211 protein-coding genes and 5 pseudogenes (2 of these 216 cut by a window edge) are annotated in these 228,066 nt (G+C 64.3%); 113 read left to right on the plus strand and 103 right to left on the minus strand.

The genetic code is table 11. The annotated features are described in order from the left end of the window. The 8 genes from FAZ69_RS00715 to FAZ69_RS00750 all read left to right on the plus strand — a co-directional run. Positions 1-7: the 3' portion of a carbohydrate ABC transporter permease gene (locus tag FAZ69_RS00715; RefSeq protein ID WP_240702049.1), read on the plus strand. 956 nt of this gene lie to the left of the window's left edge; the window shows 7 of its 963 coding nt (coding positions 957-963); its start codon lies beyond the left edge, outside the window; it ends in the stop codon at positions 5-7. Between the two features lies 1 nt (position 8). Further along, positions 9-854 (plus strand): carbohydrate ABC transporter permease, encoded by an 846-nt coding sequence (locus FAZ69_RS00720; RefSeq protein ID WP_136892035.1) that lies wholly within the window; start codon positions 9-11, stop codon positions 852-854. Positions 855-912: 58 nt separating this feature from the next. Beyond that, positions 913-2,091 (plus strand): ABC transporter ATP-binding protein, encoded by a 1,179-nt coding sequence (locus tag FAZ69_RS00725; RefSeq protein WP_136892036.1) that lies wholly within the window; start codon positions 913-915, stop codon positions 2,089-2,091. 56 nt (positions 2,092-2,147) lie between these two features. Further along, entirely contained in the window at positions 2,148-2,915 is a 768-nt protein-coding gene (locus FAZ69_RS00730; RefSeq protein ID WP_136892037.1) for an SDR family NAD(P)-dependent oxidoreductase, read from the plus strand. Continuing rightward, positions 2,912-3,796, plus strand: coding sequence for an SMP-30/gluconolactonase/LRE family protein (locus tag FAZ69_RS00735; RefSeq protein WP_136892038.1), 885 nt, complete (start codon positions 2,912-2,914; stop codon positions 3,794-3,796). Before FAZ69_RS00730 ends, FAZ69_RS00735 begins: the two co-directional genes overlap by 4 nt. Then, a complete protein-coding gene (locus tag FAZ69_RS00740; protein ID WP_136892039.1) occupies positions 3,793-5,577 on the plus strand; it encodes an IlvD/Edd family dehydratase in 1,785 nt (594 codons plus the stop codon). Before FAZ69_RS00735 ends, FAZ69_RS00740 begins: the two co-directional genes overlap by 4 nt. A gap of 49 nt (positions 5,578-5,626) precedes the next feature. Continuing rightward, the gene (locus FAZ69_RS00745) at positions 5,627-6,859 is read left to right on the plus strand and encodes a fumarylacetoacetate hydrolase family protein (protein ID WP_136892040.1); all 1,233 of its coding nucleotides are present in this window, start codon (positions 5,627-5,629) and stop codon (positions 6,857-6,859) included. 90 nt (positions 6,860-6,949) lie between these two features. Continuing rightward, a complete protein-coding gene (locus FAZ69_RS00750) occupies positions 6,950-9,400 on the plus strand; it encodes a glycoside hydrolase family 3 N-terminal domain-containing protein (RefSeq protein ID WP_206171161.1) in 2,451 nt (816 codons plus the stop codon). A 46-nt stretch (positions 9,401-9,446) separates the two neighbouring features. Here the strand turns inward: FAZ69_RS00750 and FAZ69_RS00755 are convergent, their stop codons facing one another. Further along, complete coding sequence (locus FAZ69_RS00755; RefSeq protein ID WP_136892041.1) at positions 9,447-10,190, minus strand: fused MFS/spermidine synthase; 744 nt, start codon at positions 10,188-10,190, stop codon at positions 9,447-9,449. A gap of 178 nt (positions 10,191-10,368) precedes the next feature. Between FAZ69_RS00755 and FAZ69_RS00760 the strand changes: the two genes are divergently transcribed. Next, positions 10,369-10,839, plus strand: a complete 471-nt coding sequence (locus tag FAZ69_RS00760; RefSeq protein ID WP_206171162.1) for an SDR family oxidoreductase — start codon at positions 10,369-10,371, stop codon at positions 10,837-10,839. 155 nt (positions 10,840-10,994) lie between these two features. Here FAZ69_RS00760 and FAZ69_RS00765 read toward each other — a convergent pair whose 3' ends face one another. Beyond that, the gene (locus FAZ69_RS00765; RefSeq protein WP_240702050.1) at positions 10,995-11,699 is read right to left on the minus strand and encodes a TetR/AcrR family transcriptional regulator; all 705 of its coding nucleotides are present in this window, start codon (positions 11,697-11,699) and stop codon (positions 10,995-10,997) included. Positions 11,700-11,909: 210 nt separating this feature from the next. Between FAZ69_RS00765 and FAZ69_RS00770 the strand changes: the two genes are divergently transcribed. From FAZ69_RS00770 to FAZ69_RS00840, 15 genes are all read left to right on the plus strand, one after another. Further along, a complete protein-coding gene (locus FAZ69_RS00770) occupies positions 11,910-12,947 on the plus strand; it encodes a homogentisate 1,2-dioxygenase (RefSeq protein ID WP_169708517.1) in 1,038 nt (345 codons plus the stop codon). Positions 12,948-13,027: 80 nt separating this feature from the next. Further along, complete coding sequence (locus tag FAZ69_RS00775) at positions 13,028-13,993, plus strand: 3-keto-5-aminohexanoate cleavage protein (RefSeq protein WP_136892042.1); 966 nt, start codon at positions 13,028-13,030, stop codon at positions 13,991-13,993. Positions 13,994-14,199: 206 nt separating this feature from the next. Then, positions 14,200-15,471 carry an acyl-CoA dehydrogenase family protein gene (locus tag FAZ69_RS00780; RefSeq protein WP_136892043.1) on the plus strand — a complete coding sequence of 424 codons (1,272 nt, stop codon included), beginning with the start codon at positions 14,200-14,202 and terminating at the stop codon, positions 15,469-15,471. An 18-nt stretch (positions 15,472-15,489) separates the two neighbouring features. Then, complete coding sequence (locus tag FAZ69_RS00785) at positions 15,490-16,029, plus strand: flavin reductase family protein (RefSeq protein ID WP_136892044.1); 540 nt, start codon at positions 15,490-15,492, stop codon at positions 16,027-16,029. Between the two features lie 27 nt (positions 16,030-16,056). After that, a complete protein-coding gene (locus tag FAZ69_RS00790) occupies positions 16,057-16,428 on the plus strand; it encodes a nuclear transport factor 2 family protein (protein ID WP_136892045.1) in 372 nt (123 codons plus the stop codon). Between the two features lie 157 nt (positions 16,429-16,585). Then, complete coding sequence (locus FAZ69_RS00795; protein WP_240702051.1) at positions 16,586-17,176, plus strand: hypothetical protein; 591 nt, start codon at positions 16,586-16,588, stop codon at positions 17,174-17,176. A 14-nt stretch (positions 17,177-17,190) separates the two neighbouring features. Then, a complete protein-coding gene (locus tag FAZ69_RS00800; protein WP_136892046.1) occupies positions 17,191-18,210 on the plus strand; it encodes an ornithine cyclodeaminase family protein in 1,020 nt (339 codons plus the stop codon). Positions 18,211-18,243: 33 nt separating this feature from the next. Further along, on the plus strand, positions 18,244-19,359 hold the full coding sequence (locus FAZ69_RS00805; protein ID WP_136892047.1) for a cupin domain-containing protein: 1,116 nt from the start codon (positions 18,244-18,246) through the stop codon (positions 19,357-19,359). A gap of 14 nt (positions 19,360-19,373) precedes the next feature. Continuing rightward, positions 19,374-20,177, plus strand: a complete 804-nt coding sequence (gene hpaH, locus FAZ69_RS00810) for a 2-oxo-hept-4-ene-1,7-dioate hydratase (RefSeq protein WP_136892048.1) — start codon at positions 19,374-19,376, stop codon at positions 20,175-20,177. Positions 20,178-20,184: 7 nt separating this feature from the next. After that, positions 20,185-20,997, plus strand: a complete 813-nt coding sequence (gene hpaI, locus FAZ69_RS00815; RefSeq protein WP_136892049.1) for a 4-hydroxy-2-oxoheptanedioate aldolase — start codon at positions 20,185-20,187, stop codon at positions 20,995-20,997. Between the two features lie 53 nt (positions 20,998-21,050). Next, positions 21,051-22,526 (plus strand): NAD-dependent succinate-semialdehyde dehydrogenase, encoded by a 1,476-nt coding sequence (locus tag FAZ69_RS00820; RefSeq protein WP_136892050.1) that lies wholly within the window; start codon positions 21,051-21,053, stop codon positions 22,524-22,526. A gap of 117 nt (positions 22,527-22,643) precedes the next feature. Next, on the plus strand, positions 22,644-24,122 hold the full coding sequence (locus FAZ69_RS00825) for an aldehyde dehydrogenase family protein (RefSeq protein WP_136892051.1): 1,479 nt from the start codon (positions 22,644-22,646) through the stop codon (positions 24,120-24,122). 125 nt (positions 24,123-24,247) lie between these two features. Continuing rightward, complete coding sequence (locus tag FAZ69_RS00830) at positions 24,248-25,015, plus strand: coniferyl-alcohol dehydrogenase (protein WP_136892481.1); 768 nt, start codon at positions 24,248-24,250, stop codon at positions 25,013-25,015. 163 nt (positions 25,016-25,178) lie between these two features. Continuing rightward, on the plus strand, positions 25,179-26,075 hold the full coding sequence (locus tag FAZ69_RS00835) for a SphA family protein (protein WP_136892052.1): 897 nt from the start codon (positions 25,179-25,181) through the stop codon (positions 26,073-26,075). 133 nt (positions 26,076-26,208) lie between these two features. After that, positions 26,209-27,117, plus strand: coding sequence for a LysR family transcriptional regulator (locus FAZ69_RS00840; RefSeq protein ID WP_136892053.1), 909 nt, complete (start codon positions 26,209-26,211; stop codon positions 27,115-27,117). Positions 27,118-27,173: 56 nt separating this feature from the next. Here the strand turns inward: FAZ69_RS00840 and FAZ69_RS00845 are convergent, their stop codons facing one another. From FAZ69_RS00845 to FAZ69_RS00865, 5 genes are all read right to left on the minus strand, one after another. Beyond that, complete coding sequence (locus FAZ69_RS00845; protein WP_136892054.1) at positions 27,174-28,022, minus strand: fumarylacetoacetate hydrolase family protein; 849 nt, start codon at positions 28,020-28,022, stop codon at positions 27,174-27,176. A gap of 5 nt (positions 28,023-28,027) precedes the next feature. Further along, on the minus strand, positions 28,028-29,305 hold the full coding sequence (locus FAZ69_RS00850) for a flavin-dependent oxidoreductase (RefSeq protein ID WP_136892055.1): 1,278 nt from the start codon (positions 29,303-29,305) through the stop codon (positions 28,028-28,030). Between the two features lie 103 nt (positions 29,306-29,408). Next, the gene (locus FAZ69_RS00855) at positions 29,409-30,452 is read right to left on the minus strand and encodes a cupin domain-containing protein (protein ID WP_136892056.1); all 1,044 of its coding nucleotides are present in this window, start codon (positions 30,450-30,452) and stop codon (positions 29,409-29,411) included. A gap of 144 nt (positions 30,453-30,596) precedes the next feature. After that, positions 30,597-31,874, minus strand: a complete 1,278-nt coding sequence (locus tag FAZ69_RS00860; protein WP_240702052.1) for a citrate/2-methylcitrate synthase — start codon at positions 31,872-31,874, stop codon at positions 30,597-30,599. A 22-nt stretch (positions 31,875-31,896) separates the two neighbouring features. Next, positions 31,897-32,775 carry a LysR family transcriptional regulator gene (locus FAZ69_RS00865; protein WP_206171163.1) on the minus strand — a complete coding sequence of 293 codons (879 nt, stop codon included), beginning with the start codon at positions 32,773-32,775 and terminating at the stop codon, positions 31,897-31,899. Positions 32,776-33,032: 257 nt separating this feature from the next. On the opposite strand from FAZ69_RS00865, the gene FAZ69_RS00870 reads away from it, so the two are divergent. From FAZ69_RS00870 to FAZ69_RS00895, 6 genes are all read left to right on the plus strand, one after another. Continuing rightward, entirely contained in the window at positions 33,033-34,097 is a 1,065-nt protein-coding gene (locus FAZ69_RS00870) for an alkene reductase (protein WP_136892057.1), read from the plus strand. 31 nt (positions 34,098-34,128) lie between these two features. Beyond that, positions 34,129-34,731, plus strand: a complete 603-nt coding sequence (gene gstA, locus FAZ69_RS00875; protein ID WP_136892058.1) for a glutathione transferase GstA — start codon at positions 34,129-34,131, stop codon at positions 34,729-34,731. Between the two features lie 10 nt (positions 34,732-34,741). After that, on the plus strand, positions 34,742-35,488 hold the full coding sequence (locus FAZ69_RS00880; protein ID WP_136892059.1) for a pirin family protein: 747 nt from the start codon (positions 34,742-34,744) through the stop codon (positions 35,486-35,488). 17 nt (positions 35,489-35,505) lie between these two features. Then, positions 35,506-36,093 (plus strand): isochorismatase family protein, encoded by a 588-nt coding sequence (locus FAZ69_RS00885; protein ID WP_136892060.1) that lies wholly within the window; start codon positions 35,506-35,508, stop codon positions 36,091-36,093. 54 nt (positions 36,094-36,147) lie between these two features. Next, positions 36,148-37,041 carry an SDR family NAD(P)-dependent oxidoreductase gene (locus tag FAZ69_RS00890; protein ID WP_136892061.1) on the plus strand — a complete coding sequence of 298 codons (894 nt, stop codon included), beginning with the start codon at positions 36,148-36,150 and terminating at the stop codon, positions 37,039-37,041. Between the two features lie 224 nt (positions 37,042-37,265). Continuing rightward, positions 37,266-38,813, plus strand: coding sequence for a methyl-accepting chemotaxis protein (locus FAZ69_RS00895; protein ID WP_136892062.1), 1,548 nt, complete (start codon positions 37,266-37,268; stop codon positions 38,811-38,813). Between the two features lie 102 nt (positions 38,814-38,915). Here FAZ69_RS00895 and FAZ69_RS00900 read toward each other — a convergent pair whose 3' ends face one another. Together FAZ69_RS00900 and FAZ69_RS00905 are read right to left on the minus strand one after the other, a co-directional pair. Beyond that, complete coding sequence (locus FAZ69_RS00900; RefSeq protein WP_136892063.1) at positions 38,916-39,638, minus strand: hypothetical protein; 723 nt, start codon at positions 39,636-39,638, stop codon at positions 38,916-38,918. Between the two features lie 77 nt (positions 39,639-39,715). Then, positions 39,716-40,912: a cytochrome P450 gene (locus FAZ69_RS00905; RefSeq protein WP_136892484.1), complete on the minus strand. Its 1,197-nt coding sequence runs from the start codon at positions 40,910-40,912 to the stop codon at positions 39,716-39,718. A 438-nt stretch (positions 40,913-41,350) separates the two neighbouring features. Here FAZ69_RS00905 and FAZ69_RS00910 point away from each other — a divergent pair, with 438 nt between their 5' ends. From FAZ69_RS00910 to FAZ69_RS00925, 4 genes and pseudogenes are all read left to right on the plus strand, one after another. Beyond that, positions 41,351-43,024 (plus strand): methyl-accepting chemotaxis protein, encoded by a 1,674-nt coding sequence (locus FAZ69_RS00910; RefSeq protein ID WP_136892064.1) that lies wholly within the window; start codon positions 41,351-41,353, stop codon positions 43,022-43,024. Then, entirely contained in the window at positions 43,021-43,980 is a 960-nt protein-coding gene (locus FAZ69_RS00915; RefSeq protein ID WP_136892065.1) for a substrate-binding domain-containing protein, read from the plus strand. Before FAZ69_RS00910 ends, FAZ69_RS00915 begins: the two co-directional genes overlap by 4 nt. A 207-nt stretch (positions 43,981-44,187) precedes the next feature. Continuing rightward, positions 44,188-45,579, plus strand: a complete 1,392-nt coding sequence (locus tag FAZ69_RS00920) for a S8 family peptidase (protein WP_136892066.1) — start codon at positions 44,188-44,190, stop codon at positions 45,577-45,579. A 4-nt stretch (positions 45,580-45,583) separates the two neighbouring features. Next, positions 45,584-45,877 (plus strand): annotated as a pseudogene (locus FAZ69_RS00925) (integrase core domain-containing protein); the annotation flags it as partial. Between the two features lie 107 nt (positions 45,878-45,984). Here the strand turns inward: FAZ69_RS00925 and FAZ69_RS00930 are convergent. The 4 genes from FAZ69_RS00930 to FAZ69_RS00945 form a co-directional block, all read right to left on the minus strand. Beyond that, positions 45,985-46,326 carry an H-NS family nucleoid-associated regulatory protein gene (locus FAZ69_RS00930; protein WP_136892067.1) on the minus strand — a complete coding sequence of 114 codons (342 nt, stop codon included), beginning with the start codon at positions 46,324-46,326 and terminating at the stop codon, positions 45,985-45,987. A gap of 143 nt (positions 46,327-46,469) precedes the next feature. Continuing rightward, a complete protein-coding gene (locus FAZ69_RS00935; RefSeq protein WP_136892068.1) occupies positions 46,470-46,670 on the minus strand; it encodes a DUF6566 family protein in 201 nt (66 codons plus the stop codon). Beyond that, entirely contained in the window at positions 46,670-47,020 is a 351-nt protein-coding gene (locus FAZ69_RS00940; protein ID WP_136892069.1) for a hypothetical protein, read from the minus strand. The genes FAZ69_RS00935 and FAZ69_RS00940 overlap by 1 nt, the downstream gene beginning before the upstream one ends. Before the next feature lie 182 nt (positions 47,021-47,202). Further along, on the minus strand, positions 47,203-47,625 hold the full coding sequence (locus FAZ69_RS00945) for an ACT domain-containing protein (protein WP_136892070.1): 423 nt from the start codon (positions 47,623-47,625) through the stop codon (positions 47,203-47,205). 197 nt (positions 47,626-47,822) lie between these two features. On the opposite strand from FAZ69_RS00945, the gene FAZ69_RS00950 reads away from it, so the two are divergent. Continuing rightward, the gene (locus FAZ69_RS00950; RefSeq protein ID WP_136892071.1) at positions 47,823-49,283 is read left to right on the plus strand and encodes a trypsin-like peptidase domain-containing protein; all 1,461 of its coding nucleotides are present in this window, start codon (positions 47,823-47,825) and stop codon (positions 49,281-49,283) included. A gap of 34 nt (positions 49,284-49,317) precedes the next feature. Here the strand turns inward: FAZ69_RS00950 and tolA are convergent, their stop codons facing one another. The 8 genes from tolA to FAZ69_RS00990 form a co-directional block, all read right to left on the minus strand. Further along, positions 49,318-50,079: a cell envelope integrity protein TolA gene (tolA, locus tag FAZ69_RS00955; RefSeq protein WP_136892072.1), complete on the minus strand. Its 762-nt coding sequence runs from the start codon at positions 50,077-50,079 to the stop codon at positions 49,318-49,320. Between the two features lie 207 nt (positions 50,080-50,286). Further along, the gene (locus tag FAZ69_RS00960; protein ID WP_136892073.1) at positions 50,287-51,333 is read right to left on the minus strand and encodes an ABC transporter substrate-binding protein; all 1,047 of its coding nucleotides are present in this window, start codon (positions 51,331-51,333) and stop codon (positions 50,287-50,289) included. Continuing rightward, complete coding sequence (locus FAZ69_RS00965; RefSeq protein ID WP_136892074.1) at positions 51,330-52,478, minus strand: NAD(P)/FAD-dependent oxidoreductase; 1,149 nt, start codon at positions 52,476-52,478, stop codon at positions 51,330-51,332. The genes FAZ69_RS00960 and FAZ69_RS00965 overlap by 4 nt, the downstream gene beginning before the upstream one ends. Continuing rightward, on the minus strand, positions 52,471-53,904 hold the full coding sequence (locus FAZ69_RS00970; RefSeq protein WP_136892075.1) for an FAD/NAD(P)-dependent oxidoreductase: 1,434 nt from the start codon (positions 53,902-53,904) through the stop codon (positions 52,471-52,473). The genes FAZ69_RS00965 and FAZ69_RS00970 overlap by 8 nt, the downstream gene beginning before the upstream one ends. Next, a complete protein-coding gene (locus FAZ69_RS00975) occupies positions 53,901-54,287 on the minus strand; it encodes a (2Fe-2S)-binding protein (protein WP_136892076.1) in 387 nt (128 codons plus the stop codon). The genes FAZ69_RS00970 and FAZ69_RS00975 overlap by 4 nt, the downstream gene beginning before the upstream one ends. A 5-nt stretch (positions 54,288-54,292) precedes the next feature. After that, positions 54,293-55,087 (minus strand): ABC transporter permease, encoded by a 795-nt coding sequence (locus FAZ69_RS00980; protein WP_136892077.1) that lies wholly within the window; start codon positions 55,085-55,087, stop codon positions 54,293-54,295. After that, complete coding sequence (locus tag FAZ69_RS00985; RefSeq protein WP_136892078.1) at positions 55,084-56,073, minus strand: ABC transporter permease; 990 nt, start codon at positions 56,071-56,073, stop codon at positions 55,084-55,086. Before FAZ69_RS00985 ends, FAZ69_RS00980 begins: the two co-directional genes overlap by 4 nt. Further along, complete coding sequence (locus tag FAZ69_RS00990) at positions 56,074-57,156, minus strand: ABC transporter ATP-binding protein (RefSeq protein ID WP_136892079.1); 1,083 nt, start codon at positions 57,154-57,156, stop codon at positions 56,074-56,076. 294 nt (positions 57,157-57,450) lie between these two features. Here FAZ69_RS00990 and FAZ69_RS01000 point away from each other — a divergent pair, with 294 nt between their 5' ends. After that, positions 57,451-58,344 carry an IclR family transcriptional regulator gene (locus tag FAZ69_RS01000; RefSeq protein ID WP_136892081.1) on the plus strand — a complete coding sequence of 298 codons (894 nt, stop codon included), beginning with the start codon at positions 57,451-57,453 and terminating at the stop codon, positions 58,342-58,344. 17 nt (positions 58,345-58,361) lie between these two features. On the opposite strand, the gene FAZ69_RS01005 is transcribed toward FAZ69_RS01000, so the two are convergent. The 6 genes from FAZ69_RS01005 to benA all read right to left on the minus strand — a co-directional run bounded on the left by FAZ69_RS01005 (position 58,362) and on the right by benA (position 64,931). Continuing rightward, positions 58,362-59,303 (minus strand): substrate-binding domain-containing protein, encoded by a 942-nt coding sequence (locus FAZ69_RS01005; RefSeq protein WP_255451489.1) that lies wholly within the window; start codon positions 59,301-59,303, stop codon positions 58,362-58,364. 211 nt (positions 59,304-59,514) lie between these two features. After that, positions 59,515-60,876, minus strand: coding sequence for an MFS transporter (locus FAZ69_RS01010; protein ID WP_136892082.1), 1,362 nt, complete (start codon positions 60,874-60,876; stop codon positions 59,515-59,517). Between the two features lie 258 nt (positions 60,877-61,134). Then, positions 61,135-61,920: a 1,6-dihydroxycyclohexa-2,4-diene-1-carboxylate dehydrogenase gene (locus FAZ69_RS01015; RefSeq protein WP_136892486.1), complete on the minus strand. Its 786-nt coding sequence runs from the start codon at positions 61,918-61,920 to the stop codon at positions 61,135-61,137. Positions 61,921-61,925: 5 nt separating this feature from the next. Beyond that, on the minus strand, positions 61,926-62,957 hold the full coding sequence (benC, locus tag FAZ69_RS01020) for a benzoate 1,2-dioxygenase electron transfer component BenC (protein WP_136892083.1): 1,032 nt from the start codon (positions 62,955-62,957) through the stop codon (positions 61,926-61,928). Positions 62,958-62,978: 21 nt separating this feature from the next. Then, positions 62,979-63,470, minus strand: coding sequence for a benzoate 1,2-dioxygenase small subunit (benB, locus tag FAZ69_RS01025; RefSeq protein ID WP_136892084.1), 492 nt, complete (start codon positions 63,468-63,470; stop codon positions 62,979-62,981). 30 nt (positions 63,471-63,500) lie between these two features. Continuing rightward, complete coding sequence (gene benA / locus FAZ69_RS01030; RefSeq protein ID WP_136892085.1) at positions 63,501-64,931, minus strand: benzoate 1,2-dioxygenase large subunit; 1,431 nt, start codon at positions 64,929-64,931, stop codon at positions 63,501-63,503. A 176-nt stretch (positions 64,932-65,107) separates the two neighbouring features. Here benA and FAZ69_RS01035 point away from each other — a divergent pair, with 176 nt between their 5' ends. Together FAZ69_RS01035 and ampC are read left to right on the plus strand one after the other, a co-directional pair. After that, the gene (locus tag FAZ69_RS01035) at positions 65,108-66,019 is read left to right on the plus strand and encodes a LysR family transcriptional regulator (protein WP_136892086.1); all 912 of its coding nucleotides are present in this window, start codon (positions 65,108-65,110) and stop codon (positions 66,017-66,019) included. 113 nt (positions 66,020-66,132) lie between these two features. Further along, positions 66,133-67,308 (plus strand): class C beta-lactamase, encoded by a 1,176-nt coding sequence (gene ampC, locus FAZ69_RS01040; protein ID WP_136892087.1) that lies wholly within the window; start codon positions 66,133-66,135, stop codon positions 67,306-67,308. A 23-nt stretch (positions 67,309-67,331) separates the two neighbouring features. Here ampC and FAZ69_RS01045 read toward each other — a convergent pair whose 3' ends face one another. The 6 genes from FAZ69_RS01045 to FAZ69_RS01075 form a co-directional block, all read right to left on the minus strand. Next, complete coding sequence (locus FAZ69_RS01045) at positions 67,332-67,556, minus strand: hypothetical protein (protein WP_136892088.1); 225 nt, start codon at positions 67,554-67,556, stop codon at positions 67,332-67,334. A 432-nt stretch (positions 67,557-67,988) separates the two neighbouring features. Next, entirely contained in the window at positions 67,989-68,621 is a 633-nt protein-coding gene (locus tag FAZ69_RS01055; RefSeq protein WP_136892089.1) for a response regulator, read from the minus strand. Next, complete coding sequence (locus FAZ69_RS01060) at positions 68,618-70,642, minus strand: hybrid sensor histidine kinase/response regulator (RefSeq protein WP_240702054.1); 2,025 nt, start codon at positions 70,640-70,642, stop codon at positions 68,618-68,620. The genes FAZ69_RS01055 and FAZ69_RS01060 overlap by 4 nt, the downstream gene beginning before the upstream one ends. Then, positions 70,642-72,798 carry an ATP-binding protein gene (locus FAZ69_RS01065; protein ID WP_136892090.1) on the minus strand — a complete coding sequence of 719 codons (2,157 nt, stop codon included), beginning with the start codon at positions 72,796-72,798 and terminating at the stop codon, positions 70,642-70,644. The genes FAZ69_RS01060 and FAZ69_RS01065 overlap by 1 nt, the downstream gene beginning before the upstream one ends. Before the next feature lie 399 nt (positions 72,799-73,197). Beyond that, positions 73,198-73,509 (minus strand): hypothetical protein, encoded by a 312-nt coding sequence (locus FAZ69_RS01070; protein WP_136892091.1) that lies wholly within the window; start codon positions 73,507-73,509, stop codon positions 73,198-73,200. A 137-nt stretch (positions 73,510-73,646) separates the two neighbouring features. Beyond that, on the minus strand, positions 73,647-74,516 hold the full coding sequence (locus FAZ69_RS01075; RefSeq protein ID WP_136892092.1) for a transporter substrate-binding domain-containing protein: 870 nt from the start codon (positions 74,514-74,516) through the stop codon (positions 73,647-73,649). Between the two features lie 162 nt (positions 74,517-74,678). Here FAZ69_RS01075 and FAZ69_RS01080 point away from each other — a divergent pair, with 162 nt between their 5' ends. From FAZ69_RS01080 to FAZ69_RS01115, 8 genes and pseudogenes are all read left to right on the plus strand, one after another. After that, on the plus strand, positions 74,679-75,344 hold the full coding sequence (locus tag FAZ69_RS01080) for a FadR/GntR family transcriptional regulator (RefSeq protein WP_136892489.1): 666 nt from the start codon (positions 74,679-74,681) through the stop codon (positions 75,342-75,344). Between the two features lie 148 nt (positions 75,345-75,492). Continuing rightward, positions 75,493-76,011: pseudogene (locus tag FAZ69_RS01085) on the plus strand (beta/alpha barrel domain-containing protein); the annotation flags it as partial. A 289-nt stretch (positions 76,012-76,300) separates the two neighbouring features. Then, positions 76,301-77,470: an ABC transporter substrate-binding protein gene (locus FAZ69_RS01090; protein WP_136892490.1), complete on the plus strand. Its 1,170-nt coding sequence runs from the start codon at positions 76,301-76,303 to the stop codon at positions 77,468-77,470. A gap of 69 nt (positions 77,471-77,539) precedes the next feature. Beyond that, a complete protein-coding gene (locus tag FAZ69_RS01095) occupies positions 77,540-78,619 on the plus strand; it encodes an ABC transporter ATP-binding protein (protein ID WP_136892093.1) in 1,080 nt (359 codons plus the stop codon). Continuing rightward, the gene (locus FAZ69_RS01100; RefSeq protein WP_136892094.1) at positions 78,616-79,488 is read left to right on the plus strand and encodes an ABC transporter permease; all 873 of its coding nucleotides are present in this window, start codon (positions 78,616-78,618) and stop codon (positions 79,486-79,488) included. Before FAZ69_RS01095 ends, FAZ69_RS01100 begins: the two co-directional genes overlap by 4 nt. After that, entirely contained in the window at positions 79,488-80,393 is a 906-nt protein-coding gene (locus FAZ69_RS01105) for an ABC transporter permease (RefSeq protein WP_136892095.1), read from the plus strand. Before FAZ69_RS01100 ends, FAZ69_RS01105 begins: the two co-directional genes overlap by 1 nt. A 113-nt stretch (positions 80,394-80,506) precedes the next feature. Beyond that, positions 80,507-81,037 carry a helix-turn-helix domain-containing protein gene (locus tag FAZ69_RS01110; protein ID WP_169708519.1) on the plus strand — a complete coding sequence of 177 codons (531 nt, stop codon included), beginning with the start codon at positions 80,507-80,509 and terminating at the stop codon, positions 81,035-81,037. Between the two features lie 22 nt (positions 81,038-81,059). After that, complete coding sequence (locus FAZ69_RS01115) at positions 81,060-81,344, plus strand: hypothetical protein (protein WP_136892096.1); 285 nt, start codon at positions 81,060-81,062, stop codon at positions 81,342-81,344. Between the two features lie 21 nt (positions 81,345-81,365). On the opposite strand, the gene FAZ69_RS01120 is transcribed toward FAZ69_RS01115, so the two are convergent. Further along, positions 81,366-82,538 carry a nuclear transport factor 2-like protein gene (locus FAZ69_RS01120; protein WP_136892097.1) on the minus strand — a complete coding sequence of 391 codons (1,173 nt, stop codon included), beginning with the start codon at positions 82,536-82,538 and terminating at the stop codon, positions 81,366-81,368. A 56-nt stretch (positions 82,539-82,594) separates the two neighbouring features. Beyond that, entirely contained in the window at positions 82,595-82,852 is a 258-nt protein-coding gene (locus FAZ69_RS01125; RefSeq protein WP_136892098.1) for a hypothetical protein, read from the minus strand. Between the two features lie 480 nt (positions 82,853-83,332). Here FAZ69_RS01125 and FAZ69_RS33130 point away from each other — a divergent pair, with 480 nt between their 5' ends. The 5 genes from FAZ69_RS33130 to FAZ69_RS01150 all read left to right on the plus strand — a co-directional run bounded on the left by FAZ69_RS33130 (position 83,333) and on the right by FAZ69_RS01150 (position 89,079). After that, the gene (locus tag FAZ69_RS33130; RefSeq protein WP_169708520.1) at positions 83,333-83,587 is read left to right on the plus strand and encodes a dienelactone hydrolase family protein; all 255 of its coding nucleotides are present in this window, start codon (positions 83,333-83,335) and stop codon (positions 83,585-83,587) included. 253 nt (positions 83,588-83,840) lie between these two features. Then, positions 83,841-84,575 carry a ribonuclease activity regulator RraA gene (locus tag FAZ69_RS01135; RefSeq protein ID WP_136892100.1) on the plus strand — a complete coding sequence of 245 codons (735 nt, stop codon included), beginning with the start codon at positions 83,841-83,843 and terminating at the stop codon, positions 84,573-84,575. Positions 84,576-84,893: 318 nt separating this feature from the next. Further along, the gene (locus FAZ69_RS01140; protein WP_136892101.1) at positions 84,894-86,156 is read left to right on the plus strand and encodes an MFS transporter; all 1,263 of its coding nucleotides are present in this window, start codon (positions 84,894-84,896) and stop codon (positions 86,154-86,156) included. Positions 86,157-86,360: 204 nt separating this feature from the next. Next, positions 86,361-87,440 carry a porin gene (locus tag FAZ69_RS01145; protein WP_136892102.1) on the plus strand — a complete coding sequence of 360 codons (1,080 nt, stop codon included), beginning with the start codon at positions 86,361-86,363 and terminating at the stop codon, positions 87,438-87,440. Between the two features lie 76 nt (positions 87,441-87,516). After that, positions 87,517-89,079 (plus strand): methyl-accepting chemotaxis protein, encoded by a 1,563-nt coding sequence (locus FAZ69_RS01150; protein ID WP_136892103.1) that lies wholly within the window; start codon positions 87,517-87,519, stop codon positions 89,077-89,079. Here FAZ69_RS01150 and FAZ69_RS01155 read toward each other — a convergent pair. Then, positions 89,069-89,533, minus strand: coding sequence for a MarR family winged helix-turn-helix transcriptional regulator (locus FAZ69_RS01155; protein WP_136892104.1), 465 nt, complete (start codon positions 89,531-89,533; stop codon positions 89,069-89,071). The two genes, FAZ69_RS01150 and FAZ69_RS01155, sit on opposite strands and share 11 nt — an antisense overlap. 184 nt (positions 89,534-89,717) lie before the next feature. Here FAZ69_RS01155 and FAZ69_RS01160 point away from each other — a divergent pair, with 184 nt between their 5' ends. From FAZ69_RS01160 to FAZ69_RS01175, 4 genes are all read left to right on the plus strand, one after another. Beyond that, complete coding sequence (locus tag FAZ69_RS01160) at positions 89,718-90,500, plus strand: crotonase/enoyl-CoA hydratase family protein (protein WP_136892105.1); 783 nt, start codon at positions 89,718-89,720, stop codon at positions 90,498-90,500. A gap of 89 nt (positions 90,501-90,589) precedes the next feature. Next, entirely contained in the window at positions 90,590-92,446 is a 1,857-nt protein-coding gene (locus tag FAZ69_RS01165; RefSeq protein ID WP_136892106.1) for a feruloyl-CoA synthase, read from the plus strand. Positions 92,447-92,512: 66 nt separating this feature from the next. Further along, positions 92,513-93,412: an amidohydrolase family protein gene (locus tag FAZ69_RS01170; RefSeq protein WP_136892107.1), complete on the plus strand. Its 900-nt coding sequence runs from the start codon at positions 92,513-92,515 to the stop codon at positions 93,410-93,412. A gap of 39 nt (positions 93,413-93,451) precedes the next feature. Beyond that, positions 93,452-94,225, plus strand: coding sequence for an SDR family NAD(P)-dependent oxidoreductase (locus FAZ69_RS01175; RefSeq protein ID WP_136892108.1), 774 nt, complete (start codon positions 93,452-93,454; stop codon positions 94,223-94,225). Between the two features lie 3 nt (positions 94,226-94,228). Here FAZ69_RS01175 and FAZ69_RS01180 read toward each other — a convergent pair whose 3' ends face one another. After that, entirely contained in the window at positions 94,229-95,131 is a 903-nt protein-coding gene (locus FAZ69_RS01180; RefSeq protein ID WP_136892109.1) for a LysR family transcriptional regulator, read from the minus strand. Positions 95,132-95,230: 99 nt separating this feature from the next. Between FAZ69_RS01180 and FAZ69_RS01185 the strand changes: the two genes are divergently transcribed. The 4 genes from FAZ69_RS01185 to FAZ69_RS33135 are packed head-to-tail and all read left to right on the plus strand — an operon-like array spanning position 95,231 to position 98,447. Then, positions 95,231-96,535, plus strand: coding sequence for a CitMHS family transporter (locus FAZ69_RS01185; protein WP_136892110.1), 1,305 nt, complete (start codon positions 95,231-95,233; stop codon positions 96,533-96,535). A 24-nt stretch (positions 96,536-96,559) separates the two neighbouring features. Further along, complete coding sequence (locus FAZ69_RS01190; RefSeq protein WP_136892111.1) at positions 96,560-97,939, plus strand: acyclic terpene utilization AtuA family protein; 1,380 nt, start codon at positions 96,560-96,562, stop codon at positions 97,937-97,939. A gap of 1 nt (position 97,940) precedes the next feature. Continuing rightward, on the plus strand, positions 97,941-98,261 hold the full coding sequence (locus FAZ69_RS01195) for an AtuA-related protein (protein WP_136892112.1): 321 nt from the start codon (positions 97,941-97,943) through the stop codon (positions 98,259-98,261). 12 nt (positions 98,262-98,273) lie between these two features. Further along, positions 98,274-98,447: a hypothetical protein gene (locus tag FAZ69_RS33135; RefSeq protein WP_169708508.1), complete on the plus strand. Its 174-nt coding sequence runs from the start codon at positions 98,274-98,276 to the stop codon at positions 98,445-98,447. A gap of 186 nt (positions 98,448-98,633) precedes the next feature. Here the strand turns inward: FAZ69_RS33135 and FAZ69_RS01205 are convergent, their stop codons facing one another. Together FAZ69_RS01205 and FAZ69_RS01210 are read right to left on the minus strand one after the other, a co-directional pair. Next, on the minus strand, positions 98,634-99,731 hold the full coding sequence (locus FAZ69_RS01205) for an NAD(P)-dependent alcohol dehydrogenase (protein ID WP_136892113.1): 1,098 nt from the start codon (positions 99,729-99,731) through the stop codon (positions 98,634-98,636). 13 nt (positions 99,732-99,744) lie between these two features. After that, the gene (locus FAZ69_RS01210) at positions 99,745-101,226 is read right to left on the minus strand and encodes a benzaldehyde dehydrogenase (RefSeq protein ID WP_136892114.1); all 1,482 of its coding nucleotides are present in this window, start codon (positions 101,224-101,226) and stop codon (positions 99,745-99,747) included. Positions 101,227-101,636: 410 nt separating this feature from the next. Between FAZ69_RS01210 and FAZ69_RS01215 the strand changes: the two genes are divergently transcribed. The 4 genes from FAZ69_RS01215 to FAZ69_RS01230 all read left to right on the plus strand — a co-directional run bounded on the left by FAZ69_RS01215 (position 101,637) and on the right by FAZ69_RS01230 (position 106,570). Beyond that, positions 101,637-103,460, plus strand: a complete 1,824-nt coding sequence (locus FAZ69_RS01215; RefSeq protein WP_136892492.1) for a sigma-54-dependent Fis family transcriptional regulator — start codon at positions 101,637-101,639, stop codon at positions 103,458-103,460. 240 nt (positions 103,461-103,700) lie between these two features. After that, on the plus strand, positions 103,701-104,759 hold the full coding sequence (locus tag FAZ69_RS01220) for an aromatic ring-hydroxylating dioxygenase subunit alpha (protein WP_136892115.1): 1,059 nt from the start codon (positions 103,701-103,703) through the stop codon (positions 104,757-104,759). Between the two features lie 12 nt (positions 104,760-104,771). Continuing rightward, positions 104,772-105,722, plus strand: a complete 951-nt coding sequence (locus FAZ69_RS34300) for a PDR/VanB family oxidoreductase (protein ID WP_136892116.1) — start codon at positions 104,772-104,774, stop codon at positions 105,720-105,722. Positions 105,723-105,790: 68 nt separating this feature from the next. Beyond that, a complete protein-coding gene (locus tag FAZ69_RS01230; protein WP_206171164.1) occupies positions 105,791-106,570 on the plus strand; it encodes a GntR family transcriptional regulator in 780 nt (259 codons plus the stop codon). A 618-nt stretch (positions 106,571-107,188) separates the two neighbouring features. Here FAZ69_RS01230 and FAZ69_RS01235 read toward each other — a convergent pair. Then, positions 107,189-108,205 (minus strand): 1-aminocyclopropane-1-carboxylate deaminase, encoded by a 1,017-nt coding sequence (locus FAZ69_RS01235; protein ID WP_136892117.1) that lies wholly within the window; start codon positions 108,203-108,205, stop codon positions 107,189-107,191. A 139-nt stretch (positions 108,206-108,344) separates the two neighbouring features. Between FAZ69_RS01235 and FAZ69_RS01240 the strand changes: the two genes are divergently transcribed. From FAZ69_RS01240 to glnA, 4 genes are all read left to right on the plus strand, one after another. Next, positions 108,345-108,854, plus strand: coding sequence for an Lrp/AsnC family transcriptional regulator (locus FAZ69_RS01240; RefSeq protein ID WP_136892118.1), 510 nt, complete (start codon positions 108,345-108,347; stop codon positions 108,852-108,854). Between the two features lie 124 nt (positions 108,855-108,978). After that, positions 108,979-109,272, plus strand: a complete 294-nt coding sequence (locus FAZ69_RS01245) for a GYD domain-containing protein (RefSeq protein ID WP_136892119.1) — start codon at positions 108,979-108,981, stop codon at positions 109,270-109,272. 82 nt (positions 109,273-109,354) lie between these two features. Continuing rightward, positions 109,355-109,570 (plus strand): hypothetical protein, encoded by a 216-nt coding sequence (locus tag FAZ69_RS01250; protein WP_136892120.1) that lies wholly within the window; start codon positions 109,355-109,357, stop codon positions 109,568-109,570. Positions 109,571-109,638: 68 nt separating this feature from the next. Beyond that, a complete protein-coding gene (glnA, locus tag FAZ69_RS01255) occupies positions 109,639-111,144 on the plus strand; it encodes a type I glutamate--ammonia ligase (protein ID WP_136892121.1) in 1,506 nt (501 codons plus the stop codon). A gap of 78 nt (positions 111,145-111,222) precedes the next feature. Here glnA and FAZ69_RS01260 read toward each other — a convergent pair whose 3' ends face one another. Beyond that, positions 111,223-112,290, minus strand: a complete 1,068-nt coding sequence (locus FAZ69_RS01260; protein ID WP_136892122.1) for a hypothetical protein — start codon at positions 112,288-112,290, stop codon at positions 111,223-111,225. A 338-nt stretch (positions 112,291-112,628) separates the two neighbouring features. Between FAZ69_RS01260 and FAZ69_RS01265 the strand changes: the two genes are divergently transcribed. The 3 genes from FAZ69_RS01265 to FAZ69_RS01275 are packed head-to-tail and all read left to right on the plus strand — an operon-like array spanning position 112,629 to position 114,955. Beyond that, positions 112,629-112,946 (plus strand): cupin domain-containing protein, encoded by a 318-nt coding sequence (locus tag FAZ69_RS01265; RefSeq protein ID WP_136892123.1) that lies wholly within the window; start codon positions 112,629-112,631, stop codon positions 112,944-112,946. Positions 112,947-112,963: 17 nt separating this feature from the next. Further along, entirely contained in the window at positions 112,964-113,254 is a 291-nt protein-coding gene (locus tag FAZ69_RS01270) for a putative quinol monooxygenase (protein WP_136892124.1), read from the plus strand. Positions 113,255-113,272: 18 nt separating this feature from the next. Further along, positions 113,273-114,955: an MFS transporter gene (locus FAZ69_RS01275; protein WP_240702055.1), complete on the plus strand. Its 1,683-nt coding sequence runs from the start codon at positions 113,273-113,275 to the stop codon at positions 114,953-114,955. Positions 114,956-115,323: 368 nt separating this feature from the next. Here FAZ69_RS01275 and FAZ69_RS01285 read toward each other — a convergent pair whose 3' ends face one another. After that, entirely contained in the window at positions 115,324-116,220 is an 897-nt protein-coding gene (locus tag FAZ69_RS01285) for an alpha/beta fold hydrolase (RefSeq protein ID WP_136892126.1), read from the minus strand. A 114-nt stretch (positions 116,221-116,334) separates the two neighbouring features. Here FAZ69_RS01285 and FAZ69_RS01290 point away from each other — a divergent pair, with 114 nt between their 5' ends. Next, on the plus strand, positions 116,335-116,754 hold the full coding sequence (locus FAZ69_RS01290) for a secondary thiamine-phosphate synthase enzyme YjbQ (RefSeq protein WP_136892127.1): 420 nt from the start codon (positions 116,335-116,337) through the stop codon (positions 116,752-116,754). Between the two features lie 22 nt (positions 116,755-116,776). On the opposite strand, the gene FAZ69_RS01295 is transcribed toward FAZ69_RS01290, so the two are convergent. The 7 genes from FAZ69_RS01295 to FAZ69_RS01325 form a co-directional block, all read right to left on the minus strand. Further along, positions 116,777-117,799 carry an ABC transporter permease gene (locus FAZ69_RS01295; protein ID WP_136892128.1) on the minus strand — a complete coding sequence of 341 codons (1,023 nt, stop codon included), beginning with the start codon at positions 117,797-117,799 and terminating at the stop codon, positions 116,777-116,779. 50 nt (positions 117,800-117,849) lie between these two features. Then, positions 117,850-119,391 carry a sugar ABC transporter ATP-binding protein gene (locus tag FAZ69_RS01300; protein ID WP_136892129.1) on the minus strand — a complete coding sequence of 514 codons (1,542 nt, stop codon included), beginning with the start codon at positions 119,389-119,391 and terminating at the stop codon, positions 117,850-117,852. A gap of 67 nt (positions 119,392-119,458) precedes the next feature. Continuing rightward, positions 119,459-120,385: a sugar ABC transporter substrate-binding protein gene (locus FAZ69_RS01305; protein ID WP_136892130.1), complete on the minus strand. Its 927-nt coding sequence runs from the start codon at positions 120,383-120,385 to the stop codon at positions 119,459-119,461. A 110-nt stretch (positions 120,386-120,495) separates the two neighbouring features. Then, positions 120,496-121,305: a TIM barrel protein gene (locus FAZ69_RS01310; RefSeq protein ID WP_136892495.1), complete on the minus strand. Its 810-nt coding sequence runs from the start codon at positions 121,303-121,305 to the stop codon at positions 120,496-120,498. A gap of 108 nt (positions 121,306-121,413) precedes the next feature. Further along, positions 121,414-122,661: an NAD(P)/FAD-dependent oxidoreductase gene (locus FAZ69_RS01315; RefSeq protein ID WP_169708521.1), complete on the minus strand. Its 1,248-nt coding sequence runs from the start codon at positions 122,659-122,661 to the stop codon at positions 121,414-121,416. Next, entirely contained in the window at positions 122,661-122,996 is a 336-nt protein-coding gene (locus tag FAZ69_RS01320; RefSeq protein ID WP_136892132.1) for a non-heme iron oxygenase ferredoxin subunit, read from the minus strand. The genes FAZ69_RS01315 and FAZ69_RS01320 overlap by 1 nt, the downstream gene beginning before the upstream one ends. A 35-nt stretch (positions 122,997-123,031) precedes the next feature. Beyond that, entirely contained in the window at positions 123,032-124,093 is a 1,062-nt protein-coding gene (locus tag FAZ69_RS01325) for a fatty acid desaturase (RefSeq protein ID WP_136892133.1), read from the minus strand. Between the two features lie 209 nt (positions 124,094-124,302). Here FAZ69_RS01325 and FAZ69_RS01330 point away from each other — a divergent pair, with 209 nt between their 5' ends. Further along, the gene (locus tag FAZ69_RS01330) at positions 124,303-125,379 is read left to right on the plus strand and encodes a LacI family DNA-binding transcriptional regulator (RefSeq protein WP_240702056.1); all 1,077 of its coding nucleotides are present in this window, start codon (positions 124,303-124,305) and stop codon (positions 125,377-125,379) included. A gap of 25 nt (positions 125,380-125,404) precedes the next feature. Here the strand turns inward: FAZ69_RS01330 and FAZ69_RS01335 are convergent. Further along, positions 125,405-125,584: pseudogene (locus FAZ69_RS01335) on the minus strand (NAD(P)/FAD-dependent oxidoreductase); the annotation flags it as partial. A 5-nt stretch (positions 125,585-125,589) separates the two neighbouring features. On the opposite strand from FAZ69_RS01335, the pseudogene FAZ69_RS01340 reads away from it, so the two are divergent. The 13 genes and pseudogenes from FAZ69_RS01340 to ltaE all read left to right on the plus strand — a co-directional run. After that, positions 125,590-125,754, plus strand: a pseudogene (locus FAZ69_RS01340) (helix-turn-helix domain-containing protein); the annotation flags it as partial. Positions 125,755-125,900: 146 nt separating this feature from the next. Further along, on the plus strand, positions 125,901-126,689 hold the full coding sequence (locus FAZ69_RS01345; RefSeq protein ID WP_136892135.1) for a GntR family transcriptional regulator: 789 nt from the start codon (positions 125,901-125,903) through the stop codon (positions 126,687-126,689). Further along, positions 126,686-128,425, plus strand: a complete 1,740-nt coding sequence (locus FAZ69_RS01350) for a fumarate reductase/succinate dehydrogenase flavoprotein subunit (RefSeq protein ID WP_136892136.1) — start codon at positions 126,686-126,688, stop codon at positions 128,423-128,425. Before FAZ69_RS01345 ends, FAZ69_RS01350 begins: the two co-directional genes overlap by 4 nt. 16 nt (positions 128,426-128,441) lie before the next feature. Then, on the plus strand, positions 128,442-128,687 hold the full coding sequence (locus FAZ69_RS01355) for a 4Fe-4S dicluster domain-containing protein (RefSeq protein WP_136892137.1): 246 nt from the start codon (positions 128,442-128,444) through the stop codon (positions 128,685-128,687). A gap of 20 nt (positions 128,688-128,707) precedes the next feature. Then, positions 128,708-129,715 (plus strand): HEAT repeat domain-containing protein, encoded by a 1,008-nt coding sequence (locus tag FAZ69_RS01360; RefSeq protein ID WP_136892138.1) that lies wholly within the window; start codon positions 128,708-128,710, stop codon positions 129,713-129,715. Next, positions 129,699-130,013, plus strand: coding sequence for a gamma-butyrobetaine hydroxylase-like domain-containing protein (locus FAZ69_RS01365; RefSeq protein WP_240702057.1), 315 nt, complete (start codon positions 129,699-129,701; stop codon positions 130,011-130,013). Before FAZ69_RS01360 ends, FAZ69_RS01365 begins: the two co-directional genes overlap by 17 nt. Positions 130,014-130,064: 51 nt before the next feature. Further along, positions 130,065-130,925 carry an NAD-dependent protein deacetylase gene (locus tag FAZ69_RS01370; RefSeq protein ID WP_136892139.1) on the plus strand — a complete coding sequence of 287 codons (861 nt, stop codon included), beginning with the start codon at positions 130,065-130,067 and terminating at the stop codon, positions 130,923-130,925. A gap of 43 nt (positions 130,926-130,968) precedes the next feature. Continuing rightward, positions 130,969-131,601, plus strand: coding sequence for a DUF938 domain-containing protein (locus FAZ69_RS01375; RefSeq protein WP_136892140.1), 633 nt, complete (start codon positions 130,969-130,971; stop codon positions 131,599-131,601). 154 nt (positions 131,602-131,755) lie between these two features. Continuing rightward, positions 131,756-133,165 (plus strand): NADP-dependent phosphogluconate dehydrogenase, encoded by a 1,410-nt coding sequence (gene gnd, locus FAZ69_RS01380; protein WP_136892141.1) that lies wholly within the window; start codon positions 131,756-131,758, stop codon positions 133,163-133,165. Positions 133,166-133,447: 282 nt separating this feature from the next. After that, positions 133,448-133,783, plus strand: a complete 336-nt coding sequence (locus FAZ69_RS01385; protein ID WP_136892142.1) for a DUF4148 domain-containing protein — start codon at positions 133,448-133,450, stop codon at positions 133,781-133,783. Positions 133,784-134,101: 318 nt separating this feature from the next. Next, positions 134,102-134,314, plus strand: coding sequence for a hypothetical protein (locus FAZ69_RS01390; RefSeq protein ID WP_136892143.1), 213 nt, complete (start codon positions 134,102-134,104; stop codon positions 134,312-134,314). Positions 134,315-134,384: 70 nt separating this feature from the next. Beyond that, positions 134,385-135,113 carry a peptidoglycan DD-metalloendopeptidase family protein gene (locus FAZ69_RS01395; RefSeq protein ID WP_169708522.1) on the plus strand — a complete coding sequence of 243 codons (729 nt, stop codon included), beginning with the start codon at positions 134,385-134,387 and terminating at the stop codon, positions 135,111-135,113. Between the two features lie 142 nt (positions 135,114-135,255). Next, complete coding sequence (gene ltaE, locus FAZ69_RS01400; RefSeq protein ID WP_136892145.1) at positions 135,256-136,260, plus strand: low-specificity L-threonine aldolase; 1,005 nt, start codon at positions 135,256-135,258, stop codon at positions 136,258-136,260. 108 nt (positions 136,261-136,368) lie between these two features. Here the strand turns inward: ltaE and FAZ69_RS01405 are convergent, their stop codons facing one another. Then, positions 136,369-137,724, minus strand: coding sequence for an MFS transporter (locus FAZ69_RS01405; RefSeq protein ID WP_136892146.1), 1,356 nt, complete (start codon positions 137,722-137,724; stop codon positions 136,369-136,371). Positions 137,725-138,001: 277 nt separating this feature from the next. On the opposite strand from FAZ69_RS01405, the gene FAZ69_RS01410 reads away from it, so the two are divergent. Continuing rightward, complete coding sequence (locus FAZ69_RS01410) at positions 138,002-138,307, plus strand: NIPSNAP family protein (protein WP_136892497.1); 306 nt, start codon at positions 138,002-138,004, stop codon at positions 138,305-138,307. A 2-nt stretch (positions 138,308-138,309) separates the two neighbouring features. On the opposite strand, the gene FAZ69_RS01415 is transcribed toward FAZ69_RS01410, so the two are convergent. From FAZ69_RS01415 to FAZ69_RS01440, 6 genes are all read right to left on the minus strand, one after another. Next, positions 138,310-139,152: a heme ABC transporter ATP-binding protein gene (locus tag FAZ69_RS01415; protein WP_136892147.1), complete on the minus strand. Its 843-nt coding sequence runs from the start codon at positions 139,150-139,152 to the stop codon at positions 138,310-138,312. Positions 139,153-139,210: 58 nt separating this feature from the next. Then, on the minus strand, positions 139,211-140,287 hold the full coding sequence (locus FAZ69_RS01420) for a FecCD family ABC transporter permease (protein WP_240702058.1): 1,077 nt from the start codon (positions 140,285-140,287) through the stop codon (positions 139,211-139,213). Positions 140,288-140,318: 31 nt separating this feature from the next. Further along, positions 140,319-141,287, minus strand: coding sequence for a heme/hemin ABC transporter substrate-binding protein (locus FAZ69_RS01425; protein ID WP_136892149.1), 969 nt, complete (start codon positions 141,285-141,287; stop codon positions 140,319-140,321). After that, positions 141,284-142,381, minus strand: coding sequence for a hemin-degrading factor (locus FAZ69_RS01430; RefSeq protein WP_136892150.1), 1,098 nt, complete (start codon positions 142,379-142,381; stop codon positions 141,284-141,286). The genes FAZ69_RS01425 and FAZ69_RS01430 overlap by 4 nt, the downstream gene beginning before the upstream one ends. Before the next feature lie 75 nt (positions 142,382-142,456). Then, a complete protein-coding gene (locus tag FAZ69_RS01435) occupies positions 142,457-144,781 on the minus strand; it encodes a TonB-dependent hemoglobin/transferrin/lactoferrin family receptor (protein ID WP_136892151.1) in 2,325 nt (774 codons plus the stop codon). Between the two features lie 248 nt (positions 144,782-145,029). After that, on the minus strand, positions 145,030-145,257 hold the full coding sequence (locus FAZ69_RS01440; RefSeq protein WP_136892152.1) for a hypothetical protein: 228 nt from the start codon (positions 145,255-145,257) through the stop codon (positions 145,030-145,032). Between the two features lie 235 nt (positions 145,258-145,492). Between FAZ69_RS01440 and FAZ69_RS01445 the strand changes: the two genes are divergently transcribed. Then, a complete protein-coding gene (locus FAZ69_RS01445) occupies positions 145,493-147,958 on the plus strand; it encodes a glycogen/starch/alpha-glucan phosphorylase (protein WP_136892153.1) in 2,466 nt (821 codons plus the stop codon). A 61-nt stretch (positions 147,959-148,019) separates the two neighbouring features. On the opposite strand, the gene FAZ69_RS01450 is transcribed toward FAZ69_RS01445, so the two are convergent. The 9 genes from FAZ69_RS01450 to phnK all read right to left on the minus strand — a co-directional run bounded on the left by FAZ69_RS01450 (position 148,020) and on the right by phnK (position 156,152). Further along, a complete protein-coding gene (locus tag FAZ69_RS01450; RefSeq protein WP_240702059.1) occupies positions 148,020-148,247 on the minus strand; it encodes a hypothetical protein in 228 nt (75 codons plus the stop codon). A gap of 96 nt (positions 148,248-148,343) precedes the next feature. Beyond that, entirely contained in the window at positions 148,344-148,730 is a 387-nt protein-coding gene (locus FAZ69_RS01455; protein WP_136892155.1) for a DUF6232 family protein, read from the minus strand. Positions 148,731-148,891: 161 nt separating this feature from the next. Beyond that, positions 148,892-149,152 (minus strand): DUF2866 domain-containing protein, encoded by a 261-nt coding sequence (locus tag FAZ69_RS01460; protein WP_136892156.1) that lies wholly within the window; start codon positions 149,150-149,152, stop codon positions 148,892-148,894. 299 nt (positions 149,153-149,451) lie between these two features. Continuing rightward, positions 149,452-150,603: a porin gene (locus FAZ69_RS01465; RefSeq protein ID WP_136892157.1), complete on the minus strand. Its 1,152-nt coding sequence runs from the start codon at positions 150,601-150,603 to the stop codon at positions 149,452-149,454. A gap of 241 nt (positions 150,604-150,844) precedes the next feature. Next, positions 150,845-151,960: a succinylglutamate desuccinylase/aspartoacylase family protein gene (locus FAZ69_RS01470; protein ID WP_136892158.1), complete on the minus strand. Its 1,116-nt coding sequence runs from the start codon at positions 151,958-151,960 to the stop codon at positions 150,845-150,847. Between the two features lie 203 nt (positions 151,961-152,163). After that, positions 152,164-152,949 (minus strand): ABC transporter substrate-binding protein, encoded by a 786-nt coding sequence (locus FAZ69_RS01475; protein ID WP_136892159.1) that lies wholly within the window; start codon positions 152,947-152,949, stop codon positions 152,164-152,166. Between the two features lie 216 nt (positions 152,950-153,165). Beyond that, a complete protein-coding gene (locus tag FAZ69_RS01480) occupies positions 153,166-154,299 on the minus strand; it encodes an alpha-D-ribose 1-methylphosphonate 5-triphosphate diphosphatase (protein ID WP_136892160.1) in 1,134 nt (377 codons plus the stop codon). A 35-nt stretch (positions 154,300-154,334) separates the two neighbouring features. Then, the gene (phnL, locus tag FAZ69_RS01485; RefSeq protein ID WP_136892161.1) at positions 154,335-155,099 is read right to left on the minus strand and encodes a phosphonate C-P lyase system protein PhnL; all 765 of its coding nucleotides are present in this window, start codon (positions 155,097-155,099) and stop codon (positions 154,335-154,337) included. Positions 155,100-155,120: 21 nt separating this feature from the next. Continuing rightward, complete coding sequence (phnK, locus tag FAZ69_RS01490; protein ID WP_369407715.1) at positions 155,121-156,152, minus strand: phosphonate C-P lyase system protein PhnK; 1,032 nt, start codon at positions 156,150-156,152, stop codon at positions 155,121-155,123. Positions 156,153-156,301: 149 nt separating this feature from the next. Here phnK and phnF point away from each other — a divergent pair, with 149 nt between their 5' ends. The 3 genes from phnF to phnN are packed head-to-tail and all read left to right on the plus strand — an operon-like array spanning position 156,302 to position 158,447. Next, positions 156,302-157,078, plus strand: coding sequence for a phosphonate metabolism transcriptional regulator PhnF (phnF, locus tag FAZ69_RS01495; RefSeq protein ID WP_136892163.1), 777 nt, complete (start codon positions 156,302-156,304; stop codon positions 157,076-157,078). Beyond that, complete coding sequence (locus FAZ69_RS01500; protein WP_136892164.1) at positions 157,075-157,884, plus strand: DUF1045 domain-containing protein; 810 nt, start codon at positions 157,075-157,077, stop codon at positions 157,882-157,884. The genes phnF and FAZ69_RS01500 overlap by 4 nt, the downstream gene beginning before the upstream one ends. Further along, positions 157,881-158,447 carry a phosphonate metabolism protein/1,5-bisphosphokinase (PRPP-forming) PhnN gene (gene phnN, locus FAZ69_RS01505; protein ID WP_136892165.1) on the plus strand — a complete coding sequence of 189 codons (567 nt, stop codon included), beginning with the start codon at positions 157,881-157,883 and terminating at the stop codon, positions 158,445-158,447. Before FAZ69_RS01500 ends, phnN begins: the two co-directional genes overlap by 4 nt. Positions 158,448-158,511: 64 nt before the next feature. Here phnN and FAZ69_RS01510 read toward each other — a convergent pair whose 3' ends face one another. After that, positions 158,512-159,372 carry an IclR family transcriptional regulator gene (locus FAZ69_RS01510; protein ID WP_136892166.1) on the minus strand — a complete coding sequence of 287 codons (861 nt, stop codon included), beginning with the start codon at positions 159,370-159,372 and terminating at the stop codon, positions 158,512-158,514. Positions 159,373-159,655: 283 nt separating this feature from the next. Between FAZ69_RS01510 and pcaF the strand changes: the two genes are divergently transcribed. Beyond that, the gene (gene pcaF / locus FAZ69_RS01515) at positions 159,656-160,858 is read left to right on the plus strand and encodes a 3-oxoadipyl-CoA thiolase (protein ID WP_136892167.1); all 1,203 of its coding nucleotides are present in this window, start codon (positions 159,656-159,658) and stop codon (positions 160,856-160,858) included. A gap of 57 nt (positions 160,859-160,915) precedes the next feature. On the opposite strand, the gene FAZ69_RS01520 is transcribed toward pcaF, so the two are convergent. The 3 genes from FAZ69_RS01520 to FAZ69_RS01530 form a co-directional block, all read right to left on the minus strand. Next, a complete protein-coding gene (locus FAZ69_RS01520; RefSeq protein ID WP_439654732.1) occupies positions 160,916-161,521 on the minus strand; it encodes an outer membrane lipoprotein in 606 nt (201 codons plus the stop codon). A 237-nt stretch (positions 161,522-161,758) separates the two neighbouring features. After that, entirely contained in the window at positions 161,759-163,228 is a 1,470-nt protein-coding gene (gabD, locus tag FAZ69_RS01525) for an NADP-dependent succinate-semialdehyde dehydrogenase (RefSeq protein ID WP_136892169.1), read from the minus strand. Between the two features lie 22 nt (positions 163,229-163,250). Then, a complete protein-coding gene (locus tag FAZ69_RS01530) occupies positions 163,251-164,537 on the minus strand; it encodes a 4-aminobutyrate--2-oxoglutarate transaminase (RefSeq protein ID WP_136892170.1) in 1,287 nt (428 codons plus the stop codon). A 139-nt stretch (positions 164,538-164,676) separates the two neighbouring features. On the opposite strand from FAZ69_RS01530, the gene pdxR (FAZ69_RS01535) reads away from it, so the two are divergent. Then, positions 164,677-166,173, plus strand: a complete 1,497-nt coding sequence (gene pdxR, locus FAZ69_RS01535; RefSeq protein ID WP_136892171.1) for a MocR-like pyridoxine biosynthesis transcription factor PdxR — start codon at positions 164,677-164,679, stop codon at positions 166,171-166,173. A 40-nt stretch (positions 166,174-166,213) separates the two neighbouring features. On the opposite strand, the gene FAZ69_RS01540 is transcribed toward pdxR (FAZ69_RS01535), so the two are convergent. The 4 genes and pseudogenes from FAZ69_RS01540 to FAZ69_RS34305 all read right to left on the minus strand — a co-directional run bounded on the left by FAZ69_RS01540 (position 166,214) and on the right by FAZ69_RS34305 (position 167,891). Beyond that, complete coding sequence (locus FAZ69_RS01540) at positions 166,214-166,582, minus strand: HepT-like ribonuclease domain-containing protein (protein WP_136892172.1); 369 nt, start codon at positions 166,580-166,582, stop codon at positions 166,214-166,216. After that, on the minus strand, positions 166,579-166,872 hold the full coding sequence (locus FAZ69_RS01545; protein ID WP_136892173.1) for a nucleotidyltransferase family protein: 294 nt from the start codon (positions 166,870-166,872) through the stop codon (positions 166,579-166,581). The genes FAZ69_RS01540 and FAZ69_RS01545 overlap by 4 nt, the downstream gene beginning before the upstream one ends. A 97-nt stretch (positions 166,873-166,969) precedes the next feature. After that, positions 166,970-167,092: a hypothetical protein gene (locus FAZ69_RS34165; protein WP_255451490.1), complete on the minus strand. Its 123-nt coding sequence runs from the start codon at positions 167,090-167,092 to the stop codon at positions 166,970-166,972. Then, positions 167,089-167,891, minus strand: a pseudogene (locus FAZ69_RS34305) (phosphonate ABC transporter ATP-binding protein). Before FAZ69_RS34305 ends, FAZ69_RS34165 begins: the two are co-directional and overlap by 4 nt. A 288-nt stretch (positions 167,892-168,179) precedes the next feature. Here FAZ69_RS34305 and FAZ69_RS01560 point away from each other — a divergent pair. Beyond that, a complete protein-coding gene (locus tag FAZ69_RS01560) occupies positions 168,180-169,220 on the plus strand; it encodes a M14 family zinc carboxypeptidase (RefSeq protein ID WP_136892174.1) in 1,041 nt (346 codons plus the stop codon). Further along, on the plus strand, positions 169,217-169,996 hold the full coding sequence (locus FAZ69_RS01565; RefSeq protein WP_136892175.1) for an alpha/beta fold hydrolase: 780 nt from the start codon (positions 169,217-169,219) through the stop codon (positions 169,994-169,996). The genes FAZ69_RS01560 and FAZ69_RS01565 overlap by 4 nt, the downstream gene beginning before the upstream one ends. Before the next feature lie 95 nt (positions 169,997-170,091). On the opposite strand, the gene pqqE is transcribed toward FAZ69_RS01565, so the two are convergent. The 5 genes from pqqE to pqqA all read right to left on the minus strand — a co-directional run bounded on the left by pqqE (position 170,092) and on the right by pqqA (position 173,456). Then, complete coding sequence (gene pqqE / locus FAZ69_RS01570) at positions 170,092-171,258, minus strand: pyrroloquinoline quinone biosynthesis protein PqqE (protein WP_136892176.1); 1,167 nt, start codon at positions 171,256-171,258, stop codon at positions 170,092-170,094. Then, on the minus strand, positions 171,255-171,551 hold the full coding sequence (gene pqqD, locus FAZ69_RS01575) for a pyrroloquinoline quinone biosynthesis peptide chaperone PqqD (RefSeq protein ID WP_136892177.1): 297 nt from the start codon (positions 171,549-171,551) through the stop codon (positions 171,255-171,257). The genes pqqE and pqqD overlap by 4 nt, the downstream gene beginning before the upstream one ends. Then, positions 171,548-172,255, minus strand: coding sequence for a pyrroloquinoline-quinone synthase PqqC (pqqC, locus tag FAZ69_RS01580; RefSeq protein ID WP_136892178.1), 708 nt, complete (start codon positions 172,253-172,255; stop codon positions 171,548-171,550). Before pqqC ends, pqqD begins: the two co-directional genes overlap by 4 nt. Next, positions 172,252-173,172, minus strand: a complete 921-nt coding sequence (gene pqqB, locus FAZ69_RS01585) for a pyrroloquinoline quinone biosynthesis protein PqqB (protein ID WP_136892179.1) — start codon at positions 173,170-173,172, stop codon at positions 172,252-172,254. The genes pqqC and pqqB overlap by 4 nt, the downstream gene beginning before the upstream one ends. A 209-nt stretch (positions 173,173-173,381) precedes the next feature. Beyond that, positions 173,382-173,456, minus strand: a complete 75-nt coding sequence (gene pqqA / locus FAZ69_RS01590; RefSeq protein WP_091012800.1) for a pyrroloquinoline quinone precursor peptide PqqA — start codon at positions 173,454-173,456, stop codon at positions 173,382-173,384. 284 nt (positions 173,457-173,740) lie between these two features. Here pqqA and FAZ69_RS01595 point away from each other — a divergent pair, with 284 nt between their 5' ends. The 6 genes from FAZ69_RS01595 to FAZ69_RS01620 all read left to right on the plus strand — a co-directional run bounded on the left by FAZ69_RS01595 (position 173,741) and on the right by FAZ69_RS01620 (position 183,884). Further along, entirely contained in the window at positions 173,741-174,289 is a 549-nt protein-coding gene (locus FAZ69_RS01595) for a DUF3455 domain-containing protein (protein ID WP_240702060.1), read from the plus strand. A gap of 125 nt (positions 174,290-174,414) precedes the next feature. Next, positions 174,415-179,274, plus strand: a complete 4,860-nt coding sequence (locus FAZ69_RS01600; protein WP_136892180.1) for an NAD-glutamate dehydrogenase — start codon at positions 174,415-174,417, stop codon at positions 179,272-179,274. 159 nt (positions 179,275-179,433) lie between these two features. Beyond that, positions 179,434-181,902 (plus strand): mechanosensitive ion channel domain-containing protein, encoded by a 2,469-nt coding sequence (locus FAZ69_RS01605; protein WP_136892181.1) that lies wholly within the window; start codon positions 179,434-179,436, stop codon positions 181,900-181,902. A 72-nt stretch (positions 181,903-181,974) separates the two neighbouring features. Beyond that, positions 181,975-182,394 carry a hypothetical protein gene (locus tag FAZ69_RS01610; RefSeq protein ID WP_136892182.1) on the plus strand — a complete coding sequence of 140 codons (420 nt, stop codon included), beginning with the start codon at positions 181,975-181,977 and terminating at the stop codon, positions 182,392-182,394. A 114-nt stretch (positions 182,395-182,508) separates the two neighbouring features. Further along, a complete protein-coding gene (locus tag FAZ69_RS01615; protein ID WP_136892183.1) occupies positions 182,509-183,567 on the plus strand; it encodes a purine-nucleoside phosphorylase in 1,059 nt (352 codons plus the stop codon). A gap of 155 nt (positions 183,568-183,722) precedes the next feature. Further along, positions 183,723-183,884: a hypothetical protein gene (locus tag FAZ69_RS01620; RefSeq protein WP_169708509.1), complete on the plus strand. Its 162-nt coding sequence runs from the start codon at positions 183,723-183,725 to the stop codon at positions 183,882-183,884. A 137-nt stretch (positions 183,885-184,021) separates the two neighbouring features. Here the strand turns inward: FAZ69_RS01620 and FAZ69_RS01625 are convergent, their stop codons facing one another. Then, positions 184,022-184,321 (minus strand): DUF4148 domain-containing protein, encoded by a 300-nt coding sequence (locus tag FAZ69_RS01625; RefSeq protein ID WP_136892185.1) that lies wholly within the window; start codon positions 184,319-184,321, stop codon positions 184,022-184,024. Positions 184,322-184,566: 245 nt separating this feature from the next. Between FAZ69_RS01625 and FAZ69_RS01630 the strand changes: the two genes are divergently transcribed. After that, positions 184,567-185,466 carry a glycosyltransferase family 2 protein gene (locus tag FAZ69_RS01630; protein WP_136892186.1) on the plus strand — a complete coding sequence of 300 codons (900 nt, stop codon included), beginning with the start codon at positions 184,567-184,569 and terminating at the stop codon, positions 185,464-185,466. A gap of 20 nt (positions 185,467-185,486) precedes the next feature. On the opposite strand, the gene FAZ69_RS01635 is transcribed toward FAZ69_RS01630, so the two are convergent. Further along, on the minus strand, positions 185,487-186,491 hold the full coding sequence (locus FAZ69_RS01635; RefSeq protein WP_136892187.1) for a LysR family transcriptional regulator: 1,005 nt from the start codon (positions 186,489-186,491) through the stop codon (positions 185,487-185,489). A gap of 172 nt (positions 186,492-186,663) precedes the next feature. On the opposite strand from FAZ69_RS01635, the gene FAZ69_RS01640 reads away from it, so the two are divergent. The 4 genes from FAZ69_RS01640 (at position 186,664) to FAZ69_RS01655 (ending at position 193,624) form a co-directional block, all read left to right on the plus strand. Then, positions 186,664-187,506, plus strand: coding sequence for an alpha/beta hydrolase (locus tag FAZ69_RS01640; protein ID WP_136892188.1), 843 nt, complete (start codon positions 186,664-186,666; stop codon positions 187,504-187,506). Between the two features lie 55 nt (positions 187,507-187,561). Next, positions 187,562-188,818, plus strand: coding sequence for an efflux RND transporter periplasmic adaptor subunit (locus FAZ69_RS01645; protein WP_136892189.1), 1,257 nt, complete (start codon positions 187,562-187,564; stop codon positions 188,816-188,818). Positions 188,819-188,888: 70 nt separating this feature from the next. Next, a complete protein-coding gene (locus tag FAZ69_RS01650) occupies positions 188,889-192,071 on the plus strand; it encodes an efflux RND transporter permease subunit (protein WP_136892190.1) in 3,183 nt (1,060 codons plus the stop codon). Positions 192,072-192,079: 8 nt separating this feature from the next. Next, positions 192,080-193,624 carry an efflux transporter outer membrane subunit gene (locus tag FAZ69_RS01655; RefSeq protein WP_136892191.1) on the plus strand — a complete coding sequence of 515 codons (1,545 nt, stop codon included), beginning with the start codon at positions 192,080-192,082 and terminating at the stop codon, positions 193,622-193,624. A gap of 82 nt (positions 193,625-193,706) precedes the next feature. Here FAZ69_RS01655 and flhC read toward each other — a convergent pair whose 3' ends face one another. Together flhC and flhD are read right to left on the minus strand one after the other, a co-directional pair. Beyond that, the gene (flhC, locus tag FAZ69_RS01660; protein ID WP_439654733.1) at positions 193,707-194,384 is read right to left on the minus strand and encodes a flagellar transcriptional regulator FlhC; all 678 of its coding nucleotides are present in this window, start codon (positions 194,382-194,384) and stop codon (positions 193,707-193,709) included. 14 nt (positions 194,385-194,398) lie between these two features. Further along, positions 194,399-194,719, minus strand: coding sequence for a flagellar transcriptional regulator FlhD (gene flhD, locus FAZ69_RS01665; RefSeq protein ID WP_136892192.1), 321 nt, complete (start codon positions 194,717-194,719; stop codon positions 194,399-194,401). Positions 194,720-195,237: 518 nt separating this feature from the next. Here flhD and FAZ69_RS01670 point away from each other — a divergent pair. Further along, positions 195,238-196,209, plus strand: a complete 972-nt coding sequence (locus tag FAZ69_RS01670; RefSeq protein ID WP_136892193.1) for a tyrosine-protein phosphatase — start codon at positions 195,238-195,240, stop codon at positions 196,207-196,209. A gap of 24 nt (positions 196,210-196,233) precedes the next feature. Here the strand turns inward: FAZ69_RS01670 and FAZ69_RS01675 are convergent, their stop codons facing one another. Both FAZ69_RS01675 and FAZ69_RS01680 read right to left on the minus strand, forming a co-directional pair. Beyond that, complete coding sequence (locus FAZ69_RS01675) at positions 196,234-199,653, minus strand: alpha/beta fold hydrolase (protein ID WP_136892194.1); 3,420 nt, start codon at positions 199,651-199,653, stop codon at positions 196,234-196,236. 79 nt (positions 199,654-199,732) lie between these two features. After that, positions 199,733-200,521, minus strand: a complete 789-nt coding sequence (locus FAZ69_RS01680) for a hypothetical protein (RefSeq protein WP_136892195.1) — start codon at positions 200,519-200,521, stop codon at positions 199,733-199,735. 216 nt (positions 200,522-200,737) lie between these two features. Here FAZ69_RS01680 and FAZ69_RS01685 point away from each other — a divergent pair, with 216 nt between their 5' ends. Then, complete coding sequence (locus tag FAZ69_RS01685; protein WP_136892196.1) at positions 200,738-202,612, plus strand: ATP-binding response regulator; 1,875 nt, start codon at positions 200,738-200,740, stop codon at positions 202,610-202,612. On the opposite strand, the gene FAZ69_RS01690 is transcribed toward FAZ69_RS01685, so the two are convergent. Then, entirely contained in the window at positions 202,578-203,309 is a 732-nt protein-coding gene (locus FAZ69_RS01690) for a response regulator transcription factor (protein ID WP_136892197.1), read from the minus strand. The two genes, FAZ69_RS01685 and FAZ69_RS01690, sit on opposite strands and share 35 nt — an antisense overlap. A 203-nt stretch (positions 203,310-203,512) precedes the next feature. Further along, positions 203,513-204,421 carry a LysR family transcriptional regulator gene (locus tag FAZ69_RS01695; RefSeq protein ID WP_136892198.1) on the minus strand — a complete coding sequence of 303 codons (909 nt, stop codon included), beginning with the start codon at positions 204,419-204,421 and terminating at the stop codon, positions 203,513-203,515. Between the two features lie 148 nt (positions 204,422-204,569). On the opposite strand from FAZ69_RS01695, the gene speB reads away from it, so the two are divergent. The 4 genes from speB to FAZ69_RS01715 all read left to right on the plus strand — a co-directional run bounded on the left by speB (position 204,570) and on the right by FAZ69_RS01715 (position 207,477). Next, positions 204,570-205,523 (plus strand): agmatinase, encoded by a 954-nt coding sequence (gene speB / locus FAZ69_RS01700; protein ID WP_169708523.1) that lies wholly within the window; start codon positions 204,570-204,572, stop codon positions 205,521-205,523. 16 nt (positions 205,524-205,539) lie between these two features. Beyond that, complete coding sequence (locus tag FAZ69_RS34385; protein WP_136892200.1) at positions 205,540-205,788, plus strand: hypothetical protein; 249 nt, start codon at positions 205,540-205,542, stop codon at positions 205,786-205,788. A gap of 208 nt (positions 205,789-205,996) precedes the next feature. Continuing rightward, the gene (locus FAZ69_RS01710) at positions 205,997-206,233 is read left to right on the plus strand and encodes a hypothetical protein (protein WP_136892201.1); all 237 of its coding nucleotides are present in this window, start codon (positions 205,997-205,999) and stop codon (positions 206,231-206,233) included. An 83-nt stretch (positions 206,234-206,316) separates the two neighbouring features. Then, positions 206,317-207,477 (plus strand): DUF6895 family protein, encoded by a 1,161-nt coding sequence (locus FAZ69_RS01715; protein ID WP_136892202.1) that lies wholly within the window; start codon positions 206,317-206,319, stop codon positions 207,475-207,477. Between the two features lie 332 nt (positions 207,478-207,809). On the opposite strand, the gene FAZ69_RS33140 is transcribed toward FAZ69_RS01715, so the two are convergent. The 5 genes from FAZ69_RS33140 to FAZ69_RS01735 all read right to left on the minus strand — a co-directional run bounded on the left by FAZ69_RS33140 (position 207,810) and on the right by FAZ69_RS01735 (position 211,966). Continuing rightward, complete coding sequence (locus FAZ69_RS33140; protein WP_169708510.1) at positions 207,810-207,983, minus strand: hypothetical protein; 174 nt, start codon at positions 207,981-207,983, stop codon at positions 207,810-207,812. Next, on the minus strand, positions 207,961-208,962 hold the full coding sequence (cydB, locus tag FAZ69_RS01720) for a cytochrome d ubiquinol oxidase subunit II (RefSeq protein ID WP_136892203.1): 1,002 nt from the start codon (positions 208,960-208,962) through the stop codon (positions 207,961-207,963). Before cydB ends, FAZ69_RS33140 begins: the two co-directional genes overlap by 23 nt. A 60-nt stretch (positions 208,963-209,022) precedes the next feature. Then, on the minus strand, positions 209,023-210,441 hold the full coding sequence (locus FAZ69_RS01725; RefSeq protein WP_136892204.1) for a cytochrome ubiquinol oxidase subunit I: 1,419 nt from the start codon (positions 210,439-210,441) through the stop codon (positions 209,023-209,025). 492 nt (positions 210,442-210,933) lie between these two features. Next, the gene (locus FAZ69_RS34170) at positions 210,934-211,308 is read right to left on the minus strand and encodes a 4-oxalocrotonate tautomerase (protein ID WP_136892500.1); all 375 of its coding nucleotides are present in this window, start codon (positions 211,306-211,308) and stop codon (positions 210,934-210,936) included. Then, entirely contained in the window at positions 211,190-211,966 is a 777-nt protein-coding gene (locus FAZ69_RS01735; RefSeq protein ID WP_136892205.1) for a class II aldolase/adducin family protein, read from the minus strand. Before FAZ69_RS01735 ends, FAZ69_RS34170 begins: the two co-directional genes overlap by 119 nt. 186 nt (positions 211,967-212,152) lie before the next feature. Between FAZ69_RS01735 and FAZ69_RS01740 the strand changes: the two genes are divergently transcribed. Continuing rightward, entirely contained in the window at positions 212,153-212,722 is a 570-nt protein-coding gene (locus FAZ69_RS01740) for a putative glycolipid-binding domain-containing protein (RefSeq protein ID WP_136892206.1), read from the plus strand. 76 nt (positions 212,723-212,798) lie between these two features. On the opposite strand, the gene FAZ69_RS01745 is transcribed toward FAZ69_RS01740, so the two are convergent. After that, positions 212,799-214,016, minus strand: coding sequence for a multidrug effflux MFS transporter (locus FAZ69_RS01745; RefSeq protein WP_136892207.1), 1,218 nt, complete (start codon positions 214,014-214,016; stop codon positions 212,799-212,801). A gap of 14 nt (positions 214,017-214,030) precedes the next feature. After that, on the minus strand, positions 214,031-215,593 hold the full coding sequence (locus FAZ69_RS01750; protein WP_136892208.1) for an FAD/NAD(P)-binding protein: 1,563 nt from the start codon (positions 215,591-215,593) through the stop codon (positions 214,031-214,033). 100 nt (positions 215,594-215,693) lie between these two features. Here FAZ69_RS01750 and pdxR (FAZ69_RS01755) point away from each other — a divergent pair, with 100 nt between their 5' ends. Then, positions 215,694-217,193 carry a MocR-like pyridoxine biosynthesis transcription factor PdxR gene (pdxR, locus tag FAZ69_RS01755; protein ID WP_136892209.1) on the plus strand — a complete coding sequence of 500 codons (1,500 nt, stop codon included), beginning with the start codon at positions 215,694-215,696 and terminating at the stop codon, positions 217,191-217,193. Positions 217,194-217,237: 44 nt separating this feature from the next. On the opposite strand, the gene FAZ69_RS01760 is transcribed toward pdxR (FAZ69_RS01755), so the two are convergent. From FAZ69_RS01760 to FAZ69_RS01800, 9 genes are all read right to left on the minus strand, one after another. After that, on the minus strand, positions 217,238-218,539 hold the full coding sequence (locus FAZ69_RS01760) for an NAD(P)/FAD-dependent oxidoreductase (RefSeq protein ID WP_136892210.1): 1,302 nt from the start codon (positions 218,537-218,539) through the stop codon (positions 217,238-217,240). Then, on the minus strand, positions 218,539-219,831 hold the full coding sequence (locus FAZ69_RS01765; RefSeq protein WP_136892211.1) for an NAD(P)/FAD-dependent oxidoreductase: 1,293 nt from the start codon (positions 219,829-219,831) through the stop codon (positions 218,539-218,541). The genes FAZ69_RS01760 and FAZ69_RS01765 overlap by 1 nt, the downstream gene beginning before the upstream one ends. A 73-nt stretch (positions 219,832-219,904) precedes the next feature. Further along, entirely contained in the window at positions 219,905-221,470 is a 1,566-nt protein-coding gene (locus FAZ69_RS01770) for a DUF3138 family protein (protein WP_136892212.1), read from the minus strand. Positions 221,471-221,517: 47 nt separating this feature from the next. After that, on the minus strand, positions 221,518-222,432 hold the full coding sequence (locus FAZ69_RS01775) for an ABC transporter permease subunit (protein ID WP_136892213.1): 915 nt from the start codon (positions 222,430-222,432) through the stop codon (positions 221,518-221,520). Then, the gene (locus tag FAZ69_RS01780; RefSeq protein ID WP_136892214.1) at positions 222,429-223,400 is read right to left on the minus strand and encodes an ABC transporter permease subunit; all 972 of its coding nucleotides are present in this window, start codon (positions 223,398-223,400) and stop codon (positions 222,429-222,431) included. The genes FAZ69_RS01775 and FAZ69_RS01780 overlap by 4 nt, the downstream gene beginning before the upstream one ends. Further along, positions 223,397-224,572, minus strand: a complete 1,176-nt coding sequence (locus tag FAZ69_RS01785) for an ABC transporter ATP-binding protein (RefSeq protein WP_240702062.1) — start codon at positions 224,570-224,572, stop codon at positions 223,397-223,399. The genes FAZ69_RS01780 and FAZ69_RS01785 overlap by 4 nt, the downstream gene beginning before the upstream one ends. 197 nt (positions 224,573-224,769) lie before the next feature. Then, the gene (locus FAZ69_RS01790) at positions 224,770-225,903 is read right to left on the minus strand and encodes a polyamine ABC transporter substrate-binding protein (RefSeq protein ID WP_136892215.1); all 1,134 of its coding nucleotides are present in this window, start codon (positions 225,901-225,903) and stop codon (positions 224,770-224,772) included. Positions 225,904-225,986: 83 nt separating this feature from the next. Further along, entirely contained in the window at positions 225,987-227,420 is a 1,434-nt protein-coding gene (locus FAZ69_RS01795; protein WP_136892216.1) for an aspartate aminotransferase family protein, read from the minus strand. A gap of 37 nt (positions 227,421-227,457) precedes the next feature. Then, positions 227,458-228,066: the end of a glutamine synthetase family protein gene (locus tag FAZ69_RS01800; RefSeq protein WP_136892217.1), read on the minus strand. It continues 726 nt past the right edge of the window; the window shows 609 of its 1,335 coding nt (coding positions 727-1,335); its start codon lies off the right edge, out of view — the gene reads right to left on this strand; the stop codon is at positions 227,458-227,460.

A 228,066-nucleotide genomic window follows, 5' to 3' on the forward strand; every position in this document is an offset into this window, starting at 1 on the left:
GGTTTGACGTGACGCTCTTCGCAAACCGGCTCGGCGCAAAGCCGTTTCGTCCGGGCATCTTTCTGTTGGGGCTCGTGTGGCTTGCGGTGACGACGCTGCCGTTCGTCTTCGTGGTCGCCACGAGTTTCAAGTCGCAGGAAGAGACCTATTCGAACGCGGTATGGTCGCTGCCTTCTCATCTGGACTTCGGCAACTACCTCGAAGTGCTGCATGGCGGATTCTTCACGTACCTCGAAAACAGCGTATTCGTGGTCGGAATATCGGTCGTGCTCGTCGTTATCTTCAGTGCGATGGCCGCCTACGTTTTCGCGCGGCTGCATTTTCGCTTCGGCAAGACGCTGTTCGCGCTCGTGGTCGCGGGGATGATCGTGCCGCTGCACGCGGCGCTCGTGCCGATCTATCTGCTGATCCGCAACATCGGGCTCTACGACACGAAATTCGCGCTCATCGGCCCGTACGTCGCGTTGAGCCTGCCGATTTCGATCTTCATTCTCACCGAGTTCATGCGCCAGATTCCGCATGAACTCGACGAGGCCGCGCAGCTCGACGGCTGTGGCCCGTTCCGGATCTTCTGGAAGATCTATTTCCCGCTGTCCACGCCGGGACTCGCGACCGTCGCCATCTACAACAGCATTGCGTTGTGGAACGAGTTCATCTTTGCCTACGTCTTGACCTCGACGCCGGCGCATCGAACGCTGCCGCTTGCCCTATGGGACTTCCAGGGGCAGTACGCGTCGAACATTCCGGCCATGCTCTGTGTCGTGACGCTGACGTCGCTGCCCCTGATCCTCGTGTACGCCTTCGGTCAGGAGCGAATCATCAAGGGCATGATGGCCGGGTCGTTGAAAGGGTAGCGAAGCGCGCAGCGCAGGCTCGCGCTGCGGTCGAATACAGTTAGCAAACGAGTGAGATATGGCCACCATTACGCTGTCTTCCGTCCAGAAGGCCTACGAAGACAATCCGCCGGTGATCCGCAACGTGAATCTCGAGATCGGCGTGAACGAGTTTTGTGTATTCCTCGGACCGTCGGGATGCGGGAAGTCGACGCTTCTGCGCATGGTCGCGGGCCTCGAGAACATCACGGCCGGCGAGTTGCGGATCGACGGCAAGCGAATGAACGACGTGCATCCTTCGCAGCGCCGCGTGGCGATGGTTTTTCAGAACTACGCGCTGTATCCGCACATGAGCGTGTACGAGAACATGGCGTTCGGCTTGCGTCAGGCGAAGCTGGACAAGGCGGCGATCGATCGGAAAGTGCGATCCGCCGCCGAGGCGCTGCAGCTCGAGAAGTACCTCGACCGGCGGCCCGCGGCGCTCTCGGGTGGGCAGCGTCAGCGCGTGGCGATCGGGCGCGCCATCGTGCGCGAGCCGGGCGTATTCCTTTTCGACGAACCGTTGTCGAATCTGGACGCGTCGCTGCGCGTGCAGACGCGCACGGAGATCGCCCGGCTGCACCGGGAGTTCAACAGGGCGAGCGCGATTTACGTGACGCATGACCAGATCGAGGCCATGGCGCTCGCCGACAAGATCGTTTTGCTGCATGCGGGTGCCGACATGGAGCGGCATGGCAGCGTCGCGCAGGTCGGTGCGCCGCTCGATTTGTACCACCGGCCGAAGAACCGATTCGTAGCCGGCTTCATCGGGTCGCCAAAGATGAATTTCCTGCCGGGCACGATCACGTCGGTCGATGCCGCTGGTGTGGCGATCCGCCTGTTCACCGGTGACGTCGTGCATGCCGCGGTGGATGGCACCAGGGCGCGTCCGGACATGAAGGTGACGGTCGGCGTGCGGCCGGAGCACCTTGGGGTCGCGCACGCCGGCGAGCGGGCCGAGGTGCCGGGGCGTTCGGTGCAAGGCACGGTGCGGCTCGTCGAGCGCCTGGGCGAGCATAGCTACGTTCATGTCGCCGTCAGCGAGGCGATGCGCCACACGATCATCGCCAAGCTGCCTGGCGACAGCCCGGCGTCGATCGGCCAGCCGATCGCGCTTTTGGTGGCGCCGGAGGCGTGTCACGTCTTCGACGACCAGGACTTCGCGCTGGCGCGCCTCGAAACGGCGCTTGCCGGCCGTCATCCCGCTCGCCTCGCCTGAGGCGCACCCGATCGCCGAAGGCCAGGCAGATATCACAAGGTTTCAACGGATCATTCATGTCGTATGCAACTTATCCGAGCCTCAAAGATAGGACCGTGGCCGTCACGGGTGGTGGTACGGGCATTGGCGCTGCAATGGTGGCGGCGTTCGCGCATCAGGGTGCACGCGTGTACTTTGTCGACGTGGCGGAGGCGCAATCCGTGTCGCTTTGCGAATCGCTGCGCGACTCGCCTTACGCGCCGGAATTCTTGCGGTGCGACTTGCGCGACGTCGACGCCATCGGCGACGTTTTTTCAGGCATCACGGATCGGGCCGGCACGATCGACGTCCTCGTCAACAACGCCGCCAGCGACAACCGCCATGCGGTGGCGGACGTCAGCTGCGCCTATTGGGACGAACGCATCGCCGTGAACCTGCGTCACCAGTTCTTTTGCGCCCAGCATGTCGCGCAGGGCATGCGCCGGAACGGCCGGGGAGTCATTCTCAATGTCGGCTCGATTTCATGGCATCTCGCGTTGCCCGATCTGTCGATCTACCTGACCGCGAAAGCGGGCATCGAAGGCTTGACGCGCGGACTTGCGCGTGATTTCGGCGCCTTCGGCATCAGGGTCAACTGCATCGTGCCCGGCGCGGTACGCACCGAGCGGCAGATGGCGCTATGGCAGACGCCCGAGAGCGAATCGAGGCTGCTCGAGGCGCAATGCCTGCCTCGACGCATCGAGCCGGAGCACGTCGCGAGGATGGCGCTGTTTCTCGCTTCGGACGACGGCGAACGTTGTTCAGGGCGCGAATATTTCGTCGACGCCGGGTGGTACGGTGCATGAACGCGCAGCCTCCCGTATGTGTCTGGCAAGTGGGCGCCGAGCTGGGCGAAGGGCCAGTCTGGCTGGCTGACGAACGCGCGGTCTACTTCGTCGACATCAAACGCCGGTCCGTGCATCGCCTTTGCACCGAAACCGGGTGGAAGACCACTTGGCAGGCGCCCGCGGAGCCCGGCTTCCTTTTGCCCACCTCCGATGGTTCGTTCGTATGCGGTCTGCCCGATGGGCTGTATGCGTTCGACCCGCGCGACGGCAGGTTCGTGAAGCGGGTCGACGTGGAGCCGCAACTCGTACGGAATCGCCTCAACGACGGCTTCGTCGATACGAGCGGCTACTTGTGGTTCGGGACGATGGACGATGCGGAGCGCGAGGCGAGCGGGACGCTATATCGCTTGAGCGACGACGGTGAGATCCGTGTCCAGGATGCCGCGTACGTCATCACGAACGGGCCGGTGACGAGTCCGGACAACCGAACCCTGTACCACACCGATACGCTGGCGAAGACCATCTATCGATTCGACTGGGGCGAGCACGGCGAGCTGTCGCGCAAGCGCATTTTCGCAGTCGTCTCCGGAAGCGGCTATCCGGACGGCATGGCGGTCGATGCCGACGGGTTCGTCTGGGTGGCGCTCTTCGGCGGCGGGCGCATCGAGCGCTATTCGCCCGACGGGCAACTCGCAGGCCATGTTTCGTTTCCTTGTCCGAACGTCACGAAGCTCGCATTCGGCGGAGACGACCTTCGCACGGCATACGTCACGACCGCGCGCAAGGGCATGTCGGCGCAAGAGAGGGCGGGCCAGCCGCTCGCGGGCAGCCTGTTTTCGTTCCGTGTTCCCACGCCGGGACTGCCCCAGATGACATGCACACAAGGATGGTCGCGATGACTCAGAAAAGCCGTTCGAACCGCCGGTTCCGTTCCCAGGACTGGTTCGCCAATCAGGCGCATATCGACATGACCGCGTTGTATCTCGAACGCTTCATGAACTATGGGATAACGCCCGAAGAGCTGCGCTCCGGCAAGCCCATCATCGGCATCGCACAATCGGGCAGCGACCTCAGTCCGTGCAACCGCATTCATCTGGAGCTCGCGCGCCGCGTGCGCGACGGTATCCGGGATGCGGGCGGCATTCCGTTGGAGTTTCCCGTTCACCCTGTCTTCGAGAACTGCAGACGCCCCACTGCGGCGCTCGACCGCAATCTCGCCTATTTGGGGCTCGTCGAGATTCTCCATGGATATCCGCTCGACGGCGTCGTGCTGACGACAGGATGCGACAAGACCACGCCGTCGCAGATCATGGCGGCCTGCACGGTGGACATTCCATCCATCGTCTTGTCGGGTGGCCCGATGCTCGACGGCTGGTTCGAAGGCGAGCTGGCGGGCTCGGGGGCAAGCATCTGGAAAGGACGCAAACAGCTTGCCGCGGGAACGATCGACGAGGAAACGTTCCTCGAGATCGCGGCGGCATCGGCGCCGTCCGCCGGGCATTGCAACACCATGGGCACGGCGTTGACGATGAACTCGCTGGCCGAGGCGCTCGGTCTGTCGCTGACCGGCTGCGCTGCCATCCCCGCGCCGTACCGGGAGCGCGGGCAGATGGCTTATCGAACGGGGCGCCGGATCGTGGAAATGGCGTACCTGGATCAGCGGCCGTCGAGCATCCTGACGCGTGAGGCGTTTCTCGATGCGATCGTCGTCAACGCGGCTATCGGCGGGTCGACGAATGCGCAGCCGCACATCATGGCCATGGCGCGTCATGCAGGCGTCGAACTGAGCGCTGACGACTGGATGACGTATGGATACGACGTCCCCTTGCTCGTGAACCTCCAACCAGCCGGAAAGTATCTCGGCGAACGGTTTCACCGGGCTGGCGGGGTCCCGGCCGTCATGCACGAATTGATGAAGGCCGGGAAGCTGCGGACGGACCGCACGACCGTGACCGGAAAGACGGTCGCGGAGAACCTTAAGGGCAAGGAGACCGGGGATCGGGAAGTCATCTTCAGCTATGAGGCGCCGCTGAAACCGCGTGCCGGATTTCTCGTCCTGCGCGGTAACCTGTTCGATTTCGCGATCATGAAGACCAGCGTGATCTCCGAAGAATTTCGTGCGCGCTATCTTTCGACGCCCGGCAGCGAAAACGTATTCGAATGTCGCGCCGTCGTGTTCGAGAGTTCCGACGATTACCACGCGAGAATCAACGATCCTGCGCTCGGAATCGACGAGCGCTCGATCCTCGTGATCCGTGGCGCAGGGCCCGTCGGTTGGCCGGGCTCAGCCGAAGTGGTGAACATGCAGCCGCCGGACGCGCTGATTCGCCGCGGCATATCGAGCCTGCCGACGCTGGGAGACGGCAGGCAGTCGGGTACGTCCGACAGTCCTTCCATCTTGAACGCATCGCCGGAAAGCGCGGTGGGTGGCGGGCTCGCCCACTTGCGCACGGGCGATGTCGTCAGGATCGATTTGAACGCCGGCCGGTGCGACATGCTCGTCGGCGACGCCGAGATCGAACGGCGCAAGGCGGCCGGGCGTCCCGACGTTCCCGCGAGCCAGACGCCTTGGCAGGAAATCTATCGTGCGACGGTTGGGCAGCTGGAGTCGGGGGCCTGCATGGAGCTGGCGGTGAAATATCGCGGCGTCGCGCATACGCTTCCCCGTCATAACCACTAGGCGCATACCGAAAATCTTGGTCAATCAGTTTTACTAATGGATGGTGTCGATGCCAAATCAATCTGAAATTCATGGCCTCGCCAATTCGCCCTCGGCTTGTTTGCCGGCGGATTTGAAGGACGCGCTGTTGGTGGGGCGCGCGTGGCGGCCGGCGCCGGTGGACGGTCCAGCCGTCGTGGTCGTTCGCAACGGCCGTGTGATCGACGTCACCGCCGTGACGCCGACAGTGGCGGATCTGCTGTGCCGGGAGGACCGGATCGCAATCGCGCGGAATGCCGATGGCGAAGACCTGGGCGTCGTTGACGACATCGTCGCGTCGAGCTTGCGCGGTAACGTTTCACAGAGCGTCCGTCTGCTCGCGCCGTGCGATCTTCAGGCAATCAAGGCATGCGGGGTGACGTTCGCGGTCAGTCTGCTCGAGCGCGTGATCGAAGAGCAGGCGGGCGGCGATCCCGCAGCCGCCATGGCAATACGCCAGACGATCCAGCAGACCATCGGCACGGATCTTTCCATGGTGCGTCCAGGCTCGGATGCGGCTGCCCGATTGAAGTCCGAGTTGGTGAACAGAGGGGCGTGGTCGCAATACATGGAAGTCGGGATTGGGCCCGATGCCGAGGTCTTTTCGAAGTCACAGCCAATGTCGGCGGTTGGGCTCGGCGCGGACGTCGGCCTGCACCCGGCATCGCATTGGAACAACCCCGAGCCGGAGGTCGTGCTCGCCGTCGATCACAAAGGCGAAGCGGTAGGCGCGGCCCTGGGAAACGACGTCAATCTGCGTGACGTCGAAGGACGCAGTGCGTTGCTGCTGGGCAAGGCAAAGGACAACAACGGCTCATGTGCCATCGGTCCATTCATTCGTCTGTTCGACGAGCATTTCACGCTCGATACCGTGCGCGAGATGACCGTTTCGCTTCGCATCGACGGCGCGGACGATGACTTCGTGCTCGACGACGTCAGCCACATGCGGCAGATCAGCCGGGATCCAAGCGAGCTCATCGTGCAGACGTTTGGTTCGCACCATCAGTATCCGGATGGATTCATGCTTTTTCTCGGGACGATGTTTTCACCGGGCAAGGATCGCGACGCGCCGGAACGCGGATTTACCCATCACCTCGGAGACATCGTGACCGTGTCGACGCCCTCGCTTGGGGCGCTCGTCAACACGGTTCGTCTTTCGACGGAGATTGCGCCGTGGACGTTCGGCGTGCGCGCGTTGTACAGCAGTCTTGCTGCTCGCGGTCTGCTCCCCTGCGACGGTTCCTCTATCCGCGCGACGAATTAGCGGTCGACTGGGTTCGATTCCGGCATTGATGAAATTCACAACACCTGGCCCGCTATTGATCGCAAGGGCGTCAGATTAAAGGAGCTGTTTATGTCGACCAATAACGAAGCCGGAATGCCGCTTTATCGCGATGCCGGAGCCGACGTCGAGGATCGTGTTGCCGACCTGCTCGGTCGGATGACGCTGGATGAGAAGATCGCGCAGATGCATGCCGGCTGGCTCAAGCTGTCGCCGGATGGCAAGCACGAGTGGCGGATCGCGGACTTCGCGCAGCGCACGACGGGTGTATCCGTCGATTCATTGCTCGAGCACGGCTTGGGGCAAATCACTCGACCGCTCGGCACGCACACGGTCGATCCGAAAGAGGGCGTGCGTGCGCTGAACGAATTGCAGCGACGGATGGTCGAGGAAACCCGCCTGGGGATTCCGGTGATGTCACATGAGGAGTGTCTGGTGGGCCTCATGATCAAGGACGCTACGCTCTTTCCCGCTCCCCTCAACTATGCCGCGACATGGAATCCAGAACTGATCGAGCGGGTGGGTGCGGTAATCGGGCAGCAAGCGCGCTCGATCGGCTGTCACCAGGGGCTCGCTCCTGTTCTCGACGTATCTCGCGACCCTCGTTGGGGCCGCACGGAGGAGACACTGGGCGAGGATCCCTATCTCGTCGGGGTCATGGCCTGTCGATACGTCAAGGGCCTTCAGGGCGAGCAGCGCGATCTGCTGGCGACGCTCAAGCACTTCGCAGGGCATTCGGCGAGCGAGGGCGGACGCAACCACGCTCCCATTCACGTCGGCCCGCGCGAGTTCAACGACATTTTCCTGTTGCCGTTCGAGATGGCCGTCAAGCTGGCCGACGCGGGTTCCGTGATGCCTGCCTATCATGATGTCGACGGCGTGCCGTGTCATGAGGATCACTCTCTGCTGACGGAGATCTTGCGCGAGAAATGGGGGTTCGACGGATTGATCGTCGCGGACTATGCGGGCGTCAATCTTCTCTACACGCATCACGGCGTTGCACGAGATGCCGCCTCTGCGGCCGCGATGTCCTTCAACGCTGGCCTCGATATCGAACTGCCGGGCCACGAGTGCGCGTTGCACCTCAAGGACGCGCTCGCACGCGGGGAGATCAAGGAAGAGACCATCGATTCGATCGTCGCGCGGATACTGACGGCGAAATTTCGACTGGGCCTTTTCGAGCATCCGTACGCCGATCCGGAAAACGTGGCGCTGCGGGGCGAGGAGGCGTCGCGGGTGGCATATCAGGCTGCCGTCGAGTCGGCCATGCTGCTTTCGAACGATGGAACGCTGCCGCTCGACGTCGAGCGGACCGGGACGCTGGCCATCATCGGACCGACCGCCGACGACCCGCTCGCATTGCTTGCGGGATACAGCTTCCCCGTCCACCTGATCAACGCCGGTGAGCACGCAGGCGCACCGATGGCGACGCCGCTTCAGGCGCTGCGTGCCCGATTCGGCGCTTCACGTGTCGTCTATGCGAAGGGTTGCGACGTCATCAAAGAGCGGAGTCAGGGGGCGCCGGTCTATCCGGGCGACGTCGAAATGAACGAGGCGATCAACCAAAGCCGCCAGTCGCTGATCAGCACGGACACGGGACAGATCAATGAAGCGGTGGCTGCCGCGAAGCAAGCGGACGTGGCGGTCGTCTTTGTCGGCGACCTCGCGGGGCTGTTCCAGTCCGGCACCGTCGGCGAGGGTTCCGATACCGATAGCCTCGACCTGCCCGGCGTGCAGCAAGCCCTGCTCGAAGCCGTGGTCGCAACGGGCACGCCGACAGTGGCGGTGCTCACGGGCGGGCGTCCGTACAACCTCGGTGGTCTGGAAGACCGGATCGCGGCCGAAATCATGGCGTTCGCCCCGGGCGAAGGCGGCGCCGAGGCGTTGGCCGACCTCCTGACAGGGGCGGTGAATTTTTCGGGCCGCCTGCCGCTATCGGTGCCAAAAAGCGCCGGGGCGATTCCGTTCGTCTACAACCACAAGCTGAAGAGTGCTGGAACGCCGATTGCCTATCACTTCGGTTCACGCTTTCCGTTCGGCTTCGGATTGAGCTATACGAAATTCGAATACAGCGACCTCGAACTGGAACAGGCCGAGGTTCCGATCGAAGACGGAGCGGCCGTGTTGCGGTTCGTCGTCGAGAACGTGGGCATGCGAGCCGGCACTGAGGTCGTTCAGGTGTACGTGCGTGACTGCCTCGCGTCGGCGGTGCGGCCGGTGCGCGAACTGAAGGCATTCGCACGCGTGGCGCTCGGGCCGGGCCAGCGAGGGAAAGTCAGGATCGTCATTCCCGTGGACATGCTGAACTTTACCGGCCATCGTGGCGAACGGATCGTCGAACCAGGACAATTCGATTTGATGGTGGGGAGTTCGAGCCGCGATATTCATCTGAACGCGACGGTCAACGTCGTTGGCGAAGGGACGCGGGTCCTGCCGCGCAATTGGCGGATGTTGAGCGAGGCGAGTGTCGTCGTCGACGAGACCGCAGCAGAAAGCGTCGTGGCCGGTGCGGTCGCTGGCTAGTGAATGTGCCGGATTGTCAGGCCGACGCAATTGCAGGTCGCTGCAACTAGCGACTCAGCGTATCGACGAAGGCCTCGAAGCCCAGGCCCGTTCTGGCGTCGAGCGTGGCGGCGCGAGCGCGGATCGCGTCCCAGTTGAGATTCGGACGCCCCTTCCAAAGCACCATTACGCCTTGCTCGGCCGTGAGCGCAATGAATTTTCGACGAGGGAAGATGCCCGCCACTGTCGACATGAACGTTGCTGCCCAATTGGCCGTGGGGCGATAGACGTTCACGGTCATCACACCATCGGCGCGCAGAATACGATGGCAGGCTCGATAAAATTCGGCGGTATGGAGCGCATCGATCGGACGGTTGCACTCGTCGAAGGCGTCGGCAAGGATCAGGTCGCACCGTCCGCCGTGGTTCGGGATGAAGGTGGACGCATCCTCCACCACGACTCGCAAGCGCTCGTCATCAGCGGGCAGGCCGAAGCACGTCCGCGCGAGTCCTACCACTTCCGGATCGATTTCCACGGCGATCGTTTGCAGCTCCGGGAGGTGCCTGTGGATGAATTTCGCCTGCTGACCGCCGCCGAGACCGATGAGGATGATTTCGGTGGGTGCGGGAATGAAGGCGAGGGGATGCAGCATTGTCCGCGTGTACTGCACCGAGAGATCGTCGGGGCTGGACAAACTCATTTCGGTGAGACTGGTCGTTTCATCATCGGCCATCTTGAGCGAGAGCCTGTCACCGAAGTTCATGATTATGTATTTTTTCGTTTTCAGAACGACATCGGTATGGGTCGTCATTTTCCCCTCTTGATTCAAATGAACAGTCCTTGAATCATCATCTTTCCGCTTCACGTGTGGCCGTGACGTCGCGAATAAATCGACGCTGCGGCGAATGCAATTATTGCTGGCCGGAAATTGCGTCGATTGTAGGTCCGGCCCGTTTCAATTTCAGGCCGTTACACATAGGAGGCTGGAGATGACAGAAGCGCTGACCAATCGGCCCGTCGCAGTTGTCGCGGGCGCTGGACCGGGCAATGGCCAGGCACTCGCGAAGCGCTTTGCCGAGGCCGGGTACGCCGTCGCATTGCTTGCGCGCGACAGGACCAGCGTGACGGCGCTGGCGGGCGCCATTCCCAATGCACGAGGCTATGCCTGCGACCTCGGCGACGCCGTGCAGGTGGCGGCGGTATTGGCGAGTATCCGGTCGGAACTCGGCGAGGTGGATGCCTTGCTCTATAACGCCGGGTCGGGCGTGTTCGCCGATGTGGAGACGATTACGCCCGAGCAGTTCGAAGCTTCGTGGCGGGTCAACGCGTTCGGCGCACTCCTTTGCGCAAAGCAGGTCATTCCCGCTCTGGCCGAAGGGAGTCCATGTCGCGCTGGTCGTCGTCGACGGCATCGTCGACATTCCTGGCGCGCGCAAACGTATGCCCGGCAAGCCGGATGATGCCTTTGTCTCGCCTGCGGCGCTGGCTGAGACAGTGCATGCGCTGACGGTCCAGGACCGCCGCGGTTGGAGTTTCGAGGTAGAGGTGCGCCCGTTTCTGGAGCCTTGGTGATCGCTGTATCAGACTGGGAGCCGCTTCCAGGGCTCCGATGCTCCTATGCGATCGGCGCCCCGTAGGCCCGCACAAAAGTCGTGACGACCGTGGCGATCCATTGATCGACCTGTGCCGCTGAAGGGGTGGCAGTCGGATGCGTGAGGCATTGCATATGCGGTTCGCTGCGGACCAAATTGACGAAGTGGGCTGCTGCGGTGTCTCGTCCCAGCACGCTGAGATCCACTTCTCCTGCAGCCGCTGCGCTGGCCAGATACTCGGCCACCATGGATTGGATGAGATGAGGTCCCGCGAGATAGAAGGCTCGCGCCAGATTCGGAAACGTCGGGGCCTCCGCGATCACGACGCGAAAGAGGGCCAACGCCGACGGCGACAGAATGACGCTCAAGTAAGCCCGCGCCACGGCCGTCAGCGTTTCCTCGAGCTTTCCCGGGTGAAACGTGATGCCTCGAATGGCACCAGTGCTGGCGGAGCATTCCGCCTCTATGACGGCGACGAAGAGCGCTTCCTTGCTCGGGTAATGCGCGTAGACCGTGGACTTCGAGACGCCCGCCTCACGTTGAATCATGTCGGTCGTTGCCGCGCTGAAGCCGTGAGTCAAAAAAATCTTACGAGCAGCATTTAGAACGGTGAGCGACTTTGCGCTCGGGTCGGCATCACTTCGGCGAGGGCGTTGCTTCGCGGGTAGCGAAATGGATTGAGTTCGCGGCATCGGTTCGATAGTCGGATCAACGTGGGGCAGGTGCATAACCCAATACGATATCATGCCGAACCGATCGGTTTACAGAAAGCGACGCTAGCGTTTACGAGAACTCTGAAGGACGCAGGTTTTATTGACGGGTTCGATGCGTCGGTCATAAAATCGAACCGATCGGTACGGTACTAAGTTGAGCGTTTGAGAAAGCGCCGACCGCTCCTGCAAACACTAGACGGGCACAGCCCGAGGAGGAGACAGAAGATGAGTGCTGATACGAAAGCAGGCGTGCCACATCTGTGGACGCGTGAAGGATTTGCCGGTCCGGCTTCGGTGGTGACGCGGCGTGGATATGCGCCTGACTACCTGTCGGTGCAGGGAGTACACGCCCCGCGCCGGCTGATACTGGAGCGGCTGGTTCCGCAAGATGCGTCGGATGCCGATGCGCTGCCCACCGTCGTCGCGCGTTCCAGGATCGGTGTGCGGCTGCTCACGTCGGCTCGCCACGCACCGATGCCGTTCACCGTCAGGAACGTCGAGTCTGACGAAATTCACTTCATTCAGTCCGGCCAGGTGCGCTTCGATACCGAGGTCGGCAGCCTTCAGGCGGAGGAGGGTGACTTCGTCTGCATCCCGCGATCGGTCGCTTATCGTTATGCGCCGATCCAGGGCGCCATGCGCAGCATGATCGTCGAATGTCCATCCGCTGCGAGCCTCACGCCGCCAGCGCCGTTCGGGATGATCAACTTTGCTCGCGATGTCCGCTATCCGAAGATCGATCGCGAGCTCGACGCGGGCGGGCCAGGAAAACTGGTGCTGAAAACGGCGGATGAGGAGGTGACGACCTTCGTCGTGCCACACGATCCGCTCGCGCTCGGCGCACAGCTGTCCACTGCTGTTCCGGTCTGGAAGCTCAGCTTGGCGAGCATCCAACTGCACACCTACGAACCACACGGCGGACCACCGTCCATGTTCCTATCGACTCGCAACGGCGAGTCGCTCATGTTCAACCTGAGCGCCCGCTCGGGCGGCCGTCCGCCGGTGCACGTCAACGCCGATTTCGATGAAGTGATCCTCTACGTTCGCGGACCGGGTGCCTACGGCGCCTGTACCGAACCCGGGACGCTCACGTGGGTGCCGAAGGGCGTCATCCACCATGGACCGAGCGAAGCCGTGCCCGATGGATACCAGGCCTGGCTGCTCGAGACGCGCGCCACCTTGCGCTTCACGCCTGAAGCGCTTGCTGCCTCCGAATTGATGGAGACAGGCAACTACGGTCCTCATCCGACCGCCGCCGCCTAAATCCCCGTCACCCGTTCCCTTCGTGTTCGGCACGCCCGTGCCGAGGGGATCCTTTTGCCTAAAAAACAGGAAAGCAGAGCATGAACACGATCGAAAAGCTGCCGCTGTGGGAAGCGGCTCAGCGCGAAATGGAAACCTATCAATTCCATGCGCCGTCGGATGTGCAGCCCAAGTGGGATGTATCGCAGAAGATTGCCATCAACGTGGCCGTCTCCGGGCGGTTCGACGGCACCGGCACGTCGCAGCCGACCTCCCTGCAGACCTATGTCGACGCCGCCTCCGATGTGATCGAGGCCGGCGCATGTGGCGTGCATATCGACTTCACTTGGGTGACGGACAACCAGGGCCGGCGCCTCGATCGCGACCTGCCGCCTGTCGAGGCCTACGGCACCGTCCTCGAACCGCTGCGCAAGCGGTTCGGCAAGGACTTCGTTCCGAACCTCAACGTGCTCAACGGAACGACATTCGATATCTGCGTGAGCCCCGCACGCGAAGGGTTGGCCGAAGTCGCTCCGTGCGCGCCCGGCCATCCGGACGCGTTCATGGTCCCGGCGATCCAGGCGCTGGAGGATTGCGGCGTCAAGCCTGAACTCGCCGTGCACAGCTCCGGGGAGATCGAGCTGGCCAAGCGCAAGCTCATCGACACCGGCATCCTGAAGAAACCCTACAACTGGCTCATTCTCTACGGCCTTCCGTTCAACGGGGGGCGCAGCCTGATCTCGGGCACGTGGGTCAGCAACGCGCAGGACATGGCGCGGCATTTGTTCCTGATGGTCGACCAGATTCGCAGCATCGATCCGACGTCGGTGATGTCCGTTTGCGCAGCCGGTCGCGCGTCGCTGTACATGACCACGCTCGCAACGATGATGGGGTTGCACATCCGGGTCGGGACGGAGGATACGCCGTGGAAGTATCCGAATTCCGACGAGCGCCTCAAGGACAACCTCGAGATGTTCAAGATGGCGAAGGACATCGCGGAGCTGCATGGCCGCAAGCCGGCGTCGGCCAACGAGTATCGCGCGCTGATCGGAAAGCCGGCTCGCTGAAGACCGGCAGCACGCCACAGGTATTTCTTTCGTTGCTGCGGCGAACGCGTGTCAGGCGGACCGCTTGATGCCGGAGGCGCATGCGCTGTTCACCCGCTGCGCCTCCACCGAGAGCAGCTCCCGCCGCCGGTGATAGCCGGCGACCAGGGGTGCGCTGCAGTCACGCCCAGCAAGCAGAGCAACGCAATACACGTTTAGGAGTTTCCATGACTCACGCGACTGTCGACGAACGCTTTTTCTCCTTCTCCCCGGTCCCCTTCGACGGGGCAGGACGAAGCTCGCCGGTTGCCGGCGTTCCGCCGGTGCAATCGTTGGTCGAACGAGCCTGCGGGATGGTGCATGACCTGCAGGAGAACGCCCGCCAGACCGAGAACGATCGTCGTATTTCAGAAGAGACCATCACGCGGTTTCGCGATGCCGGGTTCTTCCGACTGATGCAACCGGCTCGGTATGGCGGCTACGAATACGGATTCACGGCATTCATCGATGTGATCAGCGAGGTCGCGCGTGGTTGCGCATCATCCGCTTGGGGATGCTCGATTGCGGCGATCCATCAATGGGTCGTCGCACTGTTTCCGGAACAGGCACAGGACGATGTGTGGGGCGCCAATCGGGATGCGATCGTGTGCGGTTCCTATGCGCCCGCGGCCATGGCGCAGCGCTGCGACGGCGGCTACCGCGTCAAGGGACGCTGGCAATGGGCGTCGAATGTCGACAACTCGCAATGGGCGCTGCTCGGCGTTCAGTTTCCTCCGGAGAAGGAAGGGGATGCGCCTACTGGAGGCTTCCTGCTCGTGCCGTCGTCGGATTGGCGGATCGAAGACGACTGGCATGTGGCCGGCCAGGCGGGAACGGGATCGAAGACAGTCGCACTCGACAGCGATACGTTCGTTCCCGCCCATCGATGCCTCACCTTTGCCGAAGCTGCATCGAGTCACGCGCCCGGGGCCGAGGTCAACCGCGGTCCGTTCTACCGTATTCCCGTGCTGTCGATGATCCCCGTCTGTCTTGCCGCACCCATGATTGGCAACGCGCAAAGCGCAATCGAGAACTTCACCCTCCTGTGCGGAAACCGCATCACACGCGGCGGTGTTGCCGGTGCAGGCAATCGCTTGAGCCAGTTCTTCCCGGTTCAATCGCGCATCGCCGAAGCGACCGCGGCCGTGGATGCCGCCCGGCTTCTGCTGTACCGCTGCGCGGCTGAAATAGAGCAAAACGCGCTGGAAAACAAAGGCGTGGATGTCGCGCGTCGTATCCGCAACCGCCGTGACATGGCCTTCGCGGCGCGCCTATGCCAGCAGGCGGTCGATGCGTTGTTCGCCGGCGTCGGCGCAGCAGGTCTGTCACTGGACCAACCGCTTCAACGCATATGGCGCGACTCGAACATGATCGTCAAGCACTTCAGCCTGAATTGGGACGCCATCTCGTCGATGACCGGCCAGTACCTGCTGGGACTCGACCCGAAAGGCCAATACTAGACGCGAGGGAGCGACATCATGGGTTCACCATCGGCAGAAACTTCGGCGCCGAGCACGGGCTCCGACGAGCTTCGCCTGCGCCGTTCATTGGGCGCATTTCCTACTGGAGTGTGCCTCGTCACCACCGTTGACCCGCAAGGCAAACGGGAGGGCATGACGATCAATTCGTTCGCATCGCTCTCGTTGGATCCGCCGCTGATCCTCTGGAGCGTGCGTACGGCGGCCCGAAGCGCAGCCAGCTTTCTTACCGCCTCGCACTTCATCGTCAACGTGCTGTCGATGGATCAAAAAGAGCTCGCGCTGCATTTTGCCCGGCCATCGCTCGATAAGTTCGAGGCTTTCGAGTCGATGTTCGACGCGGGGATGGGGGGATGCCCCCGGCTCAAGGCATGTGTGTCGACCTTCGAGTGCCGGCGACATGCGGCCCACGAGGAAGGGGACCACATCGTCCTGATCGGAAAAATCGAGCGCTTCGACTCGACCGATTTGCCGCCATTGTTCTTTCACGCAGGCCGAATGGGTTCCATTCACGAGCTTGCAGAAAGCAGCATCGCCTAACCATCGCGCTTTCCACGAGGACTCGCCATGAACGAAACCATCGACTTCGTCCGAAACGTCTATCGGGATGTCGACGCTATGGACCCGCGCAGGCTGACCGCGCATTTGACGCCGGACTGCACCTTCGTTTTCGCCAATGCCGATCCGGTGACGGGCAGCGCAGCGATCGAATCCCACCTGCGCGCCTTCATGGAGATGTTCGACGGCATGACGCACGAGATCGACGCCGCTTGGCGCGCAGGCGACGTGGTCATCTCGAGGCTTCGCGTCGCTTATCGACGAAAGGACGGAATCCGCAAGGTGTATCCGGCTGCCGTCATCTGGAGGATGCGCGGCGAGCTCATCGGCGAGTTCACCGTCTTCATCGATGCGTCGACGCTTTTCAGCGCGGAAGCTTGAGGCCGTGGGGCAACTGCAAACGTCGACGGGCAGGCCAAAACACCAAGACGCGTTGAGTACATTGATCGTTAATCAATATCAATCAACGTTGATTGTTGGTTATGCTGCGGACTACAGATTGCCACATCACCCACAACGAAAACCCGTCAGGAGCTGAATGGTGTCATCCCGGATTCCTCGTCTCGAATTGCAGCAGATGCGCGAAGACCTTCGCCAGTACCTGACGCCACGCGTCGAACGCCTCAAATACCTCGGTGAACTGTTCAAGTGCGCGGCACACGCGCCAGGCGTGCTGCTTTCGTTCATGCGTTTCACCGACGAACTGAAAGACGCGCTGCCGGATCGATTGACCGAGGTCGCGGTATTGACGACCGCTTCGTTGATGAGCAACCGATATGAACGCAATCAGCACGAGCGGTTGTGCATCCGGCTCGGGTACAGCGCCGACTGGATTGCGGAGGTCGAGCGGTTGCAGCCCGAGGCGTCGCAATCGATGGCTCCGGAAGAGAAGGCCGTGCAGCGCTACGTCATCGCGGCTGTCGAGACCCGCGGTCAAAAGGCACAGCAGGAATTCGCCGCCGTGGTCGAAGCGTTCGGCCCATCGCATTCGATGGCGATCGTGATGCTGGTCGGGCGCTATATCACCCACGCCTTGACGGTGAACACGCTTGAACTGGAGCCGCCGGTGCCGTCGATCTTCGAAGACGGTTTCCGCGGCGACGGCGCGCCCGCCCGCAATGCCCGCTAAAGGAGGAAATGCACATGACCTCCACCCCCATCTGGCTGACCGAACAGGACGTGGTCGAATTGATCCAGCTGCCGGACGCCATCACCGCCCTCGAGCATTCGCTCGCCGCCGAATCCGCGGGTCAGGCAGGCAACATGAGCAAGACCATGCTGCAGTATGGCAAGAGCAATCTTCACGCCCTGGGCGGGCAATTGGGTTCGCTGGTCGGAACCAAGAGCTGGACACACGCCGAAGCGGGAACCTGTCCGTTGCTGATGCTCTGGGACGCATACGACGGTCAACTGGCGGCAGTGATCGAAGCGTTCGCCCTGGGCAACATGCGGACGGGAGGCACCTCTGGGCTTGCCGCCAAGTGGATGTCGTCGCCTGACGCCTCGGTGATGGCGATCATCGGTTGCGGCAAGCAAGCTTTGTCGCAGGTGGCCAGCGTCGTTGCGGTGCGTCCCATCGCGGAACTGCGCGTCTTTTCGCGCTCGGCTGACACCCGCGAGGCTTTCGCAGCGAAGGTACAGCGCGAACTCGGCATCCGGGCCGTTCCCGCGGCGAGCGTCGAGGCGGCTGCCGACGGCGCGGACGTCGTCACGCTGGCCACGCGTGCCACCGAGCCCGTGATGTACGGCCGCTTCCTGAAACCCGGCGCCCACGTCAACGCCATCGGCGCGATCGGGCTGGACCGGGAGGAGTTCGCACAGGACCTTTTCGATCGCGCTGGTGCCGTCTGCGTCGACTACCTGGACGGGGTGAAAAAACAGTCGCGCGAGTTCACACGCCGGTTCGCGGACGATTCGTGGGATCGCGTGCAGACGCTGGGCAGCGTCATCGCTGCCGGACACTGCGTCTGGCAGCCGACGCGCATCTCGATCTTCAAGGCCATGGGCATGGGACTCTCGGACGTCGCCCTCGGCGCGGCGTTGGTCGATCGCGCGAGACGCGCCGGTGTAGGCCGTCCGATCGAGCCACCGAAAAAGGCGGCGATCCGGTTCCGGCAGGGGTCCGGGCAAACCGCTTACGGGGCGGCTTCGTCCGTGACCTGACTTCCAACAACGACATCCATAGGAGATAACGACATGAATGACCTTCGCAGAAACTTCGAGACAGTTGGCGCCCGTCTGCTCGACGTCAGCGGCCAAGCGCCCCAAACACATAACGAGCAATGGGCGCCGCTCATTATCTCGAAGGAAACGATCGAAGCCGAGGTCGAACGCTTGGCCTCGCTGCCGAGGCCCGAGAACGGCCGCCGTGAAACGTTGATCGTACATCCCATGGCGCGCCACGATACGCCGGGTCTCGCGCCGGGCATCCAGGTGAGATTGTCCGTTCTCAAGCCGGGCGAATCGACCGCGCCATTCCGCCACAACGCGACGGAGGTGAACTTCTGCATTCGCGGCGGCGGGCATACGGAAATCGCGGGCAAGCGCATCGACTTCGAGCAATACGATGTATGGAATCACCCGAGCTTTCTCGCCTATACGCATCACAACGAGACGAATGACTTGCAAGTGCGGCTTACCTATTCGAATGCACCGCTCTTGCAGTTCATGGACATCTATATCACCGAGGACAATGTGCGCGCCGGCGCGGTTGCTGCCGTGCACGAGGAAGCGAGCGACGATCCGCGACGCAAGAACCCGTTCGGCGTGTTCCCGATCAGCGATGACGGCGGCTTGCTGATGCCGTACGAGGTGCTGATCAATCCCCAGCGCGTCATCTCCAACCCGATGCTCTTCAAATGGAGCTGCGTCAAGCCCGAGCTCGACAAGCTGGAGGCGCTCGGCAAGGACTACATCGGTCGCCGCCTGTACATGTACTACAACCCCGCTACGGGCCGGACCAACGGCATTACGCCCAACTTCTTCGCGACCATGACGATTCGTCCGCCGAAGATCGTCGATCGCCCTCATCGTCATGTGTCGGCCGCCATCAATTACTACTTCCACGGCACTGGCCATAGCGTCGTCGCCGGCAACCGGTACGAATGGAAGGCGGGCGACCTGATGCTTTCCGCGCCGGGCTGGGCCGTGCATAACCATGCTTCATACGACGAACCGGTATACGAGCTGACAGTGCAGGATCAGCCGCTGAACATCCATATGGAATCGCTGCTCTGGCAGGAAGACCTCAAGCACGATTTGGCCGTGCTGGGCAGCCAGCTGGGCTTTGCCACCAACCGCAAGATCGCCTGAACGGGACCGGTTCGATGCTACCCAAGGAAACGATTCAGGCATTGGCGCGTAGCCTGTACGAGTCGCGCAAGTCGCGCGTGCAGGTGCGGCATTTCTCGCGCCAATACCCGCAGATGACCGTCGAGGACGGGTATTCCATCCAGCGCGAATGGGTCCGGCTTGAAGAGGCTGACGGCCGCAAGGTGCGCGGGCGCAAGATCGGGCTTACTTCGCGCGCCATGCAGATGGCGTCGCAGATCAGCGAGCCGGACTTCGCCCCGTTGATGGACGACATGTTCTTCGAGTGCGGATCGGATATCCCGTTCGACCGCTTCATCGCGCCGCGCGTCGAGGTCGAGCTGGCGTTCGTCCTTGGCGCGCCGCTGCAAGGGCCGGGTGTGACGCTGTTCGACGTGTTGCGCGCAACCGAATACGTCACGCCCGCGCTCGAAATCATCGATGCGCGCATCGAGCAATACGACCGGGACACAAAGGAGATGCGTCGAGTCACGGACACCATTTCCGATTTTGCCGCGAACGCGGGCATCGTGATGGGAGGGCGTCCCGTGCGCCCGCTCGACCTGGACCTGCGCTGGATCGGCGCGCTACTGCACAAGAACGGCGTCATCGAAGAGACCGGACTCGCGGCGGGCGTGCTGAATCACCCGGCTACCGGGGTGGCTTGGCTCGCCAACAAGATCGCTCCTTACGACGAGCGTCTCGAAGCGGGCCAGGTGGTGCTCGCGGGCTCGTTCACGCGTCCGACCTATGCGCAGCGCGGCGACACCCTGCACGCCGACTACGGAAGTCTCGGCAGCGTCACGTTCCGATTCGTGTGAGGCCGCGATGCAGATGCCACACAACGCATTCAAAACGGCGCTTCGCGAGGGGCGTCCACAGATCGGGCTATGGATGGGACTGGCGCATGCAAATGCGGCCGAGCTGGTTGCGGGCACGGGTTTCGACTGGCTGTTGATCGACGGCGAGCATGCGCCGAACGACTTGCAGTCCGTGCTGAGTCAACTGCGCGCTGTTGCGCCCTATGCGACGCACCCGATTGTCCGAGCGCCCGTCGGAGACGTGGCACTGATCAAGCAATTGCTCGATCTCGGCACACTAACGCTGCTCGTACCGATGGTAGAGAGCGCGCAACAGGCACTCAGCCTCGCGCAAGCGATGCGCTATCCGCCACATGGCATTCGGGGCGTCGGCAGTGCGCTCGCTCGGTCTTCGCGATGGAACCAGATACCTGGCTATCTGCAGCAGGCCGACGCGCAGATGTGCCTGCTGGTCCAGGTCGAGAGCGTTGGCGCACTCGACCAGCTCGACGCAATTGCGGCGCAGGACGGCGTGGATGGCGTTTTCTTCGGCCCCGCCGACCTCTCGGCATCGATGGGATTGTTGGGCCAGCCAGGGCATCCCGACGTGGTCGCGGCGATCTGCGACGGCATCAGGCGCGTGCGCGCGGCCGGCAAGGCGCCTGGCGTACTGGCTGTGGACGCCACGCTCGCCAGTACCTATCTCGAACACGGCGCATTGTTCGTCGCGGTCGGCGTGGATACCACGCTGCTCGTGCGGGCCGCTACCGAACTGGCGCAGCGGTATCGGCCGACACGTGCCGAAGCGCGTGCGGAGCCGGCTTCGGCGCAGGCCTATTGAAGCGGTCTATGCCGCCATGACTTCACCCACGAATTCTTAGAGGCAAGAGAGGCATGCAACTCTCCGATCCAACCCTGCTGAAAACCCAATGTCTGATCGACGGCCGATGGATAGACGCCGCCGGCGGCGAGACCATCGCCGTGCGCAATCCGGCCACGGGTCAGCTGATCGCCAACGTGCCGTCGGTCGGAAGCGAGGAAACCGAACAAGCGATCGCCGCTGCCGAAAAAGCTTGGCCCGCATGGCGGGCGCGTACGGCGGATGAGCGCTCGCGCCTGCTGCGTCGATGGTTCGATCTCGTCATGCAGCATCAGGAGGACCTTGCGCTTTTGATGACGAGCGAACAAGGCAAGCCCTTGGCCGAAGCGCGCGGCGAAATCGCCTACGCGGCTTCCTACATCGAGTGGTTCGCGGAAGAGGCAAAGCGCGTCTATGGCGACGTGCTGCCCTCGCCGTGGGCCGACAAGCGGCTCGTCGTCACGCAGGAGCCCGTGGGCGTGTGTGCGGCGATCACGCCGTGGAATTTTCCGGCGGCCATGATTACCCGCAAGGTGGCGCCGGCGCTGGCCGCCGGCTGCACGATGATCGTCAAGCCGGCTTCGCAGACCCCGCTGTCGGCGCTGGCGCTGGCGGAGCTGGCCTGCCGCGCGGGTATCCCTGCCGGCGTTCTCGGCGTGGTCACCGGCAGCGCACGAGCCATAGGCGGTGTGCTGACCGCCAGCCCCACGGTACGCAAGCTCAGCTTCACCGGCTCGACCGAGATTGGCCGCGTGCTGGCCGCGCAGTGCGCACCGACGCTCAAGAAGATGTCGTTGGAGCTGGGCGGTAATGCACCGTTCATCGTCTTCGACGATGCCGACCTCGACGAAGCCGTGCAAGGCGCAATCGTCTCCAAGTATCGCAACACCGGCCAGACCTGCGTGTGCGCCAATCGGCTGCTGGTACAGGATGGCGTGTACGACGCCTTTGCGGAGAAGCTGCAAGCCGCTGTCGCTGCGCTGCGCGTGGGTGACGGCATGCAGGAAGGCGTCGAGCAAGGCCCGCTCATCGATCATTCCGCGTTGGAGAAGGTCGAGCAACTCGTGGGCGATGCGCTGTCCCGAGGCGCGCGTCTTGTCGCCGGCGGCGCCCGCCATCCATTGGGCGGGACGTTCTATCAACCGACGGTGCTGGCCGACGTGACGCCCGACATGCACGTGGCTAAGGAGGAGATCTTCGGCCCCGTCGCTCCGCTTTTTCGCTTCAGCAGCGAAGCCGACGCAATCCGTATGGCCAACGATACCGAGTTCGGACTGGCTGCCTACTTTTACACGACTGACGTGCGCCGTGTCTGGCGGGTTGCCGGCGCCTTGGCGTACGGCATGGTGGGAATCAACTCGGGGCTCATCAGCACTGCCGTGGCGCCCTTCGGCGGCGTCAAACAGTCCGGTATGGGCCGTGAAGGCTCGAAGTACGGCATTCACGATTACATCGATACCAAATATCTGTGCATGGGGGGCATCAAGCCCGATTCGCCGCCGGTTGGTTGACCTGCTGGCCGCGCACCGTTTCACCAATGACATATCGCTGGCTATGTGACCAGCAGCTTTGCATGGGATGGGGCTAAGCGCTAAAGCGCTAAGTCCCATCGACAGGAGACAAGAAAGATGGACATCTCAGAAGGGCTCGCATTCATGGACGCCGAAGCGCAGGCAGGCCGTTTGTTCGACAACGGCGTGTGGCGGCCGGCGCGCGGTGGTGAACGGCCAGTGATCGAACCAGCCACTGGACAAGTACTGCGTCAGGCCGGCATCGCCACGGCCGAGGATATGCGTGAGGCCATCGCGCATGCGGCCGCGGCGCAGCCGACCTGGGCGGCGCTTGCCCCGCGTGAACGCTCGGGCGTGCTGCTGCGCGCGGCGCAGTGGCTGCAACTGCATGTCGGCGAACTGGCGCACGCCATTGCTCGCGAAACCGGCGGCGTGATTCGCAAGGGCGAACAGGAGGTGAGCGCAGCGATCCTCCTGTGCCAGCTCGCGGCCGGCCTGCCGGTGCGTGCGCAAGGCGACGTGCTGCCGAGCACGCCCGGCCGTTTGTCGATCGCGCGGCGTGTTCCGTACGGCGTGGTCGGCGTGATCTCGCCATTCAACATCCCGCTCATTCTCGGTCTCCGCTCGGTGGCGCCCGCGCTCGCGCTGGGCAACGCGGTGGTGCTCAAGCCCGATTCGCGTACGCCATTCACCGGCGGCGCGATCATGGCTGAAATGCTCCGGCATGCGGGGCTGCCGGCCGGGGTGCTGCAGGTGCTGTCGGGCGATGCCGAGGCCGGCGAGGCGCTCGTGACGGACCTGCGCGTGCCGATGATCGCCTTCACCGGCTCGCCGTTGGTCGGACGTCGCATCGGCGAACTGGCGGGGCGTCACCTGAAGAAGGTATCGCTCGAACTCGGCGGCTCGAACAATCTCATCATCCTCGACGATGCTGACCTCGATGCCGCCGCAAGCGCTGCGGCCTTTGGCGCCTGGTTCCACCAAGGCCAGGTCTGCATGGCGAGCAACCGTGTGCTCGTGCATGAGGCTGTGGCGGAAGAACTCAAACAGCGACTGGTGAGCAAGGCGAAGCGCCTGCCGGTAGGTGACGGCGCTGCCGAGCGCGTGGCGCTTGGCCCGCTGATCGATCAGCGGCAACTGGAGCGTTTCGACGCGGTCGTGAAGGACACCATCGCGGCCGGCGCGAAGCTCGAGGCCGGCGGCGCCCACGAAGGTCTGTTCTATCAACCCACGGTGCTCTCCGGCGTCAAGCCGGGCATGCGCAGCTTCGACGAGGAGCCGTTCGGCCCCGTGCTCAATCTCGTCACCTTCCGTACCGACGAGGAAGCCGTCGAGCTGGCCAACAACAGCCATGGCGGATTGGCCGCGGGCGTGATCAGCCGCGATGTCGCTCGGGCACTCGCGATCGGCGAGCGCATCAACGCCGGCATGGTGCATATCAACGACCAGACCGTGAACAACGACTACACGAATCCATTCGGCGGACCGGGTCTCGGCGGCAACGGTACTTCCGTCGGCGGACCGGCGGACATCGAACAGTACACGCGCTGGCAATGGGTGACGATCAAGTCCGCACCGCCTGCCTACCCGTTCTGACGTCTCGCTTTGGACAACGCGGACGCGCGTTCGGGCTATTGCCAAGTGGCGTCTCTGCCGTTGCCAACACAGTTTTTCTCAAGTCCAGTTTGCGGGCGGATTCGCCCGTTGAGGAGTTCGCTGTTATGACGTTTTACGGAAAAACCATCGTGGTCACCGGTGTCAGTTCCGGCATTGGAGCCGACACCGCCAAGCTTTTGCGTCTGCAGGGCGCGCGCGTAATCGGTGTGGACCGAAACGACCCGCCATTGTCACTGGACGGTTTCGTCAAGGCCGACCTGTCGCAGGAATCCGCTATCGATGAGGCGCTCGAGCAACTGCCCGAACGCGTCGATGGCCTCGCCAATATTGCGGGCGTGCCGGGCACGGCGCCGCTCGACCTGGTGGCGCGCGTCAACTATCTCGGGCTGCGCCATTTGACGCTGCGGCTCGTGCAACGGATGCCCGCTGGCGCGAGCATCGTCAACATCTCGTCGATGCTGGGCTCGAAATGGCCGGAACGGCTCGAGCAGCATCGAAAGTTGGCGGAGACGCCGAGCTTCGAGGCCGGGCTCGCGTGGCTGGCCGAAAACCCGATTCCCCAAGAGAGCTGTTACCAGTATTTCAAGGAAGCGCTGATCGTCTGGACTCTCACGCAGTCCCAGAGGATTTTTCTCGAGAGAGGTGTTCGCATGAACTGCGTGGCGCCGGGGCCGGTGTTCACGCCACTGCTTGGCGATTTCGTCGCGATGCTCGGCGAAGAGCACGTCAAGAAGGAGGCATGGCGTATCAAACGGCCATCGTTCAGCGACGAGATTGCGTCGGTGGTGGCGTTTCTTTGTAGCGATGCGGCGCGCGGCGTGACCGGCGTCAATCTTCCGGTCGATGGCGGGTTGGCCTCGACCTACGTCTGATCAATGCATTTGCGAATTGCCGCCATGGCTTTCTGAAGCGATGGCGGCCGATTCGTCGGAAGCAGCACGAAGCGAATAGGGGAGGATGATTGGTGAGATATTAATTAGTGATGCGTATGTTTTATTAAAAGAGAAACGACAACTGACAAGGAAGGAGACATCCATGTACGAAAAAACACCGTGTGCGTTGCTTATGACTGGTCTCGTCGCCATTTCAATGGCGATTTCAGCGCATGCTACTGAAGGAGGCGGCAGCATGTATCCGAACGGCATCGAAAGCTTCAACCTGGCTGCGGTGCCGCCCGTACCGGGCACGTACCTGCTGCTTTATGGCGTGCATGACGAGGCCGATCGTCTTATGGATAACAACGGCGACAGGGTGCCGGTCGACTTCAGCTTGCGTGCGACGGCCATCATTCCCCGATTCGTCGAGGTTACGCCATGGCACCTGTTGGGCGGTCAGCCAGTGTTCCACGTCATTGCTCCGCTGGTGGACCTCGACGTTCGACTGAACGGCAAATCGGATTCGCGCCAAGGGTTGGGCGACATGGTCCTCGGCGGAGGTCTGGCCTATCATCTTTCGCAGAACCTCCAATCCGTCATCGCGCTGGATGTCTTCGCTCCCACGGGGCAGTACGACAAGAACCGCCTGGCCAACATCGGCCGTCACTACTGGAGCGCGGAACCCGTGCTCGGTGTCAGCTATCTCCAGCGTTGGGGAATCAACGCCGACCTGAAAGTGATGTATGACTTCAACGGGCTCAACGATGCGACAGACTATCGCTCCGGCCAAGAGCTGCACGCCGACTTTGACCTCGGCTGGGGATTCAACAACGGCTGGAAGGTCGGCGTGGGTGGTTACGTGTATCAGCAGACCACCGCGGACCGGCAATACGGAAACACTGTGCCCGATAGCCGCGGCCGTGCTATGGCCTTGGGACCGACGGTGATATTCGACGCGGGCAAGTGGTTTGTCAGCGTCAAGTACCAGAAGGAGTTCGGGGTGCGCAACCGGCCCGAGGGTGACGGACTGATCGTTAAAGCGGCCTTCCCGCTTTGATCGGGTACCATCGCGCTGCACGGCAAGGACGGCTTCACGCGCCGACGGCGAGATGACCTCAGCGGACGCACCGCTGCGCAGCGGTGCGTCCGGAAAAGCCGTGTTTCATTCTTCTCGTACAAATGATCAACCCATGGACGATCTGGACCCGAAGCTTCTCGTACTTTTCGCGAAGGTCGTTCGGCTAAATGGCATCAGTCGCGCAGCTCGAACGCTCTCGATACCGAAGGCCACGATCAGCCGCGGTTTGTCGCGGCTCGAGGAGTCGCTGGGCGCGCGGCTGTTCGAGCGTTCGTCACGCGGGATGCGGCTGACCGAATCAGGCGAGCGGATATATCTTCATTGCCAGCGAGTCATCGAGGAAATCGAGGAAGCAAAGGCCGCTGTCAGCGTGACGAAGAAAGCCATGTCCGGCCAGCTCCGGATTGCTTCGCCGCTGACGTTCGGCCGTTCTCTGCTATCGCCGGTGCTGCCCCGGTTTCTGGCCCGCCATCCACAGTTGTGCGTCGAAGTAGAACTCACGAATCGCCTCGTGGATCCGATCGAAGAAAATTTCGATCTTGTGATTCGGCTCGGGCCGCTAGCGGACACTTCGCTGATTGCCAAGCCGTTAGGAGCCGTCGAGTTCGCGGCGTGCGCAAGCCCCGGCTACTTGAAGGACCGCGCCGTGATCCACCATCCCCGGGATTTGTCACGCCATGCCGTCATCGATTTCTTCGGCGGGGCCGAGCATCGCAACTGGGTTTTCACAAAAGGTAACGAGCGCGAGGAGATCGAAGTTGTCCGTCGCTTCGATGCCAATGACCCTGTCTTGCGGCTGGATGCGACCATCGCGGGGCTGGGCGTGTCGCTTATACCCTTGTGGCTGCTTCGCAAAGAGGTGGCACAAGGACAGCTTGAAATCGTGTTGCCGCAATGGCAGTCGACGCGCTGCAGTGAAATCTACGCGGTCTATCCGAATCGCCGGAGCCTTTCCGCCAAATCCCAAGCCTTTCTCGCTTTCCTGAGTGAAGAGATACCTGCTCTGCTATCTGGAGCGTAGGTTGGGGCGAGCGCAGCATGTTTCCGGGGAAGCATGCTGCGCAGACCATATACGTCTTACCTGACGTCAACGCTCATGCTGCCCAGCCCTTCGATGGTTGCGTGAATGACATCGCCGGTCTGTACCGGACCAACCCCTTCGCAGGTGCCGGTCATGATGACATCGCCGGGCAAAAGCGTGTAGAACGTCGACGCCCACGCAATCTGTTGCGCGATGCTCATGATCATGTGGCGAGTGTTCGATTGCTGCCGCAACTGCTCGTTGACGCTGAGGCTGAACGGCAGGCTCTGCGGGTCTGGAACTTCGTCTGCCGTGGTCAGACATGGTCCAAGGACCGAATAGGTATCGATGGATTTGCGGAACGATCGGTCCTCGTTACCACGCACCGTCATATCCAGTGCGATGGCGTAGCCGGCGACGTGCGACAGCGCCTGTGTCAGCGCGATGTTTTTGCCCGGCTTTCCGATAACCACAGCCAACTCGATCTCGTGATGGGTCGGTCGATGCGGGAAGTGGACCTGCACCCCTTCGCTGCAGCCGACCAGCGAGCTCGTCGCTTTCAAAAAAAGCCCTTGGTCTTCGATGCCACCGTCATATTGCTTGAATGTGGCGGTAGCGTTTTGGGCCTCTCGAACGTGGTCCGTGTAGTTCACCGGCACCCCGATGATCTTCGACGGTCGCGCCACCGGGCTCAGCAGACGCACCTCCGCGAGCGGATGGCGGCGCGCCAGGTTCTTCAGTCGCACGATGGCTTCCCGTACGGTGTCGAGATGAGCCACCAGCGCGTCGCCGAGCGGATGGGGATACCTTGGCTGCGGAAGCGCTTCCAATGCGGGGGTCACGTCGAGCACCTCATTGCCGATGACCCAACCCAGGCGGTCATCGTCGAACCAGCAGATTTTCATGTGTCTTACCTCGGTTCAGCTGCCGCAGCTTGGACATGCGTTTTGTCGAAGCCCGCCACCGCGCGGTAACGTGCTTGCCACAGCTCGAATTCTTGCTCCGAGAGCACATCCTCGATCTTGTCGAACGGTTTGTCGCCGGTCCGTTCTTCGACCACGCGCAGAATAGCGTCGGGCGATATCTCGCGGTTAGCGAGCACGACTTTGCCTGTGGCTTCCAGGCGTCTCGCTTCGTATACCTTCAACGTGCTCACCGGATCGTCACGCGTGACCAGCAGGTCCGCCAAGGTGAGTGCATCGATGATTGCTTGCGCCGCGCCATTGGAGCCGCGAGGCATCATCGGATGCGCAGCGTCGCCCAACAGGGTTACGCGTCCTTGTGACCAGAATGGCAGGGGATCCTGATCGACCATCGGATATTCGTAGATCGATTCGGCTGCGCGCATGACGGCGGGGATGTCGAGCCAATCGAAGCGGCAGTTTTTGAAGTTGTCGATGAAAGCCTCGACCGATGCGGGGCGATTCCAGTCGCGCAACAACATCTCGTCGGGCCGCTCGATCTCGACCACCCAGTTGAGCAGCTGACGGCCCTGCGGGTCTACGTTGTTGCGGACGGGATAAAGAACAAGCTTTCCGGTCTTCTGTGTGCCGAGGTACACCATGCTGGCGCCGCTCAGGAAGGGCTTCCAATACGTCGTACCTCGATACTGCGTGGTGCCTTCGTAGCGGGGGACTGCCTCGACCGGATGCATTTGCTTGCGCACGACCGAATGAACGCCGTCGCAGGCGACGGCGACACTGCCGCGAATCGCGGGAAGCGGGTTTTTGTCCGCATCTTGAACGTGTACCGACACAGACTGGGTGTCTTGCGAGACTCCGGTGCAGCGCCGACCGAGCTCGACGGCGTCGGCGCCGAGCCGTGCGCGCACCGCATCGAGCAGAACCTGATGCAGGTCGGCGCGGTGAATCGATAGCTGGGGCAGCGGATAGCCTGCAAAACGGCCGCGCAGCTCTTTGTTGACGAGCTGGCCATGGCGCGTATAGAAGCAGACTTCGCGTGTTGGAACGGCGCGACGTTCGAGATCCTGCACTACGCCTAGACGATCGAGTGCCGCTATTGCATGCGGCAGCAAGTTGATTCCGACGCCGAGCGGTTTGATCTCGGGTGCGGACTCGATGACGCGGCAGGGCACTCCAACCTTGTGGAGGGCCAGCGCGAGGGCAAGACCGCCGATGCCGGCGCCGATTACGATGATGTTTGAATCGATGTTGTTCGTAGTATTCATATATGTGTCTCTTGTCGATCGGAGTTGGCGCTTTAGCGCTTACTTCAGCGCCTACCCCGATCTCGGTGGAGGCCTGTGTGCTGAGCGCCGACGGCTGCGGGCCTTAAGCGCGTACTTCTTCGACGAGATAACCGAGGCGGGCAAGCACCTCGCGATCCGTCATCATGAAGAGCCGGGCATTTCCGCTTGAGGCGCGATGCGATACCCAGTTCCAGTGCGGAACGGTGAAGACGTCGTTTGGCCGCCAGCGGATTTCCGTCGATCCGATCTGGGATTCGCCTTCTCCTTCCAGCACGGCAACGATCGTGTTGTAGGTGGTTCTGCGTGCGACCGTCCGAGCGTTCGCGGACAGCTCGAGTGCATAGCAGTCGATGGTGGGCATCACTGAGCCGCCACTCGTGGGGTGGGTATATCGCACGGTCTTGGAGCCGTCGGCGGCAGCCGGCATGCTTTCGAAGGTGCGACACATGGATTCCCACGTATAGCGCAGCAGCGGGAACGCAGTGCCTTCAGGAATTAGCCCCTGAGGCGACATGCCGGCCTGCGCGAAAGCATTACCCGCGACAGACGGCGGTGGCGAAGCCGTGCGGCCGCCGGCCGGTCCCGGTTCGAACGATACGATGCCCAGATCGAACAGCGCGAGGGGCAGGTCGAGTCCGTCGAGCCAGACCATGCGATCGTCGCCGTTATTGACGTGACCATGCCAGCACATGGGAGGCGTCAGAATGAGGTCGCCCCTCTTCATCGGCACATGCTCGCCGTTGACGGTGGTGGTCGCCGAGCTGCCCTCGAGGATCATCCGGATGGCTGAAAGCCGATGGCGATGTTCGTGCGCGTGCTCGTGCGGTCCGAGGATCTGCAACGCGGCATTGAGGTTCGTCGTGGTTTTCACCTTGCCGCCGAACGCCGGGTTGACCAGCAGCAACACGCGCCGCTCGGCATCTTCCATCTGCACTTCGGTCGCCGCTCGTTCGATCATGGGCAGCATGGATTGCCAAGGCCAGATGAACGCCGTATCGGGCGCGGTCGGCTCGCGTGTCATCAGGGTCTTGAACCTGTCCCAAAGGGGCTGAACATGGACGCTTTCGAGCGCTGCAATCAGGTCGCGATAGTCAGGCTGGGCGGGAGCCGGAGTGGCTTTTTGCATGATCGAGCGATTGTCTCTAGTAGTTTTGATGGCTCCATACTAGGACGCAAATTTCGGAATGAACGCCGCGTTTTTCAACTCCGCGTTTCAAAATTGGAACGCTCTCGACGTTGTTCCCCCTTTTTGCCTCATTTCCTGTCGCTCCTATCGCGCGGCCGCGGCAGCAGGGCCGACATACTCCACGCGCGGCCGCACCAGGAATCCGGCAAGTCGCTGCTCGAATGCGTGGGCCAACCATCCCGCGGTGCGGCTGAGTGCCATCAGCGCTCCCGTGCTGCGGGGCGGCAACTGAAGCGCTATTGTCATGCCGGCAAGTCCGACGCTCAAACTCGGCATCGCGCCGAGCTTGGTGCGGGCGGCTCGAATCGAGGCAAGCACGACTTCCGCTTGCTTGTTCTTCTTGGCGTGCGCGTGAAGCATCCTCAGCAGGAAAGCGGCGCGGGGATCGCCGTCGGGATAGATAGCGTGGTTGTAGCCGGGCAGGGGGTGTTTGCGCAGCATGATCTCCCGCAAGCCATCCACGTATTTCGCCGGTGTGGTGAATTGACGAAACATGTCTTCGGCAAGATCGCAACCGAGACCGGTCATCATCCCCTCAAATGCACCGAGGGCCGAACTGACGCATGAGTAAATATCGGCGCCCGCCGACGCGGCAATGCGAGCGACAAAGGTGGACGGCGCCAGCTCATGATCGGCGCAGATGATCAGCACGGCGTTCAGCAACGCGACGTTGTCCGGGCTGGGTTCGAGGTCGAGGCTGTCGCACAGCCACTCGGCAAATGAAGCTTGCGCTCTCGCTGGCTCGAAGCGTGAATGCGTTCGCAGGAAGCCGAGCATGGACGCCATCACCTGCATGAGTTGGCGTGCCGCAAGTGCAGACGTTCCGGAACTGAGTTCGGCGTTGGCGCCGTTGCATATCGCCAGCGCTTCCACGCTCAACGAGAAGAGTCGCCGCGTATTGCCGCGGCCCGCTGCCGCGGCGATGGAATTCAAAAAACCATCGAATGCCGGCGGCAGTGGTTGAACTGGCCAAGAGGGGGACTGCACCGGCAGTACGCCACCCCAGAGCAGTTCTATGCAGTCTTCGAAAGTATGTCCACCGCGCGCCAAATCTATTGCCAGCATGCCGCGGTAGCGTGGCCCTTCATTCGTGATTGCGGTAATGCTGCTCTTCAATACGGGCTCGCCGCCGATTCGCAGCGCGCGCTGAGCCGTTTGCACGCGAGGACGATCCTTGCGTCCGCGCATCAACAGCACCTCGACATCCTGTCGATAGTACAGGCTGCCTTTGTGCCCCGGGGGGGCGCTGACGGCCCGAATCAACCCGCGGCTCACGTACGAGTAAAGCGTTTGCGGCTTGACCGCCAACACGGCCATGGCGGTTTTGGCGTCAATCAGTTCGTTTGGGATGTCTTCTTTCATCTAGTTGCCGTGCATTGGCGCGTTACCGTCCCAGACGTTCCCGGAGGAATTCGATGAATCGCTGCGTTTTGGCCGGCAACATGCGGGTTTCCGTGATGGCATAGACCGGCATCGGTACGCCGTGCCATGCGGGCATGATGAGACGCAGCCGGCCGCTCGCCAGTTCGTCAGCGACGATCTCCTCGGGCGTCAAGATGATGCCCATGTCGAGCGTTGCCAGACGACGGATTAGGCCCACGTTGTTGAGCGTGAATCTCCCTCCCGCCGAAACTCTGACGGTTTGTTTGCCGTCGTGCAATGTCCAGAAACCCAAACCCGTCTTCAACATGGACAGGCACTCGTGCTTTTCAAGGTCGGCGGGCTCTTTGGGCTCGCCCGAGCGTTCGAGGTAGCCGGACGAGGCATAAAGGCGTGGCTGGAGCAAGGCCAACTGGCGGGCAATCAGTTGAGAATTCTCGGACTCCCCCATGCGTATCGCGACGTCAAAGGGCTCGCCGACTAAATCGACGCGCCGAGGCGTCAGGTCGAAATCGAAAGCGATCCCCGGATAGAGGCTCGCGAATTCCGCGATCAAGGGCGCCAAGTAGGTCACGGCGAAGTCCACCGGCAACGAGGCCCGAAGTACGCCGCTCGGTTGCGCGAGCATCTCGCCGAGTTGTTCGTGCGCCAGTCGGGCTTCATCGACGATGCGCTTGCAGCGCTCGAAATAGAGCCTGCCTGCTTCGGTCAGCTCGACCTTGCGCGTCGTGCGATGCAGCAGGCGCAGCCCGATCGCCTTCTCCAGCACACTGATCCGCCGGGACAAGGTCGAGTTGGGAATCCCGATTGCGTCGGCAGCCCCTCGAAAGCCCTTAGCTTTCACGACCTCTACGAACAAGGCCATGTCGTTCAGATATTCCACCGTGATTGCTCCGTTCAGGGATCAATTTACTGCGGCCTCGGAGCAATTGCCGGCTCTACTTGGGAAGCATTGCGGCGGCCAGTGAATCGATTGATCCGGAATTGGATCAATGTTATCCAAATGGACGTATTTATTCCAACTGAAATGAAAGCGATGATGCCTCCCCAGAAGAGCCCGGGCGGGCATTTCAAGGGACGCTTTCGCAGGCACTGAAGCCGACCCGTCTTTCCATCTCACTCACTTTCACGATCACACCCATGAGTCAGCTGTTTACTTCCGTTCGTGTCGGGCGCTACACCCTGTCCAACCGCCTTGTCATGGCGCCGATGACGCGCTCGCGCGCCCAGTTCGACGGTACGCCTGGGGAACTCGCCGCCGAATACTATGCGCAGCGCGCCAGCGTCGGCCTCATTGTTACGGAAGGCACCCAGCCATCGGACGATGGTCAGGGCTATCTCGCCACGCCGGGCATCTACAGCGACGCGCATGTCGCTGGTTGGAGCAAGACCACCGCTGCCGTGCATGCGAAGGGTGCTCATCTGTTCATCCAGCTCATGCACGCCGGCCGCATGTCGCACCCCGACAACACGACGCATCATCGGCAGGGCGTCGCGCCTTCGGCCATCGCGCCGGGTACGCAGATGTTCACGCCGACCGGCATGCAGGACATCCCCGTGCCGCGCGCTTTATCCCAGGAGGACGTGCGCGATACCGTCCTGGACTTCCGCTATGCGGCTCGCCGCGCCATCGAAGCCGGTGCGGACGGCGTCGAAATCCACGGCGCGAACGCCTACCTCATCCAGCAGTTCTTTGCGCCGAGCGCCAATACGCGCACCGATGAGTACGGCGGTTCGATCGAGAACCGCGCGCGCTTTGCCATCGAGGTGGCCGCCGCGATCGCCGAGGAGATCGGCGAGGATCGTACCGCCATCCGCCTGTCGCCCGGCACGACGATGTGGGGCATCGACGAAGGCGCGGAAGGTCCGGACCTCTACCGCTATCTGGCCACCGAGCTCGACAAGCTCGGTCTTGCCTATCTGCACATCATGCACCAGGGCAACGAGCCGCTGCTGGCCGACATTCGCAAGCTCTGGAAGGGCACGCTGATCCTGAACAGGCCGGGGCGCCCGCGCGATGGAATCGGGGCCGATGTGGCCTCGGGGCTGGCCGATCTGGAAGCCTACGGCCAGATGGTGTTGGCGAACCCGGATTTCGTGGCTCGGCTGAAGAGCAACGCGCCGATGAACGAAGCGAACCGCAATGGTTTCTTCGGCGGTACGGAGCAGGGTTACATCGACTACCCGACGCTGGCGGCGCAGTGATCTCACCGCACCCTATCTCGAGGACATCGCCGTGAAGCTCTACTACGCTCCCTCTACCTGCTCGCTGGCCCCGCACATCGCGCTGCGCGAATTCAGGCAGGAATTTTCCCTGGTCAAGTTCGACATGCGTACCCGGCTGCTCGACAACGGCACCGACCTGTTCAGTGTGAACGGCAAGGGCATGGTGCCGGTGCTCGAACTGGACGACGGCCAGCGGCTGACCGAGGTCGCCGCCATCCTCCAGTGCATCGCCGACCTCACCCCCCAGGCGCATCCGCGCTCGGACGATCCGCTGTGGAAGTACCGGGTCATGGAGTGGCTGAACTTCATCGCCACGGAGATCCACAAGATCTTCTGGCCCATCTTCCACGGGGGGGCCGAGGACGAGAACGCCAAGGCTCGCCAGAAACTTGCGCAGAGCTTCGCCTGGGCGGCGGGCCAGTTGGGCGATCGACCTTACTTGATGGGTGAGCACTTTTCGGTCGTGGACGCCTACTTCTTCGTCGTTCTGAACTGGGCGAAACCGGGCGGCGTTGACCTCAGCGCGTGGCCCGCGCTGGGCGACCACATGCGGCGGATGCGCGAGCGGCCCGCTGTGGCCGACGCTATGCGCGCCGAAGGGCTGCTTCGCTGAGGCGCACATCATGACGACGACCTTCACCACCGCCCCCGTGCAACGTGCCAACCACGGCAGCCACTTCCGCGCCTACGGCCTGCGCGGCGTGGCCGGGCTGATCGACCCGTTCGTCGGCGTCGATCACGCTTGGATGAGCGCGCCGACTTTTCCACCGCATCCCCATGCTGGTTTCTCGGCGGTGTCCTATGTGTTTCTCGGCTCGGAAACGGGTATCGACAACCGCGACTCAATTGGTACCCGCAACCTGATTCAGCCTGGAGGCCTGCACTGGACGACGGCTGGAAGCGGCGTCGTCCACGAGGAAGTTCCGGCGGAGACCGGCAAGACCGTCCATTCGCTGCAGATCTTCGTCGGTCTCGCTCGCGAGCGGCAAGGCATGGCGCCGTTCGCATTGAGTGTGGAACCGCAGGACGTGCCACTGGTTCAACTGCCCGGGGTCAAGGTGCGCGTGCCGGCGGGCAGCTTTAACGGCACGCGGTCCCCGCTGAATCCGCCCACCGACGTGACGATGCTCGACATTTCGCTGGACGAGGGGGCCGAACTCGTGCTGCCCGTCGAGGCTGGACATTGTGCTTTCGTCATGCCGATCTTCGGCGCGGCGACGGTGGATGGCCAGAGCTTCGAACGCGACGATCTCAAGCTCCCGGTATTTCCGGCACAAGCCACGCCTCGTGCGATCACGCTCCGGGCATTCAATGGCAGCGCGAAGGTCATGTTTTTTTCCGGTGCGCCGTTGCGCATCGCTTCAATTTAGGTTCGGAGGATTCCGTCATGGCTTATGAACGATTCACCTGCGATAACGCCGCGGTACTGTTGATCGACCACCAGGTCGGCACCATGAGCTGGGTGCATTCCATCGCCTTCGAGGAAATGAAACGCAACGCGCTGATGCTGGCGAAGACCGCCCGCATCCTGAAGATGCCGGTCGTCCTGACCTCGAGCATGGAGGAGTACGCGCAGGGACCGCTGTTGAGCGAACTGGAAACCATCCTGCCGGCAGAATTCGCCGCCCGCATCAAACGCGCCGGCGTCGTCAACGCGATGGAGGACGAGCATTTCGCCGCGGCGGTCAAGGCGACTGGGCGAAAAAAGATCATCGTCGCCGGCGTCACCAACGACGTGTGCACGGTGTTTCCCGCTTTGAGCCTGTTGAGCGACGGTTACGAAGTGCAAGTCATCGCCGACGCCGGCGGTTCGCCGGCCAAGATCGCCGATGACATGGCCTTGCGTCGTATGGAAAGGGCGGGCGTCACCCTGTCCAGTACGAATCAGGTGATCGCCGAACTCGCCGGCAGTTGGGGCACGCCCGAAGGGATGGAGATAGCGCAAAACGTGCTGATGCCGGCATTGCAGGGATAAGGTCGGGGAGCCAAATAGGGATCTCCATTTACTGCATTTTTGGAGGATGTGACATTGAAGCGAAACAAGAGCGTGGTGTGGGATCGCATCGACGCCGCGAACCTCGACCTCCGAGGACTACAGGTCGCTGTCGTCGGGGGCACAGGCGGTATCGGCCGAGCGCTCAGCCGCTTCCTGGCATCGCGCGGTGCGAACGTGGTGGTCGTGGGACAAACGTTCCGCGACGCTGGAACACCCGGGATCGAATTCATCCAGGCCGACCTGAGCCTGATGCGCGAGGCGCAACGTGTTGCTGCGCTGTTGCCGGCCGAAACGCTGGATCTGCTCGTGTTTACCACCGGAATCTTCGCTGCGCCCGAACGGCAGGAGACTCTGGAAGGAATCGAGCGCGACATGGCCGTGAGCTATCTGAATCGGTTCGCGATTCTGCGCGCGATCGCGCCGAGGTTGGGAAGCGGGCAGCGCAAGTCGCCTATGAAGCCCCGCGTGTTCGTGATGGGCTACCCTGGCAGCGGCCAGATCGGCAACCCCGATGATCTCAATGCCGAAGGGTCGTACAAGGCGATGGCGGCTCACATGAACACCGTCGCGGGCAACGAGATGCTCGTGCTCCACGCGGCGAAGCAATATCCGCGCGCTGCGTTCTTCGGACTGAATCCCGGCCTGGTCAAGACGAATATCCGCGACAACTTCCTTGGTAAAGGTTCGCTCAAGTCGCGCGTTACGGAGGCGCTGATCGGGCTGTTCACGCCTTCGGCCGACACCTATGCCGAGCGCATCGCGCCGCTGCTGGTATCGCCGGATATCGAGTGCGATAGCGGCGCCATGTTCAACAACAAGGGTGCGGCGATCCTGCCGTCGCCGGGACTGACGGAGGCGCATATTCGTCAGTTTATGGCATCGTCAGAGGCGCTCTTGGTGCGAGTGGATTCGCGCGCGAGGTACTGAGCGGCCACGGCGTCGGCCTCGCATCGTTCCATTTTTTGAACGATGCGTTCCAGCAGCATTTGCCGTTGCTTTGACAGTTACGATCGGGTCAGGAGGCAATGTGATGCCTTGAGCCAACGCTTGGCAGCGTGCAGGCTCATGAGCGGCACACGCGAATACATCGTACCCGCCAAGCGACGGGATCCTGCTGAAACATCGAAAAACAAACGGCCCGCATCGCAGCAATGACGAACATCAGATCCCGACTCTCATTCATCTTTGCGACCCTTTGCGGGTTGTGCGTCGGGATTGCTTCGATCGCGCTGCACGGTCTAGCGCAGGCCAACGCACGCGCGGAGCAGACCTATCGCGAGCTGGCACTTCCCAGTCAATATCTTTCCGACGCGTATCGGGACATGCTCATTGTCGTAATTCAGGTCAATGAGGCGAATCGATTGAATGACCTGAACGCAAGCAGGCCGCAGTTTGAAACTGTGGATCACATCGTACCTGTCGTAAAGAACGACATACAGTTGTTCCTGGACATCAGGAAGTCGGACGCTGTAGAGCGCCTCGCCTCGACATTCGTAAGCGACTTCAACAATACGATGTCAGGTTTGCTCGAATCTGTGCGGCTCGCAAGAAATGGCGATGTGACCGGTTCCTCGCGTGAGATGTTGCGGACGCGACCTTATGGCATCGCCACAGGCATGGATATGGTTCGACTGACAGCATTGATCAACTCGGAAATGGTGGCCGCACACACGAAAGCCGCGGACGACTATGTGACGATACGGGCTTGGCTAGCCGGCGCGCTGGTGATGGGTGGCATCGCGTGTGGGCTGGCTGCATGGTGGCAGATGCGGTCGTTCAACCTCAGCGTGACCAACATTCAGGAAACGCTGCATCAGGCAAGCCGCTCGCTGGACCTGACCAAGCGCGCAGAATCCTCGCGCAACGACGAGATTGGACGGACCGCATCGGCGTTCAATGGATTGATTGCGCACGTCGCCGGTGCAATCAGTGATGTTCGAACAGTCGCTGGCGTGGTGCACATCGCCGCGGTGGAGATTGCGTCCGGCAACGAGGACCTGTCGGCTCGCACTGAGAAGCAAGCCATATCGCTGGAACAGACGGCGTCGAGCATCGCGCAGCTTACCGAGATCGTAAAGCAGAACACGGACAACGCACGACAAGCCAACGCGCTCGCGTCGCGAGCGACGGGTCTCGCCGATACCGGCGACGATGCAGTGCAGGGCATGGTGCACACGATTGGCCAGATCAGCGGCAGTTCGACAAAGATCTCGGAAATCACCGGGGTCATAGAAGGCATTGCATTTCAGACAAACATCCTTGCACTCAACGCAGCGGTCGAAGCAGCACGGGCCGGTGAGCAGGGGCGTGGCTTCGCCGTCGTTGCCAGCGAGGTGCGTAGCTTGGCACAGCGTTCAGCAGCGGCCGCTAAAGAGATCAAGGAGCTGATCGACTCGTCGGTCGCGATGATTCGGGGCGGAGCGCAACAGGTTTCCGAAGTCGGCGTGACAATGGGGGAAGTCAGGCAGGCGATCAAACAGGTGTCCGACATCGTCGGCGAAATCGCTTCGGCCTCGGAAGAACAAAGCCGAGGCATTGAGCAGGTCAACCGGGCCGTTATGCAGATGGACGGCGTCACGCAGCAGAATGCCGCACTGGTGGAACAGGCGGCCGCTGCTGCGCAATCGCTTGAACAGCAAGCGATCAAGCTTAAAGAGGCGGTGTCCGCGTTCAAGGTGGCCGACACGGTGTCGTTGTGATCGCGAGATGCGCTCATCGAGAAGCGTTTCCGACCACCTGCGCCGAACAATCGGGCGCCGCTGCCGAGCGGCGCCCGTCAGCCGCCGGATAAGCGTCGGCAACTAGAAACGCAAAACAGCGGCGGCTTCGAGGCGATTGACGGCGAGATCGGGCAAGCGTGCCTGTATGCCGTGGCTTGAACCGACATACGACAAATCGAATTGCGCTGAACGGTATTGATAGGACACGCCGACGTTCCCATAGCCATATCCGATTCCGAGTTGAGTACGTGCGTCGAAGTAACCGATGCCCGCGTGCAGCGTCCAAGCCGAGTAGCTGATCGGCAGCCTGCCGACAAGGTTGTATTCGAACGTGTAGCCCTTGGGACTCGGACCGAACTGAGTGTTCGGAGACACGCCTACGGACAAGGAAACCAAGTCGCGCCACGAGGCAACGGCTTGCGCCTCGTCGTAAGCGGGCTTCGCGTAGGCGACATGTGTGAACTGGTAGTGCTCCAGCATCAGATCAGCGCGCCACGCGCCCTGGCGCCAGTCATAACCGAATGTGCCGATCGTTAGCGTACCAACAGGTCCTCGGTGCTCGATTCGAGCCTCCGTAACCGAGACGGCGGCAAACGGGCCTCCAACGGGATACCATTCCGCGGCTGCGCTCAACGACGGCGCACCGAGATCAAGGCCGCGCAACGAACGCGCCGTCGCCCCGCTGAACGAGAACTGCCAGTCCGACGCCGCGTGTGCACTATCGTTGCCGAGTATCGCGAAAGCGATTGGCCCCGTCCGGAGGAGGACGTTCAGTATTTGCCTGAGGCCCTTGTGTCCGGTCATCGCCGAAGATCCGGAGCCGCATCGCGAGTCGGCTGGATACGAGGTAGCGTTGATTCGGACTTTGCTCCGACTCACCCCTACCATGCCGACATCAGTGCATTGACTCCCCGCAGGTTGCCGCGCTGATTCCAGCTCAACTGATCGAGAGTGGTCAGCCGGAGATGCGGCAGGCGTTCGAGCAGCGCGCCGAGCGCTGACTCGAGCTCGATCAGCGCGAGCCGGTATCCTAGGCAATGATGGATGCCTGCGCCGAAAGTGTGTAGACGTCCTTGCTTCCGGTCGATGTCGAGACGATCCGGTTCCGAGAACTGATCCGGATCGCGGTTGGCGGCGCCCAGCATCAGGAACACCATCGTCCCGCGCGGCACCACCTCGCCATCGATTTCGACATCCTCCATTGCCGCGCGTATGGTCATCTGCACCGATCCGTCATAGCGCAGGCATTCCAGCACGGCATTCGGCATCCGCAGCGGATCGCGCTTCAGCAAATCGAGCTGCTGCGGGTTGCGATGAAGCGCGATCAACGCATTGCCGATCATGTTCGACGTTGTCTCGTGACCGGCGATAAACAGCAAGATGACGTTGGAGACGATTTCGTCGTGCGTCAGTGTGTCGCCGGCGTCCTCGACGCGCAGCAGTATGGAAATCAAGTCGTTTCCGGGGTGCGCGCGGCGAGCCTCGATCACCTTGGAAAAATACAGCGCAAGCTCCTCATATGCGGAGCTCGTCTGGTCCAGCGCTTCGGCGCTCATTGGCGCGGGATCGAACACCTTCGCCAGCTTGCTTACTGCCGCGCCGAGGGTGATGGCTTCGTCGACAGGGATATCCAGCATTCGGCAGACGATCAGAACGGGAAGCGGAAAGGCGAATTCCGACACGAGATCGACTTGCTTGCGTGGCTCGAACCCATCGATCAGCTGATGGGCGGTGGCGATCGCGAGTTCGCGCATCGTCTCAATCTGCCGTGTGTTGAATGCTTTCATCATCAGGCCGCGCAGACGCGTATGCGCGGGGGGATTGAGCATCAGGAACATTCTGCCGACCCCCTGGAACAGCGGCATCTTCGGACCGTCATCGCCATACCGCACGCGGACGCTCTCCATATAGCTCTTGCCCATTTGCCGGCTTTGGAGCAGCGCGTCGACGATGCCGTAGCGCCCGGTCATCAGCGCGTTTGGCGCGATGCGCGCGAACGGGCCTTGCGAGCGGAGCGTCTCGTAGAGCGGGTAAGGATTTTCGAGGAACGCGGGAGTGGATAGATCGGCGAGTTTCATCGAGGGTGACAGACAGGCGGAAGTAGAAAGCGTAACGCAGGCGCACGTCGATGCTTCGGAGCGACGTGCATGATCATACAGGGCAATATGGACCGAGCGCGTGGTCCAAAAATGGAACACCGATTTCCATTTTTCGCTCTTAATTTGATTTCGAAGACGGGAGAATATACCAACTTGTGCGCCCATCGCGAATGCGGCCCATCGCGCTATCGAGGTTGGTGCCGATGACGTCTAAATTCACTGCGCGAACGCCTGCCTTATCCATCACCGGACCCGAGAAGCTCGGGCCCATCTATTTGCACATTGCCCAACTAAACAGCGAACCGCTCGTTGTGGTGTATCGAAGCGCCGACAACGACGAGCACACGCGGATCAGCGGTGCACTCGATTCTCGTGTGTCGGCGCGTGAGATCACGGCAGCGACGGACTGGAAATCGGGTGTTCGTCGGTCTCCAATCGATAAAATTTCTGCGATTCCCGTCGTTCACGTATAAGCAATACGAAATAAATAAAAAAGCTGGTTTCTTCTGTTGGTGGTTTCATTTCCCGGATTACTACGCGATGATTGTCCTGTCCAGACTGTCGGTCACCCGCAAGCTGCAAATCGTTCTCGCCGTGGCCCTATCGAGCCTTCTGCTGGTAGGTTTTTTTGGCGTTAGCCAGACCACCGGTGTTACATCACGTACCGATGCGATAACACAGAGATGGATGCCCATGGCCCTGCAGGCGCAGGGCATAAGCCAACTTGCCGCTACGGTCCGTAACAGAGAGTTCGCGTATATCCTCGTGCGATATGACCAGCGTGAGCAGGTTCTGCCCGCGCTGCAAAACAGCATTGCCGAGATGAATGAGCGGATCAAGAGCTTTGGCAAGCTGCCTCTCGAGAATGCTGAGCGCCAGACCTATGAGCGTGTCGTGGCGGCATGGCGTGACTACCTCGCACTGAGCGCGAGAATCCAGGACGAGGTGGACAACGCATCGCCGAATGCAGCTCGCGCCATCATCATGCAAGACAGTGCGAAGAGCTTTGAGTTGTTTACCGCCGCCTTGGATGAACTGTCAAAGTCGAGTCAGACGAGGGCGAGTCAGGCAGGCGACGATGCGGCGGGTGTCGCGAAGCGCGCACTTTGGCTGATTGGCATGGTGGTGACCGTTGCCATCGCGATGGCGGCTGGTTTGATGACGCTTGTATCGCGATCCATAACAGGGCCGCTCAGCCGCGCCGTTGATCTGGCTCAGACAGTTGCGCGCGGTGACCTGACGCGCCAGATTGTGGCGAACGGGGATGACGAAACAGCCCGGCTCGTTCGCTCGTTATCGCAGATGTCGGAGCATCTACGCCAGCTTATTGGCGAGGTACGAGATGGCGTGGAGTCGGTCAATACCGCCTCGAGAGAAATCGCCGCCGGCAATCTCGATCTGAGTTCGCGCACCGAAAATGTCGCTTTCAGCGTCCAGCAGACAGCAGCGCGCGTGGAGCACCTCGGTGAAGCGGCATCCCAGTCCACCCGTACGGCGCTGGAAGTCAACACACTCTCGCAGAATGCCTCCACTGCTGCGGAGCGTGGCGGAGAAATCGTGTCGCGCGTGGTCACGAACATGGCCGACATCGTTGCCGCGTCCCACAAGATTGGAGAAATCACGGCAGTCATCGACGGCATTGCCTTTCAAACAAACATTCTCGCATTGAATGCAGCGGTGGAAGCGGCGCGCGCAGGCGAACAAGGACGTGGCTTTGCGGTAGTTGCGAGCGAAGTGCGAAGCCTTGCCCAACGTTCTGCTGGGGCCGCGAAGGAGATCAAGGAATTGATCGAATCATCCGTTCAGCGGGTGGAAGCGGGCAGCGAACTCGTTACGCAGGCTGGGCGCGCGATGAATGACATCGTCGCATCGGTGCAACGTGTGGGGACCTTGATCGGCGAAATTGCGTCCTCAGCAGAAGAGCAGCAGCGCGAGCTCTTGCAAGTGCATGGCGCAGTCGAACAGATTGATCAAACTACTCAGCAAAACGCGGCGCTGGTCGAAGAATCGGCATCCGCTGCTGCGTCGTTGCGCGACCAGGCCGATAGGCTTGCGCAGTTGGTATCGGTCTTCCGCGTGAGTGCTGTATGAATATTCGTGAACTCTTCATTGCGCTCGGCTTCGCATGCATCATCGGTGTCGGACTGGCTCCCCGTATCGCCGATGCCGAGGACAGGGCGACTGATCGACCGAAGATCGGCGTCGCGATGGCATCGTTCGATGACAATTTTTTGATCTTGCTGCGCGAGGCTGCGTCGAGAGAGGCGCGCCAACGTGGATGGAAACCGGTGTTCGTCGATGCACGCGGTGACGCCAAGCTGCAAACGACCGAGATTGCGAAATTGGTGACGGAGGAGCACGTTGCAGCGCTTGTTGTACGGCCAGTCGACAGCAATGCAACGGCTGAGGCGACCGAGATCGCCCGCAGGGCAGGGGTGCCGGTTGTCTACTTCAACCTCAGGCCGGTCGAACCGATGGGGCGTGGCGCCGCGTACGTAGGCTCCGACAACCTGGAAGCGGGGCGTCTTCAGGGAGAGTACGTTGTGCAGCGGCTGAACGGGAAGGGCAATATTGCCATCATGGTGGGACCGGCGGGATCCGAGGATGCCGTGCAGCGGACGCTCGGCGTAAAGCGTGCCATCGCGCGCGTTACGGGAATGCATGTCGTGGCCGAGGAGGTGGGCAACTGGCGGCGCGACTTGGGGCTCGACATCATGAAGCGCTGGCTTGCCGAACAAAAGGACATCCAGGCCGTTGTTGCGAACAACGACGAAATGGCGATCGGCGCAGTCATCGCGCTGCGCAAGGCGGGCAAGGATCCGCGAAGTCTTCTGATCGTGGGTGTGGATGCAACGCCTGATGCGCTCGCGCAGATGGATAAAGGGGCGATTGGCGCAACCGTGTTGCAGGACGCGAAGGGGCAGGGAGGGGGAGCCGTGGATTTGGCTATCCGCATGAAATCGGGCGACGCTGGCGTGCCTGACAACGTAGATGTGCCATTCAAGCTCGTCACACCGGACAACTACAAGGCATTTTTGGATTACTGAGTGTCGATCCCGAGCGGCTGGGGTTGTCCATGGATTCCCGAAGGGCCGGGCCAAGCCGTGCCGTCAAAACCAGCGACTATGGCTTGTTTTCGGCATTGGGGAATTTCCGATATATGGGAATTATGCGAGGCACATCGCAACCTTCTACACGGAAATCGACACTCACGGTCAGCATCCCGCCATTTCCCCCCTTGAGAGAAGACCCGGTTGGATACCTTGGATAGAGCGTGCCTCGGAGCGGCGCTGAAACGACTGGGCAGGGCGCTCGGGACGAAACCTGGCAAGCGGCTCGCGTGCCTCCTGTTGCCGCTCGTGGCGGCCTGCGCGGGTAGCGGCCTGATTCCGCCGTCCAACATCGAGATCGATCCCGCCGCGCTCGAGCAGATGAAGGACCACGGCGACCGCATGATCGTCGTGACCGTGGCCAACCCGAGCGAATCGGTGCCGGTGCTCGCCGGCACGACGGTCGGCGGCTACGGCGGCGCGCCCGGCTATGCGGCCTACGGCGGCGCGCGCGCCACCGTGGCCGCGCTTGCGAGCGACTACCGGCTGCGCGAGGTGACGGCCTGGCCGATCGTCGAGTTGAAGGTGCACTGCGCCGTGTTCGAGGTGACGGGCCTGGAGACCCGTGACGCCGTGCTCCAGAAGCTCGCGCATGACAGCCGCGTGCAGATCGCGCAGCCGCTGCAGTCCTTTCACACGCTGAGCTCGCTCTCCGGGCCGCCGGCCGGCTCGCTAACGGCGCCCGGCTACGACGGCAACTATGTCAGCCTGCAGCACGGGCTGCGCGACATCGACGCGCTCGCCGCCCATCGCGTCTCGCAGGGCGACGGCGTGCGCGTCGCCGTGATCGATACCGGCGTCGACGTGGGACACCCGGATCTCGCGGGCCGCGTCGTGCTCGCGCGCGACTTCGTCGAAGAGGACAAGTCGCGGTTCAACCGCGACCGGCACGGCACCGCCGTGGCCGGCGTGATCGCCGCCAATCCGAGCAACGGACGCGGCATCGTCGGCGTCGCGCCGGGCGCGCAGATCCTCGCGCTCAAGGCGTGCTGGCAGGGGCCGGGCGGCAACGGGTCGTTCTGCAATTCGCTGACGCTCGCGCAGGCGCTCGTGGTGGCGATCGAGGCGCATGCGCAGGTGATCAACCTGAGCCTCGCCGGGCCGCCCGATCCGCTGCTGGCGCAGCTCGTCACGTTCTCGCTCGATCATGGCGCGACGGTGGTCGGCGCCGTGCCGCCGAACGGCGATTTGCGCGCGTTTCCGGTCGGCGTGCCGCGCGTGATCGCCGCCGACGTGGCCGGAACCGGCGCGCGCGCCGCCTCGGTGATCCAGGCGCCGGGCCGCGATGTGCTTACGCTCACGCCGGGCGGGCGCTACGATTTTCAGTCGGGCTCGTCGTTCTCGACGGCCTATGTCTCGGGGATCGTGGCGCTGTTGCTCGCGGTCGATCCGCAGCTCGACGCCGGGAAGGTCTACGCGGCGCTCAAGGCCGGCATCGGCGAGGGCGCAGCGTCGGGCACGCGCACGGTCAACGCCTGCGGCGCGCTGGACGCCATCTCCCAGCATGCCTGCCCGCCGGTGAGCGCCGCGCGCTAAGGAGCGCCTGCTGGACATGTGAGCGTACCGCTACAAGGTTCGCATCGACTTCAGCCGCCAGCGCAAGCCAACAGATAGCAGCTTCATCGAAACGTTCAACGGTTCGTTCAGAGACGAATCCCTGAACCTGCACTGGTTCGCCTCACTGGACGAAGCCAGACGCGAGATCGAAACGTGGTGCCGGGACTACGATGAGGGCTGACCTCACATGGCGCTCAAGGATTTGACGCCGGGCGAATTCGCCCGGCAATACAGCCTCCGGCCGGTGGCCGAAGGCATCAATAGTGTCGACGACTAACGCTCGACACTGTCCAGAAAACCCAAGCGGATCAGACTTTCTGCAAGGCATTGGCCACCCGCCTTCGTGGCAAGTCCTTGGAGCGCGATCGTCGGCTTGACAGATGTTCAACGCGCGGCGCTGTATGCCGGGCGAACGGATGCAAGTCGGGTGCCGGCAAACGGGTCTCTGCTCCAGTCGACAGCCGCTTGCCCGCGGTTAGCCGGCTTGGACTCGCTGGCGACGGCGAAGTGTTTCAAAGACTGCCCAGCGCTTTGCGCTTGCATGAGCCACTGCGGCATGGCTCCTTTGCCGTCCCACGTGTCGCCGAAAGCGTTTTCATAGCGCGCTGATTTCTGGCGTTTGCGGTCCGCGGCGAGCGCTGCCGCAAGGTCGGCTACCTTGATGCCAACCTGCGCCATGCGGCGCTGCAGATACGCAATCATGCTGTCGCGTTTTCGCTCGTCCATTTGCTTGCCCTTTGAAGTGCTTGCGATGGGCCTAAGTATCGGCAAGCAGAGGGGCTGCGTCGATCTCGGATTCTGAAAACACTGTTCGTGCTGGGACGCAGGTCACGCCTGATGTGCCGTGCCGACGGTTTGCTCCCTCGAAGTCAACCGTGGTTGTCTATCCAGGCGCGGCACCAGTTCAGGCCGACACGTTCTGCGTCTGTCTCCGTTTCGAAATTGCCCAGCACGCCGGACGTTTCCACGAGCTTGTTGTTGCGCATGATGGTGCCGCTGGCGGCATACCCGGTGCCCTGGCGGATGGCGTGCCCCCAAATCAAATATCCCTTGTGGAGCTCCGCCTCCATCAGCGGGTCACCTCGGGTTGCGCGCCTCGCGTACCGACGCGCAGCACATTGCCTCCCGGGGTCAGCAGCGGCGGGAGGTCCCGCAGTTGCGGCGGCGTATTGGCGGTGACGGCGCGAGCGGCCGGGGAGCGCTTTATCGGCTTCGGCGTGCTCGCCGCGACGTGGTTCGGCTTCGCCTTTGCGGCGTGGGATGCTGCCGATACACGATGTGGCCTGGGTTTTGCCGCGGCGTGGCTGCCTGCGTGCGGCGCTTGCCGGGCTTCAGGCGGGTTCCAGATTTCCACGTAGTGTTCGCCGGCGTTGGCGACGGAAGCGCTTGCCAGCAGCATTGCGCCCAGAACTCGCAACATTTCATCTCCCTACCTTCAAGCCAGATGCTTTTACGCATGCGGGTAACCCATGGGGACTCGCTCGCAGAAAGTGCCGGTTCACTCCCGGCGAGCTGCCTGCAGGATACTGTATAAATATACAGGTGTCACGCGTTACCCACGCCGGGACGAAGCCAGCCCTTTCACAGCGTGGCTCGGCCGCTTCAGGCCCGCTGCAGAATGTCCACCGCCTTTTCGGCGTCGTCCAGCGAGTCGAGCGCGAGATAGGCCACGAACTGTGAGCCAAGCACCGCAGCCGAAACGCCGCGAAGGTTGATCCCCCCGTCTGCGAGCATCTGGGTCAATTGCGAGACGATCCCCAACTGGTCCAGCCCCATGACGCGCACTGATTGAAGGCTCGGCGTGACGCTGAACCCCACCTGGGTGGCGGCACGGATCTCGCGTTCCCCCTGCAACGGGGCGACAAACACGACCCCCTTGCCCGGCGCTTCCGGCGTGCGCCGTGCGACGACAAACTGCAAGTCGATGCCCGCATCCCGCAAGGCGCTTAATACTTGGGCAAGCCCGCCCGCTTTGTCCTCGATGGTGGCCGCCCAGACATCGACGCGTTCCACGTTCAGTTCCATGGCAGTTCCTCCCGCCGCTCGAACCTTGATCAAAAAAATCTAGTTCACCAATGGCATGCCGGCAAGGCCGGCAGCGTAAGCGATTGCACCTGCCTCACAACCGCCGCGCACGATGTGCATAATGTGATTTAGCGTGCTAGTTGCCTGACTTTAACGACGCAAAGCCGCAGCTATCACGACCCTCCTGGAGGGGCGCCATGCTCCATCCGACTTTTGCCCGGACGTTCCGTCGCGCTGCCGCGCTAGCTGTCTTTCTTGGTTGCTGTTTGAGCCTGCAGCCCATCGCGATCGCTGCCGGCGCCGCGCCGGCGCCGGCGAAAGCGGTGGGGATTGCGCCAGCCAATGCGGCGGCGCTGCTCGACTTCCCCACCATCGTCGAGCGATACGGGCCCGCCGTCGTCAATATCAGCGCGACCGATAAAGAACCGCAAACATCGGTGCCGCCTCCCAAAGGTCTCGCCCCTAACGATCCCTTCTCCGGGTTTTTCAAGTGGGCGGTGCCGCAAGCGTCGGATGCGCAAGGCAACCCGCCACGCGCCATTTCCGGGACCGGCTCGGGTTTCATCGTCAGCCCCGACGGCATGATTCTGACCACGGCACATGTGGTCGATGGCGCGGATCAAGTCACCGTCCGTCTGACCGACCAACGCGAATTCAAGGCGAAGGTCCTGGCAGTCGATGCCCAGAGCGACGTTGCGGTCATCCAGATCGCCGCCACCAAGCTTCCGACTGTCAAACTTGGCGACTCGTCGCGGGTGCGGGTCGGCGAACCGGTCGTCACGATCGGCGCGCCTTACGGCTTTGAAAACACCGTGACCGCCGGCATCGTCAGCGCGACCGGCCGTACGCTGCCGGACGGCAGCACGTTTTCCTTTCTTCAAACCGATGTGTCCGTGAATCCCGACAACTCGGGCGGCCCCGTCTTCAATCGCGCGGGCGAAGTGGTCGGCATCGACGTGCAGATCTACGCGGACACGGAGCGGTACCAGAGCCTGACCTTCGCCATTCCGATCAACCTGGCGAACGAGGTGCGAGCGAGGTTCCAACCGCAGCCCAACGTGGCGCCTGGCGGGCTCGGCATCGACGTGCAGGATGTCGGCCCTGGGTTGTCGGCGGCACTGGGCCTGCCGCGCGCGGCGGGCGTACTGGTCAATTCCGTCGGACCCGGCACGCCCGCGGCGGCGAGCGGCCTCAGGCCGGGCGACGTCATCGTGCAGATCGGCGACAAGACGATCGATCGGTCCGCTGAGCTGGTCGCGTATGTTGCCCGTCTGGCGCCCGGAACGAACACCACGATCAAGCTGATCCGCAATCGAAAAGCGGTGACGATCAACGTCACGTTCAGCGGGGCCACCGAAAACGTGGAGGCTCGTCAAACCGAAGCGGGCGCAGGGGATCGCCTCGGCCTGACGATGCATCCTTTGAGTGAAGACGAGCGGCGCACGAGCGGGCTCCCCGTGGGATTGATGGTGGATCAGGTTGCGGGACCCGCGGCAAACGCCGGTATCCAGCCCGGCGATATCGTCGTGTCTCTCAACGACACGTTGGTCGAGTCCCAGGAGCAAGCGGCGTCGTTGGAAACGAAGGCTGGAAAAACGATCGCCGTGCTGATCCAGCGCAACAACGTGCGTCACTTTGTGTCCGTCAAGCTCAAATGAACGGCTATTTCTGGTTTGCGCCAGACGGCATCCCTCAACCCTTCGGTTGAAACGTCACGACAAAGCTTGCCGGCGTGGCGCCGTTGACATCGCTTGGCATCGGGTCCGACTTTTCGACCGCGGCCAGCACGGCACGGTCCCACCGCGGATTTCCGCTCGGACGCTGCAACTTTACGCTGAGCAGCGCCCCGCTGGGGGTGCACGTGACGGCGATTACCGCAGACGGATTGCCCTGAATGTTGAACGGTGCGACGACGTTGGCGCGCACCCAACGCGCCACCTTCACCGCATATTCCGGCGACGCGACAACGCCGCTCTCCGGCAGAGGTTTGCCGGCCAGGGCCTGCATCGCGGCGAGCCGCGCTTCGCGCTCCCGGTCTGCCGACTCGTCTGCTTGCGGTGCGATAGTCATCTCGTCTACCGGAGCCGTCTTGGGTGCCGCGACTGCGCGGGCGATCCGCAAGGCTGGCGAATGCAGATGCTGAGGCTTGACGGTGTTGCTGCGATGCCGCGCAACGGCTACAGATTCGTTCGCTGCGAGGGATTGGGCAGACGCTGTCGGAGCGCGTGGCGTCCACGGCTGGTTGGCGCCGCGCATGACCGAAGAGGTCAACGGCAAAGATACGACGTGTCCAGCGACCATCGTATTCGGGCCGGTGCAGGCGTTTCGCGGCCCCTGTAAGCCGGAAAGCAGCAACGCCACCAGCACGACGTGCACGCCCGCCGCCAGCACAAATGCAGGCCACAGGCCGCGCTCGCGCGGCGGCCTGAACTGCAGGCTGGATTTCGTGCTCATGGCTGTTGGCGCCGGCCCGCACGCCCAGTGAGAGCGCGGCGAACCGGTGCGGCGGACGCTACTGTTTTCAGTTTAGTCCGATTGCGGAACGCAATGTTCAGGAAGGGCGCACCCGTCGCATGATGTCGTGACGGCAACTTCTGCATGGAGTGCAGGTAATAGGAGGTTCAAATCCTCTCGCCCCGACCGGGAAAGTCGAGCAGCGCCTTACTTTTCGATCTCCCGGTTCCAGCGCGCATCCCACTGCGCTCGGTGAGCATTGATCGCGCTCCAGTCGAGCATCGTCGCCGTGCGCGTCATGCTGTCGACGTTCCCGAGACTCTGCTGCATCGCCGCCGGCATTTTGGCAAGCTTGTTGGTCGGGATCTGCTTGCCGGCTTCGGCGGCCTTCTCCTGCGCGGGCGCGGACAGCAGGTACTGCGCGAGCTTCTGCGCAAGCTGCGGATCTGGATTGTTCGTGACGACGCACAGGTCGACGAGCAGCAGCACCGCTCCTTCCTTCGGATTCGCCCATGCGACCGGGATGCCCTTGTCCTGCAGATCGGCGACAGCGGTCGGCGTCAGCGGGAACAGACCCGCTTCGCCGGTCTGGACCATCTCGGAGATCTTCGCCGAATTCGGAATGTATTCGACGACGTTCGGCCCGACCGTGCTCGCCCACTTGCCGAAGCCGGGCTCGACGTTCTGCTCGTTGCCGCCCAACAGGCGGTTGATCGCGAGGAACCCGTGCAGCCCGAACGTGCTGCTCGACGCGGACTGGAACACCACTTTGCCTTTGTACTTCGGATCGGCGAAGTCCATCCACGAGGCCGGCGGCGCCCAGCTCTTTTCGGCGAACAGCTTTTTGTTATATGCGATGCCGGTCATGCCGAGCTGCACGCCCGCGCCGACGTCATCCTTCATCCGAGCGAATGGATACAGCTCCTTCAGCACCGGCGAATCGTCGAGCTTCTGACAGATCCCCAGGCTCACCGCGCGCGCCATGACACCGTCGTCGAGAAACGCCACGTGGATCTGCGGCTTGTCGCGGTTCGCGATCAGCTTCGCGAGCACGTCCGATGACGTGCCTGGCACGACGACGACCTTCGCGCCGGTCTGCTTCTCGAAGTCAGGCAGCACCTGGCTCGTATAGGCCTTCTCCATCGGCCCGCCGTTCATGCCGATGTAGATCGTCTTCGTTTGCGCGCTCGCCGGTACGGATACGGTGGCGATGCAGAGTGCGGCCATGGCCGCGATCGTTCCGAGCAGTTTCATCGAAAGGTCTCCTCAGGGGGGTAAACGGATGGGACGCGATGCATCGCGAACCGGTCGATCGCGAACGCGTCGAGCGGCGTATCGGTCGCGCCGTTCGTGACGAGATCCGCGAGCGCGTCCCCGACGCCCGGCGCGATCATGAAGCCCGCGCCGGAAAAGCCGAATGCATGCAGCAAACGCGGCGTTGTGCGGCTCGCACCGATGACCGGATTGTGATCGGACGTACAGCCCTCGACGCCGCTCCACGTTCGGATCACGAGCGCATCGCGCAGCGCGGGCAGCAACGCGCAGGCGTCACGCATCACCGTACGCGTGGTATCGACCGACGGTTGACCGAACTCGCTGTCGCCGCGGCCGCGTCCGCCGCCGATCACGCAGTTGCCGCGCGCGACCTGCCGTGCGTAGATGCCGCCGCCATAGACGCCAAGGTTGTGCACGATGAGGGGCGGCATGGGCTCGGTCACCCACATGTTCGGGTAGATCGCTTCCATCGGCGCCGATTCGCCAAACTGCTTCGCGATGTGGTTCGCCCACGCACCCGCTGCGTTGATGAGCCACGTCGCGCGGATCCGCCGGCCGGCAGCGCGCAGCTCGAAGCCTGCGCCGTCATGCACGGCTTCGTCGACCGCGGTGTGCTCGAACACGTCGGCGCCCGCCGCGCGGGCCGCGCGTGCAAACGCCGGCGACACGAGACGCGGATTCGCGTGACCGTCGTTCGCACACAGCGAACCGCCGAGCGCCGCCGGGCCGAGCCACGGATAGCGGCGGCGGAATGCGTCGCCCGACATCACCTGCAACGGCAGCCCATGCTCGCCGGCGAGCTTCGCGTAGGCGTCGAGCGCGTCGAGATCAGCGTCGCTGCGCGCGAGCCGCAGATGGCCGGACGCGACGAATTCGCCGTCGATGCCGACCAGTTCCGGCAGACGGTCCCAGATGCGTCGGGCGCGCAACGCGAGCGGCAGTTGCTCGACCGGCCGCCCTTGGCAGCGCACGCCGCCGTAGTTCACGCCGCTGGCCTGCGCGCCGCAGTCGCGCCGCTCGAACAGACCGACCGAAAGCCCGCGCCGTGCGAGCGCAAGCGCAGCCGATGAGCCGACCAGTCCTCCGCCGACGATCGCGACGTCGTAGCAGAGAAGCTCACTCATCGCGCGCCTCCTCCGGAATCGCGCCGATGTCATCGCCTGCGAGCACGGCCGTGATCGGGATCGGCTTCACTGGCGGCTGCACGCGCAACCGGCCGACGTCCGCGAGCGGACGCCCGGTTTCCGCAGCGAGCATCAGCGCGGCCGCATCGCCGCACATACGGCCCTGACAGCGCCCCATGCCGATGCGCGTGTGCGCCTTCAGCCGGTTCAGCTCCGACGCCGCGCCGCCGCGGATGCAGCGTCGCAGCGTACCGGCATCGACTTCCTCACAGCGACACACGATCGTGTCGTCCGGGCATTGCGTCAGCAACTGTACGGGCGGTGCGAATGCCGTTTCGAGTCCGGCGCGGAAGCCATTGATGCGTGCGAGCTTGCGCTCGAGCGCGGCGGCGCCTGGCTTGTCCGCGTGCGCGGGCAACGCAATACCCGCATCGTCGAGCAGCGCGAGCGCGGCGAGCCGCCCGGACGCCTCGGCGGCGTCGGCGCCAGCAATGCCTGCACCATCGCCCGCGACGTAGATGCCGCGCACCGTCGTGCGTCCGGCCGCATCGCGTTCCGGCAGCCATCCCCGAGTCAGCGGATCGAAGCGGAACCCGCACCCGGCCAGCTCGGCGAGTTGCGTCTCGGGGCGCAGCCCGAAGCCCAGGCCGACCGCATCGCAATCGATTGCGCGCTGCGGGGAGCCTGCGCGTTCGCCGCGCCATGCGAGCCCGGTCACGTGACGCTCGCCGAGCACGCGTTCCATCATCACGCCGGTTTCGATCAGGACACCATGCGCACGCAGCCAGCCGAGATACCAGAGTCCTTTCGCGAACGTCGAGGGCACGCGCATCAGCGCGGGCGTGGCGGCCGCTTGTCGGCGCAGCGGACTGGTATCGAGCACCGCGGCAACGTGTGCGCCAGCCTTCGCGTACTGGTATGCGACGAGGTACAGCAGCGGTCCCGTGCCGGCGAACACGATGCGCCGGCCGATCGCGCAACCCTGCGCCTTCAGCGCGACCTGCGCGCCGCCAAGCGAATAGACGCCGGCGAGCTCCCAGCCTGGCACGGGCAGCATCCGGTCGGTTGCGCCGCTTGCGATGATCAGGTGCGAGAACGGCAGCGCCATTTCGCGGCCGCCCTGCAGCATGTCGAGCCGGCCGGCGCCGCACGCCCACGCGAGCGTATTCGGCCGGTAGTCGATCCGGTCCAGCAAACCGGCCATCGTCCCGTGCACCGCTTGCGCCTTGCGCGCCTCGAAACCGTACAGCGTCGACTTGCCGCGCGCGAAGCCGCGGTCCGCAGGAGGCTGCCGATAGATCTGGCCGCCCCACCGCGCGTTCTCGTCGATCACGACCGGGTGCAGCCCTGCGTCGACGAGCGCTTGCGCCGCGCGTACGCCGGCAGGGCCTGCACCCACGATGACCGGTTGCACGGCGTGGTTCATCGCGCCCCCCCGTCCTGTGCCGCCGGCGCGCCCGTGACGATCCGCATGCCCGGCTCGAGCGGCGTCGAACAGGCGCGTATCCGTGCCCCGGCTTCCGTGCGCAACCAGCAGTCCTGGCATGCGCCGATCAGGCAGAAGCCCGCGCGCGGAAGACCGCTGAATTCGCTCGTCCGCACGCGCCGCTGTACGAGAAGGATGGCGGTGAGCACCGTGTCGCCTGCCAGCGCACGCGCAGGACGGCCGTCGAGCACGAATTCGACCGCTTTGCGTTCGCATTCGGCGACGCGCACGAACTGGGGGCCATCATCTGCCGGATCGGCAGCGGTGGCGAAGCGGGTCGCCGGAATGCGTTCGGCCGGATCGTGAGGAAAGGTACTTGACATAGTCGTCATTGGGGACCGGTCAGAATGCGATTGAGACCGTACACGCGATCGAGCAGCAGCATCGCGGCGGCGGTGATGAAGATGACAAGCGCCGATACCGACGCCATCATCGGGTCGATCGATTCGGTCGCGTACATGTACATCCGTACGGGCAGCGTCACCGTCTGCGGCGACGTGATGAAGATCGACATCGTCAGCTCATCGAAGCTGTTGATGAACGCGAGCAGCCATCCGCCCGTGATGCCGGGCAGGATCATCGGCAGCGTGACGCGGCGAAACGTGGTCCAGGGATCGGCGCCGAGAGAGCACGCGGCCTGCTCGACGCTGCGGTCGAGCCCGGCGGCCGAGGCGAGCACGAGCCGCATCACGAATGGCGTGACGACGATCATGTGCGCCAGCAGGAGCCATGCGAACGAGCCCGTCGCACCGATCAGCGCGAAGAAGCGCAGCAGCGCGATGCCGAGCACGAGGCCGGGGATCACGAGCGGCGACAGCAGCAGGCCATTCAGGAACGCGCGCCCCGGGAACCGCGCGCGGCCGATCGCGAGACCAGCAGGCAGCGCGATCGCAAGCGACAGCGTCGCCGATGCCAACGCGAGCTTCACGCTGTTGATGAATGCGGTCACGAAGTCCGGGTAGTCGAGGATCGCGCGGAACCAGCGCAGCGACACGCCGTGCGTCGGCAGCGTCAGCGTTTCGCCGGGCGTGAACGCGACGAGCACGACGATGGCGAGCGGCGCGAGCACGAACGCCATGACGAGCGTATGGAAGGCGAGGGCGAAGGGACCGTTTTTTCTCATCGCGCGGCACCTCCGATGCTGCGCGCGTAGCGGCGTTCGAGCACCCGGTAGTAGGTGAGCATCACGACCAGGTTGGCGACGAGCAGCAGCACCGCGATCGTCGCGCCGAGCGGCCAGTTCAGCGAGCTGAGGAATTCGTCGTAGACGGCGGTCGCGGCAACTTTCAGGCGACGGCCGCCGAGCAGGCCCGGAATCGCGAACGCGCTCGCCGACAGCCCGAACACCATCAGGCTGCCCGACAGGATGCCGGGCACGAGCTGCGGTAGAACGATGCGACGCAGCATGGTCGCGGGCGATGCGCCGAGCGAGAGGGCCGCATGCTCGGTCTGCGGATCGAGCCGCTGCAATGCCGTCCAGACCGGGATCACCATGAACGGCAGCATCACGTGCACGAGCGCGATCACGATCGCAAAGGTCGTGTATTCGAGCTTGTAGGGACCCAGACCGGCAAGGCCGAGCAACCGGTTCACGAGGCCGTTCGTATTCAGCAACATGCTCCAGCCGAACGCGCGCACGACCACCGATACCAGCAGCGGCGCGAGGATCGCGAGCAGGAACAGCGAGCGCCACGGATCGCGCATCCGCGCGAGTACGTACGCCTCGGGCGTGCCGATCGCGACGCAGATTGCGGTCGTCAACGCCGCGATGCCGAACGTGCGCGCGAAGATCGTGTGGAAATACGACGAGCCGAGCACTTCCGCATAGTTGCCGAACTGGAACGCCGCGAGCGGCCCGACGCCCGGATCGAAGCGATAGAACGTCAGTGCGAGCGTCATCGCGAGCGGCACGAGCACGAGCGCCGCGAACAATGCGAAGGCAGGTGCGCACATCAGCCACAGCGGCGCATACGCGGACCACCCGGCGCGCACGGATGCACGCGGCGCGGCGCGGCGCGCGCCGGGGGCGTACCCGATGCCGGTCGCGCCGGGGTGGCCGAGGCTCGCCGACGCGCCTTCGGGCGGTAGCGGCTGCTGGGGACGTTCCATCTATGCCTCCCGGCGCATCATGCGCACCGCGTCGCTGTGCCAGTCGACGCCGACCGGCGCACCTTCCGCAAGCGGTTCCACACCCTCGTTCTGACAGCACACGAGCACTTCGCCCAGCACGCTGTCGACGCAGTACAGCCACTGGCTGCCGAGGAAGTAGCGGCTCGTGACGGTCGCGGCGAGGCGCCCCGCGCCCGGCGCGCAAAGGCGCAGCTTTTCCGGGCGGATGCACAGCGACACGCGATCGCCGATCCGCACCTGGCGCAGGTCCGGGCTCAGGTGCGCGGTGCGCCCGGTTTCGGAGAGATCGTGGCCGAGGTCGATGCGGATCGTGTCGCCATCGTGCGCGGCGACCGTTCCCGGCATCAGGTTCGCCTTGCCGATGAACTGCGACACGAAGTGGTTCTCGGGGCGCTCGTACGCGCGATACGGCGTGTCGATCTGCGTGATGCGGCCCGCTTCCATCACGACGACCCGATCGCTGATCGACAGCGCTTCCGACTGGTCGTGCGTGACCATGATCGTCGTGGTGCCGATCTTGCGCTGGATCGTGCGCAGTTCGAATTGCATGTCTTCGCGCAGCTTCGCGTCGAGGTTCGACATCGGCTCGTCGAGCAGCAGCACCGGCGGCTCGATCACGAGCGCACGGGCGAGCGCGACACGCTGCCGCTGCCCGCCAGACAGCTCGCGCGGAAAGCGGTGCGCGAGCGCATCGAGCCGGACGAGCGACAGCGCCGCGCGAATCCGCTCTGCGCGTTCGGCCTTGTCGACGCCGCGCATGTCGAGTCCGAAGCCGACGTTCTCCGCGACGCTCATGTGCGGGAACAGCGCGTAGCTCTGGAACACGATGCCGAGACCCCGATGGTTCGGTTTCATCCGCGTGAGGTCCTGGCCGTCGAGCGCAATGCGCCCGCGCGTGACCTCGACGAAGCCTGCGATCATCTGCAGCGTGGTGGTTTTGCCGCAGCCCGAAGGCCCGAGCAACGACACGAATTCGCCCTTTTCGACGGATAGGTTGACGTCCTCGACGGCGACGAGGTCGCCGAACGATTTCGTCAAATCCGTCAGCGTGAGAAACGGCATGGTTGCCCCCAGAGTCCGTGCGTAGCCGGGTCGGCTCGGCATTGATGCGGACTCTAGCCAGCCATATTTCGGGGCGTCAATTTCAAATTCTGGTGATCGAGATAGATTTCATTAAAATTCCGATCAACGGAACAAAACGATGGAGCCGCGATGAACCGTTCTACTGAGCGATGGGCGGCGAACCTGGAACAGCGCGCGTCAATCCCGTGAACACCCGGATGCACGAGGAATTTCGGCGGGCAGAGAATCGAGAATAAAGTATTCGGTTCAATGAAATCGCCAAGGAGATCCGGCATGCACCTCCCACGCTCACCTGGCGCGCCGGCCGCCGGGAGCCGACCTTCCGGAACAGCCGACGAACCGGCGGGTAACCCGGGCACCGGGATGCTCGAACGCGCGTTCGCGATCCTGCGCGTGCTCGCCGGCGAGCAGCAGCACGGCGTGCGCGTCACCCATCTTGCGAAGATGGTCGGGCTCACGCAGGGCACCGTGCACCGGATCCTGCAATCGCTCGTCGTGGAAGGGATGGTCGAACAGGACGAGCATTCGAAGCTGTACCGGCTGAGTGTCGACTTCTTCGCGCTCGCGGCGCAGGCCGGCAATCCGGGCAGCATGCGCACGTTGTGCCGTCCCGCGCTGCTGCGGCTCTGCGCGAGCCTCGGTGAAACGATCTTCCTGCTCGTCAAGAGCGGCTTTGACGCGGTCTGCCTCGATCTCTGCGAAGGGCCGTTTCCGATTCGCTCGTTCACCGGCGACATCGGCGGCCGGGTCGCACTCGGCATCGGGCAGGGCAGCCTCGCGATCCTCGCGTTCCTGCCGGAAGCCGAGCGCGAGGAGATCATCCGCTTCAACGTGCCGCGAATACGCGGTTTCGGCGTGCTCGACGAGGTGTATCTGCGGACCGAGATCACGCGCGTGCGCGAACTCGGCTATGCCTCCCGCAGCAACGGCGTCTCCGACGGGATGGCGGGCGTTGCGGTGCCCATCTTCGACCGCACCGGTTGCGCGGTCGGCGCGCTGAGCGTCGGCACGCTCGAGTCGCGGCTCGGCGACGACCGTCTGCCGATGATCGTCGAACTGCTGCGGCGACAGGCCGACGCGATCGGCCCGCGCACCAATCCGTTCGACGCCGCGCTGCGGCGGCCGCTGCGCGGACTCGCCGGTACACGGAACCAGGCGATCTCGTAGGAACGCTTGATGACGGATCAGGGATTGTAGTTGGCGATCACGGCCCGGATCGCAGGCTCGTTCATATTGCCTTGCGTCACCGTGACGACATCGACGTACTGATCCGGCGGCGCGGGGCGATGGCGCAGGGTCGAGACCAAGGTCTCGACTGCCAGATAGCCCATTCGGTACGGGTCCTGCACGACGTCGGCGTACAGCGAACCGCCCTTGAGCGCGTCCAGAAACTCCGGCCTCCAGTCGAACACCACCAGACGGGGCCGCCGCTCCGGCGGCATCGATTCGACGGCTTGCAACGCGCCGTACGCCGTCGTCTCGTTGGGCGCAAAGGCGGCATCGAGGTGTCCCTGGTAGCCGGCCAGCAGCTTGCGCGCGGTCTCTCCAGCCATCCGGAAATCGTAGCCGACGTAGGTATTGATCACGACATTCCAGCCGGCTTCCTGCGCGACGCTCAAGAAGCCGTTTTCGCGGGCCGTGGTCGAGGGGATGCTCGGCGCAAGCCTCAGGACAGCGACGGTCGAGCCTTTGTGCAAGATGTTCATGAGGCTGCGCGCCGCTGTCTTGCCCGCTTCGAAGTTATTCGTCTCGACGGTGGAGACCGACAGGTAGTCGTTGCTGCCGCGATCCACGAGGACCACCGGGACGGTGACGGAGACCGGTGTCTTCACGCCTTGCAGAGGCTCCGGCGCAAGCACGATGCCGGCCACGCCGCTCTTCACCAAGTAGTCGACCATCTGCAACTGCACGTTGGCTTGCGTGCCCAGCGATGCGCCGTCAGAGGGGCTGCGCATGATCAGGTCGACGTGCAGATCATCGGCGGCATGCCGGATGCCCTTCATCATCGATTGCCAGAAAACCAGAACCGACCCGGCCAACACGACGCCGACCGTCGTCGCGGATGCGGCGGGCGCCGCTCCGGTCAAAGCGGCAAAACACAAGACAGCTATGAAGATTCGACGCACGGATTACGACCTGCCACGGGATGAAAGTGGCCGATTATGCGCTTGCAGCGGCCCGACCCGGCGATCCGTCGAGACCGCGAGTCGGGCATGAGACCAAGCGCCCTTGTGGGCGAAAAGTCTTTGTCCCGGCCAGATGACAATGCATGAACCTTAGCAAGGACAAATGACCCGCGTAATCGGGTCTTCCCGCCCGCGCCTTTGCCCGTTCCCTTCAGCGTCTTACAGCATCTTCCCGGCGCACCCCCGCCATCAGCGCCAGCCCGCTGATCACGAGCAATCCGCCCAGCAGGTACACCGCAAGGTCCATGCTGCCGGTCGCCGTGCGAATCTGTCCGATCACCCAGGGGCTGACGATGCCGCTCGTGATGCCGATGCTGCTGATGAAGGCGATGCCGGCGGCGGCCGTGTTGCCCGGCAGGTAGCCGGGCGGCACCGACCAGAAGATCGGCAGGGCTGCGAAGATCAGCACCGAGGCGAGCGAGAGGATCGCGAGCATCGCCGGAAAGCTCGCAAGATGCAGCGTCAGCGCGGCAAGGGCCACGCCGCCGCCGATCGTGCAAAACGCGAAGTGCTTGCGGCGCTCGCCGGTGCGATCGGAATGGCGGGCGATCAGGATGAGCCCGATGGCCCCGACGGCATTGGGCACCACGGTGTAGAGGCTCACCGAGACGACATCCTTGATGCCGAAGTCGCGGATCATCAGCGGCATCCAGAAGTTCAGCGTCAGCGATGCGCACGTCAGCGAAAAATAGATGAACGAGAACAGGTAGACGCGCGGGTCGCGCAAGGCCACCAGCATGCCGTGTCCGTGATGGCCGGCGCCTGGCGTTTGACCCGGCGTTTGACCCTCTTCGCAGAGCGCCGCCACACGATCCTGCTGAGCCGGCGTCAGCCACGCCGCCTTGTGCGGCCGGTCGACGAGCGCGGTCAGCGCGACGATCGCCAGGATCACGGCCGGCGCGCCTTCGATCGCGAACATCCATTGCCAGCCGAAGAGACCGAGCACACCGCTCATGTCGCGCATGATCCAGCCCGAGAACAGGCCGCCGAGCACGCCGGCCAAAGCGACGCCCGCAAAGAATACCGACATCACCGCGGCGCGGCGATTGGCAGGGAACCAGTACGTCAGATAGAGCACGATGCCCGGAAAGAACCCGGCTTCGAATATGCCGAGCATGAAGCGAAGCGCGTAGAAGTGCGCGGGTTTCGTGACGAACATCATGCACATCGACGTGATGCCCCAGAGCAGCATGATCCGCGTGAAGGTGCGGCGCGCGCCGAATTTCGCCAGCAGGATATTGCTCGGCACTTCGCACAGCACGTAGCCGATGTAGAAGACGGCGGCGCCGAGGCCGTACATGGCGTCGCTGAATCCGAGGTCGTGCTTCATCTGCAGTTGCGCGAAGCCGATGTTGATCCGGTCGAGGAACGATACGACGTAGCAAAGAAAGAGGAACGGGATGATGCGCCAGGCGACTTTCTTGAAGAGGAAAAGGTCGTCGGCAACGTCGGTATGGCGGGCGATGTGTCCGGCGGCGGCCGGCTCTCCTCGGGCCGCGAGGGATTCTTGCATGTCTCACTCCTTGAAATAGCGCGCAGGGCATCTTTGCGCCCTTGGCGTGACTCGCCTGACGGATGCTGCGAACGGCGCGACTGCATATTCGAATCGGCGTCGTAATTTGTCAATGGCAAATCAATTTGCTAAACACTAACTCAGGGTAAACGACATTGCTGCCCCGCTTTTGCGGGTTCTCTTGCGCGTTATTCGACTGAGGAAAGGACGTTGGAAAAGGCCGCTTGACCGGACACATCGGGATGAGAACCGTCTGGCTTACCCCTGATCGCCGCCGCCGACCGGCAAGATGGTCCCGGTGATGTACGAGGCTTCGTCCGAAGCGAGGAACAGGATCGCGCCGACTTGCTCGTCGATCGTGCCGTACCGATGCATCAGGCTCGATGCGATCGTCTGGTCGACGATGCCTTGATACCAGGCCGCTTCCTGCTCGCTCTGCTTTTCCTGATTGCGCGGCACGCGGCGCGGCGGCGCTTCGGTGCCGCCCGTGGCGACCGCATTCACGCGGATGCCGTCCTCGGCATGCTCGAACGCGAGGCTCGCGGTCAGCGCGTTGACGCCGCCTTTGGAAGCCGCGTACGGCACGCGATAGATGCTGCGCGTGGCGATCGACGAGACGTTGACGATCGCGCCGCTGCGCCGCTCGATCATCGCGGGCAGCACGGCGCGGCAGCACCATAGCGCCGGAAAGAGCGAGCGCCTCACTTCGGCTTCGATCTGCGCTTCCTCGTATGCCTGGTACGGCTTGGCCCAGATGGTGCCGCCGACGTTGTTCACGAGCACGTCGATACGGCCGAACGCTTCGAGCGCGGCGCGCGTCATCTCGCATGCGCCGGCATAGGTTTCGAGGTCGGCGATCACGGCGAGGCTGCGCGCGCCCGTGCTCGAGATTTCGCCGGCGGCCTCGCGCACCCACTCGGAGCGGTCGCAGAGGACGACGGCCGCGCCCTCTGCCGCGGCGGCGCGCGCGACGCCGCGTCCGATGCCTTGGGCGGCGCCCGTCACGACGACGATTTTGTCTTGGAAGCGATGCGGGGTTCTCATGATCGTCACGCGGCGCTGCTGGCCGAGAATTTCTCGTAGTAGAAGTTCGCGGGCGTCACGCCTGTTTCGCGCAGCCAGCCTTGAACCGCTTCGACCATCGCGACGGGGCCGCACAGATAGATATCGACGTCGCCGCCATTGAGCCATGCGGGCTCGACGTGCCCGGTGACATAGCCCTTGCGCGGATGCGCGCTCGCCGCATCGGCGACACAGGTGCGGTACTCGAAATTCGCGAGCTTGCCTTGCGCCGCGTCGAGCTGGTCGACGGCGACGAGATCGTCATCGCGGGTCACGCCGTAGATCATCCTGACGGGCTGCCGTGGGCCGGCCTCATCGGCGTTATCGGCGAGCACGTCCAGCATGGAAAGGAACGGTGCGATGCCGGTGCCGCCGGCGAGAAACAGCATGGGGCGCACCGGCTCGCGCAAATAGAAGCTGCCGTAGGGACCGGCGAAGGCAATCCGCTCGCCGGCCTTGGCGTGCGCGCACAAGTATTGGCTCATGCGTCCGTTCGGCACGTTGCGCACGACGAACGACACGCGCGACGCGCCGGGCGGCGAGCTGAACGAATACGAGCGCGTGAGCTCGCTGCCCGGAATCTCGACGTTGACGTATTGGCCGGGCAGGAAGCCGAGCTTGGCGGGTTCGTCGACGTCGATCGAGAAGTGAATCGTCGAATCGGTCAATCGCTCGACCGCTGCGAGCGTGCCGCCGTGCCGCGATACGCCGGTCTTGCACGCCGCGGACGAAGCGGGCACGCGGATCACGCAGTCCGAGCGAGGACGCGTCTGGCACGCGAGAACGTGGCCCTGTGCGGCTTCGTCGGCGGTGAGGGCGTCCTCGATATAGCTCGATTCCGGCAAATCGTATTGACCCGATTCGCAGAAATTGCGGCACGTGCCGCACGCGCCGTCGCGGCAATCGAGCGGAATGTTGATCTGGTGACGATACGCGGCGTCCGCCAGCGTCTCGTTCTCGCGGCAGGAGATGAAGCGGGTGACCCCGTCTTCGAAGTGAAGGGCGATGCTGTGTTCCATGAGACTGCTCCTCGTCCCCGCTCAGATGTGGTAGACGTCGATGACCTGGTTGATGTAGTCGTTCTTCAGAACGACGTACTTGTTCAGGATCTGCGGCTTTTCGCCGGAAAAATCGATCACGTAGCGCGACATGCCGAAGTAGCTGTAGTTGGTCTTGTAGCGGTGGCTCAGCGTGTGCCAGTTGAAGCGGACGGTGCAGACGCCGTCCGCTTCGCTTTCGAGCTCGACGTTGGCGATGTTGTGGCTCGTGCGCGTGTCGGGCATGGTCGCGCTCGAGCGCTCGGTCTTGATGCGGAACACGCGGTCCTCGAGCCCCTGGCGGTTCGGGTAGTAGATCAGCGAGATCTCGCGCTGCGGGTCCGTGACGAGCTGGTCGCTATCGTCCCAGGATGGCATCCAGAACACCGCGTCGGGGTGGTAGCAGGCGAGCCATTCGTCCCATCGCTCGTCGTCGAGCAGCCGGCTTTCGCGGTAGAGGAACGCCTGGATATCGGCGAGCGTGATGGTTTTCATGTTTGACTCCTGTCGATCACAGTTGGCGCTTTAGCTGTCGGCTGGAGTTAGTGCTTCAGCACTTACTCCAGCCCCATGCAGAGCACTGACTCCGATCCCGTGCAAAGCCTCGGCCGCTACCGCCTTTTTCATCGTCTCCAGCCAGTAGCGGTGCTGGATCGTGTAGAGGCCCTCGTCCTCGGTCTTCACGCCGCTCAACACGGGGTTCAGGCCGATCTTTTGCGCGGCTTCGTCGGGGCCGTGGACCCAGTGCGTAGCGCCCCGGCACATGTCGTTCCATTCGAGCGCGCGACCCGCATAGCCTTGCTGACAGGCGCGGAATTCTTCGAGGTCGTCGGGCGTGGCCATGCCGCTCACGTTGAAGAAGTCTTCGTACTGGCGGATGCGCCGCGCACGCGCCTCGTCCGATTCGCCCTTCGGCGCGATGCAGTAGATCGTCACCTCGGTCTTGTTGACCGCCAGCGGGCGCAGCACGCGGATCTGCGAGCCGAACTGGTCCATCAGGTACACGTTCGGATAGAGGCACAGGTTGCGCGAGTTCTGGATCATCCAGTCGGCCTTCTCGGGACCGCAGCGCGCGGCGAACTCGTCGCGGCGGCTGAAGTTGGGACGGTCCTCGGGGTTGGCCCAGCGCGACCACAGCAGCATGTGGCCGTGCTCGAACGCGTAGAAGCCGCCGCCTTGACGGCCCCAGCTGCCGGCATCCATCGCGCGGATCTTGTCTTCGCGCGCGTTCTCCTGCTTGCGATGGTTGGTCGTCGCCGCGTAGTTCCAGTGCACCGCGGACACGTGATAGCCGTCCGCGCCGTTCTCCGCGGTCAGCTTCCAGTTGCCTTCGTAGGTGTAGGTCGACGAGCCGCGCAGCACTTCGAGCCCGTCTTCCGACTGGTCGACGATCATGTCGATGATGTGCGCCGCCTCGCCGAGAAACTCCTTGAGCGGCGGCACGTCCGGGTTCAGGCTGCCGAACAGGAAGCCGCGATAGCTCTCGAAGCGGGCCACTTTCTTGAGGTCGTGCGAGCCTTCCTTGTTGAAGCACTCGGGGTAGCCGGCGTCCTCGGGGTCCTTGACCTTGAGCAGCTTGCCGCTGTTGTTGAAGGTCCAGCCATGGAACGGGCACGTGTAGGTCGCCTTGTTGCCGCGCTTGTAGCGGCACAGCATCGCGCCGCGATGCGTGCACGCGTTGATGAACGCGTTGAGCTCGCCCTGACGGTTGCGTGCGATGAAGATCGGCTGGCGGCCGATGTGCGTCGTGTAGTAATCGTTGTTGCTGGGGATCTGGCTTTCGTGCGCGAGGTAGATCCAGTTGCCCTCGAAGATGTGCTGCATCTCCAGTTCGAACAGCGCTTCATCGGTGAATGCGCTGCGGTGCAGGCGGTAGTCGCCGCGCGCGGCGTCTTCGATCAGGAAGTCGTCGAGGGAGGTCAGCCGGGGCGAGCGGTCCGGGTAAATCGGGATCATGGGGCGGTGTCTCCAATCGTTTTACGGACGGCTCGGCGGCGCATATCCGTCAGTGTCGTGTAATGCCTGGAAGGTATGATTTCCAGCGGCATTCACCGTAATCGAAGGATAGGCGGCCCACATTCGGCCCGTCCAACACTGATTTAGTATTTTCTCGATATCCAGAAGGTATGGTCATGGAGCTGCGCCATCTTCGTTACTTCGTCGCCGTGGCGGAGGAGTGCAATTTCACGCGCGCCGCCAAGCGGCTGCATATTGCGCAGCCGCCGCTGAGCCGCCAGATCCAACAGCTCGAAGAGCTCCTCGGCGTGACGCTCTTCGAGCGCGATTCGCGTCCGCTCAAGCTCACCGATACGGGACGATTTTTCTACTCGCACGCCGTGCAGCTGCTCGCGCAGACCGCCGAGCTCGAATCGATGACGAAGCGGGTGGGGAAGATCGAGCGCAGCCTGTCGATCGGTTTTGTCGGCTCGACGCTCTACGGGATGCTGCCGAAGCTCATCCGGCGCTTCCGCGCGGAAAACGGCGCGGTCGAGCTGACTCTGCACGAGATGACGACGATGGAGCAGATCAAGGCCTTGAAGGAGGGCCGCATCGACGTCGGGTTCGGCCGGATCCGCCATGAGGACCCGAGCATCCGGCGCGTCGTGCTGCGCGAGGAGCGCATGATCGTGGCGCTGCCGCTGGGGCATCCGCTCGAGGCGGCGAAGCCCGTGCTGTCGCTGCACGATCTGGTGCCCGAGACGCTCATCATCTTTCCGAAGGCGCCGCGCCCGAGCTACGCCGACCAGGTGCTCGCGGCGTTTCACGATCGCGCGCTCAAGCCGCAGCGCATCTACGAAACGCGCGAGCTGCAGATCGCGCTGGGGCTGGTGGCGGCCGGCGAGGGCATTTCGATCGTGCCGAGCAGCGTGCATGGCTTGAAGCGCGACGACGTGAGCTACAAGGAGCTCGACGACCCGAACCTGGTGTCGCCGATCATCATGAGCGTGCGGATGCTCGACGAATCGGAGGACATCAAGGCGATGCTCGAGCTGATCTACTCGCTCTATGTGGAGGCGCGGATGGAGTTCCTGCCGCCGTCGTAGTCCGGCCGCATGATCGAGCCATTAGATTTTCCGGGGGCTCGGCCAACTTCTTATCGTTTGCGGCCTGTGCGCGAAAACGCGATAGTGGCGGCTCTTCAAGGAGCCGCCCGGAAATGAAACTCGAAACTCTGAAGTCCTTCGCGGCCGCGCTGCTTTGCGCCATGTGTGCGATGCCATGCGCAAGCCATGCGTCCGATGTTTCGCCTCAGCGCGTCAAGCGCGTCGTTGACGACGCAATTCAGCCGTTGATGGCGAAAGACAAGATTCCCGGCATGGCCGTCGGTGTGATCGTCGAAGGCAAGCCGATGGTGCTCGACTACGGCGTGGTATCCACCCGAACCCGCAAGCCGGTCACGAACGACACGCTGTTCGAACTCGGATCGGTGAGCAAGACGTTCACGGCGACGCTAACCTCCTGGGCGCAGGTGAACCAGCAGCTTGCCCTGTCCGACAGCGTCGGAAAGTATCTTCCGCTGCTGCGCGGCAGCCCGTTCGGCAACGTCAGTCTGCTCGATCTCGGCACGCATACGCCTGGCGGCCTGCCGCTGCAGGTGCCTGACGATATCCACGACGAAGCGCAGCTGATGCGCTATTTCAAGGCCTGGCGTCCCACGTATGCGGCGGGCACGTATCGAACCTACGCGAACCCTGGAATCGGGATGCTTGGCCTGATTGCGGCAAAGAGCATGGGGCAGGATTTCACGGCGCTAATCGAGCAACGCCTCTTTCCCGCCCTGGATTTGAAGAACAGTTTCATCGACGTTCCCGCCGACCGGGCGGACGACTACGCGCAGGGCTACACGAAGGACGGCAAGCCGATCCGCATGGCAGGCGGGGTGCTTGCGCCCGAGGCGTATGGCGTCAAATCGACCGCTGCCGACCTGCTCCGTTTCGTCGAAGCCAACATGAAGCTGGTCAAGGTCGACGAGCCACTGCAACGCGCGATCACGAACACGCACACCGGCTACTTCAAGGCCGGGCCGATGACGCAGGACTTGATCTGGGAGCAATATCCGTATCCCGTCGCGTTGAAGTCTCTGCTGGAAGGCAATGCGCCCGCGATGGCGCTCGATGCCACGCCGGTGACCGAGATCAAGCCCCCGCTGCCGCCGCGGGACAACGTCTGGATCAACAAGACGGGATCGACCAATGGCTTCGGGTCGTACGTTGCATTCGTTCCTGAGAAGCGGCTCGGCATCGTCATCCTCGCGAACAGGAATTTCCCCATCGAAGACCGGGTCGCGGCCGCGCACAGGATTCTCACGGCGCTCACAGAAAGAAGACAGTGAAAAAGCCGTGCCCTCCGAGGCGGTCAATGCAACGTGCCGAAAAACGCCGCCGCGCCTTCGCTAGGCGTAAGGCCGACGCTGAAATAGCCTTCGAGCTTCTGGGCCGCTTCGTCCTTCAGGACCCACGGTGGCTGGATGAAGCCCACGGCCACGGCGTAGTCGAACCACGCGCTCATCCAGTTGCGTAAATCGGCTTCTTGCTTGCTCACGGGTTCGTGCTTGCTCAAGGTGGTGAATGACTCGGACATCGACTCTCTCCTTCGCTGGGTGAGCGTCAGCAGGCACTCATTGCTGGTCTTGTCGTCTCGGGTGGTATGACATGCCACGATCCGTCGTCATGGCGAAAGAAAAATAGCGCAAACGTGCCGGCCGGCCGTTCGACGTGAATGCAGACGCAGCGCCTGCGCCGAGCTGTCCCGTGCGCCAGCAGAGACACCCCCACCGACGTCGCGCCCGTCCCGCCGATCCATTTCTCGATCAGCATCCGCAAGGACCGTTCCGCGACCGCCATTTCCATCTCCGACATGCGTGGTGGGTACGAAACCATCGTAGTCACCCGCCAGGGCTGCGCGAAGTCGGTGCAGCCGGAATGTCGGATCGGGAAAGCTTGTATACGTCGTCAGGAAATCCTTACGGGAATGCCGACAGCAATCATAGGAAGAACCGGCGGACGCGGAAGGTCATTCGGCGACCAGTCCGTGCTTGATGGCGTAGCGGATCAGCTCGGCGTTGTTGCCGAGATTGAGCTTCTGCATGAGGCGCATTTTGTGCGTGCTGATGGTCTTGGCGCTCAAGGCGAACGATTCGGCGATGTCGTTGATGCTCTTGCCGGCCGCGAGCATCTGCAGCACCTGGAACTCGCGGTCCGACAGCACTTCGTGCGGCGGAGCCTCGCCCGCATGGGTCTCGAAGACGATCGCATCGACGAGCTTCGGGTCGATGAAGCGCCCGCCGGTGGCGAGCTTGCGGATCGCCGCGAGCAGGATCTCGGGGTCGCTGTCCTTGGTGACGTAGCCCGTCGCGCCGGCGCGCAGCGCGCGCGACACGACCTGCGCCTCGTTATGGATGCTGAGCACGAGGATCGGCAGCACGGGCTGCTCGGTGCGTACGCGCCGGATCAGGCCGATGCCGCTGATGCCCGGCATCGTCATGTCGAGCAGCAGCAGGTCCACCTGCAGCACCCGCAGCTTGTCGATCACTTCGGCGCCGTGCGCCGCTTCGCCTGCCACCTCGATGTCAGTGGTCGTCGCGATGATTTGTTTTAGTCCGCCGCGTACGATCGCGTGGTCGTCGGCAATGAGTATCTGGATCATGTCGTAAGGCCGCCCGGTAGCGGCAGGTGGATGGAAACTACAGTGCCCGTGCCTGGCGCACTATCTATTTGCAGCGATGCCCCGATCAGCCGCGCGCGCTCCTCCATGCCTAGCAGGCCGTAGGAGTACCCCTTGCGCGCTTCGTCGGGATCGAAGCCGCAGCCGTCGTCGCCCACTTGCAGGGAGAGTCCGGCGCCGTCGGTGTCGAGCGTCACGTCGACGCGCGAAGCGCCGGCGTGGCGCGCCACGTTGGTGAGCGATGCCTGGACGATGCGGAACACGGCAGTGGCATGGGCGTCGTTCAGCGCCGGTTCGCTGCCGCGCGCCCGGAAGCGGCACGCGATGCCGGTGCGCCGTCCGAAATCCTCGGCAAGCCATTCGAGCGCCGACACGATGCCGAAATTCAGCGCCGCGGGACGCAAATGGCTCGAGACGTTGCGCACCATCCAGATCGTTTTCTCGACGAGCTCGCGCATGTCGTCGGCCTTGCGTTTCGCGTCGGCATCTTCGCCGAGGCGCATGCGCATGAGCGCGACGTCCATCTTCAGCGCGGTCAGCAACTGGCCGAGCTCGTCGTGGATTTCCATGGCGATGCGCCTGCGTTCCTCTTCGCGGATCGCTTCCATGTAGTTGGCGAGCTCGCGCAATTGCTCGCGCGATTCGAGCAGTTCCTGCTCGATGCGCTTGCGCTCGGTGATGTCCTGGATCGTGCCGACGAGCTTCAGCGGCGCTCCCGGCTCCCCGGGCGCCTGCGCCGCTTCGGCCTGCAGGCGCACGATGCGTTCGCAATCGCCGCCGGGACATGTGACGCGCAGGTCGACGCCTTGCTCGCGCGCGCCGCCGACCATCGCGCGCACGACCTGCCGTACCGCGCGCCGGTCGCCGGGATGGAGGGTGGCGAGAAAGGTCCGGTAGCTGGGCGGCTTGCGCGTGTCCGCGAGACCCAGAATGCCGTAGACCTCGTCGGACCAATGCGTCATGCCCAGGCGCGCGTCCCACGCCCAGTCGCCGAGATGCGCGAGCCGCTGCGCGTTCGCGAGGCTCGCCGCGCTCTGACGCAAGGCTTCGTCCTGAGCCTTGCGCGCGGTGACGTCGTTCAGGCCCGTGTAGATGGCCGGCGCGTCGTCGTAGGTCGCGACGCGCGACGAGATCACGGCCCAGAAGGTCGTGCCGTCGGGGCGCTTGAACTGCACCTCGACATTGTCCAGGATGCCTTCCTGGCGCAGATTGTCGACGAGCCCGCAGCGTTCCGCACGATCGGCATAGAAATCGCCGATGTGGACGCCGCGGCTTGCGCCCTCGTCGAAGCGGAACAGCTTGCGCATCGGCTCGTTCGTGTAGAGCAGCTTGCCGTCGGGCATCGAGGTGATGCAAAAGGGCACCGGGCTCGTCTCGACGATGGTGCGAAAACGCGCCTCGCTTGCGATGCGCTTGGCCTCGGCCCGCCGGCGTTCCTCGACCTCGAGCTTGAGGCTCGCGTTTGCGCGGGCGAGCTCTTCGGTGCGCTGTGCGACGCGCGCCTCGAGCTCGTCTCGCGCCCGGGACAGCTGGGCCTCGGCCTGCTCGCGATCGGCGATTTCGCTCTGCAGGCGGCGATTCTGCTCGACGAGCTGCTTGTGCATCGTGCGCACCGCGAGATGCGTGCCGACGCGCGCCATCATCTCTTCGATCTGCACCGGCTTCGTGATGTAGTCGACGCCGCCCGCGGAGAAACCTTCGATCATGTGCGCGGTGCTCGTGAGCGAGGTCATGAAGATCACCGCGATCTCGCTGGTGCGCGGGTCGGCCTTGAGCTTGCGGCAGGTCTCGAAGCCGTCGATGCCGGGCATCTTCACGTCGAGCAGGATCAGGTCGGGCTGCGAGAACTGCGCGCGCTCGAGCGCCTCCGCGCCGTCGAGCGCGACCAGCACGCGGAAGCCCTGGTCGGCGAGGCTGTCCATCACGACGCCGAGGTTGGCCGGCGTGTCGTCGACGATCAGGATCGACGGCGGCTCCATGGTCATCACAGCGGCGGTATTCATCACGCTTCCTTTTCGTCGAGATGCCGCTCGACGAGCTGAAGAATCGCCTTGGATTGATAGGCCTTCGCGAGCGCGCGCAACTGCGCCGCAAACGGCGCATGGCGTTCGTCGAGCGCCGCGGCGCGCTCGGCCCACTGCTGGATGTCTCGCATGTTGCCGAGCCGTGCGAGACGATGCAACGCCCGCATGTCGTCTTCAGGCACCGCATACAGCTCGTCCGCCGGCGCTACGGCGTCGCTTGCCTCGGCGCGCGGCGCGTGTTGCCAGTCGATCTGCAGCAGCACGCCCATTTGCGCGAGCAGCTTGTCGAAGTCGATCGGCTTGCTGATGAATGCGTTCGCGCCTGCTTCGAGGCTCTTCTGCTCGTCCGTGCCCGACGGGCTCGCCGAAACCGCGATGATCGGCAGCTCGGCGAACTGCGGCATGCGCCGCAAGCGGCGCATCGCCTCGATGCCGTCCATCACGGGCATCACGATGTCGGTCAGCACCAGCGCCGGCTGCTCGGCCTGCGCGCGCTCGATCGCGGCGAGCCCGTTCTCCGCTTCGATGGTGGCGAAGCCGAGGCGGCTCAGCAGGTCCGCCGCGACCTGGCGATTGGTTTCGTCGTCGTCGACGATCATGAGCTTGCGGCGCGGGCCCTCGTAGCCGGTCACGAGCTGCTCGGACGGCGGTGCGGGCGTGGTGAGGCCCGCCTGCGGCGCGAGCGCGGGCATGAGCTGGAAGCGGAACGCGCTCCCTTGGCCGATTTCGCTTTCGACGCGGATCTCGCTGCCCATCGTGCGCACGAGCTGGCGGCTGATCGCGAGGCCGAGCCCGGTGCCGTCGCGGCGGCATTCGCCGCCGCTCGCCTGCACGAACGGCTCGAAGATGGTCTCGAGCTGGTCTTCGCAGATGCCGATGCCGGTATCGCGGACCTCGAAGACGGCGGCGCCGAAGGCCGAGCGCGTGACGCGCAGGCTCACGCTGCCGCGCTCGGTGAACTTGACGGCGTTGGCGAGCAGGTTGAGCAGCACCTGGCGCAGGCGCCGCTCGTCGGCGCGCACGCCGGACGGCGCGTCCTGCGCGAGCTCGCAGACGAATGCGAGCCCCTTCTGCTCGGCCTTGACGCGGATGATGTTCTGAATCATCGGCAGCAGGCCGGACAGCGAGACGTCGCTCATTTCGAGCCGCATCTTGCCGGCTTCGATCTTGGCGAAGTCAAGGATGTCCTCGATCAGCACCAGCAGATGCTCGCCGCTTTTCTGGATCACCGTGATGCCGTCGCGCTGCCGCTCGTCGAGCGTGCCGTCGCGGCGCAGGATCTGCGCGTAGCCGAGGATGCCGTTCAGCGGCGTGCGCAGCTCGTGGCTCATGTTGGCGAGGAACTCGGCCTTCGCGCGATTGGCGGCCTCCGCCAGGCGCCGCGCTTCGCGTTCGTCGGCGGCTTCGCGCTCGTCGTGGTAGGCACGGCAGAGGCGCGCGCCCATGGCGTTGAAGGCGGTCACGACGTGGTCGAGCTCGTCCGGGTGACGGTGCCTCGCGCGATTGAGCGTCAGCGCTTGCGGGGGCTGGCGAAAATCGTAGCGGCCGACGAAGCGCGCGATGGTGCCGAGGTGCCGCGTGACGAGCAGGTAGAGGATGTAGATCGTAAACAGCGACACCACGAAGGTGTTGGCCGCCTGGCTGACGAGGATGACGAGCGCGGTGCGCTTCAGGTCGTCATAAAGGTCGGACAGCGTCGCTTCGACATAGAGCGTGCCGATCTCCTGCTCCCGGCCCCGCACCCGGTAGAGCAGGGGGAATTCGTTCGAGATCGCCGAGTGCGCCGCGCGCTGGCCCGCCGTCACCACCATCGGCGCGGCCGAGCCGACCTCGCGCACCTGGGCCGCGCGGATGTCGGCGAGCCGCAGGATGCCGTCGAGCTCGAGCTGCAGCTGGTCGCGGTCGAGCCGCCACAGCGCTTCGCCGAGGCTGTCGCGATAGCTCTTGTCGATTTCGATGAGCCGGTTCGCGACGAGCGCTTCGCCTCGGTAGTAGTCGCGATAGAGCTGCAGTGCGGTCAGGATCAGCGTGACGACGCAGCTGAACAGCAGCACCGTCACGAGCAGCCGCAGCAGGACACTGCGGCGCCAGCGCCGGACAGGGTCCCACAGCTCACCGAACGTGTTGAGCGTCATATCTTTCCGGAGGTGCTTTAGTTTTCGTTTTGCCTATTCTGCGCGCGTTGCCTGCCAACCCGGCACCTTGCGCGGAATACCCCGTGCGCCCGACCTGATCGCGGCCCGGCCGGCTGCGGCAGCGCCGGCCCTCGACGCCGTGTTGCCGCTCAAATCCGACCAATCGAAAGTCCGTGCCCGTTTGCATTGCCGGCTCGAGATTCAAGCCGACGCCGCTTGTCCCGAGTGTCGTGCCGCGTTCTCCTTCTCCTGTATCGACCGATGGCTGCGGCGAGCGCTCATCGCGAAGCCTGTTTGAGTGGAGCGCTTTAACGTCGCGATCGGCATTTCTGATTGCTTCTGCATGGCCGATCCCGCGCCGTCCTCGCGCGGCCCGTCAAAACGCCGGCGGTTCCCGCTTCATCCCGCCGCCGCGAGCCGCGACGGCTCCGGATGACGCACGAGCAGATCGTCGGCGCGCGCGGCGAGTTCGTGCAGCGGCAGCCACAGATCGTGCTCGAGGACCTCGTCCGGATGGAATTTGCACAATTCGTCCATCGTATCCACGAGGCGCCTGATCGATGCACCGCCGGTGTCGAGCAGCGGCCAGCAATGCATCAGGTACGCGAGCGGCGTCACGCACCGCTTTTCGCACCAGAGGTCGAACAGGCGCAGACAAATGCTGTTGATCTGCTCGACGGCTTCTTCACGCTCGTGCAAATGGACAATCATGGCGACCACCGCGACGCAGGGCTATTTCGGTACTTCATGGTAGGCGGGCCGACATTCCGTTTCCGTCGGGAAACGCGGAAAAGGGGTAAGGCGCAATCTGGAATTTCTGTAGGGAAATCCTGAATTTCGGGGGGCTTCTAGCTCATCCAGTACTGGTCCGGAATCTGCCGGTCGGCTTCCGACAGATAGGGGTTGTCGATCTGGATCAGCGTCCTGCCGGCGAGGTTGGCGCGGGCCAGCGCGTTCTGGATGTACGGGTGAGTGTTGAACAGGTTCATATAGGAGCCGTTGCGATACGCCGCGGCGAAGCCTGCCGCGAGCACCTCGGCGAGACGCGTGTGGCTCCTGCCGACATAGAACAGGAAGTCCGAGCGGTATTTCAGCAGGAGGCGGTTCTCGACGGCGAGATCGGGTTCGCTCGCGCGGCGGGCGTCGAGCTCGGCGAACGCTTCGACGACGCCGCGCGGAAAGTAGTCGATGCGGCCGCTTTGCGTCATGCCGAACAACGTGTCGAAAGTCGAGGTCTGCACGGCCAGCCCCGCGTCTCGCAGGATGCCGGTGTCCACCCAGCCGAGCCCCTGTCCGGCGGTCAGCGATTTCAGGTCGTCGAGGCTGCGCACGCGATCGAAGTCGCGCTGGCGGTCTTTGCGGATCAGGAACACCCGATAGCCGATGAGCCCGCGGTGGAGCGGGATGTGGATGACGTTCAGGCCGCGCTCGGCGCGGGCCTCCATGCTGGTCCAATGGAGGTTGATCGCCTCGCCGCCGGCCAGCTCGGCGAGCGCCCGCCCTCGTTCCATGATGGCTTCGGACTGGCGGATCGTGTAGGGCGCATTGACGGATTTCATCGCCGCGTCGAGGACCGCGAGCGCGAACGACACGCGTGCGTCGTTGCCGGCCAGTACGCGGGGATAGACGATGTCGAAGGGTTCGATGGGGGCGCTCCGTGCGCCCGTCGCGACGCCAGCGGCGCCCAACGCCGTGAAGAGAAAACGCCTGCGATGCATGGATGACGAGTGAGATGCCGTGCCGGCCCGGTTCGATCCGGTCGCGGCAAAAAGTTGTAAACCGGGATGTCGCTATGATGACCGTTGTTTGCCTTACAATCCAGAGCTATCGCGACAAGTGGGCGCCTCCCCGTGACAACGACCGAACGCAAATCCCCCGGCATGCCGGAACGCATCTACAGCGACATCCTCAATCGCATCATCGAAGGCGAGTACAAGGAAGGTGACCGCCTGCCGACCGAGCACGCGCTCGCCGAGCGCTTCGCGACGTCGCGCCCGACCGTGCGCGAGGCGCTCGCGCAATTGCGCGCGGACGGCATCATCACCACGCGCCACGGTTCCGGCACGACGGTCGTGCGCCGCCCGGACCCGAACGTGAAGCGTTTTGCGCCGCTCGAGAGCTTGTCAGACATCAAGCGCTGCTATGAATTTCGCGTGGTGACCGAATCCGGCGCCGCCGCGCTCGCGGCCGAGAAGGCCGACGACGCCGATATCGCGGCGATCCAGCACGAATGGGACAACCTGCAGACGGTCGTGGAGACGGAGGGCATCGGGGCGAAGGACGATTTCGCGTTTCACCTGGCGGTGGCGCGCGCTTCCAAGAACCCGTTCTTCATCTCCGCGCTGTCGTTCATCCAGGAGCAGGTCGTGTTCAGCATGAACCTTTCGCGCAATCTGTCGCTCGTGAAGTCGGTGGAGCGGCAGCGGCTCGTGCAGCAGGAGCATCTCGCCGTGCTGGAGGCGATCCGCAAGCGCGACCCGCAAGCGGCCGGGCGTGCGATGCGCGAGCATCTGGAGCGTGCGGTGGAGCGGATGTTCGGGTCGTGAGCGGGCGGCCCGGGTCGCGGGCCTGGGTCGATTGGGCCCCGCAAAGTCGTAAGGGGATGCACGTAAGTCGCCGAATGTTGTTTGAGCACTAGTTCGCGCGGTGCTACCTTGGGATCCGTTGCTCAATTCGTTCGGATCCCGCGACCTCATGAACCTCTCCCCCATTGCCGAGCGCGAATTCGCGTCGACTGTGAGGGCGGTGCCGCCGCTTGCGCGCCGCGCCGACGCTGCCGGCCCCGATACGCGCGTGATTCCCGCGATCGGCCCCGACTTCGGGAAGATGCTCGATCAGGCGCGCATCCTCGCGCGCACCGCCCATCGCACGGCGATGGTCCTGCCGCTCGCGGGCTTCGCCACGCCGCAGGGTGTCGAGGCGGGCCTGACGCGCGTCGCCGATATCGCGGGCATGCCGCTCACGCTCTACATCAAGAGCGAAAACTACGTCGATGTCGATACGCTCGCGCGCCTGATCGATCACGGCACGCTGATTGCGGTCAAGTACGCGATCGTGCGCGGCGATGCTGCCGACGACCCCTATCTGCGGCGTCTTCTGCGGAGCATCAGGCCCTCGCAGGTGATTTCCGGCATGGGCGAGCGTCCGGCGCTCACGCACGTGCGCGAGTTCAGCCTGGCCGCCTGGACGACCGGCTCCGGATGCATCGCGCCGCGCGCAGATCCTGCCGCTCCTGAGCGGCGCGCCCGAAAGCGAGCATGAGTCGATCAGGGCGGCAGTGCAGGCGTTGCGCGAGTTCGAGCGCGGCTTGCGCGTAATGGATGCACGGTCCGGCCGGCGGTATACCAAATGCTGCATACCCGGTACCGAATACCAGACGCAAGGTTGCTTGACATCGTCGACAGCCGTTTTGTATGTTCGGCGCTGGGGGCCAGCCCTCGACGCTGCGTATCGAAGCCTGTCAATCCAAGAAGATTTCCATCACGGGAAGCGAGGAGATGCAATGTCTTTTTCCGGCAGGTTGTCAGTCAAGCTGGCGGCCGCATGCGCCGTCCTGGGCGCAGCGCTTGGCGCCGCCGCCGCGCATGCGGAACCGGTCACGTTGAACATCGTCGACGTCGCGGGCGATCTGCAGCTCACGCAGAAGGGCTTCGAGGCGTTCAAGGCGAAGTATCCGAATCTGGTATCCGGCATTACGTATACCAACGCGCCAGCCCCGCAGCTGCCGGGCAAGATCAAGGCGATGCAGGCGGCGGGCCGCTCGGATATCGACCTTGTCCTGACCGGCACCGATGCGCTTGCCGCGGGCATCGAGCAGAACCTCTGGCTGAAGCTGCTGCCCGACAACGCCGGCGCATTCCCGGGCTTGCTCGACAAATACGCGCCAGGGCCGCGCAAGATGCAGGATCTTGCGCAGGGCTACGGCATCGAGGTCGCGTATATGCCGGCCGGTCCGCTCGTCGAATACAACCCCGCGAAGGTCGGCGATCCGCCGAAGACGCCCGAGCAGCTGCTGCAATGGTGCAAGGCGCATCCGAACAAGCTGATCTACGCGCGTCCCGCCAACTCCGGCCCCGGGCGCACGTTCCTGATGGGCTTGCCCTACGTGCTCGGCGACAAGAACCCGCAAGACCCGATCAACGGCTGGGACAAGACTTGGGCGTTTCTCAAGGCGCTGAACGATTGCATCCCCTACTACCCGGGCGGCACCTCGGCGGTCATGAAGGAGCTGGGCGAGGGCACGCGCGACATGACCGTGACGGTGACGGGCTGGGACATCAATCCGCGCGCGCTCGGCATCGTGCCCGCCGATTTCAAGGTGCAGTCCTTCGACAACATGACGTGGGTGAACGACGCGCACTACATGGTGATTCCGAAGGGCGTGCCGAAGGACAAGGTCGCCGTGCTCCTCAAGCTGATGAACTTCATGCTCGAGCCCGCGCAGCAGGCGCTGACCTATGACGACGGCTATTTCTATCCGGGGCCGGCCGTGAAGGACGTCACGCTGCAGCAGGCGCCGGCGCACAGCCAGGACGTGATCAAGAAGTATGGCCGTCCCGAGTACGACAAATGGATCGCCGAGCGGCCGCATCAGATACCGCTTTCCGCGCAGACGATGGTCGCCGCGTTCCAGAAATGGGATCGCGAGATCGGTGCGCAGAAGACGAAGTGACGTGAAGCGCCGCGGGCCGTCGGCCGGCTTCAGTAAGCCGGCCGCTCGCGGCAACCGAAGGGAGTGGTCATGAAGCATTCTTTCGAGCGCTTGCGGCTCGATTCGGTGTGCCGCAGCTTCACGAACGCGGAAGGCGAGGCGATCGCCGCGCTGCGCGATCTCGACCTGGAAATCGGGCGCGGCGAGTTCATCGCACTCCTGGGGCCCTCCGGTTGCGGCAAATCGACTGCGCTCAATTGCATCGCCGGATTGCAGCCGCTCACCGCGGGCGGCATCTGGCTCGACGACCAGCGCATCGACGTGCTGCCGCCCGAGAAGCGCGGCTTCGGCATGGTGTTCCAGAACTACGCGCTGTTTCCGCACATGTCGGTGCTGAACAACGTCGGCTTCGGGCTCAAGATGCGCGGCGTGCCGAAGGCGGAAGTGCAGCGGCGCGCGCGCGAAGCGCTGCAGCTCGTGCAGCTCGTGGGCCACGAGAACAAGTTGCCGGGACAACTGTCCGGCGGACAGCAGCAGCGCGTGGCGATCGCGCGGGCGATCGTCATCGAACCGCCGCTCGTGCTGATGGACGAGCCGCTGTCGAATCTCGATACCAAGCTGCGCATCGAAATGCGCGCGGAGATCCGTCGCATTCACAGCAGTCTCGAGCGCGCGACCCTCTATGTGACGCATGACCAGGACGAGGCGCTCTCGATGGCGGATCGCATCGTCGTGATGCGGGAGGGCGTCGTGCAGCAGGTCGGGACGCCGCAAGCCGTGTACGGGCGGCCGACGAACCTTCATGTTGCGCGCTTCATGGGCTATCGCAACGTGCTGCCGTTCACGCTCGAAGGCACGTGCGGCGAGCACGTTGCCGTGTCCGCGCAAGGCGTGCGGCTGGCCGGCGTGCCGATGGCGGGCTTCGACAGCAAGGCGGTCGCGCTCGCGATGCGGCCCGACGATTTCGAGCGCGCGGCGCCCGGCGACGACAACGCCTTCGACGTGCGGATCGAAACAGTCGAGTACGGCGGCCGCGATTCGCTCGTGTTCGCGAATGCGCCGTTCGGCAAGCTGTGGGCGCGCATGCCGGGCGAGTTCGGCGAAGGCGAGCGCGTGACGCTGCGCATCGCGCCGTCGCGGGTGCTGGTCTATGCGGAGGAAGCGCGATGAGCCTGCTCTTGGCGCCTCGCGTGCCGCACGACGCGAAGGCGTGGCTCGTCGCGCCGGCGCTCGCATTCATCGTCGCGCTCTTCATCTACCCGTTTGCCTATGGGCTGATGCTGTCGTTCCAGCCGACCAACGGCGGCGGCGCGCTCGCGAACTACGTCGCGTTCTTCACCGATACGTCGATGTGGCCGACGATCTTCGTCACGCTGAAGCTCGCGGTCCCCGCGACGTCGATCAACGTCGGCGCATCGGTGCCGGTGGCATTCGCATTGCGCCGCAAGTCGCCGTACCAGAAGCTCGTGACGACACTGCTCGTGATTCCCGTCACGCTCGGCACCGTGCTGATCGCCGACGGCATGCTCACGTACTTCGGCCCGAACGGCTGGTTTTCGCAAGCGGTCGCGGGGCTGCATCTGGTCTCCGGCGAAGTGCGGCTCACGCACAACTACTGGGGCGTGCTGATCTCGCTTGTCGTGTCGGGCTTTCCGTTTGCGTTCCTGCTCACGCTCTCCTACGTCACGGGTATCGATCCGACGCTCGCGCGCGCCGCGGCGACGCTCGGCGCGAGCCCCTGGCAGCAGTTCCGCCAGATCTACCTGCCGCTTCTCGCGCCTGGCTTGACGATGGCCGCGAGCCTGTCGTTCGTGCAGGCGTTCTCGGTGTTTCCGTCCGCCGTACTGCTTGGCGCACCGGCGGGGCCGACGCGCGTGATGTCGATCGCGGCATCCGAAGCGGCATTCGAGAGCTACGACTACTCGCTCGCCTCGACGATCGCGATCGTGATGGGCTTTGTCCAATTGCTCGTGGTGGTCGCGATGCTCGGCATGCGGCGTTTCTTCTACTCGGGGCCGGTGAGCGGAGGCAAGGGCTGATGGCTATCGACGATCGCGCCCGGCACGCGTGGCCTCAGGGCGGCATCGGGCCCGCTGCAGCGCAAGCGGCCAGGCCGCGCGCGAACCTGGCCGCCCGCGCCTGGAAAGTGTTGGTCTGGACCGCGGTGATGTTCTTCCTGTTGAACATCCTGCTGTTGATCGCGACCGTCGCCGTCAACTCGATCGCGACGCGCTGGTTCGGCACGCCGCTGCCCGAAGGCTTCACGCTGCACTGGTATGCGCAGGCATGGAGCGATTTCCAGCTTGCGAGCGTGCTGCTCGTCACGCTCGAAGTGGTGGGCGCGGTCGTGGTGCTGTCGATCGTGTTCGGCGTGCCTGCGGCCTATGCGCTTGCGCGCGTGCAGTTTCCCGGCAAGCGGCTCGCGATGCTCGTGTTTCTGCTGCCGTTGATGGTCCCGCCTGTCACGTACGGGATTCCGATGGCGACCGCGATGTACAAGTTCGGCCTCGCGGGCACGCTGCCGGGCGTGATTCTCGCGAACCTGGTGCCTGCGTTGCCGTTCGTGATTCTCGTGATGACGCCGTTCATCGAACAGCTCGACCCGAATCTCGAATCGGCCGCGCGCATCTTCGGCGCGAGCACGTTCCGCTTTTTTCTCCATGTGCTGCTGCCGCTGCTCGTGCCGGGCATGCTGGCGGCGGGGCTGCTCGTGCTCGTGCGCACGATCGGTCTGTTCGAGCTGACCTTCTTCACCGCGGGGCCGACGACGCAAACGCTCGTGGTCGCGCTCTACTACGCAGCATTTTCGACCGGCGTGCGCGCGCCGCAGTCGATCGATGCGATGGCGATGATCTACATGGCGATCACGCTGGTCTGGGTGCTGATCGCCTTGCAATTCGTGAGCCCCACGCAGCTCGTGTCGCGCGTCAACGAACAACGCTGACGGCACGCGCGCGCCGCGCGGGCCGCATTCACCTCGATTTGCCTGGAGTCATACGACCGTGAGCATCAAACGCAGGACCCCCTGAAGACCTGCGCAGCCACCGCCGGTACGGCGTGAACGACCTGCGCTCGTTCGGCCGCCGCTCGCGCGCGGCGCAGATGGGCTACAGCCGGGAGGAATACGCGGGCAAGCCGGTGATCGCGATCCTCAACACGTGGAATCGGATCAAGGCCGGAGCGAAGTGGTTGCGCGAGAACTACAAGCGCTCCATTTCGATCACTCAGGCAGCCGAAGGGGCCGGCATGAGCGAGCGCACGTTTCTTCGCCGCTTCAAGGCCGAGACGTCGGTGACGCCTTCGGAGTATCTGCTCGGCATCCGCCTTGAAGCCGTTTGCCGATTGCTGATCGAGACCAGCTTGCCGGTCGACAAGATTGCCCGCCGCTGTGGAATGGGTGGTGGCGAGCGCCTCTCGCGCGTCTTCAGACGAAGATTTTCGTCGACGCCGACCAAGTATCGCGCTGCGCACTCGGGCGCTTCCGGCGCAGAGCACTTCGTGCTTCGTCACTTGGCGGCCAACTTCAAGTTCGAAGTGCCGACGCTGTTCAAGTACCAGCCAACGATCGCATGCTGGCATGCCTCGTAAGAGGGCAGCCGGAGACACTCACATGCCCAATGGCAAACTGGAAGCCCGCATCGCACGCCTCGAACGCGGTATCGAGCATCTGGCGGCGTGCCTCGCGGTGCAGGCCGCACTGGCGCAAGCGCTTGCGGAAGACGCGAATCAGAAGACGCAAGTGGCGCAAGTGTTCAAGCAAGCCGTCGATATCCTGCTTTCGATGCAGGACGAGCGGCCGATGTCGGCGAATTTCGAGGAGACCGTTTCGCTTCAGGCCAATGCGTTGCTGGAGTCGCTCGCCAAGTCGCGCGGCGCGCCGAAAGGCGCGCCTTGAGTGGATGCGGCAATCGGAGCCTCAGGAGGCTGCGCCACCTTGTATCAAGCTCTGCTTGCTTTGGTCTACGATTCCGGCAGCGAGCAGCTTGGATCGGATGAGGTTATAGGACGATGGTTGAAGCTGGTAGGTGTCGAACTTCACCGACATTCGTCGAATTTTGCCATTGAAAAGCTCTACGGCTGTCGAGCCGTTAAGGCCGTTGCGGTTCACGCCGGTATTGGAATATTGTCCCCCGGCCTTCCACTCGAAGCCTCCACCCGCATCGCCGCCGACGATGTGCAGGAGTGAAGCGCCGACGCCGTCCGGAAGGTCCTTTGCAAGAATGGAAAATAGTTTGGAAATTAGCTCCAAACCTTGAATTTGTATCGTTTGATCGTAGTTGCCGTAGAGAACAGGCCCTTGATGAAGCAGGGGATTGACGTAAATGGCATCTTCGGTGAAAAACGATTGAATGAAGTTAACGTTGCCGCTGCTCAGAGCGGACTGAAACCGTTGCGCGAAATCGATCATCGTTGATGATGCGGAGGGCTGGCCCGTCACGCTGGTCGTGAGGGCTAGTTTTCCGGGCGCTGCCGGGGAACTTGAATAGCGAGGGACTCCGCCGGGGTGAACTGGAGCATTCGGGAATGCGACGCCTTGCGTGACCGCGGGGCCGATGATGTCAGACTCGCCCAGTTCCCTGGAGTCCCAGTAGTCAGTCATTCTCACGACTAGACCATTGTCGAAATCGAACACTCTGTGCGCCGTGATCCCGTTGGTGGCAAAGAAGGCGTTGCGGGCGCTGACGTGTTCGACGATGGCGCCGAACTTGACGTCGCCCGTGACGTGAAAGGGGGTGGCGACGTTCGTGGTGCCCAGTGTCTGCGATTCACTGCTGAACAGTTGAGCCAGCGCGGGAGCCAATGCATTGATTCCCTGAAAGAGCAGGTTGATCGTGGCATCGGAAAACGTGAATTCGTTCAATTGAGCCAAGCGCGCAAGCACACGCCCTGAATCTCCGCTGTTCCAGTCCTGATAGAACGATCGAAAGAAAGCCCAGGTCTGCTCTTGAGTGATTTCTGTCGAGACGGCCGATCCGGCATCCCAAATGCCCCCCTGATCGGAAAGGCCAAATGCGCGATCCGCTATTAAAGAAAGCGGAATGGTTGCTGCAAGAGATCCAAGAAATTTGCGGCGGTTGAAAGCAGTCATGCGACTTGTCTCCTCGGCTGGCTACGGAAATGCGCCTCGTCTTAAAGACTGGGGCGCTACTTGAAAGCGTTGACAAATAGATTCTGAAGTTGCCGCCACGCTATGACGCGGCCGGCCAGCTTCAGGAAAGCTTCGTGGGCGAATTCAAGATGTTCGAAGCGAATGCGCGGCCGCCGGAAGTTGTGAATCCATCTCGCCGACACCGCAGCCATGCTCAGAAATGTCTTTTTTATACTGCACTCACGTAAAGTATAGGTCAAGGCATCGCCAATGAGCAAATACGTATTGAGCTCGCCTTTCCAGAGCCGATCCATTGGCGAGCGTTTCAATCCAAGAAGGAAGGAGCATCAATTGCCACGCTCAAATAATACTTTACGATAGGTAAAATATTGACTACCATCCGCCACTTCTACCGATTTTCCGCTCAGGCGATAGCCATGTAATACGCCGGCAAAGAATCCGCTGTCATTGATTGACTGAATCCCAATAGACAGCCGGGTCTCCGCAGCCTTTGCGTCGACTTCGACGCGACATTGGAGTCGCAACTTGCAACTCGTGTAAGGGAAACGATATGGCCGATGTCTCGATCTCGATTCCGCACCACCAACTCAAGGCCTACGCGGCCACGCCGATTGGGTCGCTCAGGAAGGGTATCTCGCGGTGGCGCCGGACCTGTTCTCGTGGGGTGGGAGCATTCACTGCATCCGCGCCTTGATGCAGGATCTGGCGGCAGGCAAGGGGCCGGCGTTCGACGATGTCGACGCCGTGCGGCAGTGGCTCGCGGGCCGTCTCGATTGCAGCGGCAAGACCGGCACATCGGATTCTGCGCGACGGGCGGTTTCGCGATCCTGCTGGCGGCCGGCCACGGCTTTTCGGTGGCGGCGCCGAACTACGGCCAGGTCCCGAACGACATCGACGCGATCCTGAACGGCGCCTGCCCGGTGGTCGCGAGCTACGGCGGCCGCGACCGGACGCTGAAAGGCGCGGCGGCGCGGCGGCGCGGCGGCGCGGCTGACCGGCGCCCTCGAGCGGCACCAGATCGAGCATGACGTCAAAGAGTAGCCGGACGCCGGGCATTCCTTCCTCGACGAGCACAAGGGCCTGATCGGCGTGCTAGGCACCGTCCTCGGGTCGAGCTACAAGGACAAGGACGCGGCCGACGCGCGAAGCCGCATCCGGACGTTCTTCGTGCGCCATCTGAAGTGAACCTGAGCGCTTCCTGAATTTGCTACGATTCGGCCATTCGGGAAGCCGGCATCGCCCCGGCAAGCCGTCGACTCATCCATCACCCGGGACATCGCCATGAACGCATCCGATATCGCCGTCAGCGCTGCGACGCTCGAGCAGTTGCGCCGCGTCAGCACGGCCACGCTCACCACGCAATTGTTCAAGCGCGGCCTGCGCAACGTCTTTCTGCAAGGCGTTGCGCCGCTCGTCAAGCCGGCTGCCGGCACACCGAACCTCGTTGGCCCGGCCTTCACGCTGCGCAATATTCCGGCGCGCGAAGACGTCGATCATCTCGGCGTGTTCCGGGACCCGGACCATCCGCAGCGCAAAGCGGTAGAGACGGCGCCCGCAGGCAGCGTGCTCGTGCAGGATTGCCGCGGCGAGCGCAGCGTGGCCTCGGTCGGCTCGATCCTGGCAACGCGCCTGAAGCAGCGTGGCGTCGCGGGCATGGTGTCGGACGGCCCGGTGCGCGACAGCAGCACGATCGCCGGGCTCGGCCTGCCGGTGTTTTGCGCGGGCGCGAGCGCGCCGCTCAATCTCGCGAAACACCATGCTGTCGACATGAACGTGCCGATCGGCTGCGGCGGCGTGGCGGTGTATCCGGGCGACATCGTCGTGGCCGACGGCGATGGCGTCGTGATCGTGCCGCGGCATCTCGCGGAAGACGTGGCGCGCGATGGGGCCGAGCAGGAACGGCTGGAAAGGTTTCTCACGGAGCGCATCAAAGCCGGCGCGCCGCTGCGCGGCACCTATCCGCCCGACGATACGACGCTTGCCGCATACGCGCTATGGCGCAGGGACAATCCGTAAGCGCGTCGCCCCGGTCGAGGGCGGCGCAGCCGCCGCTCTCGCAGTTGCCGTAATTTCCATGTAGTTTCCAGACCTCGTCTCCCTGTCCCGCCTCCGTAGCGAATCCGCTACGCCCTATCCGCAAGCGGTAAAGACCCCTCTCTCCTCGCGCCGGCAAGGCGCGATCCGCGTGCGCATTCTTCGCGCGCTCCCTCCCGCATCCCCGTTCAGCGTTTTCCCCTAGCGCCTCGCACTTGCAATCGCCGGTAAACAACTTATGATTTATAACAAATATCGAGAATAACTATATCCATCCAGACAACAATCGGAGACGCTTTCATGAACCTTGCACCACAGCACGACACCGCCTACGAGCGCAAGACGCTCATCCTGCTGGGATTGGGCTTCGGTCTCGTCGGCCTCGATCGCTGGATCGTCGCGCCGCTGTTCCCGCATATGATGCGCGACCTCGGCCTCGATTTTCAGCAGCTTGGCAGCCTGATCGGCATCTTGAGCGTCGCCTGGGGCGTGTGGGCGATCGCGATGGGGCCGGTGTCCGACCGCATCGGCCGCAAGAAGATTCTCGTCGTCACGATGATTGCGTTCTCGCTGCTGTCGAGCCTGTCGGGACTGGCCGCGAGCTTCGGCGGCCTGATGCTGATCCGTGCGGTGATGGGCGTGGCCGAAGGCGCGTTCACGCCAGCGAGCGTCGCGGCGACAGGCGAAGCGTCACTGCCGTCGCGGCGCGGTTTCAACCAGGGCCTGCAGCTTTCCATGTTCTCGCTGCTGGGCCTCGGATTTGCGCCGATCATCGCGACGCAGCTCTTGCGCGTCGTGCCGTCGTGGCACTGGGTATTCATGATTTCGGCGGTGCCGGGGCTGATCGTCGCCGCGCTGATCGCCGCGATGCTGCGCGAGCATCCGAAGAGCGAACTGCAGGGCTCGGAAGCCGGGCACGCCAAGGCGCGCTGGACCGAGCTCTTCGCGAGCCGCAACGTCATGCTCGCGACGCTGGCGATTCTCTGCGCGATGGCCGGCATCTTCGTCGTCAGCGCGATGGTGCCGACCTATCTCGTCGAAGTGCTGCATCTCGACACGCAAAGCATGGGCTTCGTCGTATCGGCAATCGGCTTCGGCGGCTTCATCGGCTCGTTCGGCGTGGCGGGCGTCTCGGACTATATCGGGCGCAAGGCGGCGGCGGTCATCGCGTTCATCTGCGCCGCCGTGCTGCTCTATGTGTTCGCGCAAACGGGCCCCAATCCGCAGCTCCTCTTCGCGCTCCTGTTCGGCATCTCGGTGTTCGCGCTCGGCCTGCTCGGCCTCTTGAGCGGACCCATCGCGACGGAAGCCGCGCCGCTCGGGCTTGTTGCGTCGTCGGTGGGGTTCGTGTCCGGCACGGGCGAGATCTTCGGCGGCGGCCTCGCCCCGGTGATCGCGGGCTTCATCGCGCAGCACTTCGGGCTCGCCTTCACGCTCGACTTCGCGCTGGCCGGCTTGATCGGCGGTGCGCTGGTGTCGCTCTTTCTCGTCGAAACGGCGCCGCGCAAACGCGAGAGCCGCGCGGCGGACACGCTCGGCGTATCGAGCGATTCCGCGGTCTGAGCCGCACACATAACGACGCGAGGCAAGGCGCCTGAAGCGGGCGCAAAAGCAGCCCTCGCAACGATCCAGGGAAGTTGTCTTTCAAGCAAGCGGAGCGGCCTCGCGGCCGCACTGCGGGGCGCATTCGCGCCTTGACACGGGCAGGCATTGAACAAGCCGGCGGCGACTGACCGCCGGACCTCACCATCAGGCAAGGAGAATTCGATGAAGTTGAAAGCGGTTTGTGCGGCGGCCGGTACGCTGTTCGCATGTCACGCGTTCGCGCAAAGCAGCGTGACGCTGAGCGGTTTGATCGACGGGGGCGTTTCCTATGTCAGCAACCAGGGCGGCAAGAGCGTCGTGAAGTTCGACGACGGCATCGAAGTGCCGAACCTCCTGAAGATCGACGGCAAGGAAGACCTCGGCGGCGGCCTGAAGGCCGTCTTCGATTTGACGAACCAGTTCGAGCTCGGCAGCGGCTCGTTCATGCCGGGGCAGAGCCTGTTCGGCCGCAACGCGTATGTCGGTCTCGACGACGACCACTACGGCCGCGTCACGCTCGGCAATCAATACGACTTCATGACCGATTCGCTGTTCTTCGGCTTCAACGACGCGGCGTTCTACGCGCAAGGCATCTACGACTTCCGCAACGGGCCGTTTGCGAAGCTCGCGCTGCCGAACAACCCCACCGGCGCGTTCGACTGGGACCGCATGGCGGGCGAGCGCGTGCAGAACTCGGTGAAATACCTGAGCCCGACCTTCAGCGGGTTTTCGGCGGGCGCGATGTATGGCTTCGGCAACGTGGCCGGATCGATCGGCGCGGGCAACGCGCAGAGCTTCGGGCTGAACTACGTCAACGGGCCGTTCGGCGCCAATGCAGCCTATACGCTCACCAAGACGGATGTCAGCGGCGTGCAGGACAGCGTGCGCAACTGGGGCGTCGGCGCGCATTATCACTTCGACCACCTCATCACGACGGTGCTTTTCACGACCGTGCGCAACAACCTGAACGGCGCGGCCGTCTGGGAGGCCGAGGTGGGCGCGGCCTATTCGTTCAACAACAGCCCGTGGCTGGTAAGCGGCGTGTATTCGTACATGAAGGGCAACGACGTCGTCGACAACAACCACGCACACCAGTTGACGGCGGAGCTGCAATACAACTTCTCGAAGCGCACCAACGTGTATGCCGCGGCGGTCTATCAACGGACCAATGCAGGGGGCAATGCGCAGATCAACGACGTGATGGTTGCGTCAAGCTCGCCGTCGCAGTTCATCGGGCGCATCGGTTTGCAAACGCGTTTCTGAACGGCATCGAAGACGCGTGCGGCGGCGTCGCTGCCGCCGCGTTTGCGTTGCTTCGCTGCAATCCAAGCGTTCCGTCATGGCCATTCGTTTCGTTCACTACGTGCTGCATCCCGGCGTTGCGGCGATGCGGCGCCTGCGTCTTGCGGGAAAGCTCGTGCTGCTCGCCTCGCCGATGTTCGCGAGCGCCGGCGCGCTTGCCTGGCCGGAAGGCGCTGCTTCGCACGCGCCGCTCGTGGCCGGCACCGGGCTCGCCGCATGGTGCTATCTCGCCTTGTGTTTTCACGCGAGCCTGCGCGCTTCGATCCGGGCGCTCGACGCCCAGGTCAAGGCCGTGTGCGCGGGCGACTTGTCCTCTTCGGCGGCGCTGCCCGGCGGCGACGAGCTTGCCGATGCCGGCCGCGGCGTGGAAGACATGACACGGCAGCTCTCGAACCTGGTATCGGGCATTCGCAGCGAGGCGCAGCTCGTGGCGATGGCCGGCGACGGGCTGCTCGCGAGCGCGCAGGCGCTGGCGAGCCGCACCGACGAGCAGGCGCTGAGCCTGAAGGGCACCTCGGAAGGCGTCGCGACCCTGGTGGCGACCGTGGAGGTCAACGCGAGCGATGCGCAGGCCGCGGATGCGCTGACCGAACGCGTGCGCCAGGCCGCCGACAGCGGCACGGCCATCGTCGAATCGGCGGTGCGCACCATGCAGGAACTGGAGCAGCGCTCGGGGCACATGACGGACATCATCGGCGTCATCGACGGCATCGCGTTCCAGACCAACATCCTCGCGCTCAATGCCGCCGTCGAGGCTGCGCGCGCGGGGGAGGCCGGACGCGGCTTCGCGGTCGTGGCCGCGGAGGTGCGCACGCTGTCACAGCGCTGCGCGACGGCGGCGGCCGAAGTCAAGCGCCTGATCGAAGGCTCGACTGCCGAGGTGAGCGCCGGCATGAACTGGATCCGCGAAGCGGCGGATGCGCTGCGCGCCGTCGATGCCGGGATCATCGAGATCGCCCGGAAGGCGCAGGTGATTTCGACGTCGAGCGCCGCGCAGCTCGATGGACTGCTCGGCATCGAGCACTCGGTGCAGGGGCTCGACCGCATCACGCAGAGCAACGCGCAGATGGTCGACGGCTCGCTGCGCTCCGCGGAGCGCTTGCGTCAGCAGTCACGCCAGCTCTCCGCCGCGGTGATTTCGATGAAGCTGCGCCAGGGTTGCGCCGACGAGGCGCGCACGCTGGTCGAGCGGGCCGCGCAACTGATTGCGAGCGCGGGCGCGGCGGCGGCCATCCAGCGCTTTCACCGGCGCGACGGCGGCTTCGTCGATCGCGACTTGTTCATCATCGTGCTCGATAGGCGCGGCTGGTTCCGCGCGTTCGGCGCCGACCCCGCCAAGGCGGGCAAGCCTGCTGTCGCCGCGCCGGGCGTGAATATCGAGGAACTCAATGGGAAGACGTTCGAATGCGCGGACCGCGGAGGAGGGTGGATCGAGTTCCGCAGCCTGCATCCGGCCACGCGCGTGCCGGTGGACAAGATGGCCTATATCCTGCCCGCCGGCCCGGAGCTCGTCGTCATGTGCAGCGTCAACAAGACCGACGGGCTGCCTGCGGCGGGCGCCGCCGTACGGGCCAGGAGCGCCGCGGCGCTCACTCGATGAAGATCTTGCGCAGCAAGGTGCGCAATTGCATGCGCTCGGCTTCGCTCAGCTTTTCGATCGCGGCGTCGTCCGCCGCCGCCGCCGCCTTAAGCGCGCGGCCATAGAGACGCGCGCCTTCCTTGGTCAGCTCGACATGCTGGACTCGCTTGTCGCCGGTGCTGCGCTGCCGGGTCAAGAGGCCGCGCGCCTCGAGGCGGTCGAGCAGCGTCGCGAGATTCGGCGGTGCCACGGCGAGCGCTTCGGCGAGCGTGCGCTGGTTGATGCCGGGATTCCCCTTCACGACGGACAGCACGCTGAACTCCGCCTGGCGCAGGTCGTGCTTTTCCATTTCTTTGTCGAACAGCGCCTGGATCACGATGTAGGAGCGCCGGATGTTGTAGCCCACGAGGTCGAGCAGCTCGGATTGGTCGGCTTGATCGTTGCTGTCGTCGGAAAGGGGCGGAATCGAGGACATGAAGAATGGGCGCGTGGATAACAAAAGGCCACGGAAAACGGCCTGGAAAACAACGCGCCGATCATAACACGCAGCCTCCTGCGCCTAAGCGCACGGCGCTCCTGGCAAAGCCGATTGCTTGTTGAAAAAATAGTTATGTGCTATAACGATTAACACGGCAACCGATACTCGATTGGTGATGAACATGACGCAGCCCTCCTACGAATTTCTGAAGGTCCAATACGCCGATCCTTTAGCGTTCGTTTGCTTGAACCGACCCGCAAAACGCAACGCCATCAGCGACCCGCTCGTCGCCGAGCTGCGCCGCGCATTCGAAACGATGCCGGAGTTCGTCCGCGCGATCGTCCTTCATGCCGAGGGCGAGCACTTCTGCGCGGGGCTCGATCTGTCCGAGATGCGCGAGCGCGGCACCGTCGAGGCGATGCACCACTCGCGGATGTGGCACGCAGCGTTCGAGGAGATCCAGTTCGGCCGCGCGCCCGTCGTCGCAGTGCTCAAGGGCGCGACGATCGGCGGCGGTCTCGAGCTGGCGTCGGCTTGCCACGTGCGCGTGGCCGAGGAGTCCGCGTTTTTCGCGCTGCCCGAGGGCAGCCGCGGCCTCTTCGTCGGCGGTGGGGCGTCGGTTCGCGTGCCTCGCCTGATCGGCGTCGCCCGGATGGCCGACATGATGCTCACGGGCCGCGTCTACAGCGCAAAAGAGGGCTACGACGCCGGCATCGCCCAATACCTGGTCGGCAACGGCGAAGGGCTGGCGAAGGCGCGCGAGCTGGCCGAGCGCATCGCGCAGAACTCGCCGACCACCAATTACGCAGTCACGCACGTGCTGCCGCGCATCGCCGACCAATCGATTCAGGACGGGCTCCTGACCGAATCGCTGATGGCGTCGGTGGCGCTGAGCGATCCGCAGACGCAGGACCGCCTTGCCGCCTTCCTCGAACACAAGGCCGGCCGCGTGATGCCGAAGTGAGAGGCGCGGCGTCGAGCCCGACGCACTGAAGCACTGAACAAGACGGCAGGCAAGACCGGTATTCAGCAAGAGATAGACGGAGACAACCGATGTCAGCACACCCTTATCGACGCGTGGATTTCGGCGTCGGTCCCATCGAAGTGACGGAAACCCGCGAAGGCACGCTGCGCGTGCGCTCGGCGACGCCGCTCGGCGCGTATCCCGAGCGCGTGATCGACCGCCTGTTCGAGCACGCGGCCACGGCGGGCGAACGCACCTTCATCGCGCGACGCGGCGCCGACGGGCAATGGCGGCGCGTGAGCTATGCGCAGGCCGCCGCCGCCGCGCGCAGCATCGGCGAGGCGCTGCTCGCGCGCGGGCTCGATGCCGAGCGTCCGGTGGCGATCCTGTCGGGCAACTCGATCGAGCACGCGCTCGTCGCGCTCGGCTGCCTTTGCGCGGGCGTGCCGTATGCGCCGGTATCGCCTGCGTATTCGCTGCTCGACAAGAGCTACGGCAAGCTACGGCACATCCTGACGCTGCTCACGCCGGGCCTCGTGTTCGCCGACGACGGCAGCCGCTTTGCGGCGGCCATCGCCGAAGCGGTGCCGGCGGACGTCGAAGTCGTGCTTGCCGAGGCGCCGTCGACGCAACGCGCGAGCACGTCGCTGGCGGCGCTGCTCGCAACGCAGCCGACCAGCGCGATCGACGCAGCGCGCGCCGCGACGGATGGCGACACGGTCGTCAAATTCCTTTGCACGTCGGGTTCGACGAAGATGCCGAAGGCGGTCATCAACACGAACCGCATGTGGGCAAGCAACCTCGTGATGGAAACGGCCGCGTGGCCGTTCCTTGCGGACGAGCCGCCCGTGTTTCTCGATTGGCTGCCGTGGCACCACACGTTCGGCGGCAACCAGAACTTCGGCCTCACGCTTTTTCACGGCGGCTCGCTCTATATCGACGACGGCAAGCCGACGGCCGACGGCATTGCCACGACGCTTGCCAACCTGCGCGAGATCTCGCCGACTGTCTATTTCAACGTGCCGAAGGGCTGGGAAGAAATTGCGCGCGCGCTCGAGGACGACGCCGTGCTGCGCGAGAGCTTCTACCGGCGCTTGCGGATGCAGTTCTATGCGGGCGCGGCGCTCGAGCAACCGGTGTGGGATCGTCTCCATGCCAGCGCGGTCGCGCATTGCGGCGAGCGGATCGTGATGAATACCGGCCTCGGCATGACGGAAACGGCGCCCTCCGCGCTGATGGTGGCCGAGACCGAGGTGGTGGCCGGGCAGATCGGCGTGCCGCTGCCGGGCACCGAGCTCAAGCTCGTGCCGGTCGGCGACGGCGCGAGCCGCAAGCTGGAAGTGCGCTATCGCGGCCCGAATGTGACGCCGGGCTACTGGCGCGCGCCCGAGCAAAGCGCCGACGCGTTCGACGAAGAGGGCTTCTTCCGCTCGGGCGACGCGGTGCGCTGGCTCGATCCGTCGAACCCGAACCGCGGCTTCGTGTTCGACGGGCGCGTCGCGGAGGATTTCAAGCTCAGCACCGGCACCTGGGTCAGCGTCGGGCCGCTGCGGCAGCGCGTGATTGCGGCCGGCAGCCCGTATGTGGGCGACGTGGTCGTCACGGGCCACGACCGCGACGAGATCGGCATTCTGATCGTGCCGAACCTGGCGGCATGCCGGACGCTGGCCGGATTGCCGGAGGCGGGCGCGGATCAGGTGTATGCGCATCCATCCGTCGCCGAGGCGTTCCAGACGATGCTCGACACGCTGTACGCGAGCGGCACGGGCAGCGCGAACCGCGTGGCGCGCGCGGCGCTGCTCGACCCGCCGCCATCGCTCGCGACGGGCGAGATCACCGACAAGGGCTCGATCAATCAGCGCGCGGTGCTCACGCTGCGCGCGGCGACGGTCGACGCGCTGCATCGCGGTGGTGGTTCGCTGGCCGTCTGGTTGCCGCGGCGGTAGGCGCATCGCTTTGGCGGAACCCGATTTGAAATGAATGTAAAGGAATGCAAAGCAAGGAGACGATGAATGGACATCGACAACCTGATTGCGATCGATACGCACGTGCACGCCGAGGTTTCGTGCTGCCAGCCGCCCGATCTCTTCGGCAAGGAATTCGACGACGCGGCCGACAAGTATTTCGGCACGGTGCTGCGCGGCGGGAAGCGGCCGACGATCCCCGAGACGATCGAGTACTACCGCGAACGCAAGATCGGCTTCGTGATGTTCACGGTCGATGCCGAAAGCCAGATGGGCCGCCGCCGCATCCCGAACGAAGAGATCGCGGAATTCGCGGCGAACAACCGCGACATCATGATCGCGTTCGCGAGCATCGATCCGCACAAAGGCAAGATGGGCGCACGGGAGGCGCGGCGCCTGATCGAGGAGTGCGGCGTGCGCGGCTTCAAGTTCCACCCGACCGTACAGGGCTTCTACGCGAACGACCGCATGGCGTACCCGCTTTACGAGGTGATTGCCGAATATGGGCTGCCGGCGGTCTTCCATAGCGGGCATTCGGGCATCGGCAGCGGCATGCGCGGGGGCGGCGGGCTGCGCCTCAAGTATTCGGAGCCGATCCATCTCGACGACGTTGCGGCGGACTTTCCCGATATGAAGGTCGTGATCGCGCATCCGTCGTGGCCTTGGCAGGACGAGGCGCTGTCGATCTGCTTGCATAAGCCGAATGTGTACATCGACTTGTCGGGGTGGTCGCCGAAGTACTTTCCGCCGCAACTGGTGCAGTACGCGAATTCGTTGCTGAAGGAACGGATGCTGTTCGCCTCGGACTTTCCGTTGATTCGCCCCGAGCGCTGGCTGGAGGATTTCCAGAAGGCCGGGTTCAAGCCGGAAGTGCATCAACTGCTGCTCAAGGACAACGCTGTGCGGCTGCTGGGTTTAGGCAAAGCGCCGTCAGAGCAAGCGGCATGAGCGCCGCTATCCAATCGAACTGACTGTTGGGGTAAAGCCATGCAAGCAAAGGGACAGGCGGCGCTCGTCACGGGCGCGGCATCGGGTTTGGGAGCGCAGACAGCGCGAGCGTTGGTGGCGGCGGGCGCGCGCGTGACGCTGCTCGACGTGAACGAGGACGCGGCGCAGGCGCTTGCCGAGGAACTGGGCCACGGCGCGGCGCTCGCACAGCGCTGCGACATCACGGATGCGGCTTCCGTCGAAGCGGCGTTGGACGCGGGCGAACGTGCGCACGGCGCGGCGCGCATCCTGGTGAACTGCGCGGGCATCGGCGGCGCGAAGCGCTTGGTCGGGCGTGACGGATCGGCGATGCCGCAGGAGGATTTCGCGCGCATCATCAATGTGAACCTGCTTGGCACGTTCAACGTGATTCGTTTGGCGGCGGCGCGCATGACGCGAGCGGAGCCGCTGAAAGATGACGAGCGCGGCGTGATTGTCTGCACGGCTTCGGTCGCGGCATACGACGGACAAGTGGGGCAGGCTGCCTATGCCGCTTCGAAGGGCGGCTTGGTATCGCTGACGCTGCCCCTGGCGCGCGACCTTGCACAGTACGGCGTGCGGGTGGTGACGATCGCGCCGGGCCTTTTCTTGACGCCTTTGCTGTACGCGCTGCCGGAAGAGGTGCAGCAATCGCTGGCCGCGTCGATTCCGTTTCCGAAGCGCCTCGGCAAGCCGGAAGAGTTCGCGGACCTTGCCATGCACGTAGTCAGCAACGTTGCATTGAACGGCGAGGTCATTCGCCTTGACGGGGCATTGCGGATGGCTCCGCGCTGACTCCTACGCGATGGTCGACGACCGAGTCGAATGCAGAAACTGCTCGACAAACGCCTTGGTGATGGGGGGCAATGTTCTTCCGCGTTTTTTGATCAACGCGATGGGGCGAACAAACGCTGCGCCCCCGATCGATCGGGCGACAAGATCGGGTTCAGCAAGCACTTCGCGCGCCGTCGCCGGCAGGATTGTGACGCCGAGACCGCCGCGCACCATCGCGACCGCCGTCATCATGTAAGTCGGCTCGCAGGCGATCTCCGGCACGCAGCCGGCGTCTTCGAGCGCCGTATCGACCACGCTGCGAACGCTCGTGCCTTGTGCCGTGAGCACGAGCGGCGAGCGCGCGACGTCGCTGATGGACACACGCCGCTTGCGCGCGAGCGCGTGCGTTTTCGGGCACACGACCACCAGCCGGTCTGCGCCTTCGTACAGTACTTCAAGCGAAGCGTCGAACGCATCGCCGCCCGTCAGGCCGATATCGGCTTCTTCGTTGCGCACGAGCGTATTCACGCTGCTCGCGACCACGTCGCGAATCTGAAAGGCCGCCTGCGGCACGCGCTTTCTGAACGCCTGGATCAGATCGGGCAGCGCGCTCGCCGCGAAGGTCGGCAGACACGCGAGCCGCACGGTTCCGCTCGTTCCCTCGCCGAGCGCGCGGGCGTCGCGCAGCACGCGCTCCATATCGTCGAGCGAGCGTTGCAGCAGCGGCAGCAATTCGCGGCCCGTTTGCGTGAGCGCCACACTGCGGCTGTTGCGGTCGAACAGGCGCGCGCCGACGGTTTCTTCTAGCCGCCGTATCTGCACCGTCAGCGCCGGTTGCGACAGATGCAGCCGCGAGGCGGCCCGCGTGAAGCTACCCGCCACCGCCACCGTGACGAATGCACGGATTTCCCGAAGATTCAGATCCATAATAGTTCGTGATTACTGCGATCAAATCATTTCAATTGTGTTATCGCTGGATCGAACTTACGCTGAAAACCATTAAATGACAAGACTGGAGACACGAACATGCTGCCTTTACTGGGGCTCGTCACGATTGCCGTTCTGCTCGGCGCCATTCTCTCGAAGCGCATGTCGCCGCTCGTCGCGCTCATCATCGTGCCGATTGCGGCATCGTTGATTGGCGGCTTCGGCTTGCAGACCAGCAAGTTCGTCGTCGATGGGCTGAAGAGTCTCGCGCCGGTGGTCGGCATGTTCGTGTTCGCGATCCTGTACTTCGGCACGATCACCGACGCGGGCACGCTCGATCCCATCATCGACCGCATTCTTCGCGCGGTCGGCACGCGGCCGACGCGCATCGTAATGGGCACGACGCTGCTCGCGCTGCTGATCCATCTCGATGGCTCGGGCGCTGTGTGCTTTCTCGTCACGATTCCGGCGATGCTGCCGCTCTATGAGCGCCTGAAAATGGACAAGCGCGTGCTGGCAGCGGCTGTGTCGCTGGCGGCAGGCATCAACTTCCTGCCGTGGACGGGGCCGATGATCCGCGCGTCCGCATCGCTGCATCTGCCCGTATCCGCGCTGTTCAATCCGCTGATTCCGGTGCAGGCGATCGGCCTCGTGTTCGTGTTCGGCGCGGCGTACTGGCTCGGGCGGCGCGAAGAAAAGCGCCTCGGCATGTCGAACACGGACGGCGGAATACCGATGCCGAAGCGCGAGTTGACGCCGGAAGAACAGGCGTTGCGACGCCCGCGAAATTTCTGGTTCAACATCGTGTTGACCGTGGTCGTGCTCGGCACGATGGTGGTCATGGGCGAGAAGATTCCACCCGCCATCATGTTCATGGTTGGCCTGTGCATCGCGCTGATGGTGAACTACCCGAATGTCGAGATGCAGAGAAAGCGCATCGACGCGCATGCACGCGCCGCGCTGATGATGGCGGGCATTCTGCTCGCGGCGGGCGTGTTCACCGGGATCATGCAGGGCAGCGGCATGCTGAAGGCGATGGCGCAGGCAGCCGTGGGCTTCGTGCCGCCCTCGATGGCGGGCCACATCCCCGTCGTGCTCGGCCTGCTGTCGATGCCGCTCAGCATGCTGTTCGACCCCGATTCGTTCTATTTCGGCGTGCTGCCCGTGATCGCGGAAGTGGCGGGGCAACTCGGCGTGCCGGCCGTGCACGTGGGGCAGGCCGCGCTGCTCGGGCAGATGACGACGGGCTTTCCCGTCAGTCCGCTGACGCCCGCGACCTTTCTCGTGGTCGGCCTGTGCGGGATCGAGCTGGCCGAGCACCAGAAGTTCACGTTTCCGCTGCTGTTCGGCGCGTCGATCGTGATGACGATTGCGTGCGTCGTGCTCGGCATTTTTTCGTTGTGAGTTTCATTCGATGGTGGTGTGGCAATGACAGCAAATACAGGCGGGGCACGTGAGCGTCGTGCACGGCGTCTCGTTAGAATCGGCGCCGGCGCGGGCTATTCGGGCGACCGTATCGAGCCCGCGGTCGAACTCGCGGAGCACGGCAAGCTCGACTATCTCGTGTTCGAATGTCTCGCTGAACGGACCATTGCGATAGCGCAGCAAGCGAAGCGCAAAGATCCGCAGCTTGGCTACGATCCGCTCCTTGAAGCGCGCATGCGCGCGGTGCTGCCCGTTGCCATGCGCAACGGCGTGCGCATTGTCTCGAACATGGGCGCTGCCAACCCCTATGCCGCCGCGCAAAAGACAGCACAGATCGCGCGCGCGCTCGGCCTGAACGGTTTGAAGATCGCGGCGGTGAGCGGCGACGATGTGCTCGATCTCGTGCTGCAAGGCGAATTCCGTTTCGAGGAGTCCGGCGACGCGGTCGCCGCCTACCGCGAGCGCATCGTGTCGGCGAACGCGTACCTGGGAGCCGCGCCCATCGTCGCGGCGCTCGATGCAGGCGCGGATATCGTGCTCACGGGCCGAGTCGCCGATCCGTCGCTGTTCACCGCGCCGCTGATTCACGAGTTCGGCTGGCGCATGGACGATTGGACGACGCTGGGGCAGGCGACCGTCGTCGGGCATTTGCTGGAGTGCGCAGGACAGGTCACGGGCGGCTACTTCGCGGACCCCGGCTACAAGGACGTGCCGAATCTCGCGCGCCTCGGTTTTCCGATCGGCGAGGTGGCGGAGGACGGTTCGGTAACGATCACGAAGGTGCCGCATACGGGCGGCCGTGTCAGCGCGGCAACGTGCAAGGAACAGCTGCTCTACGAGATTCATGATCCGAGCCGTTATCTGCAACCGGATGTCGTCGCCGATTTCACGGAGGTCGAGGTGATGGAAGAAGCTACCGACCGCGTGCGCGTGACAGGCGGCCGCGGCACTGAGCGCACGCAGACGCTGAAGGTGTCGGTGGCGTATGTCGACGGCTTCATCGGTGAAGGGCAGATTTCATATGGCGGGCCGGGCGCAGTCGCGAGAGCGCGCCTCGCGCTCGATATCGTACGCGAACGGCTTGCATTGACGGGTGTGGACGCGAGTGAACTGCGTTTCGATCTGATCGGCGTCGATTCGCTTTATGGCGAGACGGCAGGCGCGGAGCGCAACGAGTCATACGAAGTGCGCGTGCGCGTTGCGGGCCGCACGGCGACGGCGGAAGAAGCACTGCGCGTCGGCAACGAAGTCGAAACGCTCTATACCAACGGACCGGCGGGCGGTGGTGGTGTCACGAAGTCGACGCGCGAAGTGCTCGCGGTGCAGTCGGTATTGCTGCCGCGTGCCGATGCAAAGCCGGCATTCACTTTTGTGGAGGCGTGATATGAAGCTACGTGACCTCGCACATTCGCGCACGGGCGACAAGGGCAATACGCTGAACGTGTCGGTGATCTGTCACGATCCGCGTCACTATGAACATCTGCGCGCGCACTTGAGCGCCGAAAGCGTGAAGGCCTGGCTCGGGGACATCGTGCACGGCGACGTGGTGCGCTACGAACTGCCGCGACTGGCGTCGTTCAATTTCGTACTCGGTGATGCGCTGGGCGGAGGCGTCACGCGTTCGCTCGCCATCGACGCACATGGGAAATCGATTAGTTCGGTCTTGCTTGGCATTGAGGTCGCTGAACTGAACGTCCAGAGCTGACGAGGCTAAGGCTTGACCGTCAATGACCTGGCTCATCTTCGGCACGGCCGTCGCGCCGGCCACCAGGAGCAACCCGGCTATCTTGAATGCATCGAGAAGGTGATCGAAGGCGGCGACCGGGAAATGCGGATATCCCAAATAGAAAGGTTCATCGAGGATTACGGGGGAACGCAGCGCGAATCTTGAGGAAGAGGTATTCCTCGTCGCGGTACCCGTAAGCTCGACGCTTGATGACACTTGAGAAAACAACCGCGCAGTGATGTCGGACTTTATACCGCGCAATGAACCTGTCACGGCAGTCGTTAAAAAAGAGGTTCGTCAGAAAAAAGAAAGGCCCGCCGAACAAAAACTGTCCGGCGGGCAAAACCAGAATCACATCCTCACGATCGGCTTGATCGTTCTACCTTCGAGCGAATCCGCAATAGCGTCATTGATCTGCTCGAGCTCATAGAACTTGACCATGCGATCAAACGGGAACATTCCAAGTGCGTGAAGCTTGATCAACGTCGGAATAAACGTCTCCGGCGTCGACTCCCCTTCGACGATTCCCATCAACCGCCGCCCGCCGCTCATGAAATGAACTTCATCGAGCACGATTTCGGTTCCAGGCGCGGAAGCGCCAAGCACCCCGCACGTGCCGCGAGGCGCGAGACTATCGGCGGCTTGGCGAATGACCTTGGATGCTCCAGTGGTATCGAGCGCGTAGTCGATCCCATACCCGGTCAACCCGATCAGCGAAGCCACCACGTCGTCGCGAGAGGGATTGAACGTATGCGTAGCGCCAACGCTGCGCGCGAAATCGAGCCGCTCGTCATGCAAATCGATGGCAACGATGGTAGTGGCTCCAACGACACGTGCCGCCATGACGGCCGACAACCCGACCGACCCCGCGCCGAACACGGCGAATGAAGCCCCCGCGGGCACCCGCAGCGCATTCATCACGGCCCCTGCGCCGGTCTGCACGCCGCACGCGAGCGGCCCGAGCAATTCGAGCGGCGCCTCCTTGGGCACTTTGACCACGTTGCGCTCATGGCAGATCGCATGCGTCGCAAACGACGATTGCCCGAAGAAGTTCGCATGAATCCGCTCGCCATTCTTCGAGAGCGCGCTACTGCCGTCGGTGCGTGCCGCAAAGAAATTGCGCGGAAAAAACGCGTGGCAATAGCTTTGCGCATGAGCCGCGCAAGCAGGGCAACTGCCGCAGGAATCGTAGGTCATGACGACCGAATCCCCCGGCGCGACCTTGGTCACGTTGCGCCCGATGCGCTCGACGATGCCCGCTCCCTCGTGCCCAAGCACCACCGGATGCGGCGTCGGCAACAGCCCGTCGCGCACGACGACGTCGGTATGGCACACGCCCGTCGCCACGACCCGCACGAGGATCTCGTCGTCACGCGGCGCTTCGAGTTCCAGCATTTCAATCGACAGCGGCCCGCCTTTCTCGCGGACTACAGCGGCCTTGATCTTCATTTCTCGTCTCCAGTCAAAACGGCGTGCGCTCTGCCGCTTCCCGCACGGTCACCCATTGCCATTGCGTATATTCGTCGACGTCCGCGGGGCCGCCCATGCTGCCGCCGTTGCCGGAATCGCCCCGCCCGCCGAACGGGTTCACGCACTCGTCGGCGACGGTTTGCCCGTTGATGTGCAGGAGACCGCATTTGAGCCGCTCGCCGATGGCGCTCGCGCGCTGCGCCGACGCGCCGATCACCGCGCAAGAGAGGCCATATTCGGTGCGGTTCGCGAGCGCCACGGCTTCGTCGTCGCTATCGAACGGCGTGATGACGGCAACGGGGCCGAAGATCTCTTCGTCGAACGCGCGCATGCCAGGCTGCACGTTCGACAGCACGGTCGGCTTGTAGAACAGGCGCTCGTGCGTGCCGCCGGCTTCGAGCACGGCGCCGGCTTCCACCGACGCGCGCACGATCGCGTCGCAGTTCTGCAACTGCCGCGCGTTGATCATCGGGCCGAGCGCGACCGTGCCGCTCGCGGGGTCGCCCACGGGCAGGTGGTTGGCCTTCTCGACGAGACGCTTCGTCAGTTCGTCGACGATCTTGCGATGCGCGACGATGCGGCCGGTCGCCATGCAGATCTGCCCCTGATGGAAGAACGCGCCGAACGCCGCGTTGCTGGCGGCGATGTCGAGATCGGCGTCGTCGAGCACGATCAGCGTGTTCTTGCCGCCGAGCTCGAGCGACACCTTCTTGAGGAGACGCCCCGCCAGCTCGCCGACCTTGCGGCCGGCGGCCGTCGAACCCGTGAACGCGATCATGCGGACTTCGGGCGCTTCCACGACCGCCGCGCCCGCGTCGGCGTCGCCCGGCAGCACTTGCAGCACGCCCGGCGGCAAGCCGGCCTCCTCGAAAGCCCGCGCGATCACGAAGCCGCCGCTGATGGGCGTCTGCGGGTCGGGCTTGAGCACGACGGCGTTGCCCATCGCGAGCGCGGGCGCGACCGAGCGCATCGAGAGGATCAGCGGGAAGTTGAACGGCGAGATCACGCCGACGACGCCATGCGGCACGCGCCGTGCGTAGCTGTGCTTTCCGGCGGCCGTCGGCAGCACGAGCCCGTGCGGCTGCAGCGGCAGGCCTGCGGCGATGTGCAATTGCGTGGCCGCTTCGGCGACTTCGAGCTGGGCCTTGGCAAGGATGCCGCCGGTTTCGCGCGCGATATAGCGCGCGGTCTGCTCCAGGTCGCGCTCGAACGCGGCAGCGGCGCGGCGCAGGATGGCCGCGCGTTCGCGCGGGGCGAGCGCGGCCCAGGCAGGTTGCGCGGCGGCCGCGGCCTTGGCGGCGCGCGCGACGTCCGCCGCGCGCGCCAGGCCGACCTGGGCGAGCCGCTCGCCGGTGGCCGGCTCGATGACATCCCGTATTTCGGATGCGGTATACCAAATACCATCGGCGCCGCCGAAAAGGCGGCCGGCCCAGCGGCTGTGATCGATGAGCGGTCCCGGCTGACTGTCTGCCATGTCGTGTGTCTCCGTCTTTGATGTCGATGTCAATGCGGCGCATCGTTGCCCGCACGGCGCCTGATAACGCAAGGGGTATGCCATCCGCGCGGCCGGACCCGATTGCTGTGCCGCGCCACGATGCGCGCGGCGCCGGCCGGCCGTGAGTATGGCGGCTTTCGGGCGCGCGCCGCATGCATGCGGATGCTGCTTTGCAGCGGCTTCTCCGGGTGAGCCGCAGCTTGCGGATTTGATAAAAGTTATATCAAATAATTAATATTGAATTTGATCATTTCATCAAATAACGATTCGGCGGCGACCGCGCGACGGCCGCCCCGCTTGAAGGAGACCGCATGAACGCGCCATACGACGCTCACTTTGGTTCGCTGCCCCCGGAGGGCGTGGAGGCTTCTCTCGGTGCGGCCAACAGCATGACGCCTCAGCCTTGTGCCGATCCATCGCGGGTCTCGCTCGCCGACGCCGCGCGCTTGTCGGGTGCGTTGCTGCAGAGGGGCGACAGCGCGGAGTTCGACACCGGCGCGGCGCCGACGCTCGCCGATCTGGCCGAGTGCCTGTTCTTCTCGCCCGGCGATGGGCGTATCTGGCTCAACGACCAGCGCATGCTGCTGCTGCATAGCGCCGCGTTCGGCACGTTGCGGCGCGAGCTGATCGATTGCGTCGGCGTCGAGCGTGCGCGACGGCTTCTGACGCGCGCGGGATACGCGTCGGGCGCGCGCGACGCCGAGTTGGTCAGGCAGCGCTGGCCTGCGGCCGACGGTGCGTCGATTCTCGCGGCGGGTACGCGTCTGCATGCGCTCGAGGGCGTCGTCAAGGTCGAGCCCGTGCACTTTTCCTTCGATGCCGCAACGGGCCGCTACGACGGCGAGTTCCACTGGCATCACTCGTCCGAGGCCGACGAGCACATCGCGGCGTATGGCATCGGCACCGAGCCCGCGTGCTGGATGGAGCTCGGCTACGCGATGGGCTACGTCACGGGCCTGACGGGGACGCTGGTGGTGTTCCGGGAGATCGAGTGCCGCGCGATGGGCAGTGCGGTGTGCCGCGTCATCGGCCGCAACGCGGCGCGCTGGGACGATGTGGCGGACGACTTGCGCTACCTGGATCTGCCGGCGCAAGCGGCGGGGGATGGCATCGCACAGACGGCGCGGCGGCAAGCAGCGGCTCTCGACAAGACCGCAGACGCGCAAAGCTCCGCCCATCCGGCAGGACATCCCGGCCTCGTCGGCCGTTCCGCCGCGTTCGCCGCGTCCTGCGATGCGCTGAGGCGCGTGGCCCCGACCGACACGGCCGTGCTGCTCACCGGCGAATCCGGCGTCGGCAAGGAGCTGTTCGCGGCGACGCTGCATCGCCAGAGCCGGCGCGCGGGGCGCGCCTTCGTCGCGGTGAACTGCGCGGCGCTGCCCGATACGCTCATCGAAGCCGAGCTGTTCGGCGTCGAGCGCGGCGCGTTCACGGGCGCGCAGCAAACGCGCGCGGGGCGCTTCGAGCGCGCCTCGGGCGGCACGCTGTTTCTCGACGAGATCGGCAGCCTGCCGTATCCCGCGCAAGGCAAGCTGCTGCGCGCGCTGCAGGAGCGCGAGATCGAGCGGGTGGGCGGGGGACAGACGCTTTCCGTCGACGTCCGCGTGATCGCCGCGACCAACGTCGACTTGCGCGAGGAAGTGAGGCGCGGACGTTTCCGCGAGGACCTGTTTTTCCGGCTCAACGTGTTCCCGATCGTGATTCCGCCGCTGCGCGAGCGGCGTGACGACATCGCGCTCCTGATCGAAAGCTTCCTCCAGCAATTCTGCCGCGAGCACGGCCGCTCGACGCCGGGCATCACGCAGCGGGCGCGCCGGACGCTCCTGAATTACACGTTCCCCGGCAACATCCGCGAGCTGCGCAACATGATGGAGCGCGGCGTGATCGCGGTCGACGACGGGCAGCCGATCGATCTTCCGCATCTGTTCCGGCACGAGCCGCTGCCGGCGGCCGAATTGTATTCGGTCAGCGACGGCGCGCTGAAGATCGAGCCGTTCGGGCAGGCGGCTTCGGCAAGCGTGCCGGTGGCGGAGCGGCGGGACGCCGCACCTGCTGCGGGCGCGGCGCCGATGTCGATCGACGCTCTCGAAGAGCAGGTTTTGGCCGATGCGCTCGCACGCGCACGCGGCAACGTTTCGGCGGCGGCGCGGCTCGTCGGCCTGACGCGCGCGCAGTTCGCTTACCGGATCAAGAAGCGCGGCGGCGCGGGTTGAGCAAACGGCTTTTTCGGGCGGCGAATGCGCATACTTGTTTACCCTGATTCGCCGCTAAAGCAGTGTTCAGTTCGAGATCGTTGTATACAATAAAATCAAGCCACATCGCTCGGCATTCCACGGCGAAAGTGTGCATCCACGAAAAATCCCCAGTATTAAGGCGATTTCTGGCAATCAGCCAGCGGTGCGGTGCATCTCAGTGTTTGAGTTTTGATTGAAATTGTATACATTGGAGGGGGTATGTTCCTGAAGAACACCTGGTACGTCGCCTGCACGCCAGACGAGATCGAAGGCAAGCCGCTTGGCCGCCGCATCTGCAACGAGAAGATGGTGTTGTTCCGCGGTCCCGATGGCGCTGTCGCCGCGCTCGAAGATTTCTGTCCTCATCGCGGCGCGCCGCTGTCGCTCGGTTTCATGCGCGACGGCCAGCTCGTGTGCGGCTACCACGGCCTCGTGATGGGCGCGGAAGGCAAATGCGCATCGATGCCGGGCCAGCGCGTCGGCGGCTTTCCGTCGATCCGCCGTTACCCCGCGGTCGAGCGCTACGGCTTCATCTGGGTCTGGCCCGGCGACCCGGCGCTCGCCGATCCCGCGAAGATCCATCACCTGGAGTGGGCCGATAACCCCGAATGGGCGCACGGCGGCGGCCTCTATCACATCCACTGCGACTACCGGCTGATGATCGACAACCTGATGGATCTCACGCACGAGACCTATGTGCACGCGTCGAGCATCGGCCAGGCCGAGATCGAAGAAGCGCCGCCGCAGACCAAGGCCGAAGGCGAGAGCGTCGTCACGAGCCGCTTCATGGAGAACATCATGCCGCCGCCGTTCTGGGCCGCGGCGCTGCGCGGCAACGGCCTCGCCGATGACGTTGCCTGCGACCGCTGGCAAATCTGCCGCTTCGCGCCGCCGAGCCACGTGATGATCGAAGTGGGCGTCGCGCATGCGGGCAAGGGCGGCTACCACGCGGCGCCGGAGCACAAGGCGTCGAGCATCGTCGTCGACTTCATCACGCCCGAAACGGAAACCTCGATCTGGTATTTCTGGGGCATGGCGCGCAACTTCAAGCCCGAAGACACGGCGCTCACCGAGAAGATCCGCGAGGGCCAGGGCAAGATTTTCGGCGAGGATCTCGAGATGCTCGAAGCGCAGCAGCGCAATCTGCTCGCCCATCCCGAGCGCAATCTGCTGAAGCTCAACATCGATGCGGGCGGCGTGCAGTCGCGCCGGATTCTCGAACGGCTGATCGCCGAAGAGCGGCAGGCTGCCGCCGCCGTTGCTGCTGTTGCGTCATGAGAGGGGGCGAGCATGCAAGTCAGAATCGCCCGTAAATTCCAGGCCGCAACCGATATCTGCGCATTCGAGCTTGTCAGTGCCGACGGCCGCGCGTTACCCCCGTTCACAGCGGGTGCGCATGTCGACGTCCGCGTTGGCGGCGGCATCGTCCGTCAGTATTCGCTGTGCAACTCGCCGAGCGAAACGCATCGCTATCTGATCGCGGTGCTGCGCGACGCGAATTCGCGCGGCGGATCGGTGGCGATGCATGCGCTCGAAGAGGGCGGCTTGCTCGAGATCGGCGAGCCGAAGAATCATTTCCCGTTGAACGAACGCGCAGGGCATTCGCTGCTGCTCGCGGGCGGCATCGGCGTGACGCCGATTCTCGCGATGGCCGAGGCGCTCGCCGCGAACGGCGCATCGTTCGAGATGCACTACTGCACGCGAAACGCCGCGCGCACGGCGTTTCGCGAGCGGCTTGGCGAGGCCAGTTTCGCCGGTCGCGTTCATCTATACTTCGACGACGCTCGCGACGGCGAGGCTCGTCTCGATCTCGCCGCGCTCTTCGCATCGCGCGCGCTCGACACGCATCTCTACGTATGCGGCCCGGCCGGGTTCATCGCCGCGGTGATGGGGGCCGCGAAAGCGGCAGGCTGGGACGATGCGCGCGTGCATCGCGAGTTCTTCGCGGCTGGGCCGCAGGAAGGCGGCAACGATGGCGCGTTCCAGGTCAAGCTGTCGACGAGCGGCCGCTTGATCGAAGTCGCGCCGGACGTGACGGTGGCTGCCGCACTCGCCGCCGCGGGCGTCGATTTGCCGACGTCGTGCGAGCAGGGTGTCTGCGGCACGTGTCTCACTCGCGTGCTGTCGGGCGAGCCCGATCATCGCGACGTCTACTTGACGGATGAAGAGAAGGCCGCGAACGATCAGTTCCTGCCGTGCTGCTCGCGCTCGAAGTCCCCGGTCCTGGTGCTGGATCTGTGACCGTTGGCGTCGATCGAGGCGCGAGGGAAGCACGTACGCGGCTTGAAACGATCGAATCGAGGGATCAGATGGAGCAACACGACACGATGCCTGGCGATGCCGCTGCATCGGGGGCATCGTCGCAAACAGTCAAGGCGCAGCTCGGCCTGCGCGAGCTGATTCTCGCGGGCGAACTCGCGCCCGGCGCGCGCATTACCGAGCTGTGGGCGGTGGACCGTCTCGGCATGTCGCGCACGCCAGTGCGCGCGGCGTTGATGCGCTTGCAGGACGAGGGACTGCTCGAAGCCGTGCCGTCGGGCGGCTACGCGGTGCGCTCGTTCAGCGGCGCCGAGCTCTACGATGCGATCGAAGTGCGCGGCACGCTCGAAGGGCTGGCCGCGAGGCTCGCGGCGGAGCGGGGCGTCGATCCCGCGCTGATGGCGTCGCTGCGCGATTGCGTGGCGGATATCGATGCGTTGCTCGAAGATCCGCCGATGACCGAAGCCAAGTTTTCGCAATACGTCGAGCTCAACGAGCGGTTTCATCGCTTGCTGGCGTCGGCGTGCAACAGCAGCGTCGTCGAGCGTCAGCTTGCGAAAGCGATGGCGCTGCCGTTCGCGTCGCCTAGCGGGTTCGTCAAGGTGCAGGCTGTCGCGCCCGACGCGTATCAAGTGCTCGTCGTCGCGCAGGCTCAGCATCGCGCGGTGCTCGATGCGATCGAGCGCCGCGAAGGCGCGCGCGCCGAGGCGCTGATGCGCGAGCATGCGCGCATCGCGCACCGCAATCTGGAGAACGCGCTGAAGAATCAGTCGGCGCTGTCGCAGTTGTTTGGGGCCAATCTCATTCGGCAATGGGGGGCGGAGGTTTGAGATGCTAAGGAGCGCGAGTTTGAGGCTTTCGTAAAACTTGAATTCGCGGCGGTCCGTATGGTCCGTCCCTCCCCGGGACCGGGGTCACTTTGGTCTTGCCCAAAGTAACCAAAGGCGTGTCCTCGGCGGACGGCCTTGGCCCGTTAGCACTCAGTTCTGTCAGCGATAGCGGTCTAGGGCAAGCGTCACCGCTCGCCGCGCGTCCCGTTAGCACGCGGCACGGGGTTGCGCTGCGTCGAAACAAAGCAAGCGCATCAGTTTGGCGACGCCGCATGTTGACTACGATTGAGAACAAGCACGAGCGCACGGCGCAGCATCGCAAGACAAACGTCTTTGGGCCTTGCCTGACCATCAGTATTGATTTGATTCGACTCTGCGCAATTCCGTGCCGCGTGCTAACGGGACGTGCGGCGAGCGGTAACAGTGGCCCCAGGACGATACCGCGAACAGGACTGAGTGCTCTTCGGCCGAGGCCGTCCGCCCAGGACACGCCTTTGGTTACTTTGGGCAAGACCAAAGTGACCCCGGTCCCGGGGAGGGACGGACCATACGGACCGCCGCGATATCAAAGTTTTTGCGAAAACCTAAAAGGCAAGAACAAAAAAACCAAAGCCAGTTTCATCCATCCCGAAAGATGAAGCTATAAGCGCTCAACGCAGGCACCCCGCCAAGATGCGCATAGAGCACCTTCGACCCCTCGGGAAACTCGCCAAGCCGCACCTTGTCGATCATCCCGTGCATCGACTTCCCTTCGTAGACCGGGTCCGTCAGCATGCCTTCGAGGCGCGCGCAAAGCCGGATCGCTTCGAGCGTGCCTTCGTTCGGCAAGCCGTATTCCGGGCCGCCGTAGCGCGTATCGAGCACCACGTCGCGCTCGGTGATGTCGCGTCCGAGATCGACCGCTTCGGCCGTGCGCTTCGCGATCCGCGTGATCTGCTCGCGCGTCGCCTCGGGCTTGGCCGACGCATCGATGCCGATCACGCGGTCGGCGCGTCCGTCCGCCGCGAAGCCGACGACCATGCCGGCCTGCGTGCTGCCCGTCACCGAGCAGACGACGATGTAGTCGAACTTGAAGCCGAGCTCGGCCTCCTGCTGGCGCACTTCCTCGGCAAAGCCGACAAAGCCGAGGCCGCCGAGCGGATGATCGGAGCAGCCCGCCGGAATCGCGTACGGCTTGCCGCCCGCCTGGCGCACGCTTTCGAGCGCGTCTTCCCAGCTCTTGCGAAAGCCGATGTCGAACCCGTCCGGCACGAGGCGCACGTCCGCGCCCATGATGCGCGACATCTGGATGTTGCCGACGCGGTCGTACACGGCGTCGGAGTAGTTGACCCAGTTCTCCTGAACGAGGACGCACTTCATCCCGAGATGCGCGGCGACGGCCGCGACCTGTCGCGTCTGGTTCGATTGAATGCCGCCGATGGAAACGAGCGTGTCGCAGCCTTGGGCGAGCGCATCGGGAATCAGGTATTCGAGCTTGCGGGTCTTGTTGCCGCCGAAGGCGAGGCCGCTGTTGCAGTCGTCGCGCTTGGCGTAGAGCTGGACTTTGCCGCCCAGGTGTTCGCTCAGGCGTTTGAGCGGCTGAATGGGAGTCGGGCCGAACGTGAGCGGGTAGCGGGGGAATCGTTGCAGATTCATGACGTGTCTCCTCGGTGGGTCGCAATGGAGACAATGATAGGGACGTTGCCGGGAAATGAGGTTGCGAAATAAATTTCGTCGACGTACTTTGGATCTACATGAAGCTGTATTGGCCTAATTAAATTTCTCAAGATGAATCATGTGCGCAATAAAGAAACGCAGCGAACTCGCCGATGACACCGGCATGCTCCAGCAGCTCGACCGCATCGACCGCGCGATCCTCAAGCAGCTTCAGAACGACGCCTCGATCTCGAACGTCAGCCTCGCGGCGAAGGTGAAGCTGAGCGCGCCCGCCTGCCTGAGGCGCGTGGAGCGCTTAAAGGAAATGGGGCTGATACGAGGCGTGGTGGCGCTGCTCGACCCGAAGGCGCTCGGGGCCGGCATGCTCGTCGTGATCGGGGTGGTGCTCGACCGCTCGACACCCGAGTCGTTCGCCGAGTTCGAGAAGGCGGCGCAAAAGGTGTCCGGCTGCATGGAGTGCCACGTCGTGACCGGCGAGTTCGACTACTTCATGCTGGTGCGCACGCGCGACAGCGAAAGCTTCAACCGCCTCCACGCGGAGCAACTGCTGTACTTGCCCGGCGTGCGGCAGATCCGCAGCTTCATGGTGCTCAAGGAGATCCTCTCGACGACGAAGTTTCCGCTGTAATGTCCGTTGCATGCGCGCCCATTGCCTACAATCCATTCACGCGCACGGCGATTTCGCACGCAGCAGGGAAGCAGTCGCGGACCCGCTTTGCGCGATTTCTGTTTTCGTCGCAAGGAGGGCTGCCATGGCGACTTATGTGATCCTCGCTAAATTCACGGATCAAGGCATCAAGACCGTGAAGAACACCCCGAAAAGGGCCGCTCAAGTGGCGGAAATGGCCACGGGCTTCGGCTGCAAAGTGACGAACGTCTACTGGACGCTGGGCGAATATGACGTCGTCGTCACCCTGGATGCGCCTGACGATCAAAGCCTTTGCGCCCTGGGCATGGCGATCGGCGCGCAGGGCAACGTCCATACGCAAACGCTGCGTGCGTTCACGAAGGATGAAATCGGCGCGATCGTCGCCAAGCTGCCGTAACGCGCGTTCGCGCAACTCCACTCAACCGCTTTCGTTGCCGCGCGCCCTACACTCGCGCGGCTTTTCTGTCATGGAGGTCACGATGAATGTCGCAACTCAAGCCGATGTGAAGGCGTTCGTGCAGACGGCCGAGCAGGCCGGCGGATTCGTCTGGGTAATTTCGCTCGTCGATTTCGCGGCGCGTGAAGTCAAGCGCGCATTGGTGTCGGACGAATCGTATTCGACGCCGGCGGCAGCCAGGGATGCCGGCGTCGCGCGCCTGGCCGCGCTGGCGGCGGATCGGCAGGCGCATGGCTAGACCTTCCTTGTTTTTACGCCACGACATACTAATTTGAACGGTATGAGGGTCGGAAAGAGGAGGCTGTCATGTCCTCGACGCAACGCGCTCCAGGTGCCCCTTTTGGTGCATCGGTCGAAGCCGGCAGTTTTCGCGTGACCCGGCCGCAAAGCGCCGGCGATGTGATGGGGTGGCTGCGGCAGCATGATGTCCAGATCGTCGATCTGAAATTCACGGACTTGCCGGGCCTCTGGCAGCATTTCTCGATCACGCTGCCCGAAGTGCATCCCGACCTCTTCAGCGCGGGCATCGGTTTCGACGGCTCGTCGATTCGCGGCTTCCAGGAGATTCACGAATCCGACATGCTGCTCAGGCCCGACCCTTCCACCGCGTTCATCGATCCGGTTTGCGGCACGCCGACGCTGTCGATGATCTGCGACGTGGTCGACCCTGTGCTGCAACGGCCGTACTCTCGCGATCCGCGCTACGTCGCGAAGAAAGCCGAAAACTACCTGCGCCAGACGGGCATCGCGACCACCTGCTATTTCGGCCCCGAACTGGAGTTCTTCATTTTCGATTCGATCCGTTTCGGGCAGGACCAGCACAGCGGTTTCTACTGCGTTGAATCGGCCGAAGGCGACTGGACGACGGGCCGCGACGAGGGCGCGTACGGCGGCGGCAATCTCGGCTACAAGGCGCGCTACAAAGAGGGCTATTTCCCGGTGCCGCCGCAGGACACGCTGCAGGAGATCCGCTCGGAAATCGCGTTGACGCTGCAACAGGCCGGCGTGCAAGTGGAGGTGCACCACCACGAAGTGGCGACCGCGGGCCAGAACGAAATCGACATGCGTTTCGCGACGCTCACGCGCATGGCCGACAACGTGATGATCTACAAGTACATCTGCAAGAACGTCGCGCGGCGGCACGGCAAGGTGGCGACCTTCATGCCGAAGCCGCTCTTCGCCGACAACGCGAGCGGCATGCATTGCCACCAGAGCCTCTGGAACGACGACGTCAATCTCTTCTACGACGCGCACGGCTGGGCGCTGACCTCGGAGGCCTGCCGCTGGTACATCGGCGGCTTGCTGCAGCATGCGCCTGCGCTGATGGCGTTCTGCGCGCCGTCGACGAATTCGTACAAGCGTTTGGTGCCGGGCTACGAGGCGCCCGTGAACCTGGCGATGTCGCAGCGCAACCGCTCGGCAGCCGCGCGCATTCCGATGTATTCGGATTCGCCGAAGGCGAGGCGCGTCGAATTCCGCTGCCCGGACCCTTCGGCGAACGCGTACCTCGCTTTCGCGGCGATGCTGATGGCCGGCATCGACGGCATCGAAAACAAGATCGACCCGGGGCCGCCGCTCGATCGCAACATCTACGACTTGCCGCCTGAGGAGGCGAAGAACATCCGCCAGGTGCCGGGTTCGCTGGAGGCATCGCTCGCGGCGCTCGAAGACGATCGCGCGTTCCTGCTCAAAGGCGAGGTGTTCACCGAGGACATCGTCGAGACCTGGATCGACTACAAGCGCAAGCACGAAATCGATCCGGTCAAGCTGCGCCCGCATCCATGGGAGTTTTACTTGTACTTCGATATTTGATGACCTCTGCGCGCGACGCCGTCGCTGCGGAACGGCCCGCAGCCACGGCGTCGCGCGGCAAGCAACGCGAACGCGCTGTTACTGGTCCTCTGTCGAGATGAACGCCATGCCGTGCGGGCTGACCATATTGGTCGCGAGCGGCAGGAGCGCGCCGCTGCTCATGTCGAGCTGGCCGACATAAGCCGGCACCGCCGGCACGCCGTTCGCAGCGGGTACGCCCGTCGACGCGGAGAATGCCGCGTCTTTCTGCCAGACGTTCGAGGTGATCTTGTAGATCTTGTTTGCCTTCGTGTCCGACACCAGCAGGTAGCCCTTTCGTGAGGAGGCGAATACCGTGTCGTCGATCTGCACGTTGCCGAGCAGCGGCAGGTATTGCGGCTCGGTGCCCGGGCCGCGCCACACGATGAGCTGGCCATCTCCCTGATCGTCGAGCAGGATGTCGCCCGACGGCGTCGTCGTCATCGAATCCGGGTCGGTCAGGTTGAGCCGCGTCACGTTGCCAAACGGAATGTTGGCGGCGGCAGGCATGCCGGAGAACACGGCGGAGACTTCGATCGTGCCGTTCGACTCGAGGATCGCCCGCACGATCGAGGGACCGTTGTTGTGGCCGCTCGCGTCGAGAGTGGGATTGGATGCGCTCAAGTAGGCTTGGCCGTCCTTGAATACGATGTCGTCGTAACCGCCACCGTGCGGCGGCTTGCCGAAGACATAGCGCGTGGTCCTGCCCGTCGACGAGTCGATCGTGACGAGGTTCGCATTCGCGTCCTCGTTTTGCACCGCCCAGATCTCGCGGTTGTAGGGATTGACCTTCAGGCCGTCGTTGTGTCCCGCTACGGTAATGCTCCTCAGGACATTGCCGTCTCTCGAGTATTCGACTATCTGGCTTTGCGCGTTGCCGGAACCATCCGGCGCGCCTCCGTTTGCATAGGCGATCCAGATGTGGTTATCGATCACGGCGATCGAGTCCGGCGCACTGGAGCCGGCGGGAGGCGAGGCGAAGACGCTGATGGTGAAGCCCGGCGTGGTGACCGGACCCGATGGCGTTTGCGCAGCGGCGCCGCCGGCCGCGAAACAGAAAGCGGCGAATGCCAGCGTGGTGCGATTCAAAATGCGGCTGCTTGAAACAAGCGGTCGAATGCGACGCATGTTTTGCTCCTGGGACGTTGACGCGATTGGGGGGACGGACATGTAGGACGGATCGGCCGTAATGGGCAGTAACGATGCGTAAGTTATGGAAGCATTCGAATGTGACTGAGGGGTGACGTGTGCGGAAAGAAAATCAACAAAAAATCGCTCGCGGAGCGGTTGAACAACCGTATGGATTTCGGCCGGTTCGGGGACGCTGAATGACAACGGACTTCGCCGCAAATAAGGCGGCACAGCGCAAGGGTTACGCACCGTCGCCGATACTCGCCGAGGTGGATTCAGTCCACGTGATCGGTTGAATCCGGCAAGCCGAATGACTGAACGCAAATGAAAAAGACTTGTATGAAAAGACGTGGCGCCCGGTTTTTTTCATGCCGATTTTTGTTGCCGGTATTCTTTTGGCGGAGGGCGGCACGGCCAGCGATGTTCAAGCGGCCGTGCCGGGCGTCACCGTTACGCCGCTCGCGCATACCACCCATTCGTGGGACGGCGGCCAATACACGCACTATCCGCAGGGCGTTCCGCTCGTCGATGTGCAGCGCGTCTATATTCCCGCGCACACGGTGCCGCCGTGGCATACCCACGCAGTTGTCAACGCTGTTTACCTTTTGAGTGGTGTGGAAGGGTTGCCGTTGCGTACTCTCGTTAAAAACTGATTTTCAAGGAATATGGCATGTCGGAAATTTCCGTTGTCGCTGTCAATGTTGCAAAGGCGGGTAAGGAAGATGAACTGGCCGCTCTGCTGTCTGGTCTCATTGCGCCTACTGCGAACGATGCGGGCATGATCCGATACGAACTGCATCGCGATCTGGACGACCCTGGCATCTTCGTATTTCATGAGATATGGGAGAGCCGCAAGGCATTGGATGCTCACTTGAGCACCGAGCATATCGCGAGGTACCGGCAACTCTCGCCGGACCTCGTTGAACGTAAGGAATTGTTCATCACCGCAAAAATTGGCTGATTGCACATGCCTCCTCACATGCGTTCCCCCGATGGCGCAGGCATGCTGCAAACGGCTCCGTCCAACCCAAGTGCGCAATCGGGCTCGAGCGCCGTTCCCAACTCGAGCACTCGATCGTTCGGCCAGTCGCTGCTGGCCATGCTGGGTATCGGCCTCGTCAACATGCTGGTGGCGCTCGATCAAACCACCGTCAGCACGGCGCTTCCTTCGATTGTCGCCACGCTGAACGGGTTCGGGTATTACACGTGGATCGCGAGCGCTTATCTTCTGGCGCAGGTCATTGCGGTGCCGATCTTTGGCCGGCTGGGGGATTACTACGGGCGCAAGCCGTTCGTCCTCGCGGCCATCGCAACGTTCACCATCGCGTCCGCGCTTTGCGCGGCGGCTCCCACGATGGGCGCGTTGATCGCGGCGCGCGCGTTGCAGGGCATTGGCGCGGGCATGATGACCGGAACCGCCTTTGCGTCCATTCCCGATCTGTTCCCGGATCCGAAGGCGCGCACGCGCTGGCAAGTCGTGCTTGCCGCGGCTTACGGCATCGGCACGTCAGCCGGTCCGTCCCTGGGCGGTTTCCTGACCGATCACTCCGGCTGGCGTTCGACCTTCCTGATCAATCTTCCCGTGGGATTGGTGGCCGCATGGTGCGTTCGGCGCTATCTTCCGCGCTTTGTGCCGGCCGCGCGCGGGGCTGTGCGGATCGATTACCTCGGCGCGCTGCTTCTCTCGCTCTCGCTTGCGTGCCTGCTGCTTGCCTTTGGCGAGGTGCAAAGCGCCGCGTTCCTGCCGCCGAGAGCGATCGTGATCGCCTGTCTGCCGGTGCTGTTAGGCCTGTTCTATGCCTGCGAAAAACGCGCTATCGCGCCGATCGTACCGCTAGGCTTGCTGCACAACCGGCAAATGATCATGCTCCTTTGCTTGTCGTTGCTCACGGGCGCGATCATGTTTTCGCTCATCTTTTACGTGCCGCTGCTGCTGCAGGCCGGGTTCAATCTGTCGGCAACCGATGCGGGGAAGCTGGCGACGCCCCTGGCAGGCAGCGTGGCAGTCGGAAGCCTGCTGAACACGCGCGTGGTGACGCGCCTGAGGCGGCCGGCGACCGTCCTGCTGATCGGCTTTTCGCTTCTCGTGCTGGCATGCGCCGGCGTCTCCGGGGTGACTGCGGGAAGCGGGCACGTGCTGCTGGAGATGTCGCTGCTTTGCGGCGGGATGGGGCTCGGGCTGATATTGAACAACCTGAACATATTTGCTCAAGAGACCGCGGGGCAACGGCAGGTGGGTATCGCGACGTCCCTGATTCAGTCCGCGAGAATGATCGGCGGACTCCTGGGTGTTTCGACGATTGGCGCATGGGTGTCGTGGCGCTACTCAACGCGTGTGGGCGGCGTGCTCGATGCGCTTTCCGGTCGAACCGCGAGCCGGCCTTGGGCCGCGTTGTTCGACGATCCGCAGGTGTTGGTCGATCCGCACAAGCAGTCGATGGTCCTGCATCGGCTGGCGAACGCGCCGTTCAGCGGGGATCAAGCCGTCGAATCGCTGCGGCAGATGTTTGTGGCTGTGCTGCACTCGGGTTTCTACTTGACGGCGGGGCTGGGGGCTCTTGGGTTGGCGATCGCGTTGACTGTATTGGATATCGAGTTCACGAAAGACACGCCAGCGGCCCGCGATGAGACGCGAGGCGTGGGAACGAGTGAGATTGCGTGAGTTCGGCAGGGAGCTTGCGGCCGTCGGAAATCAACGGATCAGACAAATCGATTGTCTTGAGCGCCAATCGGCATTTAGCCATGCCGAACCGGCGAGCCGCATGTACGATAGAACTCGTTGATCCAATGAGTTTCGGGAGGCGCCATGAAAGCGGTGTGCCCGCTGCACGGGCCAACGACAATCGTCGGCACGAATGCGTTCGGGTTTCCGGTTTATGCGTGCTGCTGCGAGGATGTGCCCCATTTGGCGCCGCCAGACGCATGCACGAGGGCGCCGACGCAAAGCGGATCCGCTCCGCAGCAGCAACCTCAGCAACCGAAGGCGCAAAAAGAATGACGCTGACGATCAGCCTGCTGCCCCTGTGCTGATCAATGCCGCCGCAAGTGCTCGATGACTGCATCCGCCACCGCGTCCGGCGCTTCGCGTGGCGGAAAGTGTCCGGCGCCATCGATGACGATGCGCCGATATCCCGCTGAAAAATGACCCTCCTGGCCTTCCGACGTGGCCGGCTCGTCGCAGAGATCCGCGCCGCCCTGGATCATCAGTGTCGGCACGTCGACGGTCTCGATCGTGTGCAGCTTCGCGTACAGCGCGTCATAACGCGGATCGGAGAGTTCATCCTTGCGCCAACGGCGCCGATAGCCATTGAGCGTGATCGGCACCCAGTCGGGATTGTCGAAGCTCTCGGCGGTGCGTGCGAACTCGTCTTCGCCGAACCATCCGCCGGGCGACCACGTGTCCCACTGAATCCGCGCGAAGCCCTTGGGATCGCGACGCACGGCGTCCGGCCCGCCGTCGAGCGACATGAACCACTGATACCAGAAGCGGCGCGCTTGCGAGAAGTCCGGTAGCACGAAAGCGCCGCGCGGCTGAAACGCCAGCGCGATCGCAGCGATGCTGTTGACGCGCTCGGGGAAGAGGGCGGCGATGGTATAGGCCGCACGCGCGCCCCAATCGTGGCCGACGACTTCGAATCGCGCGAGACCCAGTGCGTCGGCCAGATCGATCGCGTCCTGCGCGAGCGCGACGCCCGAGCCGTCGCGCACCGTATCGGGGGACAGGAACGTAGTTTGCCCGCTGCCGCGCAGGTTCGGCGTAATGGTGCGGAATCCGGCCTGGTTCAGCCGCGCCGCCACGGGCTTCCACGCGCGCGCCGCGTCGGGCCAGCCGTGCAGCAGGATGACGGGCGGGCCGTCGCCGGGCCCGGCGTCTTCATAGGCGATGTCCAGTATGTCGGTCAGGGCGTGTCCGATGCGCTCGTTCATCTCCGGTTCTCCAGGCTTCACGCGCGGAGGTTAAGCTTACTGCTAAGCGGATATCCGCGTGCAGGGGGCGAAAGCCGCCCAAGCCTGACTACAACATACAATAGGAGAGACCCCATGAAACAGGCCATCACTCACATCAGCGTGGACACGCGCGGACGCGGGCTCATGGAGATCACGTCGCAATTGCAAGGCTGGATCGACGAGCAAGGCGTCCAGACCGGCTTGCTGACGGTGTTTTGTCAGCACACGTCGGCGTCGCTGCTGATCCAGGAGAACGCCGATCCGTCGGTGCAGCGCGACATCGGCGCCTATTTCGAGCGCATCGCGCCGGAAGACCCGCTGCGCTACGAGCACGACACCGAGGGCTCGGACGACATGCCAGCGCACCTGCGCACCGCCTTGACGCAGGTGCACCTGGCGATACCGGTCGAGCGCGGGGCGCTCACGCTCGGCACGTGGCAGGGGGTCTATGTGTTCGAGCACCGCATCCGGCCGCAGCGGCGGAATGTGGTGCTGCATTTGCTTGGGGAGTAGGGGATAGGCCGGCTCCGCCGGCTCACTTCCCCCGCCGCTTCCGATACTGATCGGCCACCACCGCGGCAACGATGATCACGCCTTTCACGATCTCCTGAAGATACGAGTCGATCCCGAGAAACGTAAACCCGCTCGAAATCACGCCGAGGATCAACGCGCCGATCACCGTACCCGTGATCCTGCCGACGCCGCCCGCCAGGCTCGTGCCGCCGATCACCGCGGCGGCGATCGCGTCGAGCTCGTACGACATGCCCATGCCCGACTGGCTCGTCTGCGCCCGCGCCGACACCACGACGCCGGCGAGCCCCGTCAGCAGCCCCGCCAGCGTATACACCGCGATCAGGTTGCGTCCCACCAAAATGCCCGAGACGCGCGCAGCCTGCACGTTGCCGCCGATCGCATAGAGGCACTTGCCGAAGCGCGTATAGCGCAGCACCACGTGAAAGACGAGCGCCGCAACGAGAAAGATCGCCACCGGCTTGGCGCCGCCGCCGATCGCCGCGTACGCATCGGTGAAGCTGCTGATCGGCTGCCCGTGCGTGTAGTAGCGCGCGAATCCGCGCGCCGACACCATCATGCCGAGCGTGACGATGAAAGACGGCACGCCCGTTCGCACGATCAGCGAGCCGTTGACGAGCCCGCACAGTCCGCCTGCGAGCACGCCGGCCATGACCGGCACGATCACGGGCAGGTCGATGAGGCCCGGAAACACGACGCGCCCATAGCCGGCCGTTTGCGCGATGCTGCCGGCGATCATTGCGGAGAGCGCCACGACCGATCCCGACGAGAGGTCGATGCCGCCCGCGATGATGATCATCGTCACGCCGACGGCGATGAGCCCGATCTCGGAGACGCGCAGCACCATGATCAACAGTCCCTGCGGGTTGTAGAGGAACGATTGTCCGCGCTGGATCCATCCGAGCGCTTCGAAGACGAGTGCAATCGCGACGAGCACCAGCAGGATGCTGGTTTCCTGCGGCATGCGCCATTTTTGCCGCGGTGGCGCGGCGTCGAGTTCGGGACTGAGTACGGCGGAATTGCGCATGTTCGTCTCCTTGGCCATCTTCGATGGGGATAGTCCGTTTGCCCGGCGCGTCAGAGCGCTTCGCCCGACGCGAGCGTCATGATCGCTTCCTGCGTCGCGATCGGGCGCGGCAGGATGCCGTTGGCGCGGCGCTCGTGCATCACGAGGATGCGGTCGCTCATGCCCATCACCTCGGGCAGCTCCGACGAGATCAGGATGATCGCCACGCCTCGCTTCGCGAGCTGCGAGATCAGTGCGTGAATCTCGGCCTTGGCGCCGACGTCCACGCCGCGTGTCGGCTCGTCGAGGATCAGGATCTTCGGCTGGTTCAAGAGCCAGCGCGCGAGCAGGACCTTCTGCTGGTTGCCGCCGCTCAGGTTCTCGATGATTTCGTGAAGGCCCGGCGTCTTGACCGCGAGCTGCCGGCACATCTGCGAGCACGACGCATCGACGCGCCGCTGCCGCACGAAGCCGAGCGCCGAATGCTTCGGCAGCGCGGAGATCTGCATGTTCTCGCCGACAGAGAGCTTGAGAAACAGCCCGCTGTCCTTGCGGTCCTCGGTCAGAAACGCCATGCCGGCCGCAATCGCCTGCCGGGGCGAACGGATCGCCGTGCGCCTGCCGTCGATCAGCACTTCGCCGGCATCGGCCGGCCGCACGCCGAAGAGCGCTTCCATCACTTCGGTGCGGCCCGAGCCCATCAGGCCGGCGAAGCCGAGAATCTCGCCGTAGCGCAGCTCGAAGCTGACATTCGAGAACACGCCCGAGACGCCGAGGCCGCGCACGGCAAGCGCGACTTCGCCGTGCTCGACTTCGATCTTCGGAAACACCTGGTCGAGCTCTCGGCCCACCATCGCGGCGATCAGCGAGGTCTTGTCGAACTCGCTCGCGGCTCGCGTGACGATGTGATGGCCGTCGCGGAAGATCGAGATGTCGTCGGCGATGCGGAACACCTCGTCCATCTTGTGCGTGATGTAGATGATCGCCTTGCCGCGCGCCTTCAGGTCGCCGATGATCCGGAACAGGTGCTCGACTTCCCTGTCGGTGATCGCCGAGGTCGGCTCGTCCATGATCAGCAGGTCGGAATCGAACGACACGGCCTTGGCGATCTCGACCATCTGCCGGTTCGCGATGCTGAGCGTGCCGAGCGGCGTCTGCGGATCGATCTCGATGGCGAGCGCTTCGAACAGTTCGCTCGTGCGGCGGTTGAGCGCGTTGTGCTTGATGAGGCCCATCGCATTGCGCGGCTCGCGGCCGATCCAGATGTTCTCGGCCACGGTCATGCCGGGCACGAGGTTGAGCTCCTGGTGGATCATCGCGATGCCTTTGCCGAGCGCGTCGCGCGGGTTTTTCAGGGCGACGGGCCGGCCCTTGAAGAGAAGCGAGCCGGCGTCGGGTGCCTGGACGCCCGCGACGATCTTCATCATCGTCGACTTGCCCGCGCCGTTCTCGCCCATCAAGGCATGCACGCGGCCGGCGTGGATCTCGATCGAGACGTCGTCGAGCGCGACGACGCCCGGAAACGCCTTGCGGATATTGCGCGCCGCGAACAAGGGCGCGGCGTTCGAGCGGACTGCCAAAGAGGCGCGCTCGAGCGTGCTGAGTTCAGACATGACGACACTCCTTCAAGCTGAGGGAGCGGGGCACGCTGCCCCGAGGACATGTGCTTCTTTTCCAGGACTACTTGTTCAGGAACGTCTTGTAGTTGTCGGGCGTGACGAGCTGGTAGGGAATCCAGGTTTCCTTCGGCACGCTCTTGTCGCCGCCCGCGACCTTGAGCGCGGCATCGACGGCCTGCGCGCCTTGTCCGCGGCCGTCCTGGAACACGGTGACGGCGAGGTCGCCCTTGGCCATCGCGTTGAGCGCGTCCTTGGTCGCGTCGACGCCGCCGACGAGCACGTCCTTCGGCGAGACGCCCGCCTGCTTCATCGCGATCAGCGCGCCGAGCGCCATCTCGTCGTTGTTGGCCGCGATGGCGTTGAATTTCTTGCCCGCGCTGAGCCACTGGCTCACGAGGTTGATGCCCTGGCTGCGGTCGAAATTGGCCGTCTGCTCTTCGACGACATGGATGCCGGGGTTCTTCGCGACGATGTCCTTGACGCCCTTGGTGCGGTCGCGCGTGGCGTCGGTGGAGAGCTCGCCGAGCATGATCGCGACGTTGCCCTGGCCCTTCATCTGCTTGGCGAGGTAATCCATCTGCAGGTGGCCGGCGACGAGGCTGTCGGAGCCGACGAAATAGGCGCCGCCGCCCATCGGCTCGTCGGGCTTGCGGTTCACGTAGACGATCGGAATGCCGGCGCGGCGCGCGGTATCGGTCATGCGCTTGGTCGCCGATGCATCGGCCGGGTTCACGATGATCGCGGAAACGCGCTGCGAGACGAAGCTCTCCACCTGGCTGACCTGGCGTCCCACGTCGCCTTGGGCATCCTCGAAATCGAGCGTGACGTTCTGCGCCTTGCCTTCGGCGGCCATCGCGTTGCGTACGGTGGTGAGGAAGTTGTCGTCGAAATGCGCCATCGAGACGCCGATCGTCGGGTTGGCGAGCGCCGCGATCGGCGCCATCGATGCAAGGGAAAAAGCGCAAAGGGATTGGATCCAGCGGTTCATGCCTCGTCTCCAATGTATTGTCGAATTTGAAGGCACGGCTGCCGGTCTGGCGCCGGTTCATGCGCGTGCCGCGTGGTTTGCTGCTTGGTGTTGCGTTGGGATGCTCGCCGCTAGGCGGCTTTGAGTTGCCCCGTCACAACGTTTGCACGCAAATACGCGATGCTGTCGCGCAAGCGGGTTTCGATATCGGCGGCCCCGGCGATGATCTGAGCGAACGGCTCGAACGAGACGTGTCCGCGATAGCCGCGCGCGAACAGCGTGTTCAATTGGCCGACGTTGTCGAGCCGGTCTGCGGTGCCGACCAGCACGCGGTGTCCGTCGCGCATGTGGTCCACCGCGAGCTCGCTGTCTTCGACGCCCGAGACGTGCACGAGGCCCGTCAAGTCGGGATAGAAGATGTTTTCACCGCTCAGGTGATGATGGAACGTGTCGTGCACGAGCCTGAAGCGCATCTCGCCCGCTGCGTCGTAGATGGCCTTGACGGCATCGGACTTGCGGCGCACCGCGCATTCCTCGAAGCCCAGCGGCTCGATCAGGCCGACGAGGCCGCGATCTTCGAGAATCGGCTTGAGCGCTTTGAGCGCGGCCGTCAGGTTCGCGCGCCGCTCGGCGGCCGTGCGTTCGTCCTGGCGGCTGTTCGTCGGGCACAGCACGAGCGCTTGCGCGCCGCAGTCGGCTGCGTATTGCGCGAGCGTCGCCGCTTCTTCGGCACGGGTGGCGTCGAACAGGTCGAAGCGCTGCAAGGCGTTGATCGAGAGGATCGTGAGCCCATTTTCTGCAGCCACGGCCTTCACTTTGGCGGCGGGCGTGCCGTCCTCGATTTCGATGCCGCGCAAGTCGTTGCGGATTTCGATCGCGTCGACTTCGAGGCGGCCGCAGAGCGCCGCGAATTCATCGAGTGCAATGCGTGGCGCGCTCATGCGGTTCAACGAAAACTGCAATGCGGGGTTCTTCAACGGCGTCTCCTTGATGGGGTAGCTTCTTTCTTGCTCTCAGGTTATGTGCGCGGCAGGATCGATGAGGCTGCTTCAGGCGGGAACCGCTGCGAGCAGCGACTTGAGCCTGACCGACGGATCGGCGAGATCGCCCGCATCGACGCGCACGCCGCGCTCGATCAGCATCTGCGCGATGCGCACGTCGCGGCCCACCGCGCCCGTGCCGACGCCGCTCGCGGCGGCGAGCGCGCCGTCGGCGCGCAAGTGGAAAAGCAGCAGCGCATCGGCGGTTTCGCGTACGACTTGCTCGACGCCGAACTGCGGCAGCCCCGCGATCTGGATCGACAGCTCGTACTGATCGGACCAGAACCACGGCACCGCTTGATAACGGATCTCTGCGCCGGTCATGTTGCGTGCCGCGACGCGGGCCTGGTCTTCGGCGTTCTTCCAGCATTCGAGCCGGATGCGCGCGCCGTAGAGCGGATGCGGGAACGACGTGACGTCGCCCGCCGCGAAGATGTCAGGGTCGCTCGTGGCAAGACGTTCGTCGACGGCGATGCCTTTCGTATCGTGTGCGATCTCCAGGCCGGCAGCGCAAGCGAGCGCCGTGCGCGGGGCTGCGCCGATGCCGATCACAACCGTGTCGCAAGGAATCCGCTCGCCGTCCGCGAGACAGACTTCGCGCGCCGCACCGCGACCCGCGATTTCGGCGACTTGCGCGGCGAAGCGGAACCGCACGCCCGCCGCGCGATGACGCGCCTCGATCCGTGCGGCGATGGCGGGCGGGACCGCGCGCATCAGCACGCGCTGTCCCTCCTCGATCACCGTCACATCGCAACCCATGCCGCACGCGCTGGCCGCCACCTCGAGCCCGATGAAGCCGCCGCCGACGATGGCCAGGCGCTGTCCGGGCGAGAGGCGCGCAGCGAGGCTTCGGGCATCGTCCGCCGTGCGCAAGGTCATCACGCCGGCCTTCAGCGCGCCGTTCACAGCGAGCTGGCGCGGTTCCGCGCCGGTTGCGATGAGCAGCTTGCGATAGCTGACAGTCGAGCCATCGTCGAGCACCACCCGGTGCGCGCTTCGATCGATCTCGACCACACGTCGATCGAGCTGCACATCGATCGCATGCTGCGCGAAAACACCTTCGGCAAAAAGCGCACATTCGCCGATCGTCTTTTGGCCGGCGAGCACAGCCTTGGAAAGCGGCGGCCGGTCATAAGGCGCATGCGCTTCGCCGCCGATCAGCACGATACGGTTGGCATAGCCCGCCTCGCGCAACTCGACGCTCGCCCGCGCGCCGGCAAGACCGGCTCCGACGATGACGATGGCGTCCTCATGCATCACGATTCCCCTGCGAGCGGAACGCCGATCAGCACCGCATCCCCCTCGACGCGCACCGGATGCGTGCGCAGCCGCTCGCAGACGGGCGCACACAGCGGCTTGCCGGTGGCGATGTCGAAGCGTCCCTGATGGCGCGGACATTCGATGACGTTGCCAAGCACGATTCCATCGGCGAGATGGGCTTTTTCGTGCGTGCACCAGCCGTCGGTCGCATGAAAGCCGTCGTCGATCCGATAGACGGCGAACGTCGCGCCGCCATGATCGAAACGGATGACGTCTTCTTCATCGATGTCGCCGGTGCCGCACGCGACGACCCATTCACGTTGCTCAACCATTGCTTGTCTCCTGGATTATTTACGCAATCGGGCGCTTATTGCGCGGTGTGCGCCGCAGTTTGCGGCTCGACCTCGCGGCGAATGAAGTACGCGTTGTCGCGGCGCTGGCGGATCAGCGCGGGCACCATCTCGCGATACACGGACCACAGGTTCGGATACGGCGGCGGCGTCTGCGAACGGATCGCTTCGTGCAGGCGCGGCAGCGCGTAGTACGGCACCATCGGCAGCACGTGGTGCTCGATGTGGTAGTTCATGTTCATGTAGAGAAAGCGGAACACCGGATTGGTGTGGACGGTGCGCGTATTGAGGCGGTGATCGGTGACGTTCGCCGCGAGGCCGGCATGCTGCGTGAGGCCGAGCGTCTGGTGGAACCAGCCGCAATAGAAGCGCGGCGTCCAGACGAAGAGCAGCGGCAGGATGCTGTGGACCGATACGCACCACGCGATGAGCGCGATCATGATGGCGACGTAGGCGCGGCTGATCCAGACCATCTTGGAGCGCTCGCTGGCGGGCACGAAATCGGCGATCTCCGGGGCGATCGAGCCGCATGCGTGGCGCACGATCTTGATGACTTCCTTGGTGCCGCCCACGAGATAGAAGAAGTCGAGCAGGATCTCGACGAGGCGCGGCGGGTTGTCGACCTGAATCTCGGGGTCGCGGCCCGTGATGATCGTATGCGTGTGATGGCGCGCATGGCTCCAGCGCCACAACGTGGCTTCGCGGATCGTCATGAACGAGCAGAGCTGATAGAAGACCTGGTTGAGCCAGGTCGTCCTGAACGGCGTGCCGTGGCTGAGCTCGTGCCAGCGCGCGTCGCTCGAGCAGTAGAGCGTGCCGTAGACGAAGAACGCGGGCAGCGCCCACCAGGTGCCCCAGCTGCACGCGGCCACCGTGCCCGCGGCGGCGAGCAGCGCGAGCCACAGGCCGAAATTTTTGAGGCTTTCCGCGTCGCTGCGCTTGGTCAGTTGCTTGAGCGTTTGACGCGGGATCATCGGCCGAAACCAGATCTCTTCGCCGCCTTCGAGGCCCGCGGCGGTAGCGGGGCCGGTGGTGCGGGCCGTGGCGGCGGGCGCCGCGACGCTCTGTGGTGTGCTCATCGCCACTGTCTCCTTGGTTTGCCGGTCTGCGAGGAGGCGGCTCGCAAACGTGATTCGATGTGCGCAGCGTAGGCCCGCCAAGAGGCGCTCTCAACGAAAAGATTGACGTTTTTTCGTCAAGCTCATAGCGTCACGGAAAAACCATGGCGAGCCCGACGTGCCGCCGCGCCGCGCGTGCTGCACGGCAACGAAGGCGAAAGGAGACGAGCGTGACCCAAGGCAGTGAGAGCAAGCCCGGCGCCGCCGCGCGGCGCAAGCGCAGCGCGCGTTTCGAGGAGATCGCGGCGGAGGCGGGCGTGAGCATCGCCACGGTCGATCGCGTGCTCAACGAGCGCGGCAGCGTCTCGGCGGCGACGCGTGCGCGCGTCGTCGCGGCGGCCAAGCGCCTGGCGGTGCCGCGCATCCTGCCGGACACGCGGCATGGCCTGCTGCATGTCGACGTGCTGCTGCCGAACAATCCCACGCCGTTTTTCCAGCGCATGACGCTCGCGCTGCAACGTTCGATGCAGATGCTCGACAGGCGCATCGTCGTGCACCGGTCGGTGCTGCCCGAAGCGGACGACGACACGATCGCCGCCGCGATCCTCAATCCGCGTCACAAGCGGGCCGGCCTGATCGTGACGACGCACGACACGCCGCGCGTGCGCGATGCGCTCGCCGCTGCGATCGAGCGCGGCGAGCATGTGGTGACGATGGTGACCGACATCGCGACGCCGGGGCGTCTGCACTACGCGGGCATCGACAATTTCGCGGCGGGCCGCACGGCAGGCTATTTCCTCGGACGTCTCGCGAAACGGCCAGGCCATGTGCTGCTGCTTGCGAGCCGCCTGGACTACCGCGCGCACATCGACCGTATCGGCGGCTGCCGGGCGGCGCTCGAAGCGTTTCCCGAGCTCGAATGCGCGCCGCTCGCGGTCGAGATGTTCGACAACGCGGACCGCTGCTATCGCGCGGTCGTGGACGCGCTCAAGCGCGGCAATCTGGCGGGGATTTACGACAGCGGCTATGGATCGCCGGGCATCGAGGCGGCGCTGCGCCGGTACGGCACGCGCGGCGACGTCGTCTGGGTCGGGCATGAGATGCTCGATACGCATCGCGAGTACATCGAGGCCGGGCTGATGGACGTCGCGATCGACCAGGATCCCGACGGGCAGGTGATCTCGGCGTTGCAACATCTGTTGCGCGCATGCGGCGTCGTCGAGGATGCGCCGCCGGAGGGGCCGGTCGAGTTTCGCATCTTCTGCCCGGCGAACGTAAGGCGCAGTGCTTACTTGCCCGTGGTGTAGAAGGGCGGCGGCGCCTGCCGCGACGTTACGCGAACCGTGACGGCCGATAGGGATGCGCGTCGGTGAACGGCGTCTCGCCCGTCATCATTTCCGCGAGCAGGCGGCCCGTGACCGGGCCGAGCGTCAGCCCATGATGGTTGTGGCCGAACGCGAACCACAGGCCGCGATGCCGCGGCGCGGGGCCGATCACGGGCCGCATGTCGGGCCACGCTCAACGGGCTCGCGCGCGAGCACCGGCGCGAACTCGTCGAGGCCTTGTATGCCGAGGGCGCGTTTCGCGGCAAGAGCTCGGCGAACTACGTCGCCAGCGTGTTCGGGATGGGGCGGGCCACGGTCTACAAGCATTTGAAGCAGATGAAGGATGGCGCGGAGTGAGGCGTCGCGAGCAGCTGATTCTTCCGTCGACGTCGAAGACACGCGTCCTATAGCGCCGCGTACGAAATCGATAGCACGAAAACTTGGTTGGTCCGGCGCGCAGCCGTCCCTACACTGCCGATCATCTTGTTATGACAAGTTGATCGATGCCGCAGCCAGCCGAATCAGACCCGGACCTTACGCCACCCATTCAGCGGCCCCTGTACGCGCAAATCAAGGACGAATTGCGCGCACGCATTCTCGACGGCCGCTATGCGCCGCACAGCCGCATGCCGTCGGAAAGCGAGCTGTGCGCGATGTTCGACGTGAGCCGCATCACCGTGCGCCAGGCGCTCAACGACCTGCAAAAAGAAGGGCTCGTCTTCAAGCTGCACGGCAAGGGCACGTTCGTGTCGAAGCCGAAGGCGTTCCAGAACGTGACGTCGCTGCAGGGCTTTGCCGAAGCGATGTCGGCGATGGGCCATGAGATCGTCAACCAATTGCGCAGCGTGCGTTTCGTCGCCGCGAACCGTCAGGTCGCGGAACGTCTCGCGCTACCGGAAGGCGAGAAGGTGGCCGAGATTCATCGCGTGCGTTTTCTGAACCGTGAGCCCGTTTCCCTCGAAGTGACCTACGTGCCCGAGGCGCTCGGCAAGCGTCTCGCGAGCGCCGACCTCGTCACGCGCGACATCTTCCTGATTCTCGAGAACGACTGCGGCGTGCCGCTCGGCCACGCGGACGTCGCGATCGACGCGGTGCTTGCCGGCGACGAGCTCGCCGACGCGCTCGACGTCGAGCACGGCTCGCCGGTATTGCGCATCGAGCGGCTGACCCATAGCGCGGACGGCGCGCCGATCGACTACGAACATCTCTATTTCCGCGGCGACGCATTCCAGTACCGCTTGCGCATCGACCGCCGGAAAACCACGCAAGCCAGGGAAGGAACGACGCGATGAATACGCATGTGCTCGAATACGACGTAGTGGTGGTGGGCGGCGGCACGGCCGGGCCGATGGCCGCCGTGAAGGCCAAGGAACGCAATCCGAAGCTCGCCGTGCTGCTGCTCGAGAAGGCCAACGTGAAGCGCAGCGGCGCGATCTCGATGGGGATGGACGGGCTCAACAACGCGGTGATTCCGGGCCACGCGACGCCCGAGCAGTACACGAAGGAGATCACGATCGCCAACGACGGCATTGTCGATCAGCGCGCCGTCTACGCCTACGCGAAGCACAGCTTCAAGACGATCGAAGAGCTCGACCGCTGGGGCGTGAAGTTCGAGAAGGACGGCACTGGCGACTACGCGGTGAAGAAAGTGCATCACATGGGCTCGTACGTGCTGCCGATGCCCGAAGGCCACGACATCAAGAAGGTGCTGTACCGCCAGTTGAAGCGCTCGCGCGTGGCGATCACGAACCGCATCGTCGCGACGCGTCTGTTGACCGATTCGCAAGGACACGTGTGCGGCGTGCTCGGTTTCGACTGCCGCACGGCCGATTTCTACGTCGTGCGCGCGAAGGCCGTGATCCTCAGCTGCGGCGCCGCGGGCCGCCTCGGCTTACCGGCCTCCGGCTACCTGATGGGCACCTACGAGAACCCGACCAACGCCGGCGACGGCTACGCGATGGCCTATCACGCGGGCGCCGCGCTCGCGAATCTCGAGTGCTTCCAGATCAATCCGCTGATCAAGGACTACAACGGCCCGGCCTGCGCCTACGTGACCGGTCCGCTCGGCGGCTTCACCGCGAACGGCAACGGCGAGCGCTTCATCGAATGCGATTACTGGAGCGGCCAGATGATGTGGGAGTTCTATCGGGAGCTGCAAAGCGGCAACGGGCCCGTGTTCCTGAAGCTCGATCATCTTGCGGAGGAGACGATCCGGACGATCGAGCAGATCCTCCACACGAACGAGCGCCCGAGCCGCGGACGCTTTCACGCGGGGCGCGGCACCGACTATCGCCGGCAGATGGTCGAGATGCACATCTCGGAGATCGGCTTTTGCAGCGGACACAGCGCGTCGGGCGTCTACGTGAACGAGCGCGCGGAGACGACTGTGCCGGGCCTCTATGCGGCAGGCGACATGGCGGCGGTCCCGCACAACTACATGCTCGGCGCGTTCACCTACGGCTGGTTCGCGGGCGAGAGCGCCGCGGACCATGTCGCGGGCCGCGAGCACGCCGGGCTCGACGAAGCGCAAGTCGCCGCGGAGCGTGCTCGCGTGTTTGCGCCGCTCGAACGCGAGTCGGGGCTCTCGCCGTCGCAGGTCGAATACAAGCTGCGGCGCATGGTCAACGATTATCTGCAGCCGCCGAAGGTCACGCGCAAGATGGAGATCGGCTTGCAGCGCTTTGCCGAAATCGCCGAGGACATCGACGCGATCAAGGCGAACGACCCGCACGAGCTGATGCGCGCGGCCGAAGTGCGCGCCATTCGCGATTGCGCGGAGATGGCGGCGCGGGCATCGCTGTTTCGCACCGAGAGCCGCTGGGGGCTCTACCACCATCGCGTCGACCACCCGCAGCGCAACGACGCCGAGTGGTTCTGCCACACGCATTTGCACAAAGACGCCGGCGGCAACATGACGAGCGTGAAGCGTCCCGTCGAGCCCTACATCGTCTCGCTCGACGAGCGCGAGAGCGATGCTTATCGAAACCTGCGCATTCATGCGGACGAGCGCTCGCTGCCTGAAGGCTGAGTCTCAGGAGTCAACCATGCCCCACACGCCGCACGATATTTTCCAGCGCAGCACCGCGCCAGTAACGATCGACGCCGACAAGTGCATCGCCGACAAGGGCTGCACGGTATGCGTCGACGTCTGCCCCCTCGACCTGCTTGCGATCGATGTCGCGAAGGGCAGCGCGTATATGAAGTTCGACGAATGCTGGTACTGCATGCCCTGCGAAAAAGATTGCCCGACCGGGGCCGTGAAGGTCGAGATCCCCTATTTGTTGCGCTAACAACTTTCGAGCGAGCATCGATGACACACCCTGCGCGTCCCCTGAGTTTCGATCCTTCCGCGCTCGATGTAGACGCCGCCGCATTGCTGCCGCGTCTCGAGTCGGCCGACGCCGCGGTGCGGCGCATCGCGCTCATCGAGCTGGCCGATCTCGAAGACGAGCGACTGATCGAGCCGATCGTCGCGGCGTTGAGCGGCGACGCTGCGCAAGCGGTGCGGGCCGAAGCCGCGCGTCTGCTCGGCGCGTGGGAACGCGACGATGTCGTGGAAGGGCTCTGCACGGCGCTCGTGGATCCTTCGCACGAAGTCCGCGAGGCTGCCGCGCACAGTCTCGCCGAGGTGAGGCGCGCGCAATCGGGCGCGATCCTCGTGCGCTTCGGCTCGCATGCCGATGCGTTCGTGCGCGGCGCGGTGCTGCATGCGCTGCGCGAGTTGCGCTATGCCGGCGCCTTCGATCCGGCGCTGCTCGCGCTCGGCGACGACGATGCGGCCGTGCGTCTCGAAGCGGTCGGCGTGCTCGGCTGGCTGAAGGATGAGCGGGCGCTGTCCGCGCTGACCGCGCTGACGACGACGGAGCCGAACGCACAGGTTCGCCGCGCGGCAATCGGCGCGCTCGGATTCGCGGCGCGAACCGATGCGGACGCGACCCAGGTGGTCGTTGCGCTGCTGACCGCGTTGCGCGATGCCGCGTGGCAGGTTCGCGAGGAAGCGGCGGCGACGCTCGGCAAGCTGCGCGCGCAGGCCGCGCGCGACGCACTGATCGCGGCGCTCGACGACGAATACTGGCAAGTGCGCCTGCAGGCGGCGCGCGCTCTCGGCAAGCTGCGCGACGCGCTCGCGTGCGAAGCGCTGGTGTCGTTGCTGACGCATGCGATCAGCAATCTGCGTAAGGAAGCGGCGCTCGCGCTAGGTGAGATCGGCGCGAGCCGTGCGTTGCCCGCGCTTCGAGCGGCCGAGTCGGATGCGGACCCGGAAGTGCGCAAGGCCGTCCGCATCGCGCTGGCGCAGATCGATGCGCTCGACCGGTGAGCGGGCGATGCAAGCGCCGGAACGTATCGCGCTCGACAAGATGACGCGTGTCCTCACGATTCACTGGCATGACGGACGCGCGGACGCATTGAGCTACGCGTCATTGCGCGGCGAGTGCCCGTGCTCCACGTGCCGGCGTATTCGTCTGCAAGGCGGGCCGATTGCCGTAGCCGACGATGTCGAGGTGGTCGGTATACGGCCGATGGGATACGGTATGCAATTCGTCTTCAGCGACGGCCACGCGCAAGGGATCTACCCCTGGCCGTATCTCGACGCGCTGGCGCGGCAAGCGGCGTAAAATCGGCGGGCTTGCCGCCTTCGCCGTTTCGCGGCGCCATCCCGCCACACCATGACCGATCCGCTTTCCGCCGCAGCCGATCCCGATCCGCTCGACGCGCTTCACGACTTCGTGCGCCGCCATCCGCGCCTGTTCGTGCTGACCGGCGCGGGTATCAGCACCGACTCCGGCATCCCCGGCTACCGCGACGAGCACGGCCGCTGGATGCGCTCGCAACCCATTCAATTGCAGGAATTCCTCGGCTCCGAGCAAGCGCGCCGCCGCTACTGGGCGCGCAGCATGGTCGGCTGGCCCGTGGTTGGCCGCGCGCAGCCGAACGCAGCGCATCGCGCGCTCGCGGAGCTCGGGCAGGCGGGGCGCATCGGCCGCCTCGTCACGCAAAACGTCGACGGCCTGCATCAGCGCGCAGGCAGCGCCGACGTCATCGAGCTGCATGGCAGCATCGGCCGCGTCGCGTGCCTCGCCTGCGGCGCCGAGCATGAGCGCGCGGCGATCCAGCCGCGTCTCGTGGCCGACAACCCTGCGCTTCTCGACGCCGTGGCCGCGCCCGCTGCCGATGGCGACGCGCATCTCGAGTGGCACGACCTCGAAAGCTTCCGCATCCCCGCGTGTCCGCATTGCGGCGGGATGTTGAAGCCTTCGGTGGTGTTCTTCGGCGAGAGCGTGCCGCGCGAGCGTGTCGATGCGGCGTCGGCCGCGCTGGAGAAGGCCGATGCGATGCTCGTGGCCGGCTCGTCGCTGATGGTGTACTCGGGGTATCGTTTTTGCGTCTGGGCGCAGAAGATGGGCAAGCCGATCGCGGCGATCAATCTCGGCCACACGCGTGCGGACCCATTGCTGGCGCTGAAGGTTCAGGCGCCGTGCGGGGAGGCGCTGACTTCACTGGCCGAGCGCGTCGCCGCCGACGCATAGCCGCCTCGCGAACCCGCGAACCCTCCGACGCCGGACAACCATCGTGCCAAACGACGATTCACTCTCGACCTCGCGCCAAAGCGCACCCGCGGCGGAGCGCAACCGCGATCCGATCCTCGCCGTATTGCGCCGCGTCTTGCCGCCAAGCGGTCTCGTGCTCGAGATCGCAAGCGGCACGGGCCAGCACGCCGTGCATTTCGCCGGGGCCTTGCCGGAGCTCGAATGGCAGCCGAGCGACGCGTCGCCCGAGGCGCGCGCATCGATCGCCGCGTGGAAGGCCCACACGGGGGTCGCGAACCTGCGCGCGCCGCTCGAACTCGATGTGATGCGCGAGCCGTGGCCGATCGCGGCGGCGGATGCGCTCGTCTGCATCAACATGATCCATATCGCGCCGTGGGCGGCGGCGCAGGCGTTGGTGGCGGGCGCCGCGCGCGTGCTCGGCGCGGGCGGCGCGCTCTATCTGTACGGTCCGTATCGGCGCAACGGTGCGCACACGGCGGAGTCGAACGAGATGTTCGACCTGCAGCTGAGGAGCCGCAATCCCGAGTGGGGCGTGCGGGACATCGAGGCCGTGATCGATCTCGCCGCGCAGAACGGCTTCGCGTTCGACGAGATCGTCGCGATGCCTGCGAATAATTTCAGCGTCGTGTTTCGCAAGGAAGCTTACGGCGGCTGAGCGACATGCCCGTCCTCACGGCATCGGTCGCGCATTTCTTCTATCCTTGTCGCTGTTCCGTGGTCCGTCCTAAGCGCACCACGGCCTTCTTAGCCTTGCATGGGGTCAGAGTAAGCGCTAAAGCGCCAACTCTGACCGACAGGAGAATTCGACAATGGGCAAACAAGCAATCGGCGTCGTCGGGCTGGCCGTCATGGGCCGCAACCTGGCACTGAACATCGAGAGCCGCGGACATGCGGTGTCCGTCTACAACCGCAGCAGCACGAAAACCGACGAACTGATCGCCGAGTTTCCCGAGCGCAAGCTCGTGCCGGCCTACACGCTGGAAGAGTTCGTCGAGTCGCTCGAAAAGCCGCGCCGCATCCTGCTGATGGTGAAGGCGGGCGAGGCGACCGACGCCACGATCGCCGCGCTCAAGCCGCTGCTCGACGAAGGCGACATCCTGATCGACGGCGGCAACACGCACTTCACCGATACGATCCGCCGCAATCAGGATCTCGCGAAATCGAAGCTGCACTTCATCGGCACGGGCGTGTCGGGCGGCGAGGAGGGCGCGCTGAAGGGGCCGTCGATCATGCCCGGCGGCCCGCGCGACGCCTACGACCTCGTCGCCCCGATCCTCACCGAGATCGCCGCGAAGGCGCCCGACGGCGAGCCGTGCGTGGCCTATATGGGCCCGGACGGCGCGGGCCACTTCGTGAAGATGGTCCATAACGGCATCGAGTACGGCGACATGCAGCTGATCGCCGAGAGCTACTGGGTGTTGAAGCAGGTGCTCGGGCTGTCGAACGCGGAGTTGGGCAAGGTCTACACCGAGTGGAACGAGGGTGAGCTCGACAGCTACCTGATCGAAATCACCTCGAAGATCTTCCGCAAGAAAGACGAGGAGACGGGCCTGGATCTCGTCGACGTGATCCTCGATCGCGCCGCGCAAAAAGGCACCGGCAAGTGGACGAGCCAGAACGCGCTCGATCTCGGCGTGCCGCTGCCGCTCATCACCGAATCCGTGTTCGCGCGCGTGCTGTCGTCGCTGAAGACCGAGCGCATCGCGGCGAGCAAGGTGCTGGCGGGCCCCGCCGCAAAACCGTTCACGGGCGACCGCGCGGCGTTCGTCGAAGCGGTGCGGCGCGCGCTCTATTTCAGCAAGGTCATTTCCTATGCACAGGGCTTCGCGCAATTGCACGCGGCCTCCGCGGAATACGACTGGAATCTCGACTTCGGCACGATCGCGAAGATCTTCCGCGCGGGCTGCATCATCCGCGCGCGCTTCCTGCAGAAGATCACCGACGCCTACGCGAAGGACCCGGCGCTCGATAACCTGCTGCTCGATCCGTACTTCAGCGATATCGCGGCGAACTACCAGTCCGCGCTGCGCGAGGTGGTGAGCGCGGCGGTGGCGGCCGGCGTGCCGGTGCCGGCGTTCGCATCGGCGGTGGCGTATTTCGACGGCTATCGCTCCGAGCGCGTGCCCGCCAACCTGGTCCAGGCGCAGCGCGACTTCTTCGGCGCCCATACGTTCGAGCGGGTCGATCGCGCGGGCAGCTTTCACGCGAACTGGTCCTGAGTTGCATGCTGCGGCAACGCAGCACGGATTCGCGATCGAACGGGGCGGTTCGGCCGGGTGGCCGGGCCGCCTCGGAATTTTTCGGACGAGACCTGCGAAAGCAGGGGCTCATTATCGATATGCAGCCTTGTCAATAGGGGTGTTGACGTTCGGATTGTTGCGAATTTGCGAAAACTCAATCTGTGAAATCGGGGTTTTCCCGAGGCGTTTCGATGACTAGACTTTCGTCAATCGCTGCAGACATGTTGTTTGCGGCGTAACAAAAATCTCGGAGGTAATGTCATGAAATCGCTCGTTTATGCTGTCATCGCTGCTTCGGTCATCGCTGCTCCGATCGCCTCGTTCGCTCAATCGAGCCAACAACCCGTGACGCGCGCCGAAGTCCGCGCCGACCTCGTCAAGGTCGAGCAAGCCGGCTACAACCCGAACCGCGACAACATCACGTATCCGGCCGACATCCAGGCTGCCGAAGCGCGCGTGAACGCGCAACAAGGCACTGCAGTCGCGTCGGTGGCGGACACCAGCGGCTACGGCGGCAGCAACGGCGGAGCGGTGCAATCGGGCATCGCCAAGCCGATGAATGTCGATGGCGTCCACCCGCTGTACTTCGGCCGTTGATCGTTGCATGTCATGCGGTTGAAAGGGCTGAGAAAGAATAGGTCCCTGTAAATCGCAGCAAAGCAGCAGGCAATCAGACTGGCTCGCAGCGCTCCCGCAAGGGAGCAGGCGCGAGCCAGTCGTCTATTTGGGCCGCCGGCCTGACTGCGGCCACCGCGCATCCGTATCCGTCCTCGAACCAACCGCCGCGCGCGGTGTCTTTCCTCCATCGGCTCGCGCCATAGCCGCTTCGCGGCAGCTCCCCGTTTTCGTGCGAAGCGCCGACGCAGACGCGTCGAGCGTGTACCATGCTCGGCGCATGGTCTTGGAGCTGGCTTCATGAACATCATCCGCAGCAAGACATTCACCGCGGCGCGCGCCTGGGGCGCGCTCGACGGGCGCGTCGAGATGCGCTATCGAATCGACGGCAACGAGCATTCGACGATCTTCGAAACCGGCGACATCTTCCACGCGTCGGCAGGGACCGAGCATGTCGCGCATCCGCTAGGCGAGGCACGTATTTTGGTCGTCGAGACGCAAGGGAGCGTTTGACGGCTTCGCGCGCGCGGCGCACGCCATGTGCGACGCCGGCACAGGTTTACCGTATCGAAAAGGGGCAATCATGAAAATAACGAACTACTTCGCGTGCGAACCCCGCACGCTCGCACGAGCGGCGCTGGCGCTGGCGCTCGCGGGAGCGGCGTTGATCGGCGGCTGCGCGACGCCGCCGTGGAGCGACATGTTCGCCCCGAACCCCGCGCCTGCGCGTGTCGCGGCGGGCTATTACCGCGTCAACTCCGGCGACACGCTTGCAAGCATCGCCGCGGCATACGGCCAGCGTCCGCAGGACGTCGCGAGCTGGAACCGGATGCCTGTCAACGCGCCGGTCGTGCCCGGCCAGGTGCTGCGCGTGTCGCCTCCGGCGGTTGCATCGGCGGCGCCTCCGGGCGCGCCGGGGCAGCCGCTTGCCGGCACGGCGCCGGTCCGCTTCGCGTGGCCGGCGCGCGGCTCCGTCATCGTGCCGTTCGAGGCTGGCAAGTCCAAAGGGATCGTGATTGCCGGCGCGCCCGGCGAAGCAGTCACCGCGGCGGCGGACGGACGCGTCGTCTATGTCGGCGCCGGGATCAAGGAGTACGGGCCGCTCATCGTCATCAAGCACAGCGACACGCTTGTCTCCGCGTACGGTCACGCAGGCAAGCTGCTCGTCAATGAAGGCGACGCGGTCCGCGCGGGGCAGCAGATCGGCGAGATGGCGACCGATGCAAGCGGGCGCGGCACCATCGAGTTCGAGATCCGCCGCGACGGCACGCCGGTCGATCCGTTGAACTACTTGCCGCGCGCGGGCGGCTGACGCGCCTGCCGGGCAATTTGCGTACACTTCCAAGCTCGCGTGTGAAGCGGCACGCGCCGACGCTGTCGATGCGCGCCGCCGCCCTCGTGCGGCGTTTCTGCCGGCAATGACACGTCCCATCGCCCTCCACAGGAAGTCTCAGATGATCGACCTACGCAGCGATACCGTTACTCGTCCCAGCCCCGAGATGCTTGCCGCAATGACCGCCGCCGAAACCGGCGACGACGTCTGGGGCGACGATCCCACCGTGAACCGCCTGCAGGCAACGCTCGCCGAGCGCACGGGCAAGGAAGCGGGCCTGTTCTTTCCGAGCGGCACGCAAAGCAATCTCGCCGCGCTGATGGCGCATTGCGAGCGCGGCGACGAGTACATCGTCGGCCAGCTCGCCCACACCTACAAGTACGAAGGCGGCGGCGCGGCGGTGCTCGGCAGCATCCAGCCGCAGCCGATCGAGAACGCGGCGGACGGCTCCTTGCCGCTCGACAAGATTGCCGCCGCGATCAAGCCGATCGACGATCACTTCGCGCGCACGCGCCTTCTGGCGCTCGAGAACACGATCGGTGGGAAGGTGCTGCTGGCCGGCTACGTCTCGGAGGCGACGGCGTTGGCGAAAAGCCGCGGGCTCGCGACGCATCTGGACGGCGCGCGCGTATTCAATGCAGCCGTCGCGTCGGGAAGGCCCGTCGCGGAGCTCTGCGCGCCGTTCGATTCGATTTCGGTCTGCTTCTCGAAGGGATTGGCCGCGCCGGTCGGCTCGGTGCTGGTGGGCAGCCGCGCGCTGATCGAGCGCGCGCGCCGCTGGCGCAAGATGCTGGGCGGCGGCATGCGCCAGTCGGGTGTGCTTGCGGCAGCGTGTCTCTACGCGCTCGAGCACAACGTCGAGCGGCTCGCCGAAGACCATGCGAACGCCGAGCATCTGGCGCGTTCGCTCGCGCAGATCGAGCAGGTGCGCGTGCAATCGCAGGCGACCAACATGGTGTTCGTGCAGATTCCGCAGGAGCACTGCGCGCCGCTCGAAGCATGGCTCAAGGAGCGCGGCATGCTCACCCAGATGCTGTACGCCTCGCGTTTCGTCACGCATCGCGATCTCGCGCGCGCGGACATCGACACGTTCGTCGCTGCTGTGAAGGGGTATTTCGCGCGGTGAAGGCGCGGTAGGTGCGCGATAGGCGCCAATCGGCTGGCGCCTTCCGCACCCGCGCAGGGTATGCGGTATACCGCATGCCGTATTGGGTATACCCAACGCCTGATGCCGCTATCGCGCCTGGCGTCCCGCGCGATGGTCGGCCGCGAACAGCCGCAAGCTGCTCGCCACGCTGGCCGCGCCGGCGAACACGGCGCCCGTCGCCAGCGCGAGCGTCGGACCGTGCCGGCCCGCAATGCCGAAGCTCAAGGCGACGAGCGCCGCGCCCGTCGCTTGTCCGATGAGCCGCGCGGTCGCGATGATGCCGCTCGCGCCGCCGCTGCGCTCGGGCGGCGCGCTCGCCATCAGCGCCTTCAGGTTCGGCGACTGGAAGAAGCCGAAGCCCGCGCCGCACACGGCCATGCGCACGACGATGTCGGTCACGTGCGGATGCGCCGGCAGCAGTGCAAGCGACGCCATCCCCACACTCAGGATCGCCAGCCCGACGCCGCCGAGCAGCCCGGGCGGATAACGGTCGGACATGCGCCCCGCGATCGGCGCGGCCAGCGCGACGATGACTGGCCACGGCGTCATCAGGAAGCCGGTCTCGACCTGGCTGCGCTGCAGCAGGTCCTCGAAATAGAACGGCAGCGAAACGAACGCGAGCCCTTGCGCCGCGAACGAGCAGACTGCGGTCAGGGCCGACAGCGTGAACACCGGCCGCTTGAACAGATCGACGGGCAGCATTGGCGCGGGGTGCCCGGCTTCGCGGCGGATCAGCATCCATCCGAACACCAGCGTGGCCGCGACGGCCGCGAGCACGAGGCGCGTATCGGCGCGCTGCGCGGCGCCGCCGAGCGCGAGGATCAGCGCGGCAAACGTGACGACGTTCAGGAGCGCCGCGCCGACATCGAAGTGGTGCTTGCCGCGCGGCGTGTGCGGCAGCGACGGTATACCGAATGCCAGCGCCGCGAGCCCGATCGGCACGTTCACGACGAAGAGCCACGGCCAGTTGGCGAGCGACAGGATCAGCGACGCCACCGTCGGCCCCACCGCGAACGACACCCCGACGATGAGCGCGTTGAGCCCGACGCCGCGTCCGAGCCGATGCGGCGGATAGATGAAGCGGATCAGCGCGATGTTGACGCTCATGATCGCGCTCGCGCCGAGCCCTTGGAGCACGCGCGCGCCGGCCAGCGCCGGCAGCGATGACGCGAGGCCGCAGACGAGCGACGCTCCCGTGAAGATCGCGACTCCCGCGATATAGATGCGCCGGTGGCCGACGATGTCGCCGAGCGCCGCGAGCGGCAGCAAGGTGGCGACCATCGCGAGCTGATAGGCGTTGACGATCCAGACCGACGAGGCCGGCGCGGCGTGAAGGTCGGCGGCGATGGCCGGCAGGGCGGTGTTGGCGATCGCGGTGTCGAGGGTGGCGAGCGCGACGGCGAGCATGATCGCGGCGAGCGCGCGCTTGTCGCGCGCGGTCATCGGGGCATCGACAGGGAAGCCGGCTGGCGCGCGGGCCGCGTTCGCCGCGGCGTTCGGAGGGATGTTGTTCTGCACGTTTGAGCGTCTTGGGGCGTGGGCGGACGTGCGCCGAATCGAAGGCATGCTGCGGCGCATCGAGCGATTGTTGCAGAGTCGCGGGGAGCGTGCAGAAGGCGCTTTCCAATTGGCTTGCGGGTGGATTTTGATTGGCTTGCAAAAAGGCCGATGCCGGTTTGGTGCGTTAAGCTACGCATCCGCAACCGACCCAGGAGTGACCGTGATCACCTGCTATCTGCGCTATGTCGTCGATCCCGCCAAGCTGAAGGAGTTCGAGCACTACGGACGCATGTGGATTCCGCTCGTCGAGCGCTTCGGTGGACAGCATCACGGGTACTTCATGCCTTCTGAAGGCGCGAACAATATCGCGCTGGCGCTGTTTTCGTTTCCGTCGCTCGCTGCGTATGAGCAGTACCGTCAGAAATCGATGGACGATCCCGATTGCCAGGCAGCGTTCAAGTACGCGGAGGAGACGCGCTGCATTGTCAGCTATGAGCGCAGCTTCTTTCGTCCGGTGTTTGAGTAGCGTCACGCAGGCACGGCCACCGGCGGCGCATCGGCGCCCGCATCGAGCATCCGCACCGAAAACCCGAAGCAGCGTTCGATCAGGTCCGGGCGCATCATGTCGCGCGGAGCGCCTTGCGCGAGGATGGCGCCGTCGACGAGCAGCGCGATGCGGTCGGCGTGGCGCGCCGCGAGGTTCGGGTCGTGCACGATGGCGAGCGCGCCGAGATGCCAGTCGCGTGTCAGCCGGCGCACCGTCGCGAGCAGGTGATGCTGATGCGCGAGATCGAGTGCGGCTGTCGGTTCGTCGAGCAGGAGATAACGCGGCGCCGGTTTTCCGCCGCAGTTTCGCTCGTCGAACTCGCGTTCTCCCGGCCAAAGCTGGGCGAGTACGCGCGCGAATTGCACGCGCGCGCACTCGCCGCCCGAGAGCGTCGTGACGTCGCGTCCCGCCAGCGGCGCGGCGCCCGCGAGTTCCAGCGCCTCGTGCGCGATATCGCGATCGCAAACGGCTGGCGCGCTGGCTGGCCGCGCATGCGGATACCGGCCCAGCAGCACGATCTCTTCGACACTGAACGGAAACGCCGGATGCGACGCTTGCGGCAGCACGGCGCGCAGGCGCGCGAGCCGTTGCGAGCCGATCGCTTGCAGCGCTTCTCCGTTGAGCGTCAGCGTTCCGCGCACGCGCGTGGTTCGCGCAGGCGCCAGCCCATGGAATTCGCCTGCCAGCGCCTTCATCAGCGTGCTCTTGCCCGCGCCGTTGCGGCCGAGCAGGGCGGTCAGCGCGCCGGGCTCGATGGCGAGCGACAAGTCTTGCAGGATCGGCGTGGCGCCGTGCGACACGCAAAGTTTGTCGGCCGTCAGCATGGCGAGTGCGGCTCCTGTTCGTTCGTCGAAGGATGCGGCCCGGCACTGCATTGCCGGTTCACAAGCCGAGGCGGCTGCGGCTTTTCCACAGCAGCGCAAGAAAGAAAGGCGCGCCAAGCAGTGCCGTCAGAATGCCGAGAGGCACTTCCGCCGGGGCGGCGAGCGTGCGCGCGGCGAGGTCGGCGAGCACCGTGAGCGATGCGCCGAGCAGCATCGCGCCGGGCATCACGACACGCTGATCGGGGCCGCAGGCGAGCCGCACGCAATGCGGCGCGACGAGCCCGATAAAGCCGATCGCCCCCGTGCAGGACACCAGCGCACCGACGCACATCGCCGATGCGACGAGCACGCTGTGCTTGACCGCGTAGACGGGCACGCCGAGATGCAGCGCTTCGGTCTCGCCGAGTTGGAGCGCGTTGAGCGCATTGCGCTGGCGATAAAGCCAGGCGGTGCCGAGCAAGCCGAGCGGCAGCACCGCGCCGAGCATCCCCCATTGCGCGCCGCCCAGGCTGCCGAGGCTCCAGAACGTGAGGGAACGCAATTGCGCATCGTCGGCGACGTAGGTGAGCAGGCCGATCGCCGCGCCCGTGAGCGCGTTGATGGCGATGCCCGCGAGCAGCAGCAGCGGCAACGCGAGCCGTCCCCGCGACGTGGCCAGCCGATAGACGAGCGCGGCGACCGCGAGCGCGCCCGCGAATGCCGCGACAGGCAGCCAGCCGAGAGCGGCAGGCGCGGCGAACAAGAGCGGGCCGAGCACGATCAGCGTCGAGGCGCCGAGCGCCGCGCCGCTCGACACGCCGATCAAGCCGGGATCGGCGAGCGGATTGCGAAAGAGCGCCTGCAGCGCGCTGCCTGCCGCGCCGAAGCCGATGCCGACCAGCACCGCGAGCAGCACGCGCGGCAAGCGGATGTTCAGGATGACGGAGCGGATTTGCTGAAGCGCCTCGTTTTGCGTGTTTGCCGGATCGGCTGCGAGCGCCGTTAGAACCTCTATCGGCGTGACGCGGTACGCGCCGATGCAGACGGCGGCCAGCATCGACGCCGTGAGCAGCACGGCGAGCGCCGCAAGCATGACGCTCGCGGCACGGCGTCGGCGTGCCGCGAGTCCGTCCGGTGCGGGGAGCGGGTCTCGCATGAATGGCCTGCGGGGTTTCGTCGACATGGCGTCACGCTGCGGTCAGCTTCTGGTTCAACGCCGCGACCGCTGCCGGCAAGCGCGGCCCGAAGCCGAGCAGGAACAGCGCATCGAGCGAGACGAGGCGCTGCGCGCGGCCGGCGGGTGTCTCGGCGAAACCGGGCGCCGTGAAGAGCGCTTGCGCCGAGCCGGCCGCCGCTAGTCCTTCGCCGGTGGTCAGCACGACGTCGGGCGCTGCCGCGATCAGTGCTTCTGCCGTCAACGGCCGGTAGCCCGCGAAGCCTTGCATCACGTTGCGAGCGCCGGCATAGGCGAGCATCGCGTCGGCAGCGGTGCGCTGTCCGGCGACGAGTGCTTGATTGCCCGTGTGGTTCAGCACGAACAGTACCCGTGGGGCTTTGCCCGTGCGAGCCGCTTGCGCGAGCGGCGATGCGGCCACCGCCGCTCGCGTCGCTTGCCATTCGCTGTCGAAGCGGGCGAGGAGCGATGTGCCGGCGCCGTGCGCATCGAGCGCGCCGGCAATGCCGTTTATCTTCATGCGTACCGTATCGGCATCGTGGCCTTCGGCAAACGATCGCACGGCAACCCCCGCGCTCTTGACTTGCGACAGCGCTGCGGGCGGCCCCGCTTCGGCCGATGCGAGCACGAGATCGGGCCGAAGCGAAAGCAGCCCTTCCGCCGACAGCGCCCGTTGATATCCGATCTTCGGCAGCTTGCGCGCGGCGTCCGGATAGGTGCAGGTCGTATCAGCGCCCACGAGCCTCGCCTGCGCGTTCAGCGCGTAGACGATCTCGGCGAGCGCGCCGCCGATGACGACGACGCGCCGGGCGTCGCTACGCCGGGCGTCGGCGCCTGGAGCCTTCACGTGCTGCGGCCCGGCCGCGATTGCGCGGCCTGCGGCGGCCAGGCTGCTCACGCCGCTCACACACAGCGCGAGCGCCACAGTGCCCGAACTGCCGATGAAAGCACGCCGTCCGCGATTCACGACAGCCCCGCTCATGCCGACGCCTCGCTGCCGTCGAGAACCGGCAGGCTGGCCGCCAGTACACGCCACGCTTCGAGCTCCGGCTCGCCGGGCTTGCGTGCGCCGAACAGCATCGCGATGTTCTCGCCATTCGCATCGAAAAGCTCCAGCGACGTGACGATCCCATCGCTCGTCGGCTTCTTCACGACCCACGCCTGAGCGATCAGGTCTTCACGCAAATGCAGGTTGAAACCGGGATCGAGCACGTTCAGCCACGGCCCCATCGTGCGTATCGTCTGCACCGGCCCGGTGTGGATCTGGATCATGCCGTGATTGCCGGCGAAGACCATGATCGGCAGTTGCGTTGCCGCTGCGCTTTCGAGCACGAGCCTCAGCGAATCCGCGGCAACCGGCTGCGCGAAGCCGCGCTCGGCAAGCCGCAGCGCCTGGGTGCGCGCCAGACCGAACTTGCGCAGCATGCCGAAGAACTGATGCGTGTCGGTCATCGCGGCCCAGGCCGCGTGAAAGCCGCGGACGTCGAGCTCGCCGTCGGGACGCACGGGCGCAGGTTCCCGGGCGGCGGCGACGTCGAGCCCCGCGGCCTGCTCTGGCATGCGCCGGCGTTCGACGAACGCGTCGAACGCTGCGTGGTCGCTATGTGCGCGCAGGAACACCTTGTGCACGGCGTGGCCTTGCGCGTCGAAGAATTGCAGGCTCTTCATCGTGCCGCGCCCGGTTTCCTCGCGCACGGCGAATCCCGAAGCCCAGTTGTTGTAGAAGATCCGCAGATCGATTGCGCTGCCGAGCGCGAGGCCGACCGGGCCATCGTGGCTCATCTGCTCGAATGGCCCGTCTTTTTCGTGCACGGCGGCTTCGTTGCGCGTGAGCGCCATCACGGAGCCGAGCGTCGGCATCTCTTCGAACAGCTCGACGAAGTTCGATTCGAGCCGCACGACATGCTCGCCGACGAACGCCGCCAGCGCTTCGGCTTCGCTTACGCCGAGCGCCTGCGCGGCTTCGCGGTTGCGCAGCTTCTGCTCCTGCTTGAGGCGCAGGAAGTCCTCGCGCAGCAGATGCGGCGCACGGCGCGCCCGGTTGGTGAAAGCTGCGGTAGCGTTGGTATTCAACATGCCAAACTCCTTATCTTGTATACCGGATAAAAAATGAACCATGCGCGGCCGGATGCGAAAGCGGCCAACGCGGCATCAGAAGTCGATCTTCATGCTCACCGAGACGTTGCGGCCCGGCGCGGTGTAGGCGTCGAGGACCGGCGACGATTGCGCGATGCCGCGCACGTCCGACCAGTTCCAATACTTGCGGTCGAACAGGTTGTAGATGCCGAGATAGGCGATCACGTGCCTGGTGAAGCGATAGCCGCCGCGCAGGTCGACGACGAACGAAGAGGGCGGCGCGAAGCAGGGGATCGGCTGGCGGCGCGCGTCGACGCACAGATCGGAGGAAATGTCGCTCTGGCTCTTCGCCAGTTGGAACAGCAGGTCTCCTTGCACGAACCAGCGCTCGCCCGGCTCGTAGCGCACGCCGAGCGCCGCGGAGAACGGGTTGACCGTGTTGAGCGGCTGGTTCGGGCCGCCGTCGTTTTGCGTCGTGCCCTTCGTATACGCCATGGCCGTCTTGAGCGTGATGCCGTCGGGCATCACCCACTCGGCGCGTCCTTCGACGCCGTGAATGCGCGCCTTCGCGAAGTTCACGTACTGATAGACGAGCGGGTTCGCCGCCGTGCCCGCGCCGCTCACCGTTCGTTGTGTGATGAAGTCGCGATAGCGGCCGTCGAAGGCTGCAGTGCTGTAGCTGATCGGGCCGTAGCCGGTGCCGAGCTTGCCGCGCAAGCCGATTTCGATCGTGTCGCTGGTTTCTGGCTTCAGGTCAGGATTGCCGATCGACGTATAGCCGTAGATCGGATTCGCGAAGCTGTTGTTGACCTGGCCGGGCGTCGGTGTGCGGAAGCCGTGTGCATATTGCGCGTAGGGGATCAGCGCGGGCGATACCTGATACAGCACCGCAAGCCGCGGCGAGAGCGCATGGTCGCTCGTCGACACCGGGTTGCCGCTGTAGAGCGGATCGCCGGTGCGCGGGCTCAGCCGGTAGGCGTCGAAGCGCAGGCCAGGCGTCACGGTGAGCTTGCCGTAGCCGATCTCGTCCTGCACGAAGGCGCCGAGCAAGGTGTAGTCGGTATCGGGAAACGCCTTGTTCGGGAACGCAGCCTCGCCGACACCGGGCACCGTGCCGTTGCGCAGGTTCGTCACGCGGTCGAAGCTGCCGTCGCCGCCGTAGACGAGCTTGTGCCGAAGCGGCCCCGTCGTGAACGCGCTTTCGGCAAACGCCGAGCCGCCGACGACTTTCTCCGCGTATGTGTTGTAGCGCGTGCGCGATGCCGAGTTGCCACGGATCTCGTTCGAGAACTGATGCTGATAGGAATCCTGATAATAAAGCTGAAAATGAGCTGCCTGGAGGTATCGATTGGCGTCGTCGCCGTAGTCGTAATCGAGGCTGTAGCGGTTGCGCTCGAGCTTGTTGCTGTCGGTCAGGCTAAGAGTGGTCGGCGGATTGATCGCCGACAGCACGTTCGTGTCGATGCGTTGGCGCACGGTCTCGGCGGTGAGCTTGATCGAGTCGTGCGCGGTCGGTTTCACTACGAGCTTGCCGAGCAGCGATTCCGAGTAGGTGTCTTGCGGATTGGCGGTCGCGCGCAGCGTGCTGGCCGAGTCGTTCGAGCCTTTGGTTTCGGTCTCGTGGCCACGGCGGCCGTCCGCGATGATCATCCCTTGCACCGTCTCGTTGCCGCCGGCCGCGGACGCCGTGCCGCCGAAGCTGCGGTCCGCCGACGCGTAGCTCGGGCGAAACGCGAAGTAGGTTTTTTTGCCGTAGATGCCTAGCAGGTCCTGCGGATCCTTGGTAATGAAGTTCACCGCGCCCGTCAGCCCGTCGCTGCCGTAGAGCGCCGAGGCGGGGCCGCGCAGGATCTCGATGCGCTTGAGCATTTCCATATCCGCGTAGTCGCCGCGGCCCGCTTCGAGCGGGCCGAAGGAGAACGAGCTCGGCAGACGGATGCCGTCTTCCATCAGCAGGGTGCGGTTTCCTTCGAGGCCGCGGATGTTGATGCTCGAATCGCCGTCGCGTCCGCCGCCCTGCGCTGCCGACGAAGGGCGGTACGGCGCGCGCCGCACGGTCACGCCGGGCTCGTAGCGCAGGGCGTCCTTGATGTCATTGGCTTGCTGCTCTTCGATGTCCTCGCTGGTGATGACCGACACGCTCGCCGCCGTGCGGCTGGCCGGCGTCGCAATGCGCGTGGCCGTGACGGTGACCGGGTCGAGCTGATCGTTCGTATCGCGGGCAGCGTATAGCGTGGCGGCTTGCGCGGCCTGCGGGCTTGCATCGGCGCCCGATGCGGCAAACGGTGCGGACAGCTGGACGGTTTCGGCGGGGGCCGCATGCAGGGCGGCCGCATGGACGCCGAACGCGCCGAGGAGCGCGGCGTAGAGCGGACGCCGTGCCGAACGAAGTTGATGCACGAAAGGTTCTCCCAGTCACGAATGAATCGAAAAGCTGGCTGGGCGAACGTGATGCCTGGCTGGCGTGGCGGCCCGCATTGTCGATGCGGGCGCTGCTGAATGAGAAAGAAAGTGTAATGAGAGTTATTCTCAATTGCAAGAAAAACGAAAGGTATTGGTCTACCCCAAAAAATCTCATCAACCGCAACTAACGGTCAGCCCCGGGGCCGCCATACGAGCACCAGCGCCGGCGCAACGTCATGATGCGATCACGCAAACGAAGAGAGCAGGATCGATAGGTGCCTGACATGGGCCTTGAACGCATCGAGTGTCTCGCGCTCGCTCGACGAGCTCAGATGCGGCAATTCCGATAATTCGACCTGCGCCTGGAATTCGTCGGCGGCCTTGCTGCGCATCTCGGGAGGCAGCGAGCGGATCAGCGAGATGATCAGCAGTTCTTGCGCGTGAATCATGCCTAACGTCGAGTGCGTGTTCATGCTGGCCTCCGTTTGAACGTCCCGCGCGAGCACGCAAGCGTGCATCGCATGTGCACTTTCTATACTAGGCCCGAAGGCAGCAACCGCCAACGCGCACCACATCTGCGCATCGATGTAACAGCGCGCAAGTGTCGTGGTGCTGTCGCCTTATCTGCGGAAAATGGCGTAACCTGATTGTTCCTTTGCCTGTGCGGCGCGCTCCACCGCGTGCCGCAACGCTTACAAGGAGGCTTCGATGACAGCCGTCGATCTGGAATTCGACCAGCTCAACAGTACCGTCGATGCGTTGCGGCGCTCCATCTCCAACCGCCTGATGTACGGCGTCGGCAAGGACGCCGCCACCGCTCGTCCCCAAGACTGGCTCAATGCCGCGGCGCTCGCCGTGCGTGATCGGCTCGTCGCGCGCTGGATGAAGACCACGCGCCAGCAATACGAGCAAGACGTCAAGCGCGTGTATTACCTGTCGATGGAGTTCCTGATCGGCCGCACGTTCACCAACGCCTTGCTCGCGCTCGGCATCTATGACCAGATGAAGGAAGCGCTGGCGAGTCTCGGCGTCGACATGGATGCGGCCGCCGAGCTCGAGCCCGATGCCGCGCTCGGCAACGGCGGCCTCGGGCGGCTTGCGGCATGCTTTCTCGACTCGATGGCCACGCTCGCGATTCCGGGCTTCGGTTACGGCATCCGCTACGAATACGGGATGTTCAGGCAGCAGATCATCAACGGAGAGCAGGTCGAGGCGCCGGATTACTGGCTGCGCGCGGGCAATCCTTGGGAGTTTCCGCGGCCCGAGGTGCGGTACATGGTTAACTTCGGAGGGCGAACGATCGAGCGCGACGGCCACGTCCAATGGATCGAGACCGAGCACGTCAACGCGATGGCCTACGACACGGTGATCCCCGGCTATGCCACCAGCGCGACGAATACGCTGCGGCTGTGGTCCGCGCGCGCGACCGAGGAGCTCGATCTGTCGGCGTTCAACCAGGGCGATTATCGTCGCGCGGTTGAAGCGAAGGAGACCTCGGAGAACGTCTCGCGTCTGCTGTACCCGGACGATTCGACGCCCGCCGGACGCGAGCTGCGCCTGCGCCAGGAATACTTCTTCGTATCGGCGACGATGCAGGACCTGATCCGCCGCTATCAGCGCACCCACAGCACGTTCGGGCGCTTTGCCGAAAAGGTGGCGGTGCATCTGAACGACACGCACCCCGTGCTGGCGATTCCGGAGCTCATGCGCCTGTTGGTCGACATCCATCACGTGCCGTGGGAGCGCGCCTGGAAACTCGTGCAGCAGGTGTTTTCCTACACGAATCACACGCTGATGCCCGAGGCGCTCGAAACCTGGGATGTCGAGATGCTTGCGCGCCTGCTCCCGCGTCATCTCGAGATCATCTTCGACATCAACGCCGAGTTCCTGAAGGACGCGAGCGCGCACTTCGGCCACGACGTCGACGTGATCCGCCGCATCTCGCTCGTCGACGAATATGGGCAGCGCCGTGTGCGGATGGCGCATCTGGCGATCGTCGCGAGCCAGAAGGTGAATGGCGTATCGAAGCTGCACTCGCAGCTGATGGCGCGGGAGTTCTTCAGGGATTTCGCGCACATGTTCCCCGCGCGCTTCACCAACGTGACGAACGGCATCACGCCGCGGCGCTGGCTCGCGCAGGCGAGTCCGCCGCTGTCGGCGCTGATCGACCAGCATCTGGGCACGCATTGGCGCAGTGACCTGTTCGAGTTGCGCAAGCTGAGCGCGCTCAAGGCCGATCCGGCGTTTTCATCCGAGTTCCGGGCCGCCAAGCGCCGCAACAAGATTCGCCTCGCGCATCGCTTGCTGCACGATACCGGCATCATGGTGCATCCGGATGCGCTGTTCGATTTGCAGGTCAAGCGCATCCACGAGTACAAGCGTCAACTGCTCAACCTGCTGCACGTGATCGTGCGCTACAACCGCATTCGCGCCGAGCCCGAGCGCGACTGGGTGCCGCGTGTCGTGATCTTCGCGGGCAAGGCCGCGTCGGCCTACAAGATGGCGAAGACGGTCATCAAGCTCATCAACGACGTCGGCGAGAAGGTCAACAACGATCCGCTCGTCGGCGATCGCCTGAAGGTCGTGTTCGTGCCGAACTACGGCGTGAGCGTGGCCGAACTCGTGATTCCGGCGGCGGACCTGTCGGAGCAGATCTCGATGGCGGGCACCGAGGCGTCGGGCACCGGCAACATGAAGCTCGCGTTGAACGGCGCGCTCACGATCGGCACGATGGACGGCGCGAACATCGAGATCTGTGACGCCGTCGGGCGCGACCATATCTTCATCTTCGGCCACACGGCGGAAGAGGTCGACGACCTGCGTTCAACCGGCTACCGGCCGCGGCAGATCTACGAGGGCAATCCGGAGCTGCGCCTTGCGCTCGACCAGATCCGCACCGGCTACTTCTCGAAGGGCGATCCGCACCGCTTCTCGGACATCTTCCATACGCTCGTCGATTGGGGCGACCACTACATGGTGCTGGCCGATTTCGCGGCGTTCGTCGAAGCGCAGGAAGCTGTCGACGCGCGTTTTCGCGAGACGCGCCTGTGGACCGAGAGCGCGATCGAGAACGTCGCGGGCATGGGGCAGTTCTCGTCGGATCGCACGATCGCGGAGTACGCGCACGAGATCTGGCATGTGAAGCCGGTCGACGTCGGTTCGACCGGCGGCTAAGCGCGCGTCGCGCCAGTGGTGTGGAGAGGGCGGTTTGCGCCCTGACGGCGGATCATCACCCTCACGGGGCGCTATGGTGCCCGCCCTTGGCGCGAACCGCGCCGATGGTGGCTTGCGAGAGGCTGCGCGTGAGCGCGGCGATGACGGCATCGAGCGGGCGCGATTCGACTTCGAGGCGAAAGGTCACGCTTTCACGGAGCTTATCGATCGTGACGACGTAGAGGCGCAGGTCGTCGCCGAGCGCGCTGTGCAGCGCGCGGCGCGCAATGCTGGAGGAGCCGGCCGGCACGGTGACGTCGAGCGATACGCACGAGGCGCGCCGTTGCGGCTTGCGCGTGCTGAACGGGCGTGCGGTTGTCGTGCGGCGCGCCAGCCGCGATCGCGATCACTGCCGGGCGGCTGCGTTTTCGATGGCCGTTTTCAGAACCTGGTCTACGCGCTGCACGAATTCGAGGTCGGGGCTCGAGAGTGCCTCGCGTTCGCCGGCGGCGGTCGCGACCATCAGCCGGTGGGTGATGTCCTGCGTGAACCACGCCAGCACGCCGACGACGAACATCATGACGCCGAGCGTAAGCCCCGCGCCTGAACGGAAGATTCCACCAGCCACGGCGCCGGCGAGGCCGATAAGGGAGAGCGTGAGCGGCAGCGCCTTATTTTTCTGGATCGTGACGATCCGCGTGCGGTGGATCTCGCGCAGGGCAAAGACCTGTCCGGCGGCACTGAGCCCGTTGCGCGTGATCGTGACGCCGCGTTCGTTGAAAGCGTTATCCATCGGCAAAGACAAGCGGTGTTGAAAGCGCGCAGCGTATCAGACTCTGCGGAGAGACGCCGGGCGCGGGCCGAATACTGTGGCACATGGCCGCACCGCGGGTTTGTATCGAAGAAGAGAAGCGGGGCATGCCGCGGCGGCGCGTGCCCGGGCGGCAAATCCTGTTAGCTGGCTTCGCTCGTGTACAGGCGGCCCGGAACGTGGCTCGCCACGGCGCGGGCGATATCGGCCTCGGTGCTTTCCGCAGGGACGATGCAGCGGTGCGAAGGCACGTCGCCGTGCGCGACCGTGGTCCATTCGACGAGGCGGTATGGCCGTCCCCACGGACGCTGCACGGGCATCGACACCCGGCAGCTTTGAACCGGCAGAGCATGCTCGCTCTTCAGCGTCGATTGCAGATGCTTGAACACCGTGTCTTCGGTCATGGTCACTCCCGTTTGCGCGTGGCCGCCGCCCATCGCATCGCAGCGCGCCAAGTGAAGGGGATAAAAAAATGCCGCCTAAGCTACGGCGGCTGAACAGGGGTGGTATGGACTGCATGGTCGCAGCCAAGAATTAAGCCAAACTTAAAACTCGCCGGCTTGGCCACCCCGCGCTGTGCAAAGGTCCTGCCGATGCATGCAGGGATGCCATTAAGCGCAACGCCCCGCCTGAAAATCCGCGGGGCGTTGCGCTTCCAGAAATGATCGGCTGCTGCCGTCACGCGGCAGCAGCCGAAATCGCTTTAGAACTTATGACGGATGCCGACGCGCACGGCGACCTGATCGGTCGAGTCGTTGCCCGACGTGCCGAAGTACGACGAAGCCGAATCGCCGATCTGCGCTTGCACGTTGGTGCCCTTGTTGTTACCCCCAGCCTTCTGGTAGATGGTGAGCAGGTACACGTCGGTGCGCTTGCTGAGCGCGTAGTCGGCGCTGGCGTCGACTTGGTTCCAGTGGCCCTTGAAGTTGTCCGAGGCCTTCATGTACGTGTAGCCGAGGCCACCCGTCAGGGCCGGCGTGAACGCGTACTTGCCGCCTGCTTCATACGCGTTGAACGTCGTCTGGGCGCCGGTGATCGGCTCGATGTGAGTGTTCGTCCACAGGGCCCACAGCGTGGCGCCGCCGATCAGGTAGCGGCCGCCGAGGCCGACCGTATGCAGGTCGCGGACCGTGGCGGTCTGGCTCAGGTTGGCGAGCGTCGTCGAGAAGGTCGTGGGCGATGCGGCAGCCGGGAAGCGGATGTCGGTGTAGGCCGCGCCGACCGAGAACGGGCCAGTGGCGTAGTTCGCGCCGAAGCTATACGCGCGCGAGGAGGTACCGGCCGCACCCGCGAACGCGCCGGCTTGGTTCGAGAAGCCGTACAACGCGCCGAACGTCAGGCCCGCGAAGTTGGCGCTTGTGAACTTGACCGCATTGCTGATGCGGCTCGACGTGAGCTGGTCGACGTCGTTGATGTGGTAGGCGTAGTTGCCTGCAACCGTGTTCGCGCCGGTCGAGTAGTTGCCGCCGACGAAGTCGGTCGAGAACGAGTATTGACGGCCGAGCGTGAACGAGCCGATGTTGTCCTTCGAGATGCCGACATAAGCCTGGCGGCCGAATTCCGACGAGCCTTGGCCCAGCGTGCCCGTGCCGCTGTTGAAGCCGTTTTCGAGCACGAAGAGTGCCTTCAGGCCGCCGCCCAGGTCTTCCGTGCCGCGCAGGCCCCAGCGGCTGCCTTGTGCAACGCCGTCGTCGTACTTGACGAGCTTGTTGCCGGCCGCGGACGAGGACGTGCTGGAGTTGTTGACGTAGCTGATACCGGCGTCAATCAGGCCATACAGCGTGACGCTGCTCTGCGCATGTGCGGTCCCCGCGATCGTGGCGATCGTAGCGGCGGCAATGATTTTCTTGTTCACAAATTCTCCGTGTTCTAAAGGGAATGGGCCGGCGTGCCGCTCTCGTGGCGGAATCGCAGGACCGGCGGCAATTTATATGACAAGAACGAAAGCCATATGACAGCTAGGTGGCTCGGGGAATTTGTTGCGTAGCTACAACAATGGGCTTGCCGAGACGGGGGGCGCCTGCTGGAGAAGAGGAAGCGGAGGGCGGGGCACAGCTCGGAAAGCGACTTCAGCCGCTTTCCGAGCCGGGAAAGGCTTAGTTCGACAGCAGCGAGCCCGTTCGATACGACGTCGCACCCGCAATGCGCGCGATCTCGAGCCCGGCCGTAGCGAAGCGCGCCCGGTGCCGGGCGTACAGCACGCCGGAGATGCTGCTCGTGATCGTCACGGCGCGGTCTGTCAGCGGGTCGACGATATCGGCGATCTCCTGGCCAGGCTCCACCCAGGAGCCTACCGGGGTGCGGAACACGAGCACGCCCGAGACGGGCGCGAGCAGCGGCTCGGTGCCGGCGAGCGGCGTGGGCGCGAATTCGAGCTGCGGCAGCGGGGCGGGCGTGCCGTCGATCACGCCGCGATGCGTCAGGTACTCGACGATCGCGTGAGCATCGCGCTCGGCGAACGCGTAGCTCACGTCGCTCTGGCCGCGCAGCTCGATCGTCACCGAGACCGAGCCGTTCGGAATCGGATAACGATCGCCGTAGCGCGCGCGAAGCTCGGACCAGCAGAAGCTGTGGATCTCGTCGAACGGATTGCCGATCGAATTGAGCGCGAGCAGCGACGCCTTCGCGTCGAGGTAGCGCGCGAGCGGCTCGACTTCGGGCCACAGGTCGGGATTGGTGTAGAGGTGCATCGCGGCCTCGAAGTCGCAATGCAGGTCGAGCACGACGTCGGCGTCGTATGAGAGGCGCTGCAGCGCGAGGCGCTGCGATTCGAGCTCGGTATTCGGCGTTTGCTCGTTGAGCGCCTCGCGCATCGCGTGGCGCACGGCGACGAGATTTTGTTGCGCGTCGCCGGTCAGGCGGCCTTCGATGCGCGGCATCACGAGCGCGGCCAGGTCGTGGAAGTGGCGGTTGAAGTTGCTCGCCGTGCCGGTTTCGAAGCGGCCGAGCATCTGGCCGAGCAGGTGCTGGTTGAGGCCGATCGGATTCGGCACCGGCACGACGACGATCTCGCCGCGCAGCTTGTCCGCGGCTTCGAGCGCTACGAGCCGCTTGCGCAGCGCCCACGCGACCAGCATGCCCGGCAGCTCGTCCGCGTGCAGCGACGACTGGATGTAGATCTTTTGTCCGCCGGAAGGGCCGTAGTGGAAGCTCGTCAGATGCCGCTCGGTGCCGAGCGCGGGGGAAATCAACGGGTGGGTCAGTGTCTGCATGATTTTATATGCGCGCCGGAGGGCATGCGGGCGCGTGGTCTGGAAGGAGAGTGCTCAGGCGATTGTACTTCGCGCGAGTCCGGCCAGGTGCGGACGACGCGGTGCGATGGCGCACAAACAAAAAAGGCTCCGCGCAACACGGAGCCTCTTTCGCTTGCAAGCCTGACATCGCAAGGCGCGGGAGCATCCCGCGCCGTTGCCGGTCAGCTGCCGTACACGTCGAACGTGAAGTACTTCGCTTCGAGCTTCTTGTACGTGCCGTCCTTGATGATGTCGGCGATCGCCTTGTCGATCTTCGCCTTCAGGTCGGCGTCTTCCTTGCGCAGACCGATGCCGGCGCCGTTGCCGAGCGTCTTCGGATCGTTCAGGTCGCCGCCGGCGAATTCGAAGCCCGCGCCGCGCGGGGTCTTCAGGAAGCCGATGTCGGCTTGCACGGCGTCTTGCAGCGCGCCGTCCAGACGGCCCGAGATCAAGTCTGCATAGACCTGGTCCTGGTTCTGGTAGGGGACGACCTTCACGCCCTTCGACTCCCAGTTGGCCTTGGCGTAGGTCTCTTGAATCGTGCCCTGCTCGACGCCAACCGACTTGCCCTTGAGCGAATCGGCCGTCGGCTTGATGCCCGTGCCCTTCTTCGTGACGAGGCGGGTCGGCGTGTTGAAGAGCTTGGCCGAGAACGCGATCTGCTCTTCGCGCTGCGGCGTCATCGACATCGACGACAGCACGCCGTCGAACTTCTTCGCCTTCAGTGCCGGGATCATGCCGTCGAAGTCGTTTTCGATCCACACGCACTTCGCGTTCAGGCGCTTGCAGATTTCATTGCCGAGGTCGATGTCGAAGCCGACCAGCTTGCCGTCGGAGCCCTTCGATTCGAACGGGGGGTAGCTCGCATCGACGCCGAAACGGATCGTGGTCCAGTCTTTGGCTTGAGCGACGCCCGCGGCGGTAACGGCGAGCAGCGAGATGGTCAAGGCGGCTAGTAGTTTTTTCACTTTTACTCCTGGAGGGGTTCGTTCGGCCTCGGATGCGGCTGTGCCGCGTCAAGGCTGTTCCGGCTCGATGGCTTGCCAGAACGGTTATTGCGGCTGCCGGCCCGGGCGGCCGGCAACGCGCGCACAGCATACCAAGCCAAAAATATGGCGCCGCTAGTAGAACACCGGATGGCAACCGAGCGCAACCTCTAACGAAAAGCCCCGCCGGGCGCAGTGTCAAACGATCCGGTGCCCCTCGCGATACGTCGCGCGCGGCACCGGCAGCGTGTCGTGCATCGTGACGCGCAGGAAGTCGGCGCGCAGGCCAGGCTCGATCGCGCCGCGGTCGTGAAGGCCCGCGGCGCGCGCCGGTTCGGCCGAGACCGTACCGATCGCGCGCGGCAGCGTCCAGCCGGCCTTGTCGACGAGCTCGAAAGCGGCGGTAAGGAGGCTCGAGGGCACATAGTCGGAGGAGAGGATGTCGAGCAGGTCCGAGCGCGCCAGCTCGAGCGCCGACACGTTGCCCGAATGCGAGCCGCCGCGCACGATGTTCGGCGCGCCCATCACCGTTGCGATGCCAAGCCGGTGCGCGGCGGCCGCGGCTACCTGCGTGGTCGGGAATTCGGAGATCGCGACGCCCTCGGCGGCGGCTTCCTCGACGTGTTCGACGGTGGTGTCGTCGTGGCTTGCCACGGGCAGGCCAAGCGCCTTGCAGCGCGCGACGATCTCGTGACGATGGGCGATGGCGAAGCGCGCCTGGTCGCCGGTCAGCTCCGCGAGCTTGACGGCCATGTGCTCGTCGGTCCATTTGCCGTTGCGCTCGTGGTAGCGGCGCCATTGCTCCTTGTCATGCCACTGGCGCTGGCCCGGCGTGTGGTCCATCACCGAGGCGAGCCGCAAGAGCGGATGCGACGACAGCGAATCGAAGATCTCCACGACGTCCGCCGTGCCGACTTCGCAGCGCAGATGCAGGAAGTGCTCGGCGCGCAGCAGCTTGCGCTCGGAGAAGCGCTGCAGTGCTTGCGCGCAGGCCGTCTGGATGTCGCGGCTGCGCAGCTTCGCGGTGCTCATCGAGCCGATCGCGAGCGCGTCGAAGACGGTGGTGATGCCGGCCGCGGCGACTTGCGCGTCGTGGATGACGAACGCGGCGTCGGTATTCCAGATCACGCCGGGGCGCGGCGACAGGTGCTTTTCGAGGTTGTCGGTGTGCAATTCGATGAGGCCGGGCAACAGATAGTCGCCGTCCCAATCATCGGCTGCGGACACCGAGGTCGTGCCGTGCGCCAGCTCGCGGATCTTGCCGCCCTCGATTTGCACGACTCCGGTGAATACGTCGTCTCGCGTCACGATGCGAGCGTTTTTGATCAGCATTGACGGGCTCCTGGGGTTTCTCGCTCGGTATGGCTTCAATGCGTCTGCAACGCGGCGGCGGGCGCGCTCAATTCGAGCCGGCGCGTCGCCACGTTCGCGCGTGTCGCCTCGTCGTGGAAGATGCCGACGATCGCCGCGCCGCGCTGCCGCGCTTCCTCGATCAGTTCCGCCACGATATCCCGGTTGTGTGCATCGAGTGAAGCAGTGGGCTCGTCGAGCAGCAAGAGCGGATGCCCGGCGATCAGGCCCCGCGCGATGTTCACGCGCTGCTGCTCGCCGCCGGAGAAGGTTGCGGGCGCAAGCTCCCACAGGCGCCGCGGCACGTTCAGGCGTGCGAGCAGCGCCGCGGCGCGCTCGCGCGCGTCAAGCTCGTCGACGCCGCGCGAGACCAGCGGCTCGGCGACGAGCGTGAGCGCCGGCACGCGCGGGATCACGCGCAGGAACTGGCTCACGTAGCCCACCACCGAGCGGCGCAGCGCAATCACGTCGTGCGGCTCGGCGCCGTCGATGCGCACGTGGCGCTCGGCGCGCGTGTCGTCGCGGATCGCGATCGCGCCGCCGGTGGCGCGATAGTTGCCGTACAGGCAGCGCAGGAACGTGCTCTTGCCTGCCCCCGACGGGCCCGCGAGCACGATGCATTCGCCGCGCTCGACGTCGAGCGAGACGCCGGTCAGCGCGACGATGCTCGCGCCGCCTTGCGCATGCAGCGTGAAGCGCTTGCTGACGTGCCGCGCGCGCAGCATCAGCGCGTCGTTGTCGATGAACGCGCGCCCGGTGGCGGCGGTATCGGTGGTCGTCATCGCCGGTCCCTGGTTTGTCCGTCAGACGGGAAGCACAGACGAGACGAGCGTCTGCGTGTACGGATGTTGCGGATCGTCGAGCACCTGATCCGTGAGGCCCGCTTCGACGACCTTGCCGCCTTGCATCACCATCAGACGGTGCGCGAGCAGCCGCGCGACGCCGATGTCGTGCGTGACGATCAGCACCGAGAGATGCAGCGTGGCGGCGAGCGTGCGCAGCAAGTCGAGCAGGCGCGCTTGCACCGAGACGTCGAGGCTGGCGGTGGGTTCGTCCATGAAGACGAGGCGCGGCCCCGTGACGAGATTGCGTGCGATCTGCAGGCGCTGCTGCATGCCGCCGGAAAACGCGGCGGGCAGTTCGTCGATGCGCGCGGGGTCGAGCTCGACGCGCGCCATCCACTTCGCGGCGGTGCCGCGGATCTGCCCGTAGTGGCGCGCGCCGACGGCCATCAACGGCTCGCCGATGTTCGCGCCCGCGGAAACGCCAAGGCGCAGACCATCGCGCGAATTCTGCTGGACGAAGCCCCATTCGGTGCGCATCAGAAGACGCCGGCGCGGTTCGCCGAGCGAGAAGAGATCGATCGTCTCGCCGTTTGCGTTCGTGTAGCCGAGCGCGCCGCTATCGGCCTCGGTGCGCAAGGCGAGCGTGTTCGACAGCGTCGTTTTGCCCGAGTCCGATTCGCCGACGATGCACAGTACCTCGCCCGGATAGAGATCGAACGTGACACCGGCGCAGCCGTTGCGGCCGCCGAACTGCTTGGTGACGCCGGTCAGCCGTAGCGTGGCGCGCGTGACGGTGGCTTCGCCGAGATTGAACGGGTCGCCGGTGCCGCCGATGCGGCCGCGTACCATCGCGAGCCCGATTTCGGGAGCGCGCAGCCACTCGAAGGCTGGCAGCGCGGCACCTTCGAACGCGTGTGCGAGCGCCGCTTCCAGATCGGCGCGCGGCGCGTGGGCAAGCACGGCGAGCCATGCACGCCGGCCGGAGTGGAGGGGCAAGGCCTCGGTTGCGCTCATGGCATTCCTTGTCGACGCGAGCTGAAGTCCGGACATTTCATCCTCTATTTGTCTAAACGTCTAGACGTTTAGAGGTAAAATTTTTGGGTGCCGGTGTGCCGCGTGATTTTCACATTTCCATAACGCCGTCCGCACTACAATGCAATGCGCAAAACGAAATTGGAACCCAAGGGAATGACAACGCCATGACATCGAACGCATCGAACCCCTTGAACGATGGCGGATCGCCGGGAACAATCGTCGAGCGCGGGGCGGGCGTCGCCGTATGGCGGCAGATCGAGCAGATTCTCGCGGCAGAAATCGCGGCGAGCGGTTTCGGCGCCGAAGGGCGGCTGCCGAGCGAGGGCGAGCTGGCGAAGCGCTTCGACGTGAACCGCCATACCGTGCGCCGCGCGATGCTCGGCCTTGCCGCACTGGGTCTCGTTAGCGTCGAGCAAGGGCGCGGGACCTTCGTCCAGCCCGGTGCGATCGACTATTCGATCGGCCGCCGCACGCGCTTCACGGAAAACCTGCAAAAACAGAATCACGCCCCCGGCGGCACGATGATTTCGGCAGCGCGCGTGAAGGCCGATGCGAACGTCGCAAAGGCGCTCGCGATTCGTGCGGGCGCCTTCGTCTACAGGATCGAGTCGCGGCACGAGTCGGATGGCGTGCCGCTCACGTTTGCGCGCAACTGGTATCCGGCCGCGCGCTTTCCCGACATGCCCGGCGTGCTCGAGCGCACCAACAGCATCACGATGGCGCTGGCAGAGTTTGGCGTGAGCGACTATGTGCGCAAGTGGAGCCGCATCGGCAGCGTGCTGCCGGAGCCCGAGGTCGCGCGGCGGCTGAACATCAACCGGCAGCAGCCGGTGCTGTGGGTCGAGAACGTGGAGGTCGATATGGATGGCGTGCCGGTCAAGTACGGCATCACGCACTTCGCGGCTGACCGCGTGCAGTTGATGATCGAGCACGACGCATGAGCGCGCGGGCTTCCGCTTCGGCGTGCTCGCAAGCACTGGCGGGCGAGGTCCGGGCGGAGGAGCGAGCCGAAGCCGTGGCTGTGGAGTGGCCCTCCGGTGCGCGCTTTGCCGTTTATTACGCGCCGCCGCGCGAATCCGGGTGGTGGCATGCGGGCTGTGCGTGGCTTGGGCGTGATCCCGAGAGTGGTGAGGCTCACACGCCGCCCCGGCTTGGCGTGCTGCGCCGCGATATCGGCGCGCTCACCGTCGCGCCGCGCCGCTACGGGTGGCATGGCACGTTGGTTGCGCCATTCAGGTTGGCGGACGGCATCCAGCCGGACGATGTCCTTGCTGGTGCGCTCGATTGGGCGCAGCGCCAGACTCCGTTCGCGGTGCCGGCCGAGGCTGCGCTTCTGAGCCGCTTCGTCGCGCTGCGTCCCGCCACGGCGTCGGGCGACGACACCATGCGCGCGCTAGCAGCCGATGCGTTGCTCACGCTCGATGCCTTGCGGGCGCATCCGTCGAAGGCCGACATCGAGCGCCGCCTTGCCGCGCCGCTGACCGAGCGGCAGCATGAGCTGCTGCTCGCGTGGGGGTATCCATACGTATTCGACGAATTCCGCTTTCACATGACGCTTTCCGATTCGCTGTCCGCCGACGACGAGCGCCATGCGCTCGCCGCTCACTGGCAAGCCGAGGCGGCGCGGCTGGGGCCGCTGCCGGTCGACGGCGCGGCGCTCTTCGTCGAGCCGTCGCCGGGGGCGCCGTTCGTGCTTTGGCGGCGGCTGCCGTTCATGGCGGGTGACGCTGTCGGGATGACGCGATGAACGGCCGACTCGTCTATGTGATGGGACCGTCCGGCGTGGGCAAGGACTCGTTGCTCGCCTACGCTCGCAACGTGCTCGCCGGCGAGCCGATCGTCTTCGCGCACCGCTACATCACGCGGCCGGCCGGCGACGGAGAAAACCACATCGCGTTGACTGCGGACGAATTCGCCGGCCGCTCGAAGCTTGGCTTGTTCGCGCTCGAATGGGCGAGCCACGAGCTGCGCTACGGCATCGGCATCGAGCTCGATGCGTGGCTCGCGCGCGGGTGCGCGGTGGTGGTCAACGGGTCGCGGCAGTACTTGCGCGACGTACTGGCGCGCTATCCGCTCGCGCAGATTGTTCATGTCGATGCGGCGCCGCATGTCCTGGCGGCGCGTCTCGGCGCACGGGCGCGCGAGACGGCCGAGCAGATCGCGGCGCGCCTCGCCCGGCGTGCGCCGTTTCAGGTGCCGGATGGCGTGAGGGTGACTGCGATTGATAACTCGGGGACGCTTGAAGCGGCGGGGCAGGCGTTTGTCGGGGTGCTGCGGTCGATTGCGGGAACCGCGACTCGTGTGGCATGAATTGCGGACAGGGCGCGAAGTCGCGGCGCGAAAGCGTCGGGCGGCTGCCTAGAACAAACGTCCCTCACCCCCGCCGCGCCACCAGTTCCGACACCGTCTGCGCCGCCTGCTGCAGCGGCTCGAGAAACGCCTTCACCATCTGCTTCGCCGAATTGCGCTGCACGTTGCCGCTGATATTCAGCGCTGCGATCACGCGCCCCTGGCGATTGCGGATCGGCGCCGACAGCGAAATCAACCCCGCCTCCAGCTCCTGATCGACGACCGACCATCCCTGGCGGCGCACCTGCGCGATGGTTTTTTTCAGCTCGTCCTTGTCCGTGATCGTGCGCGGTGTGTATTGCTTGATCGGGCTGGCGTCGAGCGCGGCGTCGAGTTCTTCGTCGCTCAAGGCGGAGAGCAGCATGCGGCCCATCGACGTGCAATACGCCGGCAGCCGGCTGCCGATCGACAGGTTGATCGTCATGATCTTGTGCGTCGGCACCCGCAGCACGTAGACGATCTCCGTGCGGTCGAGCACGGCGGCCGAGCAGCTCTCGTGCACCTGCGCGGACAACTCCTCCATGATCGGCTCGGCCAGGTTCCAGAACGGCATCGACGTCAGGTACGCGAAGCCTAGGTCGAGTATCTTCGGTGTGAGCCGGAACAGCCGCCCCTCCGCTTCGACGTAGCCGAGCGTTTGCAGCGTCAACAGGATCCGGCGCGCGCCGGCGCGCGTGAGACCTGCGGCCGCGGCAACGTCCGTCAGCGTCTGCTCGGGGCGCCCGGCGTTGAACGTGCGGATGACCGCAAGGCCGCGCGCGAACGACTGGACATAGGAATCGCCGGGTTTGTCGGGCGAATCGGCGGCGGCGTTTTCGGCGGCTTCTGCGGGAATGCCGGCCGATGCGACCGGCGCGGGCGGCGATGCTTGGGGGGCTTTGCTCATGGCCTCGTGGCGGAAAGTGGCAGCCGTGAAGATAGCTCAACGCCTCTTTTTCGCCAACCTTGCGGCCTGGAGGTGCGCGCCCGCGGCAATCGTCTGGCTTGACAGCGGCTCCGGCGACCCTCTAAGATCGCTCAGAAAGTTCGATTAGCGATCTTTAGTTCGCATATAGAACAAATGACAATGCCGGTCCGGCACGCGCTCGAATCTCGACGGGCTGCGCCGGAATCCCTCCGCACACGCAACAACGTGCGCTCTTTACTCTGAATACTCTGGAGACATCGAAATGACCGAAGCCTTCCTGTGCGACGCCATCCGCACGCCGATCGGCCGCTATGCGGGTGCCCTTTCGTCGGTTCGCGCCGACGATCTCGGCGCCGTGCCGCTCAAAGCGCTGATGGAGCGCAACAAGGACGTCGACTGGTCCGCCGTCGACGACGTGATCTACGGCTGCGCGAACCAGGCCGGCGAAGACAACCGCAACGTCGCGCGCATGTCGCTGCTCTTGGCCGGTCTGCCGCAGGCGGTGCCGGGCTCGACGGTCAACCGCCTGTGCGGCTCGGGCATGGATGCGGTCGGGATCGCCGCGCGCGCGATCAAGTCGGGCGAGGCGGCGCTGATGCTGGCGGGCGGCGTCGAAAGCATGAGCCGCGCGCCGTTCGTGATGGGCAAGGCGCCGACAGCGTTTTCTCGGCAGGCCGACATCTACGATACGACCATCGGCTGGCGCTTCGTCAATCCGCTGATGAAGCAGCAATACGGCGTCGATTCGATGCCGGAAACCGGCGAGAACGTTGCGCAGGACTACAGCGTGAGCCGCGAGGCGCAGGACGCCTTCGCGCTGCGCAGCCAGCAGAAGGCCGCGCGCGCGCAGCGCGACGGCACGCTCGGGCAGGAGATCGTGCCCGTGACGATCGCGCAGAAGAAGGGCGATCCGCTCGTGGTTTCGCAGGACGAGCATCCGCGCGAGACGAGTCTCGAAGCGCTCGCGAAGCTGAAGGGCGTGGTGCGTCCGGACGGCACGGTGACGGCGGGCAACGCCTCGGGCGTCAACGACGGCGCCGCCGCGCTGCTGCTGGCGAACGAAGAGAGCGCCAAGCGCTTCGGCCTCGTGCCGCGCGCGCGCGTGCTGGGCATGGCGACGGCGGGCGTGGCGCCGCGCGTGATGGGCATCGGCCCGGCGCCGGCGACGCAAAAGCTGCTGGCGCGCCTCGGCATGACGATCGACCAGTTCGACGTGATCGAGCTGAACGAAGCGTTCGCATCGCAGGGGATCGCCGTGCTGCGCATGCTCGGCGTCGCCGAGGACGATCCGCGCGTGAACCCGAACGGCGGCGCGATCGCGCTGGGCCATCCGCTCGGCATGAGCGGCGCGCGGCTCGTGACGACCGCGAGCTATCAGCTCCAGCGCACCAACGGGCGCTATGCGCTGTGCACGATGTGCATCGGCGTCGGGCAGGGGATTGCGATCGCGATCGAGCGCGTCTGATTTAGCGTTAAGCCGCACCGGCGCTGAGTGCATGACGCAAGCGCCGGTGCATGGCCGTCAATATCGCGATATCTGATCGCCGTCGATGCGCACGCGGTCGCCCGGATGCAGGTCGCCGGGATTCGGCATGTCGAACGCGCGCATCGAGCCGTCGTTCAACTGGACCGAGACGCGATAACCGGCGGGGCCGCTCATTTGCTGGCCGATTTGATTGCCCGCCACCGCTCCGCCCAGCGCGCCGACCACGGTGGCGACATCGCGTCCGTGCCCGCGCCCGATCTGGTTGCCGAGCACGCCTCCGACCACCGCGCCGACCACCCCTCCCGCCACCCCCCCAGGGCTTGCCGCATTGTTGAGCGGCTGGATGCCGGTCACCACGCCGTATTGCTGCGCGTAGCCGTATGCCGGTGCCGGTTGATAGGCCGCTGGCGGTTGCTGCACGTAGGCCGGCTGCGGCTCGGGCGCTTGCGTGTACGCCGGCTGCGCATATTGCGGTTGTGCGTATTGAGGCTGAGCGTACTGCGGCTGTGACGCGTACGGATTCGGCGCCACGCAGCCGCTCAAGGCAAGCGCTGCGCCGACGGCGGCAAGAGGAATCAGGGTGCTGGCTTTAGTGAAGAAAACGCGCGTCATCGGTGGTCTCGGCATCGAAGCGCCGCTCATTTGCGGCAAGTTGATCCAATTGCGGATCTGCGCGTGAAGTATAGGGAAAGCCGCGTTTTCAATCGCGTGGCGCAGGGTAACAGTGTGTAAAGTCTGTAGCGGTGCTGCGCTGACGAATTGGTTTCGATTCGAGGCGGGTGCCTCGGACTGAGCAGCAAGCACTGAAAAGAAAACGGCAACGGTTCGATACCGTTGCCGTTTTGCTTGAGGCGGCGAGCGGTTTAAGCGCTCAGCGCATCAAACCTCCCCCACGCACATGTACTTGACGACGACATAGTCATCGATCCCATAGTGCGATCCTTCGCGGCCGATCCCCGATTGCTTGACGCCGCCGAACGGCGCGACTTCGTTCGAGATGAGCCCGGTGTTGATCCCGACCATGCCGTACTCGAGCGCTTCGGCCACGCGCCACACGCGGCCGATGTCGCGGCTGTAGAAGTAGGCGGCGAGGCCGAACTCGGTGTCGTTGGCGAGGCGCACCACTTCGTCGTCCGACGCGAACTTGAAGAGCGGCGCGAGCGGCCCGAACGTTTCTTCCTTTGCGACCTTCATCGCAGGCGTCACGCCGGTCAGCACGGTGGGCTCGAAAAAGCCGTGGCCGAGCGCGTGGCGCTTGCCGCCCGCGACGACCTGCGCGCCTTTCGCGAGCGCGTCCTCGATATGCGCTTCGACCTTCAGCACGGCCGCTTCGTTGATGAGCGGCCCTTGCGTCACGCCGGCTTCGGTGCCGAGGCCGACCTTCAGCCCCGCGACGGCCGCGCGCAGCTTCTCGGCGAACGCGTCGTAGACCTTCTCGTGCACGTAGAAGCGGTTCGTGCAGACGCAGGTCTGTCCGCTGTTGCGGTACTTCGACGCGATCGCGCCGGCCACTGCCGCGTCGAGATCGGCATCGTCGAACACGATGAACGGCGCGTTGCCGCCGAGCTCCAGCGACACCTTCTTGACCGTCGGCGCGCACTGCGCCATCAGCAGGCGGCCGATCGCGGTCGAGCCCGTGAACGACAGCTTGCGTACGACCGGATTGCCGGTCAGCTCCGCGCCGATCGCCTTCGGGTCGCCCGTGACGACGCTGAAGACGCCGGCCGGCACGCCCGCGCGCTCGGCCAGCACAGCGAGCGCAAGCGCCGAGAACGGCGTCGCTTCGGCGGGCTTCACGACGATCGGGCAGCCGGCCGCGAGCGCGGGGCCGACCTTGCGCGTGATCATCGCGGCAGGGAAATTCCACGGCGTGATCGCGGCGCACACGCCGACCGGCTCTTTCACGACGACGATGCGCTTGTCGGAAGCGGGGCTCGGGATCGTGTCGCCGTAGACGCGTTTCGCTTCCTCCGCGAACCATTCGAGGAACGACGCCGCGTACAGGATCTCGCCCTTCGCTTCGGCGAGCGGCTTGCCTTGCTCGGTCGTGAGGATCAGCGCGAGATCGTCGGCGTTCTCGAGCATCAGGTCGTGCCACTTGCGAAGCACGACCGAACGCTGCTTCGCGGTCTGCCTGCGCCACGCGCTCCAGGCGCGGTTCGCCGCCTCGATGGCGTGGCGCGTTTCCGTCGCGCCCATCTTCGGCACCGTGCCGAGCAGGTTGCCGGTCGCGGGATTGCGGACTTCGAAGGTCGCGCCATCGGCGGCGCCCTGCCATTCGCCGGCGATGAACGCCTGCGTGCGCAGGAGCGCCGGGTCTTTCAGGGTGATCGGTTCCAGGTTTTGCATGACGATGACTCCATTAAACGGCTTAAGCGCTGACGCCGACGCTTTCCTTCAACACCTCTTCGAGCAGGCCGAGCGCTTCGTCGAACACGGCGTCCTGAATGGTGAGAGGAAACAGGAAGCGCACGACGTTGCTATAGACGCCGCACACGAGCAGCAGCAGCCCGCGCTCGAGCGCGCGCGCCTGCACTTTCTTCGTGAATTCGGCATCCGGCTCGCGCGTGCCGGCTTTGAGGAACTCGACGGCGACCATCGCGCCCGGGCCGCGCACGTCGGCGATCTGCGGCACCTCGGCCTGCAGCGCGGCGAGCTTGGCCTTCAGCTTGTCGCCGAGCTGCGTGGCGCGCTCGCATAGGTTCTCGCTCTCGATCACGTCGAGCACCGCGTGCGCCGCCGCCACCGCGAGCGGGTTGCCCGCGTAGGTGCCGCCGAGGCCGCCGGGCGCAGCGGCGTCCATGACGTCGGCGCGGCCGACCACGCCCGACAGCGGCATGCCGCCCGCGAGGCTCTTGGCGATCGTCATCAGGTCGGGCGCCACGTCGTAGTGCTGCATCGCGAACAGCTTGCCGGTGCGCGCGAAGCCGGTCTGCACTTCGTCGGCGATCAGCAGGATGCCGTGCTCGTCGCAGATCTTGCGCAGACCGCGCACGAAGTCGGCCGGCGCGGGATAGAAACCGCCTTCGCCCTGCACCGGCTCGAAGATGATCGCGGCGATGCGTTTCGGATCGATGTCGGCCTTGAACAGCGTTTCGAGCGCGCGCAGCGAATCGGCCGTCGATACGCCGTGCAGCGGGTTCGGGAACGGCGCATGGAACACGTCCGAGGGGAACGGGCCGAAGCCGAGCTTGTAGGGCGCGACCTTGCCGGTGAGCGCCATGCCCATCATCGTGCGGCCGTGGAAGCCGCCCGAGAACGCGATCACGCCGGGACGGCCGGTCGCCGCGCGGGCGATCTTGACCGCATTCTCGACGGCCTCGGCGCCCGTGGTGAAAAAGGCGGTCTTCTTCGGATGGCTGCCGGGCGCGCGCTGGTTGATCTTCTCGGCCAGCGTGACGTACGACTCGTACGGCACGATCTGATAGGCGGTGTGCGTGAAGCGGTCGAGCTGCTCGCGGATCGCGGCGACGATCTTCGGATGGCGATGGCCCGTGTTGACCACGGCGATGCCCGCCGCGAAATCGATGAAGCGGCGGCCCTCGATGTCCCACAGTTCCGCATTCTCGGCGCGCGCCGCGTAGAAGTTGCACATCACGCCGACGCCGCGCGGGGTGGCGGCGTCCTTGCGTGCCTGGAGTTCGGAATTGGTGGTCATTGGGCGTTCTCCTCGCGTTGGGTTGAGTGGGAGCCGGGCAGCGTTTATCCGTACGCACGGGCTCGTCTGATGCGACGACTATAATCAGGTTTGGCTCCAATTCTTAGAGCCATTTTAATTAAAATGTAGGAGCCAATTTATGCGCGCGAGCGTATTGTCGGACTGGCTCGCGCAGCGGCTCGACCGCGGCAACGGGCAGCCGGTCTACCGGCAGCTGCATCGGCTGCTGCAGCAGGCGATTCTGTCGCGCGAGCTGCCGGCGGGGACCAAGGTGCCGTCGTCGCGGCTCCTGGCGAACGAGCTGGGCATTGCGCGCAATACGGTGACGCAGGTCTATGAGCAGTTGGTGCTCGAAGGCTACGTGACGTCGACGACCGGGCGCGGGACGTTCGTCGCCGACAGCGCGCCCGACGAGATCGTCGAGGCGCCCGAGGCGCCGGCGCAGCCGCCGGCTCCCACGGCCCAGGCGCTGTCGGTGCGCGGCGCGCGTCTGGTCGCGGGCTCGGGCGTGTCGAAGCGACAGATGGGCGCGTTCATGCCTGGCGTGCCCGACGTGTCGCGTTTTCCGGCGCAAGTGTGGAACCGCATCAGCAGCAAATACTGGCGGCGGCTGCGCCCGGAGCTCCTGACCTATGCGCCGGGCGGCGGCCTCGCATTGCTGCGCCATGCGCTTGCCGATTACCTGCGCACGTCGCGCTCGGTGCGCTGCACGCCGGAGCAGATCATCATCACGACCGGCATCCACCAGTCCGTCGACCTGGCGGTGCGCCTGCTGTCCGATCCCGGCGACGTCATCTGGACCGAAGACCCTTGCTATTGGGGTGTGCGCAGCGTGCTGCACGTCTCGGGCCTGCGCTCCCGGCCGATCGGCGTCGATGCCGAGGGGATCGCGCCGTCGCCCGACGATCTCGCGAATCCGCCGAAGCTGATGCTCGTCACACCGTCGCACCAGTATCCGCTCGGCATGGTGATGACCCTCGCGCGGCGCCGCATGCTGCTCGAATACGCGCGACAGCACCAATGCTGGATCATCGAGGACGACTACGACAGCGAGTTCCGCTACGGCAGCCGGCCGCTCGCGTCGCTGCAGGGGCTCGATACGGCGGGGCAGGTGATCTATGTCGGCAGCTTCAGCAAGACGCTGTTTCCGGGCTTGCGCGTGGGGTATCTCGTGGTGCCCGAGGCGCTGGCCGAGAGCTTTGCGACCGCGAGCGCCGAGCTGTATCGCGAAGGGCAGCTAGTGCAGCAGGCGGTGCTGGCCGAGTTCATCGCGGAGGGGCACTTCACGTCGCATATCCGCAAGATGCGCACGCTCTACGGGCAGCGCAGGCAGACGCTGCTCGATGCGGTCGCGCGGCGCTACGGCGATGCATTGCCGACGGTCGGCGGCGACGCGGGGCTGCATCTCGTGCTGCAACTGCCGCAATTGCCTCGTGAGGCGGACGATCGCAAAGTGGCCGCCGCCGCGCTCGAGCGCAATATCGTGGTGCGGCCGCTGTCGGGGTACTACGCGGACGCGGCGCGGGCGGCGCCTGGCTTGCTGATCGGCTATGCGTGCGTGCCGGATGAGGAGATCGCGCCAGCGTTCGGGTTGCTGGCGGGGGCGATTGATGAGATGTTGGGGCGGGGGGCGTAGTCGCGCTAGACAGGCGCTATGGTCTACGCTCCGAGCCGCGTTATTCCGCGTTCGGTACTTTGCAAGCCGCAAGTTGGCGTTCGAGTTCTGGCACGTAAGACTTCACCGTATCCCAAACGACTTCGAGGTTTGTGTCGAAATACCCGTGCGTCATGCGATTGCGCATACCGCGCAGCTTTTTCCATGGCACGTCGCTGTGCAATGCGGCGAACTCGGGATGCTCGGTTTCAATTTGGACGGCGGCTTCCCCGATGACGATCAGGTTCAAGATCACCGCTTGCTGCGTCATCCTGCTGCCTTGGAATGCAGCGAAGTTCAGACCGTCGACATAGCTGCGCGCAAGCGCGGCCGCTTCGCGCATATGTTCGAGGTAATCCCCAAGCCGCAGCCGGCGTTGTTTCGCATTCATACCGGGACCGCCTCGGCCAGCACTTCGCCGCGAAATTTCTGTGGCAGATCCTGCGGCGTCAACACATCGACGGATACGCCCAATATTTCTTCCAATTCGACCTGAATCGCACCGAGATCGAGCAGTGTTGCGCCGGGCAGTGCATCGACTAGCACGTCGAGATCGCTGTCGTCATGGTCCTCGCCGCGCGCGACCGATCCGAAAACCCTAGCGTTCACCGCATGATTGGCCGCGACGATACGGCGAATATCGGCGCGATGTGCCTGCAGGGCGGCGGATGGCTTGGTCATGGCGCTTCTCCAGCGAGTTTTGAATCGTCGTTGGTTGATCGATAAAGTTCGCTACATTTTACCGATTTTCAGCGTTTTGAAAGTCGCCAGCCGGGCCTCAAATCACCCGCTCCCTCAACCAAGCCGACGCCAAATCGAGCAGCGTCACGACGACGATGACCATCAGCATCACCGCCGCGGCGGCGGCGCCGCGCGCGGGCGCGAGATCGGCGGCTCTCATGGCTTCGCGCCGGCCGATGCGGTCAAGGCGTTCATCTGCTGCTCGAGTGCGGCGAGCTGCGTTTTCTTGTCGGCGTCGGAGAGGTGCGTGTCGGCCTCGATCTTCTCTTTCTGCTGGAACAGCGCGATCTGGCGGATCGGCACGCGCTGCGCGTTCGACGAGGCATCGAAGCCGCTATAGCCCGTGATGTTCGCCATCACCGCTTTCTCGTGCGGATCCGTATTGCCGTAGTTGACGAAGAAATTGCGCGCCGATTCCGGGTCGAGCGAGGCGATGGGTTCGTCGGCGAGGATGATCTTCGCGTGCTGCACGAGCGCGCGCGCCAGTGCGGCGCGCTGCTGTTGTCCGCCGGAGAGATTGCGCGCGCGTGCTCGGCGATGCCGACTTCGGCGAGGGCCGCGCGCGAGCCCTCGCGCTCGGCGCGCGAAAACACGCCGCTCAAGCGACGCCAGAGCGGCATGCGCGCCAGCGCGCCGATCAGCACGTTGGTTTGCACGGAGAGGCGGTTGACGAGATTGAACTGCTGGAACACGACGCCGATGTCGCGCCGGATGCTGCGCACTTCGCGCGCGATCCGCCCGTTGCGCTGGATCGGCCGGCCGAGGATGTCGATATGCGAGGGCTGCGGGTCGCCCCCGGTGAAGCCGGCGATGTGGCGCAGGAGCGTCGACTTGCCGGAGCCGGACGCTCCGATCAGCGCCACCATCTCGCCCGGTTCGATGCGCAGCCCGATTTCGTCGAGCGCTTGGCGGCCGTTGGCGAACGTCTTGCTGATGCGTTCGATGCGGATCGCGTCCATGAATTCCCCGGCGCCTCGAGCGCTGCGTTGAGTGAGGGCATTCTAAGAAGCGACTATGACGGTTCGGTGAAGCTATCTCAACGTCTAGACGACTATATGTTATGAGGAATCTTCGGCGGGCTTTTAAAAAACGGTTCGCGAATACCGCAAAAAGACATCTGAAACTGTTGCCGCCGTCTCACAAAAAAGAAGGTGCGGCGAAACGCCGCTGCTACAATAAACCGTCTATATTGTTTAGGCCTTGCGTGGCGCCAGCGGCGCCCATTCCCACCGACTCGGGCTTTCGCGATGACTACCGTCCTGACCCACGTGCCCGAGACGACCTTCGCCGAGTACGAAGACCTCAAGGCGATTCTCGACGCGGGCGCGACGCGCTTTTCGATGCGCGTCGTCTGCGAGACGCAGGCGCGAGGACAGACCTTCCCGGTATATGTCGCGACGATCGGGTCGAACGATCCGCAGGCGCCGGCCATCGGTTTTTTCGGCGGCATCCACGGCCTGGAGCGCATCGGCACGCAATTGCTGCTCGACTACATGCGCTCGCTGCTCTGCCGGCTCGAATGGGACGAGCTGCTGCACAACCAGTTGCAGGCGGTCCGCCTCGTCTTCATGCCGATCGTCAATCCCGGCGGCATGTGGGCCATGACGCGCGCCAACCCCAACGGCGTCGACCTGATGCGCAACGCGCCGCAGAACGCGGAAGGGCGCGTGCCGTTTCTCGCCGGCGGCCAGCGCATCGGGCCGTGGCTGCCGTGGTATCGCGGCAGAAGCGGCGCGCCGATGGAGATGGAGTCCGCGACGCTCCTGCGCGTGGTCGAAGACGAATTGATGTCGCGGCCGCTCAGCTTGGCGCTCGATTGCCACTCGGGCTACGGCTTTCGCGACAGCATCTGGTTTCCCTACGCGAAATCGAAAAAGCACATGGCGCACCTTCCGGAAATGTTCGCGCTGAAGACCATGTTCGAAAGCGCCCATCCGCATCACGGCTACGCGTTCGAGCCGCAAAGCCATCAATATCTCGCGCATGGGGACCTGTGGGATTGCGCGTATGACCGTACGAAGGCGCCGAATATCTTCCTGCCGATGACGCTCGAGCTCGGCTCCTGGCTGTGGATCAAGAAGAACCCGATGCAGATCTTCAAGCGCGAAGGCATGTTCAATCCGATCAAGGCGCACCGCACCGAGCGCGTGCTGCGCCGGCACGTGAACCTGCTCGATTTCCTCGCCCGCGCCGCGTTCGCCGCGCCGCGCTGGCTGCCGCAAGGCGCGGCGCGCCATCAATTGCTGCAGCGCGCCACCGATCACTGGTACCGGGCCCGCCACGCATGACGACCTGGATTCTCTTGCGCGGACTCACCCGCGAAGCGCGCCACTGGGCGGCACTGCCCGACAAGCTGCTCGCGAGCGGCATCGAAGGGGAAGTCGTGCTCGCCGATTTGCCGGGCAACGGCGCGCATGCGCGCGTACGCGCGCCGGCGAGCGTGCCGGAGATGGTCGATTTCGTCAGCGCGGACATCGCGCGTCTCGGGCATGCGCCGCCTTACCGGGTGATCGCGATGTCGCTGGGCGCGATGGTCGCGGCGGCCTGGGCGCAGCGCGCGCCCAAGGACATCGAATGTCTTGCGCTCATCAATACGAGCATGCGGCCGTTTTCCGGGCCGGCCGAGCGGCTGCGTCCGAGCGCGTGGCCGGAGCTGATGTGCGCGGCGCTGCGCTGGCGCGAGCGGAAAGATGCCGAGGCTGCGATTCACAAGCTGACCTGCAATCGGCTCGACACGCGCGAGGCGGATTTGGCCGCGTGGGCCGAAATCTATCGCAGCGCGCCCGTGAGCCGTGCGAATGCGTTGCGTCAGCTTTGGGCGGCGGCGCGTTTTCAGGCGGCGCCTGCCGCGCCGCGTTGTCCGACGCTCGTGCTGTCGTCGCGCGAGGACAAGCTGGTCGATCCGGTTTGCTCGAAGAAGCTGGCTGCCGCGTGGCAGGCGGCGCATGTCGAGCATCCGTGGGCGGGGCACGATCTGCCGCATGACGACCCGGCGTGGGTCAGCGATACGGTGGCGGCTTGGGGGGCGACGTCGTTTGAAAGACCGCTTAGCGAGCAGCGGTGAGGGGCGGGACCGTTGGCGAACGGAGATTGATCGTCTTCGCTACCGCCACGCATACCGCATCCCCAGCCACACGCCCCGCGGCGGGCGCGCGCAGGTTATTTTTGTGTCGCTTTGGCGTGCGATGTGGCAAGCGTTTGCGAGTTGGCGTCGTTGCGAAACAGGATCGGTTGCTCGTGAACCGCGCCTGCGGCGACCGCCGCAAGGCGCACCACATCGACGACCTCGCCGTGCCTCGGCGACTTGTCGCAGACGGGGTCGGCGTCGGCAGGGTCGCCCGTCAGCAAGTACGCCTGGCAGCGGCACCCTCCGAGATCACGTGCTTTCTCGTCGCAACTGCGGCAAGGTTCTTTCATCCAGTCGAAGCCGCGAAAGCGATTGAACGCCGCGCTGTCGTACCAGATCTCGCGCAGCGTCGACGTCTTCACGCTGGGAAACGTCAGCCCCGGCAGGCCGCGCGCGGCGTGGCAGGGAAGCGCCGCGCCGTCCGGCGCGATGCCGAGAAACACAGCGCCCCAGCCGTTCATGCAGCGCTTCGGGCGGCGTTCGAAGTAGTCGGGCACGACGAAGAAGATCTTGCACGCGTCGCCGATCGTGTCGCGATAGCGTTCGACCACCGCCTGAGCAACGGCCACCTGCTCGCGTGTTGGCAGCAGCTGGGCGCGGTTCGCATGCGCCCAGCCGTAGTACTGCGTATTCGCAAGTTCCAGATATTCCGCGCCCATGGCCAGCGCCATGTCGATGATCTTCGCGACGTGCGGCAGGTTATAGCGGTGCAGCACACAGTTCATCACCATCGGGAAGCCATGCTGCTTGATCGACGCCGCAGTGCGTTTCTTGAGTTCGAAGGTGCGCGTGCTGCTCAGGAAGTCGTTCAGCGCTTGCGTCGAATCCTGGAACGACAGCTGGATGTGATCGAGGCCGGCTGCTTTCAGGCGATCGAGGCGCTCGTCGCTCAGCCCGACACCGGAGGTGATCAGGTTCGTATAGAAACCGAGCGTCCGAGCCTCGCCGACCAGCGTTTCAAGGTCGTCGCGCACGAGCGGCTCGCCGCCCGAGAAACCCAGTTGCGCGGCGCCGAGCGCGCGTGCTTGCTTGAGCACATCGATCCATTCATCGGTATCCAGCTCCAGCTCTCGGCGATGCTCTGCGTAATCGAGCGGGTTATAGCAGAACACGCAATGCAAAGGGCAACGGTAGGTCAGCTCTGCGAGCAGCCATAGCGGCGGCGAGACGGTCGCCGGCGGCATGGAAATGCCGCTCATGCGCGCCGCTCCAGCCAGCCGTGTCTCAAAGCGTCGGCGACAAACGTGCGGACCTCCTCGCCGATGCCCGTCGTGTCGAACGCATGCTCGAGATCGGCGATCAGCGTGTCGAGATCGCGCGTGCCGTCGCAGCGCTTCAGGATCTCCGCCGCGCTCTGATTCAGCTTCACCATGCCCTCGGGATAGAGCAGCACGTGCGCGTCTTGCGCCGGCTCCCATTGCAGGCGGAACAGCGGCCGGATCGCAAGCCGCGCGGCGTCGGACGAGGGGGCCGTCGAATCCGTTTCGCTCATGATGGAAACGCCTTTTCGATCGAATCGAGCATCGTCCACAGGATGTCGAGCTTGAACTGCAGGATCTCGAGCGCGCGTTCCTGCTGGCCGCGCTGCGTGAACCAGGCAAGCGTCACTTCCAGGCCGTGCTCCACGTCACGCTGCGCGAGCGCTACGCGCGCGCGGAAATAGGCGAGGCCCGCGGATTCGATCCATGGATAGTGCTCGGGCCACGTCGCGAGCCGGTCGCGATGGATCTGCGGAGCGAACATCTCGGTCAACGACGAACAGACCGCCTCCTGCCACGGCGCGCGGCGCGCGAAATTCACATAGGCGTCGACGGCGAAGCGCACGCCCGGCGTGACGAGCTCGAGCGAATGCAGCGTGTCCCGCGGCAGGCCCACCGCGTCGGCAAGCCGCTCCCATGCATCGATTCCGCCTTCGTTGCCGCCGTAGCCGTCGTGATCGAGGATGCGCTGCACCCAGCGGCGGCGCGTCTCGCGGTCGGGGCAGTTCGACAGGATCGCCGCGTCCTTGAGCGGCAGATTGATCTGATAGTAGAAGCGGTTGGCGACCCAGCCGCGGATCTGCTCGCGCGAGCAGCCGCCGCTCGTCATCTTCGCGTTGAACGGATGGTGGATGTGATAGCCCGTCCCTTTGGAGCGCAATTGCGCTTCGAACTCGTCGCGCGTCCACGGTGTCGCGGCATTCGCTGGCGCGCTCATAGCTCGAATGCCATCCCGTCATAGGCGACTTCGATGCCGTGCTCCGACAAGACGCGGCGCTCGGGGCCGTCGTCGACGAGAATCGGATTCGTGTTGTTGATATGGACCAGCACTTTGCGCACGCCGGCGCGGCCGATCGAGTCCAGCACCTCGATCATGCCGCCCGCGCCGCTTTGAGGCAGATGGCCCATGTCCGCCGCGCGCCGGCCTGAAATGCCGAGGCGGATCATCTCGTCGTCGGTCCACATCGTGCCGTCGACGAGCAGGAGGTCTGCGCTTCGCATCGCTTCCAGCATGCGAGGCTCGATGGCGCCGATTCCCGGCGCGTAGAACGCACGCTTGCCCGATTCGCGATTCGTGAAGACGACCCCGATGGTGTCGCCGGGACGGGGCGTGGTGCGATGTGGCGAGTAGGGCGGCGCCTTGCTGGTGAGCGGCACGGCGTCGATTTGCACGCCGGGCAGCGCGTCGAGTTCCAGCGGGCCGCCGTCGAAGATGATCGCGTGGCGCTCGAAGCCGCAGTAGTCGAACAGCAGCGGGCCGATCGGGAAGCCCGTGCACAGGTCTTCCCAAACGGCGTCCGTCGTGTAGAGCGACAACGGCGTGGCGTGCTCCCGCAGCATCAGGAGCCCGGTGACGTGATCGATTTGCGCGTCGACCGCCAGGATCGCCGCGATGCCCGTGTCGCGTATCCGGCGGGCCGGCTGCAATTCCGGGTTGGCCGCGATTTGCGCGAGGACGTCGGGCGAGGCGTTGACGAGCAGCCAGCCGGCGCCGTTCGCGCTGACGGCCAGCGACGATTGCGTGCGGCGAACGGCCTTGACCGTGCCGCGCCGGACGCCGTCGCAGTTGCGGCAGTTGCAGTTCCATTGCGGAAAACCGCCTCCGGCAGATGAGCCGAGGACCTTGATCTTCATGCAGTACGGCGCCAGGGAGCGCCCCTCTCAAGAAAACGCCGGGCCGCCCCAAGTTTTCCGCCCCGAAGGAAGTCCCCTTGTGGGATTGACCCCCTCGGGGGGGCCTGTCACGCAGCGACAGGTCTGGGGGCGCTCAGTAGCCGGTATCGTGAACATCCTCTCGATTGCCTGTGGCGAGTGCAATCGAGTGCAACCATTGGCGCGCGCTGCTAGCGCGTGGCGATATACATCGTGATTTCGAAACCAAGACGGATATCGGTATAGCTAGGCGTCGTCCATTGCATATGCGTTCCTCCATCTTCGGCAAAGTAGCGGGCTGCTGCCGCTTTGGCCCGGCAACAGCAATCCTCGTATCCGTGGCGCGGATTCAATCGCGTGTTTGCCCGATTGAGTCCCTTTTCGAGCTGAGCGGACGATTTCGATCATGCGCTCATTATTGGCGCCGGCAAAGAATTGCTTAGCGATGTTTCCGCCATTTTCGAGTTGTGTTTTGCATTGGCTTCGTGGCGTGCTCGCCGGTCAATGGTTATATGTATGATTGGCACGCTCATTCAATGGGAGAACGCGCATGTCACACATGCTTCGCACGGTCGGCCGCGCGGTTCGGCGGTTGGCAGGCAGCGCGCTTGCGATCGCGATTTCCGGCGGGTTCGCCGCTTTGCCCGCGAACGCCCAGACGCCGGTGCCGGCGGAGCTTCAGCCACCCGGCGCGCCGCGCGTGGTGGCGTCGCTCACGGCGTCGGGCGCGCAGGTCTACGTTTGCAAGCGCGATGCCAACAATCAGCTTGCCTGGACCTTCCAGGCCCCGCAGGCCGATCTCTACGACGCCTCCGGCAAGCTCGCCGTCAAGCACGGCGCGGGTCCGTCGTGGGAGGCGATGGACGGCAGCAAGATCACCGGCAAGGTGATGCAGCACGCCGCCAATCCCGACGACGCCGACGCGATTCCGATGCTGCTGCTGCAAGCAACAGACGCCGGCAAGCCGGGGCTCCTGAGCGAGGTGCACTACGTGCAGCGCCTTTCGACCCACGGCGGCGCGGCGCCCGCCGAGGCCTGCAAGCAGGAAGGCCAGACCGGCCGCAGCCCCTATATCGCCCGATACGTATTCCTCGAGTAGTCCCGGCGGACGCACCTCGATTGTGCGTCCGCACATCTTCTGCCTCATCAAAGTGCCTCGCGGGAGGCGCATAATGCCGTTCAAAGTTGCAGGCCAGATGGTCACCCCAAGTGGAGGAAGACGTCATGGAAGCGAAGAACGAAGATGCAGTCGCGCACCTGATCAACGATGTCGTGGACTACGCGCGGGGACGATTGCCGGAACCCGTCTTCGCCGCGGTGGAACCCTTCCTGCTGCATTACTACGAACAGGCCGATGCGGACGACGTGCAAAGCCGCGGCATCGCCGACCTCTACGGCGCGGCCCTGGCGCATTGGCAGACCGCGCAGAAATTCGTCTCGGGCAGCGAGCAGCTGCGCGTCTACAACCCCGTGCTCGATCAGCACGGCTGGCATTCCGACCACACCGTCATCGAAATCGTCAACGACGACATGCCGTTCCTCGTCGACTCGGTGACGATGGAGGTGAACCGCTGCGGGCTCGCGCTGCATTCGGGGCTGCACCCGGTGTTTCGCGTCTGGCGCGGCGCGAACGGCGCGATCGAACGCGTCGCGCCCGGCGGCGCGGCGCTTGCCGGGGAGGCCGACGAAGCGCCGTCGCACCTCGAATCGTTCATTCACTTCGAGATCGACCGTTGCGGCGATGCAGCGAAGCTCGCCGAGCTGCGCGCGACTCTGGCGCGCGTGCTGGGCGACGTGCGCGCTGCCGTCGAGGATTGGCCGAAGATCACCGACGTCGCCAAGAGCACGATCAAGAACATGGCCGCGCGCGAGACGAGCCCGGATGGCGTCGAAGCGCGCGCGTTCCTCGAATGGATGGTCGCCGATCATTTCACCTTTCTCGGCCAGCGCGACTACGAGCTGGTCACCCATGACGGCGGCTTCGCGCTGCGTGGCATACCCAACACAGGATGCGGCATTCTTCGCGAAGCGCTGCGCCCATCCGGCGCGCCGGACATCACGCCATTGCCGGGAGCGGCTGCCGACATCATCGGCGGCCCCGCGCCGATCTTCCTGACCAAGGCCAATTCGCGCGCCACCGTGCACCGGCCCGGATACCTCGACTATGTCGGCGTGAAGCTCGTCGGCGAGGACGGCAAGCTGCGCGGCGAGCGGCGTTTCATAGGCCTCTACACGTCGACGGCCTACACGGTTTCCACGGCGGACATTCCGATCGTGCGCCGCAAATGCGCGAACATCGTCAGGCGCGCCGGGTTTCTCGCCAAGGGCCACCTCTACAAGTCGCTCGTGACGGTGCTCGAACAGTATCCGCGCGACGAGCTGTTCCAGACCGACGAAACCGAGCTTCACGAGATCGCGCTCGGCGTGCTGCGCCTGCAGGAGCATCAGCGCACGCGGCTCTTCGTGCGGCGCGACCGTTTCGACCGCTTTGTGTCGTGCCTCGTGTTCGTGCCGCGCGAGAAGTACAACACCGATTTGCGCCGCCGCATCGCGAAGCTGCTCACGGGCGCGTTCAACGGCACAGCCGTCGAATTCACGCCGCTCCTGTCGGAATCGCCGCTCGCGCGGATTCATATCGTCGTGCGCACGCAGCCGGGCGCGTTGCCCGAAGTCGATACGCGCGAGCTCGAAACGCGCCTCGTGCAGGCGACGCGGCGCTGGCAGGACGATCTCGCCGACGCGCTGCTCGACAGCTTCGGCGAAGAGCAGGGTAACCGCCTGCTGCAGCGCTACGGCGACTCGTTTCCGGCCGGCTATCGCGAGGATTACGCGGCCCGCACCGCGGTGCGCGATATCGAGCTGATCGAGGAAGTGCAGGGCGGCAAGCCGCTCGCGATGAATCTCTATCGCCCGATCGAAGCATCGCCGCGCGCGTTCCGCTTCAAGGTGTTTCGCACCGAGCAGGCGATCGCGCTCTCGCGCAGCCTGCCGATGCTCGAGCATCTGGGCGTGCGCGTCGACGAAGAGCGGCCGTACCTGATCGAGCCCGAGGGCTCGAACCCGGCCTGGGTGCACGACTTCGGGCTGGAGCTCGCGGACGACGTCGAGTTCGATATCGAGCGCGTGAAGGCGCTGTTCGAAGAGGCGTTCGAGCGCGTATGGTCGGCCGAGATCGAGAGCGACGATTTCAACCGGCTCGTGCTGCGCGCGCATCTCGGCTCGCGCGAGGTGACGATCCTGCGCGCCTACGCGAAGTATCTGCGGCAAGTGGGCTCGAATTTCAGCGATGCCTATATCGAGCGCGCGGTCACGGGCAATCCGGCGCTCGCGCGCCAGCTCGTCGAGCTGTTCATCGCGCGCTTCGATCCGTCGCTCGGCGACACGCGCGCCGCCTACACCGAGCAGTTGACGAAGAATCTCGAAGCGGCGCTCGATCAGGTGCCGAATCTCGACGAGGACCGCATCCTGCGGCAGTTCCTCGGCGTCATCAACGCCACGGTGCGGACCAACTACTTCCGCCGCGCGAGCGACGGCAAGCCGCTGCCGTACCTGTCGTTCAAGCTCAACCCGGCAAAGGTGCCGGGCCTGCCCGAGCCGAAGCCGATGTTCGAGATCTGGGTGTATTCGCCCCGTGTCGAAGGCGTGCACCTGCGCGGCGGACGCGTCGCGCGCGGCGGCCTGCGCTGGTCCGACCGCCGCGAGGACTTCCGCACTGAAGTGCTTGGGCTGATGAAAGCGCAGATGGTGAAGAACACCGTGATCGTGCCGGTCGGCTCGAAGGGCGGCTTCATCGTGAAGAACCCGCCGCCGGCCGCCGATCGCGAGGCGTTCATGCGCGAAGGCATCGCGTGCTATCAGACCTTCCTGCGCGGCCTGCTCGACGTCACCGACAATCGCAGGGCCGGCGCGATCATCCCGCCTGCGAACGTCGTGCGTGCCGATACCGACGACCCCTATCTCGTCGTCGCCGCGGATAAAGGCACGGCCACGTTCTCCGACTACGCGAACGCGATCTCGCACGACTACGGCTTCTGGCTCGACGACGCCTTCGCGTCGGGCGGCTCGGTCGGCTACGACCACAAGAAGATGGGGATCACTGCGCGTGGCGCGTGGGAGTCGGTGAAGCGCCACTTCCGCGAAATGGGCGTCGATACGCAGGCGCAGGATTTCACGGTGGTCGGCGTCGGCGACATGTCGGGCGACGTGTTCGGCAACGGGATGCTGCTGTCGCCGCATATCCGCCTCGTCGCCGCGTTCGACCATCGCCATGTGTTCCTCGATCCGAACCCGGACCCGGCCGTCAGCATGAAGGAGCGTCAGCGCATGTTCGCGCTCGAGCGCTCGAGCTGGGCCGACTACGATACGTCGCTGATCTCGGCGGGCGGCGGTGTGTATCCGCGCAGCGCAAAGACCATCCCCGTGTCGCCGGCGATGCAGGCGGTGCTCGGCATCAACGCGGCATCGCTTGCGCCCGTGGACCTGATTCGCGCGATCCTGCTCGCGCCGGTCGATCTGCTCTACAACGGCGGCATCGGCACCTACGTGAAGTCGAGCCGCGAGACGCACCTGCAGGTCGGCGACCGCGCCAACGACGCCGTGCGCGTGAACGGCTCGGAGCTGCGCGTGAAGGTGGTGGCCGAGGGCGGCAACCTGGGGCTCACGCAGCTCGGGCGCATCGAGTTCGCGCAGAAGGGCGGCCGCATCAATACCGATGCGATCGATAATTCCGCGGGCGTCGATTGCTCGGACCACGAGGTGAACATCAAGATCCTGCTCGGCCTCGTGATGGCCGACGGCGAGATGACCGAGAAGCAGCGCAACAAGCAGCTCGCCGACATGACCGACGAAGTGGGCCTGCTCGTGCTGCGCGACAACTACTACCAGACGCAGGCGCTGTCGATCGCGGGGCGCTACGTGGCGGAATCGCTCGAGTCCGAGGCGCGGCTGATGCGCTATCTCGAGCGCCTGGGGCGCCTGAACCGTGTGATCGAGTTCCTGCCGAACGACGAGGAGATCGCCGAGCGGCTGGCGGCGAAACAAGGGCTCACGTCGCCGGAGCGCGCGGTGTTGCTCGCCTACAGCAAGATGTGGCTCTACGACACGCTGCTCGACTCCGATGTGCCTGAAGATCCGCTGTTCGCGAGCATGCTGGTCGACTACTTCCCGAAGCCGTTGCAGGCGCGCTTTGCCGAGCCGATGCAGCGGCACCCGCTGAAGCGCGAAATCCTTGCGACGCATTTGACGAACGCGCTCGTGAACCGTGTCGGCAGTGCGTTCGTGCATCGCTTGCAGGAGGAGACCGACGCCAAGCCCAGCGATATCGTGCGCGCGTGCATCGTCGCGCGCGACGTGTTCGATCTCGACGACGTCTGGCGCCGCATCGACGCGCTCGACAATCGCGTCGCCGACGACGTGCAGGCGCGCATGTTCGTCGAAGTCGCGCGGCTCGTCGAGCGTGCGGCGCTGTGGTTCCTGCGGCATCTGCAGACGAGCGTCGAGCGCATCGGCGGCGACGGCGTCGCCGAGCTCATCGCGCGCTGCCGCGATGCGGCGCAGCGCCTCGCGCCGCAATTGCCGGAGCTGCTGCCGGCGGGAGACCTCGAGGCGCTGCAGGAGCGGCAGCGTGCGCTCGTGGAGGCGGGCGTCGACGGCGAGCTGGCGATGCACGTGGTGAGCGGCGAGGTGTCGGCGGCGGTGCTCGATATCGCCGACGTGGCGGCGGCGAGCGGCCGTCCGCTCGAACTGGTCGCGGGCGTGTACTTCTCGCTCGCGACGGTGCTCAACTACGGGTTCATCTCCGAGCGAGCGAGTGCGTTGCCGACGCATACGCACTGGGACCTGCTCGCGCGTGCTGCGGCGCTTGCGGAGTTCGCACGCTTGCGGCGCGCCGTGGCGGTGAGCGCGCTCGGCGAGGGGCGCGAGCTGGGCTCGGCCCAGGCGATCGCCGGCGCATGGCGTGACAAGCGCGCGGAGCCGCTCGAGCGTTACGCGCGCCTGATCGCGGAGCAACGGGCGACGGGTGGCTCGAGCCTGTCGATGCTGCTCGTGCTCGTGCGGGAAATGGCGGTGCTGGAGCGAGTGTGAACGCGGATGCGCTCGCTCCGAGCGCATCCGAATGAATTATTTGCGCGCAAGCGAGGTCATACCCCTATCCAGGGTCCGATGGGACTTCCCGCGTGCAAGCCGGCCACGCCGGCATGCGGCGTGCGCCTTACGCTTGCCGCTGAATTCTCTTTCCGTGTTATGCGCAAAACTGTTCTCGTTTGCCTATTCCTGCTGATTACGTTTCTTTCGGCCACCTCTCCATCCCGTGCCGCGCCGCCCGCGGCCGCTCCCGCCTCGAATCCTTCCCCGGTTGCGCTGACACCCGATCAGGCGCGCCAGGCACTCGACGTACTGAACGATCCTCGCCGCCGCGCGCAGATCGAGGTCACGCTGCGCGCCGTCGCGGCGGCCGGCGCGCTCAGTGCGCCGCCGGCCTCGGCCTCCGCTGCGTCACCAGCTTCCGCTACGGCCGGGGCTTCGGCGCCGCAGGCGGCGAGCGCGGCGTCGGGTGCGCCGCACTCCGCATTTCAGGTGAACGGGCTCGCGGCGCAACTTTCGCACCTGGGGGTGCGCGGCGTGCGTACCGTCGGCGACGCGCTCGGCCGCTCCACGTCCGCTTTGCTCGATCTGCAATCGGTGCGTGCGTGGTGGACCGATGAAATGGCGAGCGCCCAGGACGCCGCCTTGCTGCGCCATCTCGCGTGGGTCGTGCTGGCCACGCTGATACCGGCCTTCATCCTCGCGGCATTGACGTACTACTTGTTCAAGAAGCGAGTGAGGGCGCTGGTTGGGCGCAAGCTGGAAATCGAAGAGGAAGCGCGGCGGCTTGCCGATGCGGCGCAAGACGTTCCGTCCGCATCCGCTGCTAAAGGCAGCGCTGCGGCAAAGAGCGCCCGCACTGCGGCGCAGGCGGGGCACCATTGGACCGTCCTCCAGCGCCTGCCCATCGCACTGCTGCGCATCGTGCTCAGGGCCGTGCCGCTGCTGGTGTTCATGGCCGTGGCGATCGGGCTGATGTCGGCGCTGACCGAGGAAGGCAGTCCGGCGGCGCGCGTGCTCGATTCGCTGATCGAGATCTACGCGATCTGCCGCGCGCTCGCGCTCGCGGGCGATTTCTTCTTTGCGCCGAAGACGCCAAGGCTGCGTCTTTTGAAACTGTCGGACACTTGGGCGGGATTCGCGCAGCGCTGGATCGTCCGGCTCGCCGCCGTGCTCGGCGCGGGTGCGGCCGTCGCCGCGGTGCCGCTGCCGCTCGGCCTCGCGGCCGAGGCGCATCTGGCCATCGTCAAGGTCGTCACGCTGATCGGCCATGTGATGATCGCGATCCTGATCCTGCAATGCCGTCGTCCGGTGGCGCGCTGGATTCGCAAGTCAACGGCGCGGGACCGCTCGCTGCTCATCGCCGGCAACTGGCTGGCCGACGTTTGGGCTGGCCTGGCGGCGTTTTTCGTGATGGCGCTGTGGTTCGTCTGGGCGCTCGACGTGCACAACGGCTATCGCGTGCTGCTGCATCGCGGAGGGGTGTCGGTGCTGGTGCTGATCGGCGCGCGGATGGTCGCGATGATCACGTTCGGCCTGCTCGGGCGTCTGTTCAATGTGAAGGACGGCGAGGCGGGTTCGATTGCGTTTCAGCATGCGTATCGCTACTACCCGATGCTGCGCCGTATCGCCTCGGCGATCATCGTGCTCGTGACGGCGAACGTCGTGCTTTCGGTGTGGGGCATCCACCTATGGCAGATGTTGGCGAGCGGCAGCGTCGGCGATCGCCTGGCGTCGGCGCTTACGACGATCGCGGCCGCGGCGATCATTGCGCTTCTCGTCTGGGAGTCGGTCAACGTCGCGCTCGAGCACCGTCTCGACCTTTGGACCGCGGACGGCGACTATGTGCGCGCGGCGCGCCTGCGCACGCTGGTGCCGATGCTGCGCGCCACGCTCTTCATCGTGATCGCGCTGGTGGTCGTGCTCACGGGCTTGAGCGAGCTCGGCGTGAACACGGCGCCGTTGCTTGCGGGCGCAAGCATCTTCGGTGTGGCGCTCGGCTTCGGCTCGCAAAAGCTCGTGCAGGATTTCATCACGGGGATCTTCCTGCTGATGGAGAACGCGATGCAGGTGGGCGACTGGGTGACGCTCGCGGGCGTGTCGGGCACGGTCGAGTATTTGTCGATCCGCACCGTGCGCCTGCGCGGCGGCGACGGCTCGCTCTATACGGTGCCGTTCAGCTCGGTGTCGACGGTCAACAACACGAATCGCGGCATCGGCAACGCGGCGGTCTCGGTGAGCATCGTCTATGGGCAGGACATCGATCTCGCGGTCGCGACGCTCAAGGAGATCGGCGCGGCGCTGCGCGAGGACGAGCGGTTCAAGGAAGGCATCCTGTCGGACTTCGCGTATTGGGGCGTCGACAAGGTCGACGGCGCGCTCGTGACGATGAGCGGGCAGATTCAATGCAACGATGCGAAGCGCTGGGCGGTGCAGCGCGAGTTCAACCGGCAGATCGCGGTGCGCTTCAAGGAGAAGGGGATCGAGATCGCGAATCCGCAGCGGAGTGTGTTGGTGCGAGATGGTGTGCTCGAGCAACCGGAGGTTGCCGATCAAAAGGCGAAGCAGACTCGGGGGGCTGAGTCTGCGTCGGTCAAGCAAGTGCGGGAGCAGTCGCGCGATGCCTAGTGCTTCGCGCCAAGACATGTACTGCAAGCTCGCGTATCCGATGAAATCGGCTTTGAAGAAAATGGATGTGCAATGCCTCGTCTGAATCGATATGTTCATGCCGTCAATCTTTTTTGTATCTTTACTGCCGTTCACGCGAAGGCCTCGACACTGACCGGAGTCTTTTCCGGCCAAGGCCGGTCCTGCTGGGGGCAGCTCACGCTGACAAGCAAGACGATCGAATGGAAGACGCCTTATGGCACCTGCAAGGCAACGTCTTACGATGTCGTAGAGCAAGACCTGGAATCCAAAGCCCCCATTGCCTCCTATCGGCTCAAGCAGCGGAATTCTGCTTGCAAATTCCCCTATATTTCCGTGAAGTTCGATCCGGCGTATCCCGGCTACTGGCAACTGGTCGGTTACGCGAGCAAGAAGGCGTTCGAGCAGAGGATGGAAGATGGGCCGGAGCAGCAGGACCAGCGGCTGGAATGCAGTGCCCGGAAGCTCGAATGACGCCGCCTTGATGCATCAAAAAGTGGTCAAGGCGTCGGCCATCAACGGATTGTTCTTGCATGAGCGGGCACGAGAGTGCCCGCGAACCTGTCGTCAATAAGAAAGGAAACGCCCATGCTGACTCGCTCCCTCGTCACGCTTGCCGTGCTTACGCTCGCTGGCTGTGCGGCCACTTCGAAGGCGCCGAAGGACGACGGCAGCTTCGCCGGTACGGTGTCTTCCGGCCGCCCCGTCAAAGTCATGATCATCTCGATGTTCGAGCCCGAAGGGCAGGTCTGGCTGAATCGCCTGGGGCCGTGGCAGTCGATTCCGGTGGCCGGCTTGTCGCCCGACTATCCCGACGTTCACTGCAACCAGCATGACGTCTGCGTGATGACGACAGGCATGGGCCATGCGAATGCGGCGGCATCGACGATGGCGCTCGCGTTCTCGCCGCGCTTCGATTTGCGGCAGACGTATTTCCTCATCGCGGGCATCGCCGGCATCGATCCGGCGCAGGGCACGCTCGGCTCGGCGGCGTGGGCGAAGTACCTGGTGGACTTCGGCATCCAATGGGAGCTCGACGGCCGCGAGATTCCGCGCGGCTGGAAGACGGGCTATCTCGGCATCAACACGAAGAGCCCCGGCGAGAAGCCGCCGCTCGACTATCGCACGGAGGTGTTCCAGCTCAACGCGCAGCTTGCAGATACGGCGTTTGCCTTGTCGCGCAACGTCGCGCTGTCGGATAGCAAGGAAGCACAGGCAGCCCGCGCGAAATTCCGCTATGCACCCGCGAATCAGCCGCCAACGGTGATTCAATGCGACACGCTCGCCAGCGACAACTGGTGGTCCGGGACCTTGCTTGGTCAGCGCGCTCGCGACTGGACCAAGCTCTTGACGGACGGCAAGGGCGTCTATTGCACGACGCAGCAAGAGGACAACGCGACTTATGAAGCGCTCACGCGCGCAGCGAATGCGCATCGTGTCGATTTGAACCGCGTTGCGGTGCTGCGCGCGGGATCGGATTTCGATCGTCCTTATACGGGGCAGACGAGCGCGGACAATCTACTCAACTACGCGGCGCAAGGCGGATTCACGCCCGCGGTCGAGAATCTCTATCGCGCGGGTAATCCGCTCGTGCAGGACATCGCGGCGCACTGGAGCGAATGGCGCGATGCCGTGCCCCAGCGCTGATCGTCGCTGATCGGTAGTGGCGGGATTCAGAGCGTTATGCGAATTAGTGTGCAAATTTCCCAAAAAATAGACGTGAAATTTATTTGTTAGCGTTGCTCTCCTAATTAATGGCTGAGAAAGGAGGCGCAGTGACAAATCACGATGAAATGGAGGGCATGCGGATTGTGATGAGCGCGCCGCAATTGGCGGCGGCACTATCCGGTCAATCGATTAGCCAAGGCGAGATGTGGACGAATCGGCTTTGGGGCGGCCTGGCGGTCGCCGGCGGCGTGTTGAAGACCGAGGCCGCCGGTCGTTCTTCCAAGCGGCGGCGCTGACAGCGGTTTTTGACCGAGCGTCAATGTTGCACCGGTCGATATGGCGTCCACACAGGCGTGTCGGTATTCCAATGATCGAGTTCGGAAGGCAGTGTATTGCGCATGATGCGCTCCTTGATCCGTGACTAAGAAATGGTTCAGTGCCCGGCGCGCGCAAGACGCAGCGCGTCGTGGTTCTCCTGCAGCGCGATGCGTTCCGCTTGCGTCTGTCCTTGCAGGCTGAGGTTCGGATAGCTCTGCTTGTTCATCGACGGCAACGAGCCGTCTCGCTGAGCTTCCACGACTTCGTTCTTCACTTCGACGCGCGTCTTGGTGCTCGTGCCCACCCACGAGTAGTCGTTGTACGTGCCGGAGTGACCGATGCCGTTGCCTTGCGCAAACACAGACGTGCTGGCGAGCAGCGAAAGGGCAAGACCTGCGATGAGTTGGCGCTTCATGATCGAACTCCTGTCTATGCGTTGGGGCGCTGACAACCAGCGCCGCGACAGGACGAAATGTAGAGAATGCGTTCGCGCCGATAAATGGCGGATTGCCGAAATGTTTTTTTGCCGCGCGCGAACAATGCGTTCGCGCGGGTGAAGACCTTGATCGGATCGCGGGTTTTAGCCGGCGCTTGCTACACTACCCGGACGGTACAGCCGCACAGGGCATCCACGCACACGTTCCACCTACGTCAAGGGTCATGTCCGTCACCACCTCCGTCATCATTCCAGCGTTCCATTGCGAGAAATTCCTGCCTCGCGCTCTGGAAAGCCTCAGGAACCAGACCTATCAGGACTTCGACGTCATCGTGGCTGCCGACGACGGGTTCGATTACCTCCCGCTCGCGCAAGGCATGCTCGGCGACCGTGTTCGTCAGGTGTTCACGCCGAAAACCGGAAGCGGCCCGGCGAAAGCACGCCATGCGGCCTTGTCCGCGACCTCGGCAAAGATGGTGGCCTTTCTCGACGTCGACGACGAATACCCTGCGCGCCGCCTCGAAGTCCTGGTGCCGCTTGCCCTCGAGCATGGCGCCGCGGCATGCAACATCTCCCGCATTGACGACGCCACGCGAGAATTCGTGAACAGCAGCTGCCCGCCGGGCACCCCCGTCGGCGGGTTCATGAAGCAGAAGCACGTGCCGTGGCTCGATGGTCCCCTCGTGCCCGTGGTCCGGCGGGATTGCCTGCCCGACTACCCCGACATGTGGATATTCGAGGACATTTTTTTCCTCACACGGGTGATTGGGCGCATTGGGGACGCAATGCCGGTCGTCGACGACGATGACGTCAACTACCGCTACCTCATCCAGAAGAACTCCCTGTCATACGGCGCCGACAGGGATGAACCCATCAAACACTACTACCGCACGATTCTCCGGCAAGCGAAAGAGGATGGAGACCTGTTTGAAGGCGTGTCGCAGGAAGGCCGCGACGCGTTCTGGCACAGCTTCAACCTGAAAGCGCAACGTGACGACGCCTACCGCATCGCCAAGCTCAGCGAGCCCGGCCTCGACTTCCAGACGTTCTCTCCGCGGTTCGACGCCGCGATGGCTCGCCTCGTAGCCGCTGTTCCGGCGCGCCTGCGCGCCTGGGCGCCTTAGCCGGAAGACCCCTCAAACCCTTACGCCATCCACTCCGAAATCACTGGCGTATCGAGCGACGGCGCTTTTTCGAGTTCTTCGAAGGTGCGCTTGCTGCAAGTCGCCTCAAGGCTCTGGCGTCCGCTCAGCAGCGGGCAGCGGTCGAACACTTCGGCAATCCAGTCGACGAATACGCGCACTTTCGGCGACAGGTGCCGGCTGTGCGGATAGACGACGGAAATCGGCATCGGCAGCGGTTTCCAGTCGAGCAGCACTTCCTTCAGCGCGCCGGTGCGCAGATGCGGCAGCACCATGAAGCGGGCGAGCTGGATCAGCCCGAAGCCTTCGAGTGCGCAGGTCAGGTACGCGTCGGCGTCGTTGACGGACACCAAGCTGTCCATCTTGACATCGATTTCCTTGCCGTCGACGAGAAACGACCAGTCGATCACGCGCCCGGTGCGGCTCGAGAAATAGTTGACGGCGCGATGCTGGCTCAGGTCTTCGAGCGTCTGCGGCTCGCCCATGCGCTCTAGATAGCCGGGCGCGGCGCAGGTCACGCCTTCGAACAAGCCGATGCGGCGCGCCACCAGCGACGAATCCTGCAGGGCGCCGACGCGGATCACGCAATCGACCCCTTCCTGCAGCAAATCGACAGGCCGGTCCGAAAGCCCGAGCTGCAAGTCGATATCGGGGTAGAGCTTATGGAATTCGCACAGCGCGGGAATCACGAGCGTGCGGCCGATCGAGCCCGGCATGTCGATGCGCAGCTTGCCGTGCGGCTTCTTGTTGCCGTTCTGGAGCGAGGTCTCGGTTTCCTCGACGTCCGCGAGGATGCGCACGCAGCGCTCGTAATACGCGGCGCCGTCGGGCGTGAGGCTCAGGCGGCGCGTCGTGCGGTGCATGAGCCGCACGCCGAGAAACGCCTCGAGATTCTGGATGATCGTCGTGACCGACGCGCGCGGCAGGTCCAGCGTCTCCGCGGCTTTGGTGAAGCTGTTCGTGTCGACGACACGTGTGAACACTTGCATGGCCTGAAGCCGGTCCATCGCAACCTCCACGGAAATAGGCCGCCCCATCTGGCGCCACTGGACGCACAGATGCAACTGATTGTTGGGGCTCGCTGAATTGTGTTGCCGGATTATAGGCATTTATTCGCCAGCTTGCCGAACCGACAATTCGTTCCATTGTGAAACTTCGGCGCTTTGCGCGTATTTGGCCATGCACGTTCTCGATCCCCGCAATCCGTTTATTCCGCCTTTTGCGGCCGCCGGGCGTGCGCTCGCGGTCAGCGACGTGCAGATAGAAGGGTACGAGAAGCACATTACGCTACGCCTTTATCGGCCGGTGAATAAAACCGCATTGCCGATAGTGCTTTATTTTCATGGCGGCGGTTTTGTCCGCGGCACGCTCGACGATGCCGATTTTGCCGCGCGCTTTTTGTCGGAACAATTGCCGGCGCTCGTCGTATCGGTCGATTATTCGCTGGCGCCGAAACATCCGTTTCCGGCGGCGCCCGAAGACGCCTATCGCGCCGCGCGCTGGATCGAAAGCAAGGCTCGCACCTACGGCGGCAATCCGAAGCGGATCGGCGTGGCCGGCCACGACGCGGGCGGGCAGATCGCCAATTGTCTCGCCTTCATGGCGCGCGACCGGGGCGATGTGACGATTCTCGCGCAGGCGCTCTTCGGGCCGATGCTCGATCCGAGCCTCACGCGCCTCGGCGACGCCGCGCGCCTGTCTTCCGACATCACCGCGAGCGAATGCGCGGCCTGCTATCGCGCCTACCTGCCGCAGGCGGCCCAGCGCATCCATCCTTACGCAGCGCCGCTCGAGGCGTCGCGGCTGGTGGGCTTGCCCGGCACGCTCATCGTGACCGCCCAGAACGACGTGCTGCATGTCGAGGCGGAGAAGTATGCAGGCAATTTGATCGGCGCCGGTGTGCTGACGCAGGTCATCCGTTTCCCGAGCGTCTCGCATGCCGCGCTTGCCCAGCACACGCCGGCCTTGCAGGAAGCCGTGCGCTTTTTCGAATGTCGTTTGGATCTGCGCGCGCATCGCTAGGGCGCGCACGGCTCAATAACCCTTTCGCCAAAAATCCAAGAAACCGGAGGTCAACATGTCTCAGCGTTTTACCCGCTCCCGCATTGCGATAGCCGCCACCGCAACGATCGTCGTCGCCGCGCTCGGCACGTTCGGCGCAATTCGTGTCAATGCCAGCGCGCCGGCGCATGCCGAGGCGCAGATGGCGCCGGAAGTCGATGTCGCGAACGTCCTGAACCGCACCGTCACCGATTGGCAAAGCTACTCGGGCCGGTTGGAAGCCGTCGATCGCGTCGATATCCGGCCGCTCGTGTCGGGCACGATCGTGTCCGTGAATTTCAAGGACGGCCAGCTCGTGAACAAGGGCGACGTGCTGTTCGTGATCGATCCGCGCCCATACCAGGCCGAGGTCGATCGCACGGCCGCGCAGCTGGCCGCCACGCAGGCGCGCGTCGGCTACACGCAAAGCGATTGGGAGCGCGCGCAACGGCTGATCGCCGATAACGCGATCGCCAAGCGCGACTACGATCAGAAGCAGAACGACGCGCGTGAAGCGGCCGCGAACCTGAAGGCCGCGCAAGCCGCGCTCGAAACCGCGCAGATCAATCTCGGCTACACGAAGATCGTGGCGCCCGTGTCGGGCCGCGTGTCGCGCGCCGAGATCACGCTCGGCAACATCGTCTCGGCGGGCGCGAGCTCGCCGGCGCTGACGACGCTCGTCTCCGTCTCGCCGATCTACGCGTCCTTCGATGTAGACGAGCAGACCTATCTGCAATACATCGGCAGCGCGAGGAGTGGCGGCAGCGTGCCGGTGCAGCTCGGCCTCGCCAACGAAAGCGGCTATTCGCGCAGCGGCACGATCGCCTCGGTCGACAACCGGCTCGATACGTCGTCGGGCACGATCCGCGTGCGCGCGCGCTTCGACAACGCGGACGGCGCGCTGGTGCCGGGCCTCTACGCGCGCATCAAGGTGGGCGGCGGCGCGCCGCATCCGGCGCTGCTCGTCGACGACGTGGCGATCGGCACCGATCAGGACAAGAAGTACGTGCTGACGGTCGACGCCGAGAACCGCGTGTCGTACCGCAACGTGACGCTCGGCCAGCAGCAGGGCAACTTGCGCGTCATCACGGCGGGTCTGCAGCCGGGCGACCGCATCGTCGTCAACGGCGTGCAGCGCGTGCGCCCCGGCGCGACGGTGCGCGTGCACATTGTGCCGATGACGGACGACAGCGATCCGAACGCCGAAGGCGCGAATGCGAATGCGTCGAATACGAACGGCTCCAAGGCCGCTCCGGTTGCGCAACGTACCGCATCGAAGGAGACGAACTCTTGAGCGCCTCGCCGCAACGCAACGCGTGCCTGATGCACGCCGCCAGCGAGCGCTCAAATTTCGAGAGTCACTCATGAACATATCCAAATTCTTTATCGATCGACCGATCTTTGCAGGGGTGCTGTCGGTCCTGATCCTGCTGGCCGGCGTGATCGCGCTGTTCCAGCTGCCGATCTCCGAATACCCCGAGGTCGTGCCGCCTTCGGTCGTCGTGCACGCGCAGTATCCGGGCGCGAACCCGAAGGTGATCGCCGAAACGGTGGCCTCGCCGCTCGAAGAGCAGATCAACGGCGTCGAGAACATGCTGTACATGCAGTCGCAGGCCAATAGCGACGGCAATCTCACGCTGACGGTCACCTTCAAGCTCGGCACCGATCCGGACAAGGCCCAGCAGCTCGTGCAGAACCGCGTCTCGCAGGCGTTGCCGCGTCTGCCGGACGACGTGCAGCGTCTCGGCGTCACGACGATCAAGAGCTCGCCGACGCTGACGATGGTCGTGCACCTGATCTCGCCCGACAACCGCTACGACATGACCTATCTGCGCAACTACGCGCTGATCAACGTGAAGGATCGTCTCGAGCGGATCCAGGGCGTCGGCGAAGTGCAGCTGTGGGGCTCGGGCGACTACGCGATGCGCGTCTGGCTCGATCCGCAGAAGGTGGCCGAGCACAACATGACGGCCACCGATGTCGTCAACGCCGTCCGCGAGCAGAACGTGCAGGTGGCGGCGGGCGTGATCGGCGGCTCGCCGTCGGGTCCGGACGTGCCGCTGCAACTGTCGGTGAATGCGCGCGGCCGTCTGCAGACGGAGGAGCAGTTCCGCGACATCGTCCTGAAGACCTCGCCCGACGGCGGCGTCGTGCACTTGAGCGACGTCGCCCGCGTGGAGCTGGCTGCATCGGAATACGGCCTGCGCTCGCTGCTCGACAACAAGCCGGCGGTGGCGCTCGCGATCAACCAGCAGCCGGGCGCGAACTCGCTGCAGATCTCCGACCAGGTCCGCGCGGCGATGAAGGACTTGAAGCAGGATTTCCCGGCGGGCGTCGACTACAAGATCGTCTATGACCCGACTCAGTTCGTGCGTTCGAGCATCCACGCGGTCGTCCATACGCTGCTCGAAGCGATCGCGCTCGTCGTGATCGTGGTGATCGTGTTCCTGCAGACGTGGCGTGCGTCGATCATTCCGCTCGTCGCGGTGCCGGTGTCGATCGTCGGGACGTTCTCGCTGCTGCTCGCCTTCGGGTTCTCGATCAACGCGCTATCGCTGTTCGGGATGGTGCTCGCGATCGGGATCGTCGTGGACGATGCGATCGTGGTGGTGGAGAACGTCGAGCGCAACATCGCGGAGGGTTTGAGTGCGCGCGACGCGACCTACAAGGCGATGCGCGAGGTGAGCGGGCCGATCATCGCAATCGCGCTGACGCTCGTGGCCGTGTTCGTTCCGCTCGCGTTCATGAGCGGCCTGACGGGCCAGTTCTACAAGCAGTTCGCGATGACCATCGCGATTTCCACCGTGATCTCGGCGTTCAACTCGCTGACGCTTTCGCCCGCGCTCTCCGCGCTGCTGCTGCGCGGCCACGATGAGCCGGAGGATTGGCTTACGCGTGCGATGAACCGCGTGTTCGGCGGCTTCTTCAAGGGCTTCAACAAGGTCTTCCATCGCGGCTCGGCTTCCTACGGCAAGGGTGTGCGCAGTGTGCTGAACCGCAAGGCCGCCATGCTCGCCGTCTACGCCGTGCTGCTTGGCGCAACCGTGCTCGTCACGCGCGTCGTGCCCGGTGGCTTCGTGCCGGCGCAGGACAAGGAGTATCTGATCGCCTTCGCGCAGCTTCCGAACGGCGCTTCGCTCGATCGCACCGAGAAGGTGATCCGCGACATGGGCGACGTGGCGCTCAAGCAGCCCGGCGTCGAAAGCGCGGTGGCGTTCCCGGGCCTGTCGGTGAACGGCTTCACGAACAGCTCGAGCGCGGGCATCGTGTTCGTCACGCTCAAGCCGTTCGACGAGCGCAAGTCGAAGGCCTTGTCGGCGGGCGCGATCGCCGGCGCGCTGAACCAGCAGTATGCGGGCATGAAGGACGCGTTCATTGCCGTGTTCCCGCCACCGCCGGTGCTCGGCCTCGGCACGCTCGGCGGCTTCAAGCTGCAGATCGAGGACCGTGGCGCGCTCGGCTACGCGCAGCTCGACGACGCCACGCAGGCGTTCATCAAGCGCGCGCAATCGGCGCCGGAACTCGGGCCGCTCTTCACGAGCTATCAGATCAACGTGCCGCAATTGAACGTCGATCTCGACCGCGTGAAGGCCAAGCAGCTCGGCGTATCGGTGACGGATGTGTTCGACACGATGCAGATCTACCTCGGCTCGCTCTACGTGAACGACTTCAACCGCTTCGGCCGTGTGTACCAGGTTCGCGTGCAGGCGGACGCGCCGTTCCGCGCGCACGCCGACGACATCATGAACCTGAAGACGCGCAACGCGTCGGGCGACATGGTGCCGCTCTCGTCGCTCGTGAAGGTGTCGCCGACGTTCGGCCCCGAGATGGTGGTGCGCTACAACGGCTACACGGCGGCCGACGTGAACGGCGGCCCGGCGCCGGGCTACTCGTCGGGACAGGCGCAGGCGGCGATCGAGCGGATCGCGCATGAGACGCTGCCGCGCGGCGTGAAGTTCGAGTGGACCGACCTCACGTATCAGCAGGTGCTCGCAGGCAACTCGGCGATCTGGGTGTTCCCGATCAGCGTGCTGCTCGTGTTCCTCGTGCTCGCGGCGCTGTACGAAAGCCTGACGCTGCCGCTCGCGGTGATCCTGATCGTGCCGATGAGCGTGCTGGCCGCACTCGGGGGCGTCTGGCTCACGCAGGGCGACAACAACATCTTCACGCAGATTGGCCTGATGGTGCTGGTGGGGCTGGCGTCGAAGAACGCGATCCTGATCGTCGAGTTCGCTCGCGAGCTCGAGCACGACGGGCATACGCCGCTCTCCGCGGCGATCGAAGCGAGCCGCCTGCGGCTGCGCCCGATCCTGATGACGTCGATCGCTTTCATCATGGGCGTGGTGCCGCTCGTGCTGTCGTCGGGCGCGGGCTCGGAGATGCGGCATGCGATGGGCGTGGCCGTGTTCTTCGGGATGCTCGGCGTGACGCTGTTCGGCCTGATGCTGACGCCGGTGTTCTACGTGGTGCTGCGCACGCTGGCGGGCGGCAAGATCCACGTCGCGCAAAAGGATTCGCCGCGCATCGGCATGGCGGCTACGGATTGAGGACAAACATGAAACGAATAACTTCTGTTGCGGGCCCAACGTGGATGGGGCGCATGGCGCGCGGCGCGTTGCTGAGCGGACTGATGGCGACGCTGCTCGCGGCTTGCGCAGTCGGGCCGAAGTATCAGCGGCCCGAGGTCGATACGCCGGCTGCGTTCAAGGAAGCGCCGGCGGCCACCGCGGAAAACACGGGAACGTGGAAACTGGCCGAGCCCGCCGATGCCGCGCACCGCGGGCAGTGGTGGACGGTTTTCGGCGACGCCAAGCTCAACGAGCTCGAAGAGCAGGCGCTGGCCGCGAACCAGGACCTGAAGGCGGCGGCGGCGCGCGTGCAGCAGTCGCGCGCGGTGCAGAACGCGGCGCGCTCGGCGTTGTTCCCGCAGATCGGCGCGGGCTTCGGCCCGACGCGCGAGCACTTTTCGCCGGCCTCGCAGTTCCTGCCGGAGAATGCGCAGGGTCCTCAGACGACGCTCTGGCGCGCGCAGACCACGGTCTCGTATGAAGCCGATCTGTTCGGCCGCGTGAGCTCGAATGTCGCCGCGGCGCGCGCCGATACGCAACAAAGCGAGGCGCTGTTCCGCTCGGTGCAGCTCTCGCTGCAGGCGGATGTCGCGGCGAATTACTTCTCGCTGCGCGAGCTGGATACGGAGCAGGAGCTGTATCGCCGCACCGTTGCGCTGCGCGAAGACGGACTGAAGCTCGTCGAGCAGCGCTTCAAGGAAGGCGATATCAGCGAGCTCGACGTGGCGCAGGCGAAGAACGAGCTCGCGAGCGCGCGTGCGGATGCGGTCGGCGTCGCGCGGCAGCGGGCGGCGTCCGAGCATAGTTTGGCGATTCTGCTCGGCAAGGCGCCGGCCGAGTTCTCGCTGGCGGAAATGCCGCTCGATCCGGCGACCGTGCGCGTGCCGCCCGGGCTGCCGTCCGCGCTGCTCGAGCGCCGCCCCGATGTCGCGGCGGCGGAGCGCGCGATGCAGGCTGCGAACGCTCGCATCGGTCTCGCGAAGTCCGCGTATTTCCCGCAGCTCGATGTTACGGGTGCGTTCGGCTTCGAGTCGGCGAGCCTGGGCGATCTGTTCAAGTGGTCGAGCCGCGCGTTCCTGCTCGGGCCGGCTGCCGGCGCCGCGCTGACCCTGCCGCTGTTCGACGGCGGCCGGCGCAAGGCAGGCGTCGAGCAGGCGAAAGGGCAGTACGACGAGAACGTCGCGCAGTATCGCCAGCAAGTGCTGATTGCATTCCGCGAGGTCGAGGACAACCTCTCCGATCTGCGTTTGCTCGACGATCAGATTCGCCAGCAGAACGACGCGGTCGAGGCGTCGGAAAGAGCGTCGCATCTGTCGGATACACAGTACCGGGAAGGCGAGGTCAACTATCTCAACGTGCTCGACAGCGAGCGGACGGTGCTGGTCACGCAGCGTCAAGCGAGCCAGCTCAATGGCGCGCAGGCGGTGGCGACGGTTAATCTGATTCGGGCGCTCGGTGGCGGATGGGGTGACGCGGGGACGGTGCAGGTGGGCGCAACAGATACGCAGGCGCCGAAAGAGGCGAAGCAGTAAGCGAGTCCAGGTAGCAAGCAAAAGCGCCTGAGCCATACGGCTCAGGCGCTTTTGCTTTTTGCAGCGACCGTGCGATGGCGACTTACGCCGCGCAGGCCACCATCGGCGGTTCAGGCGGGATTTGTGCAACCACCGGCAGCGGCACGACGGTCGCATCGTCGCTCGTCTTGGCAGCAGCGACGGCCGCCACAGCCGCAACAGCCGGAATCTCGATGATTTCGGCGGCTTCCTTGACGGCCGCTGCCTTCTTCGTCTTGCCCGCGCGCGACGGCGGCTGGCACGCGCCGCACACGACGTTGTGCTGCAAATCGTGCTTGTGCGCAACGAACTTGCCGCTGCAGCGGCAGCAGCTCGTGAGCTGGAGCATGCCGGCGTCGAAGAAGCGCACGAGCGTCCAGGCGCGCGTCAGGTCGAGCACCGGCTCGGCGCCGCTGTGCTTGCAGTGCTCGAGATAGAGGCGATAGCCCTTGGTGAGCGCGTCGAGATGCGAGCAGCGCGCTTCGCTCCTGAGGAACAGGTAGGTGTTATAGAAGAGCGATGCGTGAATGTTCGCGAGCCACGTCATGTACCAATCGGCCGAGAACGGCAGCATGCCCTTCGGCGGCGACACGCCCTTGACCTCGCGATACAGGCGGATCATGCGGTCGCGCGACAGCGTCAGTTCGCTTTCGAGCACCTGCATGCGCGCGCCGAGCTCGATCAGCGCGATGGCGCGGAAGACTTCTTGAGCGTCTTCAGAGAGACTCTTTTTCAGCGTCACGACTCGCTCCTTGCTTACGCGAACTGCTCGGCTCGTTGACCGGCAAGCAGAATGGCGGCGTGCGTCGGGGCGACTTCCGCATTCTTCGCGGATTGCGTGAGCGCCGACAGCATCGAGTGGTCGTTGAAGCGGAAGAAACAGAGAAGCTGATCGGAAGAGGCCAGCTTGACGATCTGCGCGAGCGACAGACTGGCAAGCAAATCGGCCAATTCCGACGATAGGCCCAGGCGGAACATTCCGACCGGCTTATCCTCGCGCAGCATGCGCTGGGCGAGCATGATGTACGACAGATTAATTTCGCGGATAGAATCCAGCGTCTCGCTGCTACGGTCCATTTCTAGGTCTTCCCGAAGCCCCGATGTTATTTGTCCGGTAATTTATACCGTGTATTTGTTTCTGCATTTGAGCGCTAACGTTTGCGCTTCCTTTGTGTATCTTTGATACAGGGTGTTACAACTTGTAACAACCCCGTGAGACGCATTGTATGCAGGCCCCCAGGCGAAATCAATCCATTCCCAAAAAAATGTCGTGAAAAAGATAAGGGCGTATTTCGGTAAGTTTTTCACATTTCTGTAACAGGAAAAACTGACCGAAAACGGGTTGAATTTAGTAACGTGGCGCAAGTTTTGTAGGTTTAAAGATTGCTAATTGAAAATAATTTGAAAGAATAAAGCGGCTGTTGGATGAGTTTTACCGAGGATAGGGATGGTCAATCTTTTTTATTCTTTCCTATTCCTACTAACCCCTACTCGCAACACGAATTGCCGTTACAGTTGCATTTGGGCAATGCCGAACCACGCCGGCAGCGCTTCCTTTCAAGTCCCGACCCAGTTACACCGAGTAGATAGCCCGCATGGATTCCACCGCGACTGACCGCACGCGCCCGACGTACGCACGCGCTCGCGTGCCGTTCGTATGCGACGCCGGCGCCGGTGCGACCGGCACTGCCGCCAGTACGCGCCGCCGCGAGTTCCTGAAGCGCGCGGCAGGCTCGCTGCTGTTGCCGGCATTCGTGAGCCCGCTGCTCGCAGCTTGCGGCGGCGGTGGCCTCGACGGCGATTCCGATGGAGAAACGGTGGTGGTTCGGCTGGCTTCGGCCGACAACTTCCGCGATGTCGGCGGCGCGGACGGCTACCCGACCGCCGACGGCCGGCGCGTGAAGCGCGGCGTGTTCTATCGCTCGAGCGCGCTGACGCTTTCGGACGCGGACAAGGCGACGCTAGGCACGTTGGGAATCGCGGGCGTGTACGACTTGCGCACGCCGGGAGAAATCGCTCGCGCCGCGGACGCCCTGCCGGCCGGGACGGCCTATGCGACGATCAATATCGACGGCACGAGCGACTACCTGATGCCCGCGCCCGCAAGCGCCGTCGAAGCGGTGGCGATCATGCAGACGAGGAACCGCGGCTTCGTGACCTCGGAATCCGAGCGGGCCGCCTACGGCGCGCTGCTGACGCAACTGGCGAGCTCGTCGAGCGGCGCGCAGCTCTTTCACGGGACGGCGGGCAAGGACCGCACTGGCTGGGCGGCAGCGCTCTTGCTCAGCATCGCCAACGTGCCGCTCGACGTGATCGTGGCCGACTACCTGCTCACCAACACCTACTCGCAGGCTTCGATTGCGGCCCGCGTCGACGCGATCCGCCAGCAAGGCGGCGACGATACGGCTGCGAGCGCCGCGCCGCTCTTCAACGCGCAAGCGAGCCACCTGCAAGCGGGATTCGATCAAGTGGAGGGGAGCTACGGGACGATGACGAGCTACCTGACGCAAGGGCTCGGTCTCGCGCAATCGACTGTCGACGCCTTGCGGGCGCGTCTCGTCGTTTAAGTTTTTGCTTAAGGCTGTTTGCCGCTAGCCGGCCTGAACGGCCAGATGCCGCGTGATCGACGGATAGACGTCCGCGGCGGCATCGCGGCCGAAGATGCAATCGATATGCCCATAACCATCGATGAGCACGCGCTCGTAGCGCTGGGCGGGGTAGGTGCGCGTGAGCAGATCGCAGGTCGTCTGCGTGCTTTCGGGCAGATAGCAATGATTGAGCGCGCCGTGGATGAACGTGATCGGCAGGTTCAGGCCCGATAGGTCGCGTAGGTAAGTATCCGCGCCGTTTGCCCGGACGATGTGCTTCTCCCGCACCATCGCGGCCAGGTGCTCGAAGAGGCGCATGTCGTGCACGCCGAACAGCTCCTGCAGATTTTCGTGCAGCACGCCGGTGAGCTTCTCGTGCTCGTAGATCTGGCCATACATGAAGGTCGCCCGGTGACAGGCTGCGCTGCGGCAGTGTTCGCCTTCCCCGAACGGATAGAGACGCAGCGCTGTGTCGAGAAGATTCGCGGGCCAGTGTTCATGCTCCGCCACCGTCGTCAAATCGCGCACGCCGAGATGGTCGAGCATCTCCGGCAGATGCAGCCCGGCCCTCACTTGCTGCATCGGCGCGGTGATCAAGTGCGCCGACACTTGCGACATCACCGCCGAGCGCACGCGCGGCAGGCCGTTCAGGAGCGCCATCGTCAGCGTGACCGCGCCCAGGCAATGGGCGATCACATGGATCGAGTCCGCGCCCGTCAGCTCGCAGACCTTCGCGACGGCGGCGGGGATGTCGTATTGCGCGATGGCGTCGGCGGTCGTTTGCTCGGCGGCGCTCGGCAGCTCGATGCTCACGCGCAGGTCCACGAGCCAGACGTCGTAGCCGTCGGCGCACAGGTGCTCGACGAGATTGGTCGCGATCAGGTCCGTCGAGAAGATGCGGCTCGAGACGCCCGATCCGTGAATCAGCAGCAGCGGCCCCTTGTTGCCCGCGCGGTAGCGCGTAAGGCGCAGCGTCTTGCCGTCGGGCGTGCGGAAGTAGTGCGCGCAAGGCGCGGGCGCGTTCAGCTTGCGGCGCTCGCGCGGCGCTGCGTCGGGGTCCGCGAATTGCAGCGGCGCCGCGATGCCGCCGTATTCGGTGAACAGCACGTCGGCGAAGAATTTGCCGAAGCGCAGGGTCCACGCCAGACGCATTTCGAGCGTCGGTGCGTTCGTGACGTCGAGCGTCGTTTGCTGCTTCAGCGAATTGCCCGCGGTGATGATGAGCGTCGCGGTGCCAAGCAAGCGTGCATCGCCGCCATCCGCTTCGCGCACTTCGGCGTAGAGCGTGTTCGTTTGCTTCCATAGCTCGAGCGGCGAGCTGAACGTGATGATCTTGCGGCCGGCGAAATCGTAGCGCTTGCCTTCGGCCGATACGAGCGTCATCCGGTAGACCATGTAGCGCCGATCGACATGGTCCGGATCGGTGACGAACAGGTTGAAGCGTCCGTCGGCGATCGTCATCGGCTCGCTCGACAGCGCTGCGCACGTCAAGGTCCCGACCAGCGGCGCTTCGTGCTCGGGGTTCGCCAGCATTGCGGGCAGGTCGCTGGAGTCCACCGTCAGCGTGAAGCTCATCGGGCTCGGGGCGGCGTCTTCCGGGCCGGACGGCGTGTAGTCGCCGACCATGGTTTCCGTGAAGCGCAGGCCGACTTGCTCGGCGGGTTGAGCGCGCGCGGCGATGGCGGCGAGCGCGCCGCCCGGAGCGAAGTCGATCGCCCAGCCGTTGGCCGCGGCCAGTTGCGCGCAGTTGCGCTCGGCGAGCGCGGAGATCGTCAAGAGTGGATTCACGCCGAGCGAGACAGGCATCACCGAGCCGTCCATCACGTAGAGGCCGCGATGCACGTCCGTGCCGCCGGCGCCGCTGAAGACGCGGCCGGCGTGGTCGACGACGCCGTGCGCGGCGTCGTCCGCCATCGCGCAGCCGCCCAGCGGATGCACGGTGACGAGGCGGTCCTTGAAGAGCGGCGTGTCGAGCGGATCGTTGACGAAGCTGCCGCCGAGCGCTTGCGTCGCGGTTTCGAGCGTATCGCCGATGGTGCGGTAGATCGGCTGTTTGCTCGCGTCGGGCCAGGCGATGCGGGGGCGGTCGTTTTTCAGCACGATCTGTCCCGCGGCGTCGTCGTGCGCCATCACCAGATACGTTTGCGTGTTGCGCATCGCGCCGTAGTGGGCGCCGTTCGCCGCGCAGAGCGCGATCCGTGCGTCGGCGTCAAGCGCGCCGTTCTCCGCAGGTTCGCCGGCCGCATCCTGCTCCGGCTCGGGCACGCCCCCGGCGGCATCCGCGATGCCGAGCACGCTCAGCATCGCCGGTCCGATCGGCGCCGCCAGCGCGCCTTCCTCGATGACGAATCCGTCCATGACCTCGGGTGTATCGCGGTGATCGACGATGCCGGTGATCACCGGGCCGACCGGCGCGCGCTTGGCTTCCTCGCACGTTTCCCAGCCCACGCCGTTGATCTCGTGATCGGTGTTGAACCCGAACGCGAGCACGTCGCCGTTGCCCGTGAAGTGCTTGCCGAGCTGGTCCGATAGCGCGAGGCCGCGCTTCGCGCGCGAGCGCAGCAGGATCGCCGTGGAGCCGAGCGTGCCCGCCGAGAGGATCACGTGATCGGCCGTCGTGAACAGTTCGGCGCCGTCGAAGATCTCGCGGCCGATGTCGATCCACTGGTAATAGACGCGCCATTGCTGCGCGGCCTCGTCCCATGCGACCGAATCGACTTGCGCCTGCGTGAAGATCTGCGCGCCGTGCGCGGCGGCGTCGGGCAGGTAGTTCATCTGCGTCGAGTTCTTCGCGCCGTAGTTGCAGCCGGAGTTGCAATTGCCGCAGCCGATACAGGCGCTTTGCTCCACGCCCGCCGCGTTGAGGCCGTTCTTGAACGTCACGGTGATCGGCGGCCGGTAGAACGCCTCGCGCATGCCGAGCGCTTGCGCCGAGCGCTCCAGCGCATCGAGCTTGGGCAGGCGCGGAAAATCGGCGGGCCATGGCTGCGGCTGCAGCATGGCGACCGCGCGGGCGTAGCCGGCTTCGATGCCCGCCTGGTCGGCGCGCAGCGCGGCGGGCCAGCGCGGGTCGCTCCACAGGCGCGCATCGGGATGCAGCGCGACGTTCGCGTTGATCAGCGACGTGCCGCCCAGCCCGCAGCCGACCACGGCGTTCACTTCCTGATTGACGTGCAATTCGATCAGCGCGAGCGGCGAGCCGCGCCGCTCGTCTTCGAGATTGAACTGGACGGTGCCGAGGGCGTTTTCGGCCTTCGACGGATACTCGCCCGCCGCGAATTCGCGTCCGCGCTCGAGGAGGCAGACCCGGCGTCCCGCGCGCGCCATGCGGCTCGCGGCGATGGCGCCGCCGTAGCCGGAGCCCACGACGAGCACGTCGTAATGCGGCTTCAGATCCTCGAGGGGACTCGACAGGCGGTTCATGCGATCACCTCGCTTTGGAAAATGAGGGGACGTGCGCGGCTTCTCTATGTTAGGCGCTGAATGACGCCATTGCGGCAAATCAGGCGGCCGCCTCGTTGCAGAGGCAACGGCTTGCCTCGACCGCAAGCAGATTCAACGCGACCAGGATGGCCTCGCGATTCTCGATGTGGATGTCGATGCCGAGCGCGTCCACGAGCCAGCGGCCGATCTTCGTGTTGGAAAAATCGTCGGCCTGGGCCGTCTTTTTCATCGTGACGCCGAGCTTCACGGCGCGATAGTGATATGACGGCACGCGATGCTGTGCCGCGATGCGCGAGAGTCCGCCCTTCGTTTCCGAGCCCCAGCCCAGGCTGCCCGCGAGCACGACCTGCTCGGGCGCGTCGAGTCCGGCGATGAAGCGGCGCGCGGCTTCGCGCACGCGGGCTTCGTCGAGGCCGTACTGCTTCAGCACGCCGTCGACGGGATCCTCGAGCGCATGCGCGTGCGCATCGATTTCCTGCTCGATGCCCTCGACTTCCATCGACACGTTGCGCTGATGGCTCGCGCTGCGCAGGCAGTCGATGAGGTAGCGGCGGAAATACGCGCAGATTGCGTAGCGGGACGACGGTGCGCTGTCCGGGCAGGCGTGCGATTCGGCGTGGCCGGGTTCGAGCCGGAGCACCTTCGCGTAGATGAACTGCGCGACGAGCTCTTCCTTGTCCTCGGCGAGCGCGTGCAGCTCGAGCGGGTGGTAGGCGCGCAGCGCGCTTCGCACGAGCTCGCACATCGACACCATCTCGTCGCCCGACAGCTGGTTGCGGCGGCGCCAGAGGTCGGGGAGGAGGGTATTGTCGCTGTGTGAGAAGTCGTGGCTGATCAGGGCGCCCATTGCATGCCTCCGTCTTGTGGAAGAGCTCGAGGGAACGCGGCGTTGGTGCAAGCGTTAAGAGAACGCTGAAGAGTGGGAGTCGGTCTTCGGCCGCGCGAGAAGTGCCGCCAGTATGGTTTTCGGCCGCGCCGCCGCCTATATGGATTAAGTGGTAGCTGATGGGTAAACTCCGGGTAAACCGCCGAAAGCGCCGTGACGTCACAAGGAAACCCCACGATGCGGGTCGATCCGATCCAGCGCGCCATCGATGAAGACCTCGTGCGGGTCCTGTACGCGCAGGACCCGCTTGCGTTTTTTACGCATTGGTTTTCGATTGCGGTGCTGACCTCGATCTATTGGGCCGAGATGTCCGCGCTGCGCTTTTTCAACGCGTGGTTGGTGTTCTACGGCACGGCCAATTGCCTCGGCCTCGCGCTCTGGCTCTGGCACCGGCAATGGCCAACCGCGATGGCGCCGCGCGCCTGGATCAACCTGCACGCGTTGCGCGGCGCGTTGCTCTACAGCGCGCCGGGGCTGTCGATCTGGTTCGCGTTCCACAGCACGCAGGCGGAGCTGCCGCTCCTGCATACGGTGATGATCCTGATGCTCGCGGCCGGCGTGTTCATGTCGAACGGCTTCGACACGCTCAATTTCACCGTCGCCATTCCCTTGCTGCTGCTGCCCGCGGTCGTGCTGCATTTCAGTTCGCATTCGTTCGAGCGGATCGTCGTCGGGGTCGTGCTGCTGTTCTTCTTCTCCGCGATCAACCTGTACTCGATCAGCTATCGCAAGCTCTTTCGCAATGTCGTGCAGGCGCGTGTCGATCAGCAGCATCTGGCTGAATCGCTCGCGGTGCAGAAGCATGTGGCCATCGAAGCGGGGCTGGCGAAGACGCGTTTCTTCGCCGCCGCAAGCCACGATCTGCGCCAGCCGCTCCATGCGATCGGGCTGCTCGCGGCATCGCTCGCGGATACGGCGGCGCCGAGCGCCGAGCGGGCGCGGGCCGCGGAGAACATCGTGCGCAACGTCGATGCGCTCAATGAACTCTTCAACCAGGTGCTGGACCTGTCGCGCATCGAAAGCGGCGTGACGCAGGTGATGCGCGCCGACTTCCGGCTCGCCGAGCTGTTCGAACGCGTCGGCGGCCTGTACCGGCCGCAGGCGGCGGCCAAGGGCCTCGCGCTGCGGATCGCGCCGACCTCCATGGTGGTGCACGACGACCCGGTGCTGCTCGAGCGCGTGCTCGGCAACCTGGTGGCGAACGCGGTGCGCTATACCGACGAGGGCTCGATCTGGGTCGGGCTGCGGCAGGCGGGGCGCGCCGACGGCGGCTATATCGAGGTGCGCGATTCGGGCATCGGCATTCCGCTCGAGGAGCACGAGCGCGTCTTCGAGGAGTTCTATCGCGGCGCGAGCGCGGAGCGCGATGCGCGCCCCGGACACGGGCTCGGGCTGCCGACGGTGCGCCGGCTCGTGCGCCTGCTCGGCGGCGAGCTGCAGATGCGCTCGGCGCCCGGACGCGGCTCGACGTTTCGCTTTCCGGTGCGCGCGGGGGACCCGGAGCGTATCGTCGCCGGGCTGGGGGCGTTGATGCCCGCGGGCGCCGCGGTGGCGCCGGTGGCGGGGCGGCGCATCCTTTGCATCGACGACGAGCCGGCGATCCGCGATGGTGTCGCCAGCCTGCTTGGCCATTGGGGCTGCGTCGTGTGCAGCGTCGCCGACGAAAACGCCGCCTGCGCCGCGATCGCCGATGGATTCGCTCCCGATGCGGTGCTATGCGACTACCAGCTCGGCGCTGGCCGCGCGGGCGGGGCGGCGCTCGATCGGGTGCGCGGCGAGCTCGCCCGCCACGGCGCACAGCGCGCGGTGCTGCTGCTGATCACGGGAGACATGGCTTCGCCCGAGCTCAAGGCGCTCGCCGCGCAAGGCGTGCCGATCCTGCACAAGCCGGTGAATCCCGCGAGGCTGCTGCGCACGCTGCAGGCGGCATGGCGCGACGCCGACGATGCGGCGAACTCCGCGCCTGCCGCGCCCGCGGCAGACGCGCCGCAAGCGCTGCGTCAGCCGGCGCCGCCGTTCAAAGCGTCTTCCCAGCCTCGAGCCAGCCGTTGATGACGGCGATCGCGCTCGCCCGGTTGCGCACCGCGAGCGCCCGGAAGATCACGGAAAGATGGACTTTCACGGTGCCCTCGGCCATGCCCAGCTCGCGCGCGATCATCTTGTTGGTCCAGCCCCGATGCACGAGCCGCATGATGTCCTGCTGGCGCGGCGAGAGGTTTTCCATCAAATGACGCTGATGCGGCTGTAGCGCTTGAATGCCGGGCTGGGAGGATGAGGATGACGGGGCGCCTGGGCTTTCCGTCGTCCCTGCAGCGGTGGAGGGGGATGCGCCCGCAGCGTGCGAAGAACCGAGCAGGCTGAGCGCCTCTATCGGCACATACGCGCCGCCCGACAGCACGAGCTCGATCGCCTTGAGCATCACGCTGGCCGGCTGCCGTTTCGGCACGAAGCCGAGCGCGCCGGCAGCGAGCACCGCGCGCATCTCGTCGGGCGACTCCTCGGCGGACAGCACGACCACGGGCAGCGCCGGGTTCGCCTTCAGCAGCGCTTCGAGCGACGCGGCGCCGCCCATGCCGGGCATATGCAGGTCGACGATCGCAAGGTCGTGGTTGGCGTCGGGGCGTGCTGCGGCGGCGAGCGTCTCCCAGCTGTCGGCTTCGTCGAATTGGGCGTCCGCGTCGAGACCGCGCAGCAGGCCTTTGACGCCTTGGCGAATCAGCTCGTGATCGTCGGCGACGAGGAATTTCATGACGCCACCCGCTTTGAGAGGGGTAGCAAGCAACAGTGAGCGTGGGGGTGGTCCATTCCATCTCCGAGTCTGGCTCTGATTGTTGTTATACGGCCAGCCCGCCGCGAAACACAAGGCGGGGTGTATTGCAGCGCAGCGAGCGGGCCGCTCTCCGGCTTACACGATAGACGAACCTGCGTAACTGCTTTTTAACGGTAGGGCGCTCAAGCAGCCGGCAACGCGCGTGCGTTCTTCAAATCCTCCACGAACGCAGCGACGATCGGACTGTGACGGCTCGCATGCTGCGCGACCAGATGAAACGTCACGTCGTAGCGCAGCGCATCGGGATTGAGCGCGGCAAGCAGCCCCTGTGCGACGTAAGGCGCCGCGAAGTGCTCCGGCAAATAGCCGAGGTGATGGCCCGACAGGATCAGGAGCGAGACCGCTTCCATGTTGTCGGCCTGGGCCGTGACGCGGTTCGGCGTCGTCGAGAGCTGCGCCTCGGGAAGCGGGTAGCTGCGCCAGGCCCACTCCCTGTCGGCAACCTCCGCGGGCGTGAGCCGCCCGGCGCGCGCGAAGAGCGGATGTCCGCGTCCGCAATAGGCGATTTGCCGCTCGACGAATAGCGGTGTGTATTCGAGCGTCGGCACGCGATGCCAGAAGTAGCCGACCGCAAGCTGTATCTCGCCGTTCAGCAGTTGCGCTTCGAGATCGCCCGGCGATTTGACCGAGATCGAAAAGCGCACCGCCTCGTCGCGTTTCCGGAAGCGCGCGATTGCATCGCTGATGCGCGCGTTCTGGCTGATCGGCGTGTGCCCGATCAGGCCGATCTTCAGCGTCCCGACGAGCTTCTTGTCCATGTTGCGGGCTTCGGCGCTGAACTCGTCGGCGGCCGCGAGCAGCCGCTTCGCGAGCACATGAAAACGCTCGCCTTTCTCGGTCAGCTTGAAGCCGCTGCGACCACGCTCGCAGAGGCGGAAGCCGAGCCGCGTCTCGAGTGTGGCGAGCTGCGTGCTGATCGTCGACTGGCCGACGTTCAGTGTCGATTGCGCGACCGAGACGCCGCCCGCGTCGACGACTGCAAGAAACACCCGGATCAATCGCAAATCGAGGTCAGACAAGGTTCCGAGCACAAGGCCCTCCATCGCGCGCGGTTACATCGATATATATAGATGTAAGCATCCGAAATTTGTCATTCAAGTTTTCTTTGTGGCCGCTTAAAACTCAGCCCTATAGCCGGAACGAATGATACGGCTCATTGAATGTAATTCGGAGGAAACGATGGTGGCCGAGTATTTTCAACCTCTTGGCGGCAACGAAATGCCGCGCTGCGGGGGCATCGCGACGATGATGCGCCTGCCGCACCTGTCGAGCGCCGAGGGGCTCGATGCATGCTTCGTCGGCGTGCCGTTCGATCTGGGCACGTCGAACCGCACTGGCGCGCGTTTCGGGCCGCGACAGGTGCGCACCGAGTCGGTGCTGCTGCGTCCCTACAACATGGCGACGCGCGCCGCGCCGTTCGATTCGCTGCGCGTCGCCGATATCGGCGATGTCGCGATCAACCCCTACAACTTGCACGACTCGATTGCGCGCATCGAAGCCGCGTATGGCGAGATCCTGAAGCATGGGGCGACGCCGATCACGCTTGGCGGCGATCACACGATCACGCTGCCGATCTTGCGCGCGATCCACGCGAAGCACGGCAAGGTCGGACTGATCCACGTCGACGCGCACGCGGACGTCAACGACACGATGATGGGTGAAAAAATCGCGCATGGTACGCCGTTTCGCCGCGCGGTCGAAGAAGGGCTGCTCGATTGCGAGCGTGTCGTGCAGATCGGCTTGCGCGGCACCGGCTACGCCGCCGAGGATTTCGACTGGTGCCGCGCGCAGGGCTTTCGCGTGGTGCAGGCGGAGGAATGCTGGAACCGTTCGCTCGAGCCGCTGATGGAGGACGTGCGCGCGCGTGTCGGTGACGGCCCGGTCTATCTGAGCTTCGATATCGACGGCATCGATCCCGCCTATGCGCCCGGCACGGGCACGCCGGAGATCGCGGGCCTGACGGTGCCGCAAGCGCTCGAAATCGTGCGCGGCTGCTGGGGGCTGAACCTGGTCGGCGCGGACCTCGTGGAAGTGGCGCCGCCTTACGACCCGTTCGGCACGACGGCGCTCCTTGGCGCCAACCTCGCTTATGAGATGCTGTGCGTTTTTCCGGGCGTGAAGCGCCGCGGCTGAGTGCGGGCTGCCCGCCGTGGCGAGAGGCCGCGGGCGGCCGTTCGCCACGAAACATAACGGCTGGACCCCGCTGGCCGGCGCGCTCGGCATCATGTTCGGCTATCGCGGCGTGATCCTCGCGCTGCTCGCGGCACTGTTCGTGTTCGTCGGCTTCAACGTCGTGAACATCATGCTCATCATGGACGGGATGAAGAACGTGTTCGGCGTGGACCCGACGCTCGTCGCCGTTGCGGCCGCTGCCGCCGGCGCGGTCTCAATGGCATGAGACCGAGCGCATCGCAAAACGAATTGTTCAGGGCAGGGGCGACTAATTAAGTAGCTGCCTCGATACGTTCGTTGTCACGGGACAATTGAACAAGCGGATCACTCCAACAAAAAAACTGCCCAATTCTTCATAAAAAAGCGGGTGCTCCTCGTTTACCGATTGTCACGTCAACCCCGACGTGATTTTCAACCGCTCAAGGAGATCCATCATGCCGAACATCAGCGATATTCATCGCCTCGTCACTGACATGAATAACAAGAACATCCTGAATACCAGCACCACGCTGAACGATTTGCTATCCATTTCTGCGGACAATATCACCAATCCAGGCGTTCAGGCCGGCTGGTACGCATTGGGTGGTGATCACTATGTCATCGTCTGTGGCCAAAACCCGGGTAGTGCTGTGATCAATCAAGGTGCCGCTGCGCAAGGAAACGGCCAGTAGCCCGACTTGGAAGTCCCAGACTTGGCACACGTAGCCATTTCCGCCCGCGAAGCTGCGGGCGAATTTTTCAAGCGAGCCCACCAATGCGCGACACCCGAAATAATCTTGCACACGTTCTTGGATTCGCGCGATCCTTGCTGACGGACCTGGACAGATTTGCGGAATCGTCATCCCGTTATGATCCTGCGCTCGATAGACATCAAATCCTAGATAAGCTGGTTGCTGAAACGGCGTTGCTGCTCCTCATAGCAAGCCGTATCCCTGAAAGCTACGGTTTTCAAACAGATATTCGTGAGCTGAGCGCGATTTTATCCCCACACGCCCGCACCGCTCGGCATCTCTTCCTGCTGGCTTCGAGCCCGCAAGCCGTCGGAGGCATTGCCCTGGCTCATATTGCACTGACGTGTCTAGGGGAGCGGGATGACACCTTCGACGCCGCAGTACAGGCAGCATTTGCGTCGCCTTATATTGATTCAATTGATCGACCCAATTTTCGACAGATGGAGGTCAGATGGCTATACAGTCTCTACTCCAATACAATCCCAGATTTCTCGGATTTACTTCCGTGCAGTATTATTAATAAACCAATGCATCCCATTTTCATGCGGCGAGAAGACGCATATGCGGTAACTCATGCGGCAATGTATCTAACCGATTTCGGTCGTTCGGCATTTTCGCCAAGTATAGATCGATGGAAGTTATGTGGATTTGTTGATCACTCAATCTCCTGGTGTCTTGCCTATTCTGACTGGGATTTGCTTGGCGAGATTGTCATGGTTCAACGTTTTCTTCAATCTCGCGATTCCATTTTCTTACGGATGGCGAATTCCGTATTGTCTGATGTGTTTTCGCGAGACTGGTTCATCCCAGGTCCGAATTTTGTTGCCGAAACATATAACGCGCTACCGGATAATCAGAAAAAACAATATACAGTGGTGCACGGGTATCACAGCACGTATGTTTACGGAATTTTATGCAGCCTTGACTTGATACGCGGTGAAGACACCGTGAGATGCGAATTGGATGACGTCACTCCTTCAGATGAACAAGTAGTGGCAGAAAATTCGAAGCTGATTAAGCTCGCTCGGGAAGCACGTGGGGTAGAACTGATGCAAGAATTGGAACAACATCGCAATACCTGCATACCCCGGATAGCCGAAACATGCGAGGTTGCTGCCGAAGCGATCTGTCAAACGCTTAGAGCGAGTGCCTATAGACGGCTGGAGCTCGAGCCACGGCGCTGAGATGTCTGCGATACCTCGGTAGCCGCTTGAACGGGGGGCGGTTGCCTGAAGAGAATGTGTGTTCAGACAACCTGTTGCTGGTGTGCGATTGAGCGTGTTGCCGTAACGGCCAGTCAGTCGCCGGAGTAGGTCGCGCTGCCGGCCGGCTTTCAGCCGGCCACCCGGGGCAGCCATAAAGAAAGAAAATAAAATGCGCATCGCCTTTCAAAATCCACCTCCCCCTTTCGTCTAACCCATGCGGTGAGGGACCGTGCGTTGACGGGGAAGAGGGGAGAACGGGAGCCGCCGGGGATGCCGACAACGGCATCCCCGGCGCAACCCGGCGCGGAGACTCACTTCGAAACCGCAAACAGCGTGACGTTCATGAACACCTTGAACAGCGCGCCGACCAGCATCGCGCCGCTCACGCCCACGCCCCACAGCAAGACGAACCAGACCCAGCCTGGAATCACCCAGCTCGCGCGCTGAAGCGCGGCGACTGACTTAGTGATAATGCGCGTCGCCATGGCGCACCTTTCCGCGGAAGACCCAATAACCCAATGTCGTATAGGCCAGAATGACCGGCAGGATCACGGCCGCGCCGACGAGCGTAAACGTCTGGCTGGAGCGAGGCGCTGCCGCTTCCCAAACGGTAATGCTCGACGGGATCGCATACGGCCAAAGCGTTACAAGCAAGCCTGCATAACCAAGAAAGACCAACGCAAGCGCGACGAAAAACGGCGTCGTGTGATGTCGCCCGTTGACCGCTCTATACATAAGGAACGCGCAAACCGCGACCAGGAAGGGAGCAGGCAGCAAACGATAGAACAGGCCCGAGTCGAACCAGCGCGCCGCCACGTCCGGGTCTTGCAGCGGCGTCCAGACGCTGACCATCGCAATGAACGCGAGCAGCACGAGCGTAAGCGGCCATACGACGCGATGCAGTCGCCGTTGCAGATCGCCTTCGGTCTTCGCTACGAGCCAGCAGGCGCCGAGCAGCGCATAGGTTGCGACGAGTCCGAGCCCCGTCAGCAGGCTGAACGGCGTGAGCCAGCCGAACGCATCGCCGGCGAATTGACCGTTTTCCACCGGGATTCCTTGCAGGAAAGCGCCAAGCGCGACACCTTGAAAAAACGCAGCACCCGTCGACCCGCCGATAAACGCAAGGTCCCACATGTGCTTGGTGCGCTTGGCCTTCGCGCGGATCTCGAACGACACGCCGCGGAAGATCAAGCAGATCAGCATGAAAACGAGCGGCAGATAGAGCGCCGACAGCACGGTCGAATAGACGACGGGAAACACCGCAAAGAGCGATGCGCCGCCAAGCACGAGCCATGTCTCGTTGCCGTCCCACACGGGCGCGACGGTGTTCATCATCAGGTCTCGTTCGCGTTCGTCGGGGAAGAAAGGGAAGACGACGCCGATGCCGAGGTCGAAGCCGTCGAGCACGACATACAGGAACAGGCCGAGCGCGATGATCGCAGCCCAGACAATGGTCACATCCATTTTAAGCCTCGAAATGCAGGGGGTTCGTGAGGTTCTTCACGCTTGTCGCAGCGCTCGTGCTCATGCGTCGATCAACTGCTTGGGCGCAGGAAGCGGTTCTCGCTTGGGACGTTTCGGCGCGTCGAGCGGCGTGTCGCGCTCCGTTTCCCGGTCCGCGGGTGGCAGCGTCGGGCCGTGCTTCATCAGCTTCAGCAGGTAGTAGACGCCGGTGCCGAACACGAGGAAGTAGACGACCACGAACGCCATCAGCGAAATGCCGACCTGCTGAGCGGTAAGCGGCGACACGGCCTGCGCTGTGCGCATCACGCCATACACGACCCACGGCTGGCGGCCGACTTCGGTCGTGACCCAGCCCGCCAGCAGCGAAATGAATCCGGTCGGCCCCATCGCGATCACGAAGCGGTGGAACCACTTGGCGTCGAACAGCCGTCCTCGACGGCGCAGCCACCAGGAAAGCACGGACATGAGGATCATCAGCATGCCGAGCCCCGCCATGATGCGAAAACTCCAGAACACTACCGTCGAGTCAGGCCGATCCTCTTTGGGAAATTCCTTCAGGCCGCGAATCTCGCCGTCCCAGCTATGCGTGAGGATCAAGCTGCCGAGGTGTGGAATCGACACGGCGTAGCGCGTGGTTTCCGCGTCCATGTCGGGGATGCCGAACAGATTCAGAGCGGTGCCGCCTTTCTCGGTCTCCCAAAGGCCTTCGATTGCAGCGATCTTCGCGGGCTGATACTGGCGTGTGTTCAAGCCATGCTGATCACCGACGAATGCCTGGATCGGCGTGAGAATCAGGAGTAGCCACAGCGCCATCGAAAACATCTTCTTGATCGCCGGATCGCGCCGCCCTTTGAGCAAATGCCATGCACCTGTTGCAGCCACGACGAGTGCGGCGACGATGAAGGCGGCAAGCGCCATATGAGTGAGACGGTAAGGGAACGACGGGTTGAAGATGATCTTGAACCAGTCGAGCGGGACCACGTGGCCGTTGGCGATCGTGAAGCCTTGCGGCGTTTGCATCCAGCTATTCGATGCGAGAATCCAGAACGTCGAGATCAGCGTGCCGATCGCGACCATGAGTGTCGCCGCGAAATGCGCGCGCGGGCCGACGCGTTTCCAGCCGAACAGCATGATGCCGAGGAAACCCGCTTCGAGGAAGAACGCGGTCATCACTTCGTACGCGAGGAGCGGTCCGGTGATCGGACCTGCGAACTTCGAGAAGCCGGCCCAGTTGGTGCCGAACTCATAGCTCATGACGACGCCGGATACGACGCCCATGCCGAAAGCGACGGCAAAGATCTTCGACCAGAACAAGCACAGGTCTTTGTAGTAAGCCTTGCCGGTTTTGAGCCAGCGCCATTCGAGCACCGCGATGAAGCTGGCGAGGCCGATGCTGAGCGCCGGAAAGACGATGTGGAATGAAACGGTGAAGGCGAACTGAATGCGCGCCAGTTCGAATGCGCTGAGTGCGGGTTCCATAAGCTTGAAAGCAGAAGTTGACCACGCGCGTCGGCCGTTGCCGGTGCGCACTGCGCTTTGCCATGCAGATGGACGCAAGGGTAGAGCGGCGAAGCGAAGGTTGCTGCACTGCGTTTTGTCGCTTTAAGCCGAGTCGTCAATGATTCACATCAAAATTTGAGATTTAAGTCTCTGATGTGCAATGAATTGCCAACATGTGTTTTGATAGGTGTCAATTGACTGATGCTTGAAAAGTGCGGCAATCGACCGCGCAGCAGCATACGTCGAGTTGCGCTTGTCTTGCGAATTGCTTTCTTGATGCTTCCGCTAAGCGCACAACCAGCGCTTAGCGGGCGTCAATTGAACGGTGTGCTTGGCCTCCGTCGCGGCGCGGACGGATTCGGATGGGGGCCGATCCCTTTTGCGCGGTCATTTCGGACAATTGCCGTGAAAAGCGGTGTTTCCGTGCTTGGCTGCCAAGTTGCGTTGGCAACCTTCTGCGAAGGGAAGCGCTTAGACCGACGGCTCGGGATCGGACCACAGGCGCCCCGCGGTCGCCCAGTTTTCGCGCTTGACGTCGGTCAGGATGATGTCGACGGAGCTGGCTTCGCAGTCGAGCGTTTCGCACGTCACGCGGGTAATGGCCTCGACGAATTTGCGTTTTTGCTCGATGCTTCGGCCTTCGAACAGTTCGATATGAAAGGTTGGCATTGGGTTGCTCCTCGGCGATTGGTGGGAAGAATGGGAGGGTAGTGTGCCTGCGCCGCGCTCAGTCGCGATAAGACGTATCGATTCGATCGATCTTGCGCAAAAGCGCGGGCCATTCGAGCGCGCCTTCGATCGCGCCGCCGTCGAGCAACTGCTCGGCGGCGCGCTTGGCGATCGTATCGTCTGGCACGACGAGGTAGTTCTTGCTGGCTTGCGCCTGGATCTGGATTTCACAGGCCTTGATAAGCGTGGCCATCAGTACGTAAGCTTCCGCGACGGTGCGGCCCACGGTCAGCGTGCCGTGATTGCGCAACAGCATCGCCGGTTTGCCGCCGAGGTTCGCGACGAGCCGCGTGCCTTCGGCCGGCGTGAACGCGAGCCCTTCGTAGTCATGGTAGGCAAGCTGGCCGTAGAAACGCAGCGCATGCTGCGAGGCGGGCAGCAGGCCTTCACGCTGCGCGGACACGGCAATTCCAGCGGTATTGTGCAGATGCATCACGCAAAAGGCGTCGGTGCGCGCGGCATGTACGGCCGCATGCAGCGCGAAGCCTGTTGCATTGACCGGATGCTCGCTCTCGCCGACGATGTTGCCCTCGATGTCGATTTTCACGAGATTCGAGGCGCACACTTCATTGAAAGCGAGCCCGAAGGGATTGATCAGGAAATGGCCTGGCTCGCCCGGCACGCTCGCGGAAATATGCGTGTATATGAGGTCGTCCCATTGGTTGAGGGCGGCGAGGCGGTAGGCGGTGGCAAGGTCGAAGCGGGTCTGCTGCTCGGCAACGGAGAGAGGGCCGGAGGCGGCGATCCGGCGCTTGGGCGCGTGAGTGAATGACATGTTCGTTTCCTTCGAGTGCAGGAAGGTGGCGTGAAGCGCACGACCGGGTTGCTTGCCGAGGTTCTCAGTATGCCCCAGCTCATCGTGCGGGCACACGCCGCTTGTGAGCCGCGAGCATAGGGCAGAAGCGGTGTGCGCTACATGCTCGCGCGTTGATAGCGGCTATTTCGAAGAGAGGCATTGCTCATGCGTGAACTGCGCTGGATATCGGAGGAGGGGGACGGCATTGAACATTTGGCGTTCGATGTGCGGGACGAATGTGTCGTGGCGGAGAGTGCGCTGATCGGCGAGCGCGAAGGGCATGCTTATGGGCTTTGCTACCGCATCGATTGCGATGCGCAAGGATGCGCGCGGCACGCATTCGTGCGGGTGATGGGTGGCCAAAATCTCGAACTGCATAGCGATGGCGCGGGCCATTGGCGCGACGGCAACGGTCTGGCGTTGGCACACCTCGATGGTTGCATCGACGTCGATATTGCCGCGACGCCGTTCACCAATACGTTGCCGATTCGCCGCCTGAAGCTCGCGCAAGGAGAGCGTGCGCAGCTCGATATGGCATACATCTCGACGCCTGATCTTCAAGTGACACGCATGCGGCAAGCCTATATCTGCATTGAGCCGGACCGCGAATATCGCTATGAAAACGTTGATTCGGATTTTGCGGCCAATCTGAAAGTCGACGAGGATGGTCTGGTGATCGACTATCCGACTCTCTTTACGCGCGTGCGGGCTGCTGAGGATGCACAAAAAATCTAGTCGTTCGTTGGCAGCCGCTTTTGTGTGCGTGATTTTCGATGTCGTAGCCGTGACATGTTCGTGGCGCCACCGCACGTCAGGATCTGCTGGCGATGCTTCCGCCAGCAGCGACGCTTCGCGAACGCAAGCCGGCGAACACGATAAAGAACGCGATACTGGCACCGACGGTCAGTGAGATCATCGGTTGCGCGGAGCCGTTTGCCAGCCCGCTCAACAAGCCGCCGCAGATCGCGGTGATCGCCATCTGGATGAAGAAGAACAGGCCGGATGCGGTGCCGGCGATGTGTGTGAACGGTTGCAGAACGGCGAACTGGCAGGCTGGAATCGCGATGCCCACGGACAGCATGATGGTGAACATCGGCACTACGATCGACCACGCGGACAGCGGCGCGACCGCCGCCGCCCCCCACAGTGCGGCTGCGCCACCTAGATTGATGATGGCGGCGCACGCGATCACGCCGTCGGTCGGCCACCGCCCGCTCGTGCGGCGAAAGACGGCCGACCCGATCAGATAGCCGAGCACGGTGACGCCGAAAATTGCTGCGTAGACCTGGCCGGACACGTGCAGTTGCCGCTGGAACAGCGTCGAGGATTCAGCAACGAATGGGAAGTACGTGCAATAGATGAAGCTAATCGCAAGTGAGTAGCGCAGGAAGCTGCGGTCGCGTAGCAGCGTAGCGTAGGTACTCACGAGACTTTCGCGGCGCGAGTTTGCCACTGCGGGCGCGCGCGTCTCGGGCAGATGGCGGCACACCATCAACAGCGCGGTGAGTCCGGCCACCCCAAGCAGCGCGAACACGCCACGCCAGCCAAGCCACTGTGCGACGAAGCTACCTGCGAGCGGCGCAACGACGGGCGATAGCGCCATGCCTGCCGAGATGCTGCTGAGCATCGCCGCCTGAATACCGGTTGGAAAGCGTTCGCGAACGATCACGCGGCCGATCACGGTGCCGCTACATCCGCCGAGCGCCTGGAAGATTCGCGCGACGACGATCGCCGACACGCTGGTCGACAGCGCACACGCGGCAGTCGCACACAAATATACGAGTAGTCCGCCGACAAGCACAGGCCGGCGTCCATGGCGATCAGACAACGGCCCCGCGATCAGCATCGACAGGGCGTATCCGACCATGTACATGGTCAGCGTCAACTGGAGCTGCGCGTCGGTGCCGTGCAACGCATCCGCCATCGCCGGCAAGGAAGGGAGATACGCGTCTATCGTGACGCGCGGCAGACAAACAACCAGCATCAGCAGCACGAGCCATGCTCGCTGCGATAAAGTCTTCTCGTTCATTCTCTTGGCGACTCTCATGAAAGTGCGATGTTTCGGCTGGCTGGACGCAGCGCGAGATCTTCCTCGGACAATGACGACGCGAGATCGGCAGCGATCTTGCGCGCGCGTTTTGCGACCATTTCGAGCGAACTCACGAAGAAGTAGGTCCCCGACGTGAGATGGCCGAGCGCGCGAAACTGCCAGTCCGGCTCGCCATCGCTGTCGAGCAACGCGCCGGTATCGAAGTCGACCCGCAGGCCGCCTCGAGGGTCTGGGCTCGCGAGTCCGTCCTGTAGCAATTGCCAGCCAAGCGGGGAATCGTCCGGGCCCTCGACATACCTGGCCGAACCGGTCGCGTTGATGACACAGTCGTAGGTTTCGCGCGAAGTCGTGTCGACACGCGTCATCGCGAGATGCGATGGGTCCGTCCGGTCGAACATGACCGGCGTCTTGACAAGCTTCAGCTGGCCGTCGTCGAGCATGCGCGCAAGCAGCCGTGCATTCTCCAGCGGCATTGGCGCGCGACGCGTCAACCACTGACGCGCGAAACGTTCGAGTACGATGAACTGGCCGCGCGCGTCGAGCGCGTGCCAAGCGTCCTCGACGATGTCGTTGGTCGCCACCAGGATCGTTTGCCACGGGCGTTCACGATCGGCGTGCGCGATTTCGTCACCCAGCAGGTCCCGTGCGTTGTCCGTCCGCGCGAAGAGTTCCCGCCAGTCCGTACCGGCCGCCCGAAATTCAGCGCGGAGCAGCCGACCGAGCGCACGCAGTGAAATCTTCCGGGTGCCGTCCGCGGTCAACGCACGGAGCCTCTCCTGCGTGATGAAGCGCAGCGGCCTATGCGGTGCCTGCCGGCCCTTGACATAGGGAAGCGTCCCGGTTGGAGACATCATGTGAATCTCCACGTCGCGATTGGTGTTGTAGAGACTGATCGCGACGTCGACAGCGGTTAGGCCCGCACCGAGAATGCAAATCCGCTTCGAGTTGCCGAGCCGCGCGAGCAGCGGCGCCAATGGATAGGGGTGCGGCACATAGCACGCGTGCCCGGACAATCGGTAGATATCGCGCTGGCTGATGTTCCCGATTGCTAGCACTACGATGTCGGCCTCGTAAGAGTCGGAACCGGCAATCAGCTGATAGCGGGTATCGCGTTTGATTTTGCGGACTTCATGCGGAACGATGTCGATCGCCAGCCCCTTGCGCTGTGCGACCGTCGCCGTCTCCTGAAAGAAGTCGCGCAGGTACCGGCCGAACAATGCTCGCGGCACGTAAGTGGCAGACAGATCCCGCTTCGTCAGTTCGTGTAGTCCGTCCTCGTGATGCGCCTTCCAGCGCATCCACGATGTGAACGTCGAGAAATCGCCAGCCGACACCGACATCGTCTCGACTGCGCGATTGAGCAGCAACGAATCGACATCATGCTGATAGGCGAGTCCCGGCCCGACGGACGGACGTGGCTCGAATAACCTGATTCGGACGTGCTGCGCGACCGACGGTTCGACCAAATTGGTTAGATGGTAGAGAAACGCCACGCTGGCCGCACCTCCGCCGACGACCCCAATCGTGAATCTCTCGTGATGTTTTGATGTGTTCAAGTTGCCCTCGGACTTATATTTGGATAATTGGCTGGCGGCAATTTAAGAACAATCTGGTATAAGCTGAAGGGCCATTTAAGAAATTTTGTAATGGACCACTATGCCACGGGGAAAGGCCTCAATTCCGCTCGATTTGCCACGTCCGCCAGGGCTGTCGGACGACACGCGATCGAAGCAGGAGTGCATCGCCGAAGCCATTCGAGACGCGATACTGAACCGGCTGCTGGCAGGTGACACCGCGCTACCGTCTACCCGGACGCTGGCCGAGCGATGGCGCGTAGCGCGCGGCACCGTTGAAGGCGCGTTCGATCGCTTGTGTTCGGAGGGGTATATCGTGCGGACGCGCGGCTCGGGCACTCGCGTTAGCGCGGTGGTGCCTGACACCTATCTTGCTTCGTCGGAGCAGGCGCAGAGGGCGCCCGTCCACGAGCGCAAAGACACCGTCGTTGCCTCGCGTGAGAGGCCATACCCCGCGGCGGAAAATGCCGCTCAGGCAGGCGTGCCCTTTATCGCCAGGCTGGCTGACCCGGATCTGCTGCGCATGCGCAGCTGGAGAAAACATGCCGGAATCGGGCTGACACGCGCTACGCCTGCCGATTTGAGCTCGACCTTACCGCAAGGCGACGGGCAGCTGCGTGAGCAGATCGCCGAGTATTTGCGCAAGTTTCGTGGCATTCCGTGCGGCGCTGATGACGTGTTCATCACGACCGGGATTCGGAATTCGATCGACCTGATCGCACGTGCAGTGTTGCGGCCAGGGAATGCTGTGCTGATTGAGGATCCCGGCTATTCGTCCGCGCAGCGGATCTTCGAGCTCGCGGGCGCGGCGACTATCGATATACCAGTCGACCGAGAGGGCATCGAAACCGCCGCACTGCCGCGGCGCAGCGACGTGGCGGCGGCATACGTGACGCCCGCGCATCAATCGCCGCTAGGCGTCACGATGTCCGTATCGCGTCGTCTGGAGCTGCTTGAGTGGGCGAGCCAGAGTCATGCGTGGATCATCGAGGACGATTACGACGGCGAATTCAGCTACCAGGCCGCGCCGTTGCCTGCGCTGAAGTCGCTGGACGTGCACGACCGTGTCGTCTATTGCGGGTCATTCAACAAGACATTGTTCTCCGGGTTGCGCGTCGGCTTTATGGTGTTGCCGGCCGAACTCAGGGTGCCCGTCGCTACGATTTGGCGCGTGACTGGCCGCTCGGTCGCAGTCGCCGAACAGCTCGCATTGGCGAGCTTCATCAGTAGCGGCGACTTTGCAAAACATCTGCGCGCGAGCCGACACGCGTACCTGCAGCGCCGCAACTCGGTGCTCCAACAATTGGCCCGGTATGGGAACGACCGGTATGCAATATCGGGGGAGCACGCGGGATTTCACTTCATGCTGTGGCTCGCGAATGGTGTTGATGATCGCGCGTTCGTCGCCCGTGCTGCCCAAGCGGGCGTCGCGCTGCAGCCGCTGAGCGCATTTACCAGGAAAGCGGTGCTTAGCTCCGGGGTCGTCGTTGGATATACCGCACTGACCATCGCGCAGGCGCTGCACGCAGGGAAGACGCTTGGGCATCTGCTCGCGCACACCGGTGACTGCGACGACGCATGACTTGGCGAATACAGCCCACGGCTACATGGATGTCGAATGTCGAATCAGAACAACTCGCGCACCCGGTGATAGAGCATTCCAAGCTCGAGCGCCGGGCCGCGCAGCGCCGATCCGCCGGGAAAGCGCGTGTGCCGCAGCTTCGCGAACAGATCGAATGCGGCTGTGTCGCCGGTGATTGCTTTCGCGACGACACGCCCCGCGATGCCGGTCAGCGCAACGCCATGTCCCGAGAACCCTTGCACGTAGAAATAGTTGGGATCGATCGCGCCGAAATCCGGTGCGCGATTGCGTGTGACGTCGACGAATCCGCCCCACGCATACTCGATGCGAACGCCGGATAGTTGAGGAAAGACGCCGATCATGCGCTTGCGGATATCGTCTGCGAGCTTGGCGGGCGACGCGCCGGTCGAACTCGCGCGTCCGCCGAACAGTACGCGGTGGTCGGCGGAGAGGCGGAAGTAGTCGAGGAAGAAATTGTTGTCGCAGATCGCGGCGCGGCTGGTGATCAACGCATCGGCGCGGGCCTGCCCGAGCGGTTCGGTCGCGACGATGTAAGACGCGATCGGTGCGATGCGCGCCGCAACGGGTGCAGGCAATACCGCGCCGAGCGTGGCATTCCCGGCTGCGACGACGAAGCGGCAGCGCACTTCGCCCGATGCGGTGCGCACGACGGGGCGCGCACCCCGCACGACTTCGAGCACCCGCGAATGCGCGAACAATTGGGCGCCTTCGCGGCGTGCGGCATCAGCGAGGCCGAGGCAGTATTTGAGCGGGTGCAGGTGACCTGAATGCGGATCGTGGACGCCCGCGATGTAGCGCTCGGAAGCGACACGCGCCTGCACGCCGTCGCGTTCGAGCCAGTCAAGGTGCGGGTAGCCCCAGCGTGCCGCCGACTCCATCCATGCGCGCAGATCCGGCACGCGCTTGGGTCTCGTCGCGACCGTCAGATAGCCCGCAGTGAAATCGCAATCGATGCCGTACTTGGCGATGCGCTCGCGTATCAGCGCGAGGCCGTCGATCGACATGGCCCACAGCGCCCGCACGCCTTCCAGGCCAAGTTGTTGCTCGATGACCTCGTCCTTCGCGAAGCCCACCAGCGCTTGCCCGCCGTTGCGGCCGGACGCGCCCCAACCTGGGCGATGCGCGTCGAGCACGGCGACGGTGAGGCCGCGTGCGCGGCATTCGAGCGCTGTCGACAGGCCCGCGAATCCCGCGCCGATCACGCAAACGTCGGCGTCGAGCGTGCCTTCGAGCACCGAGTCGTCGGCTGTGGGGCGCCGTGCGCTTGCTTCGTAATACGAGTGGCGCGCGAGTTCGTCCGCGCGCCTGTCGAGCGCTTGCGTCATCAAAGCCAATCCTTCATCCGATACCACGCCATTGCGAGCACGAGCGCCGGTGTGCGCAGCAATGCGCCACCCGGAAAATCGCGGTGCCGAATCTTACCGAACAAATCGAAGCGCGAGGCTTGCCCGTCGATCGCTTCGGCGATCAGCTTGCCGGCGAGCCCCGTCGTATTGACGCCATGACCGGAGAAGCCCTGCGCGAAATAGACCGTCGGCGACAGGCGTCCGAAGTGCGGTGCGCGGTTCATCGTGATGTCGACATAGCCGCCCCAGGCGTAGTCGATCTTCACGTCGGCGAGTTGAGGGAACGTTTTGAGCATGTCGCGGCGCATCGCCTGCGCGAGGTTGGGCGGCGCGAACGTCGAATAGCTGACCTTGCCGCCCCATAGCAGACGGCCGTCGGGAGCGGGGCGGAAATAGTCGAGCACGAAGCGGCTGTCGCACAGCGCCGCGCCTGCGGGCATCAGCGCTTGCGCGCGTTCGAGGCCGAGCGGTTCCGTGGCGATCACGTAAGTGCCGACCGGCATGATCTTGCGCGTGAGCTGCGGCGCGAGCGTTCCAAGGTAGGTGTTGCAGGCGAGCACGACGTATTGTGCGCGCACGCGGCCCTTGGCGGTCTCGACAAGGTGCTTGCCGTCCTCGTTGCCAATCGACGTCACGCAACTGTCTTCGAATATCTTCACGCCGGCTTTCTTGGCGGCGCGCGCGAGGCCGAGTGTGTAGTTGAGCGGGTGCAAATGGCCGCTGTCGGGGTCGTACAAGCCGCCGATATAGCGTGACGACTGAACGTATTCGTGCATCGCGTCGCGCTCGACATAACGCAGGCGGTCGTAGCCGAAGCGCTCTGCCGCGTCATCGCGCGCAGCACGTAATTCGTCGGTGTGACGTGGTTTGTTCGCTGCTGTCAGGTAGCCGATCCTCAAATCGCACTTGATGTCGTGCTTTGCAATGCGGTCTTTGACGATATCGATTGTTTCGAGCCCCATGTCCCAGACGCGCTTCACGTCGGCCGCATCGAGGTGGTTCGCGAATGCGTCGATTCCGCATGCGAAGCCCGCGATCAACTGTCCGCCGTTGCGCCCGCTCGCGGCCCAGCCGACCTTCGACGCTTCGAGCACCGCGACCGAGTGCCCGCGTTCCGCGAGATTGAGCGCGGTGCTGATGCCGGTGAGTCCGGCGCCGATCACGCAGACATCGACCGTGAGCGAATCGGCGAGGGGCGCGTGGCGGGTGGCGTCGTTGGCGGTAGCCGCGTAGTAGGACGCAACGTGAGGCTGGTTCGAGAATTTGAGCATAGGCAGGGAAAAGGGCGTGAGGCGGCGCGCGGTGAAACGTGCGCGGCGCCTCACGCCGCAACGGTGCAACGGGTTAGAACGAGTAGATGAACTGCGTGGCCAAGAGGTCGTTCGACTTCGCGTACGAGCCGTCGTTGCGCAGGAACACCGCATTGTTGGCCCAGTCGTGCCGGTATTCGACCTTCACGGTGATCTGCTGAGTCGGGTAGAACAGCAGGTCGAGCGTGACGTCCTGGCGATTTGCTCCCTTGCACTCGATGCCGTTGTCGGTCGAGTTCTGGAAACACGTGGTGCTGATGCCGAAGCCGTTGTACGGGTCACGGCCCTGGCTGTTCAACGCGATGCCACCGCCACCGCCGCCGTTCTTGCTGTCGACGAGCAGGTCGTATCGCAGCGTGGCGCCCATCCGTCCCAGGGCGGGTATGTTGAACTTGCGGTGCGCGAGCAGCGACAAGCCATACCATTGCGCTTGGCCGCCGTTGTACGCCGCATGCTGCTGCTGGCCGTAGTCGATTTCGGCGTTGTAGATCACGTCGGCCAGCGTGTAGGTCAGGTCCGCTTCGCCGAAGAGGAAGGTGCCGTATCCGCTGCTCGACAAGCCGCCGGGACCGTAGCCAGTCGCATTGCCGGCCGAGTCGAGCGTGGCGGCGAGTGTTTGGCGTCCGATGTTGAATGAGCCGCCGATGTCGAGTGCGCTCGACCACGTGTAGTCGGTGCGCGCGGTGAACGTCGGGATCTTGTTGCTCGATGTGATCGGGTCGTTGAATGAGTTCAAGCCGGTCTGCGTCACCGAGCCATAAGTGCGATATTGCTCGTTGCCGAGGAAGAACTTCCATGCCCATTGGCTGCTGCTGCTGGGCGTGTAATTCAAGCCAACGCCAACATAGCTGCCCGGGTCGGAGAAGTCGTAGAGCAGGCCGTGCGTGAGCGTCTGCATCTGGTTCGACTGCTGTACTTCGTAGCCGCCGAAGCTCGGGATCAGGCCCGCAACGAAGATACTGGTGCCCGAAAGCGGCACGTTGACCACGGCCGTGTTCAGGATATTGAGGCCGGTGCTGCCCTTCTCGTTCTGCAGCAGCGTGATGCCGTTGCCGCGGTTCGGCATCAGGGTGATTTCGGCGGACGGCGCCATCGGGCCGACGCCGAACGTCTTCTTGATGTCGAGGTAAAGATCGCCGAACGTGCTGTTGAAGTAGTTGTAGCTGTTTTCGTGGTTCGCGAACAAGAACGACGAACTGCTTTGCGCGCGGTTGAAAATGTAGGTCGGATCGATATAGCCCGTGACCGACAGGCCCGCGATCGGCCCGGTGTTGGCGGCGTCGGTCAGCGAATCGACCTTCAACTGCTGATTGGCGATCTGCTGCTTCATCGACGTGAGGTCGTCGTTGGTCAGCGTCGCCGTCGCCTTGCCGTAGTCCGGCGACGAGATGTCGACCGGTGCAGCGGGCGCGGCTGCCGCGGTGGCCGTGGCCCCCGCGCCCGCCGGCTTGGCCGCGACTTCGGCCTTGAGCTCCTTCACTTCCTTTTGCAGCGCTCTCAGCTCGGCCTGCAACGCCTTGATTTCCGCGCTCGTCGAGTCGGCAAACGCGAACCCCGGCATGCTGGCCGCCACCAGCATGCATATCAGTTTCTTCTGCATCCCAATTCTCCGTTTCAAGTCGTTTTGCAAAGGGTTTTCTTGGTGAATCAAGCCGTGCCGAGCGGTTCCGGCGTCTTGCGCGCCGTGGCCGTCTGCGCGATGTGCGGTTTCGTGTCGTCGTTGTCGAGTGCGGCGAACGCCATCTGCATGTCGCGCGCGCGCTTGCGTTCCTTCGCCTGCATCACCTGGTTCACCAGCACCACGCCGATTGTCACGAGCGTGATGAAGATGGTTGCGAGCGCATTCATTTCGGGGTTCAGGCCGAGGCGCACGCGCGAGAACACGACGAGCGGCAGAGTGGTCGAGCCCGGGCCGGACAGGAACGCCGACAATACGAGGTCGTCGACCGACAGCGTGAACGAGAGCAGCCACCCCGAGAGGATCGCCTGCGAGATCAGCGGCAGCGTGATCACGAAGAACACCTTGAGCGGCGTCGCGCCGAGGTCGAGCGCCGCTTCTTCAAGCGACTTGTTCATCTCCTTCACGCGCGACTGCACGATGATCGCCACGTACGAGACGCACAGCATCACGTGGCCGATCCACATCGTGACGACACCGCGCCCGTTCGGCCAGCCGATCATCTGCTGAAGCGCCACGAAAAGCAGCAGAAGCGAAATGCCCTGAATCACCTCGGGAATCACGAGCGGCGCATTGATCATGCCGGCGAACAGCGTGAAGCCGCGAAAGCGTCCGAAGCGGGCGAGCACGAAGCCGGCCCAGGTGCCGATCACGACCGACGCGCAAGCGGTCATCAGCGCGATCTTCAGCGAGAGCCATGCGGCGGCAAGAAGCTCGTCGTCCTTCAGCAGCGCGCCGTACCATTTGAGCGAGAAGCCCGACCACACAGTGACGAGCTTCGACTCGTTGAACGAGAACACGACGAGGCTGACGATCGGGATGTACAGGAACAGGAAGCCGACCGTGAGCACCGACGCCGACAAAGGTTTGCTTGGCTTGATCATTTGGTGCTCTCCAATTCCTTGACCTGGTAGTACTGGAACACGGCCATCGGCACGAGCAGCAGCACCACCATCGCGACCGTCACGGCGGAAGCCATCGGCCAGTCCATGTTGTTGAAGAACTCGTCCCACATCACGCGGCCGATCATCAGCGTGTCCGCGCCGCCGAGCAGTTCCGGAATCACGTACTCGCCGACCGCCGGAATGAAGACGAGCAAGCTGCCCGCGATGATCCCGTTCCTGGAGAGCGGCAGCGTGATGCGCGTGAACGCGGTCCAGGGCTTTGCGCCGAGATCGTAGGCGGCTTCCAGCAGCGTGAGGTCCATTTTCACGAGGTGCGCGTAAAGCGGCATCACCATGAACGGCAAGTACGAATAGACCATGCCGATATAGACGCCGATGTCGGTACGATAGAGCCGCAGCGGTTCGTGAATCAGGCCGATCGCCATCAGGAAGTGGTTGAGCAGGCCGTTGTCCTTCAGAATGCCGATCCATGCATAGACGCGAATCAGGAACGACGTCCAGAACGGCAGCATCACGCCCATCATCAAGAGGTTGCGCGTGGCCGGATTCGAACGGGCGATGTAGTACGCCATCGGATAGCCGATCAGCAGGCAGAAGAAGGTGGAGACTGCGGCCATCTTCAGCGAGCTGATGTAGGTGGCGATGTACAGGTCGTCTTGCATCAGGAACACGTAGTGCCCGAGCTGCAAGGCGAAGTGCACGACGCCGTCCTTGAGGCTGACGAGATCGTTGTACGGCGGAATGCCGAGTTGCTGATCCGCGAAGCTGATCTTCAGCACGAGGACGAACGGCACGGCGAAGAACACCGTGAGCCAGAGGAACGGTATGCCGATGACGGTCGAACGGCCCGAAGGCAGCAGGCGCGCGGCGAAGGCGCGCAGCGGCGCGAACAGCGTTCCGGCGTTGGCGTTCGCTGCGGGCAGGGAGGATGATGCGGGATTTCTCATTGCGTCACCACCACGCCGCTAGCGGGCGACCAGTAGACGAACACGTCGTCGTTGTAGGCGGGCGCACCGTCCTGCATGAGGTGCGAGCTGGAGAGATTCGATACGACGACCTTGCCGCTCGGCAGGCGCACGTGGTAGAGCGAATAGCTGCCCATGTAGGCGATATCCGTGACGACGCCGCGCGCCCAGTTGTGCGGCGCGCTCGGCCGCTCGCGCGACACGCGCACGCGCTCGGGGCGCACCGAGATGCCCACGGGCATGCCGAGCGGCCCGGTGATGCCGTGGCTCACGTACATGCGTGCTTCGAGATCTTCGCTTTCGACGAAGATGTGATCGGGCTCGTCCTCGACCACGACGCCTTCGAACAGGTTGGTCGAGCCGATGAACTCGGCGGAGAAGCGGCTATTTGGGAATTCGTAGACTTGCGAAGGTGAGCCGATCTGCACGATCTTGCCTTCGCTCATGACCGCGAGGCGGCTTGCCATCGTCATCGCCTCTTCCTGGTCGTGCGTGACCATCACGCAGGTCACGTCGACTTTCTCGATGATGTTGACGAGCTCGAGCTGCGTCTTCTGGCGGATCTTCTTGTCGAGCGCGGACATCGGCTCGTCGAGCAGCAACAGTTTCGGACGCTTGACGAGCGAGCGCGCAAGCGCGACGCGCTGCTGCTGTCCGCCCGACAATTGATGCGGCTTGCGGCCCGCGTACTTGCTCATCTGCACGAGTGCGAGCGCATCGGCGACGCGCTCCTTGATCTCGTTCTTCGGTGTGCCTTCCTGCTTGAGGCCGAACGCGACGTTGGCCTCGACCGTCATGTGCGGAAAGAGCGCGTACGACTGGAACATCATGTTGACGGGGCGCTTGTACGGCGGCAGCGTCGCGAGGTCTTCTCCGTCGACGTAGATCTTTCCCGAGGTGGCCGTCTCCAGGCCGGCGAGCATCCGCAGTAACGTCGACTTGCCGCAGCCGGAGCTGCCGAGCAGGGCGAACAGTTCGTTCTTCGCGATCGTCAGGTTGACGTTGTCGACGGCGGTGCTGTCGCCGAATTTCTTGACGACGTTTTCGATGCGAACGAACTCGTCCGATTTCGCGGCCTTCGTGAAAGCGGCGGGGGAATTGCGGGTCGATTGCGGCGCTTCGGGCGCCTTGATTGTTGAGGCTGTCGTATTCATGATCTAACCATTCCTTGCGAATCGCGGGCATGAGCGGTCCCGCGCGAGGCGCAAATGCGGCTCACAGGGTGTGCAGCGATCGAGAGAAACTTGGGGACTGCGCGAGCAGCTACGCCTGAGCGCGCAGATTGACTACCGTGATGCGACTTCGTGCAGGCGAGGGATCGAGCGACCCCTCGCCCGCGGCTGTCAGTGGATCAGTGGCCGGTTTTCAGTTGGGCCCAGAGGCGGTTTTCGAGGCGCAGAATGTCGGTCGGAATCGGCTTCATCAGCGTCATCTTCTTCAGCACGTCATCCGGCGGGTAGACGGTCTGGTCGCCCACCACCGCGGGCGTCACGTATTGGCGCGCGGCGTGGTTCGCGGTCGGATAGAACACCTCGTTCGTGATGGCCGCATTGACCTTCGGATCTTCGATGTAGTTGATCCATTTCATCGCGGCTTCAGGGTGAGGCGCGTCCTTCGGAATGACCATCACGTCGAACCACAGCAGGCCGCCTTCCTTCACGTTCTCGAACTTGACCTCATACGAACGCTTCGCCTCCATCGTGCGGCGGCGCGCGATGCCGACGTCGCCCGACCAGCCAAGCGCGACGCAGATGTCGTTGTTCGCGAGATCGTTGATGTAGCCCGACGAGTTGAACTGCGTGATGTAGGGGCGCACTTGCTTGAGCATCTGGAACGCGGCCTGATAGTCGCCGGGGTTCGTGCTGTTCGGGTCCTTGTGCATGTATTGCAATGCGGCCGCGAACACGTCCGCCGGCTGGTCGAGGAACGACACGCCGCAGCCCTTCAGCTTCGACAGGTTGGCCGGATCGAACACGAGCGCCCAGCTGTCGACGGGAGCGTTGTCGCCGAGCGCTTTCTTCACCGCCTGGACGTTGTAGCCGATGCCGTCGGTGCCGTAGGCCCAGGGCACGCCGTACTGGTTGCCCGGGTCGGCATCGGCAATCATCTTCATGAGCGTCGGGTCGAGGTTCGCCAGGTTCGGCAGCTTCGACTTGTCGAGCTTCTGGTAGACGCCTGCCTGGATCTGCTTCGCCATGTAGTTCGAGGTCGGCACGACGATGTCGTAGCCCGAGCTGCCCGCCAGCAGCTTCGCTTGCAGCGTGTCGTCGCTGTCGTAGTTGTCGTACTTCACGTGGATCGACGTTTCCTTTTCGAAGTTCGGAATCGTGTCCTTCGCAATGTAGTCCGACCAGTTGTACACGTTCAGTTCGGTGTCGGCAGCGAGCGCCGGCGTGGCGAGCGACGCGGACAAGCTCGTGATGGCTAGGAGAGCGGCCCCCGCGATGGCATGGCGAAGATGACGTCCTGGACAAATAACGCTCATGATGATTTTCCTTGGAGATGAAAACCCGGCGCGGGTGCGTTTTGCATGTGCGGTCGCCGCACCTGCGCCGGTCGGAACTGCCGTTACGAAAGACCCATTTGTTGAGCGGTGGCGTCGATGGCTTTCTTCGCCTTCGACACGATCTCGTCGATTTCGCCGCGCGTGATCACGAGCGGCGGCGAGAGCAGCATCCGGTCGCCGGTGGCGCGCATGATCAGGTTGCCGTTGAAGCAGAAGTCGCGGCAGATCGTGCCGACGTCGCCGCCGTTCGCGAAGCGCTTGCGCGCCTTCGGGTCTTCGGCGAGTTGCAAGCCGGCGACAAGCCCCGTGCCCGCGATCTCGCCGATGATCGGGTGATTGGCGAACGTTTCGCGCAACAGCTTCTGGAAGTACGGCCCCGTGTCGGTCTTCACGCGCTCGACGATCTTCTCGTCGCGCAGGAGCTTGAGGTTCGCGACCGCGACTGCCGCCGCCACGGGGTGGCCCGAATAGGTGAGGCCGTGGTTGAACTCACCGTTCTCGACGATGACTTTCGCGACGCGGTCATGCAGCGCGACGGCGCCCATCGGCACATAACCGCTCGTCAGGCCCTTCGCCAGCGTCATCAGGTCCGGCTCGAAACCGAAGTGCTGATGGGCGAACCATTCGCCGGTGCGGCCGAACCCGCCGATCACTTCGTCGGCGACGAGCAGGATGTCGTATTTGCGGCAGATGCGCTGGATTTCCGGCCAGTAGGTCGAGGCCGGGAAGATGACGCCGCCCGCGCCCTGGAACGGTTCGCCGATGAACGCCGCGACGTTTTCCGCGCCGAGCTCGAGAATCTTCGCTTCGAGCTGCTGCGCGCGAGCGAGCGCGAACTCTTCAGGCGTCAGGTTGCCTTCGGCTTCGCCGAAGAAGTAGGGCTGGTCGATATGGACGATGTGCTCGACCTTCGAGGGCATCTGCTCGTGCATATAGCCCATGCCGCCCAGCGTGCCGCCCGCGATGGTCGAGCCGTGATAGCCGTTCTTGCGCGAGATAACGTACTTCTTCGACGGCTTGCCTTGCGCGCTCCAGAACCGGTGGGCGATGCGAAGTACCGTGTCGTTGCCTTCCGAGCCGCTGTTGCAATAGAAGAAGTGATTGAACGGCGCAGGCGTGATCTCCGCGAGCAAGGCGGAGAGTTCGATGACGGGCGGGTGCGTCGTCTTGAAGAACGTGTTGTAGAAAGGCAGTTCCTGAATCTGCTGGTACGCGGCGTCAGCGAGCTCCTTGCGGCCGTAGCCGACGTTCACGCACCAGAGGCCGGCCATGCCGTCGATGATCTGGTTGCCGTCCGAATCCCACAGATAGACGCCCTTCGCTTTTGTGATCACACGGCTGCCCGTGCGATTGAGCGTGCCCATGTCCGAAAACGGGTGGATGTGGTGCGCGGCGTCGAGCGCGCGGTATTGCGCCGTGCTGCGCGCTTGGCGCGTCTCGCCGCTGGCGGGCGCGACAGGCTGAACGTAAGCGACTTCTTCGGTTCTGTAGTTCATGGTTCCTCCGATTGGTTTGCGCTTGCGCGTCCTTGTTTCAGACGTGCAGCAGCAAATGTCTGCGTTCCCACGAACTGATGACGCGGAAGAACGCTTGGTATTCGGTTTCCTTCAGCGCGAGGTAGGCTTTCACGAAGCGCTCGTCGAGGATGTCCGCGAGCGGTTCGCATGCGCCCATCAACGTCAGGCCTTCTTCGAGATTGCGCGGCAACTGGTAGGGCAGCTCGTAGCCGTCGGTCGCAAGCGGCTCGGTCGGCGCGAGCTTTTGCGTCATGCCGAGGTAACCGGCGGCGAGTGTCGCGGCAATCGCAAGGTACGGATTGCAGTCCACGCCCGGAATGCGGTTCTCGACGCGCCGCGCGGCGGGCGACGAGTGCGGCACGCGAAAGCCGACGGTGCGATTGTCGTAACCCCACGCCACGTTGATCGGCGCGGCCATGAAGCGCGACAGACGCCGGTAGGAATTGATGTACGGCGCGAAGATCGGCATCAGCGCTGGCGTGTACTTCTGCAAGCCGGCGATGTACGCATAGAACATTTCGGTCGGCGCGCCGTCGGCGCCGGTGAACAGGTTGCGGCCGGTCTCCTCGTCGACGAGGCTTTGGTGGACGTGCATGGCCGACCCCGGTTCGTTCTCCATCGGCTT

The sequence above is a fragment of the Trinickia terrae genome (genome assembly GCF_005144415.1).
Classification (GTDB): domain Bacteria; phylum Pseudomonadota; class Gammaproteobacteria; order Burkholderiales; family Burkholderiaceae; genus Trinickia_A; species Trinickia_A terrae.

Coding starts and splice junctions, on each gene's coding strand:
- FAZ69_RS00725 (WP_136892036.1), top strand. CDS start 913: ATGGCCACCATTACGCTGTCTTCCGTCCAGAAGGCCTACGAAGACAAT.
- FAZ69_RS00730 (WP_136892037.1), top strand. CDS start 2,148: ATGTCGTATGCAACTTATCCGAGCCTCAAAGATAGGACCGTGGCCGTC.
- FAZ69_RS00735 (WP_136892038.1), top strand. CDS start 2,912: ATGAACGCGCAGCCTCCCGTATGTGTCTGGCAAGTGGGCGCCGAGCTG.
- FAZ69_RS00740 (WP_136892039.1), top strand. CDS start 3,793: ATGACTCAGAAAAGCCGTTCGAACCGCCGGTTCCGTTCCCAGGACTGG.
- FAZ69_RS00745 (WP_136892040.1), top strand. CDS start 5,627: ATGCCAAATCAATCTGAAATTCATGGCCTCGCCAATTCGCCCTCGGCT.
- FAZ69_RS00750 (WP_206171161.1), top strand. CDS start 6,950: ATGTCGACCAATAACGAAGCCGGAATGCCGCTTTATCGCGATGCCGGA.
- FAZ69_RS00755 (WP_136892041.1), bottom strand. CDS start 10,190: ATGACGACCCATACCGATGTCGTTCTGAAAACGAAAAAATACATAATC.
- FAZ69_RS00760 (WP_206171162.1), top strand. CDS start 10,369: ATGACAGAAGCGCTGACCAATCGGCCCGTCGCAGTTGTCGCGGGCGCT.
- FAZ69_RS00765 (WP_240702050.1), bottom strand. CDS start 11,699: ATGCACCTGCCCCACGTTGATCCGACTATCGAACCGATGCCGCGAACT.
- FAZ69_RS00770 (WP_169708517.1), top strand. CDS start 11,910: ATGAGTGCTGATACGAAAGCAGGCGTGCCACATCTGTGGACGCGTGAA.
- FAZ69_RS00775 (WP_136892042.1), top strand. CDS start 13,028: ATGAACACGATCGAAAAGCTGCCGCTGTGGGAAGCGGCTCAGCGCGAA.
- FAZ69_RS00780 (WP_136892043.1), top strand. CDS start 14,200: ATGACTCACGCGACTGTCGACGAACGCTTTTTCTCCTTCTCCCCGGTC.
- FAZ69_RS00785 (WP_136892044.1), top strand. CDS start 15,490: ATGGGTTCACCATCGGCAGAAACTTCGGCGCCGAGCACGGGCTCCGAC.
- FAZ69_RS00790 (WP_136892045.1), top strand. CDS start 16,057: ATGAACGAAACCATCGACTTCGTCCGAAACGTCTATCGGGATGTCGAC.
- FAZ69_RS00795 (WP_240702051.1), top strand. CDS start 16,586: ATGGTGTCATCCCGGATTCCTCGTCTCGAATTGCAGCAGATGCGCGAA.
- FAZ69_RS00800 (WP_136892046.1), top strand. CDS start 17,191: ATGACCTCCACCCCCATCTGGCTGACCGAACAGGACGTGGTCGAATTG.
- FAZ69_RS00805 (WP_136892047.1), top strand. CDS start 18,244: ATGAATGACCTTCGCAGAAACTTCGAGACAGTTGGCGCCCGTCTGCTC.
- hpaH (WP_136892048.1), top strand. CDS start 19,374: ATGCTACCCAAGGAAACGATTCAGGCATTGGCGCGTAGCCTGTACGAG.
- hpaI (WP_136892049.1), top strand. CDS start 20,185: ATGCAGATGCCACACAACGCATTCAAAACGGCGCTTCGCGAGGGGCGT.
- FAZ69_RS00820 (WP_136892050.1), top strand. CDS start 21,051: ATGCAACTCTCCGATCCAACCCTGCTGAAAACCCAATGTCTGATCGAC.
- FAZ69_RS00825 (WP_136892051.1), top strand. CDS start 22,644: ATGGACATCTCAGAAGGGCTCGCATTCATGGACGCCGAAGCGCAGGCA.
- FAZ69_RS00830 (WP_136892481.1), top strand. CDS start 24,248: ATGACGTTTTACGGAAAAACCATCGTGGTCACCGGTGTCAGTTCCGGC.
- FAZ69_RS00835 (WP_136892052.1), top strand. CDS start 25,179: ATGTACGAAAAAACACCGTGTGCGTTGCTTATGACTGGTCTCGTCGCC.
- FAZ69_RS00840 (WP_136892053.1), top strand. CDS start 26,209: ATGGACGATCTGGACCCGAAGCTTCTCGTACTTTTCGCGAAGGTCGTT.
- FAZ69_RS00845 (WP_136892054.1), bottom strand. CDS start 28,022: ATGAAAATCTGCTGGTTCGACGATGACCGCCTGGGTTGGGTCATCGGC.
- FAZ69_RS00850 (WP_136892055.1), bottom strand. CDS start 29,305: ATGAATACTACGAACAACATCGATTCAAACATCATCGTAATCGGCGCC.
- FAZ69_RS00855 (WP_136892056.1), bottom strand. CDS start 30,452: ATGCAAAAAGCCACTCCGGCTCCCGCCCAGCCTGACTATCGCGACCTG.
- FAZ69_RS00860 (WP_240702052.1), bottom strand. CDS start 31,874: ATGAAAGAAGACATCCCAAACGAACTGATTGACGCCAAAACCGCCATG.
- FAZ69_RS00870 (WP_136892057.1), top strand. CDS start 33,033: ATGAGTCAGCTGTTTACTTCCGTTCGTGTCGGGCGCTACACCCTGTCC.
- FAZ69_RS00880 (WP_136892059.1), top strand. CDS start 34,742: ATGACGACGACCTTCACCACCGCCCCCGTGCAACGTGCCAACCACGGC.
- FAZ69_RS00885 (WP_136892060.1), top strand. CDS start 35,506: ATGGCTTATGAACGATTCACCTGCGATAACGCCGCGGTACTGTTGATC.
- FAZ69_RS00895 (WP_136892062.1), top strand. CDS start 37,266: ATGACGAACATCAGATCCCGACTCTCATTCATCTTTGCGACCCTTTGC.
- FAZ69_RS00900 (WP_136892063.1), bottom strand. CDS start 39,638: ATGACCGGACACAAGGGCCTCAGGCAAATACTGAACGTCCTCCTCCGG.
- FAZ69_RS00905 (WP_136892484.1), bottom strand. CDS start 40,912: ATGAAACTCGCCGATCTATCCACTCCCGCGTTCCTCGAAAATCCTTAC.
- FAZ69_RS00915 (WP_136892065.1), top strand. CDS start 43,021: ATGAATATTCGTGAACTCTTCATTGCGCTCGGCTTCGCATGCATCATC.
- FAZ69_RS00930 (WP_136892067.1), bottom strand. CDS start 46,326: ATGGACGAGCGAAAACGCGACAGCATGATTGCGTATCTGCAGCGCCGC.
- FAZ69_RS00935 (WP_136892068.1), bottom strand. CDS start 46,670: ATGGAGGCGGAGCTCCACAAGGGATATTTGATTTGGGGGCACGCCATC.
- FAZ69_RS00940 (WP_136892069.1), bottom strand. CDS start 47,020: ATGTTGCGAGTTCTGGGCGCAATGCTGCTGGCAAGCGCTTCCGTCGCC.
- FAZ69_RS00945 (WP_136892070.1), bottom strand. CDS start 47,625: ATGGAACTGAACGTGGAACGCGTCGATGTCTGGGCGGCCACCATCGAG.
- FAZ69_RS00950 (WP_136892071.1), top strand. CDS start 47,823: ATGCTCCATCCGACTTTTGCCCGGACGTTCCGTCGCGCTGCCGCGCTA.
- tolA (WP_136892072.1), bottom strand. CDS start 50,079: ATGAGCACGAAATCCAGCCTGCAGTTCAGGCCGCCGCGCGAGCGCGGC.
- FAZ69_RS00960 (WP_136892073.1), bottom strand. CDS start 51,333: ATGAAACTGCTCGGAACGATCGCGGCCATGGCCGCACTCTGCATCGCC.
- FAZ69_RS00965 (WP_136892074.1), bottom strand. CDS start 52,478: ATGAGTGAGCTTCTCTGCTACGACGTCGCGATCGTCGGCGGAGGACTG.
- FAZ69_RS00970 (WP_136892075.1), bottom strand. CDS start 53,904: ATGAACCACGCCGTGCAACCGGTCATCGTGGGTGCAGGCCCTGCCGGC.
- FAZ69_RS00975 (WP_136892076.1), bottom strand. CDS start 54,287: ATGTCAAGTACCTTTCCTCACGATCCGGCCGAACGCATTCCGGCGACC.
- FAZ69_RS00980 (WP_136892077.1), bottom strand. CDS start 55,087: ATGAGAAAAAACGGTCCCTTCGCCCTCGCCTTCCATACGCTCGTCATG.
- FAZ69_RS00985 (WP_136892078.1), bottom strand. CDS start 56,073: ATGGAACGTCCCCAGCAGCCGCTACCGCCCGAAGGCGCGTCGGCGAGC.
- FAZ69_RS00990 (WP_136892079.1), bottom strand. CDS start 57,156: ATGCCGTTTCTCACGCTGACGGATTTGACGAAATCGTTCGGCGACCTC.
- FAZ69_RS01000 (WP_136892081.1), top strand. CDS start 57,451: ATGCACCTCCCACGCTCACCTGGCGCGCCGGCCGCCGGGAGCCGACCT.
- FAZ69_RS01010 (WP_136892082.1), bottom strand. CDS start 60,876: ATGCAAGAATCCCTCGCGGCCCGAGGAGAGCCGGCCGCCGCCGGACAC.
- FAZ69_RS01015 (WP_136892486.1), bottom strand. CDS start 61,920: ATGAGAACCCCGCATCGCTTCCAAGACAAAATCGTCGTCGTGACGGGC.
- benC (WP_136892083.1), bottom strand. CDS start 62,957: ATGGAACACAGCATCGCCCTTCACTTCGAAGACGGGGTCACCCGCTTC.
- benB (WP_136892084.1), bottom strand. CDS start 63,470: ATGAAAACCATCACGCTCGCCGATATCCAGGCGTTCCTCTACCGCGAA.
- benA (WP_136892085.1), bottom strand. CDS start 64,931: ATGATCCCGATTTACCCGGACCGCTCGCCCCGGCTGACCTCCCTCGAC.
- FAZ69_RS01035 (WP_136892086.1), top strand. CDS start 65,108: ATGGAGCTGCGCCATCTTCGTTACTTCGTCGCCGTGGCGGAGGAGTGC.
- ampC (WP_136892087.1), top strand. CDS start 66,133: ATGAAACTCGAAACTCTGAAGTCCTTCGCGGCCGCGCTGCTTTGCGCC.
- FAZ69_RS01045 (WP_136892088.1), bottom strand. CDS start 67,556: ATGTCCGAGTCATTCACCACCTTGAGCAAGCACGAACCCGTGAGCAAG.
- FAZ69_RS01055 (WP_136892089.1), bottom strand. CDS start 68,621: ATGATCCAGATACTCATTGCCGACGACCACGCGATCGTACGCGGCGGA.
- FAZ69_RS01060 (WP_240702054.1), bottom strand. CDS start 70,642: ATGAATACCGCCGCTGTGATGACCATGGAGCCGCCGTCGATCCTGATC.
- FAZ69_RS01065 (WP_136892090.1), bottom strand. CDS start 72,798: ATGACGCTCAACACGTTCGGTGAGCTGTGGGACCCTGTCCGGCGCTGG.
- FAZ69_RS01070 (WP_136892091.1), bottom strand. CDS start 73,509: ATGATTGTCCATTTGCACGAGCGTGAAGAAGCCGTCGAGCAGATCAAC.
- FAZ69_RS01075 (WP_136892092.1), bottom strand. CDS start 74,516: ATGCATCGCAGGCGTTTTCTCTTCACGGCGTTGGGCGCCGCTGGCGTC.
- FAZ69_RS01080 (WP_136892489.1), top strand. CDS start 74,679: ATGCCGGAACGCATCTACAGCGACATCCTCAATCGCATCATCGAAGGC.
- FAZ69_RS01090 (WP_136892490.1), top strand. CDS start 76,301: ATGTCTTTTTCCGGCAGGTTGTCAGTCAAGCTGGCGGCCGCATGCGCC.
- FAZ69_RS01095 (WP_136892093.1), top strand. CDS start 77,540: ATGAAGCATTCTTTCGAGCGCTTGCGGCTCGATTCGGTGTGCCGCAGC.
- FAZ69_RS01100 (WP_136892094.1), top strand. CDS start 78,616: ATGAGCCTGCTCTTGGCGCCTCGCGTGCCGCACGACGCGAAGGCGTGG.
- FAZ69_RS01105 (WP_136892095.1), top strand. CDS start 79,488: ATGGCTATCGACGATCGCGCCCGGCACGCGTGGCCTCAGGGCGGCATC.
- FAZ69_RS01115 (WP_136892096.1), top strand. CDS start 81,060: ATGCCCAATGGCAAACTGGAAGCCCGCATCGCACGCCTCGAACGCGGT.
- FAZ69_RS01120 (WP_136892097.1), bottom strand. CDS start 82,538: ATGACTGCTTTCAACCGCCGCAAATTTCTTGGATCTCTTGCAGCAACC.
- FAZ69_RS01125 (WP_136892098.1), bottom strand. CDS start 82,852: ATGGATCGGCTCTGGAAAGGCGAGCTCAATACGTATTTGCTCATTGGC.
- FAZ69_RS01135 (WP_136892100.1), top strand. CDS start 83,841: ATGAACGCATCCGATATCGCCGTCAGCGCTGCGACGCTCGAGCAGTTG.
- FAZ69_RS01140 (WP_136892101.1), top strand. CDS start 84,894: ATGAACCTTGCACCACAGCACGACACCGCCTACGAGCGCAAGACGCTC.
- FAZ69_RS01145 (WP_136892102.1), top strand. CDS start 86,361: ATGAAGTTGAAAGCGGTTTGTGCGGCGGCCGGTACGCTGTTCGCATGT.
- FAZ69_RS01150 (WP_136892103.1), top strand. CDS start 87,517: ATGGCCATTCGTTTCGTTCACTACGTGCTGCATCCCGGCGTTGCGGCG.
- FAZ69_RS01155 (WP_136892104.1), bottom strand. CDS start 89,533: ATGTCCTCGATTCCGCCCCTTTCCGACGACAGCAACGATCAAGCCGAC.
- FAZ69_RS01160 (WP_136892105.1), top strand. CDS start 89,718: ATGACGCAGCCCTCCTACGAATTTCTGAAGGTCCAATACGCCGATCCT.
- FAZ69_RS01165 (WP_136892106.1), top strand. CDS start 90,590: ATGTCAGCACACCCTTATCGACGCGTGGATTTCGGCGTCGGTCCCATC.
- FAZ69_RS01170 (WP_136892107.1), top strand. CDS start 92,513: ATGGACATCGACAACCTGATTGCGATCGATACGCACGTGCACGCCGAG.
- FAZ69_RS01175 (WP_136892108.1), top strand. CDS start 93,452: ATGCAAGCAAAGGGACAGGCGGCGCTCGTCACGGGCGCGGCATCGGGT.
- FAZ69_RS01180 (WP_136892109.1), bottom strand. CDS start 95,131: ATGGATCTGAATCTTCGGGAAATCCGTGCATTCGTCACGGTGGCGGTG.
- FAZ69_RS01185 (WP_136892110.1), top strand. CDS start 95,231: ATGCTGCCTTTACTGGGGCTCGTCACGATTGCCGTTCTGCTCGGCGCC.
- FAZ69_RS01190 (WP_136892111.1), top strand. CDS start 96,560: ATGACAGCAAATACAGGCGGGGCACGTGAGCGTCGTGCACGGCGTCTC.
- FAZ69_RS01195 (WP_136892112.1), top strand. CDS start 97,941: ATGAAGCTACGTGACCTCGCACATTCGCGCACGGGCGACAAGGGCAAT.
- FAZ69_RS01205 (WP_136892113.1), bottom strand. CDS start 99,731: ATGAAGATCAAGGCCGCTGTAGTCCGCGAGAAAGGCGGGCCGCTGTCG.
- FAZ69_RS01210 (WP_136892114.1), bottom strand. CDS start 101,226: ATGGCAGACAGTCAGCCGGGACCGCTCATCGATCACAGCCGCTGGGCC.
- FAZ69_RS01215 (WP_136892492.1), top strand. CDS start 101,637: ATGACGCCTCAGCCTTGTGCCGATCCATCGCGGGTCTCGCTCGCCGAC.
- FAZ69_RS01220 (WP_136892115.1), top strand. CDS start 103,701: ATGTTCCTGAAGAACACCTGGTACGTCGCCTGCACGCCAGACGAGATC.
- FAZ69_RS34300 (WP_136892116.1), top strand. CDS start 104,772: ATGCAAGTCAGAATCGCCCGTAAATTCCAGGCCGCAACCGATATCTGC.
- FAZ69_RS01230 (WP_206171164.1), top strand. CDS start 105,791: ATGGAGCAACACGACACGATGCCTGGCGATGCCGCTGCATCGGGGGCA.
- FAZ69_RS01235 (WP_136892117.1), bottom strand. CDS start 108,205: ATGAATCTGCAACGATTCCCCCGCTACCCGCTCACGTTCGGCCCGACT.
- FAZ69_RS01240 (WP_136892118.1), top strand. CDS start 108,345: ATGTGCGCAATAAAGAAACGCAGCGAACTCGCCGATGACACCGGCATG.
- FAZ69_RS01245 (WP_136892119.1), top strand. CDS start 108,979: ATGGCGACTTATGTGATCCTCGCTAAATTCACGGATCAAGGCATCAAG.
- FAZ69_RS01250 (WP_136892120.1), top strand. CDS start 109,355: ATGAATGTCGCAACTCAAGCCGATGTGAAGGCGTTCGTGCAGACGGCC.
- glnA (WP_136892121.1), top strand. CDS start 109,639: ATGTCCTCGACGCAACGCGCTCCAGGTGCCCCTTTTGGTGCATCGGTC.
- FAZ69_RS01260 (WP_136892122.1), bottom strand. CDS start 112,290: ATGCGTCGCATTCGACCGCTTGTTTCAAGCAGCCGCATTTTGAATCGC.
- FAZ69_RS01270 (WP_136892124.1), top strand. CDS start 112,964: ATGTCGGAAATTTCCGTTGTCGCTGTCAATGTTGCAAAGGCGGGTAAG.
- FAZ69_RS01275 (WP_240702055.1), top strand. CDS start 113,273: ATGCGTTCCCCCGATGGCGCAGGCATGCTGCAAACGGCTCCGTCCAAC.
- FAZ69_RS01285 (WP_136892126.1), bottom strand. CDS start 116,220: ATGAACGAGCGCATCGGACACGCCCTGACCGACATACTGGACATCGCC.
- FAZ69_RS01290 (WP_136892127.1), top strand. CDS start 116,335: ATGAAACAGGCCATCACTCACATCAGCGTGGACACGCGCGGACGCGGG.
- FAZ69_RS01295 (WP_136892128.1), bottom strand. CDS start 117,799: ATGCGCAATTCCGCCGTACTCAGTCCCGAACTCGACGCCGCGCCACCG.
- FAZ69_RS01300 (WP_136892129.1), bottom strand. CDS start 119,391: ATGTCTGAACTCAGCACGCTCGAGCGCGCCTCTTTGGCAGTCCGCTCG.
- FAZ69_RS01305 (WP_136892130.1), bottom strand. CDS start 120,385: ATGAACCGCTGGATCCAATCCCTTTGCGCTTTTTCCCTTGCATCGATG.
- FAZ69_RS01310 (WP_136892495.1), bottom strand. CDS start 121,305: ATGAGCGCGCCACGCATTGCACTCGATGAATTCGCGGCGCTCTGCGGC.
- FAZ69_RS01315 (WP_169708521.1), bottom strand. CDS start 122,661: ATGCATGAGGACGCCATCGTCATCGTCGGAGCCGGTCTTGCCGGCGCG.
- FAZ69_RS01320 (WP_136892132.1), bottom strand. CDS start 122,996: ATGGTTGAGCAACGTGAATGGGTCGTCGCGTGCGGCACCGGCGACATC.
- FAZ69_RS01325 (WP_136892133.1), bottom strand. CDS start 124,093: ATGAGCACACCACAGAGCGTCGCGGCGCCCGCCGCCACGGCCCGCACC.
- FAZ69_RS01345 (WP_136892135.1), top strand. CDS start 125,901: ATGCCGCAGCCAGCCGAATCAGACCCGGACCTTACGCCACCCATTCAG.
- FAZ69_RS01350 (WP_136892136.1), top strand. CDS start 126,686: ATGAATACGCATGTGCTCGAATACGACGTAGTGGTGGTGGGCGGCGGC.
- FAZ69_RS01355 (WP_136892137.1), top strand. CDS start 128,442: ATGCCCCACACGCCGCACGATATTTTCCAGCGCAGCACCGCGCCAGTA.
- FAZ69_RS01360 (WP_136892138.1), top strand. CDS start 128,708: ATGACACACCCTGCGCGTCCCCTGAGTTTCGATCCTTCCGCGCTCGAT.
- FAZ69_RS01365 (WP_240702057.1), top strand. CDS start 129,699: ATGCGCTCGACCGGTGAGCGGGCGATGCAAGCGCCGGAACGTATCGCG.
- FAZ69_RS01370 (WP_136892139.1), top strand. CDS start 130,065: ATGACCGATCCGCTTTCCGCCGCAGCCGATCCCGATCCGCTCGACGCG.
- gnd (WP_136892141.1), top strand. CDS start 131,756: ATGGGCAAACAAGCAATCGGCGTCGTCGGGCTGGCCGTCATGGGCCGC.
- FAZ69_RS01385 (WP_136892142.1), top strand. CDS start 133,448: ATGAAATCGCTCGTTTATGCTGTCATCGCTGCTTCGGTCATCGCTGCT.
- FAZ69_RS01390 (WP_136892143.1), top strand. CDS start 134,102: ATGAACATCATCCGCAGCAAGACATTCACCGCGGCGCGCGCCTGGGGC.
- FAZ69_RS01395 (WP_169708522.1), top strand. CDS start 134,385: ATGAAAATAACGAACTACTTCGCGTGCGAACCCCGCACGCTCGCACGA.
- ltaE (WP_136892145.1), top strand. CDS start 135,256: ATGATCGACCTACGCAGCGATACCGTTACTCGTCCCAGCCCCGAGATG.
- FAZ69_RS01405 (WP_136892146.1), bottom strand. CDS start 137,724: ATGACCGCGCGCGACAAGCGCGCGCTCGCCGCGATCATGCTCGCCGTC.
- FAZ69_RS01415 (WP_136892147.1), bottom strand. CDS start 139,152: ATGCTGACGGCCGACAAACTTTGCGTGTCGCACGGCGCCACGCCGATC.
- FAZ69_RS01420 (WP_240702058.1), bottom strand. CDS start 140,287: ATGCGAGACCCGCTCCCCGCACCGGACGGACTCGCGGCACGCCGACGC.
- FAZ69_RS01425 (WP_136892149.1), bottom strand. CDS start 141,287: ATGAGCGGGGCTGTCGTGAATCGCGGACGGCGTGCTTTCATCGGCAGT.
- FAZ69_RS01430 (WP_136892150.1), bottom strand. CDS start 142,381: ATGTTGAATACCAACGCTACCGCAGCTTTCACCAACCGGGCGCGCCGT.
- FAZ69_RS01440 (WP_136892152.1), bottom strand. CDS start 145,257: ATGAACACGCACTCGACGTTAGGCATGATTCACGCGCAAGAACTGCTG.
- FAZ69_RS01445 (WP_136892153.1), top strand. CDS start 145,493: ATGACAGCCGTCGATCTGGAATTCGACCAGCTCAACAGTACCGTCGAT.
- FAZ69_RS01455 (WP_136892155.1), bottom strand. CDS start 148,730: ATGGATAACGCTTTCAACGAACGCGGCGTCACGATCACGCGCAACGGG.
- FAZ69_RS01460 (WP_136892156.1), bottom strand. CDS start 149,152: ATGACCGAAGACACGGTGTTCAAGCATCTGCAATCGACGCTGAAGAGC.
- FAZ69_RS01470 (WP_136892158.1), bottom strand. CDS start 151,960: ATGCAGACACTGACCCACCCGTTGATTTCCCCCGCGCTCGGCACCGAG.
- FAZ69_RS01480 (WP_136892160.1), bottom strand. CDS start 154,299: ATGCTGATCAAAAACGCTCGCATCGTGACGCGAGACGACGTATTCACC.
- phnL (WP_136892161.1), bottom strand. CDS start 155,099: ATGACGACCACCGATACCGCCGCCACCGGGCGCGCGTTCATCGACAAC.
- phnK (WP_369407715.1), bottom strand. CDS start 156,152: ATGTCCGGACTTCAGCTCGCGTCGACAAGGAATGCCATGAGCGCAACC.
- phnF (WP_136892163.1), top strand. CDS start 156,302: ATGACATCGAACGCATCGAACCCCTTGAACGATGGCGGATCGCCGGGA.
- FAZ69_RS01500 (WP_136892164.1), top strand. CDS start 157,075: ATGAGCGCGCGGGCTTCCGCTTCGGCGTGCTCGCAAGCACTGGCGGGC.
- phnN (WP_136892165.1), top strand. CDS start 157,881: ATGAACGGCCGACTCGTCTATGTGATGGGACCGTCCGGCGTGGGCAAG.
- FAZ69_RS01510 (WP_136892166.1), bottom strand. CDS start 159,372: ATGAGCAAAGCCCCCCAAGCATCGCCGCCCGCGCCGGTCGCATCGGCC.
- pcaF (WP_136892167.1), top strand. CDS start 159,656: ATGACCGAAGCCTTCCTGTGCGACGCCATCCGCACGCCGATCGGCCGC.
- FAZ69_RS01520 (WP_439654732.1), bottom strand. CDS start 161,521: ATGAGCGGCGCTTCGATGCCGAGACCACCGATGACGCGCGTTTTCTTC.
- gabD (WP_136892169.1), bottom strand. CDS start 163,228: ATGCAAAACCTGGAACCGATCACCCTGAAAGACCCGGCGCTCCTGCGC.
- FAZ69_RS01530 (WP_136892170.1), bottom strand. CDS start 164,537: ATGACCACCAATTCCGAACTCCAGGCACGCAAGGACGCCGCCACCCCG.
- pdxR (WP_136892171.1), top strand. CDS start 164,677: ATGCGCGCGAGCGTATTGTCGGACTGGCTCGCGCAGCGGCTCGACCGC.
- FAZ69_RS01540 (WP_136892172.1), bottom strand. CDS start 166,582: ATGAATGCGAAACAACGCCGGCTGCGGCTTGGGGATTACCTCGAACAT.
- FAZ69_RS01545 (WP_136892173.1), bottom strand. CDS start 166,872: ATGACCAAGCCATCCGCCGCCCTGCAGGCACATCGCGCCGATATTCGC.
- FAZ69_RS34165 (WP_255451490.1), bottom strand. CDS start 167,092: ATGAGAGCCGCCGATCTCGCGCCCGCGCGCGGCGCCGCCGCCGCGGCG.
- FAZ69_RS01560 (WP_136892174.1), top strand. CDS start 168,180: ATGACTACCGTCCTGACCCACGTGCCCGAGACGACCTTCGCCGAGTAC.
- FAZ69_RS01565 (WP_136892175.1), top strand. CDS start 169,217: ATGACGACCTGGATTCTCTTGCGCGGACTCACCCGCGAAGCGCGCCAC.
- pqqE (WP_136892176.1), bottom strand. CDS start 171,258: ATGAGCGGCATTTCCATGCCGCCGGCGACCGTCTCGCCGCCGCTATGG.
- pqqD (WP_136892177.1), bottom strand. CDS start 171,551: ATGAGCGAAACGGATTCGACGGCCCCCTCGTCCGACGCCGCGCGGCTT.
- pqqC (WP_136892178.1), bottom strand. CDS start 172,255: ATGAGCGCGCCAGCGAATGCCGCGACACCGTGGACGCGCGACGAGTTC.
- pqqB (WP_136892179.1), bottom strand. CDS start 173,172: ATGAAGATCAAGGTCCTCGGCTCATCTGCCGGAGGCGGTTTTCCGCAA.
- FAZ69_RS01595 (WP_240702060.1), top strand. CDS start 173,741: ATGTCACACATGCTTCGCACGGTCGGCCGCGCGGTTCGGCGGTTGGCA.
- FAZ69_RS01600 (WP_136892180.1), top strand. CDS start 174,415: ATGGAAGCGAAGAACGAAGATGCAGTCGCGCACCTGATCAACGATGTC.
- FAZ69_RS01605 (WP_136892181.1), top strand. CDS start 179,434: ATGCGCAAAACTGTTCTCGTTTGCCTATTCCTGCTGATTACGTTTCTT.
- FAZ69_RS01610 (WP_136892182.1), top strand. CDS start 181,975: ATGCCTCGTCTGAATCGATATGTTCATGCCGTCAATCTTTTTTGTATC.
- FAZ69_RS01615 (WP_136892183.1), top strand. CDS start 182,509: ATGCTGACTCGCTCCCTCGTCACGCTTGCCGTGCTTACGCTCGCTGGC.
- FAZ69_RS01620 (WP_169708509.1), top strand. CDS start 183,723: ATGCGGATTGTGATGAGCGCGCCGCAATTGGCGGCGGCACTATCCGGT.
- FAZ69_RS01625 (WP_136892185.1), bottom strand. CDS start 184,321: ATGAAGCGCCAACTCATCGCAGGTCTTGCCCTTTCGCTGCTCGCCAGC.
- FAZ69_RS01630 (WP_136892186.1), top strand. CDS start 184,567: ATGTCCGTCACCACCTCCGTCATCATTCCAGCGTTCCATTGCGAGAAA.
- FAZ69_RS01635 (WP_136892187.1), bottom strand. CDS start 186,491: ATGGACCGGCTTCAGGCCATGCAAGTGTTCACACGTGTCGTCGACACG.
- FAZ69_RS01640 (WP_136892188.1), top strand. CDS start 186,664: ATGCACGTTCTCGATCCCCGCAATCCGTTTATTCCGCCTTTTGCGGCC.
- FAZ69_RS01645 (WP_136892189.1), top strand. CDS start 187,562: ATGTCTCAGCGTTTTACCCGCTCCCGCATTGCGATAGCCGCCACCGCA.
- FAZ69_RS01650 (WP_136892190.1), top strand. CDS start 188,889: ATGAACATATCCAAATTCTTTATCGATCGACCGATCTTTGCAGGGGTG.
- FAZ69_RS01655 (WP_136892191.1), top strand. CDS start 192,080: ATGAAACGAATAACTTCTGTTGCGGGCCCAACGTGGATGGGGCGCATG.
- flhD (WP_136892192.1), bottom strand. CDS start 194,719: ATGGACCGTAGCAGCGAGACGCTGGATTCTATCCGCGAAATTAATCTG.
- FAZ69_RS01670 (WP_136892193.1), top strand. CDS start 195,238: ATGGATTCCACCGCGACTGACCGCACGCGCCCGACGTACGCACGCGCT.
- FAZ69_RS01675 (WP_136892194.1), bottom strand. CDS start 199,653: ATGAACCGCCTGTCGAGTCCCCTCGAGGATCTGAAGCCGCATTACGAC.
- FAZ69_RS01680 (WP_136892195.1), bottom strand. CDS start 200,521: ATGGGCGCCCTGATCAGCCACGACTTCTCACACAGCGACAATACCCTC.
- FAZ69_RS01685 (WP_136892196.1), top strand. CDS start 200,738: ATGCGGGTCGATCCGATCCAGCGCGCCATCGATGAAGACCTCGTGCGG.
- FAZ69_RS01690 (WP_136892197.1), bottom strand. CDS start 203,309: ATGAAATTCCTCGTCGCCGACGATCACGAGCTGATTCGCCAAGGCGTC.
- speB (WP_169708523.1), top strand. CDS start 204,570: ATGGTGGCCGAGTATTTTCAACCTCTTGGCGGCAACGAAATGCCGCGC.
- FAZ69_RS01710 (WP_136892201.1), top strand. CDS start 205,997: ATGCCGAACATCAGCGATATTCATCGCCTCGTCACTGACATGAATAAC.
- FAZ69_RS01715 (WP_136892202.1), top strand. CDS start 206,317: ATGCGCGACACCCGAAATAATCTTGCACACGTTCTTGGATTCGCGCGA.
- FAZ69_RS33140 (WP_169708510.1), bottom strand. CDS start 207,983: ATGGCGACGCGCATTATCACTAAGTCAGTCGCCGCGCTTCAGCGCGCG.
- cydB (WP_136892203.1), bottom strand. CDS start 208,962: ATGGATGTGACCATTGTCTGGGCTGCGATCATCGCGCTCGGCCTGTTC.
- FAZ69_RS01725 (WP_136892204.1), bottom strand. CDS start 210,441: ATGGAACCCGCACTCAGCGCATTCGAACTGGCGCGCATTCAGTTCGCC.
- FAZ69_RS01735 (WP_136892205.1), bottom strand. CDS start 211,966: ATGTCATTCACTCACGCGCCCAAGCGCCGGATCGCCGCCTCCGGCCCT.
- FAZ69_RS01740 (WP_136892206.1), top strand. CDS start 212,153: ATGCGTGAACTGCGCTGGATATCGGAGGAGGGGGACGGCATTGAACAT.
- FAZ69_RS01745 (WP_136892207.1), bottom strand. CDS start 214,016: ATGAACGAGAAGACTTTATCGCAGCGAGCATGGCTCGTGCTGCTGATG.
- pdxR (WP_136892209.1), top strand. CDS start 215,694: ATGCCACGGGGAAAGGCCTCAATTCCGCTCGATTTGCCACGTCCGCCA.
- FAZ69_RS01760 (WP_136892210.1), bottom strand. CDS start 218,539: ATGACGCAAGCGCTCGACAGGCGCGCGGACGAACTCGCGCGCCACTCG.
- FAZ69_RS01765 (WP_136892211.1), bottom strand. CDS start 219,831: ATGCTCAAATTCTCGAACCAGCCTCACGTTGCGTCCTACTACGCGGCT.
- FAZ69_RS01770 (WP_136892212.1), bottom strand. CDS start 221,470: ATGCAGAAGAAACTGATATGCATGCTGGTGGCGGCCAGCATGCCGGGG.
- FAZ69_RS01775 (WP_136892213.1), bottom strand. CDS start 222,432: ATGATCAAGCCAAGCAAACCTTTGTCGGCGTCGGTGCTCACGGTCGGC.
- FAZ69_RS01780 (WP_136892214.1), bottom strand. CDS start 223,400: ATGAGAAATCCCGCATCATCCTCCCTGCCCGCAGCGAACGCCAACGCC.
- FAZ69_RS01785 (WP_240702062.1), bottom strand. CDS start 224,572: ATGAATACGACAGCCTCAACAATCAAGGCGCCCGAAGCGCCGCAATCG.
- FAZ69_RS01790 (WP_136892215.1), bottom strand. CDS start 225,903: ATGAGCGTTATTTGTCCAGGACGTCATCTTCGCCATGCCATCGCGGGG.
- FAZ69_RS01795 (WP_136892216.1), bottom strand. CDS start 227,420: ATGAACTACAGAACCGAAGAAGTCGCTTACGTTCAGCCTGTCGCGCCC.